We start from the raw sequence: 230686 nt of genomic DNA, 5'->3' as shown, positions 1-230686 counted from the left end.
GTTCCATCTTGCACGCGGTCGGCAAGCCCATGCTTGCAAACAACATGAATTTTGCCCTAGACATGCCACTGCGGACCCTCCCCAGGCTTTCGGGCGGAGCGTTTAGCGAATCGGCCTTGGATGACCTTATCAATGTGCTCAACGGTCGCCTTCCCAAAGGCAACCGGGCTGCAAGCAAAGAAGCTGGAAAGACAGAGTAATGGCAACACGCAAAGAAATTAAGGCAGCCGCGGTCGAAGCAGCTGAACAGAACCGAGAGCAAGCCAAGGCTCGGGCCGAAGAGCTTGCCGCCATGGACCCTGCGGCGCGTAAGGCTGCCAAGGCAAGTGATAGGGCAGCCGCCAAGGCTGCAAAGGCTGCTGACAAGGCCGAACGTAAGGCCGCTCGGGCGCAGATGACCCGCAAGGAACGCCGCGCGGACAAGCGCGAGGCACGGATCCACCGCAAGGTCGCCAACCTGCGTCGGCGCGGCATCGGCTGGGGTATCACAGCCGGAGTGGTCGCCCTCGTCCTGATCCTGGCCGCGCCATTTGTCGGGGACCTGTCCCGGCTCTTCCAGATGGATGTTGACTCGGAAACCGCTGCGGGCGAGGATGCACGCGTATATGCCCAGGCAGTTTCATCCCAGATCGCTGACGAGGGGCTGGTGCTCCTCAAGAATGAGGGAGATCTACTTCCTCTCGAAGGCGGAAAAGTCAATGTCTTCGGCTTCGCGTCATACAACTTGCGCTATGGAGGTGGAGGTTCCGGGGGCGCCGACCAGTCCCTCGCAATCACGTTGTTTGAAGCACTGGACCAGCAGGGTATTGAGTACAATCCCGACCTCGACCAAACCATGATCGACAGTGGCGCGACGGCAGCAGTCAGCAACAATACGGGACTGGTTGACGTTGTTTCGTCCATGACTTCCGGGTCCACTGAGGACGAAATTGCCCCAGATTACCTTACGGATGAGGTGATGGCGAACGCGACCTCGTTCTCCACAACCGCGCTGGTGGTGTTGGGTAATGACGGTGTGGAAGCACAGGACTTCACCGCGCAGCAGCTACGCCTAACGGACAATCAGATCGCCCTACTCGACCGCATCACAGCCGACTTCGACGACGTTGTTGTAGTTATCAACTCTGGCAACCAGATGGAGCTGGGCTTCCTCGACGACTACCCGCAGATCAAGAGCGCAATGTGGATTGGCACCCCCGGACCCTTCGGCGCCGTATCTCTAGCGAAAGCGCTGTCGGGTGAGGTGAACCCATCCGGGCGCCTCTCTAATACCTACGCGTATTCGGTTGAAAGTGCGCCCTCGACCGTGAACTTCGGCGACTTCAAGTATGACAATGCGGACCGCGGTTTCATCAACTATGAAGAGGGAATCTACGTCGGCTACCGCTACTACGAAACGGTGTACAAGGGCGATGAGGCCGCATATGCGCAAGCAGTGCAGTTCCCCTTCGGGTTTGGCCTGTCGTATACCGACTTCGACTGGAATGTTGCCGAACCCGTCATCGATGACGAATCAATCTCGGTCACCGTTCAGGTCACCAATGCGGGCAGCCGCGCGGGCAAGGATGTCGTAGAGGTGTACTACTCTGCACCATACATCGAGGGTGGCATTGAGAAGTCCGCGATTGAGCTGGGCGGATACGTGAAGACCAGCCTTCTGGATCCCGGCGCAACAGAGACTCTCACCGTCTCTTTGGCCACCGCTGACATGGCGTCGTGGGGGGATGGGGCATACGTCCTCGACGCCGGAGACTACACACTGCAGGTGAGCCGCGATATCCACAACCCGGTGCAGACGTTTGACTTCACGATCGATGAAACGAAGACCATAACCGCAGACCCGGTAACGGGAACCGAACTGTCGAATCAGTTTGACTACGCCGAAGGTGACATCACCTACCTGTCCCGGGCCGACTGGGAGGGGACGTACCCGAACGCCGACAACCGTAACTACACCGCGAGCGATGAGCTGCTGGCGCAGATGCCGACACTGTCCCAGTCTCTTGCGGACGGGACTGTTGAACCCACCGAGGGAGAAATCCCCACCTATGGCGCGTCGAACGGGCTACAGCTCAGCGACATGCAGGGGCTGGACTTCGATGACCCGCAGTGGGATCTGTTCCTAGACCAGTTCACGGCGGGTGAGCTGGTTGCCATGACCTCGCAGGGGGCGTGGAGAACCGCGGAGATTCCTCGCTTGGGGATCCCCTCTGCCGTCCTCTTGGATGGGCCTGCTGGCCTGAACTCGTTCTTCACGAAGATGACTGCAGCCGCGTATCCGACCGCAGTGGTTCTGGCGTCGACGTGGAATGACGCTTTGGCGTACGCCCTCGGCGAGGCCGTTGGGTTGGAAGCCAACGCTTACGGAGTGCAGGGATGGTACGCGCCCGGCATGAACATTCAGCGCACGGCCATGGGTGGGCGTAACTTCGAGTATTACTCTGAGGACCCGGTCCTGTCAGGCAAGATTGCGGCTGCCACGGTCATGGGTGCGCAGGATCAGGGGGTGCTGACATTCATGAAGCACTTCGTCCTCAATGACCAGGAGATCAATGCCCGCAGTGGCGTCAATGTGTTTGTCAGTGAGCAGGCTCTACGCGAGGTGTACTTGAAGCCCTTCGAGATCACGGTCAAGGAAGGTGGCGCGAACGGTGCGATGTCTTCGTTTATCCACGTTGGGCCGAAGTGGTCGGGTGGTAACCCTGAACTGCTGCAAAATGTGTTGCGCGACGAATGGGGATTTGAGGGCGTAGTGTCAACAGACGCGGTGCTGGCGGCGTTTATGGATCCGGCCCAGGCGGCAATGAATGGCAATGAGCTAATGCTGACGCCGATTCCTAACTCTGCTGCGCGGACCACGTTGCGGGCGCTCAGCGCTGACCCCGTCGGGATGGGGAACGCGCTGCGGGATCGTGTCCATCAGACGACATACTCTCTGCTGCAGACGGATTTGTTCGAGTAGCCCCGCAGTCCCACGGCCCATCTCCGCGGCCCACGGGACTGCGGCCGCGGCGCGGGTTCCTGCTACAGCAACGTTGCGCCCACCGGCGCATGCTGAGGAACCTGCTTCCACATGCGCGTCGCATTTCCGACCCTGCGGCTCCACCGAGTCCGAGCAACCGCTGTGCCGCACGGCACCGCCACCACCCGACCCTCAAGGAACTCCTTCAACAACGGGCCGAACTGCTCAAACTCGATGAGGAAACCATCATGTCCACTGTGAGAACGCACCGTTTGCACCCCCACACAGTTGGGAACGCCGCGGGCAATCACCTCGGACGCTTCCGGAAGGCACAGCCGATCTGAGTCCACCGCTACCACTAGTGTCTGCGCGGTGATTGAGGCAAGCCCAACATCGAGCCCTCCACGCCCTCGACCTATGTCGTGCGCCATGAAAGCCTCAGTGAGAACCTTGTATGAGTTGGCATCAAACCGATAGACGAACTTGCCACCCTGGTGCTGCAGGTAGGACTGTACGGCGTATCGCCCTCCTGCCCAAGGGTCCTCTCCCCCTTGCGCGTTTGCGCCGAACCGGGTCTCAAGCTCAGGCGCGCTACGGTACGTGGTGTGCGCGATCTGGCGGGCAATCCCCAGGCCCGTCGTGGGGCCCTCGCCCGGCGCGGCACCGTAGTAGTTCCCGTCGTTGAATCCCGGATCACTGACGATTGCCGCCAGCTGGGTGTGAGCCCAAGCAATTTGGTCCGCAGTGGTGGCGGCAGTGGTCGCGACCGGCACCAACTTTGCCACTCGGCCCGGGAACATTGCGGCCCATTCGAGCGCCCGCATCCCGCCGAGTGAACCCCCAATCACCATCTGCCAAGTGCCAATACCCAGTTCATCTGCCAATTGCGCTTCGGCCGCCACAGTGTCCCGGATGGTCACGAAGGGGAAGTCCCCACCCCACCGGGCTTGCGCTTGGGATCCGACCGGTACGGGCGAGGACGCACCCGGTACGGACGAGAACGTATCCGGCGAGGACGCACCTTCTCGCAACGAGGCCGGTCCCGTCGACCCCTGACAACCACCAAGGATGTTAGGCGCAACCACAAAATACCGCTCCGTGTCGATCGGCGCACCCGCACCAATCAGATCGGTCCACCACCCCGCCGTCGGATGTCCCGGACCAGTCTCACCAGACAGGTGCGAGTCGCCAGTTAGAGCATGGAGTATCAGGACGGCGTTGGAGCCGTCTTCGTTCAGCTCACCCCACGTCTCATATGCAAGCGTGAACTGATCTAGCTCGCCTCCCGCTTCAAGCACCAGTGGACCGCCCTCGAAGAACTTGCGTCTGCCAACCGGATCGGTTTCAAACCACGCGCCCGAGGCCGGCGGGAGCAACGGGACTGATTCAGAAGGACTGCCCATCTGCCTAGATCCCCTCTCTGTCATTCTCGGACTACCTAGTAAGCGCAGCCGTCACCAAACTCTATGTGGGTCCGGGAGCGCCTGCCGGACCGTCTCGCTGTGTCGGGAGGCGGTCCGGCTTGATCCAGCTCAGGCGGCGGTCACGGTTTCGGCCGCGACCCCTGCCCCATCCCCGGCACTCTCACGGACCGCGGCGGCAGCAGCGAACCCCAGTTCGAGGTCGGCAATGATGTCCTCGACGTCCTCGAGGCCAACAGATAAACGCACCAGTCCGGGTGTGACCGCGGACTGCGCCTTCTCCTCGTCGGATGCCTGGCTATGGGTCGTCGAGTAAGGGTGGGCAACTAGAGAGCGCACGTCCCCCAGGTTGGCGACCAGGGAGTGCAGCTCAAGAGCATTCACAAACGCCACGCCTGCCTCTTCCCCACCATCCAGGTCAAATGCGACAACGCCGCTGGTGCCCTTGGGCGCATACTTCTGCGCCAACTCGTAATAGGGCGAGGACGGAAGGCCAGCGTAGTGAACTACCGACACATCTGGACGATCTTCAAGCCACTTGGCGATCTTTTGCGCGTTCTGCGTGTGCCTGTCCAGACGCAAAGACAGCGTCTCGATGCCCTGCGCCAACAGGAAGGCGTTGAAGGGAGAAATCGCCGAACCTAGGTCCCGCAGCAGCTGAACGCGGGCCTTAAGGATGTAGGACAGATTTGCTCCGAGGGCTCCCCCTTCACCCAGATCGCGGGCGTAAACGAGCCCATTGTACGAGGGGTCCGGCTCATTGAAGCCCGGGAAGCGCTCGGGATCCGCGCCGAAGTCGAACTTCCCGGCATCGACGATCACGCCTCCCAACGTGGTGCCGTGGCCACCCAAATACTTGGTGGCAGAGTGCGTCACGATGTCGGCGCCCCACTCGATGGGCCGAATCAGGTACGGCGTCGCAACCGTATTGTCGACAATCAGGGGCACACCGACCTCGTGTGCCACGGCAGCCACCCCTTCGATGTCGAAAATATCTGACTTCGGGTTGGGGATGGTCTCCCCAAAGAATGCCTTGGTGTTGGGCGCCGCGGCCTTGCGCCACTGTTCGAGGTCGTAGGGGTCCTCTACGAACGTCACCGTGATTCCCAACTTCGGAAGTGTGTTTGCCAAGAGGTTGTAGGTGCCGCCGTACAGGCTTGGGGAAGCAACTATGTTGTCGCCTGCGCCCGCAAGATTGAGGATTGCGAAGGTATTTGCTGCCTGGCCTGAGGCAAGGAGTAGGGCCCCGACTCCACCTTCAAGGTCGGCGAGGCGGTTCTCGACAACCTCTTGTGTTGGGTTCGTGATGCGGGTGTAAATCGGACCCAGTTCCGACAAAGCGAAGCGCCCTGCCGCCTGGCTTGCATTGTCAAAAACATACGCATTGGTTTGGTAGATGGGTAATGCTTGAGCTCCGGTTGTGGGGTCCGGGGTTTGACCGGCGTGGATCTGACGGGTTTCAAAAGACCAGTTTGCAGACATTTCTTTACTCCCAGGTTGCTAGTTCGGGCGATGCGCCCAGTTATGGTTTTGTGGCAGTTCGGGAGGGGCGTTGCTTGGGTGCCGTGCCAAGTGTCGGGGTCCTCGCCGATGAGGAGAACGCACTTGTGCTGGCCGTGTCAGTACTGGGAGTTCAAACCTTGGCTGCGCATCTGCGCACGTGATTTGGGGGGAGTCCCAACGTACCCGGAACAGCGACGTGACACGCGAGATGGTTGTCGCGCTGGCGTGAGCCTGTCAGTGCGTCCGTTAGCGGCACATTCGTTTGAACATGTCAGCCAGGCTAGGCGAGATCCCACGTTGTGATCCAGAACCGTCCGCATTCTGAACAAACCCGTGAGAGAGACCGATCCGGAACGTCACCTCGGGAGCCGATAGGGAACATCAGGCCAGAGGATCCCACGGGCAAGACCCACCGCGCCCGTCTTGAAAGCGACACTTGTTGCTTACAACTAGACTGGTGCCATGGCGCAGCTTCTGGACAAGTACGGACGGGTTGCCCGCGACCTGCGGGTTTCCCTCACCGACCGCTGCAACCTGCGCTGCACATACTGCATGCCCGCGGAAGGATTGGAGTGGCTCCCAACCCAGGACGCTCTCACAACTTCGGAAGTAGTCCGCCTACTTCGCATCGCGGTGAACGACCTCGGCATTACCAAGGTGCGCTTCACAGGTGGGGAGCCGCTGCTGCGACGCGACCTTGCCGAGATCATTGCGGCGGCATCGTCCCTGCGCACCGACGCGGGCGCACCACCCGACATTGCGTTGACCACGAACGGCCTCGGCTTAGACCGACGACTTCCTGAGCTCGTTGAAGCCGGCCTGCAACGCGTCAACATTTCGCTAGACACCATGGATCGTGACCATTACGCGCGCCTAACACGGCGTGATCGGTACGAGGACGTCCGCCGCAGTATCGATGCTGTCGACAAGGCCGAGTTGCGCCCACTGAAAATCAATGCCGTGATCATGCGGGATGTGAACGAGGACGCCATCCTGCCTCTCGCCGAATTTTGCCTCGACCACGGCTACCAGCTGCGCTTCATCGAACAGATGCCGCTTGGGCCAAAACACACCTGGGATCGCAACAAGATGGTGACGCAGGAGGCCATTCTTGCCGTGCTCCGCACGCGCTACACATTGACGCCGGACACCGATGGCGACACGACGGCACCAGCAACCCTGTGGCACGTTGCTGGGGATTCCGTGCAACCAGGCGGCTCTATTGGCATAATCGCGTCGGTGACGGCACCATTTTGCGCGGGCTGCGACCGCACGCGCATCACAAGCGATGGCCAAGTCCGCAACTGCCTGTTTGCAAATTCAGAACGCGACCTTCGTTCCATAATGCGTGACGGAGGCAGTGACGCCGACATTATTGAGGCGTGGACCGCGGAACACCTTGTGAAGGCGCAAGCCCACGGAATTAATGACGAAGGCTTCGTACAACCCGAGCGCACTATGAGCGCCATTGGAGGCTAGATGCTGATCCGCTACTTCGCAGGCGCTGCAGAGGCAGCGGGGGCCCAATCCACCCACGTCGATGCGAGTGACATGGATGCCGGCGCCCTCGTGCAAATGTTGGGGAGGGAGAACCCGGCCTTGGAACAAGTTCTCAAGGTCTCGAGTTTGCTTGCGGATGGCGTTCGTATCACCTCGCCATCAACTTCCCTGACAGAGGTGACGCAGCTCGACGTCCTGCCACCCTTCGCAGGCGGCTAGGAAAGTGTCAGGAAGCCGGTTCGCTATCGTCCTCGGCGGTGGGCGCTCATCTCGCATGGGACGCGACAAGATGCGGGTCGAAGTGGATGGAAAGCCTCTGCTCGCCAGAACGGTTGATGCCGCGCTGAACTGGGCATCCCACGTGGTCGTGGTGGCCCCGGAAGGCAGTTGGCGCAGGGACGAGGACGACCGCGTTTCCTTCACTCTGGAGGATCCACCTCTTGGCGGGCCAGCCGCGGGGATCTGGGCCGGATTGCAGCAGGTGTTGAGCCTAATCGTTGACGCGGAGTCGAAGGTGGATGACTGCGAGGTCCTTATTCTCGCGGGAGACCTGGCAAACCCAGACCTAGTCGTCACGACTCTGGCGCTCGCCTCGGAATGTGCCGACGGAGCGGTGCTTGAAGACCAAGAAGGGTGGCCACAGTTTTTGGCAGGACGTTACAGGCTGAACTCATTGCAAGGCGCATTCGAGGCTGCTGGCAGGGTGCGGGATAGATCTGTCAGAAGTGTCCTTAGAGGCCTTGATGTTGCACTGGTTCAAGTGCCGCTTCAGGTCACGGCGGATATGGACACACCCGAGGATCTCGCCCTGTATTCGTAGGTCAAAAGTCCCCTGGCGACGCGGCGCAGACCCGCGAACAAACTCATCGTGACAGCTGTCGTTTAAAAGCGCAAAATCCGGCCGCCATCCAGTTAGGATCATCCCTAGTACGACGAAGTTTTGCAGCGTGCTGAGTCTGTCTCTTCGCAACTCCCAAAGGCCCTTGATGTCCAAGAATCTGATTGAAGTTCCCCCGAATCACCCCACTGAAAAGGGCGCGGGTCGCGTAGTGACAATGTCGACCATCGCATTCACTCTGATGTTTGCGGTGTGGTTGATGTTTGGCATCCTGGGTATTCCGATTCAGGAAGAGTTTGGGCTCAGTGACGTCCAGCTGTCGTGGATATCTGCGGTGGCGGTCCTCAATGGCTCGATGTGGCGTCTCCCAGCCGGCATGCTGGCCGACAGGATCGGCGGGCGGAAGATCACGATCTTCATGCTCTTTGCGACCGCCATTCCTGCCTACATGGTTTCTATCGCTAACAGCTACACCTGGATTCTCATCCTGGCCTTCCTGGTGGGGTTCGCGGGCAACCTGTTCTCGGTCGGCGTGTCGTGGAACAGTGCCTGGTTTGGGCAGGACCGCAAGGGCCTCGCCCTCGGAATCTTCGGTGCGGGCAACGTCGGCGCTTCCGTCACAAAACTGATTGGCCCGGGGATCATTGCGGCCACGGCCGGTTCAACGTTCATTCTTGGCATCCAAGGAGGATGGCGCCTAGTCCCGGTAATCTACGCGGCACTGCTGGTCACTGTCGGTATCTTGACGATCTTCGTTGCTCCCAAACCCGACCATGCACCCGGGTCACAGCAAACCATTGCCGAACAGCTTGCCCCACTGAAGCAGGTTCGCGTCTGGCGCTTCTCCCTCTACTACGTCGCGGTGTTCGGCGCCTATGTGGCGCTGTCGGCATGGCTCCCCAAGTATTACGTGGACAACTTTGATATTTCTCTGGCAACCGCTGGCCTACTGACGGCAACATTCATCTTTCCCGCATCGCTGCTGAGGCCGTTGGGAGGATGGATTTCGGACCGCTGGGGGGCCCGAGCCGCCCTCTACCTCACCTGGGCGATCATGTTGGTAACTTCCGGAATCCTCATGATGCCCAGCGGCTTCATCACGATTGTCCACCCTGACGGCAGTCAAACCCAGCACCTCCACTACGGGATGAACGTCTACGCGTTTGCGATTCTGGTCTTCTTCCTCGGGTGCGCCATGGGGATTGGCAAGGCGGCTGTATACAAGTACATTCCCGCATATTTCCCCGACAACGTCGGGTCTGTTGGCGGCCTCGTCGGCATGTTCGGCGGCCTGGGAGGCTTTTTCCTTCCACCCCTGTTCGCCTACACGAAAGTCTTCTCAGGCTTCCCCTCATCAACATTCTTCGTCATTTTCATACTTGTTGTTGTCTGCGCGGTGTGGATGCAGTTGACAGTACACACCATGCTCACCAAACAAGGTCCCGAACGCCTTCCCGAGGGCGAACTCAAGAAAGAGGCAGAGTAAATGAGCTCTATTCCTGTCAAAGGTGACTGGCTCCAAGAGTGGGATCCAGAAGACCCGAAGAAATGGGACAAGAAGCGGGCCTGGATGACGCTTACGGTCACCACTTTTACGTTGACCCTGTGCTTTGTTACCTGGTTCCTTCCCTCCGCGATAGTCCCCAAGCTCAACGCGCTAGGATTCAGTTTCACCACCAGCCAGTTGTACTGGATGGCCGCTATGCCCGGCCTTTCAGGTGGTTTGCTCCGCCTGGTGTGGATGGTGCTCCCTCCTATTCAGGGCACACGCAAGATGGTCACACTAACCACGCTGCTCCTGATCCTTCCCGTGCTGGGCTGGGGATTTGAGGTCACCAACCCTGATGTTCCTTACTGGAGGCTCATGGTGCTGGCATTCCTGGCCGGCATCGGCGGCGGCGCATTCTCAGGGTTCATGCCATCCACCTCTTACTTCTTCCCCAAGAAGATGCAGGGTACCGTCCTCGGCATCCAGGCTGGGGTTGGCAACTTTGGCGTGTCGCTTGTGCAGCTGCTGACCCCATGGCTGATTACCTTCTCAATGTTTGCGTTCCTGGGCAGCCAGCAGATGGCTGTCCCCGGCAAGGACAGCGTGACTGTCTGGTATCAGAACAGCGCCCTCGTCTACATCCCGTTCATCATCGTCGGGGCCATTTGGGCTTACATCGTACTTCGTTCGGTGCCGGTGAAAGCCAACATCAAACAGCAGTTTGACATCTTCAACAACCTCGACACCTGGCTGATGACAGCCCTGTACATCATGACTTTCGCAACCTTCTCAGGTCTAGCCGCTCAGTTCGGATTGCTGATGTCTAACCTCTACGGTGCGGGCAACCCTGCCATTGTCGACGGCAGCGGGGCCACAGCCACCCTTCTCATCGAGGGCTATAACGTCCCCGATCCGGTGAAGTTCGTCTTCCTAGGTCCGCTGATTGGGGCGGGCGCACGCGTCCTCTTCTCGCCCCTCACTGACCGTATGGGTGGCGCAATCTGGACCCTAATCGCTGGGATCGGCATCCTTGCCTCAATTATCTACACCATTCCTGGGCTAACTCCCGATACCACCAGCGCTGCGACGCTCGATGCGGGTTTCAACCAGTTCCTCTGGGGCATGTTGGCGATCTTCCTCTTCTCAGGTATCGGCAATGCGTCAACCTTTAAGCAGATGCCAATGATTTTCAACCGCCGCCAGGCGGGAGGGGTCATTGGTTGGACGGGCGCGATTGCCGCATTTGGGCCATTTATCTTCGGGGTCGGCCTGACCACGATGGGCGCCGTTCCCTTCTACATCATCGGTGCGGCATGGGCAGTGATGTGTATTGGAATCACTTGGTGGCGCTATGCTCGACCTGGCGCCCCACGGAAAGGCTGACTACGAACTTGGCTTCCGACTTTTCCCCTCTTGAGCAAGAACGCTATGCGCGCAACATTGCGCTCAGAGGTGTTGGAGAGGTTGGGCAACGACGGCTCCTTGAATCCTCCGTCCTCGTCATTGGGGCTGGAGGCTTGGGTTCTGCTGCCCTTCCGTACCTGGCTGCCGCCGGGGTTGGTCAGATCGGGATCGTTGATGGTGACGTTGTTGAACTCACCAATATGCAGCGGCAAGTTCTTCATACTGAGTTCGGTCGCAACAAGGCTGAGTCTGCGGCGCAGCGCCTGCACGAACTGAACCCCGAGGTTGCCGTCGACATCTACCCTGAGATGCTGACGCCAGACCGTGCCCGCAAACTCTTTGCGCGCTATGACCTGGTCTTGGACTGCACTGATACTTTTGCGGCTAAGTTCCTGATTTCGGACGCTGCCGAGGACGTTGGGGTTCCACTGGTGTGGGCAACTGCGGTGGCGTGGCAGGGGCAGTGTTCCGTGTTTGGGGTAGAGGACGAGGACGGGCAGCGGCTTTATCTTCGGGACCTAGTTCCCGAAGAACCCCCACGCGACACCTACAAGATGGCAACCGAGGTTGGGGTGCTGGGAGCCATGGTTGGCCAGATTGGAACTCTGCAGGCCACGGAGGCAATCAAACTGCTGCTCGGTGTGGGGCAACCACTGGTCGGCCGGGTCATGGTCTTGGACGCGCTGTCGCCAAGGTGGGAGACCCTGCCGCTTCGCTCATCAAGGAGGACAAATGTTGAGTGTTGAGGAGTACTTGGACAAAGTCTTGGCTCTGGCCGATCTGGTGCCGAGCAGCGCGGAACCAATTGGTGGGGGCTTTGGCCGGATTCTGGCGGAAGACCTCTTTGCACGCTATCCGGTTCCACCTTTCACAAACTCCGCCATGGATGGGTTTGCGGTGCGGGCAGCAGACTTGGGGATCGGGCCGACCCGCCTGGAAGTCGTCGGTGATATCCCTGCGGGGGCACAGGACGCTCCTCCCGTCGGGGCGGGCGAGGCCGTCAGAATCATGACCGGCGCCCCCCTACCGCGCGGCGCAGACACGGTCATTCCAGTTGAGCTTTCGGACCAGGCCCCAGGTGATGTCCCACTTCCGCGGTCGGTTGTCGTCGATCCATTACCGCGCGGTAGCAACATTCGCCGGAGTGGCGAGGACGTGCCCGTCGGCGCGAAGGTTCTCAGAGGCGGGGCTTCCTGGACGCCCGCGGCTGCCGCCGCTGCCGCTTCAGTTGGTTACAGCGAGGTCCCTCTGCGCCGCCGACCGCGTGTCGCAGTGCTCGCAACCGGTTCGGAGCTGGTGAGCCCGGGCGCACAGTTGGGGTTCGGGCAGATTCCCGACTCAAACTCGATCCTCCTCGCGGGTCTTGTGGAGCAGTTCGGTGGCGAGGTCGTCCTGGCTACCGCGGTTCCCGACTCCGTCTCGCAATTCGAGAATGCCCTCGACCGAGCCGCGAGCCTGGGTGCCGACCTGGTTGTGACCGCGGGTGCCATTTCGGCGGGAGCGTTTGAAGTAGTCAGGCAAAGCCTTGAGGGGAGAGCGTCCTTCAACAAAGTCGCCATGCAACCGGGCAAACCGCAGGCTTGCGGCATGCTGACGCTGCAGGGCCGCCCGACCGCTTTTGTTGGGCTTCCCGGCAACCCCGTGAGCGTCTTTGTTTCGGCTTGGGTATTTCTGCGTCCCCTGTTGGCCAGGTTTCAGGGAGCCGAGGCCGCTTGGCAGGCGGTGGAGCTGGCGACTGAAGAAGGCTGGAAGAGCCCCTCTGGCCGACGCCAGTTCGTGCCTGTGATCACCGGGAATGGCACCGTTTCGCGCAGCCATGCGCTCGGCTCTGGGTCGCACCTAATTGCGTCCTTGCATCTGGCAAATGCGCTCGCGATGGTTCCGGAAGGCGTCACTGCTGTGGCTCCTTCCGACATGCTCAAGGTGTACCCGGTGCGGTAAGTTAAGGGCCGGAGGGGGCAGCCTTGGAGACAAAGAAGAAGTTGCGGCCGGAGATGACACAAGGTCAGCAAACTTGGCATAAGTACACTGACGTACCTTTGATCGTCGCTAGTCTTGCCTATCTGATTGCCTACACATGGCGGGCCATTGGGGATCTGTCCGGTGTTGGATGGACACTGACGACACTAACCATGACAACAACGTGGCTCATGTTCCTCATCGACTACGTGGTGCGTTTCGCAACAGCCAAAGAGAGAGTCCGTTGGTTCGTCACCCATTGGTTCGATCTGCTCTGTGTCATGGTGCCGGTGCTTCGCCTGGTTATTCTGCTGCGTGTCTTTACGCAGCTAGGAAGCAGGTGGGCATCCCCTGGTGATCGGATGCGCGTCCAGGTGATGGTCTACGGAATTGGGGCATCCGTAATCCTCGTCTACATATCCGCACTGGCAGTTCTGGAAGCGGAACGCAATGCTGCGGGCGCAACCATCAAGACGTTCCGCGATGCGATCTGGTGGGCTTGTGTGACGGTGTCAACGACAGGCTACGGCGACTACACCCCTGTCACCAGCGCGGGAAGGCTCACGGCCACGGCCCTCATGTTTGGGGGGATGGCCCTGATTGGGGTTACAACGGCAACGCTGGCCTCTCTGATGATTGAGATCGCATCCCGCCACGAAGCCGATAAGGGAACCAAGGCGGTCCCGCAGTTACCCCACTTCCATCTCCTCCACAACCACGGCGCTTGCACTGAGAATGAAGTCGCTGGCATGGATGAAGATGCCTCCACCACTGTACCGAGCCCAGACGCCCAACACGGAGCCTTCCCGGACGAGGACGCGCCGCCGACCGCACCCTCGTCACCGGCGGGATCACCCTCGTCACCGCCGACCTCGTCCTAGGAGCCCCATGCAGTTCACACACCTCAATGAGCGCGGCGACGCGCGCATGGTCGACGTCACTGCCAAGCAGCCCACGGTCCGCTCCGCGACTGCGGAGGCCATGGTTGCCTGCTCACCGGACGTGGTGCGCGCACTTCGGGACGGAACCGTTCCCAAGGGCGACGTCCTTGCCGTGGCTCGAGTCGCGGGGATCGCCGCCGCGAAAAAGGTCCCGGATCTTCTGCCGCTCGCCCATGTTATCGGCGTGCACGGTGTCGCCCTCGAACTCACCATCGTGGACGAGGGCGTCCAGATCCACGCGGAGGTTCGTACAGCGGACCGTACCGGAGTTGAGATGGAGGCGCTAACAGCGGTGACCGTTGCCGCCCTCGCGATTGTGGACATGGTCAAAGGCGTGGATCGCAGAGCAGAAATCCTTCATGCGCGGGTCACGGCTAAGTCCGGGGGCCGTAGCGGCGACTGGACGAGAAACGCAGACTGACGTCGCGATCGTTTCCGGCCTAACGGTCGTGCCCCACCCCATCCAACGACGCGACTATGCGCTCAAGCATTGGGCCGAGGACGGCCAGAGTATCCCTGGCCCCCCCTCGTGAGCCGGGTGCGTTGACCACCAGTGAACGCGGCAGGCCCGGGAGTTCGACCACGCCCGCCACTCCACGCGAAAGCAGGGCCAGCGGGGTTTTCTCCGCGCCACGGCGTCGGACTTCTTCCATGATCCCGGGGATCTCAGACTCCACCAGTGGCATGGTCGCCTCAACCGCAACATCTTGTGGCAGCAATCCGCTAGCACCCGCGGTGATAACCACCCGCGCGCCCCCGTGAAACGCATCGACCAGGGCGGAAGTTATCAGGGACGTATCGCAAGGCACGATTTGCGGGTCACTTACTTGAAAGCCCAGTGATGCGAGACCTTCGCGCAACACTGTACCGGCACGGTCTTCAGCGGCGTCTTCAAGAGCGGCATCGGAACAAGAAATAACCGTCACTGTCGTCATCACGCCACCCCTGTCCATTCTTGGCTTCCGTCTGCAAAGTGCTGTCGTTTCCACACTGGCAGTTTCATTTTCACCTGCTCTATAACTGCTTCGAGTAGGCGGAAAGCCTCCGCGCGGTGCGGGGCAGACACCGCAGCTCCGAGGGCGATACCACCCACCTCCAAATACCCGGTGCGGTGTAGCACCGCTATCCGACAGGCACCGCTTGCCTGTGCAACCTGCTCTGCGATCTCCTCAACCACCCGACCTGCATCAGGGTGCGCCTCATAGTCGATGGCGGTCACTTGGCGTCCGTCGTCGTGGTTACGCACCTGACCACAGAAGGTCACGACGGCCCCCGCCGTCGGGTCATCAACCGCGTCAACGAGGACGCCCATGTCTAAGGTTTGATCAGAGACACCAGCGATGACAACCCGGGCTGATCCTCCCTGGCTTCTGCCCCTGTTTTGTACCCGGGAAGTGGCCTCCAGGTGTCCATCAAAGCTCTCGAAGGGATCCTCACTTCTGGGAACGGGGTGGTCCCCGTCGCGCATCTGGGAGACGATGTGCTCCAGCAGTGGCCCAATAACCCGAACTGCATCCCGCACCCCACCGACAGACCCGGGAGCGTTGACAATCAGCACCGGTAGACCGTCGAAGCGCCCAACACCCGCAAGACCCCGGGAGAGGGCGGCCTGCGGCACATTCGGGTTTGAACGCAATAGGTTCTCAATGCCGAACATCCGCTGTTCGATGAGAGCCTCAGTTGCCTCAGGAGTCTGGTCCCGTCCTGTCACCCCCGTTCCGCCGGTTGTGAAAACAACATTGACCCCGGCGTCTGCCGCACCCGAGATTGCGGCCCTCACGGTGTCGACGCCATCAGGCACAACATCCGTGCGAACCACCTCGCCGTAGGCGGAAAGTAAGGATGCGGCCAGTGGGCCCGACGCGTCCTCCCGTTCCCCGCGAGAGACCCGATCTGAAACAGTTACGACCGCGATTTTCACCATACCCCCAGCATATCCACTCCACACTGACCAGTACGCTCTATCCTTGGATGCAGGCCGTTTTCAAATAGGGGCAGGTGGGCATCGTGGAACAGGTAGCTGTTGGAAAAGCCGTGCCCCGCCAGCCAGTTGATGATCCCCGCTATCAGCGTATCCGTTCCAAACTCACCGATGCGATCCTCACACTGGCAGCACAGAAGCCTGCCGAGCAGATTTCGGTATCCGAACTGACCGAGGCGGCCGGTATTTCTAGAACCACCTTCTACAAGCACTCCAGCTCCCCGTCCTCATTCCTTGCCGAGCACCTCATCTCAGCTCTAGCGCCGCAAATGGAACCCATCGCACATCTGCTTGACCAGCCCGGCCCCGGCTACCTGCTGCAGTGGCGGGAAATCCACCTCGCCCTCCTCGAACACGTGGCCGCCAATCACCGTGTTTACAACCATGTTCTTCCCGAGGGCGGGCAATCAGTCGTTCTGGCCATGATCACTTCGTACTTCGATGCCCTCTTCGAGGAGTTCGTCCGCGATTTCGTGCGTCACGTCGAAGGGCCGGTCCCCTCGGAACTGTGGATCCAGATGGCTTCTTCCCAACAGGTTCACAACACCATTGCCATGGTGCAGTCCTGGCTGAAGACAGGCATGGCAGAAGATCCAGACGAGGTCGTGGCTGCCTATTTCAGCCTGCTACCTCCCTGGCAGGTCGCGCACGTCTCAGAGCTGGGTCGTTCCACCCTCAGGGTCGATCCGATCCAGGGTCTCCTTAGCGCGAGTTTCGGTCCCGATGGTGAACGCCTCGATAACGAAGTGGGGATCGGTCCCAACCTTCTCCACGGCCGAGGACGAATCACCCTGGGAACTACGCGGCATAAACCGTCACCTGAGTTGCCTTGACCGCAAACACAACCCTGCTACCAGGATAGAGATCAAGGTCAGCCAAAGCCTTGACCGTAATGTCGGCTGCCAGGCTCTGGCCCGACGACTCGCCGTGGATACGCACCAAGCCGTTGGCAGGCTCAATCTCCCTTACTGTGACTTCAAAGTTATTGCGAGGACTGCCCTGGATCGCCGCCGGATAGACAGAAACAGCTCGGGGAGAGAAAGCAGCCGCCGCCATATCCCCGGTGCGCGGCTCCTCACCCATTCCGAGCACTGTCATCCCTCCGGGACCGACCACCGCACCACCCTGAAATCGTCCTCGAACAAGGTTCAGCCCAGCCAACCCGGCGGTGAAAGATGTCTTGGGATTATAGAGAACCTGGTCGGTGGGCCCACGCTCCGCCACCCGCCCATCCTCCAAAACGATCACGTAGTCAGAGAGCAGCGCCGCATCCACCAGATCATGCGTGACGATCAGCGTCGTTTGCCCTTCGAGGACGCGCCGCAGAACCCGGCGCAGTGCGGGTGCAACAGCAACGTCGAGGGCAGCCATTGGCTCATCCAAGAGCAACAGTTCAGGTTGAGCCGCCAACGCGCGCGCCACAGCCACACGTTGGGCCTGTCCCCCCGATAATTCGCCCGGCCTGCGGCTGGCGAACTCAGCCATCCCGACCTCGTCCAACCAATGTGCTGCCAACCGCGCGGCCTCCCCGCGGGGCACATGCTTAGCAAGCGGCCCAAATGCCGTGTTCTGCGCGACCGTTTTATGTGGGAACAAAAGGGGCTCTTGCGACAGCAGCGAGACCCCCCGCGTGTGAGGAGCAGTCCACTTGGGAATGTCGAAGAGCATCTTGTCACCGAGGAACGCGCGCCCGCTATCCGGTCGCAACACCCCGGCAAGAATGCTCAACAGCGTCGACTTACCCGAACCATTGCGTCCGAGGACTGCAACGTGGGTTCCGTCCTCGACCTCAATCTGCACGTCAAAGTTGCGCGACGCGACCTGGGCATCAAACAGCAAACTCATCGCTGTGACCGCCTCGAAATGGCCGTCGTGGCGGCGGTGACCAACACAGACACCACCACCAGCAAGAGGGAAAGAGCTATGGCGGCCTGGGGATCCTTGACTCGTTGCAGATAAATCTCTAACGGAAGCGTCCGCGTCACGCCCTCGAGACTCCCAGCAAACGTGATCGTCGCACCAAACTCGCCCAACGCCCGAGCAAACGAAAGAATTGCGGCGGACACCAACCCAGGCACCACGAGCGGCAGGGTCACCTGCCGCAAAGCCACGGACGGACTCGCGCCCAGCGTCGCCGCAACCACCTCATACTTACGCCCGTACGTCCGCAACGTCCCCTCCAGGGACACCACCAAAAACGGGAGTGCCACAAACGTTTGGGCCAGGACGACCGCAGTCGTCGAGAACGCAATGTTCATTCCAAACACTTCGAGGTACCGGCCAATCAGGCCGCGCCTCCCGAAGGTGTAGAGCAAAGCAATCCCGCCAACTACCGGCGGAAGAACCATGGGCAGCAAAACCAGGGAACGAAGAAGGGTCTGCCCCCGAAACGAACCGCGTGCCAGGACAATCGCCATCGGAACACCGAAGATGATGCACAGAAGCGTCGACACGCTTGCGGTTTGTAGGCTGAGGATGAGGGCGGTCCGGGATGAGGGACTGGTGATGAGGGACCAAAAGTTGCTCCACTCAATCCTGGTTCCCATTGCGATGAGGGGAACCAGGATGAATGCGCCCCCGATGACCGCTGGCACATAGAGCCAGCCAGGTATGCCCGAATACTCCCTCGTCACCGGTCTGCTAGCTTGTTTGGGCAGGACCGAAGCCCGCATCCTTGAGGATCTGCTGGACTGAATCGCTGAGGATGAAGTCGACCCACTCCTGACCAAGTTCAGGCTCCGCGCCCGTGGTCACAGCAACGATTGGGTTCTTGTTGACAGCGTCGGCCGACTCTGGGAATGCTATGGCCTCAACGGTGTCCCCGGCCGAGATGGCATCGGTCTTGTAGGCCAGGCCAGCGTCGGCTTCACCGGCTTGAACCTTGGCGAGGACGTCAGTGACTGACTGCTCCTCAGAGACTGGCTTCAGCGTCACCCCACTGGCTTCGACAACCTTCTGGGTTGCAGCCCCGCATGGTACTTCCGGGGCGCAGATCACCAGCAGCAGACCCTCTTTGGTGAGGTCTTGAAAAGTTGCGATCTGTGCGGGATTGTCCGGGGGCGTGACAATCGTCAGTTCGTTCGTTGCGTAGATGATCGGCTCGCTTGAGTTCAGCCCCGCCTCAACAACAGGCGCCATCTGCTTCTCATTTGCAGATGCAAATACGTCGGCTGGAGCGCCCTCGACGATTTGCTCTTGCAGATCCTGGGAGCCCGCGAAGTTGAAGACAACCTTGACGCCCTCATGCTCGTCCTCAAACGTCTTCGCCAGCTCGGTGAAGGTTGGCTCCATTGACGCGGCTGCGAACACTGTCAGTGTCCGTGCTTCACTCGAGGAAGTATCGCCCGAAGTAGCAGACTGAGTCGACGTACCTGCGGCCCCGGATTCTGCCGACGTGTCACCCCCGGCAGCGCAACCGCCGAGCAAAAGCGAGGTGATGCCAAGTCCGAGGACGACCTTGCTGAGAATGCTTCTTTCCATTGCATGTGCCTCTCTAGTTTGCGGCTTCGACTATGACGGTGGTTGCCTTCACCACTGCGACCGCGACGACCCCTGGCTCCAAGCCGAGGTCGCCCACAGCCTCCGTGCTCATCAGCGAGACGATGCGGAAGGGTCCGCACTGCATTTCAACCTGGGACATGACACGGTCGGAGGTCACTTTGGTTACCAGTCCCACCAGTCGGTTGCGTGCGGATGTTTGACCGCCCGTTGGATCAGGCGGCGGAGCTGCAAGGGACTGGGCAAACTCTGCGAGTTCACGCCCGTCCACGACTTTTCTGTTGCTGGAGTCAAGCCCCGCGCTGAGCAGCCCCGTCTCAATCCACCGCCGCACGGTGTCGTCACTGACCCCGAGAAACTGCGCCGCTTCGCTAATCCGTATTTGCGTCATAGATTGCAGTATAGACACGCATTTGCGGTTCGTGCTACTGGCGCCTCAGAAGCCTTTTCAGCCGCAATACGGAAGACAGCCCGTGCAGATTAGGCGTGGTTTCACCACTGTGGAGAGCGATCTGCAATTACGCAACACTTCCCTGATCATATAGGGCAAACTTTGCTCTATACGACACGTGTGGAATAGGCGTATTTCCGCGGAAACCAGCCTTTTTCAAGCCATTCGTTGTTGAATAGAAGCACTTGGGTGAAGACGCCCAATCCGCATGAAGTTGAGTGAGGAAACCGATGGCTGACACCTCCCCATTTACACTCCCAGACTCCGTTGCCAAGCTTGGTGCGTTTCTGCGACCTGCCGCCACTGCCGCAAACTCTCGGCAGCTTTTTCTCGAGGGCGGACGTGAGGCGGATCAGTTCTACCGCCAACGCTGGAACCACGACCGCAAGGTCCGCTCAACCCATGGGGTGAACTGCACGGGCTCGTGCTCGTGGTGGGTGTTCGTGAAGAATGGTGTGATCACCTGGGAAACCCAGGCGGTTGACTACCCGACCACCGGCCCGGACATGCCCGAGTACGAACCGCGCGGCTGCCCTCGTGGAGCCGCGTTCTCCTGGTACACCTACTCCCCAACCCGTATCCGCCACCCCTATGCGCGCGGCATCCTCTTGGACTACTACCGCGAAGCCAAAGAGCGGTTGGGAGACCCCGTCCTCGCCTGGCGAGACGTTGTCGAGGACCCTGAGAAGTCTGCCAGGTACAAGTCTGCACGAGGCAGGGGTGGCCTGGTGAGGTGCTCGTGGCAGGAAGCGATGGAAATCGCCACAGCCGCCCACGTCTACACCACGAAGCGGTACGGGCCAGACAGGATGTTTGGCTTTTCAGTCATTCCGGCGATGTCGCAGGTTTCGTACGGCGCGGGGTCGCGTTTCTATGAACTCATGGGCGGATCGATGCTGTCGTTCTACGACTGGTACGCGGACCTTCCCCCGGCCTCGCCCGAAGTTTTCGGTGACCAGACCGATGTTCCGGAGTCTGGCGACTGGTACAACTCCCAGTACTTGATCATGTGGGGCTCCAATGTCCCTCAGACGAGGACGCCCGACGCCCACTTCATGACAGAGGCCCGCTACCACGGCCAAAAGGTTGTGGCTGTTTCCCCGGACTTCGCCGCCAATACCAAGTTCGCTGATGAATGGCTGCGTGTCGCACCCGGCGCTGACGGCGCTTTAGCCATGGCGATGGGGCACGTCATCCTCAAAGAGTTCCATGTGCAGCGCCAAGAGCCGTTCTTCTTGGACTACATGGCAAAGTTCACCGACTCCCCCTTCCTGGTCAAACTTGAGGAGAAGGACGGGGCGTATGTTCCGGGGAAGTTCCTCACTGCTGCCGAGGGCGCTGCGGGACCAGAGCTGGTCGACTCGGAAAACGCTGCGTTCCGCACCCTGGTGTGGGACAAAGAGCGTGGCATCGTCGACCCGGGTGGTACCTCTGCCGACCACTTTGGTGCAGAAGGCATGGGCAAATGGAACCTGGAGATGGAAGGAGTGGACCCCTTCCTTTCCGCGGATGAAATCGCGGGAGCCGAGGGCGTAGAGATCCTTCTTCCCCGCTTCGACCTTCCGGCCACACCCGAACAGGTGTCACCGGGTACCGGCATCGTCAAGCGCGGTGTGCCGGCCGTGAAGGTTGATGGCAACCTTGTCACCACCGTCTACGACATCCTCCTTGCGCAGTACGGCGTAGAGCGCGAGGGAATCCCCGGTGAGTGGCCCGCAGGCTACGACGACGTCGACGCGGTTCCGACACCCGCGTGGCAGGAAACCCACACCGGGGTTCCCGCCAATGCAGCGGTTCGGATCGGTCGCGAGTTCGCCCAGAACGCCATTGATTCCAAAGGCCGGTCCATGGTCATCCTTGGGGCTGGTGTCAACCACTACTACCACGCTGACACCATGTACCGGACGATCTTGGCCCTGACCTCAATGTGTGCGACGCAGGGGGTCAACGGTGGCGGATGGGCCCACTACGTCGGACAAGAGAAAGTGCGCCCGATCACAGGCTGGGCCCAGTTTGCCTTCGGCCTCGACTGGGTGCGCCCGGCACGCCAGATGATCACCACGGGGTTCTTCTATCTGATCACCGACCAGTGGCGCTACGACGGGACCCCCGTCGACAAGTTGCGTTCACCCCTTGCCGACCTCGACTGGAAGGGCAAGTCAACAGCTGACACGCTGGTGGAGTCGATGAAGCGAGGTTGGATGCCTTCGTTCCCCACCTTTGACAGGTCAACCCTGCTGCTGGGCCAGGAAGCACGGGAAGCCGGAATGGCGGGTCCTGCCTACGTGGTGGACCAACTTGAGAAGGGTGAACTGAAGTTTGCTGCCGAGGATCCTGATAACCCGGAGAACTTCCCGCGCATCCTCACCTCCTGGCGCACCAACCTCCTGGGTAACACGGCCAAGGGCGCGGAGTTTTTCTACCGGCACATGGTTGGCACAGATGACGCGGTGTCCGCTGCTGAACTCCCTGAAGACCGTCGACCCGAAACCATGGTGTGGCGCGAAGCTGCAGCCTCGGGCAAAGTCGACCTGATGATGACAGTGGACTTCCGCAACACGACCACGACGTTGATGTCCGATCTCGTCCTCCCCGCGGCGACCTGGTATGAAAAGCGGGACCTGTCATCGACTGACATGCACCCCTACATTCACGCCTTCGACGCCGCGATTGACCCGCCGTGGGAGGCACGCACAGACTACGAAATCTTCCAGGAACTGGCAGGCCAAGTTTCGAAGATGGCGGAGGTTCACCTCGGCAAACAAACCGACATCATCCCGGTTCCAATGGCCCACGACACTCCGGACGAGTACGCAAATCCCGGCGGGGTTGTCGCTGACCTGGACAAGATCCCCCTTACCCCCGGGGTTAACATGCCGAAGTTGGTTCCCGTTGAGCGGGATTACACGACGCTCATCGACCGCTTCAACTCCCTCGGGCCGCTCGCAGACAAGGTCGGTCTGGTCACCAAGGGTGTCGTCTACGACCCGAGCGTCGAGGTCGAGGCCCTCGGTAAGCAGTACGGAACGCACCCGAATAACGGCAGGCCACAGATCGACAGTGCCGAAGCCGCGTGCGACATGATCCTCTCCCTGTCAGGCACCACCAACGGGCGTCTAGCGACAACCGGTTTCGAAACTCTGGAAAAGAGAACTGGAACCAAACTCGCTGACCTCTCCGCGGGGCTCGAAGACAAGAAGGTCACCATCCGCCAACTCAATGAGAAGGGACCGGAGAGCGTCATCACCTCACCGGAATGGTCCGGCTCAGAGCATGGGGGGCGGCGCTATTCAGCGTTCGTGCAGAACATTGAACGAGGGCGTCCCTTCCACACCTTGACGGGTCGGCAGCACTACTATCTGGACCACGACTGGATGCGCGACCTCGGCGAATCACTGCCGATCTTCAAGGCGCCTCTCGCCCTCGACACTCTGTACGGCGAACCAACGGTCGGTGAAACCGGCACGGTCGACGGGGAAACCAGCGTGGCGGTCCGCTATTTGACCCCGCACCACAAGTGGGCAATCCACTCGCAGTACTACGACAACCCCCACATGTTGACGCTGGGGCGCGGCGGGCAAACCGTGTGGATCAGCCCCGAGGATGCGGCGACAATCGGGGTGGCCGACAACGAGTGGATCGAGGCATGGAACCGCAACGGGGTCGTCGTTGCTAGGGCGATTGTCTCCCACCGGCTCCCCCGCGGAACTGTCTACATGTACCACGCACAGGAACGCATCATGGGGACCCCGCTAACCGAAACGAACGGGCGACGCGGAGGCATCCATAACTCCCTCACCCGCGTCATGATCAAACCCACCCACCTGATCGGTGGCTACGCTCAACACTCCTACGCATTCAACTACGTGGGACCAACGGGTAGCCAACGTGACGAAGTCACCCGGATCCGTAAGCGCAGCCAGGAGGTTACGTACTGATGAAAGTCATGGCTCAAGTCGCGATGGTAATGAACCTGGACAAGTGCATTGGGTGCCACACCTGTTCGGTTACCTGCAAGCAGACATGGACGAACCGCTCTGGCACTGAGTACATGTGGTTCAACAATGTTGAGACCCGCCCCGGTGGTGGCTATCCGGCGCAGTGGGAGGACCAAGAGAAATGGCGTGGCGGGTGGAAGCGCACGAAGGCTGGCAAAGTTGTGCCGCGTTCGGGGGGACGACTCTCCGTCCTCAGCCAGATTTTTGCGTCCCCGCGCATGCCGATGCTGGACGACTACTACGAACCGTGGACGTATGAGTACGACAAGCTGCTCAGCGCCCCGCGGGATTCCAAGTATTTCCCTGTTGCACGTCCGGTCAGCCAGATCACCGGTGACAACATCGATACTGTCGCCTGGGGACCAAACTGGGATGATGATCTTGGCGGGGGCGAGGCCGCGTTGGCTGGGGATCCGATCTTGAAAGAGATCGCCACCAAGGTGAAGGCCGACATTGAGTCTTCGTTCATGTTCTACCTGCCGAGGATTTGTGAACACTGCCTGAACCCAACCTGCATGGCTGCCTGCCCGTCGGGGGCGATCTATAAGCGGAATGAAGACGGAATCGTCCTGGTTGATCAGGATGCCTGCCGTGGTTGGCGCATGTGTGTGGCGGCATGCCCGTACAAGAAGATTTACTTCAATCATGAGACGGGTAAGTCTGAGAAGTGCACGCTCTGTTACCCGCGGATTGAGATTGGTGAACCAACGGTTTGCTCGGAGACCTGCGTGGGGCGCCTGCGCTACCTGGGTGTCATGCTTTATGACGCAGATCGGGTCGGAGAGGCTGCTGCAACTGAAAATGAGCAGGACCTTTACGAGGCGCAGATGGACATCCTTCTGGATCCGAACGACCCGCTGGTGGTCGCTGCGGCCCGGGCCGAAGGGATTTCAGATAGGTGGTTGCTTGCCGCTCAAGAGTCTCCGATCTGGTCTTTGATCAAGGAGTACCGCCTGGCCCTCCCCCTGCACCCGGAATACCGGACGATGCCGATGGTTTGGTACGTGCCGCCGCTGGCCCCCGTGGTGGATGCGGTGACCGCATCGGGTGCAGACGGTGAAGACCACAGGATTTTGCTCACCACACTGTCGAAGATGCGTATTCCCTTGGACTACCTTGCAGAGCTGTTCACGGCTGGGGATCCGCGCCCCGTTGAGTTGGCGTTGCGCAGGCTTGCGGCCATGCGTTCCCACATGCGGGATGTCAACCTGGGCCGGGAGGTTGATGAGGAGATAGCTGAATCGGTCGGTATGACCGGGAAACAGCTTGAAGAGATGTACCGCCTGCTAGCGATCGCCAAGTATGACGACCGCTACGTGATTCCCGAGGGCGGAAGTGCGCCTGCCCCGCGCATGGAGGAACTGGGAATCGACACGGAAGGCATGGGTGATGCTGGGTATTTGGGCGAGGGCGCGCCCTCGGCCTGCACGTCGGCAATCGGTTGTGGTTCCACCGGTGGAACGCGGCGTGAACCAGTCTTCGTTGACCTCAAACGCCCATCTGACAGTTCGGCATTGCGATGACGAAGCCGGTTCGTTTTCTCATCCCTTCGCCAGTGGCTCCCATCGAGCCAGTGGCGTGCACCGAGCAGCAGATCCGCACGGCTCACATGCTCATTGCTGCCTGGCTGACCTACCCCGAGGAACGGTTTGATCCGGCCCTGGCCGCGTACGACGAGGTTCGTGATGCGCTCCCCGCGGGTATTCGCGTGCACTTGGACGCGTTCGTCGACTGGGCGGTGACCCGCCCTCGTCGTGAGGTTTGTGAGCACTACGTTGAGGTTTTTGACCAGCGGCGTCGCACTGCCCTGTACCTGAGCTACTACGTTGCTGGTGACACCCGGCTGCGGGGTAGCGCTATTTTGGGTTTCAAGGACTTCCTTGGTGCTTTGGGCTATGAGAATGGCACCGATGAGCTTGATGACTATCTCCCGGTGATTCTTGAGCTCTCAGCGACCTCTGGTGATCCTTTAGTCGTGCAGTTGCTGGCCGCCCACCGCGATGGCCTTGAGGTGATGCGTTCTGCCCTGCACGCTGCACACTCCCCCTACGCACACCTTCTTGACGGCCTTGTCTGCACTCTTCCGGAGGTTTCGGATGAGGTCGTCGAGCGTTTTCAACGACTCATTACCCAGGGTCCGCCCACCGAAATGGTCGGAGTCAACTTCGCTTGGAGCACATCATGAACACATTCCTGTGGATCATTTTCCCCTACCTGGCTTTAGCATCTTTGTTTTTTGGGATTGTCTGGCGGTGGCGGACCGACAAGTTCGGGTGGGTGACGCGTTCTTCAGAGACGTATGAACGCACGTGGCTGCGGATTTCATCCCCGCTGTTCCACTACGGGATCCTTCTTGTGGTGATGGGCCACCTGGTCGGTCTTGCTGTCCCAGAGTCGTGGACCTCTGCAATTGGTATTAGTGAGGGTCTCTATCACTTCATGGCATTGTCGCTGGGCACAGTCGCGGCAATCATGACGATCATTGGTCTGGCGGGCCTGCTGGTACGCAGATTCGTGGTGAGGTCGGTCAAGCTCGCAACCTCTCCAGGTGACATCGTCATGTACGTCATCCTTGTTGCAGCCATCGCCTTGGGAACGCTGGCAACTGTTTCGACACAGATTTTTGGTGGCGAACATGGGTACAACTACCGGGAGACAATCAGCCCGTGGTTCCGCTCTCTGTTCTACTTCCACCCGGAAGCCCAGTTGATGGTTGATGTGCCGTGGGAGTTTAAGCTGCACATTATTGCCGGCCTGCTCCTGTTTGCAGTTCTGCCCTACACACGTCTTGTGCACGCGGTCGCGCCACCTGTCCTCTACCCCGTTCGCCCCTACATGGTGTACCGCAGCCGGGGAACGGAAGTTGGTTCACCAGGAAACTGGCAGGGCACCGGCAAGTCACCTTCACGGGATAGCGTCTCCAGCGGATCGTACCGTTCAACGTTTACGACGGAGAAGGACTAGCAATCCCGCCCGCCCGGTCTCGAACCCACCTGGCGGGCCGCGGCATCGCCCGAACTGACTCTGCCCGAACTGACCCTGCCCGGCCTCGCCGGGCCTAACCCAGCCCCGCCTTGCCGGACCCTGCCAGCGCCCGCGGGAGCCACAGCTTGCAGAATGCAATCTGTCGTACGATGGGCAACACATATATGTGGTCATGAAAGGCCCATATGCCCCGAGCGGACGGCTTCTGCGATGCCCAGTAATAAGCTTGTCGTTGGTATTGACAGTGGAGAGACTAAGACGAACGTTCTCGTAATGACAACGGGCGGCGAGTTGGTCGGTCGCGCCACTTCCAGTGCCAGGTTGAAGGGTATTGACGATGCAACTGAGGCGCTGAATGGTCTTGTCACCGGGATCGTCGACAATCCCGACGTGGTACATGCATCGGTATGCCTATCCGGACTTCACTTGGACACGGAAGCGTCACTGTTCCGCCAGAGGCTTCGCAGGTTCGAATGGGCCCGCAATGGTTTGGATATTGAGCCGCAACCTCTAGCAGTACTTCGCAGTGCGACTCTCAACCCCAATGCAGTGGCTGTTTCGTGTGGCGTGGGGTCTACCGCGATTGCGACAAATGACAGGGGCGAGAAGTGGACCTTCGCTTCCATGGGTAGTCTCTCCGGAGACTGGGGTGGAGGCATCGGACTGGGCAAGGCTGCGCTGTGGCATGCGGCCCGCGCCCTCGACCGCCGCGGACCGAAAACCGCCCTTACTGAAGAGATTGAATATGAGTTCGACATGCCCGTCGAGGCCGTGATTGCGGCACTGTACCGCGGGGAGATGCCCGAAGTCGAACTAGGCCGAATGGCGCCGGCGGTGTTTTACGCTGCTGACAGGGGTGACCGGGTCGCTCAGCAACTGGTGGAACGTCAGGCATCCGAGGTCGTCGCCTATGTTCGGGCCGGAACCGATGCGCTGAGTCTGACGGGTGAAGTGGACGTGGTGCTAGCCGACAGCATCCTCGCTGCTCGTAACCCTAGCCTGCTCGACCAGGTCGAGGAGGGAGTTCTGCAAGTGCTACCGGAAGCCCAGATCCTACCCGCGCACGGAGAGGCTGTGGTTGGGGCAACCCTCTTGGCGCTGCAAAGCGCAGGAGCAGATCGCGCGGCTATCGAGAGGGCAGCTGCAGCGTTCTAGTCCGCTCGGCCGTAGTCACGCACTGCATCGAGGGCGCGCTCCATGTCCAAGACTTTGAGATAAGGGAGCGGGTTGAGCTTCATCTTGATCACGTAGTCTGTCAGCTGCTCCTTGACTATCTCGATAAGCTCCTCAGCGTTCCAAGGCTTGGCAATGTAGTGGTCCAGTTGGGCATCATTGACAGCTCGAACCGTGTCTTCGAGGTCTGCTTGACCTGTCACCAGTACCTTTCCCGTGGCCGCAAGGTCCGGGTCATGTGCCATCTCAATCATGAAGTCGACGCCGGTGGTCCCAGGGAGTCTGTGGTCGCACAGGGCGACGGCTAAGAAGTCACCGTCATCAAGGATCTCTCCAATCACCTCCCAAGCGTCCTCGACATCCTCTGCTGGTTCAATGCGGATCGTTGGTGCCAGTTGCATGAGGTCCCGTTCAATCGCCGCACGGACTTCGGGTTCATCCTCAAGAACAAGAATTGAGAGTTTCACTGTTCCTCCTTAGTGGGAAGATCGACAACGACTGTGGTGCCATCTGCCCCTGTGTGAATGCGCATGGTGCCATGGTGTCGGCCAACAATGGTCCGGGTGACACCAAGCCCAATTCCCATGCCATAGCGAACCTGGCCCGACTTCGTCGTGAAGCGCGGCTCGAAAATCCTCGGCAAGATTGAATCGGGTATACCCGGCCCGTTGTCTGTTATCTCTACTCTAAGCCAGCCGGGGGTGGGTTCGCTGGTTCGAATGGTGATGACCCCTGGCTTTTGGTCTGCCGCTTCAACAATCGCTTCAGCAGCATTGGTGAGAATGTTCGTCCACACCTGTGCCAGCTGACCCGGGTGCCCTTCAAGAGGCGGCAGGTCAGAGTACTTGCGAATCAGCTGGATCCCGTCCAGCTTGTGCGGCAAGAGGCGGACTGCGTCATCGATGCTTTCGTGCAGGTCTATGCCAGTGACCGTGTCGCCGTCGGGGCGCGCGTAGGATCGCAGCGATGAAACTAGCTGGGTGATCCTGGTTGAGGCAGAACGAAGGTTGCGCAGCCCAGTGCCAATAGAAGCAGCCTGGCGGGCACCATCAAGGGAGAGGTTCGAACGGGATGTCAGTCGTTTTGCCAGATCAAGGTCCCGGATACCTGCAAGAGCCAGCTGCTGAGCAACTGCGGGGTCACCCGTAACCTTGGTTAGGTCACGACGCAATTGGCGCTCGGCGCGCGTTGATAGGGATGGCGCTTCCACTCCGCTGCGCAGGGCTCGGCCGGCGAGATCGGACCACTTCTTGTTTGGGGCAGTCTCTACCAGTCCGAGGACATCGTCACCCAGGTGTTCACTGATTCTCTGAATCGCTGCCATCGGGTTGTTCAGTTCGTGGGCTATCCCCGCGGCGAGGGTCCCCAGGGAGACAAGTCGCTCTTGGGCTGACAGCTCCGTGCGTGCCTCCTCCAAATTCGTGAGGGCTGTTGCCAGTTGCGATCGTTCAGTCTCCACCTGTTCGGAGAGTTCCGCGTTCTCAATGTGCAGTTCTTCGGCTCGCCGCAAACGACGGTCCAGGGAGCGAATGAAGAGGGTCGCCACCAAGAGGACAATGTCCGGGTGTCCTTCAATGGAAGAGTTTAGCTGCTCGACGGTCAGACGAACTCCGGTCACCGGGCTGGTAGTAACTGCATTCAACAGGGCCCGACGGCCTTCGGATACCGCCAGCAACCCGATTATCCGCCCTGTCGATTCCTCATGCATGACGATGTCGCCGCCCGGGCCCTCATGGATCAGCGCAACGGATCCTTCAAGGATGATGGTGACTTCCTCAACCCAGGCTCCCTTGGTGGTGAGGCGAACCCCGGCGGGCAGCGTGATGCGGGGCTGCGCGCCGAGGGAGAGCTCAATCCGGCGCAGAATCTTCTGGATAATCTCAGAGTCTGTGAAGGGCTGATCAAATAGAGAAGAGACCTCTGGGGTCGCCCCAATCTTCTGATGCTCATGGAAGAGTTTGATTTGGGCCCGCATGCTGCGCAGGAAAGCCTCAATGCGGAGGTCTTCTGTGAACCCAACCCAATCTAGGTTGCCCGTGTCGACAAGCCAATCAACGCCCTTGATGCTGAGGCTTGTGGAAAGAACGACGATTCGGGTCTCGCGGAACGCCTCACATCCCGAGAGGGGTCTGATCAGTTCGTCCGCAGGAGGAGTATCGTCTCCGACCACCACAACCAGCAGGGCAACCGGCTCTGTAGAACAAGCCGTATCAGCGCCAGCCACACATCCGAACGCAAGTGCCGCGTCCTCGGCGCTTCGGTACGCGACCGTTTGACATTGGTCGCCAAGATCCTCACGAAAGAGGCGAGCCAAACTTGCCGGATACTCGCCCTCGCCGACCACCACAGCAAGGGGCAGCACCTAAACCAACCCCATGATGTTCCACAGTGGCGGCATCGCGAGGGCTAGGAGCAGTGTCGCAACGATGCCGACAATGACCCCCACTATTGCCATGTTCTTCACCGAAACCATGCCGGTGGAATACGCGATGGCGTTCGGTGGAGTTGAGATCGGTAGCGACATCCCCAGCGAGGTCGCGATTGCCACAACCCCCGCGATCATCATGGTGTTGGTTCCGGGCAGCGCCACCGACAGCGAAATAGCCAGTGGAACCAGCAGGTTGGCAGCTGCCGAGTGAGACATGACATTCGCAAAACCCAGTCCGATCATACACAGGACCACGATGACTCCGACTCCACCCAGCGCGTGCCACCCGATTGAGTTCACCAACCAGGCGTCAAGCCCGGTTGCTCCCACCCCGGTGCCGAGGGCGATACCGCCAGACACCAGCCAGAGAACGGGCCAGTCCAGCTTCTTGACGTCTTCTCCGTCCATGACGCGCAAGCAGAGAAGTAGAGCCACCGGAATGAACCCAACCGTGTTGGAAGAGATCCCGTGTACCGGTTCAGTCATCCACAGGATGATCGTTAGGGCTGCGACCGCGTAGAAGATTTTGGCCTTGTTCGTCATGTTCCAGTCGGCTTCAACCTCGAGGTCGATCTTCTGCCCGCGAGGGATGAACAAGAGACAAATCAGCATCCACGACGCAACCAGGATCACGATGGCAAAAGGGGCCGCCATCATCGTCCAGTGAGCGAATGAGACATCAATTCCCTGCGTGGAGAGAGCACCGATCGCAATAGCATTCGGTGGGGTACCCACGGGCGTGGCGATTCCGCCAACGTTGGCGGCCAACGGAATCGCGAGTGCGACGCCGGCTCGTGCCTTGGGGTCCTTTATGGAAGTCAGGATGGGGATCACAACTGCGAACATGGTCGCCGTGGTGGCGGTGTTTGACATGAATGCGGAGAGAATACCGGTAATCAGCATTAGTCCAAGCACTGTGGAACGCGCTGAACCCGCAAACGGTTTGAGCATTACGGCCGTGATGTTCTTATCAAGCCCGTACTTCTCTGCTCCGTCAGCGATCATGAATCCGCCAAGGAAGAGGATAATCACCGGGTTGGCAAGAGCCGCAAAGTAAGTGGAAGCCGGAAGGGCCGCCTCGATAAGTTCGGGGTTGCCACCGGTCGGGTCCCACAGGGCACCTTGGGCGACCAGCAGCACTTCCAGGAGAATGACGAGGACGGCCGTTGCCGTCAGGGGGACCGCCTCGGTTACCCAGAAGACGATGGCGAGCAGGAAGATCGCCAACATCCGCTCCCCCGGTGCATCCAGGTTTGGAATATCAACGATGAAGGGAACGAAGAAGGCTGCGATACCAAGGACGAGGCCGACCTTTTGGACGGGCTTCAACCCGGGAGCAGTCCCACGCCCAGCCCGGCTGCCGCGCTCGGCCCGCCCCGCACCAGCACGCTCGGCCCGCCCCGCACCAGCACGCTCGGCCCGCCCCGTGCGAGCTCGCTCGGCCCGCCCCGCACCAGCACGCTCGGCCCGCCCCGCGCGAGCTCGCTCGGCCCGCCCCGCGCGAGCTCGCTCTGCACGCCCCGTGCTGGCCTGTCCCGCACCAGCACGCCGCGCACTGCTCTCGCGAGACTGCTGCCTTTCCGATTGCTTGTCTTGCGTGGGCCGTGTCGCGCCAGTGTGCACGGGTGTTCCCGAGGATTTCTGTGGTGGAGACGAGTTCGTAGCGCCATCGTCAGAGGGACTCATATGCTTGAGGATACGGCCTCAATTTTCCCGTGGCGTAGGCCCTAAGGCCAATGCGCGTAGCGAGGACAAGAGGATACTGGAAGAAGCTTTGATTCTTCGTGTTGGCAGGACAGGGATATGGGAGCAAGAGCAAACTCGTCCCGGCTATGGGTAGTAACAGGTGCGGCCGGATTCCTCGGCAACAATGTGGTTCGAGAGCTGCTCGCAAAGGGAGAGCAAAGGGAGAGAGTGTGCGTGCTGCGGTCTATATGGGCCAGGAACACGCGGTCCAAACACCTCCCGCCATCCCACCGTCTGACAAAACATTTCCGGCCCTCCCACCACGCGCAGACTCGGTACCCCCGGCGCTTGTCGACCTCCAAGATGATGAGAACCTGGAAATTGTTCGAATAGACGTACGTGACCTTGCGTCCGTGCAGCAAGCCTTCACGTCCAGCGATCTCCCCGTGTGGGTGGTGCACTGTGCCGGCATCGTCTCGATTGCGGGCAAGGTTACTCCTCTAGTCGAGGAAACAAATGTGGGTGGCACAGCCAATGTGGTTGTTGCAGCGCGATCAACGAGCGTCGAAAGGTTGGCTTACATCTCAAGCGTGCACGCCATGCCTGAAGTTGACGGGGTCGCTCGGGAGCTTGATCACGCCGAGGACTTCAACCCAGATGCCGTGCACGGTGAGTACGCGAAGACCAAGGCCGCTGCAACGAGCATTGTCCTTGGTGCCACAGATCTCTGGCGCGTCGTAGTTTTCCCTTCAGGAATGGCTGAACCCCACGACTTCGGGGATACACACCTGACCCGGCTGGTGCGGGATGCAGCATCGGGAACCCTCTTCATTTCGGTCAAGGGAGGGTATGACTTCGCGGACGTACGGGACATAGCGGAGGCGACAATCGCTGCAATCGAGAAGGGACATAGTGGGCGCACCTACCTGTTGCCGGGACACTACTGACCGGTAAGTAAGCTCGTATCGGCGGTCGCTTCTGCCCAGGGACATTTCCGACCTGCAGCTCTACCACTGTGGATTGCACGCACAATCGCACCGCTGGCGGAACTCATCGCGCGGCTCCGAGGCACGGCCACCCTGTTTACCAAGTACTCGCTACGGGTTCTTGCCGAGCCAGGAAGGTTCTCAAGCACACGAGCACGCCGGGAGCTCGGCTACGCACCGCGCCCACTGCAGGACACGATCCGTGACACTCTGGATTGGGTAACCGCTCATCCGGCCGAGTAGTCTTCGCCTAGAACATGCCCATCAGAGCAGAGAATCCGCCGGAAATGAACGTGATGATGGTGCTACCGAAGGTGAAGATGATGGTGATGATCCACGCGAGCGAACTGTTCTTCTTGTACCCGGCCAGCGGACGCCCCCACTTGTCGGTCTGTGCGCCAACTAGGGTCATGATCAGATCTATCAGGTACCAGACGCCAAAGCCGCCCAGGGTCACCAGTTTGAGGATGCCCGTGCCGACTTTCCCCAGGTAGAAGCGGTCAATCCCAAAGTAGCCAAGAAGCCACGAAAGCAACCACGTGACGACGAACGATTTGGTCGGCTGCACGACTACGTTACTCGGGTATTGATATGTCATGATCGCTCCTCAGAGTTTCTTGTGCGTGCCCAATGTCGGGCGCTGTCACGGATTACATCACATTTTCTCACACCGGGGCACACACCTCACACCCCGCATCAAAAAACAACGCAGAACTCGCATGAATCGGCACTACGCCAACGCCTGAGGCGAGTGTGATGCCGCTGCCCATGCCTACATCGAGTGCAACGGCAGCTGTGATGGCGGCGCCTATGCCTACAACAGCAAGGGTGCTTGCTCACCAGCGTGCCCGTGGCCACGATCGGGATCGAGCAATAGCGCGCCACTTCCAGTAGTGCCCCGGATTCCACTGGCACTCTTCTCAGAGCCAGTGTCACTGCCCGTACTGCCAACTCTCCGAGTTGGCCACCACCGCCTGTCAGGGTCCTTCCAGCGAGGCGGACGCACCTCCGGAACACCGTTCTTCATTCGCACATTCCATCCGGATTCTTCGATGTGGCGATGATGGAAGTAGCACAGGAGAACCCCGTTGTCAGTATGGGTCGGTCCATTCAGAGCATGCGGAGTTACATGGTGTACTTCGCACCACTGCCCAGGGACATCACAGTTGGGGATGACGCATCCGCCATCCCGCGCCAGGATTGCGCGACGCTGGTGGCCAGTGAACGTCCTCTGCTGATTACCTAGGCTGATCAAAGCGCCGCCGGGATCCACGGAGTAGAACTGCACTGCCCCAACACAGGCCGCGTGCTCCACTGCCAATCCTGAAGTGCTGACTGGTCCGTTGTTTGTGTGGACGACTCCGGCGCGACGCTGCTCCATCGCTTCACGACTTGTCTGAATCATCACTGTAGATGCGGCGCCCCCAAGAATGGGCACACCCAAGGTGGCAGAGGCAGTGGTGGCGGCTGTCGCCGCGGCGACATTCAGTATCGATGCGAAAGCATCATGTCGTTTCTGCCCGGGATTCCGACGATCAAACGCATTATCTCTGCTGTCAGATTCATGCGTCACCCCCGGGGCTTCACCTGCTTGCCCGGCACCATCGCAATGAACAAGCGCATCTCTGCCGCGCCCATAGCCCTCTAGCGTGATCCGAGCCCGTGGTGACGTAATTGCATTGGTCATTGCTTCAAGAGCTGCTGCTACTTCTGGTAGCAGACTGCCCCGCATCGAAACGAGCCCTTCGACCTGCCGGCCAATCACCAGAAAACGTCCCTTTGTCACATCACGGTCCGCATCAACCGCCCTGCGAGGATTCCACGAGTCCGATGCCTGACTACAGGCCCGCCGCACCTCATCCAAGTGCGCCTCCCGGCCCGTTCCAGGGATGTCAGTACCCCTACCTGGCCCTGAACCCAAGGCGCCGCAGAGGCTCCCATCGCGGATCTGCCTTTCGACAGCGCCATAGTCAACGCCTGTGGTATCGACACCCATCGCTACACCAATCAGATGCGACTCCATCTCTTTTCCCGCGGCTCCTCCAAGCTCTTCATGCCGCTTCAGCGTGTCGACAATCTGCACGGCAGCCGCTTCAGAAACCTGCCCTTCCTCAACCGCGGCGGCAACAAGCTCGCACGGCGGAGCAGAGCCGAACTCTCTGCCATCATCCCCGGGAGTAATCGCGGCAGCCAACCGTAGTCGCTTTCGCGCCTCAGCCATTGAGGAACCCGTCAGGTCACGCACCAGCTGCGCAGCTCCGCCAAAACCTACCGCGCCAGCGTCGCTGATTGACCCGTCAGTGATACGCCGGTCCAGCACGCCGGCGCACGCCACCCCCACGCCCTGGATTCTCTTCACCAAAAATGCCGTAAAGCGTGCGAGTTCAAGCACCTCCACGTCGGTGCCTGTACCGATTTGCTCCGCCGTCGGCAGCAGATCATCAACGTGTTGCAATTCCGCAACGGTCTGCGCGAGTCGCATCCCCATGGCCGCCACCCCCTTCATAGAGAACTAAATCGAACACCTGTTCGACTCATAAACTCTACGACCCACCTCCGACATCTAGACTCCCCAAAAGGAGCCCCCTGCCGCTATTATGGTCTGCATCACACTAATGTCGCAGACCCCGCTCCAACGAAAGAATCTGCTCCCGGTTCGTCAGTAGCGTCAGCGAATCACTCGGCGCCGGCATCGAGGATCTTCAGCATCCGCTCTTCCTGTGTAAGGTGCTCAACACCCAGGCTTTCGCTTGCATCCCCTCGTTGTCGGTGATCAAGCCCCAGTCCGTGCAGACAGTCCCATCAAACCCAAGCTGATCGCACAGCAACCCTGTGAGAACAGACTTGTTGAACCCAAAACGAACCTCTTCATACTGTGAGTCAATCGGCAACGAGGCGTCCTCGTACGGAAAACGAACGTCGTTCACAGTCATCTCAGTGTTCCTCCCCTGCATCCCGCAGCGGCTCACTCCATTCAACCGAATCGTCCTCGTACCAGTTCCATCCGCGACTGTTCCACAGGGCTGCCTGCGCACCCAGGCGGTCAGCGTAGTCACCCCATCCGGTCGCTCCCGGGACACCCCACGCCTTCTCAGCCAGACCGCCCAACCTCGGCAACAGCAGGAACTCCAACTCACCCCGATCCGTGATGGTCTCACACCAGATGGCAGCCTCCATGCCCGCGACTTGGCCATCGGAGACGAGGTCGGGGGTGTCCTCAATTGGATCCCACTCCACGCCCTCACGCAACGAAAGTGGCGGATAGACGGGCAACCCGACCGTCTGCCTCATCTCCTCTTGGATCGCATTGCGAGAGGCATCCCCTTGAGGACGGTCAAAGTAGAGACGACTGGTCGGAGAGACAATCAGTTTCGTTCCCATCTCCAACGCCCGCGGCACGTCTTGCGCCACGTGCGAAAGCGTCTCTGTCAGCACCCCGAGCATTTCCTCGGGAACCATCGCTGTGAGCGCCTCATTGGCCAGTATCGCCCCAGTATCTCGTGCATCCATCCAGTACTGGACAACGTCCTGCCTACTCAAGTTCCCCCGCGCCGCCTCTTGCCACACCACGGCAAGCCGCCCTCGGTCGCGAACCATCTGGGTCGCTCGCTCCATGAATGCCGCGTGCCCCTCCACAGGCATTCCGAACGCCTCATCGCCACCTACGTGGATATAGGCGGTGTTTGGAAACTGCGGAATGATGTCGTCGAGGACGTCCCCCACGAACTCCCAGGTCTCCGGACGCCCGGGATCCAGCGTCCCCACCGCAAGCCCGGGCGCAATATCCCCGGAGAAACCCTTGGTGGGAGCCAGTTCAGGGTACGAACGGAAGATCGCCCCAGTGTGCCCTGGCATGTCGATCTCCGGGACAATGGTGATGAAGCGGTCGGCCGCATACTTCACCAGTTCGGCCATCTCAGCGACGGTGTAGAACCCACCGGGCCGGTCCCCGATGGCGCCAGTGGACCCCACCTCGGTCAGCGCGGGGCGTGACGGCACCTCGATGCGCCATCCCTGGTCATCGGTGAGATGCACGTGTAGCACGTTGAGCTTATGAACGGCGAGCATGTCGATGACGCGCCGCACCGTCTCGGGCCCGTGGAAGGTACGAACGACGTCAAACGAGAGTCCCCGCCACGCATATCGTGGGCCATCGACGACCTCGATCACGGGGAGGGTCGCGACCCCGTCCGACACCCCTGCAGCAATCAGTTGGCGCAGCGAGGTTAGCCCGCGGAACACGCCCTCCGGGGTGGCCGCCCATACCCGCACGCCCTCCGTCGTGATTGCGAGGCCGTAACGTTCGTCTGCCTCTGCGTTACCATCAGCCCGGTTCCCACTCGCCCTCGCTACAGCGTCAAGCCCCTCACTACTCAACTCAACTGTGATCACAGGCGACGCGCTGTCCGAGGGCGCAAAGGTCAGGGAAATCCCCGATTCCTCACCAACCTCGTCAACAAATAACTGGATGACTCCGGCCAACTGTGGTGGCGCCCCGACCTCGCCCGAAGTGAGCACAAACGACCCACCTCCGACGACGACATGAACGGGCGCGGGAACTAGCGGAATTGACATAATCTCCAAACCTTCCTGTCAGATTCCGACAGAGCCCACGGTCTCCCGTGCATTCACAAACGCCGCAACCGCCGCTCGCACATCGCCTTCACTGTGCGCCGCTGAGATCTGCACGCGAATCCGCGCCTCCCCCTTCGGAACCACAGGGAAACTGAATGCAGTCACATACACCCCTTGGCGCAGCATCTCCGCCGCCACAGCGGTGGCCTGCCGCGCCCCGTCCTCGCCGGGGAACATGACGGCAATGATCGGGTGACTTCCGGGCAGAAGCTCAAACCCGGCCTCATCCATCAACTTACGGAACAGGTTCGCCATCTCTTGCAAGTGTTCACGCGCGTCGTCGGCCTCCTGCGCGATCGCAATCGCCTCACTCGCCCCCGCCACAATCGACGGCGCCAGAGTGTTTGAGAACAGGTAGGGACGCGCCCTCTGCCGCAGAAGATCAATGATTTCCTGGTGCGAAGAAACGTAGCCGCCAGATGCGCCACCCAGGGCCTTGCCGAGCGTGCCCGTGAGGATGTCGACGCGATCTTCCACGCCGCACATGGCGGCGACACCGCGACCTTCCGGCCCAACGAAGCCTGTGGCGTGGGAGTCATCCACCATCACCAAGGCGCCAAACTCGTCCGCCAGATCGCAGATTTCCGGAAGCGGTGCATAGTACCCATCCATGGAAAAGACGCCATCGGTCACGATCACAATAGTCTTCGCGCCCGCTTCGCGCGCCGCCGCCAACTGAGCGCGCAGATCCGCCATGTCCCTGTTGGCATAACGGAACCTCTTCGCCTTGGAAAGACGAATCCCGTCGATCAGAGAGGCGTGGTTGAGAGCGTCCGAAACGATGGCGTCCTCTGGGCCAAATAGAACCTGGAAGATCCCCCCGTTGGCGTCAAAGCAGGAGGAGAAGAGGATTGTGTCATCCCTACGCAGGTACTGCGAGATCCCGTATTCGAGGGCGAGGTGCTGCTCCTGCGTCCCACAGATAAACCGCACCGACGACAGTCCGTAGCCCCACTGGTCCAGCGACTCTTTACTAGCCGCCACAATGCGCGGATCGTCGGCAAGCCCCAGGTAGTTGTTTGCGCAGAAGTTGAGCGCCCGACCCGAAAGAGTTTGCACGAGGGCGCCCTGCGGGCCCATCAGCGGACGCTCGTCTTTGTACAGGCCAGCGTCGCGAATGCTCTGCAACTCCGCGGCGACCTGCTCTTTGTTTGCGTACATTTACTTCTCCCAGTCCATGATGATCTTGCCGGCCTGCCCGGATCCTGCGGTTGCGAAGGCGTCCTCGAACTGCTCCGGTGTGAAGCGATGTGTAATCACGGATCGCAATGTCTCACGGAGTTCTGGTGAGGTTTCCGTCAGGAATGTGGCCAGATACCAGGTGTCGTACATTTCGCGCCCATACACGCCCTTGATTGTGAGCATGTGGGTGATGACTTTGTGCCAGTCGATGGCGAATGGCTTAGTGGGCAGGCCCAGGAGCGCCAGTGTGGCCCCGTGGTTGCAGAAGTCAACCAGGGTTTGCAATGCTGCGGGTGCCCCGGACATTTCCAGTCCCACGTCGAATCCTTCGCGGATCCGCAACTCAGCCATGGCGGCACGCAGTTCGTCGCCGTTGGGCTGCAACGCGGCATCCGCACCGACGCTCCGCGCCATCTCAAGGCGGTCTTCGTTGAGGTCGGTGATGACGACGTGGCGCGCCCCGGCGTGCTTGGCGAGGGCGACACACATGATTCCGATCGGCCCGGCCCCGGTGATGAGAACGTCTTGCCCGGTGAGTTCCACCTGCTGGCAGGTGTGAACAGCATTGCCGAGTGGGTCGAAAAGGGCTCCCAGTTCGGGGTCAATCGTGTCGGGTTGAACCCAGACGTTCGAGGCCGGAACCACCACGTAATCAGCAAATGCGCCGTCCCGGTTAACACCGATTCCAGCCGCATTCAAGCACATGTGGCCGCGCCCGGCCCGGCAGTTGCGGCACCGCCCGCACACGACGTGCCCTTCGACGCTGACCAGTTGCCCGACTTTGAGCGCGTTGGGCCCCTCCTGGTTCGCTACGCCCTCACCCAGTTCAACAATGGTTCCGGAGAACTCGTGACCCAGCGTCTGCGGCGGCGTAAGTGATCCGGGTGCTCCGCCATCCCAGCGGTAGAGGTGCAGATCCGTCCCGCATAGGCCCGCTCGCTTGACGCGGATCTTCACGTCGTCCCACCCCGGCTGCGGCTCAGGTATTTCGACTAGTTCAAGTCCTGGACCTTCAGTTACTTTCCTTAGCGCGCGCACGCGGCCTCCTACAGCCAAATCAACGCCGACAGACAAAAAACACTGAAACGACCTCCAACGCAACTTCGGTGAGTAACCTGTCATGGCTACCGGACCTATTGTACGAGGGCGCCCGCGCCCCCTAAACCGCCCTCTCCCACAATCCGCACGACTGCGCTAAAGCGCGATCAACCTCTCAGCGGATCTGGACGACTCGCCCTTCAGAGCCCCATGCGCGGTCCGCGGTTAACACCGAGACACCCATCCGCTCACCTAGCGCCAAACAGAGGCGGTCCCCCAGCGACAGTGGAGTCTTTGGGTGCCACAGCCTAGCTGCAACCAATGCGTCCTCAGCAGTCACTGCCACGACCTCTACGCCGTAGCTTGCAAGCACCGCTGCCGCGACATCGCAGTCGGCCCCCCGCGTGCGGATCTTCTGCAGCACCTCAGACCAGTTTGCCGCACCGATAACGCCGCCCGCCAACTGCCTCTCAACAATCTCGCTCCCCTGCTCTCCGGCAAGGAACGCTAGGACCGCAGATGCGTCGAGGACAATCACTCGTCGCCACTCTGCTCGGCCTTGGCTGCCTGTCGCCGCTCGTCAATAAGCTCGTGGACCAGGCTCTCTCCCGCCAATTGGTCACGAAGCAGGTCTAGCGCTTGCCGACGGGTCGCAATCAAGACACCCTTGGACGTTTCCACCAATACAAGAGAGTCACCTTGCTCCCAGTTCTGGCTTGCGCGGAGCTTAGCCGGCAGCACTAACCGCCCTCGGTCTCCCAACGGCGCAACAAATGTGGTACTCATGCATGAACTGTACCACCACGAACCTCGGCGTGGAACAGAGCGCCGTGCCTCCCACTCGCCATCTTCCGCCGCGCCGGATCACCACACTGAACCCTCGGCGACGGCCCCGCCAGATCACACAAGGCCGAGGAACCGCTCAAAGAACCCCGTCAGCCTTTCGATGACTCGTCGCTTCGTTACCCCGTGCTGACCACCCCGACTAAAACGCGGCACAGGGGGCAGCACCGAAGTGATGTCGGTGCCCGAAGTCCGCAGCGCCCCAAGCAGGTCCCCCACCAGCTTTTCGTACTCCACGTAATAGTCGCTGAAGGGTTTCAGAAGGACGATCCCCTTGGCGTCCTTGTTTCCGAACAGTTCCAATGCCGCATTGGTTTCGTCTTCCAAGTTGCGGAACGCCACGATGTTGCCGTACGTCTTCACCGAGTTGAGGATCCGGTTCGTCCGCGAGTAAGCCTGGATGAGGCCGTGCGCCCGCACACTGAAATCCTCCTCTTCCGCTTCACAGCGAGGCAGTGTTCAACCACCTCCTTGTGCATCGGAGAGAGTTAGGGCATTAGTTCCCGGTTGGAACGCAGCTGCGACCTCGCGCGGCGGACAATTACCAATTCTTGGTATGCTTGGGTCATGGCTCAGAACACCTCAATCAGCTTGGATGATCACTACTCGGGCTTCCTCTCCAGGGAAGTATCCTCGGGGCGCTATCGGTCTGCCAGTGAGGTAGTCCGTGCAGGCCTGCGGCTACTGGAAGATCAGGAGACTCAGATGGCTGCCCTCCGCGCGGCCCTGGTGACCGGCGAAGAGAGCGGGGCGCCAGAGGTTTTTGACTTTGAGGCCTTCATCGCGGCAAAGAAGTCGTGAGCCGGTATCGTCTCACTCCGGCCGCGCAACGGGACCTTTCGTCGATTTGGGACTTCACGCAGGGACGCTGGGATGCGCGTCAAGCCGAGACCTACGTTACTGAGATAAGAGCGGCACTCGAGCGCATCGCTGACAACCCAGGCCGCGGTCACACCTGCGATGAGATCCGCGTTGGCTACCGCAGATACTCCATTGGGAGCCACCTCATTTTCTATGTTAAGAGGCCCGATGGAGTGGATGTCATCCGGATCCTGCATCAGAGAATGGACCCAACACGACATCTTTGAGGCGGGCCCCGAGCGTGGGCTCCATCGGACCACCGCTAGTTGCCCGGGTCTGTAGATGCAGCCTTCCGCTTCTCGTTCAGTTCCTTGGCCTTCGCGGTTGCGGCCTTGAGCCCCTTGATGCTCACGTCCCGCACTTTGGCTGGGGTCTTGAACTCGGTTGCCAGGATGGAGAGGCCACCTATCGCCACAAGTGCACCGGGGCCCGGCAGCGGCATCATAACCACGCCCAAGGCCGTTGCTCCGCCACCGACAACCCCAACCGTGGTGCGGTAAGCGCGGTCCGCCTTCGGATTATTGGCGATCGCCTGTCGCGTGAGGCGCCCAACCTGTCGGAAGTACCCTTCCTCTGTTGGCGGACTCTCACCCTGCATGTTTGTGGCGTACTGCTGTGTAGGGCGGGCTTCTGACGCCCTGGGATTCTCTGTGTTCTGCGCCATATCATGATCCTACGGAACAACCACCAGCACGTACACCCACGGAACGGACTTCCGCTACCAGAGTGGAGCGACCCCATGAGACAACTTCGGTACGCGATCAACGTGACCCTGGATGGCTGTTGCCATCATGAGGCAGGACTTCCCCCAGATGAGGAATCGATGCTGTTCTGGACTTCTCAGATGGATGGAGCAGATGCACTCCTGTTCGGTCGGATTACCTACCAAATGATGGAGGATGCGTGGCGAAAACCCGAGGGCGGAGCGTGGCCAACGTGGATGGAAGAGTGGGAGATCCCGTTCGCAGAGGCCATCCACAAGACGGAGAAGCACGTCGTCTCGAGCACCTTCAACACAGTCGACTGGAATGCCGAACTAATCCGGGACGACCTCGAACACGCTGTCCGGACCCTCAAGGAGCAGCCAGGCGGCTACCTACTGACGGGTGGCGTGACGCTTCCGTTGGCACTGGCCGACCTGGGGCTCATCGATGAGTATGTCTTCATCGTCCAACCCATCCTCGCGGGCCGTGGCCCAACTTTGCTATCGGGATTGCAGGCACTGATCAACCTTGAGCAAGTAGGCCGCCGCGAGTTTGCCTCAGGGGCAGTCGCCCTCCAGTTCCGTCCTCGTCGCTAACCCGCTTCCCGCGGCGCCCAGATCCACGCCAAGACCGCGGCAACAGCAAGGAAACCGCATGCGAGGACGACAACGGCTCCCCATCCTCCCGCGTCCCAGGCCGTCGCGAAGATGACTGCCCCCACTGACGCACCCACGTAGTAGGCCAGGTTGTACCGAGCAGCGCCAGCCGAAGGTTGCGCCGACAAGCGGGCAGCCGTCGGGTTCGCAAGGGCGTGAACCGCGAAGAACCCCGCTGAGAGCATCACAAGTCCGAGGACGAAGCTCCACAGTTGCGGGATCAAGGACACAGCGAGTCCGCCAGCCGAGCATGTCAGGGCAGCCACGTGAATTGTTCGGGCCGGGACGCGAGCAGATACTCGACCCACCAGAGAGGATGTGAGTGTTCCGGCCCCGTACGCAAGGAAAAGAAGAGAGATCATCGCAGGGTTCATGAAGAGCGGCGCGGCAGCCCCCCGGAACGCAGCGGCGTTGTAAACCCCCGAATGCACAGCCATGCCGCAGAAGGCGAGGGCGTACATAACCCGGCGTGACGCGACCGACCGATCCCCACGAACGGACGGGATCACTCGAGGTCGAAGAGGTGCGGCGCTTGGCAGCAGTAGATGTGCCAGGCCCCCAACTGTCGCAAGGAGAACTCCCGCACACAGCAAACCCATGTGCCAGGAGCCAAGCAGGTCCGTCAACGCACCCGAGAGGATCCTTCCCCCCATGCCACCCAACGTTGTGCCAGCGATGTAGAGCCCACCCACACGCGCAACCGCCCTGGGCGCCACGTTGTCAACCACCCAGGCCATAGCCGAAACGAGAACCGCGGCAATACCTAGTCCCTGGATGAAACGTGCCAAGACAAGCGCCCACCACGGCGTCAACACGCCCAGCGACAATCCGGCAACGGTGGCGAGGGCGAGCCCCGCAACGATCATCCGCCCTCGCCCCCACCTAGCGCTTGCGGCACCGAGTGGGAGCACCCCGACAGCAACACCCAGCGTCACGGCGGACATCAGCCATGAGGCGTGGGCTGCACTCAGCGCGTACTGCTCCGAAATAACGGGTAAGAGTGGTTGAGGCGCATACATTAGGCCAAGCGTTGCAACCCCGACAAGCAGCAGCGCCAAACGCGCCCTGCCGTAGTCGGGGTGGCCTGGTGCCAATCCGAGTCCTACGTCGTTGATAATTACCCCACCCCTTCTGCGGTTCTCACACTTCCGGGCTATGGTCAAAGACATGACCTACATGCCTTCCAAAAGGATACGCCGCGCCCTCGACATCACGGCTGGCGCCCTAATTATCCTGCTCCTTATCGGCATCATTTGGCTTGATATTGCGTCAGGCGTGTGGGCGGAAACCGTCATCCTTTCGGGCATTGCCGCTGGTCTTCTGACTTTCCTTCTGACGGCTCTCTTCATCGACCGGTGGGTGGCAGCTCGGGAGCACCGCAAGTGGTCTCCGGTGACCCGTCTGGCGCTGACGGACATCTTGCACGCACTTGCGGATGACGAACACAGTGACATCCGGCGCGGACACATCGCGCCACGCACGCTCACCATTACCGCCCACCCCACAGCCGCACAGCTCGACGCCCTTCTGCACGAAGTCATCCGCGAACGTGAAGACATCACCCAGGCACTGGCGCGGTGGTCGCAGTTTCTCGCGTCTTCCGCGGACGTACAGGCACTGATGAACCACATCGCCGATCTTGCCGAAAGCCTCGACGACATCCGTGATTGCGTCGTTGAACTTGAGTCCGGCGTGCAGAATGCGGACGAGGGCGAGGCCGACTTACACAGTGAACTCACGGCCTATTCCAAGGCCACCGAGCGCACGATTACCGAGATCGCCGCTATTCAGTCACGCCTGAGGGCGGAAAACAACTGAGGTCCCGCTAGATCCTGGCCAACGCCGCCACGATCAGCCCGCACGCCTCCGCATCAGATTCGGCGCGGTGGTGGTCAAGTTGGTAGCCGGGAACCAGAGCCTGGGTAACGGTCGGTAGCTTGTAGTTCTCAAGGCCCGGCACCAGGCCTTTCGCGGTGCGGTATGAGCAGTAGAAGTCATGCGGCAGAGTCGAGCAAGCGTAGAAGTCGTCCAACGCCTTCCACACTCCAGCATCAAAGGACGCATTGTGCGCAAAAACCGGGGAGGCCCCGCTGAACTGGGTAACCTGCTGCGAAACTTCCGCCCACGAGGGCGAATAGTAGACATCCTGCGCGCTGATCCCATGGAGGTAGGTGAACTGGAACATGTTGAACCCGGGTGGGGGTGCAAGAAGCGTTGCGAAACGATCCACAATCCGCCCTCGCTCAATGCGCACCATGGCAATCTGGCATGCCGATACTCGACTGGTGTTGGCAGTTTCAAAATCGACGGCCACAAACGAGGGCGTGGCGAGGACGGCGGCGGGAGCAACCCACTTGGAAGACGCGGGATAACGATTACGCATCCATTCATGCTACTCAACGGCAGTCGCCGCGCCTCTCGCCACCGCAGAAGCTGTTGATTACACTGAGATCTGCTACACAACCTTAAGGCAGACCTTGGATCTGACGTCGCCCGACCTCCAATCCACACCGCGAAGGAGCGCACCAAAATGTCCGAAAAAGACGGAAACACCTTCTCAGAGACCTTTACCGTTGCCACCGAGAACCTGGCAGACAAGATCAAGGAGCTTGTTGAGCAGGGCAACGCCCGCAGGGTCATTGTCCGCAATAAGAAGGGCAAGGAACTTGTCAACGTTCCACTCACCGGGAGTGCCATTGCCGGGGGCGCATTCGTCCTCGCAGCTCCCCTTGTTAGCGCAATCGGGGTCATCGCAGCCCTAGCCTCATCGGTGCAGGTGGAAGTGATCCGCGATGAGCCGACAACGCCTTCGGGAGCCACCGAAGAGACCATTGCGATCCAGTTGACCCCGTACGCCGAAAACAACGACTAGCCGAAGGCTTTCGCACTCACAGTGAAAGGATGGCCTAGCAATGGCCTCAGAAGAATTCTCAGGACCAGTCGACTACCTTGTGTTCGCATTTGACCAAGGCGCCGATATAGGTCTGGGTCTGCAAGCTCTGCTCGATCGCGTTGACCAAGGCATTATTGAGGTCCTTGATATTGAGCTCATCAGCAAGGATAGTGCGGGCCATCCCTCAAAGGGCCAGTTCGCAGATCTGTTGGACGTGACAGGTTTTGACCTTGATCTCCTCGAAGGTGTCTACTCAGGCATTCTCGACGCAGAAGACCTAGACACCATCGTTGCAGACTTGGAAGAGGGCCAGTTTGCGGTGGCGATCGTCTACGAGGACCGTTCCCTTGCAACCGCAGCCGCAGCATGGGTACTGGCCGGAGGGGCTGAAGTCCTCTCTGGCGGAGTTGCCATTGCCGACCTCGAACGCGCACTAGAAGAGAAGAGCTAGACATGAGCTTGCTACGCACAGCCGCCAGGGCCCACGTTGCAACCAGAGTAATCGGCAGCACTCACCGCCGCCAGCAGCAGCGCTGGGCGGCCCAAGATGCAGCGATGGCCGGAGTAAACCAGCCTGTCCAGGCTCAGAGCGCGCCGCCGGTACCTGTCGCCCCGGCGTCACCGATGCTCGACCAGTTAGCACAGCTCGGAGCGCTCCGGGACGCGGGTGTCCTCACCCCGGCAGAGTTCGAGATGCAGAAACAGCGGATCCTCGCAGGGGGCTAGCACCCAGGTGGTCAGACTAGGTCTGCCACCTGTGCGCCCATGCGGTATGCGAGGACCTCACCAGATTCCGCAACCTTGCGTTCCAACTCTTCAAACCCAAGATGCCTGTAGAACGCAAGGGCGTCCTGGTTGGCTGCCCCAACACCAATAGAGAGACGCTGCACTCCACGGTCACGCAGTGCTGCGGCAAAAATGGCGATCAGTGTGCGACCGAGGCCGTGTCCCTGGGCCGCAGGGAGCAGATCAATATGGAACTCCCCGGGGTGCTTCCGCACGACCTCATTCAGTTGGTCTTCGGGGTGCTCACCACGGCCGCGCACTTCAAGATCAGCGCCGGTCCAACCATCATCAACTGGGAGTAGCTCCTCAAACCTGGGAGCCCAGTCCCCCGCCCACCACTCAACAAGCGCGGTGACGTTCGAGGTGCCGAGAATATAGCCCACAACCTCACCGTCAGTGGCATCGTCCTCGGCTGAATCCGCCACAACCACCCACGCCAAGTCCGGCTCGAAAACCACGTAGGGGTAGGCATAGATGGCGGGGAGCAAGTCATCATTGGCATACATCCCGGTTGCGTCGCCACCGCTATCGCCGGTCTGTACGCAGACTCTTCCGACACCATCCCAGTCCGCAGCTTCGTAGGGGCGGATCATCAACCCGCCCCTACGAAGGACATGCGACTGGGATACCACCGGAGTGCTACAGGAGCCCGACAAACCCGAACTTGAATACCATCTCCTCAGCCGGGATCAGGTACTCCTCATGAGGACGCGCCCCCCACGTGTTGTCCCCCGCAACGCCGCGTCGCGCCAAAGCAGGCCGGATGACAGTGTTGATGATGGGTGGCAATTCGTTGTGGTGAGCAGCGTTCTCGATCTCAAACGGACTCCAGTGCAGCGCTGAGAAGTCCATTGGCGCGTCAGTGTCGAACCGAAGGCCCCGCCCTCGTTCGTCCGTCACTTCAGCCCAGCGGACTCCGGTATGGTTGCCGGCTTCCTGAGGACGAAGGTACGGGGTCAGTTGGTCGGCAACTTTCTGTTCGTACACCCCAAGACGTGCGCCGCCGCGCCTATCCGAGTAGCTTTCATCCGGACCCTCGCCATACCACTTCAGTTCGGAAAGATCCGCGTCCGCAGTGAAGAGCATCCCGAACTCGGGTAGGTCACCGAGTCCCTCCCCCGGCTTCAGGGTCATCGTGACATCAATGTGACCGACCCCGTCCACCGCGTACTCCACAACGCACTCGCTGGCTGGGATTGTTGGCAGCGCGTACTTGTATGTCACCACGGCCATATCGTCACGCTCTTCCAGGGTCGGATTATCTTCCGTCCATGTGGACTTCGCGTAACGCGAGGCAAGCAACCACTGTCCATCCTCGGCAGGTGCGCCCCATCCTCTTTCGTTCGAGGTCGGAGCATGCCAGAAGTTCGGCACCGGAACCGTCTTCAACAGGTCACGTCCGCCATCGCCCGTCAGGCCATAACGGTAGGACTGGATTCCGCCGTACAACCTTGAGAACGACACAGAGAAGTTCTCACCGTAAACCCCGTAGTTGTGGATTCCTTCCACAACGGTCGGAGCCGGAGGACAGACGGGCTCAGGTGCGCCCTCGACCTCGACGACACCCTGTTCGGCGGCGACCTCGAAGCCTGCGGGAGCCCACGGCTCATCGCTACGGAGTCGGAAGGACACGTCCACCGTGTACTCACCCGGTTCGTTGGGGATTGTCACGGGGACTTCGTAAACCTTCGTCTCTCCGGGAGCGACACTGGTTTCCAGGCCCGCCTCTTCAACCACTTCACCCTCACGCGACACGGTGACAACACAGCCGAATGCGTCGGTGTTCGTGAAGTTGTAGCGGTTCGTGATGGTGATTTCTGAGGGCGTCACCGTGCCACGGATCCCCTGGTGCAGGTACTTGACCTCCTGCATCCTGGGGGTTGGTGAATGGTCGGCGAAGAAGATGCCGTTACCGCAGAACTCGTTGTCGTACGGAGCCTCATTGCTGTCCCCGCCGTATCCAAAGTACTGCTTACCGTAGCGGTCAGTCATGAGGATCGCCTGATCCGCAAAGTCCCAGATGAACCCGCCCTGGTACAGCGGGTAGCGGTCAGCCAAATCCATGTATCGATCCACTGCACCAAAGGAGTTGCCCATGGCATGCGCGTACTCGCAAAGGATGAATGGCTTGTCGCGGTGCTCCTTCAAGAACTCTTCAACATCTTCGGCGGGCGTGTACATCTGCGAGTACATGTCCGTGGTCTCCGGGTAACGCGGATCCCAGTGGACGCCCTCGTAATGCACCGGACGGCTGTCAACGTCGCGGAAGTAGTTCGACACCGCCAAGATGTCGGTGCCACCAAATGACTCATTGCCGCACGACCAGATCACGATGCTGGGGTGGTTCTTGTCGCGCTCATACATGTTGGCGGCACGGTCAAACAGGGACGGCAGCCAAATCGGGTTATCCCCCGGTGTGGCTGTCTCGACTGGAAGTTCCCCGAACCGAACCTTGTCCCACAGTCCGTGACTCTCGAGGTTCATCTCATCAATAACGTAGAAGCCGTACTGATCAGCCAACTCGTAGAAGAACGAGTTGTTCGGGTAGTGGCTGGTACGAATCGCATTCAAACCGGCCTGCTTGAGGGCGACCATATCGGCCTCAGTTTCCTCACGCGTCATGACGCGGCCCTGCAACCCGAACTCGTGACGGTTAACGCCGAAGAAGACGATGCGTTCGCCGTTTATCTTCATCAGTCCGTCTTCGATTCCAAACCGACGAACACCAATCTTCAGGGGAATGTACTCGAGGACGACCCCCTCGTCGTTGGACACCTCTACCTGAGCTTCGTAGAGGTAGGGGTCTTCGGCGGACCACAGGTGGGGGTCGGTCAGGGTAACGACAAACTTCCCGTCCTCGTCCACATCCAGGGCCTGCCCACCCAACCAGACAACGACGCTTCCTTCGCCCTCGACATCCGCATCAATCTTGATATCTGCGGAAGCGAGGTCGTCAGCAACGTCGACGCCGACGTGAATGTCCCGCACGTGGGTAGCCGGGTAAGTCCGCAAAATAACGTCGCGGAAGATACCGGAGAAGCGGAAGAAATCCTGGTCTTCCAACCACGAGGCCGAACACCACTTGAATACTTCGGCGGCCAATTTGTTCTCGCCCTCGACCAAAAGTTCCGTGATGTCAAACTCCGAGGGCGTGAAGCTGTCCTCTGCGTAGCCAACAAATGTGCCGTTGAGCCACAGGGCAATCGCACTCTCAGCGCCGTTGAAGGTGATGGTGACACGTTCACCGGGCTCAGGGGTGCGATCCAAAGAAAAGTTCTTCACGTAGCACGCCGTGGGGTTGAACCGCATGGGAACTTCAGGGACCTCTAGCTCTTCCTGGCCATCCCACGGGTATTGCGTGTTGACGTACTGATTGCGGTCGTAGCCCTCCATCTGAATGTGAGCAGGAACGCGAATGTCATCCCAGGTTGAGGTGTCGTAATCGAGTTTCTCAAACCCCTGCGGAACGCCGAAGGGGTTGCGAGAGTAGTGGAACTTCCAGGTTCCATCCAAGCTTTGCTCGTAACTGCTTCGCCCCCCACGCTGCTCTTGGAGGGATGCAAACCACCGATGGTCCGAATGAGGATCTAAGCGGTTGATTGCGACTACCTGCGGATCCGAAAGTAGCGTGAGGTCGAAGGTCATTTGACGGCTCCAATAATTCCGTTTGAGAAGCTTTTCTGAAGTACTAGGAAGATAACCATTGTCGGAAGGGATGCAATCAGGACTGAAAGCATCAGAACACCATAGTCGGTTACGTAGCCCGCTGTGAGACCTGAGGTCAACATCGGCAGGGTTTGGAATCTTGCAGGTAGGATCACCTTCGGCCACATAAAGCTATTCCACGCAGCCATGAAGGTAATAACCGTGGCAGCAGAGAAGGTTGGCTTCATCATTGGCATGTAGATGCGCGTGAAAATAGCGATCTCACCCAGACCATCAATGCGCGCTGCCTCCAGGGTTTCATGGGGGAAACTGCGTGAGGCCTGCCTGAACAGCAGAATCAGGAACGGCGTCGCGACCGTCGGCAGAACAACCGCCATCGTCGAACCCCAGAATCCCTTCAGCATCCCAAAGTCGGCAAACAGGGTGAACAGGGGAATCATCGTCGCAGCGAACGGGATCATCATCGCGAGGAGCAGAACCTTCATCAGGTTGTCTTTTCCGCGTGAATGGTAGATCTCAAACCCGTAACCAGCGATAGAACAGATGATGAGGGCGAGGACGGTTGTGATCACCGCGTTAATCGTGGAGTGCATGACCGCTGGCCACAATCCATGATTCGCAGTCAAGTTGGTCCAGTTCTCCATGAACGCTCCGCCTGGCAGCATGCGGGCAGCCAGAACATCCCTTGAGGTGTTCGTTGCGGAAACCAACATGAAATACAGGGGGAACAGAGAGAACAGAGAGAAGATGACCAGGAAAATGTAGCCCGGAGCCTTCCGGAGTGTCTTGTTAGTCACGCTTGTCACCAATCCTCATCTGGATAAACGCAAGAATCGCGACCAAAATCAGAATCGCGTATGAGATCGCTGAGGCATAGCCAAAGTTGTCGTTCAGGTTGAATGCCGTGTTGTACAGGTACTGCGACATCGACATGGTCGTGTTTGCGGGCCCACCCTTTGTCAGGTTGAACGGTTCATCGAACAGCTGCAGTGTTCCGTTCGTAGACATGATTGCCGTAAGAACAATCATGGGTTTGAGCTGCGGCACGGTCACGTACCAGAACGTCTTGATAGGCCCTGCGCCGTCAAGGCGAGCAGCCTCAAGTGTTGCCGGATCCACGTTCTGCAGGGCAGCCAAATAGAAGATCATGTTGTAGCCGGTCCAGCGCCACAGCAGACCAATGATGATGACAGCGCGTGCAGTTCCCGGCTGACCCAACCAGTCAATGTTGGAACTTATCAACCCGATCGACTTCAAAATGTTGTTGATCGTGCCGTCCGTTGCGAACAGGGTTCGGAACACCAGTGAGTATGAAACCAGCGATACGGCAGCCGGTAGGAAGATCGCGGTTCGGAAGAAGCCCTTGAACTTCAGGTTCGGATTGTTGAGCAGGTTCGCCAGCACCATCGCTAGGACCAGCATGATCGGAACCTGAATGATCAGGTAGATGAAGGTGTTGAAAAGCGTCAGTTTGAAGATGGGGTCTTGAAAGAGACGCGCATAGTTTGCCCACAGCGGCTCCCCCCAGGTCATTCGAGAGCCCTTGCCTGTCTGCAACGACAGGATGAAGGCCTGGAACATGGGGTAGAAGCTCATGATTGCTATGAGCGTGGCGGCGGGGATCAAGAAGGCCCAGCCGGTGAGATTTCTACGGGTTGGGGGTGACATCATCCGGCTCTCCCGTTCCAGTTCGGGATTACCTGTCCCCTTCCGAGAAAAGAGGGAGCGTTTCGCTCCGGTTTCAACTGCTTGCACGAGTCCAGCTTTCGTGTCAGGTTGTGGCGGTCTTCTACCGCCAATCTTTTAGATAACACCAGCGAAGCCGGTGAAGTTGATGGGCTGGGGAGGTTCACTCCCCAGCCCATCGAGAGTGCACTACTGCATTGCGAACTCAACCTGCTGCTGCGCGTTTGCAAGCGCGGTGTCGAGGTCTGCTCCGCCTAGGTATTCTGTCGAAGCAACACCGATAGCGTTGCGACCTTCGTAGTAGTAGGCGCCGGTGTTGTTGCTTGGCACCTTCTCACCAAATCCAACAACCATCTCGAAGATGGGCTGGTCGCTGAAGAACGGCTGTGGCTCCTGGTAGACAGGCGATGATCCCGCAGGGATCCAGTTCGTCACTGCGCCCGTCTCGGGGAGGATCGTGTCGAACAACTCTGTTGAGCCAGCAAACGTAGCCGCCAGGAAGTCCATTGCTAGTTCCTGGTTACCCGAGGACGAAATTGCCCATGATGACCCACCGTTGGCGGTGTAGTTAGTCGCACCAGCTACCCCGTCGAGCTTCGGAACGTTGGTGATTGCCCACTTACCGGACTGATCTTCAGCGGTTTGGATCGAGCCAACAATCCAAATGCCATTTACCGTGCCAGCAACCTCATCATTGACGAATGAACCGATGTATTCATCCCACGAGTTCTTTTCAATCATCACGCCGCTCTCGATGAGCTTCGCGTACTGCTCCAGGACGACCTTCACTTCAGGGGAGTTGATGGTCGGGTTTCCCTCAGCATCGAACAGCGAGGCGCCCGAGGACTGCAGCATCATCATGATGGTGTCAGCTTCAGCCCGCACACCGGAAAGGAGAGGCTTGCCCGTAGCTGCCAGAACGGCCTCGCCCTTCTCAATGAACTCATCCCACGTGATGTCAGTGAAGTCATCAATGGTTAGGCCGGCCTCCGCAAGAACATCGGTTCGAAGCGCGGTGATTGCGGTGCCCGAGTCAAATGGGACAGCGTAGTTCTCTCCATCAATCACGGAGTAGTCGACAACGGCCTTGGGGAACTCCGCGAAGTCAACTGGGCCACCAGTCATGGAACCGAAGATTTCCGGATAGTTGATGACGTTCTTCTGTGTGGCATTGTTCTGGATCAGGAAGATGTCAGGCAGCTCTTCAAGAGTGTCTGACATGGCCAAAGTTGTTAGCTTGGTCTGAAGGTCATCCCACGGCGTTTCAACGATGTTGAGCTTGAAATCAGGATGGTCCTGCTGGTAGATCTTCTCAGCTTCCTGCATTGCACGGATGTTGAATGCTGGGTCCCACGCCCAAACGGTGAGTTCGTTGCCGCCGTCACCGGACGCGTCGCCAGACTCGGACCCTCCCCCATCTCCTCCACCGCACGCGGCTAAACCAAGACTGAGCGGAAGGACAGCCGCTGCGGCAAGCAGAGACTTCTTGCGAATCGATTTCATACTCTCGAACTCCTTTGTTGAGTGGCCAGGCGCCTAACGGACGGCCAAGGAAATCCGCACGACAATCTTGCCGCGACCCATATCTTCCTTGAGAACCGTCCGAAATGTTCGGATGGCGTATGCACCATTGGTTGACACCACTGTCATTGGTAACGTTACCAACAACGTGGTAAGAATAACATTAGGTTCAGTTCGAACTGATAACAGTCTGGTAACGTAATCAGCCGCTGGTGAGATTTGGAGGGGTCCGGGTCGTGCGTGCCTCAAGAAAGTCCGGCTCCAAACAGAAGCCTGCCTCCCTGGGTGATGTGGCTCGCCTTGCGGGCGTTTCTCCGCAAACCGCATCCCGTGTCTCCACCGGGTCATCCCAAGTCGCACGCGATACAGAAGCGCGTGTGCGCGAGGCAATGGAGCAGCTCGATTACACCCCAAATCCCGCGGCACGCTCGCTTAGAGGTGGTGAATACAAGGCAATCGGGGTTGTGACGCAACAGGTGGAGCGCACCGGAGAATCTCTCATGACATCCGGGATAGTCAACGAGGCCGAGAAGCGCGGGTACACCGTGACACTGGTTCAAATCAGCCACTCCGACCCCGCCGAACTCCAACGGGCCGCAGACCGCCTTGCTGATCTCCCCATTGACGGTCTCATCATCGTCCGCATCGGTCACGTTTCCACAGGCCCAGTGGCATTGCCGCCACGGCTTCCAGTCACAGCATGTGACACAAAGATGTCGGACCAGTACCCCAGTGTTAATGCCGACGAACGGCAGGGCGTCAAGGATGTCATGGAGCACCTGCTCGAGCTGGGTCACACCACGATCGGCCATCTGGCCGGTCCCGCTGACTCATATCCGTCAGTAATGCGAGAAAAGGCCTTCCAACAAGAACTCAAGGATGCCAACCAACCAGAGGGAGTGGTTTGGCGTGGTGACTGGAGTATCCAGTCGGGATACTCCGCGGGTGCAGAAATCGCCAAGGATCCCGATGTGACCGCTGTCTTCTGCGCGAATGATGAAATGGCCTTCGGCCTGCTGCGCTACTTTGAGGAGCATGGTGTACGCGTTCCCGAGGACATCTCTGTCGCAGGATTCGACGGCACCGCCCTCGCAAAGTTCTCCACCCCACCCTTGACCACCGTTGACCAGAACTTCCACCTCTTCACGAAGCGGGCGGTCGATCAGCTTCTGGCTCAGATACGGGGAACACGTCCCGTCACATTGGAGCCGGAACTGATTCCTGTATCCCTGGTCATTAGAGAGTCAACGGCAGCCAGGCCCGCTGTGATTCGCTGACCGAGCAAAGGAGCCGCGTTCGCTGGCAGAGCGCGGATGGGCCACCAGCGCACGTCCTCGCTCTCATCGCTGACCAGCACGTCCTCGCCCTCGGTCGCCTCGAAAGCGAAACCTACGTCCCAGTGCGCGCGACACTTCCCAAAAGCATCTGATAGTTCGTGCCGGTTAAGTTCCGCCGGGTATGGAAGCAGTGGTCGCAGGTTCGCAAGTCCACTCTCTTCCTTCACCTCACGGGTTGCTGCCTCCAGTAGAGAGTCATCCTCGGGCTCAATATGCCCACCAAACTGCACCCAGAACTGTCCCTTCTTATGGAAACACAACAGGACCTTTTCCCGGGTCAGATTGAAGACGAAGCCGCTGGCCGTGAAGTGTTCGCCGGAGGCTGTGCCGCGGTACGTGTTCGCAGGGTCCCGCGCGAAATCCAGGTACTCCTCGAAAAGAGCACCTGGATCCGCAGCTATTCCATACGCTTCCGTGAGCGTTTCGGCAACAGAAGTCCGCATCAGCTACTCAACTCCTTCGACTGAGCTCCCTCACTGGGCGTTGCAACGATCCTAAGCAGAATCACCTGTTCCGGGTTCAGGTCCGGGAAGCGGATACCACCCAGCCCCAAGGCGCTTCCAGTCAGGTGCAAATCACCTCCCCACCAGGGCACCTGCGCCCCTCCGTAACCAGCAACGGTCGCCTCGGCGCCCTCGGGAAGAAGCTCGGAGACCGTGTAACTGGCGGTTGCGTCAAGGCCAGGCAGGCACAGTGGCGGAGTTGGGCGTTGAGCCGAGGTCGCCACACGGGTGATCGAGTACACCGCTTCACTACGGTCGGGCGCTACGACACCGTGGACCCAGTAGCCGTCGTCCGGGTGGTCGGCGTGAACCACGCGTCCCGTGTGCAGAAGGGGGCGGATCTTCTTGTGAAAGGTCACCCAGGCAGCAAGTTCAGCGCGGTCATCGTCGCTGGCCTGAGTTAGGTCCCATTCAATTCCCATGTGAGAGAACATGGCGGTCGCAGCCCGCAACGTCAGGTTGAGGTTGCGCCCGGTGGTGTGAGAGACCTGGGAGGCAACATGGGAGCCGACCAGCTCCGGGGGAAGTAGCAGGGCCGTACCGGCCTCAATCAGGACGCGCTCTAGGGGGTCGATACAGTCCGAGGCCCAGATCCGCACGGCTCGGTTCATCATCTCGAGGTCGATGCGGCCGCCGCCGCCCGCACATGACTCAATCTCAAGTTCAGGGTGTGCTTCGAGGAGTGCTTCCATCAGTGCATACGTTGCTTTGACCTGGTCGTTGTAGACCGGGCGACCGGAACGCTGGGAAACCGCTTCGTGCATGTCGCGGTTGAAATCCCACTTAATGTAGTCGATCGGCGTCTGGTCCAAGACGGCCAACATCTGGCCACGCACATGCTCAAACGCTTCCGGGTTTGTTAGGTCAATGACCTGTTGTTGGCGTGCCTCTATGGGCATGTGGGTCGCTGGTTTGAGGATCCATTCCGGGTGGGCGCGGGCCGCATCAGAGTCAGGGTTGATCATTTCCGGCTCAAACCACAGGCCAAACTGCATCCCGTTCTTATGGACCGCGTCCGCTAGTGGGGTGAGTCCGTCCGGCCAGACGTCCTCGGAAATCACCCAGTCCCCCAGTCCTGCGGTGTCGTCACGGCGGCTTCCAAACCATCCGTCGTCGAGGACGAAACGCTCAGCACCAATCTGTGCCGCGGCATCCGCCAACTCAAGCAGGCGGGGAAGCGAATGATCGAAGTAGATCGCCTCCCAGGCGTTGAAGGTTACCGGACGTGGGGCGGCGGGATGGTTCGGGCGTGCGCGCAGGTAGTCATGGATGCGCCCAGCGGCCTCGTCCAACCCCTCCCCCCAAGTCGCGTAGATCCACGGTGACGTGTAGGTTTGCCCGGCGTTGAGGCCCACCTCACCTGGGAGCAGGAGTTGGCCTCCCATCAGAGTCTGGAAACCAAGGGTGTCCTTCTCAGCCAGGCTGCGGGTATTCCCCGACCAAGCGACGTGAATGTAGTGGACGGACCCGCTGCGCCAACCCGCGCCGTTCGCGCAGGTTCCATGAATGGAAGAGGCCGCGTGACCGCGGTTCATGTGGAGAGCTTGGGCGTGCGTCCCAATGGTGAAGTCGTGGGTTTGGATGTCTCGCTCCCGCAGGTGGTGGCCCGTCTGGTCGATCACCTGGGTCTCCGCGCTCGGGGTTGGAAGAGCCAGAAGTAGCGAGTCAAGTGCGTAGCCGTCCTCGCCGATGTTGGTGAGCTCTGCGCGGGTGCGAAGAAGCCCGGAAGGGGTGAGTTCCAACATTGTCACCAGTCGGACGTTCGACTCTGCGTCGACGGAATCAAAGGTGATTGCGCGACTTCCGTTGTCGAGGTCGTCTGTCGTGGCGGACAGGGTTTCAAAGAGGGGGAAGAGGGCGATCCCACCGCGGGAGCCCACCAAACCTGGCGTACCAGACCAGCCCTCACTTTGTTGCGGACACAAAGATAGTGCCGGAGCTGTGTCTGCAGTTGAGCCGTAGGTGTAGGGAACCTGCGCCGCGGCAAAACTCTCCAGCTGGACCTCAGAAAGCTCCCCCACGGCCGGACCCCAGTAGAGAACCCGAGGCAACCCGAAGCGAGGAACATGGGCAATCAACGAGGTTCCGCCGCAGATCAAATGGTAGTTCTCTGGTTTGGGAGCCATTTCTGTCCTCGAATCCTCTGAATGTGTGTACGGTCCAATCCCGAACATGCTTACGGGGAGCAATATAGCCGGTTGTGGCAGGTGTCCAACTCCCAGCGGTAGAGTCGGGGTAATTCCCAGCGCTGCAGAATGGAGGGATGATGGACGATGCACTCTCTTTCGCACTAGTTGGGGCGCCTCGCGAACTATTTCTTCCTGCTGGTCAGCGCGCCCATGCCGATGCCGACGTCCCCCTACCCATTGGCTACGGCGTCACCAACTCTCAACCGACCACCGTGCTCAACATGCTTGAACTGCTGGATGTGCCCCGCGGTGCGCGCGTCCTCGATGTCGGTTCCGGATCGGGTTGGACAAGTGCCCTGCTGGCCGAGCTGGTCGGGGAATCGGGAGAGGTTTATGCGGTGGAGAGAATCCCGCAGCTGGTCGAGCGTTCCGGAGAAGCGCTCGCACCGTGGCCTCAGGTTGAAATGCACCAAGCCGTCGAGGGCGTCCTCGGCCTTCCGGATCAGGGCCCGTTTGATCGCATTCTGGTCTCTGCGATGGCGCGGGACCTGCCACGGGAACTGGTCGACCAGTTGGGGCCTGGAGGCGTGTTGGTTGTTCCCGTCGCATCCGTGATGGTGGCCGTCCGCAAGGATCCTGAAGGTCGGATAACCTCCAGTAATCACGGCTTTTACAGTTTTGTTCCGCTGATTCCGTGACTCCCCCACGCCCCCGTTTTTGTGAGGTGAGTCACTGTTTGGTGTGGGGGTGGTGGTTTTGGGGGGTTGATGTCGGAGGTGGCTCGTAGGGTTGGTTTATCGAACAGGTGTTCTACTTGTTCGGTCCTACTTGTGAGGAGGTGATGATCTTGACCAGTCTTATAGAGGGCATTGTTGAGGGTAGGGCGGTCCCGGCGGCCAGCTTCTCGGCCGGACCAGCAGCGGACATTCCCGCGGGCTTGGTTGGGGTCATTACTGATTTGGCCGCGGTGGGAGCCGGTTTACCGGCGATCACTGACATCATGGGGGCACCCAACTCGCAGGTCTTAGAGTTAGCCCAGATTACTGCTGTGTTGGTCAAACGCCTGCAAGCCATTGGTACCGGGTGTGCGGGAGTGCTGGATCAACGTTTGAAGAGTGGGGCCCTCAATGGTGGGGCCATGGCCGGATTCACCGGGGGCGCTGCACTGGTACGCGACCTAACCGGTTGCAGCATTACTGAGGCGCGCGCCCGCCTCCGCCTTGCCGAAGCAACCCTGCCGCAAACCCACCCCTCCACTAACCCTGGTACCAACACCGACAGCTGCGACAACCTCACCGATACCGATACCAACGCTGCTGGCAGTGGCAGTGGCCCTGAGGTTGGCAGTGACCCCGACAGCGGCCGTGTTTTGGGGCGTGGTGCAACATTTGAGTTAGTGGCTTTAGCCCTTGAAAGTGGGGGTCTTAGTGAAGCAGGCGCCCTCCGCATTGTTGACACTCTGACCCAACATGACAAACGCGGTGGCACCCACACCTGTGACATGGAAGGTCAACTAGTTGGAACCGCCCTCGGCCTACCAGGTGACAACCGCAACTACCACGATGTTGCCCAACACCTCCACAACAACAATCTCCCTACCAGAAACACCGCTACAACCACCGGCACTGACACTGACACCGTCACTGGCACTGGCACTGGCACTGGCACCGGCATCGGTTTGGGTCCTGCCAGTGTGGGTTTTAGTGGCGCTCACCTAGATGAAATACGTCGCGCCTGCAGCCAAGCAGCCGACCTCTGGGACCCCCGCCAAATAGTTGAAGCCGACTACCACACCACCAGTAAACGCTTCCTCACCATCGGCCAAGAAGCACACGGACTCATCCCCCTACGCGCCAACCTCACCCCAGAAATCGCCGCCCACCTAGAAACCATGCTCAACACCATCACCTCCCCCAGAACACGCCACCACTGGGACCCCACCAACCAGGCCAACAGCAGCGACAACGCCCATAGCAGTGGCGACCAGGCCCACAACAGCAGCAGCGGCCCGGCCCGCACCCACTCCAACAACAGTGGCGACCCGGCCAGCAACAGTAGTGACAATGCTGGTGGGGTTTGGGACCAGCGCAGCCCCGCACAAAAACGCCACGACGCTTTCGCCTCCATCATCACAGTTGCCTCCAGCGCCGCCACCCACACCACCAACCTCATCAAAACCGGTCAACCCGGCACACCCCTCCTGGGCGGATCAGGCACCGTAGTCATGATGCAAACCAGTCGCCAAGCCCTACAAAACCGGCGCCCCGGCCTCATCCACACCAACCAAGGCCCCCTCACCATCTCCAACCTCGCCATCGAACACGCCGCCTGCACCGGAGCCATCCAGTTCTACGCCACCGACCCCCAAGGCAAAATCACCGAACTAGGCAACACCCAAAGAGTCTTCACCAACCACCAAAAACGCGTCATCCTCGCCCGCGACGGCGGCTGCATCATCCCCGGCTGCGACACCCCCGCCCAATGGTGCGAAGTCCACCACGTCACCCCCCACGCCCAAGGCGGCAAAACCCACACCGACAACGGCGTCCTCCTCTGCCACGGACACCACCGCCACATCGAACACGGCCCCTGGAACATCCAAATGAAAAACGGGACACCCCAAATCAAACCACCCCACTGGAAAGACCCCACACAAAAATGGCAACCAACCACACGCGTCCAAACCCCCGAAAACAAGCCACCAAACCAACACAGTGAGCCGCCACGCCAAACCGGAGAACCGGCTCAAGAGCCCAACCCTCCACCGAGCAAGACCGACCCGCCACGCAACCAAACCAGCCCGCCACCAGACCAACACGGTAGGGAGCCAGGTCAACAAGGCGCGCCACTAGGCCAACCTGGAGAGCCGCCCAATAAACACGACGCGCCACCAACACTGTGGAACCACGCCGCCTAACCACGCCCGCCAAACCACGCCCGCCAAACCAGCGGGGCGTGCACTGCTGATTCATCCGAACGGGAGGCTGGAGGACTCGCAGACTTCAGCGCAGCGTCCTAATCCTCCAGCCGCACCGCCTCGTCGTCCACCAGTGACGCCGCCTCGTCGTCCACCAGCGGCGCCGGCTCGTCAGGCCGCGAGCTGTCCTATCCCCGAGCCCAGGACCGTGAACCCGCCGAGCGTCGCGAGCGCCAAGATAGCCAGGCGCGCGTACTCTGCCGGAACCCGCTTCGCTGATAGCATTCCCGCCACCGTGCCCATCAGCGCCGCTCCAGCCGCCGCAATCACCACTTCCGGCTCCCAGTGCGAGACACCCAGCGACGCGACCGTGCCGACACCCACCATGAAGAAGACAACCTGCAGTGTCCCCCGCGTCGTCGTCGCATCCCACCCCGAATTAACCGCATAGATCGCCGCCGGAGGCCCGCCGGTGCCAGAAAGCATGTTCAACAGAGAAGTCAGTGAGCCCGCAAGCACAGCTCCCCTCTTCCCGACCAGCTTCGTCGATGAGAAGCCGAAGTAGAGCAATGCAACGGACACCAAAATGAGAACCCCACACACAATCATTAGCACCGACTGATTCAAAGCACGCAGCCCTATCGCCAGCGGAGGAGACAACACCAGTGCCGTTCCACCCATGATCAACGCCTTCGACCAGTGGATACCCGCGCGGTTCTGCCACCCTACCGCCAACATCATGGGTACAGAGATCAACGTCAGCAGCATGATTGATGGCTCCCGGCCAAGCACAGAAACCAAGGTGCCGCCAGCAATGAGTCCCAGGCCCGTACCAGCGGCAGCCTGAGCAAAACAACCCACTAGAACAGCTACGGCAATAACAATGATCGACAACATTCCTCCCGAACCAGCCTATCGCGAGGAGACCGAACGACTAATCCGCGACCAAGTCACCGCCCGAGAAGCTCATTGATGTCAATCTTCTTCATCTCCAAGAGACGCTGGTACGCGCCAGCGGCAGCCATCATGTCATCAATCCGCTCGGGCACGATCTGCCAACTCAACCCGAACTGATCTACACACCACCCGCAAGCCTCGGCTTCGGGGACCTTGCTCAAGCCTTCCCAGTAGTAGTCAATCTCTGCCTGATCCGTGCACTCCACCATAAGTGAGACCCCTGGTGAAAACGACCATTGCGGGTCGTCTCCATCCATGGCAATGAACCACTGATACAACAAGACGAACTCCGCATACATGAGCTGACCCGCTAGGCTGCCGGCGTCATCCGGGTAGGGCTCAGTCAGTGCCCTCTTGCCGCGGAACAGTGAGGTATAGAAGTTGACCGCTTCGTCAGCACGCCCCTGCTGGGGTCCGCAGAAGAGTATGTTGGGCATGATCCGAGGACGTTCCTGGTCCGACGTGATCAACTGCCACGACACCCCAAACTTATCCTCAACCCACGCATACTGTGGACTGAATCGGTAACTGTCGAGTGGCATAAGTTCCCTCCCGCCCTCGACCAAGCTGGCGTGCAAGTTGCGCAACTGGTGTGCCTCGCCGGGTTCAAAGCGCACGAAAAATGACACTGTTGGGTTAGGGCGGAACTCCTCGCCGGCGTTGATAGCGATGAAACGAAAACCGGCAATCTCAAACTCAATCGTTAGAATCTGGCCTGCGAAAGGAACCTGGAAGTCTAGGAGCCCCTCGGTTGGATAGTATTCGGTCGCAAGGACCTTGAAGTCAGGGAAAGTCCGCCTGTAGAAGCCAACCGCTTCTTCAGCATTTGCCGTGAACCACAGGTTGGGAACGATCCGCTGCATGGCTTCCTCCGGTCTATCGCGCGGGCACAGTACACACAGTCAATTGTCCACTAGCCCATGCGGTCCGTGAAGGATGACCACCCGGTGTCCAACCCGGGGAAAGTCGACGGCAGTAGACTCTGGACATGACACCAGAATCGATGGCCGAAGCCAAGATGGGCTATGGCATCGAGCGTCCAAAAGCCTTCATTGATGCGGTTGTCGCCATCGCACTTACCTTGCTGATCCTGCCGCTCATGGACAGTTTGGGAGACGCAGCACGCAGCGGCGACGACACGCTCACATGGCTCGTGGGCCAGCGTGGGCAAATCACCAGCTTTCTGATCAGTTTCGTGCTGATCATGATGTTTTGGATGATCAATCTGCGGCTGTTCTCGGTTGTAGAAAGGGTCACCGAACCACTCCTGTGGCTGCTCGCAGGCTGGGTACTAACCATAGTTTGGCTCCCAATAGCAACCGCGATTACGGGGCGAATGGCAGATGACGACATTCTCGCGAGAGTCCTCTACATCGGAAGTTTGATCCTGACTTCTCTCATGTCACTGGCAGTGCGGCTCTACGTCCGCAATCATCCGAACCTGCGTACCGGCGGGGACCAGGAAGTCACTAATGGTGCCGCGATTGACATCTCTCTGGTCTTGCTTTTTACAGTCGCACTTGTGTTAGCAGTGGTTTTCCCTGTCGTTGGCTACTACTCGCTATTCGTCATGCTCCTGTCAGACCCGGTTCAAAGGATCGTTCGCCGATTGATGCCCCCACAAAGGACCGCATAGCGTTGGCTCTAAGCTTGCCGACGCACCAGCTAAGACCCGTGCAGGTTCGTCAGTAAGCGGCTGAGTGTCTGGGTCGAGAACGTCCTTTACCGCGGTGGGATCAGTGATGTCGGTGCTCTGAGGGAATCCAGCACTGGACCCCGCGCGGACCATGACCCTAACGGCTGCCCCTCTTTGAACCAGCTCATCAACCACAAGTCGTCCGATGCTGCCGGAAGCGCCAATGACGAGTATGGAGTTCACGTCTGGATCCGGATTATGCTCTGAACGCTATACGGGTCCGGCCCAGGAACTGCTAGTCCACCCATCAGCGGTGCATGCCAACAGCTGCCTCGATCTCTGGGTTAGCGGGGAGGTTCATGACCTGGTAAGAGAACTCCATCTCCCCTACCTCTGGATGATTCACCCGTTTCAGGCCCGCTCGGTGATGCCTCACATTGTGTTCTTCCCATCGAACTCTGAAATCTTCACTTCGTTCAACGAGCTCCGCAATCAGGGCTGCCAGTGCCTCGTCGTCGGGGTTCTGCCCCACATAGGTTCGAAGCGTGGCGGCTATTGCATCGGCGTTCTCTTCCCAGTCTGGGAAAAAGTCTCTGGATGCAGGGTTGAGGAAAGTGAACCGTGCAGTGTTCTGCTTGCTGTCAGGGTCACCAAGCAGAGGCGCATAGAGAGCACGTCCAAGGGAGTTTGCCGCCACAAAGTCGGCGGGTTCTAGGGGTCAGTGCAACAGGATTTATTCAATCACTTCGGCGGGAACGCAGGAAATCCCCTACTTCAGCTTTAATCTCCATGCCCCCACGCTACGCGAATCACGGCGTGCCTGACCTTTACCTGGATTTTGCGGTATTCGCCCAAAGGGGCGCCCGCGGTGAGAATCTGTTGACGAGTCGCGGCGTACCGCGTAGCTTCAAACCATTCAACCCCGTCGGAAAGGCACATAAATCATGGGCGGACTGCCACTACACCCCCTGGTCGTTCACGCGCCCGTTGTTCTGATTCCACTGTCTGCCATTGCCCTTGTGCTACTGATCTTCGTTCGCAAGTGGCGCCCCCACTACGCGTGGCTGGCCGTGGCGGGATTGGTCGTCGGCACCCTTGGTGCTGTCGCAGCAGTCCTGACCGGAAATGCCTTCGCAGAAACCATTGGCCTACCTGCCCGCCACGCAACCCTGGGAACGATTCTGGTGTGGACAGCCGCTGCGCTCAGTGTCTCCGCGATCGTCTGGTGGCTTCTGCAACATCAAGAGCGCGACAATGAGCAGGAGTCCCGCATCGTCTGGGCGTCCTCAATCGTCACCGTGGTCCTGGTTGTGGCAACCCTAATCTTCACCGTGCTGACCGGACACAGCGGGGCGGAAGCAGCGTGGGGCGGCACAACTTCGCAATCAGAGAGCACAGCCGTCGAGGACGAGAAAGGAACCGTCGAGGACGAGCAGGCAGCCGAGTCGCAGTCCGCTTCCCCGGCTACGACGTTCACCGCAGCGCAGGTTGCGCAGAACTCAGACGCCACTTCGTGCTGGGCCTCCGTCGACGGATCCGTTTACGACCTCACCGAGTGGATTTCAGAACACCCCGGCGGATCTCGAGAAATCGAAGCGCTGTGCGGCACCGACGCCACCGCAGCATTCCAGCGCCAGCACGGCAGCAACGCCGAAGCACAGCGTGAACTGGCAGGCTTCAAGATCGGCGAGTTGGGGTAGGCCTGTCCCACAGCGACCTCGGCCAAAAAACCGCAAGGAAGCGTTGTGAGCGCGACGCATGGGCGCGTAGTTCCGCAACGCAGGCGTCGAGGGCGGATTGCAGTGCTGAGCTAGGGATAGGGGACGCAGGCGTTCCGTAGCGTTCAGCATTGGCTGCATCGGCTAGGTACTGCGCGCTCCCGGCGCTCAAAATGCCCCTCTCACCCAGGTCCTCCACCAGGGCATCGGTGGTCTGGGCTCGGAGTGCGCCCATGAGACCCAAGTCAATCGCCGTGTCCTCGAACTCTGCCCAAGCCATTTGGGCGGACACACCCCGCAACCGATGAACTCTCTTGATCCAGCGAGTTGTTGCTGGAGTGAGTACTACCAGGGCAATGAGGGCGACTAGAAGCCACACCAGTCCCGCCAGGCTCTCTCCCTCAACGACACCCTCGGAACTCTCCACTGGGTTGGCCGCATCGTCGGCGGTGACGTCCTCCTCCGGGATCTCTTCCCGCTGAGGATTGGCCGCGTCTGGAGTCTCCGGTGCTTCTTCTTCGACCTCAGGTTCTACGGGCACGTCGTCGCCCGTTTCAGCGCGCACCCCGGCGCCACCTGGAGTTGGCTCAAAAGCGACCCAGCCGAAGCCGTCCTGGTAGATCTCCGGCCACGCGTGCAACTCGTTGTTACGCACCGAGGTCTGCGAACCGGGTTCAGACCCGCTGACGTATCCGACTGCAACCCGCGTTGGAATCCCAACACTGCGGGCCATAACTGCAAATGTGGAGGCAAAATGGACGCAGAAGCCACTCCTGGTCTCAAGAAAAGCCTCCATCACCGAGAACGGGTTGTCAGTTCCTGGCGAGTAAGGGGCTGATTCGTCATAGGTGAAGTCGCCGGAACGGAACCAGCCCTCAAGGGCGGAGGCAGCCTGGAGGGGGTCTTCACTTCCCTGCGTTACTTCCTGCGCCGCGGCTCGAATCGCCTGGGGAACGTCCTCGGGCAATTCCAGGTACTGCTCAGCTCCGCCCTGCGCGACCTCGCCGGTCGGTTGTACGGGTTCCGCTAGCGCCATGTAGCGGTTGCCACCGCGGGTGACTGCCACGTCCGAATGCGCGGTGTTCGACTCTTCGCGCCAAATCCACTCCTGCGGGTTAAACCCACCCCCACCACCGGTAACTTGCTGAGAAGACGAGTCAGGCAGGGGCAGCCAGGAGCTCACTAACCCCACGATCTCCACTTCAACTACCGCCTGTAGTTGCTCTGGGACGGGCGAGGGCGGCTGCTCCACCGCGCTCCGGCGCGTCTCTACGTCGAGGTCGCCTTCGGCCGCCTCCTCTTGGGGATACCACCTCCCGGTCGAGGAAAACTCGGCAAGAGTCGCCAGCTTGAAGCGCGTCGGGCCACCGGCGGTGTTTGTGTAGGTGAATGCCACGGTGGGACTGGGTTGCCGCAGATCCTCGGCGAGGGCGATCGTGACGTCGACACCCGAACCGCTCACGGGGCCCAGCATCAGCGACTCGTTCCAGACGCGGTCACGCGGAATCGGTGCAACGGCTACCACTGCGGCGGCGATCCCTAAGGCTGCCGCTGCGCCAACCAGGCCCGCCAGATTGAGTCGCGACGCCCCGAGCCACACCAACACCACGAGGGCGAGACCCGCCAGCAGCAGGGTTTCCCCGCCCACCGACACTCCTGTCACGGCGTACGGCACCAGAAGAAGAAGTGATGTTGCAATCCCTGCGATTGCTGGCGCTCCCACAAAGATCAGAGCCACAATCACCGAGGCGAGGAACGTAAACACTAGGAGCAGGGCCTCAAGTGGCTGCGAGGCCACCATGGGAGCCACGCCCTCGATGATGTCGACGCGCGCCATCGCGAACAGGGACGCCGGGTCGGTGAGCCATGTGCCTGCGCGGTACACCACCACTCCGAGCCCCGCCATGGCTCCGCCGAGGGCAGCCGCCGTGTACCAGGAAAGCGTTTTGAGGAGACCCGTAACAATGGTGGTCGTGGCGGCCACGGCGAAAGCACTATGCAACCATGGCCCAGGCTCCATCAGCGCCGTCATGGACGTCAACACTAGGTACCACAGGGCCGTAAGCACCGCGGTGGAAGCCAGCACAACCAGGGCAGAAGTACCGTTCCGAGGTTCTGCTTCAGTCACTGGCGCCGCCTTCAACCACCACAAGCTCCCACCCCGCCGGCACCGTCACATGGCCAACAGCGACGACAGTACCGCCCGGTCGTGAGGCAAGAGAGTCCGGCGGGTGGACCCCGGTCACAACGACCCCCCTGTCGAGAGATGGGGTGGCGTCCCCACTCGGTTGTACGAGGGCGAGCGCCACGAGGAGGGATTCTTCTTCCGTGAACAATTGGGGAGTTGAACTACCGACCGTCAGTCTCACCTGTACCCCGCACCGCAGCCACTCGCAGCCAATGGTCGCGGCGGCCCGCACGGCAGTTTCAAAATCTTCGCTACTTGCGTATGCGGCTGCGTCAGTGACAAGGTGCAGATTCTCAGTCTGAACGGCATCGTCCTCATGTAGGTTCACCAGCAGAGACCCCTGCCGTGCACTCTGTTTCCAGTGGACCTGCCGCTGCGGGTCACCTGCCTGGTAGTCGCGCACCGCACCTCCGGGGACGCCCATACCATTCAAATTAGCCTGGTTGTCCTCGGAGCCACTGCCCCACGCCACCTCCTTCAGTCCACCTAACTCCGCCGGCAGCACCAACAGTTCCTCTGACTCACGAACGCGCAGTCTGCGCACGGCGATGCCAAGTGGTTCCCTGAACTCTAGGGAAGATACCACCATGCGGACTGGGCCGCGGTTTCTCGGCACCCAGCGCACGGTGGCGGTTGTCGATTTGCCGCGGCGGGTCTTGATAGGTATGGACTCGGCGCTGCCTCCGAGATGCGCCGTCACAGTGACCACCCCACCAACCGCCACACGCAGGTGAATGCCAACTGCTATGTCCTCATCAACTGTGGGAAGACGACTCGAAACTGACAGGTGCAGACGAGGGCGGGCAACTAGTGGCAGTGCCACGGCTGATCCCAACCCGACAAAGACGAGTGCTGCCAGGAATGCCACCAGATACCAGGTGTCACGCAGCTGCACAAAATGGGCGCCGCAACCAAGAGCGGCCGCGCTCATCAGAAACGCCCAACCGCGCGCTGTGAGGTTGAGCGGGGCCCTCATCGCGTGGGTGTCCCTGCCACGACCTCGGCCACAATCGCCGACGCTGCATTGTGGGCCTCACTCACGGACCCGAAACGACCCGCAACTGTTAGGCGGTGCGTGAGTACGCTTCCCGCCAGAACGGCGATGTCGTCGGGGGCAACGAATGCGCGTCCGCGGATTGCGGCCCGTGCCCGAGCCATCTTCGCTAGGTGCAGGCTTGCGCGCGGACTGCCGCCGAGGACGAGTCCGGAATGCGACCTCGTCCCCCCAACAATCTGCACTAGGTAGCGGGCTGCCTCATCAGACAGGGCGACCCGCGCGACGGCGTGCTGCGCGGCAACCACGTCATCGACGGTGGCAACAGCTGTGACGCCGTCGAGCGGATCGCGACCGCCGCGGTCTGCCAGCATGGCAATCTCCGAACGTACATCGGGGTACCCCAGGGAAACACGGGTCATGAAGCGATCCCTCTGCGCCTCGGGAAGGGCGAACGTTCCCTCCATATCTTGGGGATTCTGCGTAGCGGCAACGGTGAACGGGGCTGGTAGGCGATATGTCTGACCGTCGACTGTCACTGACCCCTCACCCATCGCCTCAAGAAGTGCTGACTGCGTCTTGGGGGTGGCACGGTTGATTTCATCCGCGATGACCACGTTTGTAAACACCGGTCCGGGGTGGAAATGGAACCGCTGGTCACCGGGATCGTAAATGGAAAGACCCGTCACGTCGGTGGGGAGCATATCGGAGGTGAACTGGACGCGCCGCATTCCGGCATCCAGGGACTTTGCCAACGCGGCGGCCAGCGTCGTCTTGCCGACGCCGGGAACATCCTCGATCAACAGGTGTCCACCTGCAAACAGTGTGGTGATGGCCGCTTCTATTGGACCCGATTGACCGCTAAGGACACGGCCCATCGATCGGGCAAGTCGCCTTGCGATGTCGCCTACATAGTCGAGGTCATTGGTTTGTTGTGCCAAAGTGGGTTCCTCCTAGCAAAAGGGTAACGGTGCTCCGGGGCTTGTGACAGGGAGTGTCAGTACCCCTTGACTCTCTGCTAAACCTTTGACACACTGTGGCTTGTGATCTCCTACACAGACTTTATGGCTCAAACCAAGCGCGCAATTGCGGACTCCAACGCCGCATCCGACCCCAACTATCCACGGTTCCACGTGGCTCCCCCGGTGGGACGCCTCAACGACCCCAACGGCCTCATCGTCGACAATGGCGTCTACCACGTCTTCTACCAGTTCGGCCCATTTTTCCCCACCGGCAAGTTGATTGCCTGGGGCCACGCAACGTCCTCGGACCTGGTCAACTGGACTCAACACGACCCGGCCATCACGCCCACGGACTGGTTCGACCGAAGCGGGGTCTACTCCGGCGGAGCTATTCAACGCGGTGACGTCACGTGGCTGCACTACACGGGCAACGTCAAGACGGACGAGGGCGTTCGGGAGGCATACCAGTGTGCAGTCACCACTCGCGATTTCAAGACTTTTGAGAAACTTGCGGCAAACCCGCTCATCTCAGGACCTCCCCCCGGATACACAGCCCATATCCGCGACCCCTTCGTCGTGCCAGCCGGCGATGGCTACGTGATGTACCTGGGCGCACAGAGGGAAGATCTCAGCGGGGCAATTCTGGTTTACACCTCCGACGACCTAGAGAACTGGGAGCTGTCGGGCGAACTCGAAGTTGAAGGGGAAGGCTACGAGCACTTCGGCTATATGTGGGAATGCCCCAACGTCCTGCAGTTGGCGGACGAAGCAACCGGCGAAGAGTTTGACGTCCTGCTGTTTTCGCCTCAGGGAATCGATGCCGAAGACCACCAGTTCCGCAACATCTTTGCCTGCGGGTATGTGGTCGGACATCTTGAGGGGCGCCACTTTACGCCGACCTCAGACTTCATTGAGCTGGATAGCGGGTTCGAGTTCTATGCACCGCAGGTCTTCACCTTCGGACCGGACGAGGACGCGACAACTCCCCTCCTGGTGGGGTGGGTCGGGAACGCCTCCGAAGACAACCAGCCCTCGCTGCGCGACTATGGCTGGGTCCACATGCTGACCACCGCGCGGGACCTGACGCTTCGGGATGGGCGAATCTACCAGTCCCCGCGCCTTGAGCGTTTCGTGGAGCCCGATACGCGCGTACAGCTTGCGTCGGGCACGGCGGTCAAGGGTGAGGAGGTCGACTTTGCAGAGTTGGCTGACCAGCGCAGTTTCGTCCTCGACCTAGAGGTTGCGGGCGACGACGCTTGGCACATCATATTGGGAAAGCCAGACGGCGCTCACGTTCGCATTGCGTTTGCCGACGACACGATGATGGTCGACCGCTCCTCCACGCACTACCCGCACGGAGATAGGCGTGAAATCACGATCCCCGCGGCGGGGACCCGCAAAGTCAAGGTCGTTCACGACCGATCTGTCACGGAAATATTCGTGGGCGACGGCCACACAGCCTTCACGATGCGCAGCTATCTAGACCCCGATGGGTTCCGCGTCCAAATCGGCGGCAAAACCACACTTGTCCGCGCACAAGCGGCCATACTATCAATGTGACGCAGGCCATTCTGTCAATCGATTGACAGACCTGTCATACGATTGACACACTGGTGTTGGGGACAGACCCCGGGCAGTTCAGGGAGGAACAGCATATGGACCATAGTCGAGTCGCTGCGACGGTGTTAGACGCCGTCGGCGGCCCAGAGAATATTTCGGCGGCAGCGCACTGCGCCACACGCCTCCGGCTTGTCCTTGTCGACAACGACAAGATCGATCAGAAGACACTGGATAACGACCCCGACATCAAGGGCACCTTTGCTGCCGGGGGTATGTTTCAGATCATCATCGGCCCCGGCGATGTCAATATCGTTTACAAGAACCTCGCTGACAAAGGTGTCCGGGAAGTCTCCAAAGATGAAGCAAAGGGCGTAGCTGCTGAGAAGCAGAACGTCTTCTCACGTTTCATCAAGACTATCGCCGACATTTTCGTGCCGATGCTTCCCGCGCTGGTAGCCGGCGGCCTCATGATGTCCCTCAACAACATCATGACCGCTCAGGGTCTGTTTGGACCCCAATCGCTGATTGAGCTGTGGCCTTGGCTCACCGACTATGCGGCGCTGATCCAGCTGGTTGCCTCCGCGGCGTTCGCCTCCCTGCCCGTACTGATCGGCTTCTCGGCCGTCAAACGTTTTGGTGGCAACCCCTACCTCGGCGCCGCGATGGGCGCCGCCATGGTTTCTTCCGAACTGATCAACGCCTACGCCCAGGTCGATGTGGCCGCTGCTGGAGGCATGGAGGCCTGGCAACTGTTCGGGCTCACCGTCACCAAGGTCGGCTACCAGGGGCAAGTCATCCCAATGATTGCTGTTGCCTGGCTGCTGGCAACCATTGAGAAGTGGCTGCACAAGCGCCTCAAGGGCACCACCGACTTCCTGGTTACCCCGCTGGTTACAATGATCGTCACCGGGTTCCTTGCCTTCGTCATTGTTGGTCCGTTCATGCGAATCGTTGCTAACGGTCTTACCGAGGGTCTCCTGTGGTTGTACACAAACGGCGGTCCAGTTGGCGGCTTCGTCTTCGGGTTGGTTTACTCCCCGATCGTTATCACCGGTCTGCACCAGTCCTTCCCTGCCATCGAGTTGCCGCTCATCGCTGATGTTGCTTCAACGGGCGGCTCGTTCGTTCTGCCGATTGCCTCCATGGCCAACTCCGCTCAGGCAGCCGCTGCACTAGCGATTTTCCTCCTGGTGAAGAATCAGAAGATCAAGGGTCTGGCAGGCGCGGCCTCGGCCTCGGCCTTCTTCGGGATCACCGAGCCAGCCATCTTCGGTGTCAACCTTCGAATCCGCTGGGCCTTCTTCTGCGGCATGATCGGTTCCGCCTTTGGTTCCGCCCTGGTAAGCCTCTTCGACCTGCGCTCGATGTCGCTGGGTTCTGCCGGTATCCTCGGCTTCGTCGCCATGGTGCCAAAAGACATCCCGCTCTTCTTCGTCGCCCAGGCAGTTTCCATCGGTCTGGCATTTGGGTTGGCGATGTTCTGGGGCAAGACCCGAGGCAAGGCCGACCTGGTCGAGGGCGTCCAAGAAGCAGCAGAAGACTTCGACAAGATCGACGAGGCCGCGGCGGTTAGTGCTCTCATTCAAGGTAACGATATGCCGGTTGGTTACGACGCCACAGATGCAGCAGCAGTTGCAACTGCGGTCCTCGAGCGCACTGAGGTTGAGGCCGTCGGAACTGTCGCCTCCCCTCTTCACGGCATCGCAATGCCACTGGATCAGGTGCCGGATCCCGGCTTCGCCAGCGGCGCAGTTGGCAAGGGCATTGGGATCTACCCAATTGAAGGAATCGTCAGAGCCCCGAGTTCCGGCAAGGTTGTCATGACATTCCCAACCGGACACGCAGTCGGCCTGAAGCTCGACAACGGCGCCGAACTGCTGGTCCACATCGGTATCGACACCGTCAACATGAAGGGCGAAGGTTTCACAGTCCACGTGGAGCGCGGCGCTCAGGTCAAAGCCGGAGACCCCTTGGTTTCTTTTGACCGCGACGCGATCGAAGCCGCCGGATACTCCCCGATCACCCCGGTCCTGGTCACCAACCACAAGAAATTTGCTGACGTCGAGGGCGCGGTAGTCGGCCCTGTTGACTTCGGCCAACAACTTCTAGTCCTTGAGGACGAGGCCTAGTTAAGAATCCTTCGGCCCGGCCTGCACAGATCCCCTGCAGGCCGGGCCGAAAGCTTTGTGACGGTAACCTTGACCGGTGACTAAACCACGTATCGCCATCTGCGGCATCCACATCGAATCTTCCACCTTCACGCCCTACGTCTCCACAGAAGCCGACTTCCAAGTCACTCGTGGGAGGAAGCTGCTTGCGCGCTACGCATGGATGGATCAGTCCTGGGCCCGCCAAGTTGAGTGGCTGCCTGTCCTGCACGCGCGGGCCCTGCCGGGTGGTGTGGTCGAACGGACAGCGTACGAATCCTGGAAAACTGAGATTGCGGCGGGCCTTGCGGGCTTGGCTCCCCTTGACGGCATCTTTTTCGACATCCACGGCGCAATGAGCGTGGAAGGGATGGACGACGCAGAAGGTGACTTGATCCAAGCAATCCGCGACGCGGTTGGAGAGGAGCCGATAGTCTCAGCCTCAATGGACCTGCACGGCAACGTCTCCATGGATCTCTTTGAGGGCTGTGACCTGCTGACCTGCTACCGCATGGCACCGCACGAGGACGCCCTGGAGTCACGCGAGCGAGCAGCGCGCAACCTGGTAGAGCGCATCATCTCTGGCAGTGGCAAACCCGCGAAGGCCCTGGTGCATGTCCCTGTTCTGCTGCCCGGAGAGAAAACCTCAACCCGCATTGAACCCGCCAAGGGCCTCTATGCAATGATCCCGCCGATCGAGGCCCGCCCCGGCATCCGTGATGTGGCGATCTGGATCGGCTTTGCTTGGGCCGACCAGCCCCGCTGTAAGGGCGCGGTGGTCGTGACGGGCGACGATTCCGAGGACGTGGCGGCACAGGCAAGCGCCCTCGCACAGGCATTCTGGGATGCTCGGGAGCAGTTCGAGTTTGTGGCGCCCGTTGGGACCGTGCAGGAGTGCCTCGAGGCCGCGTTCACTGGTCCGCGCCCCTACTTTATTTCAGACTCTGGCGACAATCCGGGTGCTGGTGGTGCGGATGATGTTACCGTCGCCCTCGCGGAGCTGCTGAAGTGGCCTCCGGTTATGGAGGGGACGCTGAGTGTCATTCTCGCTTCCATCCTTGACCCTGACGCTGTCACGGCTTGCGCGGTAGCCGGTGTGGGAAACACAGTTAGCACTCCGGTTGGCGGCAACATCGATTCGCGGGATCCGGGACCGGTGGAGGTCACAGGTAACGTGCGGACGATCTTCGACGATCCGCGCGGCGGCCTCACCGCCGTGATCACCACGGGCGGCCTCGACCTCATTGTTACCTCGAAGCGCAACCAGTATGCGGAACTAGACCAGTACCTTGCATTGAGGCTTGATCCGCGTGATGAGGACGTGGTGGTTGTGAAGATCGGCTACCTTGAACCGGACCTCTATGATGCGCAACGAGGCTGGATGATGGCGCTCACTCCCGGTGGCGTGGACCAAGACCTAGAGCGGCTGGGACACGCCAAAATCGATCGGCCCATGTTCCCGTTCGACGCATTCGTGGCTGCCCCGGATCTGCGGCCCGTGGTCAGATTGACCAGATAGAGGGCGGCACCTCAGGAGTAGCAACGCTCGAAGCAAGACTGGTTGATGCACTCTCTACGACGGATACGGGAAGTTCAAAGACGCTGGGCTCCTCATCGTCGCGAGTTCCGCCCTCGGCATCGATCTGAGCGACAAGAAGTTCCACCGCCTTCTGCGCCATGGCATCAATCGGTTGAACAACGGTTGAGAGCCAGGCAGCCGCGGTTCGCACAGCGCTGGTGCCGTCGAAGCCGATAATCTTCAGGTCCTCCGGGACCCGCAGCCCCCGCGAACGCGCCCAGTTCGCCACATTGCAGGCGGTGAGGTCATCAGTGGCGAAGACCCCGTCAAAACTGCCCTGCAGATCCTCAAGACCGGCGTGCAACATGGTGGAATACTCTGGCTCCGGTGTGCCGAACTTTACGGAAACGGCGAGCGGCTCTATGCCTGCGGCCGCCACCGCCTCGCGGTAGCCTGCCTCACGCAGGTTGCTGGGGCCAAGTGAGGATGTCACCAGCAACGGCCTCGAACACCCCCTGGCAATTAGGAGTTCGGTTGCGAGCCTGCCTCCCTGACGATTGTCTGCCCGCACGTTAGGGATGTGTCCGGCAAGGTTGCGGTCAACCATGACGATCGGGAGGCGCGTTGTCTCATACTCGGGAATCAAGGCATTGTGAGCCCCGGTGATCAGTCCGTCAACGCGCCGTCCCTCAAGCTGGCGCAGATAGCCGCGCTCGCGGTCACTTCTACCCATACTGTTGCAGAGCAGGGCACGGTAGCCACGTTCGGCCAAATGGTGTTCGAGGGCGGCCGCCAACTCTCCAAAAAATGGGTGTGCGACAGTTGGGACGATGATGCCAACGATGTTTGTCTTACTCCCCAGCAGTGCCCGAGCGACCTCATTCGGCCGGTAGTTCAGTTCCTTGATTGCGTCCGCAACCTTGTCTTTGGTCTGCTGGCTGAGGTAGCCGCGATTGTTGAGGACCCGTGAGACGGTGGTCGGCGAGACACCCGCAAGCGCCGCCACGTCAGCGAGATTCGGTTCCTGGTCTTTACGCATCTCACCGCCCTTTCCCGGTACCTGCATCTTAGACGGCTGTGAGTCCCGCAGGGGCTCCGCCATGCTTGACACGGTAGCCTTTGGTTTATGAACTCCAACGCGCCAATCCTCGAACCGGGATTCGAGGGCGTCCTCGACGTCTTCACCCAACTGCTGAACGACGGTGATGAGGTCGGAGCCAGTCTGAGCGTGTGGCGCGATGGCGTCCCCCTGCTTGAGGTTCACGGTGGATACGCTGGCCTAGGTCGGCCCTGGCAGCCGGACACACTTGCCATGACCTATTCGACTGGCAAGCCGATCGCTGCACTGGCTGCCCTCAAGGCGGTTCGTGATGGTTTGCTCGATTTGGATACGCCGGTGGAGCGATGGTGGCCGACGTTTGCAACGCGCGGCAAAGAATCCACCACATTGAGGCACATACTGAGCCACACCGCTGGTCTACCGACCTTTTCTGAGTATGCTCTCCAGGTAGATCCCACCGACAAGTCTGCACTCATCCAGGATCTCATCGACCAGGAACCACGCTGGCAACCGGGTGCGGTCATCGCAGAGCATGCTGCAACCTACGGTCACCTCATTGACGGGGCCCTTGCAGCGGTGGGAGCCGACGATGTCGCCACCGCAACCGAGGCGTTGGCAGCAGAACTGGGCATCGACCTCCACTTCGGGCTCAATCCCGGTGACCAAGGCCGAATCGCTGACTTGGAGATTATCGACGACGGGTTCACTGCCGAGTATTTGGAGCGCGACTTCGGAAGTGCTGCCCTCTCCAACCCGGTTGGCGTCCTCGACCCCGCCTTCACAAACACTGCGAAGTGGCGGGCCTGTTCCTTCCCGGCCATTGGGCTTTATACAAACGCCACCTCACTGGCGCGTTTCTACGATGATCTGGGGAGGACTGACGGGGCGGTAGCCCACTACCTCGGCCCTGAAATGTACCGGGAGTTCCTCACGGCGCAGGCCACTGGTCACGACCACTTCCTTGACTCACCGGCCTCGTGGTCGCTTGGACTGCGCGTTGACGACGGAGAGTTCGGAATGGGTGGCATCGGCGGCAGTGGAGGTTGGTTCGTCCCCTCACGCAACTACTCCATGGCATACGTGACCCGGGGACTTGGTACGTTCGAACGCGTCGACCTCCTCGGCGAGGCCGTCGAGGACGCCCTCGGAACAACTAAGCGGACTTCAACGCCTTCTTAGTTGAAGACTCAGGGCTCAGATCGACACGACGCAGAAGCTGGGCGTTGAGGGCAACAACCACCGTTGAGGCCGACATTAGTAGCGCGCCAATACTCATGGGCAACACAAAGCCGATTGGCGCCAGGACTCCGGCGGCAAGTGGCACGGAGATCAGGTTGTATCCCCCGGCCCACCAGAGGTTCTGTTTCATCTTGGAATAGGTGGCGTTTGACAGGTCGATGACGGAGAGGACAGAGCGTGGATCTGAGCTGGCGAGGATGACGCCAGCGGTGCCAATGGCCACTTCTGTTCCAGCGCCGATCGCAATACCGACATCCGCCTGGGCGAGCGCCGGTGCGTCGTTGACGCCGTCACCAACCATTGCCACCATGCGCCCTTCGTCTTGCAACTCCTTGACTTTGGCAGCCTTATCTTCGGGTCGGACGCCGGCGAACACGCGGTCTATGCCGAGCTCTTCGGCTACGGTATCGGCAACTGCCTGGGCATCCCCGGTGATGAGGACGACCTCTAGGCCAAGGGTATGCAGTGCTTCCACGGCGTCACGGGACTCTGGGCGTGGTTCGTCCTCGAGACGCAGCGCGCCAATGGCCTTGCCGTCGGAGACTACGTGGAGGATGATGGCGCCCTCATCACCCCATTCCTCGGCGATCTCAAGTTGGTCGAGGCCGCGTTCGTCCAGCAGTTTCGGTCCGCCCACCTCGATAGTCTTACCGTCAACCGTTGCCTTGACCCCAACTGCAGGGGAGGACGCGAAGTCAGCGGCACTGGGAACCGACAGGTCCTGTGCGGCCCCTGTTATTGCGCGGGCCAGCGGGTGCTCACTATCAGCTTCGGCAGCTGCGGCAAGTGCGAGTACCTCGTCCTCATCCATTCCGTTCACAGTGACAATGGCGGTAACTGTGGGTTCACCCTTGGTCAGGGTGCCTGTCTTGTCGAAAAGGACTGTGTCTACCTTGCGCATTGATTCGAGGGCGAGGCGATCCTTGACAAGCACCCCGGCACTAGCCGCGCGTTCGGTGGCGATGGCGACAACCAGCGGGATGGCAAGGCCAAGGGCATGAGGGCAGGCAATGACGAGGACGGTGATTGCCCGTACGACGGCGTCATCCGGGGAGCCGAGTAGCGCCCATACCACAGCGGTAACGACGGCCGCACCCAGTGCGAACCAAAACAGCCACCCGGCTGCCCGGTCTGCAATGCGTTGGGCTCTTGAGGAGGAGTTTTGTGCTTCGGAAACCAGCTTTTGGATCCCAGCCAGTGCGGTGTCGTCACCAATCTTGGTGATCTCAACGCGCAGACCTGAATCGGTCGCGATTGTCCCAGCGACAACACTGTCACCGCTCTCGCGGCGCACCGTTCTCGATTCTCCGGTGATCATTGACTCATCCATTGAGGCGGAACCGTCAACTATCTTGCCGTCGGCGGGGACTGAGGCGCCGGGGCGAACCACCACAACGTCGCCTACTTCCAAGTCAGCGGGAGCAACGGGGACAACGTCATCACCCTCGACTCGTTCAGCCTCATCTGGCAAGAGCGCGGCAAGGCTGTCGAGGGCGGAACTTGTCTGGGCGAGGGAGCGCATCTCAATCCAGTGCCCCAGCAACATGATGACGATCAGTAAGGCTAACTCCCACCAGAAGTCGAGTTGGTGGTCGAGCAGGTGCAGGCTGGCCCCCCAGGAGGCAAGGAATGCCACGGTGATTGCCAGCCCAATCAAGAGCATCATCCCTGGCTTGCGTGACTTGATTTCGTCGATGGCCCCACTCAGGAAAGGCCAGCCACCCCAGAAGTACATGACCGTACCCAGGATCGGCGAAACCCATTTGATCCAGGTCATATCAGGCAGTGTGTAGCCGATCAGGTCCGCAAACATTCCGTTCGCCGCCACCACAGGCACTGCCAGGACAAACATGATCCAGAAGAGGCGCTGGAACTGCTGGGCATGGCCACCATGACCGGCATGAGCATCGTGGTCGCCGTGATGCTCATGAACATGTCTCGAGCTGTCTGTCATCTCCATTCCCCCACGGTAGCTCCCAGCGCGGATCTCGCCTATGGGTTGCATACTGAGCGCGAACGTGCCCCTGCCATGCCATAAGCTTCGAAGGTGACTGAACCAGAGAAAACCTCTTCTTGGGAGCGTGACAGCCTCGTCCTACTTGCGAAGCGCTCAAGCTCCCCGGAAGCATCCATCACCTATGCCCTGACCGCCCTGTTTCGCACCTGGAAGCAGCACACTGGTGCGGACATTAACGTAGATGCCCTCATTGAACCGCTGGCGTCGAACTGGTCCGATCTGGCGTCACGCACCTGCGGTGAGATTGACGACGATGCGCGCCGCACTGCGGCCGCAGACATCTCCGCCCGGTTCGAAGCCCTTCTCGACGCGCGCGCCTCCCTCGCTTCACGAGCAGCTCTGCAGTCCATGTCTTCACCCGCGCTGAACAAGCTCATCGGGGCACTGGCCGGATCCGCCCAAAATGCAATGGATCCAGCTTGCGGACTCGGCGGCACGCTTGCAGCAGTGGCGCGGCAAACCCAGTGTCTCTACGGAATCGACACCGACCCCTACGCAGTCGCCATCACCCGGATGCGTCTCCTTATCGCGGGGGCTGTCGATCCGATCATAGAGGTCGAAAACTCTCTCACCGACCCACCCGAGCGCAAGTTCGACCTGGTCATCTCCCAGCCGCCCCTCAACCCACATCTTTCAAGCGCAGAGATCGCACCCAGCCTGGTCTCACAAGTGGGTCCTGAGTGGCGCACCCTTGATGGGAACGCTACCTGGCTTGCTCTCGTGGCATCGTTGATCTCTGCAACGGGGCGCGGGATCGTGGTTGTTCGGCCCGCCTCTTCTTCCTACCGCACACAGATTCAAACAGTGCGCCGCAAGCTGGCTAAGGAAGGGCGCCTCGAAGCCGTCATCACGCTTCCCCCAGGTTCAGAGCTAGGCAGCGACGTCGCACCTTTCCTGTGGGTACTGTCGGGTGCACGCGATCCCAAGAAACTTGGCGCCGACGGTGAAAGCCGGGTACTGATGGTTGCAGCCAGCACCGTTGATGGATCTGAGCAAACTCGCTCCGATGCGGCCTCGGTAGTGCAACTTATTGTCGACTGGATAGACGAGGCCAAAGAACCGGTTGCACCGCCATGGCTTGCCGCACTTGTCCCCTCATGGGAGTTGGAGGCGAAAGGCTATGCACCGCAACTGCACCTGACGAACCCACCGATTCGTCACCAGGTTCGGCCCACACCCCCGGGCCATCTTCTCACCGAGCTCCGACTCCACAACTTCAAGAGTGTCGGGGAGCCCCTCACGCTTCCCCTGCGTCCCCTCACCCTGCTCTACGGGAAGAACTCCGCAGGCAAGTCGTCCCTGATCCAGTCGCTTCTGCTTCTCAAGCAGTCGCTTCTCAGTGGGGCATTCACGGCAGCCGGTGACAATGTCGACCTCGGCAGCCTGCCCGGCCTGCTGCATCGCCATGATCTTGGCGAACCAATGAACATCGGCATTTCATTTGCCTCCAACCCAAGCATCGATGCTGATGCGGCCCTGCCGGATCCGCGTCGGATGCGCTCCTTTGATGTTCGTTTCACCTATCCCCATACTCAAGACACGGGGATGCCGGAAGCGTTGAAACTTGGTTTGGGCGACGACAGCTTTAGGTTCGATTTCCACGCCCCAGACTTCTACCTCCCCGTTGACGCATTTCGGCGAGCCACCACACTTCTCACCACGGAGGGCGCCCTCTACCGCTCTGACCTGGTGCAGGGCACTGAGGCTGCCGGAGCGTTAGCTGATGCCGCACAACCCTTCGCCTTCCTAGCTGACGACGCGTTTCCTGAGCTACTTTTCCGACCGGATGGCATCACGGTTGGCACACTGAACCCTCAGTTCCGAGCAGAGATTGACTACCGAACATCCGGGTCCGCCTACCAGGCCTGGGGGCGCGAGGCGGTGAGTGCGACCACCCGACTATTCCAGGCCCTTTCCCAAGAGTCCGTGAACCTCGCCCAACGCATGGTGTACCTGGGTCCCCTGCGCCGCGCTCCAGAGAGGTTCAGTCACCGCAACGCAAACGCGGGCATCTTCGACATGCCGTTTTTCCTGTTGGAGAACCCTTCAGAACGCGAAGAGGTGTCCGCGGCACTCCAGCGCCTCGGGGTGCCGTACGTCCTCGACGTCGTCAACCCCATCCACCCCAAGCACCGCGACACCCTAGGGGATATCGCTTCGGTGGTACTCACCGATACCCGGAGTGGGGTGGATGTGACACCGGCCGACGTCGGATTCGGAATCTCCCAGGTCCTGCCGATCATCACGGAGCTTTCGGCGCGAACCAACAGCGTGATCATGGTTGAGCAGCCTGAGATCCACCTCCACCCAGCCATGCAGGCGGAACTAGCTGACCTCTTGATTGAGTCAACAAATCCTGCGGGTCGGGGCAACCAAATCATCGCCGAGACCCACTCTGAAACCCTCATCATGAGGATCCAACGACGCATTAAGGAGCAGTTGATTACGCCCGAGGACGTCCTCCTCCTCTACGTTGATCAAGCCGAAGGCGGGAACGCCTCCATACGCGAACTCCGCATCGACGAAAGTGGCGAGTTCATCGACCACTGGCCAGGCGGCTTCTTCGATGAGCAGTTCAATGAAATCTTCGGGGACTTGTAGTGCTGCTCAACGTTCACATCACGCCGCGCGCGCTGGTTGAAACAACCCAGTCGGAAGCGCGGTTCAATGCACCCGCGCTCCGTCGTGACCTGGTTGAACTGCTACTCCGCCACGGCGTCATGCGCTTCACGTCCTCGGACGAGGCCGGACGGTGGATCGACTCCCTGGGACTGCCAGACCTGACTCCAGCGGAGAAAAAGGAGTGGCAGCAACTACTCCTCAGCCTCAAAAAGCAGGGCAGGCTTAGCGCTTCCACTCCCCCGCTGATCACAGATGCCGAGGTCGCCAGCACACTCGCCGAGATCGAGGGCCTCACCAAGGGTGCGCCAATGCTCTCGGTGCTGGGGGAAGAGACCTACCGGCGACTCTTTCCCGATGCGACCAGTGGTCACGCTGTGCCTTACCCAGGTTTGGAGATCACCGTTCCCGGCTCGGTTGCGGACTCACAGCTCTACCAGGGCCTGCGGGAGCTGGTAGACACCGGAAGACTCCCCGAAGGAACCCCGCGGAGCGAAGTGTGGAACTCCCTCTTTGGACCCCTGGCCTCAGTTAGCAAAGAAATCACCATCTTTGACAAATATCTGCTGAGCCGACTGTTTGAAACCGGTGATGAACACGTCACCTGGATGCTCAAGAACCTCAACGAGGTCTCCCCCGAGGGAGCGGGAGTTGTCCTCATCGCCGCGCGCGGCATCGAAGGTCAATACGGCGAGGAGAGGATTCCCTCTGACGCTCGCGAGGCTGAACGCCTGCTTCGTGAGTACCTCCCAGACACCTGGGGGCGCCTCGGCTCCGTCCAGGTGGTATTCGCAGAGTCCACCCGCGCACGCCACATGCACCACGACCGCCACGTCCGGTTTAGCGCCGGTGCGGCAATCGAAGTCCCCGCGGGCTTCGACCGTCTTGACCAGCCTCGCCTCCGCGATAGCTTCGGTTTCACCTACAGGTGGTCACCGGCTGCACTGGCCGAACTGGAATCGCGTGAGCAGGAGGTCAAACGCGCCCGCGGCACCCACATCGTGCGACTCAAGGCCGGGAGTCGTCCCTCTTAGTGGCTTCATCTTGTCCAGAGCCCTCCCGGGTTGGTTGCACGCGAACCTCAACAATCCTGTTACCGTCAACCTCCGTGACCTCAAGTGTCCACGATTCGTCCTCGACCACCACTGTCACCGAGTCCCCAACTTCGGCAACGCGATCGAGGTTGTCCATGACGTAACCGCCGATAGTCTCATAGGGCCCCTCGGGAAGCATCAATCTGGTCACGTCAGCGACGTCCTCGAGCGTGAGGACACCGGGAACCAACCACGGCCCCCGTTTCGACTCACTGGTCACCTCAGCGTCGCCCTCGTCGTATTCGTCCTGAATATCACCAACCAGTTCCTCAACCAGGTCCTCCAACGTAACAATCCCGTCGGTGCCCCCGTACTCATCGATGACGAGGCCGATGTGAACACGCTGGTCACGCATGGTTGTGATAGTTGGCAGCAGCCTGTTAGAGCCAGGAAGGACCACGATGTCACGCACCAGATCACGAATGTAGATCGGCTCGCCACCGCGGTTACGGAACGCCGCCTCCCAAACGTCGCGGACGTGAACAAAACCCATGATGTTGTCAACGTTGCCATCACGGACCGGGTAGCGTGAGTAGGGCTGTGCGGAGACATTCGCCAGCGCATCCTCCACCGTTTGGTCCGCATCAAGAAACGCCACGGCGTGACGAGGTTGCATAACTTCCGCCAAGGTGTGGTCCCCCGCAGCAAAAACGTCAGCGAGAATGCCCCTCTCGTCAGCATCCAAGCCTTCGTGCCCGGTGACGACCTCGCGGAGCTCGGCCTCGTCCATTTCTTCGCTGGTCTTGTTGGGATCACCGCCGAACAGCCGCACCACGGCGTTCGTCGAAGCGGACAAGACAGCGATGACGGGTCTCATCAGCGTTGCGAACGACCCCAGAGTCGGGGCAGTGGCGAGCGCAACTGTTGTTGAACGCTGCAAACCGATGCGTTTCGGAACCAGTTCGCCGAGGACCAGTGAAAAGTAGGCAATAAGAAGGGTCATGAAGATCAGCGCCACCGTGTTAGCAACCGACGTGTTCATGCCCCAACTTGTCAGAAGTGGGACGAGGGCGGGCGCAATTGCTGATGCCCCATAGGCTGCGGAGAAGAACCCTGCCACGGTGACACCAATCTGCACCGCAGCTAGGAAGCGGTTCGGGTCCCGGGCGATTGCTGCGGTCCGCTCACCCCGCTTGCCCTTCTTGGCCAACTGGTCAATTTGACTGGGTCGCAGTGATACCAGGGCGATTTCGGTACCCGCGAAGATACCGCCGATGATTATGAAGAGGAAGACGAGGCCGATGCTCCACCAGATGTCTGCGCTCATTGCGTCACTGCCATCTTCAAGAAGGTCACGCAGGTGGGTCGGCCGTTGGTACTTCGATAATCATCCATCCACCTATTCCATACGAAACCATGGCGGCTTCGCAACCTGAGCAAGAGGGTTTGCCCTAGGCAGAAATCGCCTGCTGACCTATCCGCACTATTGTGGCAAGATCTGGGGCCAAAATCGCTGGTCTTCATGCCACAAGAGTGATGTCAGCCAGAGGCGGACCCCGGAGATCCAGCACCCGCCCAGCCCACTCCCAGCACCCGCCCAACCCACTCCAAGCACCCGCCCAGCATGAAGTGTATACGTGGGGGCGAAATGTGCCTCTGGGGTATGTACCCCAAGGTGACTTCCGTTCCCCACGTATACATTTCACGCCGTGGAGGGCGGCAAACACACGGTGGAAGCGTGAGGGCCCACCATGGAGGGTGGTAGACACACCACGGAAGCCGAAAAGCGGGCGACTGGGGTGGAAATGGCCGCGACGAAGGTGGAAGCACACGCATCACTGCGCGACGCCCCAGCATTAGCGCGCCGGTTAGGGCATAGCGAGCCGGTCCGGCCCCTCTACACCCTGAATGACGCCGTTATACGACCTAGTCGGCTCGCTATGGCCCAACCGGCGCGCTAACGGGAACGGGCGACGCCGTCGGACCAGTCCCGGGATTGGCTAGGCCGAGCGCCGTACCTCCGGGCGCACCATCGGCAAACCGAGGCTCACCGGGCCTCCACTCGAGGCCCCTGCTAGCGCAGAAATAGAACATCCGCCGCACCCAGACGCTTCGGGTTCGTCCCAAGTAATCTGCGTGTCCGCGCCAAAGTCGAGCCGCGTTTCCTGGTCGCCGTGCTGCTGCATGGCGGTTGCCAGCATCAACTTGATGCGGTTGAGCTGGTTCACCTCGGAAGCGCCCGGATCAAAGTCAACAGAAACCACGTTGGCCTCTGGGTAACGGTTGCGAATCGCGCGGAACATGCCCTTGCCGATGACGTGGTTAGGCAGGCAGGCAAACGGCTGGGCACAGATGATGTTGGGACAGCCGTGCTCGATCATGTCGACCATCTCTGCCGTCAGGTACCAGCCTTCACCCGCCTGGTTCCCCATGCTGGCAATGTCCGTGGAACGCTCAGCCATCTCAAGGATCCCTCTGTGAGGAACGAACTTCCCGTTAGTCTTCAACAGCGCGGCCCGCACCGGATCTTCATACCTCTCCATCGCCCACAGCGCCGCCGAGCGCAGCCTGCGGTTCTTAGTTGTTCCCCCCAGGTTCTCCTGGTTCCATTTCCCGCTAGCCGCTGAGTTATGGAAGAACTGCATGAGGCCGGGAAGGACGGCCTCGCACCCCTCTTCCTCAATGACATCAACAGCGTGATTGTTAGCATCGGGATGGAACTTAACCAGGATCTCCCCCACCAACCCCACCTGGGGTTTGCGTGGAATATCCAGCAGTTCGAGGTCGTCAAACTCCCGGACGCACTTTGCAATCAGCCTGCGGAAGGTCCAGTGTCCGCGCCACTCCTTCGAGTAGCCGCCCTCAGAAAGCCACTGCGTCATGAGGTCGTTCCACCGCTCGTAGAGCTCCATGGCACTGCCCGGAACGGCCTCGTAGGGACGCACTCGCAGCAGCAGCGACTGCAGCAGGTCACCAAGCACAATGGACTGGATCGCTCGGTTGATATCACCAAGACCCAGCGTAAACCCGGTGTTCTCTTCGATTCCCTGCACCGAGGCCGCAATCACCGGAACCTGGGGGAAGCCCGCGTCCCGAAGTCCCTTGCGGAGCAGCGCCGCATAGTTGGTAGCCCGGCACATTCCGCCAGTCTGCGTGACGGCAACTGCCGTGCGATCAGGGTTGGATCGACCCTGAACAAACTCATCCAGTAGCTGTCCGATCACCACGATGGCCGGATAGCACGAATCGTTGTTGACGTACTTGAGGCCCGTCTCCATCGTCTCGTGGTTAGTGTGTTCGAGGACGCGCACGTTCAAGCCCGCGCGCTGCAGAACCGGCTCAAGCAGTCGGAACTGGATCGGAGCCATCTGAGGGGCAAGGATTTCCCACCCGTCCTCGCGCATCTCCTTCGTGAAGGAAGCGTGGGGCACCACGTGTCCGGCCTCGGCGGCCTCCTCGGCAGCGGCAGCGCCCGAGGGGTCAACCAGGTCCAGCGTGTCGACGTGTTCCGACACCAGTGACTCCCGCTCGGTAACGGCAGCCTGCAGCGACCGCAGCCGAATCCGTGCTGCGCCAAGGTTAGAAACCTCGTCGATCTTCAGGACGGTGTGCACATCCCCGCGGCCCTCGAGGATCTCTTGCACCTGATCAGCCGTGATGGCGTCAACGCCGCAACCGAATGAGTTGAGCTGCACCAGCTGCAGCGACGGCTCATCACCGACCCGTGCGGCGGCCTCGTACAGTCGAGAGTGGTAAGCCCACTGGTCACGCACCCGTAGAGGCCGCTCCAGCCGGCCGTCAGTGAGGCAATCTTCGGTGAGCACAGCCATGCCAAGACCGTTGACCAGCTCGGGGATTCCGTGGTTGACCTCAGGATCAAGGTGATACGGACGTCCGGCGAGGACGACCCCCTTGACGTCGTGGTCAGCAATCCATTGCAGGTACTCGGCACCCTTCTCACGAACGTCACGCTTGAACGCGGCATCCTCTTCCCATGCGGCGTCGAGGGCGGCCTGCATTTCGTCGACCGAAACATCCCAGTCGGAAAATGCTGAGGCAAGGTGCTTAGCAAGGTAATCGCGGTTGTCCAGATTCACGAATGGAGAGATGATCCGAACGTCCTCCGCCTGCTCAATATTGTTGCGGATAACCTCCGGGTAGGTCGCGACCACCGGACAATTGAAGCTGTTGTCAGCCCCGTCAAACTCCTTCTGCTCGAAACTGACGCAGGGGTAGAAGATTGTTCTCACACCCTTGTCGAGCAGCGACTCGATATGACCGTGGACCAGTTTGGCCGGGTAGCAGACGTTCTCAGAGGGAATGGACTCCATCCCCCGCTCAAAGAGGTTGTGGTCGGACCGTCCTGAAATCATGACGCGGAACCCCAGAGTAGTCAGCATCGTGAACCAGAATGGGTAGTTCTCATACAGGTTCAATGCACGCGGAATGCCGATGTCACCGCGGAATGCCTTCGCTTCTGTCAGGCGGCGGTAGCCGAAGAGCCGCTTGTACTTCCAGTCATACATGTTCGGCAGCTCAGACTTCTTGGGGATCCGCTCCAAAGAGGCGCCGCGATCACACCGGTTACCAGAGACGCTGCGTTCCCCATTGGAGAAGGTAGAGATCGTCATTTGGCAGTGGTTCTGGCACAGGCGGCAGGTCTTGCGGGTTGTCTCCACACTAAAGCGGTCGAGGTCGGACAGCTCAGCAAGGGTCGACTGGGTTCCCTCATCGTGAAGTTTGGCAGTCAGGGCTGCCCCGTAGGCTCCCATGAGTCCGGCAACCGAGGGACGCACGACCTCACGGTCGGTGAGCAGTTCGAATGCCCGAAGCACCGAATCATTGAGGAAGGTGCCGCCCTGGACGACAACCTTGTCGCCGAGGTCGGAGGGGTCCTTGAGCTTGATGACCTTGTAGAGCGCATTACGCACCACCGAGTAGGACAGGCCCGCGGAGATATCGCGAACGTTGGCCCCCTCTTTCTGCGCCTGCTTCACCGATGAGTTCATGAACACCGTGCAGCGTGTCCCCAGATCCACCGGCGCATCAGACTCAACGGCGAGGCGGGCGAAGTTCTGCACGTCCGTACCCATTGTCGCCGCGAAGGTCTGCAGGAACGACCCGCATCCTGAGGAGCAGGCCTCATTCACCGAGATTGAGTCGACTGCGCGATCCTTGATCTTCAGGTACTTCATGTCCTGGCCACCAATGTCGATTACCGAAGTAACCCCGGGCATCATGTGGTCGGCTGCGCGGAAGTGGGCCATGGTTTCGACAACGCCCTCGTCCATCTGCAGAGCAGCGGCAACCAGGGCTTCCCCGTAACCGGTTGAGCAGGAGCGTCCGATGTGAGCAGTCTCCGGGAGCTCCTCACGCACCCGACGCAGGATGGCGACTGCCGCGGCCACTGGGTCGCCCTCGTTGGGGGCGTAGTGAGAGAAAACAATCCTCTCGTCCTCGTCGACGAGGACGGCCTTGATGGTTGTCGAGCCAGCGTCAATTCCCAACCAGCACCGCCCGTGAGCCTGAGAGATCGGAAGGGTCGGAACTTCGTCGAGGGCGTGGCGGTCTTGGAACCGCGCCCTTTCCTCATCGTCTGCGAAGAGGGGCCTCATCCGAGAGGACTCCGCAATGACATGGGCCGTTGTGAGGCGGTCGATAAGCGTGACCAGCTTCTGTGCCGACTGCGCCTCGGTTGCGGCATTCTCCGCCGAGAGCGCGGCACCCATAGCGACGTAAAGCTGGGCGTTATCAGGGGTGACGAAGCCTTCTGCGCTGGGAAGCAGGCGCTCATAGGCAGCGCGAAGCTGGGGCAGGAAGTGGAGCGGGCCACCGAGGAACATGACGGTGCCGCGAATCGGCCGCCCATTCGCCAAACCCGCGATGGTCTGTGTCGCAACCGCAGAGAAGATGGAAGCCGCAAGATCTTCGTGCGCCGCACCTTGGTTGAGGAGTGGCTGGAGATCTGACTTGGCGAAAACGCCACATCTCGACGCGATCGGGTAGAGCTGCTTGTGGCGCGAAGCAAGGTCGTTGAGGCCTGTCGGATCAGTCTGCAGCAGAGTCGCCATCTGGTCGATGAACGCACCGGTGCCGCCTGCGCAGGTGCCGTTCATGCGCTGCTCGGGCGTGGGGTGCAGGTAGGTGATCTTGGCGTCCTCACCCCCAAGTTCGATGACGACATCAACTTCGGGATGCAGCGTCTGGGTTGCATGCGTGCCCGCGATGACCTCTTGAACGAAGGCAATGCCCATCGTCTTGGCAAGAGAGAGTCCGCCCGAACCTGTAAGCGCAGCGGTAATGGGTACGTCCTCGAACCGGTCGTAGATGTCCGCCAGTAAGCGAAGTAGCTCCCCCCGCACGTCGGCATTGTGGCGGCGGTAGTCAGAGAAGACCACGCGGTTGCCATCAAGGAGCACTGCCTTGACCGTCGTGGAGCCAACATCCAGCCCCAGGCGGAGCGCGTTACTACTGCTCATTGCTTCCGGTACCTCCTACATCATCAACTGGCGCCGAGTGTACGTAGATAACGCTGTAGTTTCCACCCTGTTTAAATTAGGATGAGACCATGTCGTCGAACAACCCAGAAGCCGCACCACAACGCCCAAAAGACGCCCAACCCACAGCTGGGACCAACGACCCAAGGAAGTCAGAAGGGAAGAAATTGTCTTCCCGCGGTCCCTCTGCGAAACGAGGTGAGATCAAAGAAAAGATTCTTGTCGCAGCACACGAAGAGTTTGTGGAGAAGGGCTATGACCCGACAACGATGAGCGCCATCGCGAAGCGGGCCGGTTGCACGTCCGCCATGATCACGTACTACTTTGAAAGCAAGCAGCGTCTGTTTCGCGCAGGCTTCAACCTGCCACTCGACCCGGCGGAGACGATCCTCGAACACCTCTCTGAAGGGCGCGAGGGTGCTGGCGACAGGATTGCGCGTCGAGCCTTCCAGTTCTACGAAGAAGGTACCTCTGGCGAGACACTTCGCGTCCTGATGCAAACGCTTATGACCGACGCCGGTACAAGCCAACGCTTTCGCGACTACATCCGCAACGATGTCATTGGTGAGGTCGGCGCAAAGCTTGGGATCACAACAGAGCTCGCGGAAGAAGTCGAAATCGCGATGGCCGCAACCTTCGGCGTCATCACCATGCGCTACATCGTCAGGCTGGAACCGCTTGCCTCCATGCCGAAAGAGCGACTTATCCGGGAACTTGGGGCCATCCTGCAGATTCGTATCGACCGCGCCTTTGCCCGGCTGGAGAGATCGCAGGAGCGATAAGCTCCAACCTCCTGTACGGGGTTTCCATCTCCTGAAGCCCATTTTTGAGATCGCGTACCGCCTAGCACCATGCTAAATGCCGAAATGACAGCGCGATAGAGGCACTAAACTACGATCGATACCGCGAGCTGCGCGATCCAACAACTACAACGGGGGTGTTGGAATGACACTGTCCAAGACGATTGAGGTCCGGGAAGTCACGAAGTCCTTTGGCAGGTTTCAGGCGCTCTCCGGACTCAATCTGACTGTCGAGGCCGGCCAGGTTCACGGCTTCCTGGGTCCCAACGGGGCCGGGAAAACCACCGCGATTCGTGTCCTGCTGGGACTAATCCGCGCAGACGGTGGAACGGCAACCGTCCTCGGGCAAGATCCCTGGAAGGATGTGGTGGAGCTTCACAGACGCCTCGCCTACGTTCCCGGGGATGTCTCGCTGTGGCCAAAGATGAGCGGAGGCGAGGCTATCGACCTGCTCGCTTCTCTGCGTGGCGGCCTCAATGAGAGCCGCAGGACCGAGCTGATTGAACGCTTTGAGTTGGACCCAACCAAGCGTGGGCGCCAGTACTCCAAAGGTAACCGGCAAAAGGTCGCCATCATCGCAGCACTTGCCTCCGACGCTGAACTACTGATTCTTGACGAACCAACCAGCGGCCTCGACCCCCTGATGGGCAAGGTGTTCCAAGAGGTGGTCGGGGAAGCAAAAGCGCGGGGAACAACAGTGCTGCTTTCCTCCCACATCCTCGCGGAAGTGGAGAATCTAGCGGACCGCCTCACGGTGATTCGCGATGGCGTCGTGGTCGAGGCCGGAACGCTGGAGCAGTTCCGCGGGCATGCGCGAACGACAATCACTGCCACGTTGCATCGAGTTCCTTCTCCCGCCGCCCTGACCGGCCTTCAGGACGTGCACCTTGACGGCAACAGGCTCACTGCCACGGTCGGAGCGGACGGCGTGGGAGTAGCGATGACGGCGCTGGTCCCCTACGGACTCACGGCCCTCACGGTGGAACCGCCATCGCTAGAGTCGCTGTTCCTTCGTTTGTACGAGGACGAAACCAGTGACCAGGATGGCTAGGCGGACCCGAGGCCGTCACGGCGAGGGCACGACTCGAAGCACTAGCCCCCTGACCGGTACCGGAGTGCTGCTCAAGACCTCGCTGCGCTACGACGCTCACACTTTTGCGCCGTGGATCCTCATTGCCACCGTTCTGTCTGTCTCTTCAGTGGTGCTGTATCCGGTGATTTTTCCCGAACAGGCTGATCGAGCAGCCTTTGCCGCTGCGGTCGGATCAAATCCCGCACTGGGATTGGTGCTGGGCCCGGCATTCGACCTTGCGACCGTTGACGGCTTTAATGCCTGGCGTTCGCTCGCCCTCGGCGGCTTCCTCACTGCGCTCGCCGCGACCTTCACGGTGGTGCGAGCAACCAGGGGTCAGGAGGACTCGGGGCAGGCTGAACTGCTTGCTTCCAGCGTCCTCGGGAGGGGAAGTCGGCTCCTTACCGGCGTTGGACTTGCACTGATCGAATCGGTCCTCATCGGCCTGGTATCTGGCGTCGCGACAGGCCTATTCGGTGGGGACTGGGAATCCTCACTGCTTCTTGGGGCAACATTTACCGCCACCGGATGGATGTTTACCGGATTCGCCGCGGTCGCCTCCCAACTTGGGACCGACGCGCGAGCAGCATCAACACTGGCGCTCGGAACCTTGGGCGTACTCTACGTGCTACGCGGTTTGGCTTACTCCCTCAATGCGGATGCCTGGGCGATGTGGGTCAACCCGCTGGGATGGCTGACCGAGGCGCGCCCAGCGACGGGCAACAACTGGCTTCCACTGGTCTATGCCGTCGTTTTGACAATCATCTGCCTTACGTTGGCCTTTGTCCTCCAGTCGAAGCGCGATTTCGGGCAGGGAGCTGTGGCACCGCGCCCGGGGCCCGCGCGGGGGCGCATCCGCTCGCCGTGGGGCTTGGCAATACACATTAATGCGGGCCTGTTGCTGACATGGATAGTTGCCTTCATACTTCTTGGCATCACATTTGGCTACTTCACCGGCTCCATCGAAGAGGTTCTCAATCAAGACAGCGCCGTCGCTCATATCTTGGCGGCGGGGGCCGTAACCCACGACGAACTGATTGGTGCCTTTTTCTTGAGTATCCTGGCGATCCTAGGAAGCCTTGCCGCGATTCCGGGTGTCCAAGTGATCCTCAAGGTCCGTTCAGAGGAACTCGCTGAACGGGTTGAGCCAATCCTTGCTGGTGCGGTGTCCCGGTGGCGCTACTACGCCGGAAATGTCGGACTGGCGTTCCTTTCCTCAACCATCTACCTCGTGACGGCTGGAATGATTCTCACCGTCCTAGCGGTGCGGGCCGATGTCGGTATTAGTTTTGGTGAGGGCATGCTTCAGACTCTGGCTACTGTCCCGGCGATGTGGACGGTGGTGGCGTTTTCGGTCCTGGTTGTTGGCGTCCGCCCTCGTGTGCCGCTGGCAGCCTGGGCAGGCGTGCTCATGTCGTTCATGCTCACCCTGCTGGGGCCATCCTTCAACCTGCCGGACTGGGCGCTGGGAATAAGTCCGTTCTGGCATGTCCCCGTTGTCACACAGCCAAGTCCTGACTGGTCAGGGCTGCTTTGGGTCAGCCTCTTTACGGTCGGCTTCCTCACGGTCGGCTTTGTTGGGTTCAGGCGACGCGACCTCGCCACCACCTGAACGAAGGGCGAATACTATTGTCAATGGGATGCCGACCCGCAGTACTCGCAGCAGAGGAGCTCAGATGTCAGTAACCATACCCATGGCCCATGTGCCGACCAGTAGCCGCATGGTGTTTGCCCACCGCGGGCTCAACCATCAGGCACCGGAGAACACGATGCCAGCATTCGAGGCCGCAGCCGGGGCCGGTGTGCAATGGATTGAGACTGACGTCGACATCATCGCCGACGGCACCCCCATCCTGATCCACGACTCCACCTTGGATCGCACCACGAACCGCACCGGCGGCTTCTATGGCCTCACCCGTGCTGACCTCAGTCAGATCGACGCGGGCGCCTGGTTTGGAAGGGACTTCCGCGGCACCCGCATTCCGCTTCTCTCAGACCTGGTCACATTCATGAACGAGGCCGGTGTCAACGCCAACATTGAGCTCAAAGCACATGAAACAGGTAAGGAAGGCTCCCTGAGGCTGATCGGATCGGTGCTGAAGGAACTGGAAAACCTCGACCCGGAACGCGAGCTAATCATTTCCTCGTTCTCATCCCTGTTGCTTGCTCACTTTCACGAGGAGGCGCCCGAACTGGCCATCGGAATGCTCTGGGAGTCCAAGGCAATGTACTACGACTGGCTCTCCGTCCTCGAGATGGTGGGTGCGAGCTACATCCACGCTGAGGACGTCGACCTGTCCCCCACACGCATGGATGCTTTCACGGGCGCTGGCTACGGCGTCAATGTGTGGACGGTGAATGCTCCCGACCGCGTAAACCAGTTGTTCAACTGGGGTGCAACTGGCATCTTCACAGATACAGCCGACCGCTTCGTGTAGCCCAGTGAACGTCGTGGCCCTAGCCCTTGCCTCGGCTTCCCTTCGAGGCCGCCGCCACGTCCACCAACCACAGCGTCTCTTCTGTCCCGCGGACCGAGCCCGCCGGCGTCACCTTGCGCGGAGCGCCCGACCACGCGGAAGCAACCGCGTCAGCCTTGTCCGCCCCGGCTGGTACCAGCCAGATCGCCCGAGCGGCCTCGATCGCATCGAACGTGAGCGAAACACGAAGCGGCGGGGGCTTCGGAGAATCGCGCACCGCGACCACCGTGCCACTGGCGTCAAGCGCGGCGTTACCCGGGAACAATGAAGCGATGTGACCATCGGGGCCAACCCCAAGCATCAGCACGTCAAACTCTGGCACGCCGACCCCCTCGGGAGCGAACTCTGCCAGTTCGCCAGCATAGAGTTCCGCCGCAATCTCAGGTGTCGCGACCCCACCTTCTGGGTCAAGGGCCGGCATCTGGTGAATGTTCGTCTCAGGTATGGCTTCGGCAAAGCGACTCAGAAACACCTCCCGGGCCCCGGTCTCATTGCGTTCCGGGTCGCCATCCACAAGGAAACGCTCATCCCCCCACCAGAAATGCACTTGCGCCCAGTCCACCGCGCCCGCGGCGGGCTCATTGACGATGGCAGCAAGCGTCTTGGTCCCCACGGTGCCCCCGGTAAGCACGACGTGAACCGGTGACGTCACGGACTGGACGTCCGTAATGCGTGTGATCAGGCGCGCGGCAGTGCCCGCCGCCAAAGTGTCGGCGTCCGGGTAGACAACTACCCGTGGTGTCGGTGGTAAAACAGTCATCATTCCTCCAAGAGTGCGAGCCCATTAAGCAGGACATCGCCGTATGCTTCATCGGCATCGAGCCGCCTGAGATCCTCTGCCAGACTCTCACTGAGCGGACGCATCGGCAAGGTAATGTACTGGCGAGGTTCACCGGGAACCTGCAACGACGCGTTCCTCCCGTCAGGACGCGACAGCACAATCGGTCCCGACTCGCGCTCTAACCGCAACTCGGTGAGTCCCGGGGCGCCCTCGATCCGCTCCATCTCAACAGGGCACTCCAAGTGCAGCGCCAGCCACGCCCCCAGGAGGTCGAGGGCGGGGTGCCCTGCCTCTCCCGTCACGCTCGCTGAGAGGACAGGTTCATAGGGCGGCTGGTCCAATGTCGCAGCGATCAGTCCGCGCCACAGAGTCGTCCTCGTCCACGCCAAGTCAGTGTCGCCCGGTGCGTAATGCTCGCGATGCTCACGCAACTGACCCATGCCATCAGTCGCTGAATAGCTATCCGTGATGCGCCGCTGGGCCAACTTCCCGAGCGGATCGGTCGACGGAGATGATGGTGAGTTGCACGGCCAGTACACCACCACGGGGGCGTCCGGCAGCAGAAGTGGAAGGACCAGTGTGTCGAGGTGTTCGGCCAGTTCCGCGCTGTGTTGCAAAACAATGACTTCGCTGGCCCCGGCATCGTGACCCAGCCGCAGTTGCCCGTGCAACTCCCCCTCAATGTCATCGTTTTGTACGAGGGCGATCACGCGGCAGGGATGCTCCCTACTCGCAGTGTTAGCGGCCTCGATTGCGGGCTCAACATCGGCATGGCCTGCGTCGATGACCAGGGTGAGGACGCGGGACAGCGCCACTGCTCCACCCTCTTCACGCTCGTGGATGAGCCGCCGATTAATGTCAGCAACGGTTGTGTTGTCCATGTTGATAATCACGGGCGCCTCCAGCTGTGTCCGTCGCGTCGAACCATTTCCTCTGCCGAGTCTGGCCCCCAGGTGCCGGCGCGGTATGGCTCAGGCTTCCCATTGTTGGCCCAATATTCGATGACGGGGTCGAGGATCTCCCACGACAACTCCACCTCACGGTGACGCGGAAACAGCGGTGGGTCACCCAGCAGAACATCGAGAAGCAACCGTTCGTACGCCTCCGGAGACGCCTCCGTGAACGAGTGCCCATACCCGAAGTCCATCGTCACATCGCGCACCTCCATTACCGCCCCGGGAACCTTCGCGTTGAACTGCAGGCTCGCCCCGTCGTCGGGTTGGATGCGGATGACGAGGGCGTTATTGCCGGGCTCACGGCTCCCAGTGGTTGAGAAAGGTAGCGGCGGCGCCTTCTTGAAGACTACGGCAATCTCTGTGACGCGGCGCGCCAGCCTCTTGCCGGTCCTCAGGTAGAACGGGACTCCTGACCAGCGCCGGTTGTCAATATCCACGCGGATCGCCGCGTAGGTTTCCGTCGTCGAGTTGGGGTCAAATCCGCCCTCGTCTAAGTAGCCGACAACCTGTTGCCCACCCTGCCACCCGGCCTCATACTGACCGCGGGCGGTGTGGTATTCGATGTCGGGCGGGACGCTCGCGGCTGAGAGAACCTTGACCTTCTCAGTCTCTAGGTCATCGGCATCGAAAGTGACCGGCTCCTCCATGGCGGTGAGCGCCAACAGCTGCAGCAGGTGATTTTGAATCACGTCCCGAGCCGCACCGATCCCGTCGTAGTAGCCGGCACGCCCACCAACACCGATGTCTTCGGCCATGGTGATCTGGACGTGGTCGACATAGCGACTGTTCCACAGCGGTTCGAACAACTGGTTTGAGAAGCGCAACGCCAAGAGGTTCTGCACCGTCTCTTTGCCAAGATAATGGTCGATGCGGAAAACGGAACGCGGCGGGAAGACGTCCTCGACCACGCGGTTGAGGGCGCGGGCTGACTCGAGGTCGTGCCCGAACGGCTTCTCAATGACAACGCGTCGCCAAGACCCGTTGGCGCCCTCGGAAATCCCCGCACGTGCCAACTGTCCGCACACCTGCGGAAACGCGCTGGGTGGCACGGAGAGGTAGAAGGCGAAATTGCCACGCGTGCCGCGGGTGCGGTCCAGTTCCACCATGACATCCCGCAGCCTGTCGAAAGCAGCGTCGTCGTCAAAGGAGCCACTGACAAAGCGGATGCCACCAAGCAGTTGTTGCCACGCCGCCTCATTGAACTCGGTACGTGAATACTCTTGGATGCACTCTTTGACGACCTCGGCGAACTTCGCGTCATCCCAGTCGCGGCGACCAAACCCAATCAGAGCGAATCCCGGTGAGAGGAGCCCGCGGTTGGCGAGGTCGTAGATGGCCGGGAGGAGCTTCTTGCGTGCCAGGTCTCCGGTGACTCCGAAGATCACCAGGCCGGAGGACCCAGCAATGCGCGGCAGCCTCCGGTCACGCTTGTCGCGCAGTGGGTTGTGTGTCGCGGTTACTTCTGCGGGGCTCATTGTTCGGTCTCGGACCGATCCGCTGTCCATTCGGTATGGAAGAAGCCGGGCCGATCGGTGCGCTGGTAGGTGTGTGCGCCAAAGTAGTCACGTTGCGCTTGGATCAGGTTGGCCGGAAGCCGCTCGGCGCGAACCCCGTCGTAGTAGGCCAGCGACGAAGAGAAAGCGGGGGTCGGCACCCCGTGTAGTGCAGCGTCAGAGACAATACGCCTCCACGACTTCAGCCCGGCTGCAACAGCGCCCGTGAAGTATTCGTCCGCGAGCAGCAGCGGCAGTGCCGGGTCGCGCTCATAGGCCTCAGTGATGCGATTGAGGAAGCTTGCGCGAATGATGCAGCCACCACGCCAGATCCGCGCCATAGCCGCGCGGTTGATGTTCCACCCGAAGGCCTCGGAAGCCGCGGCGATCTGGTCGAACCCCTGGGAGTAGGCAACAATCTTTGAAGCGTAAAGCGCCTGACGTACGTCTTCAATGAAGGCGTCACGGTCAGTGATGTCCCAGGGAAGAGTGTCAGCCGGAAGCACCCCTTGGGCAGCTTCGCGCTGCGGTACCGATCCGGACAGCGCACGGGCAAAGGTAGCTTCCGCGATCCCCGTGATCGGCACCCCGAGGTCGAGGGCGTTCTGCACCGTCCAACGTCCAGTCCCCTTCTGTTCGGCCTGGTCAAGGACGATGTCCACGAAAGCCTTGCCGGTTTTGGCGTCAACCTGAGAGAGGACTTCAGCGGTGATTTCAATGAGGAATGACTCCAGTTCGCCCTCGTTCCACTTGGCGAAGATTTCCCCAATTTCAGCTGCCGATGCGCCCAATCCCTGGCGGAGCAGGTCGTAAGCCTCAGCGATTAGCTGCATGTCAGCGTACTCGATGCCGTTGTGAACCATCTTGACGAAGTGCCCGGCACCGTCCGGACCGACGTAGGTGGTGCAGGGGACGCCATCGACCTGGGCTGCAATGTCCTCAAGGATCGGCCCCAAGGTTTCGTAAAACTCAGGTGCACCGCCGGGCATGATAGAAGGTCCGTTGAGCGCGCCCTCTTCTCCCCCGGACACACCCATACCAACGAAGTGGATGCCCGCCTCACGCAGCGCCAGTTCCCGGCGCACAGTGTCGGGGAAGTGGGCGTTTCCGGCATCGACAATAATGTCGCCCGGCTCCAGGAGCGGAACCAACTCGTTGATGACGGCGTCGGTTGCGACACCAGCCTGAACCATGGAAATGATTGTTCGAGGGCGCTCCAGCGACTCGACAAACTCTTCCATCGTCGTCGAAGGCACAAACTCGCCCTCGTCCCCGTGGTCCTCAATCAGCGACTGGGTGCGCGCATAGGTGCGGTTGTGAACCGCCGTCACATAGCCGTGCCGCGCAATGTTGCGCGCCAAGTTGCGACCCATAACTGCCAAACCTGTGACCCCAATTTGGGCCTTCGTACCTAGACTCATGGCTCTACTGTTCCGCAAGTCGGCCCAAGTGGTCCGGGATGTTCAAACTATGACCAGGAGCGACCCTGATAAGGTTTGCAATGGTCCTTGACGGATTGACCCCCGCCAACAAATTAGACGGAGCGCGATGTCTTCGCAGATTCTCGATGCGGGTGGCGATCTACGCTGTTGGCGGCGGCCTGCTTGAGGTGCTGGTCAGTCCCATCGTGGAGCACCTGCCAACTCCGGCAGACCAAAAGGCCTCTGGAATGGCACTGCTGCATTCCTTCTACTGCTGGGGACAGGTCGCAGTTGTCGTGGGAACCACGATCATCCTCGGACTGCTCGGGCCCGGACTGTTTGCGCTCCTCATGGGCATCGGGCGCTTCGCATACGGGAGGTGGGGTTCCGGCCTCGACCTGCGGCGACTCCTTCTCTTCTCAAGTGTCGGCGCGGTGATTCCAGCGGTCTTCGCGGTCGTCGTGTGGCGTTTCGGGAAGGTCCGGCACACTTCGGCAGTACCTGCGGGTGCCAGACCCAAGCCCTGATTCCTACTTCTCGTTTTCTGCCAACTCTTGGCGGAGCTTATTATTTGCCTGCTCGACCCGCAGCCACCACAGCAGGAACGCGATGAGGGCCGCGATGATTACTGGCAACCACAGGTACATGAAGTTCAGCATGTTGATTGCCGTCGCAGGTTGCACTGCTGCTCCCCCGACGTAGCCACCGGCAGCGAGGAGCCAGCCCGAGAGGGCGACACCGCCGCCGCCGCCGATCTTCACGCCCAGTGAGGTAGCGGAGAACATCATGCCGTCGATCCGCTTGTTGTGGGTGAGGTAGGTGTTCTGGGAAGCCTCCGCAATCAGTGCGTTTAGTGTTCCCTGGAGCGGGCTCATCCCGAAGGACGCCAGTGCCGAGAAGGCCAACATCAGAGGAATGTTCCCCATCCCGGCCGCAACAATCACCAGGGCCCTGCCGACGAATGCGATGACGTAGCCAACGAAGTTGACCGGGTAGATCATACCGACTCTCTTGACGATGAAGGGTGTGACAACCAGTCCCAAGATGAGCGGCACATTGATCGCCCACGCAAACGTGGAGAAGTAACTCGCATCCCCAAGGACGTAGGTCATGAAGTAGATTCCGGTCCCCATCATGGCGGTGAAGAGCTGCCCCATCATGAAGACTGCGACAACTAGCAGATAGTACTTGTTTGAGAACAGAAGCTTGAACGACTCGAGCAGTGGGGGTGCGCCCTCGTCAATTGCTTCCTGTTCCTCTTCGGCGTCCTCGCCAACCTTTTCGTAGAGGACTTCGGCGGGAAGCTCACGAACTGAGAACACAGAGATGGTGTTGACGACGAGGCCGATCACAGCGTAAAGGATGGCCACATTGCGCCAGGCGGCTGCGTCCCCGCCGAATGCCTGCACCAAACCAACCGTCGAGACCTGGATCACCAGGCTGGTTCCGAAGGCGAAAATGAAGCGCAGGGAACCCATCTGCACCCGCTCTTCGGGGTTCTTGGTGATCAAAGCGGTCAGGGTTGAGTAAGAGATGTTGTTTGCGGTGTAGAAGACGGAATTGAGCAGAACGTAGGTGATGAAGAACCACGCGTACTTAGAGAAGTCGCCCAGGTCAGCGGGGATGGCAAAGATTGCAACAATCATCAACGCACACCCGAAGTATGCGTAGAACATCCAGGGCCGAGCCTTACCCATCTTGGTGTTGGTTCTATCGATGAGTGCCCCGAAGAAGAGGTCGGAGACGCCGTCGAAGATCCTTGCCACCATGATCAGGGTGCCGACAATGCCGGGATTCATGCCCATCGTGTCGGTCAGGTAGATCATCACAAAGAATGCGATGAAAGCGTAAACAACGTTGCCGCCAACGTCGCCCGCGCCATAACCGACCTTGTTGTACCACTTCAAATACTTCTTGTCGTCCATGTGTCTACCTCAAGCGCCGTTGCTTTTCTCAGTTCCCAGAACAGGTGTTTAGCGACCCCTCGTTAAGACCGCATAAGCTAATTACTATCAACAATTGCGCCGCAACAACGGAACTTTGGAAGAACGAAATGGTTGCAGTAACTCAACTTAAGGAGTCACCATGAAAAACACCGAGGTCAGCGTAGCTACCGCACCCCAGACGTACCACATCTTCATCAAGGCTCCTGCCGACACCATCTGGGACGCGCTTGCACGCCCAGAATTTACTGCTAAATACTTCTACGGCTCCCGCGTGGACACAACCGCTGAGGTCGGTACGCCCTTCCGATACCACTCACCTGACGGCGCATCACTCTGGGGTGACGAGGTCGTGCTGGAGTCTGACCGCCCAAACAAACTAGTCGTAGGCTGGCGATCGCTGTTCAACCCGGACGCACGCGATGAGCCACCAAGCCGCGTTTCCTGGCAGATCGAAGACCAGCGCGACGGCACATGCCTGCTCACGGTCACCCACGATCAACTTGAGCAGTCACCTAACACGGCGGCAGGGGTTGTCGGACCCGGATGGATGTTCGTCCTCAGTGGCCTGAAGACACTGCTGGAAACTGGCGAGCCGATGGTTGACTAACAGACGCTTGCAAACCTGGCACCGCCGAACCCCAAGAGCCCCGAGCATCGACTTAGAATTCCCATTCGCTATTCCCGTGAACATCCGGGCGATAAGCTTGCTCCACGTCTTGAAGAGGAGACCGATGAGCAATCCCAGTCCAGAGGAACAACTCGCTTCACTCTATGTCGGTTGGCTTAAGATGACTGGGCTTCCGCACAGCGAAGCGAACCTGGAGAGATTTCTCCGTTGGCTCGATTCCCCCAATGGGCAGCTACATCCTGCAGGGCTCAAGTCCACTTCCCAGGTCACTTCCGAGGCAACATCGCAGGGAAACTCCAGGCAGTCAGAGGCACGTCGCTTTGGATGGGGTTGGTTCTTCGCGATCATCTCTATAGCCGTGGTCATCTGGCTCATCTGGTCCAGCTACGCGCCTGAGCCTGACCTGGGCAGTAATGCATCGAGCATCCAGGACACCAGCACCAGCACCAGCACCAGCACCGATACCGGTACAGCACCGCCGCCTGCTCCAGCTTTCGATGAACCGGAGCTCTCGATGCCGCCTCATGGGTACGGAACGGTAGGCGAAGGTGGTTTGGGATGTCTGGAGATCTCGGTTCCTTCTGGTCCGCAGAGCTATTACGTAAAACTCAAGAACGGCTCCTACACAGTTTGGGACGTATTCATGTCTCCAGGTCAGACTGCCAGTTTTGACGTCCCGGTGGGCACCTACGACCTCGTCTATGGTGCGGGTGAGAAGTGGTATGGGTGGGACTATACGTTTGGTCCTTATGGTGCGTACTCGGAGACGAGCGAGCAGTTTTCATTCGATTCGGGGAGTTGCTGGTCTGTTGAACTCATTCTTCAAGTGGGGGGAAACTTGGGCACTTCGGGCCTCGACTTCAACGAGTTCTAGACGATTTGTCGTTGCGGTTGCCCGTGTCCGTTGTGCGGATACGTCCCAGCCGGGGGCGGGCTTACATACATTCGTCCAGGATTTCGACGGACCGGCGTGAGTCCCGTCGTTAGACTCGACGGTTCACGGCTTGAGTGAGGCAAGCTACGGAGGTGCATTTCCTTATTTCGCTACTGGAGGGCACATTGCCGACTCCACTCAGCTCTTTTCGAAGCCGGAGTCGAGGTCGAACTTGAGGACGCGGGAGTTCTCCCCGATTGTGCGTATCTCAGACTCACTGAACCCTTCGGGCTTGGACGCCTGAGGCTCCAGTCTCCGCGCTTTGGCGCTACGCAGTATGATCACCGCCACCTTCGCGGATGTAGGTGATGCCGAACCCGAGAACCTGGCGGAACTCCTGGCGTCGGGTGTTGAGGTCGAAGTGGCTGCCCGAACCCTTCTTGAATATATCCAAGCCACGTCCAAGAATGAGTCGCCAGCCGTGTTCGGTGCGGATCGACCGGTCGTGAGCGGTCTCATCCCAAGTGACCGAGAACTTGATTCCAACCGTGGCTGCGCTGTCTTGGATCTCCTTGAGCATCAGGAGGTGCTGTTGCTCGTACTCCCCACGTTGTTCCTTGGTCACCAGCCTTACGGAGATCTCGTCAGCCGGGTCTTTCTCTGCCGCCAGCAAAGCAAGCAGGTCAGCCAGGTTACGTCCCTGATATGGGTAACGGATGTAGGGATCAACTATGGTGATGTCCTTGGCGCCTTGCAAGTAGGGCATTAGAAGAGCCTCGTAAGAGACTCCGCGCTGATTCTCTTGGAACTCCCGGTGCCCTTCGAATAACGGTTCCACAACTGCGGGGACGGCGGGAGCCACAACTGTAGTCCTCTCTTGGGTAGGCTCCGGCCCCACGGACATCTCTGCTTCGCCCTCGGCCTCGGGGCGGCGAGCCCGGTAGTAGTCGGGATACTCATCCTCTTCTAGCGTGGTCACACCGCACCAAGTGCCGACTGCGTCGGAGTAGCCGAAGTCAACCGAAGCCATCGTGGAGTCGATCCACAGAATCTGGTCCTTGATGCGCTTGCGACCTTCGATAGCAAAGCGAAGGAGTTCCTCAATCTCGTCTGACGTGGCCTCACCATCCGGATAGATGAGCTTCATCAGACCGGAAAACGTCTTGTGGATACCGTCCCGATCACGCGTTGAAATATCTGACCCGAGGGCGAAGTGGTGCTGATAGCGATCGGAATAATCGAAGTTCCTCATGGACCGCAGAACCTCTGCGATGTAGTCGACCACGAAGCCATACCCAGAGGAAAACATTTCGCTGCGGATCGTATCCACCTCCCAGCCGGGAATGTAGAAGTGGAGCCGGTCAAGGAACGCGGAGTCGTGATAAGCCTCAGGTAGCTCATCGAACAGGTCAGAGTGCTTGAGCATGTAGGGCACAGTGTGGGAGGTGTTACCTACGAACACCATTGATGCTTCAGCGCCGAGAGTTTCAACTCCGCGGGAGAACGACTTGTTCGCCATGTAGTTCTTCATGATGTCGACCAGCGCCTTATCGCTGCGCTTCTTCTTCCCTGCGAACTCATCGAAAGCCACAACATCCCAATAGCCGACTAGACCGATGCGGCCGTTGGCATTGTTCACGAAGAGCTTCGGCACAGTTACCTCACCGCCAGAGATCAGCATGCCGTGCGGTGAGAATTCGGAGTAGATGTGGGACTTGCCAGTGCCTTTCGGCCCCAACTCGACAAGGTTGTAGTTGCGCTCAACAAACGGGATCAGGCGCACAAGCTGCAGTAGTTTGGCCCGTCGTCCAAACATCTCGGGGTTGAATCCAATGGACTGGATCAACACGTCAATCCACTCGCCGGTGTTGAAGCTCTTGCGTGCCTCCAGGTAACCCTCGTAGTCGAAGCTCGACATTTGGATAGGCTTCAGGCTCCCCAAGATCCACGGCACTACTCGGGCGTCATCACTGTGGAAGTACTCGATGTCGCAGATACACCACACACCACCGACTAGGAGCTTTGGGTTCGCTTTCACAACCGCGGGTTCGACAAGTACGCCGCTGAGACCGAGATTTGCGAAAGATGCCTGATAAACGTCCTGTTTATCGTTTAGTGTCACCGCGACTTTGTCGATGATGCGGTGACGGCCCCTCTCGCGGATCGTAGACTTCACAAGTTCTGACTCGTTGCGATGCACGTAGTGATCCGCAAGGATCTTGCGCACCGCGTCGATACCAGCTTGAATCGTTGCCTCATCATCGGAAGCTGCGTACTGGCCAAGCAGGTACTCCAGCACATAGGTGGGGACGATCGCGTTACCCTTAACAGCCTTCACCAGGTCTTTCCGCACGACAGAACCGCCGAATAGCTGGTTGATCTTGTAGTCAAGATCGCTCTGCTGCGGTGTCTCTGGCTTACCGCCCGCTTCCTCACCTGACTGGTTTCCGGTGTCCGTCATAGCTGCTGCTTTCCCTAGAAATCGAAGTCTGATGTGAACGAACGCTTGAGTAGGTACTGAGCGCGCTGGTAAACACGCCACTGGTCCGTTTTGGGTATCTGCTCCTCAAGTCGGAACTCGACTGTGTGGTTGTTGAATGAGTCTGCGTTTTGCCTGAGGAGCATCCGCGTGCTCTGGTAGCGGTCTCGCTTGTCATCGGAGGGCTGGTCAAAATGCAGCAAAGGCTGGTTCGAGATCAGGGTCTCACCGCTATAGAGGCCCGCCCGTAGAGTGCGCGCCTGCACCTTCTCACTGACCGGCTCCGACTGGAACAACTTGACGACCAACTGACCAGTCGTAATCTTGTCCGTCTCAGGTTGAACTTCCACGTTGACAAGACGTATGTCGCTCTTGCGCTTCTTGTTGACGGTGAGAACAGGCACCACGACTTCCTGTAGTGATGTCCCTCCGTGAACGAACCGTGATCCGGCCCCCGGTAGTTTGAGCCGATGGATTGACTTGGGAATCTGCACCTCCAGATCGCTGCTTAGTCCGAGCTGGTCAGACTCGAACTTCCGGAACGCGGGATCATCCTTCAGTCGTCTTCCGAGCACATATCTGCGATTCATCACGACGAGGTCGTCGCCCTGTGGCTTGGTTGAAAGGTAAGCGGAGTCTGCGAGCGCAGTGTCTTGATAGAGGAAGCCATGGTCAGCCGTCACCAGGATGTTGGTCGCGTTCGCATTCGTGAGTCGCTTGATGAGGTCAACCAGCTCGCGCAACGCATCGTTAGCAGCCTCAAACACTTGCCGTTCCGTGCGGGCCTTGTCACCAGCGGCGTCGATACGGTCGTGGTACACGTACAGCACTTGGTGCGCACCGTAGAGTTCGCGCAACTCGGCATTGGGCATCGCGAGAACATCCTCCGCCTGAATCGCGAATCCGTCCACCTGTGCCAACACCTTGTTGCGGTTGGCCGTTCCGTCAGAGCGTTGACCGTCAACCATCACCGGGTCCCCGTCCTGCGAATGCGCCAGGGTCTTGTGGGGAAGCAAGGCAGCCATGCCTAGTTGGGTGTAGCTCGGCACCACACCCAGCATCGCGTCAAGTTCCGCATCGAAGCGATCCTCTTTACGGATACGTGAACCCAACTCATCAGCAACCTCAAAGCGGAGCGCGTCCGAGATGATGACGACAGCCTTTCTGTTGCCTTTCCTGATGATCGGCTCAACATGATCGGCGAAGAATCTTGCCTGCGATCGCAACGCAACTGATCGCCAATCGGTCACAGCATCAACCTGCTGCTGCCAGGCGGTGCCTAGTTCGTAAAGGAAGCGGTTCGCGTAGCGCTTCTCTACCTCGAGCCGGAGCGCTTCCAGAGGGCCTGAGTACTCCGTTGTGCGGGCAGCAAAGTGGAATTGCCTGTACAGCTGGTCAATACGGAACCAGTGCTTGCGGTACCGGTCGAGCCCGTCATCGAATGAAGCGATCTCGAACCTCACGGTCGCGAGTTCGCTCAGTAGGTCCGAGGCGGCACCAAGGGCTGTGTACAGCTCCCGGTATTGATCAACCCACATGCTGCTCTGTCGGGCACGAATAGTCTCAGATACTTCGCGCGCACTCATCGTTCGCCCAACGATCGCTTGGGCCAGCACGCTGATGATCTTCCGCTCCACGTCCTCAAAGAGATCGTTGCCCAGAAGCTCAGCTAGTTCGGCATCCTCAATGCTGTTGGCATAATCAAGGCTCTCCGCAGCGCGCCCCGCCAGTGTGGCGAGGGCGTCTGCACTGCGCCGATCGTTGCGCAGGCTCGCAAAGTCGAGCTGGATGTTTCGTAGGGCTCCGGGTGCATCCGACGCAAACCCGCTGGTCGCCTGCCGGAACATCCACAGCACGAAGTCCTCAACGCTGGGCCGATCTGTCCTGTAGCCGTATATCTCTGCAGCGCCAGCCCAGTGGAACCCATCGAGCCCTTGCTCAACCAGGGCGTCGTACTTGGTGTGCGCACCGCGCGCATTCTCGATCAGCAATGTGCGCGTGAGCTCCAGCATGTTGTGCTCACCTTGACCCAGAAGCACTGCGACCATCTTCGCTCGCAACCTGTCAGCGTCATCGTCAGTCGTTATCAATGTCTTGAGACTCTGGACTCTCTTGGAGGCACGGAAGAATTTCTCGTGTTGTCGTACCACGTCATCGATTCCAAGACCGCTGAGGCCGAGGTCCTGGCTCACCAATGCTGTCCGATCGGCTGTGAACACCCCGTAGGCCAGCTCGAGGTCAAGCAGCCAGTTGCCGGTTCCAGGGGGCACGGAGGTACCTCGGTAAATCAGGAACTTCTCCTTTGGCTCAGCCCGAAGCACCCGATTCTTCACCGCATACTCGTTGTTCTCGACCCTGATGGTGGTCACATCGCGAATATCGAGCGCATCGAGGTCGGCGGCATACTCGCCGTCAGCATCGTGCCAGAAGACCAGGCGCTGCGACTCAAACTTCTGCTGTAAACGAGGCAGGACTGCACTGAGCGAACTCAATGTTCACCCCTTTCTTGCATCAAGAACTTGCGACCAAGCTCGGTGGTGCGGTATCGCTGATCCCTGCTCCGCGGCTTGTCCGGAAGCGTGAGTTCAAGGAGTCCGTCCGTCACGAGCGGGACAATGTGACGACTGTAGTTCTGGGATAGGTGCCCAAGTTTGGCTGCGTCAAGCAGAGTGTCTCTGTGAACCGGCCCTGCCTCTGCCGCAGTTAGCATTACTACATCATACCTACCCACATGCCTATCATTGCTACGTGATTCGTAGGTATCTGGATGCCTTTGAGACCAATCTTGGTGCTTTGCATCGGCACCAAGACCCGCGTCTGGTGCATGGGATGGCACGTAGATCGTGAATCTGAGCCGATCCATGACCTCTTCTACGCGCGGCTCCGGTAGCCCAGCAGCGGCGATTTGTTCATAGACACGCTGGACGCCAGTGCCCCACTGCTCCATGATCCCGGCCTCACGGAAGATGCGCGCGAGCGAAGGGTTCCGCAGCCGCGAAGCGCGCGCATCGAATCCACCGTCATCCCCGGCAGGAGCAAGCCTGGGCTGTCGACCTGGATGCGATCATCGTAGAACCCGACCCGGATGGGCGTCCCGCGTTCGGCATAGCTGGCATGCACGAGAGCGTTGACGACGACCTCACGGATCGCCTCGACCGGGATCGAGTAAGCATCGCGCCGACGCACCTCGCCGAACACAGCGGACTTGTAGGCGTGCTTCAGCAGGAACTCCATTACCCGATCAACGGCAAGCGGGATCGGGCCGTGAATCTCGATCTGATCGAAGATGTCAGTCCCGCTTGCACCACGCAACCGACCACACTGCACCCACGCAGAGGGCAGGAAACGCGTGGGGTCAGGACACGCAGCGAGAAGACCCGCATACGTTGGGATGATCTCGCTTCCCTGCTTGGCTGCGAGCCCAAGCGCGACAAGATCATCGACATCGGTACTGCGCCCGCGCAGTTCCGACAGCGCCGTCAGGTCGAGGTCGTCCAGCGCGGCTCGTGGTTCGACCAGGTTTTCGAACGCCACACCGCGAGCGTTGCGTTCAAGTTCCGCCACTAAGGCAGCGTCAGCTTGGCGCGTCGTCGATCCCAGGCGAATATATACTCCGCACTGTGGGCCCTGATCGGTCATGAAATGCGGACGGCGGGTACTCAGCGGCACCTCCACCACCAGGATCGTAGTCTCACCAACGGTCACCAGGTCAATGGCCGGTACCAGGTGCGGCGTGATGCGATCCGCGATCAGGCTGGTGATGCGTTCTTCCTCAGCCAGGGGGTCAGCCACACCAACGACCGTGCCGTCGTCGTCCACGCCAATGACCAGGCGGCCTCCTGCGGAGTTTGCGAACGCGACAATCGTGCGCAAGGGCTTCATCGGTGACGACAAGTCACGCTTGAGCTCCAGTGTCTTCCCTTCAAGCGTGCGCACCCGTCCACGTTCGTCTAAATCGAAGAACTCAGACATGCGAAGCCTCCCCAGATTCGCGTCTCAACGAGACGACAATCTGCTCGCCCGCCGAGGCTTCTTCGCTCTCACTCATCGGCAGCCGCCAACCCTTGGATCTTCTTTAGGGCCGGATAGAACTTCGGATAGTTGACTCTTACTCCATCATCGAGGTCGATCGGCACTTGCTGGGACGCCAGTGGGTAGAGCACGTCATGTTCGTACTCCCCCAGTTCCAGCAATACCTTTCGAAGCCTTTCAACCTCCTTCAGCGCCGCTGCCTTCTCTCGTGGCGTGCCCTCCTCAGCTGCCAGGCGGTCATGGTGCTGAAGACTGGCCTGAAGCTTGGCAATGTACTCCCGTAGGTACTCATTCAGTACCGTCGACACGGTCGAGGGCGTGTAGCGATGCATGTAGATGAGCGCGTTGAATGAACCTTTCGGGCTGGAGAACAGCCAGTAGATCGGACGTTTCTTGTACCTCTTCACGTGATCGTCATAGAACTTTGATCGCCCTGCGCGCGTCACGAAGTACTCTCGAAGGTTCTTCACCCCAAGGCATTCCTCAACGAAGCGCAGGTTCTCTTCAAAGTGTTCCTCACCAAATGCCGTCCGAAGGAACTGGCGGAACCGTGCGACGATGTCATCTTCAAACCAGTCACCGTCGACAATAGGCAAGACGTTGTCTGCATCAGGCATAAACGATGGATTTGGCACCTTGACGAGATAGTCCTGCAATGTCGCCCCCTGATCACCCAGGATCAGCCCAGGTTCATCGAGGCTGTAGCGGCCAAGCATGCAGCCAACAGCATAAGAGACGAGGTCGATGATGGCTGACTCCGTGAACAGGACATCGCGCTCCTCTGGAGTCTTATTTGGCCATCTGAAGGCGGAGTTGTTTGTGAGTGAGACACGCTCGAGCGGCACGTACGACGGGACCTCATCTTCGAGCCCGTACAGCTTAGCTACAGCCTCATTATTTTCGATCTCCAGTTGTTGCTGAGCCCGTGAGCGTTCCGCCCACTCTTGTCGATGGAGCGCAACTATCTGCTCGAGTGTTTTCAATACTCTTCCTTACAACTCTCGCTAGGTTTCGACTGTCATCTTTGACCCTGGCTCGGCCACGGGGTAGCCATCGGGGTAGCCGAAGAACACCGTCCTAGACTACCTTCTCAATCCCACCATTTCTGCTGACACAGACAGCGCGGCTCGGGTCCTAGCCCTGTCGGTATGCAGGTACGACTGCGTGCTGAGCACAGAGGAGTGCCCAAGTACTGCCTTGATGGTGGTCTCATCGACTCCGTTTGCCAGCAGCAGGGTTGCCGCTGTGTGGCGAGCCTCGTAAAGCAGGGGCCTGCGCCTAGTCCCATCAGGAAGGGTCACCTCGACCTTCGCTTCCTCCACAATGTCATACCAATGCCTGCGGTCCTGTTCCGCGGACCTCGGAGCACCATCATCACGCGGCCATACAAGGCCATGCGGGGATGTTGGAGCACAGTCCGCCCAAGCTGACAGCGCTTCTACCAGCCACGGCACCAAGGGAATAACGCGACTTCCAGCGCGGGTCTTTGGTCGAACCAAGTGGTAAGCACCGTGAATCTGGCGGGACTCAAATCCCCGAGGCACTCTGAATCCACTTTTCGGCTGTCTGAACTCGACGTACGGCAACGCCTTCAACTGCCACGCGAGTGTCATAGTCTCGGCCTCCAGGTCCACCATCTCCCACGTTAGACCGAGTGCCTCGGCTGGTCGCAATCCTTCAATAAGTGCTGCAACCCACCGGGAGGCATCTGGTCGCGTCAACGCCACGGCAAGAATTCTGCTTGCGTCGTCAGCGCTAAGTGACTGCCTCGAAGAGATTCCCGAGCCTGGTCTATCTGCCTCGCGCACCCGTTGCGACACTCGGTACCCTTCAGCAACGGCATCGGAGAGGATCTTGGCGAGGATGGCGTGCGTGCGCTGCATTGTCGCCAGCGCAAGTCCGGCCTCTTCTTGGGCGATTGCTACCTTCCTGATGTCTGCGGGCACCAAGTCCTCAAGACGAAGGTGACCTATTGTCGGCACTATCCATCTCTTCACTCCGGAGCGGTCAGAGACATATGTCCCTGGGCGCACAATACGTTGTCGATGCTCTAACCAACGGTCGGACCAACGCTTCACCGTGACACTCCCGAATGTTTGGACACCTGGACCCTCGGCCGCAATTCGTCGATGCGCCTCAGCAAGTCGCGTACGAACCTCATCTTCCGTCCGGGCTTTGAGGGTGATCCGACGTCGCGTTCCTCGTTCCGTCCAGCCTGCTTCCATCACAGCCACCCACTGCCCACGAGAGTTCTGGTAGATCGAACCCGTTCCCTTACTACGCTGTTTGTTCTTAGACATGGCACCAAGATAAGAGCAAGACAGCACCCGCAATAGGGGTAGCCACGTGGGTAGCCATTGAGACCTTCCACGATCCAACAGAGCAACAGATCACCCAGCGACAAGAGCACCCACGCGCCAAAGAAGTCCGACTCCGCATCACAGTTCATGAAGCGCGAGTACCCAACCGGCAAGTCTGACCTGTTCGCTGCCTTCATCGAACGCGTCATAACCATGGTGAGTCCGCGTGGATACATGGCCCAGGTTACGATGCAGAGCTGGATGTTTCTTTCTTCGTACGAGAAGTTGCGTTTGGAGCTCCAACGTAGGGCAGCAATTGTGGCGATGCTCCACATGGACAACATGGTCATGAGAATCGCCTTTGGCACTAGCGCCACCGTCTGGGAAGTCGGCGGCGATTCGTGGAAGACCGGCAAATACACGTGGGTCCAGTTGGATGATCTCGATGGTGATGCACCTCGGCTCTTCCCTGCACAGAACGCCCGCAATAAGACTGCTGACGTCGATGGGTGTTTCACCGTTACTCAAAGTGAGATCTCTGCGATCCCCGGGTCGCCTATTGTCTACTGGCTTAGTGAAAAGATGCGCAGCACATTCAAGTCTGGGAAACCCCTTGGTGACATCGCTGAGCCGCGACAAGGCCTCGCAACGACCAACAACGGCCTATTTACGCGATGGTGGTGGGAGATCCCACGAGGAGCGCTCGGTCTGGGACTCTCTCGTTCCCAAGCTGCTGGTTCATTGCTTCGATGGTTCCCATACAACAAAGGTGGCGAGTATCGAAAGTGGTATGGGAATCAAGGCCTTGTGGTCAATTGGCAAGATGATGGGCGCGAAGTAAAAGGTGAAATCGCACGCAAGTACCCATACCTGAACGGCAACGTTGACTGGGTTGCCAAGAATCAAGCGACCTACTTCCTGCCTTCGGTCTCTTGGTCCAAGGTGAGTTCGGGCCAGCCTGCGTTTCGGATGTATCCGCCCGGGTTCATTTACGACGTCGCAGGAACATCAATATTCTCGAACACAGAGCATGAGCGATCGAGTCTTCTTTCCTTCGCGAACTCGCAAATAGCGCTCGAGCAGCTGGCGGCACTCTCTCCCACGCTGAACTATGAAGTAGGTCAGGTGGCCAGACTCCCTGTCGCTGCGTCAGTAACCACAGGGGCCAAGCTCGCTGAGAAAGCGGCAATAGAGTCAAAACACGATTGGGACGAGTTTGAGACTTCATGGGAGTTCTCGAGAAGCCCCCTTGCCGCGCTAGCACGCAGGGACCTGGACTCTGCTAGCAATCTCCGCCTCTGCCAAGCAGAATAAGCCGATCGACGCGAAAGTCCCACGATGTTTCTGACGCGTTCCAGTCCTCGCATGCGGTGTGGGTGAGGGATCTTACGATGTTCGCGAGCCGCCGATTCTCGTGCTCCGGCACGTGAATCTGCGCGATCTGGCCTGTTTGAAAGTCCATCGTCGGTGCGATTGCTTGGAGCAGAGTCTTGGCCGTGTTCGAGTTGAGGACGCCGGCATCCTGAGGTCGGCAAGTGTCGCCGTTCTCGGCGTAGAGTGCCGGGCCGTTGCTACTGAATATTGAACCAGTGGGATAAAAGCGGAACGAGGGTTCACCGCCAGTTACTCGCGACCACGAGAGCGTCGGTCGAAAATAGAATCGCAAGTTCTGTGGGCGGGCACCGGGCACCTTCGAAGCATCGCGAATCCTTGCTCCGTCCTGCTCCCAGTTGACCACTAACTCTTGGTTGCCCCACCACTTGCGGTAGTCTCCGCCTTTGTTGAATGGGAACCAACGGGAGCCAGACCGTTCTGCAACATCTCGATTCGCGCAGGTTCGAACAGACCGAGAGACGGATACCTCCCACCAGAGCCGAACAAACTGGCTGTTGTCTCCCGTGTCCAGACCCCGACGTGGCTCAGCGATGTCACCAAGGGGTTTCCCAGACTTGAATGTGCTGTGCATCTTTTCACTAAGCCAGTAGACGATGGGAGATCCCGGAATGGATATGAAGTCCTGGCTTGAGGCAAGGTAGTAGCCACTGTCCCTATCTCGACGTGTAAGAGCGTTGCGCGTAGCGGCAATCTTCTCAGCCTCCGACGTTCCATCGACAAGGCGGATAAAGACTCCATTCCTGGGGGCTATAGCGATGAAAGACTCGGTTGCTGGGCGACCGAGGACGAATGCAGTCGATGAAACCACTTCGCCGCCGATTGAGTCGAAGGCCCTTGCACCAAGATGGAGCATTGACGTGATCTGTTGGTGGCGCAGCAACGAGTGACGCAACTTCTCGTAGGAGCTAAGGAACATCCACGACTGCATGGTGATTAGTGCACTCGCACCACCTCGGGCAGTTAAGTCAGCGCAACGCTCGATGAAGGCAGCGAAAAGGTCGGACTTGCTGTCGGGGTACTCGAGCTTCATGAACTGTGAAAGTGGGGCACTCATGTTCTTGGCACCCATGTAAGGCGGGTTGGCGATGGCCACGGTGTAGCGCCGTGCAAGGTACTCGGCTTGCTTGATGACGCGCGCCGCTTCCGTCAGTGTTTGGTCGAGGAAAGGGTTGCCACCGTTATCAAGACTTCTGAGGTGGCTCGATAGTTCAGCGGTCAGGGAGGCATTCGGCCGAATCAGCGAACCGAATAAGTCTGCGTTCTCAAACTGATTCCAGAATGCTTCCTCGTTCCTGCGGTTTCCACCTTCAGTCAGGAGAAAGTCCAGCTCATCGGGGCTGAAGGAGATAGGTTCCAGAACGCAGATGTTCGGCTGGACGTCCTTGCTAAAGAAGGTGCGCTGCCTTGCACGTGCTTTCATCGTGAGCGCGAAAGCAGCAAGCGAACCAGCGCGCTGATCGATCTCTGTTCCATAGAGGTTGTTGGTCAGGATCAACTCAGGTATCTCAGAGGGCGCGTAGCCCTCTTCCTCGTAGATCGTGTAGAGCAGGTCGAACGCATAGGTGAGCATGTGTCCTGAACCGCAGGCAGGATCTATGACAGTAAGTTCTTCCGGGCTATCAATCCTAAGGAAGTCTGTCTCATCATCAACCGGAGCGATGTAGTAGTCCATCTTCTCGACAAGCTGGGACTCGGGATGATTCAGCGCCCACAGACGGCCGATGGAGTTTTCAGCTAGGTAACGAACGATCCAGTGCGGCGTGAAGAGCTGAGTGGCAGCGGGGATTTCTTCCGCATTGGCCTTCTTGCCTTTCTTGAAGTCCTTGAAGACGTCGTCCTTTCGCTGCGAAATATAGAACTGGTAGAGCCAGCCAATCACTTCGACATCAAGGCAGACCTCTTCGGTCAGGGTTTCTGTGGCTTTGGTGAGGATCGAGTCCGCGGCAAGGAGGTTCGCTGGTATGAGGAGCTCGGTGTAATCGCCGTCGCCCTCGAACATGAATGGCATAGACCGATTCCAGTAGCGGCAGTACTCGGCGAGTAGCAGGGTGTAGGCCTCACCCTGGGCGTCTGCACTGGGACGGGTTCCGTCGAGGAGTCCAGTGATTGCATCAAGGGTGCGCTTGTTGCTGACGACAGCGGGGTCAATGTTGCCACGCTTGGCATCTGCGAGGATCTCCGGCTGTCCTATCACCTGGCCGTGGGCAGGGGAAACAATACCGACACCGGTGTATCCGTTCGCATCCATGAAGCGGAGCGCGATGATGCGGTTGAACCAGGTGTAGGCGACCTTATCAGCTACGGCATCTCTGCCTTTCGTCCCACCTCCGGCAGCAACGATGTCACGTTCAAGCCTGACAACGGCGTTCTGGTTCTCGATCCGCTCAGGTGACGCGGGCGCGAGCACAGCGGCCATGCGGGCGCTGACCTGGGTGATGAGTTCGAGTCTTGCCCACGTGGCAAAGCTCTTCAGCGGTGCAGTTTCCATGCAGTTTGCCCCCTACAGCGCGATGCGCTTGTCATCATCGAGTTTCTGGACCAGTGCCACGCGGAGCGCGTCAAGGTAGCGTTCAACGTCATCCCGGGTCTCAAGCACGCCTTGGATACCAGTGGGACTGATGCTCTTGATGGAAATGGTCTGCTTTACGGGAATCGTGGGGAGGGGGTCGACACCGCCCCCGCCCGCAACGCTTCGGGGGGCGGCAGCAAGCTGGTCAAGGATGTTCGGGTACGATCGTTCCTCAAAAGCATTCGCAATCTCGCGGATTACAGCGATCTGTTGCTCACTACCAATTCGCTCACGTGCTGCCTCGAACTGCTGCTCTGCACGATGCTGCGCGTCAACGGTGGCATCCAAGAAAATGGCACTTGCCTGTAGCGATTCCCACCGAATGTCAATGTCCGCGGCAGCGTTGCCTCTGCGCTCTGCCAACGTTGCATCAATCAGCTCCACGAGCTGCATGCTTGCAGCCTTGAGCCTAGTCATTCGGTTGCCGCGGAAGGCCTGCGGGTCTGCAAGGAGCTGCGCCACTTCCTCGCTACTGCCGGAGGGAAGGTAACCGAGGTTGCTGGCATTGCTGGCAAGCAGTTCGGTTGCCTCATCATAGATCTTGCGCTGGGCGCCGCCGAGGAACGCCTGAACCGGGTCAATGATGTCGCTCTTCGCGTCGAGCAGATCATCGGCGATCCCAAAGTCTGTCAGGTACCACTCATCGGGTTTGCCCGTGACGGACTCCAGCAGCGCAATCGGTGCTTCGAGCTGAGTCACAAATGGGTACTTCGAGCCGCTAACTCGCGCCTTGAGTTCGTCTGACTTTGCGCGGAGGCGCTCGCTTGTGTACCGCGCGAGTTCTAGGGGGTCCCTCGGTACGCCTGGTTCATCAAAGAAGTCCGTACAGAAGGAGCGCAGCGCCGCGATCTTCCGTTGATCGAATGTCTTCTGCGGAGCGACGATCGCGTAGGAGTGCTTCTGCGTGTTGCGGAGCAGTGCGGCAACTTCACTGCGCTTGAGGATATTTGAGTCGACGGTGAGCGTGATCTTCGAGCTACCGATGAGCCACGCAATGACGCATTCGATGGACGCCAGGTCCCAGCCGTAGGGCTTGGCCTGGAAGTGGTCGATGATCTTCTTGACCGTAACCTGCTCACCGAGTCGGTCACGTTGCAACAGATAGGACAGAATCTCTTCTGCCGGCGCTGCCAAAGCATGGATCGACACGTCCTCGACCATCCCGGACTGGTCGAAGTTCGCGAACCTGGCTACCTCTTGCTCAGAGTAGGTTCGCCCGTCAAGCAGGTTCAGTTGGGTGTAGGTCCGGGCGATGAGGTCTTGGAAACCGTCGGTGATCCGCGCGGCCGCATCCTGCGACGCCACAGTAACGTCTGCGGCGTTAATGACGAGGTCGGCTCGTCCCACGGCGCGGCGGATTCGCTCGACTAGTTCCTTCTCTCGCTGAGCGTTATGCGTCGCCTTGGCGCGCAGAATTTGCTCCTCAATGGGAGATAAAGAGCTGGTCTGCTTACGTTTGGTGTACTTCTCGGTCCTGATCAGCAAGCGCAGGTCGGCAAGTACACGGTCGTCCGGAGCGAGGATGACACGCAGTTCGTCTTTGCCTGCTGAGTGCATCCGCACCTCGCCGGGCTCGTATGGATATTCGGGGGTAATGAAATGCAGCGTGAGTTCGCGTTGCTGTCCGAATGCTTGGTCATCAAGTTTGTATCCGAAGGGGAAGTCCTGCCCGTTCCTTGAGTAGCGGAGCTTGGAAGTCTTGACGACGTCCCCGGACAGAATCTTGTTGAGCCGCGTGGAAACCTCGGAAGAATCGATCTTGACGTTCTTGATTTCCTCCTCAATAACCTGCTCTTCATTGGTCAGGTACTCGTAGACGTTGCCGTTACGCTGCACGTAAGTTTGCGTCTCCAGCAGCGTCAGTGCTTTCTGAACCCGCTTGGAAAGCGCTGGCAGATCGAGCCCGAACTGGTTGTAAACCAAAACAGTCAGGTTGCGCGGGGTCGCTTGAAAACTCTCCACATACTTCACCAGGAAGAGGGCTTTCAAGAGCTGCACCGCAAGCTTTGACACGGGTGAGTCAGCATCCGGAAGGTCCCGTTCAGCGCGGTCGATCGAACGCTGCGCCGCGGACTTCAATGACGCGCGAATGCCAGCAAAGAGCTGATCGAAGGTGGCCAGCGTTCCGATCTCGACATCGCCGATGTCCTTTGCGACCTGCTGCACGACGCCAAGCATGGAGCGTTCACCGACGGAACTGTTGCGCCCTTCGAACACGTTGTGGTCCGAGATCCCCTCTATCGCAGCCTGGAACAGGGGGAACTGATAACTCACGAACGGGTAGGAGCCGACGAAGTGCGCCTCGTCCGTAAAGTTCCGGTAGGTCTTGGCTCCATCGGTGAAGTCGAACAGGGTCTTGAAGTTCGCGGACTCCTGCGCGTAAACCGCTTCGAGCACCTGAGCGCCCCTGTCGTTCTTCTCCAACAAGCGCTTACGAATAACTTCTTCTACGTCTGCCGAGGTTAGTTTGACGCGCGTGGCGAACCGGGCCTGGATCTTGGAGAAATCATTGCCCTGCTGCTTGGTACGGTCACCCACGACCTTGTCCATGTCCTCTTGTGAGGTTACGAAGACCCAAGCACGTCCTCCGCACTTGGTGTTCAGTGACTCCGCGATCGTCTGCAAGTTCAACATGAGCTGGGTGTTAGAACCAATGAACTGGCCTACCTCATCAACGAAGAAGTTCAGCCGGTAGCCCGCAGGCTGCTTGTCCAACCACGCGCATACCTCGTCGGCAAAATCTTCGATCGACACCGAGTATGTGTCCTGATAGGTCTTCAAGATGTCCGGGGCGCTAGCTGGGTCGATCCCAGTCACGCGCGCGTAGGCGTTGTTCACCTGGTGTCGGACTGTGGGCAGCGCAAAGCTGACACGGCGGTCGACCCAGTTCCGGCCAGAAACCTCAAGAAAAGCGTCCTTGAACGCATCGAGCTGACCTTCTTCGTCGAGCTGTCGCTCAAACCGAGCAACGTGGCCCTGGTCGCCGTAGTAGCCGCGGGACTCGTCAAAGACCTTCACGAATACGCGCAGCAAGGCGTCAGTCTGATCCTTACTTATCAGATTTGCCTTCTGATCAATGTTGAACAACAGACTCTTCGCTGGAATGCGATCAGCCTTATCCAATAGCGGCGGGAGAAATGCATCGGTGGCCTTCGCTCGAAAGCTCTCCGATACACGCTCCCTCGGGAAGTCGTCGCCGTCGACGTCCCCAAGAAGGTGGGCGAGCATCTTCAACAAGTGAGACTTACCAGAACCAAAGAAGCCAGAGATCCACACGCCGTTCGCGTTCGAGTAATTCGTGTAAGCCTCTAGAAGCAGCTCCAGGCCCTTGGCTGCTTCATTGGTGAGTACGTACTCGTCAACCTCGGTGCCTAGATGCCGGGTGTCATCAGCCTTGATGACACCCTCAATGGGGCGTTGGACGTCCTTGGCGAAAATATCTGTGAGCTGCATGGGGTTACGGTTCCTGTTCCAAAATGTTCTTGGCGCGGTAGTACTGGTCATCCTTTAACTTGCCGAAGAGCACCAGCGATGAGCCTAGAGTGTCGGACTGCTCGTAGCGGCCGGGGAAGAACATGAGCATCGGTCGTCCCACCACGACGCTCTGCAGATTATTGAGCACGTTGTGGGACCTTATGTAGGGGAAGACTTCGCCGATTCCGGTGAGGAATACGATGTCAAAGCTGCGGTCTGCAAGCCGCTCGCGTATCGCCGGAGCCAAATGCTGCTCCGGGTTGAGCATGGACTGCAGCATCTCAGCAAACTCAGCCTTCTCGATGTCTGGTTCGACTTCTAGGACCTCATCCCAGTCACCGCGCTGCTCTAGTAGCTCGACGGACAAATCATAAAGGTTGATCTCGCGGACCTCTATCCCCTTGGCTGCCAATCGGTTCTTGATGCGCTTCTTGGCCTTAGCCACATCGAGGGCGTGCTCGGGCTCATAAGGGTAGATGAAGAATGGGACCTCGTTCGACAAGCCCTCCATCTTGAGGAAGCGCTCACCACTAAGTACCGCAAAGAGATGCTCTTCTTGGCTGGTCAGATCGCTCGGAGTCATGTTATGTCCTCCTTGTGGGAGCGGGTTGGGAAGAACCGAATGTCGCTAGGCGTACGAGAGTCCAGCGCATCCGCAACACGGCCGGACAGGGTTGCATGCATGATCTCGCCGTTGACTAGAAGACCTGCCTCAGTCAGCATTCGGAAGACTGTCGACCGGAGCTTCTGCATTGTTGAGTCCTTCAGTTCGGCGAGCTCGGGATGCCATAGTGTCTTCTCATTGACGAAACTGTCGAAGTCACCATGGGTCAACACGGGGGTGAGCAAGAGGAATCGCTCACGCACTACGTCCTCCCCGAAGTCTCCAATGAACGAGTAGTGGCGGCAGGCTGCCAACCACAGAAGGTGACCACGCTCCCCCGGACTGGAGTCGCTCAGAATCTCGAGTTCACGGTCGGTTAGCACTGCCAGCCGTTGCGTCACCTCACGCGACAACCTGAGGGCTGACGACGAGGTTCGAGCCTGAAGCAAGTTCTCCGAACGAAGCTGCTCGCGAACGGCTCCCCAATCGCGTAACTCCAAGAACAGCGGCGCGGCAATCGCCGCCTCCCGAGATAGGAGCGCGCCACTCGTAAAGGACAGCGCATATCGCGGGCTCCCTTGGGACTGGGACTTCACTGCCCCTCCCCTTCGAGTGTTCCGCGTGGCGTCGGGCGTAGAGGAGTCACAAGCGGAATGCGATCAGCAGACAGTTGCAACTTCGCAACACTGCCGTAACCAGGGCTTTTATCCGCTGCAAGGTACGTGGCAGCGTCACCTGCAGACAACCAGGGGTAAGCCACGTTGGTCCTCCCTCGCTCTACGGCCAGAAAGGCACGCTATCCGATGATACCTGCGTCGTGGCTGCCTCGCGGCTTATAGACGCATCGGCTCAGGAGGGGCCATCCAGCGGGTATCCACAGTTCGCACAGGTGCCTTCGCCCGGCTCGCTAGCAGTGCCGCAACGCTCGCAATACTGCACAGGCGACATTGGATGAATCACGCACTTACCCCTTTGTACATGGTGGACGCGGCATCTACTCCCAGCCTAGCCTGCCACAAATTGCACATTATCCTGGACATACCCTTGTATGCCCAGGATAATGTGCGTATCGTTGTGCGCACACGATACTGTGCGCACTAAGGAGGGCCGAGTGTTTATTCAATCAGCGAGGACGTTCGCGCAGTTTGTCCGCTCGCAGCGGGTCCTCAGTGGGATGACGCAACAAGAACTAGGTTCACGAACAGGAATGAGCCGCCGGTGGGTTCAGGAGCTCGAGTCCGGCAGACTTGTACCGTCCCTGGAAGCCACATTAAACGTGGCCTCGACGCTTGGATACGAGATACACCTAGAACCCAAGCAGACTGCATCCCACCTGGATGCCATGTTTGAGGGGTTGTCATGAGCGGACACCCGGATGTTCTTGACCTGTGGATCGACGGCGCTCATGCTGGGTCGCTGATGCGTGGGCCATCCAAGAGATCATTGACGACCCCGACCACTGGGTGGATGACAGTGACCATGACCAAAGCCGTTTCTCTCTAGGCGGGAATCAGGGCAAGTTCGCCCTAGCAAAAATAGACAGCCAGTGGTTCGAACCCAACGTGAGGACTGCAAGCACCCACATCATTAAGCCTGGCATGGCCACCCGGGGTCTCGCGCCTGCACCAGGAAGACTTCTGCCAAGCCCTGACCTTCCGCCCGTCCCGAAAGTATGAAGAAGACGGTGGCCCGACCATGGCCGACATGGTCGCCGTCGTTGATTCACACATCTCCCCGCAGTGGCGGGATCGAGACCGGGCGACCCTCGCACAACTGGTCATGTTCAATCTGCTAACCGCTGGGGTTGACGCACACGCCAAGAACCACGGCCTCGTACTCAGCGGAAACCTTGTGCGTCTGGCTCCTGCCTACGACCTCATCTCGGCACATGATCTGTGGAGTGCGGACCGGGTACGTTTCAAGAGCTCAGCCGCCGTCCGCCATGGGAAGGTGCGCCCCTACCGTCGGATCTCAGGACGAAACCTGACCCGAACCGCGGACACCCTGGGCCTGGACCGGCGAGAGTTTCATGACCAGCTCATGGACATGCAGAGTAAGCTTCCCACCGTCTTCGATCAGGCCATCAGTGAGTTGCCGGAGGAACTACTCACCGATCGAGTGAAACGCATGCCTGAGCGTGAAGAGGAGTTCGGAATAGAACTCTCGTCACGCATAACCATGGCCGACATGATCGATACCCCCACGTTCCATCCTCCCTCGAATCGCGATCACAACGCGCACAGCCGGGTTTGGGTGCCGGGTCGGTTCAAAGATGGCAGATGGCAGAGCGGAAGCTACCGAGTCCGTGGGTTCCAGAAGAACCGCAACCCATTGTAGGTGTATTCGTCAGACGCAGCGCCGTTATGGCGGTATCCCTCGCGTTCACGGTAGGAGAGGTTCCCCTCAGCTTCACTGTCGACCTCCACGGTTATCCCGAGATGCTTCGATTCCTTCGGCGGTGACGTCCTCGACATACGTGGAGTACGTCGACTCTGCCGCTAGTGCATGCGGTCAGGAGCAGTAGACCAGCCAAAGAGGCAGCGGCGGTCATTCCTCGGAGAGTTACTCGATGCATGCTTCGAGGCTAGCGACAAATGGAAAACCCAAGAATATGAACGGAACGTTTATCCAGAAACCGGCCTTCATCAGCGCGTAAGGCACCTCGCGCCCCCTTTAGCAGTTGGTTACCAGCCATCGCATCATTGTTGTACCTCGTCTTTCTGTTGGTGCAAACCTGTCACGCCTGTGCGCTTTTGGAAGGTTTCATTAGGTCGCCCTTAGGATGCTCACTCCGGGGTTCTCGCGCAGGTCGACCGGAGGCCAGTTCTTGCTCGACCAAGGGCGCAAGGGACGCAACAAGATCGTCACGATCCATGCCGGCCAGTGGCTCCAGTTTCAACACATAGCGCACCACGCATATGCCCAGCAGATGCGCGGCCACCAGCGCCATCCCATCCGGATCACCTGATCCGGGCAACATCTGGGCGCCGCGGGGTAGCTCTTCGAGGATCACTTCTTGCAGATAGTCGCGGCTCTCATCGGACTCAAGGGCCGTGCGAAACAGGGCTCGCATGGTGGACGAGGACGGCTCCGTCTCCCAAATATCTAGATAAGCGCCGACCAGATGGGAAGCGACATCCGTGTCAGCTTCGCCAACGGAAGTCAGGATGGCATCGCGGAGGCCAACGTGTTGCAGTATGGCCTCACGGAACAGGCCTTGTTTATCGCCGAAGAAATGCCTCACCAGCGTCGGGTCAACGCCCGCTTCAGATGTGATGGCCCTCAGCGACGTGCCCTGATAGCCGCGCTCGGCAAACTGTCGAGCTGCGATCTCCAGTAACTCTGTTCGTGTCTGGGATTCACCAGGTCTGCGTCCCGTGTGCTTCTTCTCACGTCCAGTCATCTCGGCTACTCCTAATTCCCTACATGTTGAATTCAACAGGTGTTGAGGGTAGTTTAGCACCGAGTTTACACGGCCGTTGGCCCTCGATAGATGGAGCAATCATGAGCACCACCAAAGTACAAGTCGCCAAACCCTCGTCTGGTTCTACACCGTGGCGCACCGTCATCGGCGCCGGGATCGGCGTCGCCCTGATGGTTGGCCTGTTCGCCGCGGCGTTGCTGTGGCCGATCGTTACGGCGAGCCCTCGAAATATCGCGGTGGCTGTGGCAGGTCCGGAGCGGGCAGTCTCCGCGATCGAACAGCAGCTCACCTCGCAGAACAAGGACTTGTTTGAGATCACTCCTGTCGCAGACAAGGAGGCTGCCCTCGAGGAAATTGAGACCCGCAAAGTCCTGGGCGCGATCGTCGTCGGAGAAGAGATTGAGATCCTGACGACGAGTGCTGGCAGCGCGCAGGTCGCGCAGATGCTCAGTCAGATGGGAGCGGCAATTGGCTCACAGCCCGGGCCCGGCGGCGAGGCCCCCAAAGTCTCAGTCACTGACGTCGTGCCTGCTGGCGCGGACGGGATGGCGGCAAACCTCACCATGATGCCGACGCTAATCGGAGGCATGGGAGCCGGTGTTCTCTCCGTCCTTCTGGTGCGCACCCCGCTTCGTCGGATCGCGACGCTAGCCACCGTTGCCGTCGCAGGCGGACTCATTGGAGCGGCAGTGTTCGGCTCTTGGTTCAATGTTCTCGCGGGCAACTATTGGCTCGTAGCATCTGCGCTCGCAATGGGTATCCTCGCCGTCGGCGCATTCATCGCAGGCCTGGGGACGTTGCTTGGACGGGCTGGCCTTGCTCTGGGCGCAGTCCTAGTGATGCTCATCGGCAACCCGTGGGCCGGACTCTTCGCGCCCCGGGAATTCCTCATCGAACCCATGGCTACAGTTGGCGCACTGATGCCAAATGGAGCCATTGCGACCCTGCTGCGCTCTATTAGCTTCTTCCCGGGCGCTGCCACCGGTAGCCAGTGGCTGATCTTGAGCATCTGGGCAGTGGTTGGCCTATGCATGATCATGATCGGAGCGGCGCTGCCCGGAAATCAGTGGAGAAAGGCTCCAGCAACCACTGCGGTAACCGGACCGATCCAATGACCGGAGCTCCGCGGTAACAAGGAGCAGGCTTCGGCAGACGGCTTGGCGCCACACCTCTTCAGGCTCGGAGCATGACCTTGAGTGCGGTGCGGTCGTTCATCGCGGCGTAGCCTTCGGGGGCCTCGTCGAGCGTGACGATGCGGTCGAAGACCCTGCCCGGGTTGATGCTCCCCTCTAGGACCTGGCCGATGGCGTCCTCGAGGTAAGCGCGCACGGGTGCGACACCGCCGGCGAGGCGAGCATTCTTGCCGAAAAGGGAACCAAACCCGACAGGGGCGTCCTCGTACTGGGGCGCTCCCACGCGGGAAATGATTCCACCCGGGCGAACGATTCCGTAAGCCTGCTCGTACGCGGGAAGAAGTCCCACAGCTTCGAGGACGATGTGCGAGCCCTCTCCACCGGTCAGCTCCATCACCCGCGCGACGCCCTCGGCCCCACGTTCGGCAACAACGTCAGTTGCCCCAAATTCGAGCCCGAGGTCGGTGCGGTCGGTGTGGCGACCCATCAGGATGATCCGCTCAGCACCAAGCGAGCGGGAGGCGAGCACCGCAGATAGGCCCACGGCACCGTCCCCGATCACGGTGACAGTTTTGCCAGGGACGACCTGGCCGACGTGGGCGGCGTGGTATCCGGTCAAATACACGTCGGAAAGTGACAACAGGGATGCGAGCATCGCTTCGTCGGCGGTATCGGGGTTGATGCCGGGAACAACGACCAGGGAGCCGTCGGCGTGGGGGATCCGGGCCAGTTCAGCCTGCAATCCGCTGGCGCCGATCTGCCCGTAGTACCCGACGTGTACGCAGGAAGAGTGCAGCCCTTCACGGCAAAACACGCACGTGTTGTCGCTGGACACGAACGGAACGACGACAAAGTCACCCGGTGCCACCGTGCCAACGTCCGCACCCGTCTCCTCGACGACGGCAATCATCTCATGCCCCATCGGGCGGCCCTGATCCGAGGCCGACATGTTGTGGTAGCCATGTAGATCTGATCCACAGATGCAGGAACGCACGATACGCACGATCGCGTCGGTGGGCGCCTGGATGGTTGGTTCGGGTGCGTCTTCCACGCGGACATCGCCCGCGCCATACATGAATGCTGCTTTCACGGCGCAGTTAACCTTAGATCTTGGGTGGCTTCCCAACTGGCGAGAAGCTTCAGGGCGTCAGCGGTGGCGCTGCCGGGCTCGGCAGTGTAGATAAGCATGGTGAGATTTGGGTCCGAAGATAGGTTCATCGCCTCAAAGTTGAGGTCGAGGTCGCCCACAACGGGGTGATGAATGCGCTTGTGGCCTGTGCGGTGGAAGCGTACGTCGTGCGCGGCCCAACGCTTAGTGAATTCCGGGCTGCGGGTCGTCAGTTCGCCAATCAGATCGGTAAGAGCCCTATCGTGCGGGTTGCGCCCGGCCTCGTCCAGTTGAAGCGCGGTCGCAATGGCGCCAAGAACCGAGTCTGAGACCCCGGAGAGGTTGCCACGCTCCATGCGAACGTAGTAGTCGACGGATACTCCGGCCAGTATTGCCACTTCTTCGCGGCGCAACCCCGGGACTCGGCGATTGCCTCCGTAAGCGGGCAGGCCGGCTTGCTCGGGCGTGATCCGGGCGCGCCGGGAAGAAAGGAACTCTTTCACGTCATCGCGAACACTCATGGACTCATGCTATTCCCGCTGCCAGGAGCAAGGGAGGGACTGGCAGTACCCGGGACAACTCCCACTCCCACTAGGCCTCATACCCGGGTTCTCATGGACATATGAGAAGGACCGGGAACGCATCAAGTCGTATCAAACAAGGTGCGCGGGCCTTGCCCCTACCCCTAAGGAAGCAGAATGATCCCCGAAAACTCAACAGTCCTAATCGTTGGCGCCACAGGAAGTATCGGCCGCTACGCCGTCACCGAAGCGTTGCGCCAGGGCTACAACGTGCGCGCTCTGGTGCGCAGCCAAGCCCGCGCCGCTTCACTACCCGCTGGGGTGGAACTGGCAGTGGGCGACCTGACCCGCCCCGAAACACTAGATCCGGCTGTCCACGACGTCGATGCTGTTGTCTTCACCCACGGCTCTTCCATCCAAGAGTCTGACGTCCGCGACGTTGACTTTGCCGGGGTCGCGAACATTCTGGCTGCTCTTGGCGATGACCCACTCCGGATCGCACTGATGACCGCGGTGGGTGTGACAAGGCCCGGAGTTCCTTACGCCGCGTGGAAGCGCCTCGGAGAGAAACTAGTGCGAGCCAGCGGTAACGACTACACCATCGTGCGGCCCGGTTGGTTCGATTGCAACGAGCCCGGGCAACGCAAGATCGTCATGCGCCAGGGTGACACCAATCAATCCGGCGGTCCTGCCGATGGTGTCATCGCCCGCGATGAAATCGCCCGCGTCCTCATCGACAGCCTCAGCAGGGACGGCGCAAACCGGAAGACACTCGAACTTGCCGCCGAGGTCGGCCTCGAACAAGAGGACCTCGCCGACACATTCGAGGCGCTTCTTCCTGATGCGCAGGGCTCCCTGGACGGGGCATTGGACAAGAACCTGGTGTCCGTTGCCGCCGAATCGAAGCTCTTCCGGGACGAACTGGCCCGGCTCGGCTGATAGTGAGTGGAAAGCTCCGCAGCGCCACATAGACAGCCAGCCGCAGTCTGGGAACGGCCTAGGCTCTGAATACACACGAAAAGTGTCCCCCGCTTTTCATCAACCACGGGCGATAGATGGTCGCCACACAGCAGTTCCTCCTGAACCGGAGGTGGCGTCCGTACGCACGTGTATCTAGGTTACGGCCAGGTATTAGAAATTGAGGTCTCACGAAGCGTGCGGATGCAATGCTCCATAATTCGGAGCCACCTTCGAAGGCACGTTGCATCACCTTCGCCAGGCAGCGGACGGAAATATTGCCGACGTCGGCTACTTCAGCATCCTCGCGCAGGAGTGGCCAGAGGTGCTGGCGGGGCTGCTCGAAAGGCTGGCGTTGGAACCTCAGAGAACGCCCCATGGCTTCGCGGGAATATAGGTGACACTGGTGCTCTCGGTTCTCCCAACCCGACTGGTGCCCCTCCGGAAGACTCACCGAGCCGCATACAGTGAACGTCCCGCACCGCGGACGCTCGGACGCGATTGATGAGGACGCCACTTATCCCCTGATCTCAGTTCATGTTGTTTTCCACAGGGAGACCATCCCGCCCGGAGCGCCACGTCTCCTCTCAGGCAAGCTGAGTTGACGGTGGCAGCAAGGGTCTGCTTGGGCGATACTTGGGGGATGATAGAAGTGTCGGTGGAAACTCTCGCGACGGTACTTACCGGGCTGGGACTGGTCATTGCGATATTCTCGGCGATGGCAGCCTTCTCTTCGACCCTACGCAAAGAAATCAAGGCCGTTGACGAGAACCTCCGTCAAGAAATCGGAGGACTCCGCGGAGAGATCAAAACCCTCGACAAAGACCTCCGCAACGAAATCACAACTGCCGACGAAAACCTCCGAAGTGAAATCAATGCCGTTGACGAGAACCTCCGTCAAGAAATCACAGGACTCCGCGGAGAGATCAAAACCCTCGACAAAGACCTCCGCAACGAAATCAAAACCGCCGACGAAAACCTCCGAAGTGAAATCAAGGCCGTCGACGAGAATCTTCGCCAAGAAATCACAGGACTCCGCGGAGAGATGAAGGCCGAACTCCGCTCGCTTAATGATCGTCTGGACGGCACCAACTTGCGGATTGATCGCCTTGTTGACTCACTGAGAGTTCCAGCGACGGCGTAGCGAGCCGGTTGGGCTCAATCTGACCACATACAACAGTGTTATCTGAGCCTGGTTGGCTCGCTATGGCGTAACCAACTCCGCACTCTCCCAAGGACGTCCATCCCGATTGCATCCCGTCAAGGTTGTCGATGTCTGCATACATCGCCGATAATTCGCCCAAACACCGGCGACCTATGGTGATATCGGCGACCCAGACTCGAGAAAGCGTTGATATCGGCGACCCAGACCAGGAGCATCCCACACAACAAAAAATCCCGGGCCATCATCGGAACGATGACCCGGGACATCACATAAGTGGACGCGGGCGGACTCAAACCGAACACCTGGCAGAGGTTCGAGCGGCTCGGTTCCGCGTGGCAGCAGGCGAAACTCGGTATCGAGGACGAACCGTACGGTGACGCCGAGGCTGAGCCGGGCGTCGTGGCGAACCCTAAGAGACGAGCTAGAACACCCCTGACGGACAGCCAAGTAGACGCTATTAGAACTGCCCGAGCGAACGGCGAGAGCGTCGTGTCTATCTCCCGTCGGTTCCGTGTGCATCGGATGACGGTGTGGGAGTACACGAAGGGATCACGAAGATCCAGGTAACCGACCTGCACACAAAGATGGCCCAGGTCTCACTTCTTATAACCCTTGATCCGTCTGACCCATTCTTTGAACCGGACCAACTCCGCTTCGAGTTCGTCAGGCTCCGGCGCGATGAAGTTGGTCTCTGGAGCCTGATCGTGACGCGGTGCCCACTCGGATGCCTTGGCGTAGCCAGATTGGTAGTCGTTGTCGTCCTGTTCGGTGATTCCTACGAGCATCTTGAACATGCGTGGCCGCACCTCGTTGGTACCGCGATCCACCAGCTCGTTCACAACGTCGAGGTTGACGGCGCGTTCCCATGCTTGAGACAACCGCCCGCCCCACTCCTGAGCACGCCGCGTGTACTCGTCAGAGTCGAGCTGGCCTCGCTCTTTTTTGAGGCGTGCAATCTCGGCCTCCAGGTCGTTGATCCGCGACGGGATGTCTTTGACGCTCCAGGGATGCTTGTCAGCAGTAAGCCCTGGACGCTCGCCCTGTCGTAGAATTGCGCGCTCAGCGACGTCGACCCCAAGGTCCCGTGCCGCCTTGTTGAGGGCGTTCACGAAAGTTGCCTCGTGCGTGAAAACAATGACTTGTCTGGACTGCGCCAGTTCGGCGAGGCGGCGGGCCACGCGGGAACGGCGGCCGGCGTCGAGCGACGACACAGGGTCGTCGAGTACAACAGCTGACTTCGACTCGTCAAACTCGACTTCGGTGAGGAATCCGGCCAGCCCGAGAGCGGTCTGTTCGCCCTCGCTCAGTACGTCGTCGATATCGGCGTCCAGGATGGCTCCGAGTAGACGGGGCCGGTGCTCAAGCGTGACGTCGCGCCTACCTTTAGTGGGATCGAGTGTGACCCGGCGCAAGTAGAGCTGCTCAGTCTCGCGAGTGAACTGGTCGCGAACGATGCTCGTCACGTAAGCCGTGGTTAGGGCCGTTGCCTTGCGGGTAATCCCAGTAGTGTCAGTAAGTCGGCGAGCCTCTTCAATCTTGGTTCTCGCCTGGAGCCGCACCACTTCTTTGACGAGATTATCTTTGGCCTTCGCAAGTTGCTCTGCCGCTTGGAGATCGGCAACCTCGGCTTTCAGCACTCGGACAGAATCGTTGAAGCTTGTCGAATCGATATCCGCGCTGACGGTGATCAGCGTTTGTCGCCTCTCACCGATGGCGGTGCCCGGAGCCGTTCCAGAGGTTGTCGGACGCTCCTCTCTGGTGCCGTCAATCCACGCAACTATCTCAGTGGCAACCGTTGCCGCTTCGGTCATCCATGTCTGACTCGCTGTGACATCCTCGCCACCAGCCTGCAGCTGGCTCAACGCGGTAGTCACAGCCGCCGGCGCGGACTGGAGACGAGCAATCTCATCACGACGCTGAACGACGCGACGCTCGGCAGCATCCGCATCACGCGAGGTGGTGTCCTTTATGAAGGCATCGAATCGCCTCAATCGGTCTGATCCATCCGGGCTCAGCGGTTGCTGGCATAGAACACACACGGCGTCATCGGTAGTGACCGGAAAGTCATGCTCGTGATATGCCTCGGTCGTCGAATACCGACGTGCCGCATCCCACAGGGCTCGCCACGTCGCCGACCCGACACCAGGCAATGGCTCTGCGTCGAAGTCCTTCGCTGACGCGATCTTTGCCGCTTCTCGGAGGTCAATTGCACTCTTCGCGAGCGCGGCCACATTGTCGAACGACTGGTTCGTTACGGCCTCAGCCAGTTGATCGATATGACTCTTGACTGTCGCCCAATGGGCCGCGAGCTGAGCGAGGCGTGTCTTCTCTGCATTGGGATCGCTTGCTTGCAAGCGCGTGAGTTCCCGCAGTTTGGCAGAGAGCGATAAGTCGTGATGCGGGGACAGCGCCGTGGCCTCGTCGATCTGCTCACGCGTGGTGATAGCACTGAGCTGATCAAGAAACTGCTTTGCCTTCGTGCCTTCCCCAAGGAGCGGAAGTTCCGGACGGAGGGCCGCATTGTCACTCAGGCGCTGCGAGAGAGCTTGCCGCACCTGATCGCACGCGGCCGAGAGCCGATCGAGCAGAGTAAGCGCGGATGGACGATAGCTGATCTCTGAGGCCGCGGTGACATAGGCGTCGCCGCACTCTTCATCATAGAACCGTACCGATGACAGATCGCGGCTGGTCTCCTCTGTGAGCGCCCAGGTCGCAGCCTTAGAGCCAACCACGTACTCGAAGACGGCCTTCTGATCGTGCAAGCTCTTCGCGAAGACATCACCGAGAAGATCACCCTTGACTCGGGCAGTAACGGCCTGCCGAATGAGACGGGCGTAGCCGGACTTCCCACTGGCATTATCGCCGTAGATGATCGTCAGGCCCGTGCTGGCGAAGGTCAACCGCTGGCCCGTGATGAGCGCGTTCACGCCCTCCACGTCGGCAACGGCTGACAGCCGTACCGACTCTCCACTCTCGGAGGTACCAGGGACATCGACAGCGGTGATGGCGGCGACGGAAGGATACGTCCCTGCGATCAGGTGATCGGCGATCTCGTTGACGGCGTCTTCAGACAGATTCTCGTTCCGACAAAAGCGCCCGACGACATCCTTCTGCCAGTCGGTGCGTTCAGCCACCCAGGTTGCCAGATCATTCGCGAGTGTCATGATGTGATCCTCAAAGCGGTGAGCAGCGCAGCATGCGCCTGTTTCAGGGCGACGATTCCCTGCGGACTGAGCGCCACCTCGTCGAGTTCAATGAGGTGGTTCGCGATCTCCTGCTTCGTCGGTGCCCGCCATCCCTGGCTGGCAGCCCAGGCTTCCAGAGTCGTGGACCACGGTGCTGCCGTCGCATCGGGCAGGCTTGGTAGTTCACCTATGGTGACTCCGGCGTTGACGTCGCGGAGAAGCGCGGTAAACGTGCGCAGGTAGAGATCCGAGTCCAGGGTGTTCTCAATGCCGTGCACGTCGAGGGTGACGACCCGGTCATCAGGTATGGCGCGACCGATCGTCTCGGCGAGCCTTTGCCCTGCGCCGTCACCGTCGACGAGGAACGCGACCCTAGCCGCCTGGAAGTCGAGCTCCGGGTAGGAGTCCTTCGGCATCTCTGAGAGGCCGGGTGCCACCTGGTACGGCAGGCTGTCTTGTCCTATGGCGGCGCGCATCAAGGTCGGGAGAAGGATCATGTCGGTGGCACCTTCCGCGATGACCGCGCAGCGTGCTGGTGTAAATGCTGCGGCCGAGGCACCCATCGCGAACATCAGGGAGGTGAACCCGCCGCCCTCTTGTCGCCAGAAGCTGTTTTCTACGTGGCTCGTCTCGTCACTGTCGGGCACGACGGCACGGATACCGACACCAAGATCGGCGGGTAGACAGCCCGGCGAGTGGGTGGTGTAGATGATCTTGTCGGCTTTGTCCTGCTTGGCGAACATCTGCACGAGATCGGCCTGCGCGTCGATATGAAGGTGGGTTTCAGCCTCATCGATCAGGAGGATCGTCGCGCGTCCGCTGTTTCGTGCAGCGAGGAAGGAGTTCAAAGCGACGGACATCCGCAACCCAGCGCTTCGTTCGTCGAACACTGATGCGTGTACGCCATCTTCGACGATGCCGATTCGGAGAAGCTTGTTCTCCACGTTGAGTTCGACCTTTAGGTCGGACTGCTGCCATGCGTTCTTGAAGTAGTTGGCGAGTGCGATGTTCGCCTTGTTCTTGATTGTGTCTCGTCGGGATACCTGGCCGGTCTGCACGGCCTGGGTTAGAGCATTCAGGTCGAGGCCGGCCAACCGCGCCAGGTTCGCAAGGGCTGTTGGCACGTCGCCAAGCAGGGCGTCATCAAGGGTGTAGGTAGAAGCCAGCGTGCGATCGGCCTCAGTGAACATGACTACGTCGGGGGTGAGATTCCAGAGTGCCTTCCTGGTCCTCTCCGTCGGGTCCTCACGATCAACCCACACTCCGAGTGAGAGAAGCATCCGTTGCAGGACATCGGTTTCGGCGAATGCACTCAGCGCCTCGACGTCTTTGTCAGCGCGCTCGCGCAATGCATCGATCGGTTCTCGCTCGCCGACCGGGGCAGCGAGGTAGGTATCGAAATCTTGTCGAACCAGGCGAAGTTCATCGAGCAACGGCGAACCATCCGGGGGCTCTGGCACTTCGTCTTCCTCGGCCGTTTCGATAGGAAGCGGTTCTAAGACGCTGATCGCTGAGAGAGATTCACCCAGGTCGACTGCCAGTTGCTTCAGCGGCGCCTCGGACTTACGAGGTGCGGGCTTGACCGTGAAGTTGGGGCCATCACCGTCGGCACGGCGGCTGACGAAGAACTCGATTGGAGTGTCCTCAAGTTCAAGGTCCTCCAGCTCCTTACGGTCCTCGTCGCTGACGCGGTAGCGCAAGCTGACGACCGGAGTGGAGTCGGCGATACCCGTCGATGCGCGCGACCGCTGTGCCGGAGCGAGAGCGTCGGAGGCATCCACATAGGCAAGTGCCTTGAGGAGTGTCGTCTTACCTGCCTCATTTGGACCAACGATCGCGACGAGCTTCTGGTCTAGCTTGATCGTGGTGTCAAGGAGTCGACCGGCACCGCGGACTCGTGCAGAGATAAGCCTCATGCAGCGTCCTCCGATCCGTTGCGCTGGTGAGTCGCACCTTCTCGATCGGCGGCTTCGACGCTCAGCTGTCCTAGCCTCGATGGGTGGCCCCAGAGCATCGGCTCTGAAATCTCGTGGCTCAGTAACAAACTCTACCGGTTAGGTCCGGCTCGACGATGCATCTCTACACACTCGGTGCTGTCGTTACCGTCCGCACGGGCGTCGCTGACAAGTCCTCCACACCGTAGGACGCTCGACTGGCCGACAGTCACAGTCGCCGAGTCTGATCGACTTGCCGCGTGTCCCTGCGCAGCGGGGTGCCATCTGCGCTATGCAACCTGCGCCACCCCCCTCAGCTACTCAAAGACGTTGACAAGTCCGGCTTGCGGGCCTATCCAGCGTGGACGTCGTCTCGGCTAGTCAGAGCGTCTTCAGTGTGTGACCTGACTTGGACCTCTTTAGTGTCCCTTCCTGTTTCCGAGGTTGTTGAGTAGTTTTTGTGTTTGGGTACTGATTTTGGGGGTGGCGGTGATTTGTTGGCCGCTGATCTGAATGGTGACGTCTCGTAGGGGCCGTAGGGTTTGTACCAGTTTTTTCAAGGTGGTCCCGGTTGCTGCGTAGAGGTAGCGGTTGATGGCTAGGGCAGTGAAGACCACGGTCAAATGGGCTTCAACAGCATCTCGCTCACGGTGGAAGATAGGGCGAGCCTGCAGGTCGGTTTTACTCATGCGGAACGACTGCTCCACATGCCACAACTCGTGGTAAGACCCCACGATCTCTTGGGCGTCCATCACGGTTTTAGGGATGTTAGTGATGTAGCCTTTCCACCCGGCAAGCAGGAGGGCCCGCTCAAAAGTGGCTTGGTCAAAAACACGTTTGGTGCCACTGGTTTTCACAAACCTGGCCGCTTTACCGGGCCTTTCACCGCTGATAATCGTTTCGGCTCGTTCACGCTGCTTCTGGAGAGTGTGACGGTCCCTTACTGCGCGTTTGTGGCGGTGTTGCCACACTGTGCGCCACGACCTGGCGTGGGCCGCATTGTTTGGGTCCCACACTGGCTGGGTGAGAGGAACACTGCCCTCAGGGTCAGCGCGAGGCTTGCCCCGTTTGAGGGTGGTGGTGTCAACGATTTGACCATCGGTAGCGTCACTGCCGTGCCAGTGGAAGTGGCCCGCCAGGTCCTGGGGTGCTTTAGTCATCCGCGATCCCACAATGAACCGCAACCCGGCTTCCTCGATGGCATCCAGATTGGTGGCTGACAGCATTCCTGCGTCTGCTACCACCACCATGTCAACCACGTTATTACGGTCAGCGAAGGCCTTCACGACTGGAAGGATGGTTTGGGTTTCGGGTTTGTTACCAGCAAAACAGTGAATCTCTAAAGGGAAACCCGCCCGATCCACCAGTAAGCCCACCACGATTTGGGGATCAACCCGGCGTTCTTTGGAGAACCCGACCTTGCGGTAGTCATCCTCCTTCTCAGCCTCAAAATACAAGGTGGTCACGTCGTAAAGCAGCAAGGACAGGCCACTCGTAACTGCGGAGTGCTCAAAGCAGGCTGTAGCGATTTGGCCCCGGTAATCACGCTTCCCAGCCCGCGTCAAGGCTCGTTTGAAGGTTGAGTAATGCACTGGGGTGACCCCCAGTTCTTCCAACACGCGGCGACTATCAACCATTGAAGTTGGCTCCACCAAACGGGCCAGGACCAGTTGAAAGAACCCCTCATCTGCGATTACATCAAACCCCAGAGCATCCCAAGCAGTTCGGATAACCTCAACCAACAAGCGTGATGACTGAGACTGCACAACCGCCCCACCACGCACTGTGGGGTCTAACCCTAAATCCAGTTCCGCTTGACCCGGATGCAACCGCTCCCGACCTACCTGCATTAGTGCCGCCAGTTCACCGGGGCTGTGAGCAGACCCCAGATGCTCCAACACCCGCACCCGCCCAGATTCCTTGACCACGATCTGCACCGCGGTCGCTCCCGACGCGGTAGGAACTTTACGCAGTTTAGGGGGCATACCCCATCATAAAACAACACCCCTTAGTGTCCCCAAACCACCAACCAAACCAGCCACGACCAGCACAAACACAAACCAAACACGACAAAAAAGCCCCAGGTGGTCCAAGTCAGGTCGCCGAGTCTGATCGACTTGCCGCGTGTCCCTGCGCAGCGGGGTGCCATCTGCGCTATGCAACCTGCGCCACCCCCCTCAGCTACTCAAAGACGTTGACAAGTCCGGCTTGCGGGCCTATCCAGCGTGGACGTCGTCTCGGCTAGTCAGAGCGTCTTCAGTGTGTGACCGTCCGAACGCGGCCGCGATCTTCGCGGTCGCGTCGATGTTGATTCTGCGTCTGGGTGTCTCGTCTTCCCGCAAGTCATGCCAACACCGACGCGCCCGCTGGGGTCACAAGTGCCGGAGCGCCCTGTGGCCGAATGATGGCCACCTGGTGTCGTGCGCGGGTGATGCCGACGCGCAGCAGACGTCGCGCTGCGGCTCGCTGCACTTCGGTGTCCGTGTCCCGAAAGAAGTTGCCCTGGTACTGCCCCTCGACGAGCAGGACGCCATCGAACTCCTTGCCCTTGGCCTTGTGGATGGTCATGAGAACGCAGCCGCGCGGGTCGCGCTGGTCGGCCTGGAGTCTGCCGACCTCGAGCGCGCGGCGTACGAGGTCGACGGCGCGGCCGTAGCTACCGCGGAGATCCCACGCCGAGGCAAGGCGGCTTCCGATCTCATCAGTTGCGCGGAAGAGTCGGACGAACTTGGCGTTCGCCAAGAGATCCGATAAGTCGTTCCCGGCGCCAAGCAGATCACGCGCGTGTAGCCAGTCCTGTGCCGGGTCGCCCTGAAACGCTAAACCGCTGTCATACGAGGCGGTGAGGGTCTTAGCGCTCTTCAACCGCTGCGCCTCACCCTTACGCGCTCGGTCAGCGGCGTTCCGGTACCGCTCGCTGGTCTGCCGGGCGGCGTTGCTCGCGCTGGCAGCATTCTTCGCATCGAAATAGCCAGCGATGCGATCGAAGGTCTGGCCGAGTGCAGCGTCCTTGGGGTGACTCTGCCACTCCAGAATTGAGGCCACTACCAAGGCGGCCGCTGCGGTGAGGTCCGCGTCCCACAACACGTCGTGCTCGACGGGTCTGAGCGTCTGGCCGTTGAAGCTGTGTTCTTGCCCGAGGATCGTCGATATCTTCCCGACTAGCGCGTTCGTTCGTGCAAGTACGACGACGGACGGATGGGCGATGCCCGCCTTGCGGAGCGAACTGAGCATCCAGATGACGCCGGCGTGGACAGTGCTATCGAATGCGTTCCCCCAGTAGGCGCGCGTGATCACGTCCTCGGTGTCCGGGAGAGGCCGGTTCGTCAGCACTGCGTTGGCGTACTGCAGGATACCGGCGTCAGGGCTTCGGTGGTTCTCGCCGCTGAGGTCGAATTCCGCGGGTTCGAGGTAGTCACGCAAATGGTTGATGCGCTCCGGGTCCACGCGCGCGTCATAGTCGAAGATCCTCTGATCCGGGTCGGCCATGAACACGGTCTTCGACCGTGCGGACAGCGCCTTGACCAGTGCCCATTGTGCGTCGTCGGTGTCTTGGAACTCGTCCAGGATGATCACGGGGTACTTGTTGGCGAGTAGGGCCGCAATTGATGAGCTGCCAGCGACAAGTTGGGCAGCGGCTGCGGCGAACTGCCCGAACACGTAACGGCCTTCATCGCGTGCGATACGTTCGACTTCAGTGCCCCAGTCACCGTCGAAGGCGGCCTTGGCGAGGTTTTCATCGCCGGGATAGACGATGCGCGGAATGCGTCCGGTGAGCAGACGACCATGCGCACATAGGATGTCCATCGCGAAGGCATGGTAGGTGCGCACGACGATCTGCCGACGCTCGTCCGAGCGCAAGATGTCGCGACAGCGGATCTCGACCTGCCGGACGGCCGCCCGGGAGAAGCTGAGGAAGAGGATTTCCTGGCCGGGCTGCAGAATGGGGAGCATAGCTTGCGCTTTCAGGAGCGACAGCGTGGTCTTGCCAGAGCCGGGGCCACCGAGCACCAACACGGGGCAGTCGCGATCCAGGGCTCCCTGGGCGGTCTCGGACAGCTGCACCTCCATGGCGCCTACTCTTCGGGCTCTGCGGAGCCGGTCGCTGGTTGAGCGTCGTCAAGAATTAGTTCAGGCTCGTCCTGGAGCTGTTCGTTGATAGTGAGAAGCGCGTCGCGGATGAAGGCGGGCAGTTCATCCTCGGTCTGACACTGCTCGATGAGTGTCCCGGTGTACCCGAAGCCGAACGCGTCGCCTTTGCGGGCCTTCAATACCTTCATTGCCAATACGGCCAGATCGTCGTCAGCAACGTTCTCGGCCACGTACGGATGGCTCGTCGGATAGTCGTCGCGCTGCACGACTTCGTCGAGGAAGCTCCGTAACACACGCGTCGAAACCTGCTTCACGAGGATCTGCTCGATGCCCGTCTCCGGTGACTCCCAGAACTCGTCGAACGAACTGGCGTTCTCCGCTGCGTCCGCTGCATCGGGGGCGTTCAGCTTGTCACGCATGCCATAGACCCGCTTGCCGAGAGCCTTGAAGATCGGAGCGTACCGCGGCACCTCGCGGTCGTTTCCCGCGTTGAAGAGAGTGACGCCAGTGAGATCAACGTGCGAGTAATCGCCCCGGAACTGCTCGAGCGCCGATGAGACGGAGTGCACGGCCACCATCTCCGTTTGCCCCTCAAGAACGAGGACGGCGCGGCTCAGGATCGCCTCAGCAAACTGGCGGCGCTGCGTGCGGTACGTCTTCGGCTTCACGCTTGTAGTGTCGATCGGCGCACCGGAGAAGGTATCCCCGTCACGCGAGAGGATCACCACGTTCTCTGGGTCGAACTGCTCGATGACATAGGGCGAATGGGAGGTGACGATCGACTGTCCCATCTGCTGTACTACGTACTTCGTCACGCGCCGTTGGGTGTGGGGAGGAAGCGCGATCTCCGGCTCCTCCATCACGAAGATGACCGAGTGGTCTTGCTTCAGGTCCGCGATTATCGTCAGCAGCGCGAACACCAGCAGATTGATCGAGCCGGTGCCCTGTTTGGCGAACGGCACCGAATGGTTGCTCGGTTGCGTCGCGACGAAAAGCCGGACAACCTCGCGTAGGTGCTCGCGTGTCAGGTCTGAGGCGAAGAACGCCGCGGAGTCCTCGCCTGGAGCAAGGTTGACGAACTTGCCGAGACGTGTGCGGATGTCTTCGCGTATCACCTTGAGCTGTTCGATCTCTCCGATTGCCGGATCGAGGTCTTGCAGCGCGCCAAGTGCGTCCTGCCACATCTCCGCTGCGCCCTCGCCGCCGAGCCGAAGTATCGTGTCGAGTAGCGAACCGCGTTGCAGGCTGAGAGCGCGAGATCCGGTGCGCAGCGCTCGCAGAAAGATGAAGCCGCAGAGTCGTTTGTGCGCACGACTGAACCGCGCACGGCCCGATCCCAGTGATGCGCGCTCGTCTTCGTCGAGCTCATCAAGCTCGGGTAACGGGTGGTCGAAGAACGTGTCTCCGATGAAGTCGTCTTCTTCGCGGTCATAGCGTCCTACAAAGATGACAGGGAGCGCCCAGACAGTTCCATCGTCATCAGCGGATTGGAGACTGTCCGGTTCCTCGTCAATGAACGAGAGCTTCTCGTCATTCCAGCGCCGGACGTGCTGGAAAAACCGGCGCAACTGCTCCTCCGAGAGGTCGGTGAGCACGGCGCGAACGCGAATCTCGCGTGGGTCGCCCTCGTCGCCAAGGTAGGCGCCGTGGGAGAAGTCATGCTCATCGATGACCGGACGACGGTAGAGGCGCTCCGGTCCCAAGACCAGCTCGAGTGCCTCGCATACCGTGGACTTTCCGATGTTGTTTCCGCCGACGAGCAGGGTGTGCTGCTGGAAGACTATGCGTCCCTCTGTGATGCCGCGGAAGTTCTCGATCTCGAGCTGTCTGACTCTCATACCGCAGTCTCCTCGCTTTCGGGGGACGTAAGCTCGGTGGGATCAGTCGCTTCATCTAGCACCGCACGGACCAGCAGCAGCGAGATCACCTCGTCGACCAGCTTTCCGAGCTTGCGGACGTTGCCGGTGCCGCTGGCATGAGCGTAGAGCAAAGACTTGATCTCGTCGCTGTCGAGGGCCGCCCGCTCATCGGTCGAAAGAGCTTCGAACCGACCATCTACCAGCCGATCGGTAACCTGCCTGATTTCGTCGGGAGACAGAGGCTCGAACGGGATCAACGCATCGAAGCGCGAGTAGAGAGCGTCCCCTAGCGCTTGGCGGATCTCGTCTTCTGAGCCGTAGTTCGATGTACAGATGATCAACGCCGGACCAAGCTGCACCCGGTAGTTCTTATCTTCGAAGAAGCCTTGGTCAAAAACCTCGTAGAAGGCGCTGTGGAAAACGGAGTTTGCCTTGTCGAACTCGTCGATCAGGATCACGCCCGAGGAGCGGTCGAGCAGATCCCGCGCAAATGAGCTTTCGGAGTGTGTGCCGCCAAAGACATAGGAGGCGAATTTGTCACTATGGAACATCGAGAACTGCTTACGAAGCAGCTTGCCACCAAGAAGCCCATTGATGAACTGGGCAGTCTCTGTCTTGCCGACGCCGGACGGGCCGTAGAACATCAGGACAACTGGCTTGCTGCGCCGATCCGTAGTGAGGGGGTAGAGGGCGGCCAGCATCCGTTCTCGGACTGCTCGCTGTCCAACGAGATGATCTGCGAAGCCATCGCGGAACTTAACCAGGGTGTCGCGCGTGACGACTGGATAGGCGAAGGACTCAACCTTCGTCTTGAACACTCTGTCCAGCTGCGTATGGATGAGCTCGGGTGGGTTGTGTAGGAGCAGGTGCTTTGGGTTGATCTCTCGCACGAGACCAACGAAGTTCGTGATGGCGTGCTCATGGACACTCGCGTAGTCACCGGACATCGCGATCAGGCGGTCTGGCCGCGGCGCGGGCGCCTCCTCCTCGGTGCTCTCTTGCCCATCGACGGTGTGCCGGATGCGGCGTCTGGCTTCGTCGCGTTCGTTGACGGCGTCGAGCAAGTACCGTCGAGACCCCTTGCCGAGTTGCTTCTCGAACCATGAAAGAGGGCCGTAGTAGACCCTGACCTTCGTGTCACTCCCCATACTCGACTCCCGCAAGGATGACGTCGTAGACGTCCAGAAGCGTGCTTGGCTCCTTTGAGGCGCCGTCGACGACGTCCAAACCCGTCACCGGTGCGGGCTCGGCACCGGGAGCCATCTCCGCCTGCATAGTCAGGCTGGACTCCGAGGCCTTGCCGACACGGATGCCGTGAAATACAAGACGCATGCGGCCGAGATCAACCAGTCCATAATTGTTTCGGAACGCCTGAATGTTGAAACGCAAGATTAGCTTCGTGCCGTCCGCACTCTGCGCGAGTAACTCGTAATACCCCTTCGCCGACGTCAGCGCGCTATCCAGTTCAGCAAGATTGACAGGTAGCTCATCGATCTTGAGCATCGCCAAGTACGGCGTGTACATCTTCATGTATGCCGCTGAGTCGCTACGAGCAGTAACCGTCAGGCCTTCAAGCCGTTCGATGCCCTTCAGCTCACCAAGCTTGCTGAGGTAGTCGGTCAGGATGGTGTTCGAGAGCGTCTTGTTGAGGATGCTGCGTCCGACCGCCGACGCACTCGCAGCAGCACCAGCCTCGGCAGATCCACCGAAGAAGGGCAGCCAGTTGAACTTTGCGGCGGCTTTCGCACGTGCCTCCGCCTCCACCTCAGCTGCCCGTTCCTTGGTCAACTCCTTCGAAGAAGTCTCTTTGCCCCCTGCCACGATATCCAGCATGTCCGAGGCCGACTCCTCATCGAAGTAGACGATCTTGATCAGAGGCGGATTCGCCTGGTCTTTATTTGCGCCAACCATCAGTCTTCACCTCCGGTTCCGCCGATCGGCAGCCTGTGTTTGGCGGTCGTGTGGTTGTAGCTGACCGCCCCGATCGGTACGGCATCCAAATGCTGCTCGGCGAAGCGGATACGTGTCGCCCGGCCCCAATCCAGGTTGTCGAGGATCAGCTCCAACAGGGCATCGAACCCGACGAGCCCCAACGTGCTTGGGTAGCCCCAGAGCCGGATCTGCGGAGATGCCGCCGCCATCGTCTGCCTCGCTCTCTGGCGATGGCTCGGCTGCGCGAACTCGCCTGGTGTCAAAGATTCATGTCACTCACTAGTATCTCGAAAGGTTGCCTCAAACGGGCGACGACACGACCGCGCCCCGCGCACGAGTCGGCTGTCACGGCTACATTTGGCTCGGGGCAGGGCCCAACAGACTTCGCCCAGTTCGATTATCAGACGGTGGCGGATGCCGCCTGCGACTGTCGGCATCCCGCCGGGCAGGATCTGGACGCCGCTTTGAGCTACGGCGAGCACCCGAGTGGTGCCGATGACGCACAGGATGCTGTGTTGACCGGCGTAGACGACCAGTTCGTTGGCGGTGATGCGGACGCGCTCCCTCATGCTTCTTCGCGCCCGTTCGCCTGAGTCGTTCACAGACGGTGCCCGTGATCGATTCGTGGCGAGCGCCTGTACGGCCCAGCATCGATGTGCTGGGCGATTGCCTGGGCGCGGCGGAGAGCGGCCGTGGCCGCACGGTATTCGGCTCCTTCGTCGGCGGTCGTGATGGCCTTGGTAACGCCCAGCGGTGACGGGCCGGTGATTTCGTAGCGGTATCGGTACAGCGCGACGGTGGCGGCGTGTGCCTCCCACCGCTCTAGCGCCTCGGGTCGTGACCTCGACTGCCCGAGCCTCGTCACCCATGTGGCTCCCGCTGCTTGCGCGTCGCGTACGATTCCGCGTGCAGCGGTCTCGATGAGTGCCTGCCTCTCAGCGAGCGCGGCTCGCATGTCGTCTGCGATCGGCTCGGCAGGCGTCGGGATGAGTCCGGCTACCCGCGCCCTGGTTCGTTTGCCGGGCGGGAGTTGCTGGGTGGCTTGGTCGAGCATGTTGGCGAGCTGCGCGGCGGGATCTGCTTGGTCTTCACCTGGCGTGAGCCGGGGCGCGAGGGCAGCGAGGGCGGCTGCTGAAAAATGTCCGGCGGCTTCGTGACGTGCGAGGGCTGTTTCGAGGCGTTCGTAGTAGGGACTGGTGAACACGTCGTCGGACACGTTCTCGGGGAACGGTGCGACATCGAGGAGCGCGGCCCATCGCTCGGTCTGTGTTTCGCGGGCGAGCACGTCGTACTCGGCCAGCAGCGTGGACAGCGAAGCGTGACGGTCTACCTCGAGCGTCAGGGTTTCGGTGGCGGAGAGTTCGGCGTCGGATCGAGCGAGCACCTTGGCCAGCCGGTCTGTCAGGGTCAGCGGCTCGGGCTGGTCGATATGTGGCTCTACCTCGTGCGGGTCGGGCACGATCACGTAGGCGTGGTTGCGGTGCTTGCCGCGCGTCATCGCCACGTAGAACAACTCCCGCGACGAGGTTTCGGGGTCAACGAGCGCGTGCGCGGTATCGACGCTGGCTCCTTGGGCGCGGTGAACCGTGGAGGCGTAGCCGAGTTCGAGTTCCTCACGTACGTACTTCGCAGGCAACACGAGAGCTTTGCCGCGAGGCTGGTCGCCGCGCCCCAACCGGTACACGGCGAGCGAGCCGTCGTCGTAGCGGCGGGTGACTTGCCAACGGTCGCCGTTCTTGACCCACGTCCTACCGGTGGACAGGCGGCGGTCGTTGAGCCGAGTAACGACGAGATCGCCGACACCTGCAGTGGTGCCGTCGTGCAGACGCAGGCCGTCTGCCTCAACCTGCCCAGCTTCGATCAGATCGGCGCGGGCGCGTTCGTTGAGTTGGGCGACCATCTCGCCGGTGCCCGCGATCATCAGCGTGCGCAGGCCCTCGTCGCGGTCGCTGCGCCACGCCTCGTAGATCGCATCGAGCATTGCATCGGCGTCACCGTCGAGCAGCCTGCCGCGCTCCTGGTACTCGTCGAGCGCGTCCGTGCGTCCGTGTCGCAGGCCGAGGCTGGCGGTCTTCTCCCACTCGTTGGCGAAGCGGCGCACATCGGTGAGTTCGGGAATCTGATCGCGGTGGCGGACGATCATCCCGAACGCCCCGCCCGTCTCGACCGCCGAGAGTTGCGCCCAATCGCCGATGAGTACGACCTTGGCTCCGACTTCGGCGGCGTGCTCGGTGATCCGATCGAGTGCGAGGGTTCCGGCGAGGGAGGACTCGTCCACGAGCACGAGCTGCCCGGCTTGGAGGTTCCAGCGTCCGTGGTGATGTTCGTAGAGGAACTTCGCGGTGTTCTCCGCCCGGACGCCGAGCGAGTCGCCGAGCACTTCTGCGGCGGCCGCCGACGGTGCGAGACCGACCACCGAGTCACGCCCGTGCGCGGCTGTCCATGCGCGATGGAGCGCGCGGAGCGCGGTGGTCTTGCCGGAACCGGCGGGGCCGACGAGTAGATCGAGGGTCAGCCCGGAACGTGCGATGCGGGTGATTGCGACGGCCTGGTCGGGGTCGAGCCGTACGCCTCTGATCTTGCGTGAGGTGTGGCGCGCGACGAGCCGTGCCGTCAGTGCTGGCCCGCCGGTGCATTGGCTGTGCGCGAGTAGGCGCTGCTCGGCGTCGAGGATGTCTTGGCTGGAGTAGACGATCTGATCGACCGGCTGGAACCGGTTGCCCTCGCCCTCGATGTAGTGGGCGGGCACGGCGCGGTCGTAGTCCGGGGTGAGCCGGAGCGATTCGGCTTCGGCGTGCGCGACGATCTGATCGAGCACGCGGATTCGGTCGTCGGTGGTTGCGAACCGGACGCCCATGATCTGCCGCATCGCCTCAGCGTGCAGGTTCCATCGTCCCCAGGTTGCACGCCGGTTCGCCACCTCCATCAGCACCACGGAGGCGAGATCCTCCATCTGCTCCAGCCCGAGATCGTCCGCGCGTAGCCGGGCTTCGGGCGCACCCCGGTCGAGCAGGTGTTGCGCCCAAGTCGGTGCGTCCTCACCGAGTACTACCTCGGCTCGCGCACGCCAGTCGGCAGTGAGGTCGGCCAGCGAGTGCAGTTCTTTCTCGGGCCTGGACTCCAAGGTCGCCTGCTGGCGGAGCTTCGCAATCGTTGCCGCCGAGGGTTGCCGCCCATGCTCGGTGACGTACTGCTCGATCAGCCGGTTCTTGACCTGCTCGATGCCCTCCGCGCCGTCGCTGCCTCCGGTCGTGCGACGCGAGAACTCCGCGATCAACGCGGCCGGTACACCCTCAATCTCCCACCCGGTATTACGGTCTTTGCCCCGGTCGACGGGCACCCACGTCACGCCGAGCAGCCGCGCAGTGTGGTCGGAGACAAAGGCGTTGTACGATTCCGAAAGCGCGACAGCCGCCTTGTGCAGGCGCCGCGAGTCGAGCGTGCGCCAGCGCCCGTCCTCACCCTGCACCTTGTTCGACACCACGACGTGCGTATGTAGTTGCGGGTCGGAGGCTCGGGAGTCGTAGTGGTCGAACGCCGTGGCGATCACGCCCGCGATCGGCATCTGCGCGATACCGCCCGCGCCGACGCGGGTGGCGGCGACCCGCTCTTCCAGCAACGCGATCGTGTCGCGCATCGCGGCGTGATGCGCCCGCGCAATCAGCGCTTGCGTGCCCGCATCAGCGACGCCCCAGATCGCGCTGACCGACTTGGGCGGTGAGAAGGTCAAGTCGAACCCTGCAACGGCAGTGCGCGGCTTCTTCGCAACCTCTTCCTCACGGATGCGCTGCACCGCCTCTGCCCGCGTCTCACCTAGCAAGTCGGGGTCGATTCGTGCAACGCGGGCCGCAATCCGCTCGCGTGGGGGTTGCAGCGAGGGGAACCTCTTGCCGAGCTTTTCTCCGGTGACCGGGTGGATGCCGTCACCGAGCAACCGGGCCAGATGCTCCTCGGTCACCGTGTCGCCCTCGGCCAAAGCTGGTATGCGTCCGTCGTCGAGGCTTATCAGGCCAGTGCCGACCCACGTTCCGGGCGGGTTCCCAGACTCGGTGTAATACCGGGTCAGCGAACTGCTCATCTCCCGGTCGCCGTCACCGACAACGACCGATTTCAACAGGTACTCGTACCCCTTGCCGGACGACATGACCCGGATCGTCATCACCACGACAGCCCCTCCCCGAGACCGTCACAGGAAGGGCGATCCCACGGGTCAGGTGCGCGCGCAGCGCGCGGCCCGCACTCTTAGTGCCAGACGTGTGGGGGATGACTTGCTCAAGAGCGCAGGCGTCAATCCAGATGCTGTTGGTAGTTCGCGTTGCTCCGACTGGCACTACTGACAAACTCGCAGACCGGTTCAACGTCTCTTGTTCAACTTGCTGGCAGTACAGTTCCTGCTGTATAGTCACTGCATGCTGACTATTGCTTCTCGCCTCGACGTCATGAACCGGCTCGGCCGAGCCATGGCCGACCCGACGCGTTCCCGCATCCTGATGACCCTGCTCGGCGGCCCGAGCTACCCCGCCGTGCTGTCGCGCGAGCTGGAGCTGACCCGATCGAATGTCTCGAACCACCTGACATGCCTGCGCGACTGCGGCATCGTGGTCGCCGAGCCCGAGGGTCGGCAGACACGCTACGAGATCGCCGACCCGCACCTCGCGGCGGCGATGACGGCCCTGGTCGATGCGACGCTGGCCGTGGACGAGAGCGCGCCGTGCGTGGATTCCTCGTGCACGGTGCCCGGCTGCTGCGGCACAGGAGCGGACGCATGAGCGCGGCGACCAAGTCACAGATGGCCGGACCCGTTGTCGACGATGACGACGACCACGACGGACCGTGGTGGAAAGACCGCGGGATCATGGTGCCGGTCTTCTCCGGCGTCGCGTTCCTCTCCGGGCTGATCTGCGAGTGGTCCGGCGCGGAGATCCCGGCGCTGGTCGTGTTCTGGATCGGCCTGCTGCTAGGCGCGTCGACGTTCACCCCCGGTGCGATCCGCAAGCTCTTCAAGGGCAAGCTCGGCATCGGCCTGCTAATGACGATCAGCGCTGTCGGCGCAGTCATCCTCGGCTACGTCGAGGAAGCGGCCGCGCTGGCGTTCCTCTACTCGATCGCCGAGGCCCTAGAGGACAAGGCGATGGACCGTGCCCGGGGCGGCCTGCGAGCACTGCTGAAGCTCGTTCCCGAGACCGCGACGGTCCGTCGTGAGGGTGTTTCGGTGGAGATCGCGGCGAAGGACCTCGCTGTCGGGCAGATCATGGTCGTGCGTCCTGGGGAGCGGATCGCGACCGATGGGATCGTCCGGTCCGGTCGTTCCAGTCTGGACACCTCTGCGATTACCGGAGAGTCGATTCCTGTCGAGGTCGAGCCCGGCGACGCGGTGTCGGCCGGGGCGATCAACACCGCCGGTGCACTCGAGGTCGAAGCGACAGCGGCGGGCACGGACAACTCGTTGACGACGATCGTGGAGTTGGTCGAGAAGGCGCAGGCGGAGAAGGGTGACCGTGCTCGTCTCGCGGACCGCATTGCCCGCCCACTGGTGCCCGGGGTGCTGATCCTCGCCGCGCTGGTCGCGCTGATCGGCTCGATGTTCGGTGACCCGGAGTTGTGGATCACCAGGGCCCTCGTCGTCCTCGTCGCGGCCTCGCCGTGCGCGCTGGCGATCTCCGTCCCGCTCACGGTCGTCGCGGCGATTGGCGCGGCCAGCAAGTTCGGCGTTATCATCAAGTCCGGCGCAGTGTTCGAGCGGTTCGGCACGATCCGCCATGTCGCCGTCGACAAGACCGGCACCCTCACCCGGAACGAACCCGCCGTCACCGCGGTCCTCACCGCCGACGGTGTGACCAAGGCCCAGGCGCTGGCCTGGGCGGCCGCGCTGGAGCAGCACAGCACCCACCCCCTTGCCGCTGCGATCACGGCCGCTGCCCCCGGAGCATCCGCAGCATCCGCCGTGACCGAACAGGCCGGGAACGGCATTGAAGGAACCCTCGACGGATCACGGATCACGGTCGGCAGCCCCCGTTGGCTCGACGCCGGTCAGCTCGGCGGCCATGTCGCCGGCCTGGAGGAGCAGGGCATGACCGTGGTGATCGTGCACCGCGACGGGAGGCCAGCGGCTGCGATCGGCGTCCGCGACGAGCTGCGTCCGGAGGTCCCGGAAGTGGTCCGGACCCTCGCGGTGCAGGGCGTCGGGGTGACGATGCTCACCGGCGACAACGCCCGCACCGCGCGTGCTCTCGCTGCGCAGGCCGGGATCGACGACGTGCGCGCGGAACTCCGCCCTGAGGACAAGGCGGCCGCGATCGGCGAACTCTCGAAGGCAGGATCGGTCGCGATGATTGGCGACGGCATCAACGATGCGCCTGCCCTCGCCGCTGCGGACATCGGGATCGCGATGGGCGCGACCGGCTCGGATGCCGCAATTGAGTCCGCCGATGTCGCGTTCACGGGCCACGACCTGCGCCTCATCCCTCGGGCGTTCGACCATGCGCGCCGCGGTCGGCGCATCATCAACCAGAACATCATCCTGTCGCTGCTGATCATCACCGCCCTGCTCCCGCTCGCGCTGTTCGGTGTCCTTGGCCTCGCTGCAGTGGTCCTGGTGCACGAGATCGCCGAGGTAATCGTGATCCTCAATGGGCTCCGTGCCGCGCGTACTAGAGCCGCAGCCTCATGACGGCACCGGTAGCCGCGCCGCGCGTCAGGGAGACCGCTGCAGAGCGCAGGAAGGTGACCGACCAGCGGGCGACGAACCACGCCGCGCGAGAAGGCTGAATACATGAAGGTCCGTTGCGGGACCTCGCCGACTGCCCGGACACCGACACAGTCAACGTCCGCCGGTGCATCTGCTGAAGGGGTGGCGGTCCTTACAACGTTCCTCGGATGCAACCACGAGCAAGTCGAACGAGCCACGGACCACGGGCCATCGTGGACCTTGACACGAGCGTCGAGATGATGCGAGTGCTGCACGAGTACCAGGCATTACTCGCCCGCACTGCCACGGTTTATAGACCAGTCGGACCGGTGGCCTACGACTGTGTGAAAGTCGTCGTTGTCCGTGACGGTTCTGCGTTCTTGCTCAGCGAGTTCGGGCAGAAGCCGGTCAGACCAGGCGATGTGATCCTGCTAGGAGCGAGCGTCCTGTGTGGAAGCGAGCCGGAGGGCCATATCACTGTCACGACGGTCTATCTCGATACGGACTACGTGCTCGATCAGGTGCGGTGGCAGTATGCCGGGTTCCTCGAAGACCGGCTCGACGCGCAGGGCTTCGCGGACATGATCTATACCGAGCCCGCGCAGGTCCTCCGGCTGGGCGAGGATCGTGCCGGGATGCTCATGCCGTGGCTGGATGAGTTGGTCGCGCTCAGCGTTGACGGGAACTTCGTGCGGAATTACCTGCGGATGCAGGCGCTGTGGTTCCAGATCGCCTACGTGATCGCTCCGTTCATCGCTGTCTCTCCCGTGCGCATCTCGCCGTCGCAGCGTGCGCATATCCGGCCCACGCTTCCTCGTGATCGCCGGTTCGCACCGTTGCGGGCTGAGGCGCGTCGGGCGGCTGCTCTGCTGCGTGAGAACCCGGCCAAGCGGTGGACGCTGGAGGATCTCGCCGCCGAGGTGCATTTGTCGCCGTCACGGTTGAGCAGCGTGTTCGTGGAAGCCTACGGCAAGACCCCGCTGGCGTTTCTGACGATGCTCCGGGCCGAGCACCTGGCAAAATACTTGCGAGAGACCGATCTGACGGTCTCGGCCGCGATGGAGCGGGTCGGCTGGTACTCCCGCTCCCACGCCACCCGCTTGTTCCGCCAATACGTTGGCGTCACGCCCGGCCACTATCGCCAGATGCGCGCACAGACCGGGTGAGCGATGTGCCCGATCCGGTTACTCTGCGCCGCTTCTTTCAGATCATCTGCCTCCAGTCGTCCCAAGCACGAGTCGGGCTGGTAGGCCGGTAAGGACTCGTCGGGTTCTTCGAGAATCTTGATGGTCACTGTCTCGTCTCTTTGTCCGTCTTCTCTTCTTGATCCCCCCGACGTACCTCACGGTCGTACGGCTACTCGCTGATGAGTGGCTTCGGGCGGAAGGAGATCTGACGATGGCTGAGGTACGCGACGCTCGCACGTCGCAGGATGTGATCGCGCGCCACGCCTCGTCGGTTGCTGCGCTCTTCTCCCGGCTCGATGAGGGCATGCGGCTGGCGCTGGTTGCGCGCGAGCTGGCACGGCTTGGTGTGCCGGTGTTCCCGTGCGCGCCGGGCGGGAAGCGCCCAATTCCCGTGCGTGGCTTCCACGAGGCGACGACCGACGCCGGTCAGGTAGAGGCGTGGTGGAGGCATCGACCTCGCGCGAACCTCGCCATCCCGACCGGTACAGCTTCGGGTGTGGTCGTCGTCGACGTCGACGTGCACAAGGTCAATGGGTACGTCGCGTTCAAACGTGCGGCCTACTCGGGGGTGCTGCCGGAACCGTTGGCAGTGGTGACGACGCCGACCGGCGGCAGGCATCTGTACTACCCGGCGGACGCGGAGCGCGAGCAGCGGTCCTGGCAGGTGGGCCGGGCGGGTATCGACTTTCGGGGCGACGGCGGCTACATCATCGTGCCTCTCTCGCAGCGCATGATCGACGGTCGCCGGATGCAGTATCGGGTCGAGAGTGTGACCGCGCGCCCAGTCGCGTGGCTGGACGCGCAGCGGCTGCGCGACTTCCTCGATCCGCGCCCGAAGTACACCACTGCGCCCGTGCCGCCGGGTGGCTGGCCGCTGGATGTTGCCCGGCTTGCCTCGCAGGTGGCGAACAGGCCCGAGGGCGAACGCAACCTCGGGCTGTTCAAAGCCGCGTGCCGCATGGCCGAGCACGGTCACTCGCCCCGCGAAGCACTCGACGCACTCGGTCTGGCTGCGAGCCAGTCCGGTCTGGGCGAGCGCGAGATCACCCGAACGGTCGGTTCGGCGTATCGCCACGTCAGTACCTACGGGCCGCGTCGTCGCGCCCCGGTGCGCCAGACGGCTTCGGGTTTCGCTCGTGACGAGTCGCCGGTTGCTGCCTTGGCGAGTGGTCGGGGGCTGTGATGAACGCGCGACGACCTGTCTGGGGTTGGGCGGTCGTAACCGCTGCGACTGGCACCGTGCTGATCGGCATCGGCGCGTTCTGGCTCTCGTTCATGGCGCTGGCCGACCTCGCGGCCCGATCGGGTATCGCTTCGGGTCACGCGTGGATCTGGCCGCTGCTCGTGGACGGGTTGATCGTGGTCTCCACGATCGCGGTCGTAGCGCTCGATGGTCGGCCCGGTGCCTGGTATCCGTGGGCGCTGTTGATCTGTGGGGCGCTGGTGTCGGTGGCTGCGAACGCGCTGCACGCGGTCGTTGCTGCTGATGCCAGCGTGCCCGCGATGCTCGCCGCGACGGTCGCGGCGGTGCCGCCGCTGGTGCTGCTTGCCAGCACGCACCTCACCGTCGTCCTCACACGCTCAACCACCACGCCGCCGGATGGCCCCGCTCAGGCGCCGCGCGAGCTACAAGCCGTAGCCGAGGCTGACCCAGCACCAGCAGCCGAGACCGAAGCCGAACCGGATGCCGAGCTGGTGCTTGGCCGGCGTGAGCGCGCCGCGCAGCTTCGGGAGGCCGGCTGGTCGAACAAGGCGATCGCTGACGAGTTGCATGTGCATCCCTCGACCGTGGGTCGTTGGTTTACCCCGCCGGTCGAGGAACCGGAGACCACAACAGGAATGGAGACAACATCATGAGCATCGACCCGCGAGAGCAGGCACGACCGTACAAGGAGGCGCGCGTCGAGGATGTGCCCGAAACGGAGATGCCGGAAGACCACAGCGAGGTTCGGCAGGTGCCCGAGGCGGTTGCCGCTGCCGATGCCACCAAGCACAAGGACGCCAAGGTCGAGACCGCCACCGCTGACGAGATCACCGATGCAGCTGACGCGGCGGAGGTCGAGCAGAAGCTCGAGGAACACCGGGCGCGCGGCATCGAGTGGGTGCGGCCCACCGACCTGATCGCCCGCAACACGGCGTCACTGGCCGGGCGGGGCATCGACCTGGAGGTCGAGATGTCGCGCAAGGCCCGCGAACCACTCGTGGCCGAGCTGCGGAACCTCGGCGACCGGGCCAGGCGGCTGTCGCCGCTGTCGGCGTTCGGGCATGGTGTCCGGCACCACGCTCCGACGAGGACTGCGGTCGGGAAGTCGTGAAGCGGTGATCAGCGATGACTCGACAACGAACGCCCGACCGCCCCCTACGAAGAGGCCCACTGCGTGCACCTTGCCGCCAGGAGGTGCCATCATGACAACCCGCACGACCTTCCGTGAACCGGAAGACTTCACTCGCAGCGAGGGCTTGCGTTCCCTGCTGAACCGGCTGCACGAGAGCGGCCCCGGCGCGTGGCAATCCGATCCGGTCGCCGCTGACCTGATGGTCTACGCCGCCGATAAGTACGGGGCGCTGGCTCGCAAGCACGGCCTCGACCCCTGGGAGGCGGCATCAGCCGCGTTCGATGTGATGCGCACCAAGGCCGCGCGTACCGCGAACGACCCGTGGGGCGTGGTGACCCACGCGGTGCGCATCACCTGCATCGCGGAGGAACGCGGGCAGGGTCTGTTGTGTTCGGTGCATCAGGCCCGCCGCCCGCACATCTCTGCGTTCCACGACGCTGAGCGGCTGTCGGATCGGGAGAACCCGCTGACGGACTATCACTCCGCATTCCACGTCACCGATCCCGAACCGACCGGCGCCGACGAACCAGCGAGCACGACGACGAGCTGCTCGGCAGGCTCGGCGGTGGAGGACGCGATCGCGCTGTTCACGCTGCTGGGCTGGCCCCCACACGTCGCCCGCGCCGGGGTCGAGCACATCTGCCAGGCTCTGGCCGGTGCGGGTAGCCGCCAGAGCGCCTATGAAGCGCTGCGCCGCGATAAGCACGCTCGCGCCCTGCTGGACGTGAACGGCACCGCCTGGACAGCACTGTTGAAGGCGCTGCTCGGGCATCCCAACCCGGCCTATGCCGCGACCACTGCTGGGCGCGGCATCCTGCTCAGGTTGCTGATTGGCGAGAGTCTGCGCGCACTGCTGCGCGACGACGATCTCGTACTGATGATCTCCCTCGCGGCCCCCAAACATGGGGGCCGGTCATGAGCAGGCACCCCGGGCACATCGAACTCGACCGCACCGTCGCCTCGATCATCGTCGGCAACCGGCACCGCACCGATCTGGGCGACCTGACCAAGCTGGCCGAGTCCATCGCCCGCGACGGACTCCTGCAACCGTTGACGGTCACCATCGACGGGGTGCTGGTGTGCGGCGCTCGGCGGCTGGCCGCGATCAAGCTGCTCGGCTGGCGCACGGTGAGCGTGTGGGTGCGCTCGGGCGTCTCGGGCAGGCTGGGACACCTGCTGGCTGAGCAAGACGACAACCTTCTGCACAAAGACCTCACCCCGAGCGAGAAGACTGCGCTGTACCGCGAACTGAAGACCCTCATGGCCGAGGACGCCGCGCGCAGGCAGGCAGCAACACGGTTCAGTGCGGAGAACCAGCCCGGAAACGACGGTGGGGGAAAGTTTCCCGCACCGTCCGAGCCTGTGGGGCGAGCCAGCGAGCAAGCCGCCGCAATGATCCCCGGCGGTGCGTCGTACAAGACGCTCGACAAGATCGACTACCTGCGGCAAGTCGCCGACGACCCCGATCTGCCCGCGACATTGCGCGCCGAGGCGGCAGCGGAGGTCGAACGCATCAACGCCGGTGCTCCGGTGCATCCCGGCTTCGAGCGCATTCGTGCCGCTGTCGCCGAAGTGACCAGCGAGGACACCGATCTGGAGGCCACGGCGCGTGAGGCCGTCGCCCGCGCTCAGGCGGCGCAAGCCAAGCCCGTGCCGGTCATCTCCGCGAGTGAGACCGAGCCTGCGCGGTGGCCGGTGCGCGCGTTCGTCGCCACCTGGACGGAGCTTGCCGACTGGTGGATGCACTACGACGCCGACGTGCTTGCCAGCGATCTCACCGACGAGCAGATCGGCTCGTTCCTGGCGACCGCTGATGGCACCAGCACGTTCGCCGACGAGCTGCGCGCCGCCCGGCAGTCGCTGGACAACCCGCGTAGGCACCTCCGAGCGCTCTGACCCTCATCGGGTGCGTGGACGGCGCACCTGGGGGTTATGAAGACGACTCCCGATGATCCCGCCCGAACCCGCCGCCGATTGATCTCCCTCGTCTGCGCCGGTGTCGCGTTCCTCGTCCTGGCTGCGATCGGCGTCTACGGGCTGGTGACCGGCCCGAACGACACCGGCCCGTCACCCGATAGGCCACCGGTTCCGACTCGCTCCACTCCCGATCAGCCGACTCCGCGCCTGCCCTACATCCCCCCGTCGACCGACCCCGAAGAGTTCGCACGCTCGGCCGCGCACGCGCTATTCACCTGGGATACCACCAGCGGGTTCCTACCGCTGGATCACACCGCCGTGCTGCTCGACGTAGGTGACCCGACCGGGAACGAGCAAGCGGGCCTAGCCTCCGACGTCACCTCCTACCTGCCGGACCGTGACGCCTGGGTCGATCTGCGCCAGTACAGCACGAGCCAGCACCTGACCATCACCGACGCCTATGTGCCCGAGCAGTGGGCGCAGGCGGTCGAGCAAGCCCGGCCCGGCCAGCTCCCGGTCGGGGCGACCGCCATCACGATCGACGGCACCCGGCACCGCGAAGGAATCTGGAACGACGAACCGGTCACTTCTGAGCACCCGGTGTCGTTCACGATCTTCCTCGCCTGCCCACCCGGCCCGCCGACCGACAGCCAGAGCGAGACCGGCGCAGCCGATGCGGGTGAGGTGCCGTCCTGCTACCTGCTGCGCCTGTCGATGCTCGACCAGCCGCTGCGCTGACACGGAGGCCATGACCATGAAAAAGGTAGCCATCGCGCTGGCCCTGCTGCTCCTGCTCGGCCCGTTCGTCGGCCTGCTGGCGATCGGCGTGCTGATGAACCCCGCCGCGAACGCCGCGTGCACCATCGACGGCACCGGCGTCACCATCGGGAACATCCCCGACTCGTTGACGGCGACCACCGCGAACGGCGAGACCATCACGCTCAACCGGCAACAGCTCACGCACGCAGCCACCATCATCGAGGTCGGTTCCGGCATCGAGGAGGTGGGGCGCGACGGCATCCAGATCGCGCTCATGGCAGCACTGACCGAATCCACCCTGCGGATGCTGTCGAACACCTCCGCCTATCCCGAGAGCGCCGACTACCCGAACGACGGCGATGGCGGCGACCACGACAGCCTGGGCCTGTTCCAGATGCGCCCGCAGTCGGGGTGGGGAACGGTCGCCGAACTCATGGACTCCACCTATCAAGCTCAGGCGTTCTACGGCGGGCCCGACGGGCCCAACTACCCAAGTCCGCGTGGCCTGCTCGACATTCCCGGCTGGCAGCAGATGAGCAAGGGCGAGGCAGCTCAAGCCGTCGAAGTCAGTGCCTACCCCGACAGGTACAACAACTACGAGCCGGTCGCACTCACCATCCTCAACACGCTCACGGGAGCGGGTGGACCGATCAACCCAGCACCGCTCCTCCCCACTGTCGTAGTGGCTGAGGTCGCGGAGTCATCGCGCGTGGTATTCCCCCTGCCGGAGGGCACCTGGGTTCCCACGTCACCGTTCGGATCGCGCATCCACCCGATCACCGGGGAGCAGAGCTTCCACACGGGCGCGGACTTCGCCGCCCCGGACGGCACCCCGATCCTCGCCGCCGCCTCTGGCACGGTCACCGTCGCCGAGTTCTCAGGCGGGTACGGCGGCCTGGTCGTGATCGAGCACCGTATCGGCGGGCGCACCGTGGCGACCGCGTACGCGCACAGTTGGCAGCACGGCATCCACGTCTCGGTGGGCGATCAAGTACGTGCCGGGCAGCACATCGCCGACGTCGGTTCCTCGGGCATGAGCACGGGGCCGCATCTGCATTTCGAGGTTCGTGACGGCGGCACCAACGGAGAGTTCATCGACCCTGCCGCATGGCTGAACCAGCACAACGCCGCCGACCTCCCTGAAGCCTCAGTCGGGTCTCCGACCGGATGTGAGAGCAGCACTGGCACTGCCGGTGACCCGGCACCATTCGACAGCGATGACCCGAACCGGATGGTCGACGACCCGACCTCGACCGGGCAGATCACCGCCCGGATGCTGCACCTGTACGAGCAGACCATCGCCTCGTTCCCCGACACCGGGTGGGGCTGCTACGCACCCCGGCCCGGCACCCAATCGGAGCATCCCTTGGGCCGTGCGTGTGATCTGACGTTCGGCAACGCGATCGGCCAGTACCCGACCGCTGAGCAGCTCGACTATGGCTGGCAGGTCACCGAGTGGATGCAGACCCACGCCGAAGCGCTCGGCGTCGAGTACCTGATCTGGCAAGGCAAAATCTGGTCGCTCTCGCGCGATTCCGAGGGTTGGCGTCCATACAACGGCGGCGGGATGCACGACCCCGGCAACGTAACGGGTGGGCACTACGACCACCTTCACCTCACGGTGAAGTAGCGGGTGCGTCATGAACGTGTTTCCCGACTTCGACGGACTGGCAGGCATCGGCGATCTACGGGAGGTCGTCGGGGCGCTGCTGATGTTCGCCCTCGTGATCGCGGTGCTGATGCTGATCGTCTCGGCGATCATCTGGGCGGTCTCGTCAAGCACCGGCAACTATGCCGCCGCCTCCAAGGGCCGCGTCGGGGTGCTGGTCTCCCTCGGCGGCGCAGTCCTGGCCGGGGCCGGTGTCGCGTGGATGAACTGGCTGATCGGCATCGGCCAGCAACTCTGACCCTATGCGGCTTCTGAGCGCCCGCCCTCTGGGGCGGGCGCTCTCGTACGTGTGGCGGCGGGGTGCACCTGACGGCAGAACCACCCAACGCTTCATGAAGGAGAACTGCCGTGATCGACATCGACCCCAACTCCAGCGGCTTGCCGGGAATCGAACAGCTGCGCATCATCGTCGGCGCAGTCATGACCGTGGGCCTGATCCTCAGCGTTCTGGCGCTGATCGTCTCCGCGATCATCTGGGCCTACGGCTCCAACTCATCCAACCCGCACCTGGCCGGTCGCGGCAAGATCGGCGTTCTGATCTCCTGCGGTGCAGCCGTCGTCTGTGGCGCGTCCGTCACGCTCATCAACTTCTTCTGGGGCGTCGGCCAAGCCGTCTGAACCCACCCATCAACAACTCCGAACTACAAGGAGGCTCGTGATGGGCGTGTGCGATATCCCCGTCATTTCCAGCGTCTGCGATGTCGCCGGTGAAGCTGCCGCGACGCTAATCTCGGCCCCGTTCGACTGGCTTGCCAGCGCGATGGGCGAAGCCGCCGCCTGGCTGTTCGAGGCCGTCTGGACTGTCTTCGACACCACCACGATGGTCGACGTCACCAGCGGCGAGTACGTGGGCGTCTACAACCTGATCTTCGGCATCGCCGTGTTCGTCATGCTGCTGTTCTTCTGCCTGCAACTGATCACCGGCATGATCCGCCGAGAACCCGCCGCCCTCTCGCGCGCCGCACTCGGTTTGGCCAAGAGTGTGCTCGGGTCGTTCGTGGTCATCACGCTGGTGGCGCTGCTGCTGGAGATCACCGACCAACTCGCAGTCGGGATCATCCAAGCTGCCGGGGAAACCACCGAGACGATGGGCGACAAGATCGCCATTCTCGTCGCCGGGCTGACCGCGCTGAACGTCGGCGCTCCCGGAGTGGGAGCGATCCTGACGATCTTCCTCGCGTCCTTGGCCATCGCCGCCGCCGCGATCGTGTGGCTGTCGCTGCTCATCCGCAAGGCGCTGCTGCTGGTCGCGGTGGTCTTGGCCCCGTTCGCGTTCTCTGGTGCTTCCTGGGATGCCACGCGCGGGTGGATTTCCAAGTGGGCGATGTTCGTCATCGCGCTCGTGTTGTCCAAGCTGGTGCTCGTCGTGATTCTGCTGGTCGCGGTGACTCAGGTGTCGGCCCCGATCGACGCCGACCTGTCGAACATCGCCGACCCGCTGGCCGGGGTGGTGCTGATGGCGCTGGCCGGGTTCGCGCCCTACATGACCTACCGGTTCCTGTCGTTCATCGGCTTCGACCTTTACAACTCGATGGGCACCGAGCAGGAAGCCAAGAGCGCCCTCAACCGGCCCGTGCCGACGCCGGGCATGCCGCAGGGCGGCGAGCCGAAGAAGGTGCTCGACGAAGGCAGCAAGAGTAGCGACAAGAAGGCCAGCGGCGGAAGCGGTGGTGCCGGTGGTGGCCCCAAGTCAAATCCCACGCCCCCGCCGTCCTCAGCGGGCAGCGCTGGCGCTGGTGGGTCCGCCGGGACCGCGGGTGCCGGTGGTGGTGCAGCGGCAGCAGGGCCGATCGCCGCAGGAGTCGTGGCCGGTGCCGCAGTGGTCAAGGCAGCCGCGAGCGCCGGGCCCAAAGCGGGCCAGGCGCTCGCAGGTCAAGCCGATCAAGCGGCGTCCGGTGCCGAGCAGTCGGCGCAGGCTCCGGTCACGCCCCACGCACCGCCTCCCTCCGGGCCGTTGCCGAAGACCCCGAACAGCTCGCCGCCACCACCGTCTCCCCAGCCCAAGCCGACGAAGGAGTGACCTGCGATGCCGAACACTGAAATGGCCCACGAACGCGGCGGCGAGCTGGTGCCCGTGAAATTCTCCCGCCTCACCAGGCGCGGCATCTTGCTCGGCCTGTCGCTGTCTCAGCTGATCACCCTCGGTGTCGGCGGGGCGAGCCTGGTGGCCGCGTTCTACGGCGGCGGCGGTGTCCTGTTCCTCATCACCGCGCCGATTTGGATTATCGCTGCCGCGATCACTTGGATTCCGGTCGCGGGCCGCCCGCTGGTCGAGTGGCTGCCGGTGGCGTGCTGGTGGCTGTGGCGCACCACCGGCGGGCAACTGGCCTACCGGCGCAGGATCGTCACCCCACGCCCGGCGGGAACACTCGCGCTGCCAGGCGACATGGCCCGGTTGCGCGAGTACGTCGATCCCGAGACCGGGGCTGGGATGGTGCACGATCCCACCGCCGGCACTCTCACCGTCGTCACCGAGATCACCCATCCCGCGTTCGTGCTGCTCGACCCCGGTGAGCAAGAACGACGCGTGACCGCGTGGGGCAGGGTGCTGGCGACCGTGTGCCGGTCGGGGCACATCGCCACCTTGCAAGTGCTGGAACGCACACTGCCGGACTCCGGGCAGGGTCTGGCCGAGTGGTGGGCCGCGCACGGCACCCCTGACGGCTCGTGGGCGGCAACGACCTATCAGGAACTCATCGAACGGGCCGGGCCTGCCGGGGAACGCCACGCAACCACCCTCAGTCTGAGCCTGGATATGCGTGCTGCCGCCCGTCAGATTCGCACCGCAGGCGGCGGCGTCAAGGGCGCGGCAAACGTGCTGCGGCAGGAGATGGGCACGCTGTCGGCGGCGTTGCGCTCGGCAGACCTGACGAGCAAGGGCTGGCTCAGCACCGGACAGATCGCGGTCATCCTGCGCTCGGCGTATGACCCGGCTATCGCCGCGACGCTGGAACGCCACGGTGACCTCGGGCACGACCTCGCCACTGCCGGGCCGGTCGCGGTCACCGAGTCGTGGGGGCATCTGCGCAGCGACTCGGCCTATCACTGCGTCGTCTGGATCTCGGAGTGGCCGCGCTCGATGGTGCATCCAGGGTTCCTCTCTCCCGTGCTGCTGTCCAGTGGCATCCATCGGGCGTTCTCACTGGTCTGCACCCCGCTGCGCACCGATCAGGCTGCCCGCGATATTCGCCGCAAGAAGACCGAGTACATCTCCGATGCCGCCCAGCGTGCCCGCATCGGGCAGATCGAAGACGCCTCGCAGACCGCCGAGTACCACGACGTGCTCCAGCAGGAGGCGGACTTGACCGCCGGGCATGGGGTGCTCCGCTACACCGGGCTGATCTCGGTGTCTGCCGACTCGCTCGAGGAACTGGAAGCGGCAGTCGCCGCGATCGAGCAAGCCGCGATTCAAGCCTCGTGCGAGACCCGCGTGCTGGTCGGCCAGCAGGCGCAGGCCTTCACCGCCGCCGCGCTACCGCTGTGCCGCAAGGTCTGAGCCACCGGGCGCACCTCGAAACCATCACCACTGATCCACCTGGAGGCCCGACATGCCCACGTTCAACGAGCCGACCGCCGACGCCGAGGAAGCCCGCCAAGCGCTGCGCGGTCTCGCACACGCCACCATCCGTATCGACGACCCCGACAAGCTCTACGGCATCGTCGGGGAAGTCCTCGGCGCGACCCGCTCCCTGGAGCAGTCGCTCATCCAACTCGCCGGGGCCAGCCTCACCCACCAAGGCCGCGCCGCCCACGATGACGGTGACCGTAATCTCGGGGCTGCCGACGCCTGGGCCGCTGCCGACGCACTCCGGCAGGCCGCACGGCACGTCAGCGCCGCCGAGAGCGTCCTCGATCAGGCATCCGGGCATCTGGGCCGCATCGCCTGGCAGCGCCCGCAGCGGCAATGGGTGACGGTCGTCTTCTTGCAGGGCGACGAGGCCGGGCAGGTGCTCGACCTCATCGACCGCGACGGCACCGACGCCGCAATCGAGCATCTGCGCGGCTACGACTACGGCGACGAGACCACCAGCGCCGCGCTCGCCAACGGGCACCTCTACGACGAACCGCCCACCGATATGCACTCGCAACGAGTCGATGACGGCGACTACGCCCTGATCTACAGTCACGCCCTCGGGCACACCGGGCTGTATCGCGCCCACACCCCACCGCCCGACAGCAGCACGCCGGAGAGCGACGGTCCGCAGAACGTAGGGCCTGCGCAGGACGCGGCGACCGCCGAGGCCGCGCGGCGGGCGCTCGATGAGCGCCGCGATCGGGTGCGTGGCGACGGGTCATGGTTCATCCCTGATCGCATCGCGGAGATCAAGCGCAACCGGGGGTTGGAGCGATGAACCGCAACGATGGTGAGAAGCTGCATGCCTCGGTGCTGGTCGCACCCGCGAAAGAGCGGCGACGCTACCGCAAACAGCGACGCCAAGCCGCGAACCAGCTGCACCACGAACAGCAACAGCGGAAGAACGCGGAGGCGAAAGCTCGCGCCGAAGCGGAGAAAGCCGATCGCGCCGCACGCCAGTACCTGCCCGCAGCAGGTGAACCGGGCCCGTCGATGCTGCGCACACCGGGCCGTTTCCATCTGCCCCGGCATCAGGACACCTCCGCCACCCTGTCGGGTGCGTACCCGTTCGTCGCAGAGGGCGGGCTCGGGTCCAGCGGAGTATTCGTTGGCCAAGACCTCTACAGCGGCGGCTCGTTCGTCTACGACCCGTGGGTGCTGTATGCCAACGGCGTCATCACCGCACCCAACGTCGTCCTGGCCGGAATCGTCGGCTCCGGCAAGTCTTCACTCGCCAAGTCCTTGTACACCCGCAGCCTGCCGTTCGGCAGGCGCGTGTACGTGCCGGGCGATCCGAAAGGCGAACATACCGCTGTCGCGGAGGCTGTCGGCGGACGCGCGATCGCGCTCGGGCACGGCATGGCCAACAGGCTCAACCCCTTGGACGAGGGCTATCGGCCTTCCCACTTCACTGATGTCGAGTGGGAGAGCACTGTGGCCGCGCGTCGCCGCGACCTCATCGGCGCATTGGCCGAGGTGGTGCTCGCTCGCACGCTGACCCCGCTGGAGCACACGGCGATCGACACCGCGCTGACCGCGACCGTGCGGGAGAACGCGGTGCCGATTCTGCCGATGGTCGTCGACCGCATCCTCGCCCCATCCGACGACAGCGACGGACGACTGGCCGAAGACGGCCGTATTGTCGGCCATGCTTTGCGGCGGCTGGTCGCAGGCGACCTCGCGGGCTTGTTCGACGGCCCCTCGACGGTGCAGTTCGATCCGACGCTGCCGATGATGAGCCTCGATCTGTCTCGGGTGACGGAGAACAGCACGCTCATCAGCGCACTCATGACCTGCTGCTCGGCGTGGATGGAATCGGCGCTGCTCGACCCGGCAGGCGGGCAACGGTGGGTGATCTACGACGAGGCATGGCGTCTGATGTCGCAGCCATCGTTGCTGAGACGAATGGACGCGCACTGGCGTCTCGCCAGGCACTACGGCATCGCGAATGCCCTCATCTTTCACAAGCTGACCGATCTGGAGAACGTCGGCGACTCCGGCAGCGCCATGCGTTCACTTGCCAACAGCCTGCTAGCGAACGCCGAGACCCGCATCATCTACCGGCAAGAATCCGACCAATTGGGCGTCACCGCCAAGGCGCTCGGGCTGACATCCACCGAACGCAAACTGTTGCCCTCACTCGGCGTCGGGCAGGGCCTGTGGCGCATCAAGGAACGCAGTTTCGTCGTTCAACAACAACTACACCCTGCCGAGCTGAAGCTCTTCGACACGAGCGCCAGGGCATCGGGTAACACCTAGAAGTTCCGATGAATATTGACGGTTTTGGCGGGAACTTCAAGGTTCACGACGCCTCCACGCTACGTGGTGGTGGATGTTCAGGGAACCTCTGGGCGCTCGGTGGCGAGATCGGGGTGTTCGAGGGTGTCGAGGTAGCGGTTGGTGCTCCCGATGCCGAGGCCGAACAGGTCGCTGATGCGGCGGGCGTCGCCGCCGGTGGCGTGGACCTCGGCGAGGATGCGGTCCTCGCGCAGGGCTTGGGCGCGGATGGTGCTGTGCATCCACGGGAAGTAGCTGCTGGCCGCCATCAGTCGGGGCGCAGAGCGCGTGTGGATGAGCAGGTGCGGGTTGCGGGTGTTCGGCCATTTGGTCGCGCGGTGGTCGAGCCATCGGGCCAGGCGTTCGCGGACGGGATCGGCCAGCGGGATGCTGCGCCCGTCGAGGCTGAGCCGGCCGTCAACGATGTCGGTCAGCAGCAGGTGGCAGACCTGTTTGGCGGTCAGGGCGTGGAACGCGACGAGCGCGACGGCCAACGCGACGGCGGGGTTGGGCGAGTTCAGTTCTTGGCGGATCAGGGCGGTGTCCAGCGGCATCGGCACGGTCGCGTTGAGCCGGGTTCCCTTCATGCCGCGCATGGGGTTGGCGAAGATGAGTTTGCGGGCTTTGAGGGTCTTGAACAGCGACCGCAGGCCGCGCTCCATCAGGGCGCGGGGGTTCCCAGATTCGGGCAGAGCATCGTGGACCTGGGCGGCGCTGATCTCGGCCAGCGACTGGTGTCCTGCGTCGGCCCAGGCGGTGACGGCCGGGACGATGGCTTGGACGTGCACTTTGACCGTCAGCGGGTCGCGGGAGCGTTGTCGGGGTGCGGTGGTGGCCCCGTCGAGCATGACGCTCAGCCAGGTCTCGAGTTCTGCGCGCATCCGTTCGGGCAGGGCTGCGGTTTTGGTGGCGAAGTAGGTCTCGATGGGTCGGGGCCGGTCCTCGATGAGCAGTCCGGCGGCGTCAAGCACGTCGATGGTGGAGATGATGTTGCCGTCGTAGCGCGGCAGCTGGAGCACGTCGGAGGCGCGGATCTTCGCGGTCGGGGAATCGCGGAGGGTCTGCAACAGTCGCAGGGAACGGACGACGTCGTTGCGTTGCCTTTTGGACCATCCGAAATGTTCGGCGTGCTCACGCACGATCACCGCGCAGTATCGGGTCAGTTTGCTGTTCTCGATCAGCGAGCGTTGGCGCACGAGCTCGGGATCGGGCTCGACCTCGATGAGGGCGGGCTGGACCCACTCGGTGGCGGTGAACGACTCCGGTGCTGGTCCTGGCCGGTTCCATCCGCCCGGTGTCTTCCACTTGTTCTTCGGTTTGCGCGGCTCGGGAGCCAGGCGGCGGGTGCGGTGGCGTTGAATCTGCATGTTGGCGAAGAAGAGCTGCTGGCCGTGCCTGTTCGATCCGGCGAGATCGAGCGCGCGGCCGGGTTCTTGCAGTATCCGGGCCTGTTCCAGGCAGAGGCGGCAGGCACCCTGGTCGGCGACCCACCTCTCGCGGTGGCAGTAGTCACACACGCCGGTCGGGTAGTGGGTCCGCCACCACTGGCACGAGCCGCACAACCAACTGGATTGTCGATACACGCCCCAGGCCAGACAGCTTCGACAGGCGCCAAGGTGCCGCGGGCCGCCGGGGTGACAGCGGACGCACATGCCCTGGCTGAAGTAATCGGGCGAGCCGCACTTCTCACACGGTGGCGGGGTGAACGGTCCTCCGGGCAGACAGTCGTAGCAGAAGTCCATCCTCGGCGTGCTCCAAGCGACACGGTTGAGCAGGCACTTGTTGCACTTGGGCGGCGGCCGCAGCCTCGCATCCGGACCCGGTGCCGGACTCACAACGGCGGCTCAGAGCGGGGCTTGCCGAACCGAGGCGCCACACGCGGACCGTTCTCGTTCTCACTGTTGATCGCCTCGGCCTGCCGTGGTCTGCGGGCGTCAACCTTCTCTGGCTCCGGGGTCATCAGATCAGAGGGAGTGCATTCGAGGATCGAGCAGATCACGTCGAGTTCTTCTAGCCGGATCGTCGGCGGAGTTCCGGCCCACCAGCCCGACATCTTCCCAGCACTGATCTCTAACCCCGCCGCGGCGAGGCGGCGGCGCATCTCTGCGGACTTCCAGATGCCGCGCTCGGCGGCCCGCATTCTCAGATTCCACTGCACGGCTCGTTCACCTTTCTTCCGCGAAGCGGGCCTCGACCCGCTGATTGGCGCTGCGCCAGGCCAGCTCCACGTGCTCGCTGCGCACATGGATATAGCCCGACGTCGTGGCGAGCCACTGATGGCCCAGCAGCTCCTGAATCGCTTTCAAGTCCATTCCCGACCCATACAACGAGGAGGCGCAGTAATGCCGCAGCACATGAGGAGCCAACCGACCCGACCAATCCGGCAAGAACCGGTCGGTCTGGACCGACAAACCCCGCCTCAGGGAGAAATCGCTCACCCGAGCACACCTACCCAGTTCCTCATCGAACCGCTCCGAGGGAAGCATCGGCGCGTCCGGGTCGGCCCAGTCATCGCCGAACTGGTGACGCACCTCGGCCAGCCACCAGTCGATGAGCTGGTCGGCGCCGTTGATCGCGGGCACCAGACGGGCCTTGAAACCGCGTCCGCGCGAGCCCTTCCCGAACCGCACATGCAGCTTCCCGAACCCGCCGAGGTCGGGTCGCCAGTCGCGGATGTCGAGCATCACCGACTCGGTGATCCGCAACCCGAGCCTGCGCCACAACGACGCAGCGAAGTAGTCACGCGCGGCGGGCAGATACTTCCGCGCCTCGGGGATCGAACCCCGCCACGAAGCGAACAGCCCATCGATCTCGGCATCCGAGGGAGGCACCCGCACCTTGCCCAGCGATGCACCGGACTGCCGGTTGAAGTCATCAATCGGCTGCTCGACCACGATCCCGGTCATCCGGTGAATCTGGCCCTGATATCGCGAGATGACGAACTCGTAGAACTGCGCCAGAGCCCCGGCCTTGCCCGCCCTGGTGCTCACCGCGTGGCCCATCCGCCGCTGCTCGGCCAAGAACTTATCCGCGTCCGCACAGGTTGCTTCCCACAACGGGCCGGTCAACGACCGGGCGAACTCGATGACCGTGGCCCGGCTGGTGCGGATATGGCTATCGCTGAGACCAGCGGCCGCCATCGCGATCGCGTGCTCGTCAACGATCTCCTGCTCGAAGTCCTCGACATCCTGAGCGCTTCGCAGGACCTCATCGACAGCGCCGCCTTGCAGCGCGACGAGTCTCACGAACGTTGCTGTTCACGGAAGGCGACCATCGGTCAACCATACCGACAAACCGTCACCCTCAGTGAGCATTCATCAGTGCGTGTCGCGGACACGAGGAACCTGCAACCACAAGGAAAGCCGGGCAATCGAACCTTGGAAGACAGATCAGAACTTCAATGCCTAGAGATTCTCACTCCCGGCGGGAGCACACTGTGAACCAGAGCGAACCCGACCGGGAGCGCCTCACGGCGACCATGAGCGCGCTCGATGACGGACTGAACCGGATCGCGAGGAAGTACGACGGAAGCGTGCAGTTCTTCTACGAAGATCCCGAGGCGTTCGGTGCCGGGCACTTCGTGTTCTACCCGGAGAACGACGCCCGTTCACGGTTCGCGATCGAAGAGCAGTACACCGGCACCGACTGGTCGGACGACGAGCGACTGCCGACATCGTGGACATGGACCGCAGAACGCCGAGTGCGCCACCCTGACGGCACCACCGTGTGGGGCATAGAGCGTGAGGGCGAGGCCCGCGCCGAGGACTTCCGGCAGGTGCTCGCCGAGGCCGAGAAGTGGGCACGGCGCACGCAGAACCGCACCACCTCGGGCAACCAGTTCGGCATCGGGCACGGGCAACGAAACGAACCGCCCGCGCCGAGGCTCTAGCGCCTGACTGGGAGACGGAGGGCGCACCTGATGGCATGAGAAAGTCTCCCGCCCATGCCTCTGTTCCCGCGCCGGTGTCGATGCCGGTGATCCGTCTCGACGTGCACGACGACGGCACGATGAGCGCCACCGTCGACGGTGAGCCCCTCGCCCCGCCGGTCGCCGAGGGAGTGTGGCGGCGCGGCTCGTTCGCGCGGATTGTCGATCAGGTCACCGCCGAGCGGATGATCCCGGCACGGGTCGAGGTCACCGAGGCCGATGGTTCGGTGTTCACCGACATCATCACCGCCACCGCCCGCAAGAACACCCCAGCCCCTGACCTGCCGAAACCCGAACCAGCGGATGCGCCCCGGCTGCGGGAAGTGACCGGGGAGGGCTTTGTGCCCGGTGAGGACATTGCGGTGTGCCGCATCATCCGGCACACCGACGCGGCTCCGACCGGCACCGCCCGCGCGCTCATCGACCTGGCCCACGACCACATCGACGCTGGCGACGAGGTTGTGCTGGTGGGCCGGGTCTCGGGCACGTTCGTCGTGCGGAGCCTGTCATGAGCGCTCGGGCACCGGGCAGGCAGACCGGCTCATTCGGTGACGAGCTGACCAACGCCGCCATGATCGGCCTGATCGGGGTGTTCGCGCTCGCGCTTCTGCTGCGCGGGACCGGGTCGGTGGCCGCGTTACTCACCGGGACTGCTCAGCCGGCGGCTGGCCCCGCTGCTGGTGTCGGCGTGCTGTTCAACCCCGGCGACCCGGCAACCGCGCTGGAGGCCGAGGGGCTGAACGTCGTGGCTTACTGGGTTGTCGCGGTCGTCCTGTTCGCGCTGCTGGCGGCGGCGATCACCTGGGTCTGGACGCTGCTGCGCCGTCAGTCGCGGAAGACCGCGACCGACCCGCACCGGCTGGTCGGCATCGCCACGAAACACGACGTCGCCGGGGCCGCGTCGACCAAGGCACTGCTGGGGAGGGCTGCGAACCTGCGCCCCTCGCTGGCGCGTCCGGCACCTGCCGATGTGGGCTACCGGCTCGGCACTTCCCACGGGCGTGACGTGTGGGCCAGCGTCGAGGACTCGATTCTGCTGATCGGGCCACCGCGCTCAGGCAAGGGCCTACACATCGTCATCCCGTCGATCTTGGACGCGCCGGGCGCGGTCGTGGTGACCTCGACCCGCCCGGACAACCTGACCGCGAGCCTGCGAGCGAGGCAGCGCATCGGCCCGACAGCGGTGTTTGACCCGCAGCATCTGGCCGAGGGCATCCCCGCCGGGCTGCGCTGGTCACCGATCAGGGGATGCGAAGACCCGCTGACGGCGATGATTCGCGCAACCGGCCTCGCCTCAGCGACCGGCCTGAGTTCCGGCGGCGTCGAGGGCGGCGGGTTCTGGGAGGGCAAGACGCGCTCCGCACTCCAAGCCCTGCTGCACGCGGCCGCGATCGACCACAGGCCGCCCGCCGAGTTGTTCCGCTGGACGCTCGACCCGACCGCCGCCGCCGACGCGGTGGCGATCTTGACGAACAGCCCGCTCGCGGCGGGCGGATGGGCCGAGTCCTTGGAGGCGATGATCGACTCCGACCCGCGCACCCGCGATTCGATCTGGCAAGGCGTCTCCCTGTCACTCAGCGCGCTGGCCGATCCGCGCGTACTCGATGCGGTCACGCCCGGCGCGGGCGAGGACTTCGACCCGGAGAAGTTCATCTCCTCACGCGGCACCCTCTACCTGCTCGCCACCGGCGCAGGAGCCGGAGCCAGCGCCGCGCTGGTCGCGGCGTTCGTCGAAGACCTCGTAGAAGCCGCCCGACGGGTGGCGGCACGCTCGCCGGGTGCCCGTCTTGACCCGCCCATGTTGCTGGCTTTGGATGAGATCGCCAACCTCAGCCCGCTGCCGAGCCTGCCGACTCTCATGGCCGAGGGTGGCGGCACGGGCATCACAACAATGCCGGTGCTCCAGAGCCTCGCGCAGGCGCGTGACCGCTGGAGCGAGAACCAAGCCAACGCCATCTGGGATGCGGCGATCACCAAGATCATCCTCGGCGGCGCATCCAACAGCCGCGATCTGCAAGACCTCTCCGCGCTGATCGGCGAACGCGACGAGTTCACCGACAGCGTGACCCTGGGCGATCACGGCACCCGCTCGAATCAACGCTCGATCCGGCGCGTGCCGATCATGCCGCCCGACCGTATCCGCACCCTCCCGTTCGGCACCGCCGTCACCATGCTGCGCTCGGCCCCGCCGATCATCACCGACCTACGCGCGTGGCCGAAACGACCCGACGGTAACCAGCTCAAGGCCGATCGCGCCGAGATCGAGGCGTTGCTGGAACGAGGCGGCAATGGCACCTGAGCCGCACCTATCTCACCGACCGCTGACCTACGACCGACAGCTTCGGCCACGGGCAGCGACGCCAACGGCCCGAGTGTGGTGGAGGTGATAGCTCATGGCCAGACGCAGGAGCCGCACAGCGCCGCCCGGTCAGCTGGAGTTCGACCTGTGGGGGCTGGCCGAGCAGACCGCCGACAAGCAGATCAGCGAAGCCGCCGAGAACCCATCCCACGTAGAGGGAGCAGAACGTGAACAAGTACGGGGCACAGGCGATGCAGCACTGGAAGACCCACGCACCAGAACGGTACAAGCTGATCGAGAACCCGACCCAGTTCTTCACCGAGCTGGGACTGGAGGCACAGGGCCAGATCACCGAACTGGCACGGCAGATCGAGACGAACCCGGCGTTGACGCTGGCGAAGATGGCCTCTTCGGAGCAGACTTACTTGCAGGACGTGGCACGCCGGATGACGGCGCTACGGATAGCGGAGGAGGTCGTGATGCAGCAACTCGCCTGGCTCACCGACCCGAGCCTGCCGCTGGACGAGGCCCGTCAGGAGTGGAACCAGACCACGCCGAACGACGAGAACCTGATCATGTGGGCAGAGCGAATACAGGACGCCCCCGATCTGATGCCCTCGACGATCGACCTGGAGCAGAAAGCCAAAGACTGGGCCGTGCCACTCTGGTTCTTGGAGGGCATGGTCGAAGCGGAGATCCCGAGGCGGTATCTGGAAGAGCACCAGAGCCTGCTGGCAGAGGCAGCGACGATCCGCTTCCTGCGCGAAGTCCGCTAACCCCCACTGCTGACGACACCGACCCGGAGCCACGGTCTGCCGCGCCGGTCTTGCGGTTCGTGCCCGCCACGCACGACGATCTGGCCCCCTCGGGCGCGAAAGCCCGCTTCCACGCGAACCTGGCCGCCGCCGAGACTGCCCGACTTCTTGCCGAGCAGGAACGCCCGGCCACAGCCGACGAGCAGCAGACGCTTGCGCGCTGGTCGAGCTGGGGCGCGGTGCCCGAGGTTTTCGACGAGTTCAAGCAGGACTGGAACACGGAGCGCGAGCAGCTGCGGAGCCTGCTCACCCCGGACGAATGGGATGCCGCCGCGCGCACGACGATCAACGCGCACTACACCGACCCGTTGATCGTGCGGCAGATGTGGCGGACCCTGACTGCGCTCGACTTCACCGAAGGCCGCGTATTGGAGCCCGGCTCCGGGCTGGGCACCTTCCTCGGCATGGCCCCCGAGCAGGCGCGCATGACCGGGGTGGAACTCGACCCGGTGACCGCAACTATCAGTAGGGCGCTGTATCCGCACGCCGAGTTGCGGAACGAGTCGTTCGCGGACACCCGTCTGCCCGAGGGGTCGTTCGACGCGGTGATCGGGAACGTGCCGTTCTCGGATGTGACCTTGCACGACCCGGTGCACAACCCGACCCGGCAGTCGATGCACAACTACTTCATCCTGAAATCCCTCCGGCTCGTCAGGCCGGGCGGGATGGTCGCCGTACTCACGTCGCAGTACACGATGGACGCGCAGAACCCGGGCGCGCGCCGTGAGATGGCGATGCTTGCCGACCTCGTGGGCGCGGTCAGGCTCCCCGCCGGGGCGCATCGGCGCACGGCGGGCACCGAGGTGGTGACCGATCTGCTCATCCTGCGCCGCCGCGAGGACGGGCAGCCGACCGCCGATGACGGCTTGTGGGAGACGGTCACTCCGATCAACATGGACGGGCAGACGGCCAAGATCAACGCCTATTTCGACGCCCACCCCGAGCATGTGCTCGGCACTCTGGGTATCGGGCACGGCATGTACGGCCCGGCGCTCACCGTCGCCGGCGACCTCGACCGGCTGGAAGCAGACCTGGCTGACGTGCTCGATCAGGTCACGTTCAGCGCCCGCCGCACCGGGCTGACGTTCACCGCGCCTACGGCGGAGCATCAGGCGCGGCAGGCCGCCCGTGTGCCGTCGCCGCCGCAGTTGTGGGATGGCAGCATCGTCGCCACCGGCACCGGGTTCGGGACCGTCGCCGCCGGTGCCGTTGAACCGCTGGAGGTGCCGAAGTCGGCTGGCGCGGAGCTGCGCGCCCTGCTGGGGTTGCGCGACGGCGCGCACCGGCTGCTCGAACTGGAGGCCGCGACCGTCGATGATGCCGACGAGATCAACGCGGCACGCGGGGGTCTGCACCGCGACTACCGCAAGTATGTCGGCAGGTACGGGCCGCTGAACCGCTACACGTTGCGCCGCACCGGACGCACCAACGATGCCGGGGAAGACACCTACGCCCGCACGGTGCCGACCCCGATCAGGCTGCTGCGCTCTGACCCGTTCGGTGCGCTCGTGCTCGCCCTGGAGCAGTTCGACGACACCGACCAGACCGCAACCCCGGCGGCGATCATGACACGCCGGGTCGTCTCCCCGCGCACCGAGACCCAGGGCGTCGACACGCCCGCTGATGCGATCGCGGTGAGCCTTGACCGCACCGGCAGAATTGATCTGCCGCTGATCGCGGACATGCTCGGCATGGACGAGGCTGAGGCACGCGCCTCGCTGACCGGGCTGGTGTTCACCGATCCGGTCACTGACGAACTCATCCACGCCCCGGCGTACCTCTCCGGCGATGTGCGCGTGAAACTGGAGCAGGCCACGACACGCACTGCCGACGACGCCGAGTTTCAGGCGAACGTGGACGCGCTGACCGAGGTCGTGCCCGAAGCGCTCGGGGTACAGGAGATCAGCGCCCGCATGGGCGCAGTGTGGATCAGCGCCGAGGTTCACGCGCAGTTCCTGAACGAGTTGCTGCGCACCAGCGACGTGAACGTGGAGAACCCGCTGCCGGGCATGTGGGAAGTACGCGGAGGCCGCCAAGGGCTCATGTCCACCAGCGAATGGGGCACCGAACGCCGCCCCGCTCCCGATATCGCCCAGGCGATCATGGAACAGCGCACCCTGCTTGTCTACGACGAGATCGAGGACGTCGAGGGCAAGAAGCGTCGCGTGCTCAACCCGCTGGAGACCACCGCCGCGCAGGAGAAAGCCGACGCCCTGCAAGAGCGGTTCTCCGAGTGGGTATTCGAAGACCCCGAACGCGCCCACACCCTCGTGACCGAGTACAACCGGCGCTTCAACTCCATCGTGCTCAGGGATTACACCGACGCGGGCGAGTACCTGAGCCTGCCGGGGCTGGCGGAGAACTTCACCCCTCGCCCGCACCAACGCTCGGCGGTCGCCAGGATGATCGCCGAACCCTCCGCCGGACTGTTCCACGAGGTCGGAGCGGGCAAGACAGCGGAAATGATCATGGGCGTGATGGAGATGCGCCGCATGGGGCTAATCGACAAACCGGTCCTGGTGATCCCAAACCACATGCTCGAACAGTTCTCCCGCGAATGGCTACAAATCTATCCGCAGGCCCGGATTCTCGCCGCCTCGTCCAAAGACCTCACCGCCGACAAGCGCCGCCTGTTCGTCGCACGGGCCTCGGCGAACGAGTGGGATGGCGTCCTAATGACGCAGGGCGCGTTCGAGAAGATCCCGCTCCGTCAGGAGACTCAGCAGGCGTACATCCAAGCCCAGGTTGACGAGATGCGGGAAGTGCTCGCCACCGCGACGGGTGAGAACGCGATGAGCGTCAAGCGTATCCAGCGCAAGCTGCTCCAGCTGGAGAACAAGGTCAAAGCCCGCGTCGACACCAGCCGAGATGCCGGGGTGTGCTTAGAGGACACCGGCATCGACTACGTGGTCGTCGACGAGATGCACATGTACAAGAACCTGGCCACCGACTCCAACATCGCTGACGCTGCGATCGAGGGCTCCAATCGGGCCAGCGATCTGCACATGAAGCTCGAATACCTGCGCTCCCAAGGCAGAGAGCGAGTCGTCACCGGCGCGACCGCGACACCGATCTCGAACTCGGTCACGGAGGCGTTCGTGATGCAGAAGTACCTACGCCCGGACTTGCTGGAGACTGCCGGGATCGGGGCGTTCGATGCGTGGGCGGCGACGTTCGGGCAGACCGTCACGCAGATGGAGATGGCCCCCACCGGCAACAACACGTTCCGCATGAAGACAAGGTTTGCGAAGTTCCAGAACGTGCCCGAGATGCTGAAACTCTGGTCAGTTTTCGCCGACGTGAAGACCGCCGAGGATCTGCAACTCCCGATCCCCGACATCGCCGAACGCGACGACGGCAGGCGGGCACCGGCAACGGTGGCGATCCAGCCCACGGTCGAGCTGGAACAGTTCATCGAGACCCTCGGCACCCGCGCTGAGAAGGTCGCGGCCCGGGCGGTGTCGCCGAGCGAAGACAACATGCTCACCATCTCGACCGATGGGCGCAAGGCCGCGCTCGACATTCGCATGATCGCCCCTCGTGACCCCTCGGGGCCGACCAAAGTCGATCTGGCCGCCGACAGCATCCACCGGGTCTGGGAACAGGCCAAAGACAACATCTACCTCGACCCGATCACCGGACAGGAATCGCCCGTGCGCGGGGCGTTGCAGTTGGTGTTCTCCGACATCGGTACCCCGAACCCGACCCGGTGGAACGCCTATGACGAACTCCGGGCGCAACTGGTCGCACGCGGGATGCCTGCTGAGTCGATCCGGTACATGCACGAGGCCAAGACCGACGTGGACAAGGCCCGGTTGTTCGCCGCCGCCCGCGCCGGGCACGTCGCGGTGCTGATGGGCTCGACCGAGAAGATGGGCGTCGGCACCAACGTCCAGAACCGCGCCGTCGCCTTGTATCACCTGGACTGCCCGTGGAGACCGTCCGATATTGCCCAGCGTGAGGGCCGCATTCTGCGCCAAGGCAACCAAAATCCCGAGGTCGGCATTGTCCGCTTCGTCACCGAGCGGTCGTTCGACTCCTACATGTGGCAGGGCGTCGAACGCAAAGCCACATTCATCGCGCAGCTCATGCGCGGCAGCCTCAACTCCCGCGACATCGAGGAAATCGACTCATCCGCGCTCTCGGCCGCAGAAGCCAAAGCCATCTCCAGCGGGAACCCTTTGCTACTGGAGCACTCCACCGTGCACACCGAAGTGCAACGGCTGCGTCGCTTGGAGCGCGCCTACCATCGCAACGAGTCGATGCTCGCCCATGCCCGCGAACGAGCCAGCGATCACGCACGTCGCGCTGCGTCCGACATCGAAGCCCTCGAAGCGGTGCTGCCGCGTGTCACCGATACCTCGGGTGAGAAGTTCCGCATCGAGCTGCGCGGTCACACCTACACTTCCCGCGCTGACGCGGCCCACGCGCTCGCGTCCTGGGCGCACGACTCCGACCTGAAATGGGCACCCCGCTACGCCACCCGCGACTACGGTGCCATCGGCAAGATCAGCGGCTTCGACGTCACCGTCTCGACCAGTCCGGCACTCGGAGCTGAACCGATGGTGACCGTCAGACTCGACGCAGTCCCACGCAGCGGATTCACCATGACCCGCCAATCGTTCCTCGACGGCGGCATCGGGCTGATCCAGCGCATCGAGAACCGCGCCTCCGGCATCCCCGCGCTCCTGGATCAAGCCCGCGACGACCTGACCAGCGCCGAGCACGAACGCGACGACGCCCAGCAACGCATCGGACAGCCCTTCCGCCACACAAGGGCCCTCGCAGACGCAGAGAACGACCTCTCCCGAATCGAGACCCAGCTGGCCGCGATGCAAGAAGACATCGACCACGCTGCACCGCCCGAACCCGCACCGCAGGGCCCTCCGAGCGGGCTGACGGTGGAGACGGTGCGAGCGCACCGGGGGGCGCTCGGTGTGCGAGCCGACCCGGCCCGGACCCCGAGCACCACCGGAGCGTTCGCCACCGCTGGTGGCGAATCGCGTGACCTTTCCCCACGTGGACTCTGAGCGCACCTTCCCGTCACACCAGCCGAAGAAAGGCGGTGCGACGCGAACAGGAGGATGCGTGATGGGGATCAAGAACGGCACGATCATGGTCGGTCACATCGCCGGTGACCCGCGACTGACCCACAGCGAGAAGACCGGCACCCCGAGGTTCTACGCCCGCGTCGGCGTCGACCATTGGCGACGCGAAGATGACGGCACCTTCACCAAGACCGACCGGACGTTCCACGACCTCGCGGTGCGCTACAAGGCCGCCGAAGTAGGGATTGAACTGTTCAAGAAGGGCGACGACTTCATCGCCACCGGACGGTTCGAGAAATTCACCGACCCCACCACCGGGGCCGAACGCGAAGAGTTCCGCGCCGACACCCTCACCCCGAACCCCGTCAGCACACGGCTGAGCATCGAGCGCGAATCACGCCCCGGCCCGGGACGAGACGCGCCCAGCGCTGACTGCAGCCAGGCATTCGAACGGCCCGAGCAGTCCTCGCAGGCCCGCGAGCCCGCGCCGCTTGGCCGCTGAACCGGGAGCAGACCATGAGCGATCACACTCGCGCACCAAGCGAAGAGCCCGACGACAGGCCAGACCCCGATCTCGACCCCGCATCGATGCCTGAGATGCACGGTGACCTCGGACCGGTGCTGGAGGAACCGCCCGGCCCGATCAACTGGAACCTCCTCACCGCTGATGAGGCAGAGCATGCATGGTTGGAACTGAACCAGTGGGTGAACTGGCTGCGCACCACCTACGGGTTGCCCACGTCGGTGATTCCTCCGATGTGGCACCGTCACCCCGAGCTGCACTGGGAACTCTCCGCGCTCCACACCCACTGGCTCAACGCCTTCGATCCACAGCAGAACGGTTCCGCCCCGATCGGCTGGCATCGCGACTTCGCCGACACCAGACAACGACTGCGCGATTGGGTCGCCGCCAGCGGCACGCGGCTCGACCGGGACAGGCCCACTCGCCAGACGATCTGGCCCGGCGAGGACGAAGCCGCACCCATCGAAGACACCCCCATCGAGAACCGTGACGAGGACTTCGTAGCGTTCGTTATCGCCGACGTTGAACGCCGCCGCCAGATCGAACACGACTTCTACGCCGGCCTCAACCCTGACACCGGCGAACTCGCCTGAGCCGACGAAGAACACTCGTGGGGTCGAGCCACAGAGCTCGACCGCACGAACATGCCCTTCCCGAGCGTCAGCTGACCCGGTAGAATCAAGGGCACAGGCGACATCACATCAGCTAGGCCGTCACCCTCCGTGGAGACGGCATGACGAGCCGGGCACCCGCCCAGGTCAGTCCATCCCATCAAGGCGTCGCCGCTTGGGAGGACTCCGTCATGCTCCGACTGATCTGGAACACCAGCACCCGCATCCGCACGTTCATGCGGATCTGGATGCCCACCAACATTCTGCTCGACGCCCTGCGCACCAGGCGAGGGCTGCGCTGGGGCATCCCGGCCATGCTGCTCTCAGTCGGCTACTTCGCCGTCGCCTACTGGTGCACCACTCTCATCGCCGATGGTGGCCCGGGCTGGCTGCACCTGATCGTGCTGCTGTGCATCATCAACGCCTTCAAGTTCCTCATCAACGGCCCCATCACAGCCGCCAGACTCATCACCGTCCGCCGCCGTGAACGCAAGCACGACCACCTGCGCCAGCAGGCACCGAGCGCACCTGTAGGGCATGAGGCACTACCGGAAAACGAACACGGGTCGGCGTATCTCGGCCGAAACTCGCGTGCGCTCCATACCTGATCGCGCCCGTCTGGTCGACCTCGTGCTGCACCTCGCCGACGAACTCCACGCCCACGAACTCGATGAACGCCAGCGCCGAATCGACACTCCGAACATCCATGACGCATCACCATCTGCCCCGGTAGATGAGCAAGGAACAAATCACGATGACACTCCTCGCCCGACATCCTGAGACCGACTCCGCCCCCGTGTTCACGGCAGTCACCTACCAGCGGGTCTCAACCAAGGAACAAGCAGCCAAGGGCGGACGCGATGAGGGATTCTCGATCCCCGCCCAACGTGAGGCCAACGCCCGCAAAGCCGAGTCTCTCGGCGCGCGGGTCGTGGCGGAGTTCGTCGACGCCGGAGAATCCGCCCGCTCTGCTGACCGGCCCGACCTGCAACGGATGCTCGAGTACATCGCGACCCATCAGGTCAGCTACTGCATCGTCCACAAGGTCGACCGCCTCGCCCGCAACCGGGTAGATGACGTCGAGATCCACCGCCGCCTCGTCGAAGCCGGGGTGACGTTGGTTTCGGCGACGGAGAACATCGATGAGACGCCATCGGGGATGCTGCTGCACGGGATCATGTCGTCCATCGCGGAGTTCTACTCCAAGAACCTCGCCACCGAGGTCACCAAGGGCCTGAACCAGAAGTTCGAGACCGGCGGTACTCCGATGCGTGCCCCCATCGGCTACCTCAACGTCCGCAAACGTGACGAACAGGGCCGCGAGTACCGCACCGTGGAGATCGACCCCGAACGCGCACCGCTCATCCGGTGGGTGTTCGAGCAGTACGCCACCGGCGATCGCACCGTCGTCGACCTACTCGCCGAGGTCACCGCACGCGGCCTGACCACCGTGCCCACCCCCAAGCGCCCCTCCGGGCCAATGGCACGATCAGGATTCTTCAAGATCCTACGCAACCCCTACTACATCGGCATCGTCCGCTACAAGGGCGCCGAACAGCCCGGCACCCACGAACCACTCATCGACATCGACACCTGGCAGCACGTCCAGCGACTCCTCGACTCCCGCAAGATCGCCTCCGAACGGCGACGCTCCCACGACCACTACCTCAAAGGCACCCTGTACTGCGGATCGTGCGGGTCACGGATGCAACTGGACTACCCGGCCAACAAGCAAGGCGTCCGCTACGGCTACTACGTCTGCTCCGGGCGGGCCTCCAAACGCAAGACCTGCACCCGCCGAGCCGTGCCCATCGGCGTCGCCGAGCAACTCGTCGCCGACTGCTACCAAGACATCGCGATCACCGAGGACGAGTACACCGCCCTGGCCGCACAGGTCGAGGCCGCGTTCGATGAACGCCTCGCCTCCCGCTCCCAGGAGCTGGCCGAGCTGACCGAGAACCGTCAGCGACTTCAGAACGAGAGCGACAAGCTCCTGGCCGCGCACTTCGCCGACGCCATCGACCTAGAGACCCTGAAGCGCCACCAAGACCGCATCCGCACCGGGCTCGCCGACATCGACCGCCGCCTCGCCAGCGAGCACGACCACCACACCGGAGCACGCAAACAACTCAGCACGGCCCTCGGCTTCCTGGTCGACTGCGCAATGCTCTACGCCCGCACCAACGACCATGGCAAACGACTCGCCAACCAGGCGCTCACTGACGGGATCGAGATCAGCGAAGACGAAAGGGCGACGATCCGGCTCTCCGAGCCGTTCGCCGCCCTCGCACCAACATCAACTTCTAGCGATGTCAGGTGTTCTAGTACGTCTTCACTTGTGGAGCTAAGGGGATTCGAACCCCTGACCTCTTCCATGCCATGGAAGCGCGCTACCAACTGCGCCATAGCCCCGAACAAGGCTCAACTATACGCGGGGGCAAGTTACGTCGGCAAATCTGAAGGACGTGCGCCCGGACACAGCAGCCCGGCAACAGAGAGCTGAGCGTGCATGACGCAGAGCCGCTGACGCCGGCCTACCGCGTTGCCTGCACCTCGGTGATGTTGACGCGTGGTGCCTGATTCCACAGTTTGTCGAGGGCATAGAAGTCGCGGGCCTCGCGCTGGAAAATGTGGACCGCTACGTCGCCGTAGTCGAGCAGTAACCACTCAGACGCCTCATTCCCCTCAACGCGCGGGCTACGACCCAGTGCCGCATACACATCGTCCTCGATCCCAGACTTCACACCGCGTAGGTGACGGGGGTTGTCTGCGGTGACAATCAAGAACACGTCGCTGAATGGCAGGGTTCCGGTCACATCGATAGCGACCAAGTCCTCTCCCAGGGCGTCGGCAGCGGCGCGCGCCGCAGTATTGAGTAGTTCCGTGGTCTGCTCAGTCAGGGTCATCAATCTCCTCTTCAAGGTGCTTCACACAACCATTTCGGCTGCTATCTGTTCTTAAAACTACTTGTACAGTCCGTACTTGTCGATGTACTGCACCACGCCATCAGGCACCAAATACCAAATGGGCTCCCCCGTTGCGACTCGCCGGCGGCAGTCGCTCGAAGAGATCGCCATTGCCGGGACCTCCACCAGATCAACCTTGTCCTCCGGCAGGCCACCGACATCCAGGACATGGCCCGGACGCGACACACCGATGAAGTGCGCGGACTCAAACAATTCGTCGACGTGCTTCCAGTTCAAAATGTCATGCAGAGCATCCGCTCCGGTGATGAAGTACCAGTCGACGTCCGGCTCTTGCTCGCGAAGGTCTCGCAGTGTTTCGTACGTGTAGGTAAGTCCACCGCGGTCAATATCCACGCGAGACACGGTAAAGCGGTTGTTCGAGGCCGTTGCGATCACCGTCATCAGATACCGGTGTTCGGGTGCCGCGGTCTCCCTCTCCGTCTTGAACGGTTGCGTCAAGGTTGGGACAAATACGACCTGTTCCAGCCCGAAACGATTCATCACCTCAGATGCAGCGACAAGGTGACCGTGATGGATCGGATCAAATGTCCCGCCCATGATTCCTATGCGACGCCTCCGCTTCATGGCACCCACGCCCGCACCAACAGTCACTCCACTCATACGTTCTCCCCCGACATCTTCGATCTAGTCCGATGGCCGGAGCCTAGTCAGTCTCACCCGGGTCGGTCCAAAGACCCTGCGCAGCCTCATCACGGAGCTCCTGGCGGGCCCGTTCTTTCCCGTCCATGGACTCCAGGTAGGCAGCGCGGCGCTCGCGGCTTGTTGAACGGGTGCGCTCGTAAAGGCGTGGATCCTCACCGCGGCCCGCCAGCAGTTCGGCACCAGTGGAGACAGAGGGCTCCCAGTCAAACACCAAACCGCCCTCTACCTCACCAATCACAACCGGGTCGCCTGGCATAGCGCCCGCTTTGAGCAGTTCGTCCTCAACCCCGGCGGAAGCGAGGCGGTCCGCCAGGTACCCCACTGCCTCATCATTTCCGAAGTTGGTCTGCTTGACCCACAGTTCCGGCTTGCGTCCTCGTACCTGATAGACGGACTCGCCACGGAACTGGATCTTCTTCACGGTAATTGAATCTGACGAACCCACTGCTCGAGGACGGATGACAACGCGTGCCTCTTCGCGGGCCTCTTCCGCAACGCGGTTTTCTTCCACGATCGCGGCTAGGGCGAAAGAGAGTTCCTTCAGGCCCTCATGGGAGACGGCCGAAACCTCAAACACCGGCACACCGCGCGCCTCGAGGTCATCGCGAACCATATCCGCCAACTCCCGACCATCTGGGATGTCAATCTTGTTAAGAATCACCACGCGAGGACGCTCCGCCATGGGAACATAGCCCTCAATTTCGCCGAGGTCGCCCTGGTAAGCAGCAAGTTCCGCTTCAATCGTGTCCAGGTCCCGTAGCGGGTCCCGCTCGACCTCGAATGAAGCCGTGTCGATAACGTGGGCAATCACCGAGCATCGCTCGATGTGTCGCAGAAAGTCGAGTCCCAGGCCCTTCCCCTCCGAAGCGCCCGGAATCAGGCCCGGCACATCCGCGATCGTGTATCGCTGACCGCCCGCATCAACAACTCCGAGGTTTGGCACCAGGGTGGTGAAGGGATAGTCGGCGATCTTAGGTCGCGCAGCCGACATGGCTGCAATCAAGGATGACTTACCTGCTGACGGATAGCCGACGAGGGCGACATCCGCGATCGACTTCAGTTCAAGAACGACATCCGCTTCCTCACCCGGTTCGCCAAGCAGGGCGAAACCCGGTGCACGCCGGGCCCTGTTAGCCAGCGCAGCATTGCCCAGTCCCCCGCGCCCGCCCTCGGCAACAACAATCTCATCACCCAGCGCTGAAAGGTCAGCAAGAATCTCCCCTTGCGCGGACTTAACGACAGTTCCAGCGGGAACTGTCAGTACCAAGTCTTGTGCATTCTTCCCGTGACGCAAAGCCCCGGCACCCTGAGTGCCATTCAGCGCCTTGTGGTGTGGTTTGTGATGATAAGTAAGCAAGGTGGTGACCTGGTCATCCGCACGAACAATCACGGACCCCCCGCGTCCCCCGTTTCCACCATCGGGACCGCCCAGAGGCTTAAACTTCTCCCGGTGCACGGAAGCAACGCCGTGACCACCGTTACCAGCAATCACATTGATCTTTGCGCGATCAACAAAATCCGCCATCATCTTCCCTCACTCTAGGTAGCAAAAGAGGACACCCGCTGCGCGGATGCCCCCCTCGCTGTAATCAGTATGTGTGATACCAGCCTTATGCGGCTGCTTCAACAACGCTGATGGCGCGACGCCCATGAATGTTGCCGAACTCAACGTTTCCGTCGATCAGGGCAAACAGGGTGTCGTCCTTGCCACGACCAACATTGTGGCCGGGGTGGTACTTAGTGCCACGCTGACGGACGATGATTTCGCCTGCCGAAACGTACTGGCCACCAAAACGCTTCACGCCCAGGCGCTGAGCATTCGAGTCGCGGCCGTTACGAGTAGAGCCAACGCCCTTCTTTGATGCCATTTTCTAGCTCCCTAATATCCCGATCGGCGGTTAGCCGATTTCCTTGATCTCAACCACAGTCAGCGGTTGACGGTGACCAAGGCGCTTACGGTAGCCGGTCTTGTTCTTGTACTTGATGATGCGGATCTTCGGACCCTTTGCGTCACCAATAATCTCTGCCTTGACGGTCTTGCCAGCAAGCTTGTCAGAGCCGACCAGAGCGGTTTCGCCGTCAACAATCATGACTGGCTCAAGCTCAACGGTCTCTCCAACTTCAGCCACAACCTTGTCGATTACGACAACGTCGCCAACAGCCACTTTGTCCTGATGGCCGCCAGCCTTCACGATCGCGTAGACCACGTTTTGCTCATCTCTTGTCGGAAAAAATCTTCAAATCGACGCATAAGCGCCGACTAGTAAATCTAACTGAAACCCGCATTCACGGGCAACCTTGAGGGGCCGTTTCGGCCCAATTTGCAGTGTGTAGTTCGGCACGTTGACCAGAAACCGCCGAACTACGGGGCATTGTCACTTCTCGAGGAGGTCGCGAACCGCCGCCCTGGCCGACTCTTCCTTACTGACAGACTGTTCCTTGCTAGCTGATGCGGCCTTTGTTTTCCCCGGGTCCAAGGGTCCAGTGACAACGGCTCTGCGCCGCACAGGACGAGTCACAACCTTGGAAACACTGTGTTGAGTCGGAAGAACAATGTCGTTAACAGAGGCTGGGACAGCCTTCTCAGATGGTGCTGGCTCTCGCTTCGCAGGTTCTCTCTTAGGCTCCTCGCGCTTGGGCGTCTCACGCTTCGTAGCCTCGCGCTTGGGCGTCTCCCGTTCGGTGTGCTCAGATTTAGGCTTGCTGGCAGCCGACGCCACCGGTTCCGTCTCTGTTGCAACTGAGCTAGCCGCAGTTGCTGCCGCGATGGCCGTGAGGGCTGACTTGACCTTCTTGTCACCTACGTGGCTATCACTTTGAGCCTGCTGGCCACGTTCGTCCGAATGACGCTCTCGCCCTCGTCGGTCGTCACCACGAGAGTTCCCACCTTGAGACTGCTTGTGTCGGGGGTGGGACGCACCAGCGCCACTATCCTCAACCGGGTGGTCGTGGACAATAAACCCTCTTCCCTCACACACTTCGCACGTGGTTGAGAAGGTTTCAACCAGCCCCTCCCCAACCCGCTTACGCGTCATTTGGACGAGGCCGAGCGACGTGATTTCTGTGACCTGGTGGCGAGTTCTATCCCTACCAAGTGCCTCCACAAGGCGGCGCAGAACAAGTTCGCGGTTCGCCTCCAGAACCATGTCGACAAAGTCGATGATGATGATTCCGCCAATGTCGCGAAGCCTCAACTGCCGCACGATCTCTTCGGCAGCCTCAAGATTGTTCCGGGTGACGGTCTCTTCCAGGGTGCCCCCAGAGCCGATGAACTTACCCGTATTGACGTCAACTACCGTCATCGCCTCGGTGCGCTCAATGATGAGAGTGCCACCGCTGGGCAGCCAAACCTTGCGGTCCATCCCCTTTGCCAACTGGGCTTTGATGTCCCTCTCTGCGAAGACATCGTCCTTGGAGGTCCACTTCTCGAGCCGGTCAAGAAGCTCAGGGGACAGCTCTTCGACATACTCGTGAACCGTCTGCCACGTCTCCTCACCCTGCACGGTCAGTCTCGTTACGTCCTCGTTAAAGAGGTCCCGAACCACGCGGACCACCATTTCTGGCTCACCCCGCAAGAGGACCGGAGCTTTGCGAGTGGTCGCAACCTTCTTCTCAATCTTGTCCCACTGTTTGGTGAGGCGCTCAACGTCGTCGCGCAGCTGCTCCTCTGAAGCACCCTCGGATGCCGTTCGCACAATGACTCCCGTGCCCTCGGGAACGACCTCTTTGAGGATCTTCTTCAGGCGGTTGCGCTCAGGGTCAGGAAGTTTGCGACTTATCCCAAGCACGGTCGAGCCGGGAACCAGGACCAAGTAGCGGCCTGCCAGAGTGATCTGGCTGGTGAGACGCGCGCCTTTGTGGCCAATCGGGTCCTTCGTCACCTGGACGAGGACGTTGTCACCCGCGGAAAGAGCAGTCTCGATACGGCGTGGCTTTCCCTGCATACCAAGGCTGTCCCAGTTGACTTCGCCCGCGTAGAGGACAGCATTACGCCCTCGTCCCACATCGATGAATGCGGCTTCCATTGAGGGCAACACATTCTGTACTTTACCCAGGTAAATGTTGCCAACAATCGACTGATTGGTGCGTCTGGCTACAAAGTGTTCAACGAGGATGCCGTCCTCTAGGACAGCAACCTGGTCAGATCCTTCCTCATGACGAACGATCATCTGCCGGTCAACGGACTCGCGGCGTGCAAGAAACTCCGCCTCAGTGATCGAGTGACGGCGTCGCCCCTCTTTACGGCCCTCGCGGCGGCGCATGCGCTTGGCTTCGAGCCTGGTCGACCCTTTGATCGACTGCACCTGGTCAGCATCACTCGACTCAGGTGCGTCCGCCCCGTCACTGCGAGTCCTGCGGCGCCTGCGACGACTTGAGGAACTGCTTTGGTCGCTTGCCCCTTCAGAAGGCGGCGTCTCCGGGCTGGTTCCTTCTTCTACCTCGGCAGAATCACCCCCGGAGCTGTCATCGGATTTCTTTCTGGCTCCCTGCGCGCCTTGGCGCTTGCTCTTCTGCGCCTGCTTTGCGGGCTGCTGCCCCTCCGCTGATGTCGACTCTGCTTTCGCGGAACCTTTTGCTTTACCGCCACGGGACGAGTCGTCTTGCTCATCGGCCGACTTGTTACGTCCAGAGCCTTGGGTGCCCTTTGTCTGGGAGCCACCACGCTTGGAGGGTGTCCTCTCACTGCGCGCGTCTCCACTGTCGACACCCACGGCCCGGGGTTCCGCTACCTTCTCAACACGCTCGGGGGCCTGAAAGGCAGGGGCCTGAAACTCGGGGGCCTGAAACAGCAGGGCCGCTGCTGGGGTCTGAGGGGAAGTTGACTTCGCCTCTTTTTCGCTACTCAATTTTTACTCCCACGCGTCGGCGCAACCCCACACCGAGCGCGCCACACGCTAACAAAAACTCGTCCTCAAGTGGGACGGAAAACTTAACGGGCCATTTCCAGTTACCGGTGTTGCTCCGCATTTGCGCTGAACATCCACCTGGTTCCACCCGACGGTGTGGCCGGGGGCCCTTCGATCACATGTTACCGCACGACGTCCCGATCTCTTTGTGGCGCGTCACATAGTGACAAATAGCGCCAAGAATCAATTGCCACTACAAGTCCTTCTTAGATCGCTTGACGAAATGTAAGCAACCTGTGACCCGAAAACACGTAGAACATAGGGCGGAGGACCCAGGAACACGGTAGATTCAGGTTGGGACATGCCGTCACCACTGCGTAAGTCTGGGTTGGATCTTGTTTCTAGGTCTACCGGGTGTGTAGAGGTGCGCTGTGATTCACCGATTACTTTTCCCCGACTGAGATGAAAGGCCAGATGAATGGACATCCTATCGGCAGCGCTTGACACTGTCGCCATAGGAAGGTGGCAGTTCGGCATTACGACTGTCTACCACTTCTTCCTAGTGCCGCTGACCATTGGACTATCGCTCTGCGTAGCGATCATGCAATCCCTTTGGTATGCGACAGGCAAAGATGCGTGGCTGCATGCCACGCGCTTCTTCGGCAAATTACTGCTCATTAACTTCGCCCTAGGCGTTGCGACCGGCATTGTGCAAGAGTTCCAGTTCGGCATGAACTGGTCCGAGTACTCCCGCTACGTCGGCGACATCTTCGGGGCACCCCTTGCCATTGAGGCACTTCTGGCGTTCTTCCTTGAATCGACCTTCCTGGGCTTGTGGATCTTCGGCTGGGGCAGGCTCTCAAAGGGCGTTCACCTGCTCATGATTTGGCTTGTCACCGCTGGCGTGAATCTCTCAGCTCTGTGGATCCTCGCCGCGAACTCCTGGATGCAGCACCCGGTTGGCACCATATTCAACCCTGCTACGGGTCGAGCTGAGCTGGACGGGGTGGGTGGCTTCTTCCAACTGCTTCTCAACCCAGTCCTTTGGTTCACCTTTAGCCACGTGATTACATCAGCCTGGCTCCTAACGGGCACGTTCATCACCGGCATCGCAGTGTGGTGGATGACAAGAGCCGCACGTCAGGGTGGTGAGGCCGGAATGGCCCAAGCGCGCAACGTTTGGCGCCCCGTCACGATCTTCGGGCTCTGGGTAATAGTTATTGGTGGGCTTGGCACCGCTGGAACAGGACACTTCCAGGGACAAGAGCTGGTAGAAATACAACCGGCGAAGATGGCCGCTGCCGAGGGAATCTGTGTGGATACTGAAGCGGGTGCATTCACTGTTGCCATGTTCGGAGACTGCCCTCTAGACCGCGACGGCGCACAGCCAACGCGTGTCATCACTGTGCCGGGCGTGGCATCGTTCATGGCCACCAACTCCTTCACTGCTCCGGTCGAGGGCGTGGCCGACGTTCAGGAACGCATGGTCGACCTCATGAACTCCAACGAGGTGTTTGTGGAGAAGTACGGCGACGCTTCTCAGTACAACTTCATCCCACCGCAGATGCCAGTCTTCTGGTCATTCCGAATCATGATTGGCACAGCCGCGTTCTCGGCGCTGCTTGCACTGTGGGGTCTGTGGGCAATCCGCAAGGACCGAGTCCCCACCTCCGTATGGCTCGGTAGGTTCGGCATCTTCTCTATTCCAATGCCATTTATCGGGGTGGCCACTGGCTGGATCTTTACTGAAATGGGTCGCCAACCGTGGGTAGTCGTTCCCAACCTGGTTTCAATGCAGGCCGGTGATCCGCTCGGTGACGTCAACCAGCTGACTCCAATGGGTATCTCGACCGCCGTAAGTGCGGGCCAGATGCTCACGACAATGATCCTCTTCACCGTGCTCTACCTGGCCCTCGGTGTCGTGTGGGTGTGGCTGATGCGTAGGTACGTCCTAGAAGGGGTCTCCGACTTCTCGGATGAGAGCAAGAAGGAAGTCTCTGCTCAAGCCCTCAACTTCGGATACTGATAGGAGCCAATTGAAATGACTGCTCTAGTAGTTATCTGGTTTGTGCTGATTGCGGTCCTGTGGACCGGCTACCTGGTGCTCGAAGGTTTCGACTTCGGTGTTGGAATGCTCCTGCGCATCGTAGGAAAGACACCGGAAGAAAGAACGGCAACAGTGCGTACCATCGGTCCGCACTGGGACGGCAATGAGGTGTGGCTACTCACGGCTGGTGGCGCGATGTTTGCGGCATTCCCACTGTGGTATGCCACCATGTTCTCCGGCATGTACATGGCGCTCTTCCTGCTCTTGGTTCTGCTAATTCTGCGCATTGTTGCAATCGAATGGCGCTCGAAGATCAAGTCGCAAAAGTGGGTCAACACCTGGGACACATTCCAAGTCATCGCTGGCTACGGTGCCCCCCTAATCCTTGGTGTTGCATTCTCTAACCTGGTTTCTGGCATGAAGATTGAAGCCCAGACACCAACCGTTGTGGACGGCCGACTCCAAGTCACAACGATTGAGCCCAGTGCGGTATCCAGTGCGCTTGAAACCGGCAACATCGCCTTCAATCTGACCGGCGGCTTCTGGTCGCTGTTCACGTTCTACTCCCTGTGGGGAGGCCTGACCCTGGTGGCAATTAGCTTCGCTCAGGGAAGCCAGTTCCTCTCCTTGAAGACTGAGGGTGAAGTCCAGAAGCGGGCCACAAAGATCTCTGCACCTGCCTCGATTGTTGCTCTCGTTATGGGAGCGGTTTGGGTGATCTGGGGTCAGCTGGCCTACTCCGCAAACGCATGGTCGTGGATCCCGCTGCTGGTTGCCGCTGTGTCACTGGTACTCACGGCCATGTTCTCCCAGTCAGCAACACGCAATGAGGGACGGGCATTCCTGTTCTCATCACTTGGAATCGCTAGTGCCGTGGCATGGGTCTTCTCAACCATGGCCCCCTACGTGATGAAGTCGTCGATTGCGCCGGAGTACTCACTCAGCATGGACTGGGCCTCCTCGACACAGCCGACGCTCACCGTCATGCTGGTAGTTGCAATTGTCCTGGTCCCGATAGTCATCGGCTATACCCTTTGGTCGTACTACGTGTTCCGCGGACGTGTCGACCCGAAGTCGACCTACGCGACGCAGGGCTTGTTGCCGAAGAGCATCCGCCCCAAGTCGAACTTCCTGACCGGGAAGCAAGGCTAGCTAGGGACACTTCCCGCTCACAAAGTGCCTGTGCCCACTAGACAGTTGGCACAGAAGAATGCGGTCTCCGAGTATTCGGGGGCCGCATTCTCCGCGTTTGGGAGCGACCTTCTTCGTCCTCAGAGGCCACCTGTCGTGATTGGGCAAGAAACCTGGGACAATGGTCCGGTGAAACCGTTTGACCCCCGACTCCTCAAATATGCCCGATCAACCCGACGCTTCATCGTTGAGATAGCTGTCCTCGGACTAGTCACCGCGATACTGGTGATTCTTCAAGCCTTCACCATCTCCAACGCTGTCAGCCCAGTGATCACCAATGGTGCTCCACTGCAGGACATTCTGCCGACCGTCGGGGTTCTTTTCCTTATCGTCGTGACGCGGGCGCTAGTCACCTACTTCCGCGAGTCGCGGGCGCACCGCGCAGCGGACCAGGCGATCGACACGTTGCGAACCGAAGTGACGAAGAAGGCGGTTCGCCTGGGCCCCCGGTGGAGGGCACGCCACGGAACCGAGACCGCCACCTTGCTGACGCGCGGCCTCGACGACTTGGAACCCTACTTTGTAAAGTTCCTCCCACAGCTTCTCCTGACCTTGACCGTCACTCCCCTGGCATTGCTGACCATCTTGATGCTGGACTTCTGGTCAGCACTCATCGCGGTGGTAGTAATCCCGCTGATCCCGATCTTCATGGTCCTCATTGGCCGACTCACCCAGGGCTTCTCACAGAAGAAGCTTGTCGCAATGGAGCGCCTCGGCGCTCAGCTCCTTGACCTCTTGACAGGGCTCCCTACGCTGCGCGCCCTCGGTCGCGAAAAGGGGCCGAGGGCGCACCTCGTGCGTCTTAGCAAGCAGAATACCCAGACAACCATGCAGACGCTCCGGGTCGCATTCCTCTCAGGTGGCGTCCTCGAGTTCATGGCAACCCTGTCGGTCGCCCTCGTCGCCGTGCAGGTGGGCATGCGAATGGTCAGTGGGCATCTCAGCCTGGGCGTGGGACTGATTATCATCATGCTGGCACCCGAGGTTTTCGAACCCTTGCGTCAGGTTGGAGCCCAGTTCCACGCCTCCACAAACGGGGTTGCAGCAGCGGAAGAATGTTTCACAATCCTTGAAGAGGACGAGCCCACCCACGGGGATATCCACCCAGCCCCCGCAGGCACGACACCTATCTCCATAGAGCACCTCTCTGTTGCTGCCCGCGGAGCGTGGGCGCCCTCAGACTTGAACGGGACTATTGAACCCGGGAAGATCAACGCCCTGGTCGGCGCATCCGGAGGGGGTAAATCCACTACCGTACAAGTACTCCTCGGCTTTGAGAACGCCACAAAGGGGAGCATCCTGGTCGGCAGCGAGGACGGCACACGCGTTCCGATTAGCTCGATCAACCGTGAGGAATGGTGGAAAGGGATCGCGTGGATTCCCCAGCACCCCACCATCACCCCGGGAACCGTCCTTCAAAATGTTCGCGGGGACGACCTCGCCATAAGCACCGCCACCCCAGGTGGTTCCGGATCTCCCGGACCCGATATTCTCGCGGCGGCAGCAGCGACTGGTTTCGACGAGGTCGTAGCATCACTGCCCGCCGGCTGGGATACACCGGTTGGTTCCGGCGGAGTGGGACTATCAGTTGGTCAACGTCAACGACTGGCCCTGACCAGGACTCTCGTCTCTCCTCCCTCGATGCTCATCCTCGATGAGCCGACTGCGCACCTGGATGCGCTGAGCGAAGGGCAGGTCGTGGCGGTGCTTCGCGAACTGAAAGCATCCGGGTCAACAATCCTTGTCATTGCCCACCGCAACGCCGTGGTCCAGGCTGCCGACACCGTCCTCCACGTTGCATCTGCTGGTGCGACCGACGAAGAGATCCAGGAGTACCCGCAGTTGGAAGACGACTTTGAACTCGCTGATCTGAGTGGCACCCTACCGGGCCTACTGGACCCGGCTGCCCTGAATCCCGTCGGTGACGGCGATGTCGACGTAGAACTGGAGGTCCGCAAGTGACCCTGTTCCTCACAAGAACTGAGCGAAAGGCTCTTCGACGCATCGTCAAAATGCTGGGGCTCCGCCCCGGAGGTATGGCGCTCTCTCTGCTCTACGGCGTCGCCGGGTTGGGTTCAGCCATTGGGCTCGCTGCCGTGTCTGCCTGGCTGATAGCAAGAGCCTCCCAAATGCCACCCGTACTCTACTTGAGCGTCGCAGCAACTTCGGTGCGCATGTTCGGTGTCATGAGGGCTCTCTTCCGCTATATGCAACGCATTGCCAGCCACAAAGTCGCCCTCGAAGGAATGGACTCACTGCGCCTGCGCATCTACGACACGCTCACAGATGGTCCAATCGACCGCGTCGCAGCAATCCAACGCGGCGACCTGCTTGCCAGAATCGGAGCTGATATTGACGCGGTGGGAGATTACATCGTTAAGTCTCTTCTTCCCTTCCTAGTCGCGTCGATCGTTGGAGTTGGAACGGTTATTGGGTTCGCATTCCTTTCCATTCCCGCCGCTATCGTGCTTGCCGTCGGCCTGCTCCTTTCCGGCGTGGTGGCTCCGCTTCTCATGGCGCACTCGGCGCGCGCTGCTGAGAAAGAAGAGCAGGCCGCTCGCCAACAATTGTCCGTGACAACGCTTGACCTCTTAGAGTCTGCTGACGAACTTGCCGTGTCGGGGCGTCTCGGAGCGACTTTCGCCCGGTTGCGGCTCACTTCAGCAGCATTGGACAAAGCACGCGGCCTGGCTGCTCGGCCTGCCGCATTCGCTACCGCACTGGACCGTTTTGCGATGGGAGGTGTCGTTGTCGGAGTTCTGCTTGTAGCAACCCCTGAAACGAATGCCGGACTGGTCGCAGCCGTCGCCCTCGCCGTCCTCGTCCTCACCCCGCTCACGGCCTTTGAGGGCACCGCGGATCTTGGTGCAGCAGCCGTCCAACTCATCCGCTCGGCACGCGCCGCGGAACGGATCGACAACCTGCTGGGGCCCGAGGACGCAAAGCCCTCTCCAACCCACCGCATCCCCGAAACTGACCAGCCAGAAGTCCAAGCACACGACCTGGCAGTTGGATGGCCGGGTCGTCCCACCGCGCTTGAGGGCGTGAACCTAGACCTCTCCCCCGGTAAGGTCGTGGCAATCGTTGGCCCGTCAGGGATTGGCAAATCCACACTGCTCTATACGCTGGCGGGCATGCTGGAGCCCAAGGGTGGGCAGGCCGACTTGAATGGGGTTGAACTGTGGGGTGGCGACCGCGACGAAGTCACGCGCAACGTGTCACTCACAACTGAAGATGCACACGTCTTCGCAACCACGGTCTATGAGAACCTGCGCGTCGCCCGCGGTGACCTGACTCGTGACGAAAGCAAGGTGCTTCTGGGCCAGGTCGGTCTGAGCGACTGGCTAGGCTCCCTGCCGAACGGCCTCGACACTCTCCTGGGCGTCGGCGCAACCTCCATATCGGGAGGAGAACGCCGCAGGCTCCTTCTAGCTCGCGCACTCGCGTCCCCCGCGCGTCTACTCCTTCTGGATGAGCCCGGCGAACACCTCGACGCGCAGACCGCCGACTCAGTCCTCAAGTCATTGTTCGAGGGCGGAGGCACCAACCGCGGCCTCGTGGTCGTCACCCACCGACTCACGGGACTTGAGGGAGCGGATCAGGTGATTGTTCTACGCCCCGCCCTCAGCCGGGAAAAGTCCGCAACAGTCGGTGCAAACGGCACCCACGCGGAGCTGCTTGCCAGTGTTCCTGACTACCGTTGGGCAGCAGAACAGGAGCGCGCATAGTGCAAGACCCACTACAGCAGTGGTTTGACGCCATCTACCTTTTCACGAAGCCACTGGTTGAAGATCCCGACGATGACGACGGTGAGGCCCTCACACTGTTCGCGCAGCAGGCCCTCGCGGCGTCCAACTCGAAGTCAGCGGCTGTTTTTATGCCGACGGTTGGTGGTGTGTGGCTCTGTGAGGCCGCAGCCGCCTTTTCGGATGAGGGCGGGGCGGCAGCGTCCGCGCTGATTGGGGCCGCTTTCGACCTTGGCGAAGCGCAACGGCGACTATTGACTGAGGGCGAGACACTTCCACTGGGGCCCCAGCTCTTCGTCCCACTGAAGATACAGGGAGCCCTGCAGGGCTGCCTAGTCCTTGAGCGGGCCGAACAAGATCTTCCGTTCACCAGTTCGGACCGCCAGTTGGCGATGGCTTACGGCCGTCAGGGTGCACTCGCCCTCGACCTGATCGGTTCCCGTCAGGCACACGACCTCGCAGTGCTATTTGAAGAGCGGGACCGCATCAGCCGTGACCTGCACGACCTGGGGATTCAGCACCTGTTCGCCACCGGGATGCTCCTGCAGAAGCTTAAGGCAGAGGTTGATGCCGGACTCTCCCCGCGCAAGACAAAAAACGGCTTGCAGGAAGCGATGGAACGTCTTGATGAAGCGGTGCACCAGATTCGTAACATCGTGTATCGCCTGCGGGACGAGGACGCCTCAGTTGGGCTTGTTGACGCGGTAGAACGTGAAGCCACCGTTGCCCGATCAAACCTGGGCTTCGCACCAACGATCACATTTGAGGTTGATGAGGTGCAGATTCGGCCGGGCTCGCAAGAGATGCAGCAGCTAAGGACGCGCGCTCCCGAACTCGTCAACGAGTCGTTGTCCGAGGACGTTGTCGCGGTTATCCGCGAGTCGCTAACGAACATTGCACGCCACGCGGGAGCCCACTCAGCTCAGGTGAAAGTCAGCCTCTTTGGAGCCGGGCCAACCGGTGAAATCGAGGTTCTCATCGTTGATGATGGGGCTGGAGTCGACCCGAGCCAGTCAAGGAGCTCCGGTATTGCAAACATGCAACGACGGGCCACAAACCACGGCGGGTCATTTGCGGTTGGTGCGGGTCCGCGGGGACGGGGAACCTCATTGGTGTGGCGTAGCCCGCTCGAGTAGCTACCCGAGGCACCGCGCCGCGAAATGTATACGTGGGGAACCAATGTGCGTCTGGGGTACTAACCCCAGAGCACCATCCGCTCCCAACATATACATTTCGTTAATCCGAGGTGCTAGCCCGCGCTCCCCTGGCGCCACGGTACCGAACGCTGCGAGGCAACCCAGGCAGCAACCTGGGTTCGCCGCTGCAAGCCCATCTTTGAAAGCAGGGAGGTGATGTGGTTTTTCACGGTCTTCTCCGCGATCCCCAGGTGTTCACCAATCTCACGGTTCGACATACCATCACCGATGAGGTCGAGAACCCGCCTCTCAGACGGGGTGAGTGACGCTGTCGGATCATTGGACTCAGCTTGGCGCCGGGTAACTGTCGCAGCATCGAGCATTACGCGGCCCTCCGAGACCGCGGCGATAATATCGTTGATCTCGCTTCCGCGAATCGTCTTCAGAATGTATGCGCGTGCTCCGGCATCGAGCGCCTCCGACACTGCCGCATCATCGTCGAATGTCGTGAGGACAATCGGCTTCGCATCAGGGTTGAACTGTTTGAACCCCTTCATCACGTCGATACCTGTACCATCGGGGAGTTGCAGATCAACAAGCAGCACGTCGGGACTCACTATCGCACCGCGGCGCAGCGCGTCCTCAACAGATCCCGCTTCCGCAACCACCTGAAAGCGTGGATCCCTATCAACAATGTCCGCGATTCCTCGACGGACGATCTCATGGTCATCCACAATCATGACGCGAACGACCAGGCCTGGAGACTCGACGTTTCTATTCACCGCTCCATGATACGGGAAAAAAGTCCCAGGATATGCCACCTTCTTGCACGTCTGTGCCGGGAACAGCTAGTCGTACTACCCAGGGGCCGGGATGTTGGTCCCCGGAGTCGCAGGTTAGTCCGGAAGCTTCTGACATTCGGCGCAGAAATGGTGAGAGCGCCCATTGATGACCTGACGTTCAACCGGATGTCCACAACGTTTGCACGGCTCTGCCTCACGCCCGTATACCTGTAGCGATCGAGCAAAGTACCCCGGATCACCGTCAGTATTCAGGTAGAGCGCGTCGAAGGAAGTTCCCCCTACTGCGACCGCCTCTGTCATTACGTCGCGGGCGGCCTCAACAACGTTGGTAGCAGTTGCGGGCGACATAGTGTCGGAACGAACCAAACCATTGATACCTGCTCTAAAGAGCGCTTCATCGGCATAGATGTTGCCGATCCCAGAGATCACAGTCTGGTCAAGCAGAACAGTCTTGATGAACCTTCGAGTCCGCAGCATTGGCGTGGTCCACAGTTCAACAGGAGCGTCCTCCAAAGGGTCGGGAGCGATGCTCCGTGCTACTTCCGGAACTAAGCGGCCTGTCGCGTCCTCAACTAGTCGTGAAATCGTCAGGTGACCAAACATGCGTGGGTCAATAAATGAGACCTTCTGACCGTCATCCATTGTCAAACGGACGTGCTCATGGCGCCCCAACCCGTCTGAAGACCCCTCGAGAATACGAACGTGTCCCGACATTCCAAGGTGGATGACGAGGGCGGAGTCGGCCTCGTCAAACTCCATCCACATGAATTTCCCACGGCGCTCAACCGCTGTGACCTGTGAGTTGGTGAGGTGTGCGTGAAGATCCACCATTCCCTGAGGGTTGTTGCGGACCAAACGTCCTCCACCACCCTCGACAGAGACAATTCGGTGCCCACGCAAATGACGGTCGATGCCGCGACGGATCGTTTCGACCTCTGGCAGTTCAGGCATGCACATCCTTGGTGAGGACCTCAAGGCCAGCGTGCGCAGCCACATTCTCAGCAATCTTCTTGGAGCGACCCTGCCCCTGGGCGACACTGCGGCCATCGACCAGCAGGTCAGCAGTGTAGTAGCGATCATGGTCGGGGCCACTCCCGGTGACAACAAAGTCGATGTCTCCGAGGTTTCTATCCCGCACAAGTCGGGCCAAAGGAGTCTTCCAGTCAGCGACAGCCTCCGGCTCTCCGGCCTTGTCAATGAGTGGTGTGAGGTGTTGGAGAAGCGCCTTACGAGTTGGTTCAAGTCCGTTTGAAAGGTAGGTCGCCCCAATCAGGGCTTCCACTGTGTCGGAAAGAATCGAGGCCTTGTCGCGGCCGCCCGTCTTGTTCTCACCAACACCCAGGAGGATGAATTCACCGAGTCCGATGCTTCGCGCCAACTCAGCCAGAGGCTTCTGTGAAACAACTGAAGAACGTAACCGTGCGAGGTCGCTTTCTGGCACGTCCGGGAAACGATGGTAGAGCTCATCAGTAGTGATGATGGACAAGACCGAATCCCCAAGAAACTCAAGCCGCTCATTATTGCCAGCTAGGCCGGCCTCATTGGCGAAAGACCTATGGGTAAGCGCCAGGATCAGCAGCTCGGGATCAATGGCGGCTCCCCAAGCATGCACCAACGCGTCGGCATCGGGGTTTGCCGCACCAGACGGCGATGCCTTAGTCATTGTCTACATCAAGCAGCGACTGGAGGGACGCAAAACGTGGGTCGACAATCTCGTGTGAGTGCCCTGGTTCCGCATCGCGCCAGCGAATCCCACAGTGCTCGCACATCCCCTCGCAATCCTCACTGCACAGAGGCTGTAAAGTTACGTCACCGAAGAGGGCGTCCCTCAACAGTGGTTCAAGATCCACACTGTCTTGCTCAATCAGGTAGTCAGGATCAAGTTGGTCTCCTTCAACCTCAACGTCCTCGCGGTCATCGGACTTGCGAGTTCGGGATCGGTTGCTTGAAGCGGTTTGCATGTAAAGTTCGCCAGCGTTGATCTCAACCGGCACAGTGGTCGGATCGAGGCAACGGACACACTCCCCCGCAAGCTCGGCATTGCCTTGCATTTCGACATAAACGCCCTCGTCGACGCTTGTTACAGCAACGGTCAATGGCAGTGTCGTGCCCGGGGTCAAGGTGAGCACATGGGTACCCCAACCTTCAGGCACCTGCCACGTCACCTCACGCTCCGTGCGGGAACCGGTGCGGCGCGGCTGGTCCCGCAGTGAAAGCCGCAAGTCAGTCTTCTCAGTCATGTCAACTCTTCTCTTCTACGGCACCCGATAGGGTGGCCGATCAGTCGAGATTGATGTTAGCCGCCTCGTCAACCCTTTCACGATCTGACAGTGCGCGAAGCCCCGCCTCTGTGCGGCGCAAAAGGTCGTTGAGCAGGCTTGACGTCTGTTCAAGAGAGTTTGCAACGTATGATTCGGCCCCTTGACGAAGGCCCGCGGCTTCACGCTTAGCCTGCATGACCAGGTCTCGGGCCCGCTGCTGCGAGATCTCCGTAATTTGGTCGGCAGACACCAAGCGGTCGGCCTGCGCGTGCGCGTCAGCAAGCAAGGCTTCAACCTCGGACGTTGCCCGTGCCTTCACCGTTGCGGCCTCTTCATTGGCACGTCCAACCTTGCGTTCTGCCTCATCAACTGCTTCAGCTAGGAGAGCATCGGCTTTACTGCGCGCATCATCAAGGAGCGTGCGTGCCTTCAAAGATGCCTCGGCAACCGCTGCCTCTGCGACATCGTCAGCCCTGCCAAGAACGGCATCAGCATCCGCAACAACTGCGTCAGCGACAACCAGGTCATCTGGAAGCGCTTCGCGCGCCTGATTCACTAGGTCAAGGATCTCCGCTTTGTTGAGGACAATGTTTGCGGAAAGTGGCACGGCGCGCGCAGACTCAACAAGAATTTGGATTTGGTCGAGTGCCGCGATAACAGTGGACGGACCGTATGATCCGCCCTCCGCGTAAATGTCCCTATCTTCCAGCGTCCCAGCATCATCATTTGCCGGGGGGGTGACATCAAGGGGGGCGTGGTCTTCTGAATCGTATCGTTGCGGCATCGGCGCTCCTGTATCAAGACTCTCTATTGTTCGCGTGCACTCACGAAACCGGGCGCTGCTTCCCGGCTCCATCCTCACGGTCCTTCGCTTCTTCCAAGTCTAGGGTCGAAGCGTTCGATTGCTGGGACAATTCGCTGTGTCTGCCGTCAATGGCGGCCGCCACCAGAGGTGGGACCAGCCCCTCCAGAGGAGCACCGTACCTGGCCAGCTCCCTGACGATTGATGAGGACAGGGTTGCCCACTGCGAGTCTGCTGGCAAGATCAGCGTGTCGATGCCAGAAAGCTTGCGGTTTACCGCTGCCTGAGTGTATTCCCATTCCCAGTCTGCGGACGAGCGGCTTCCTTTGATAATGACGGTCGCACCAACGTGCTCTGCGTAGTCTGTCGTCAACCCCTCGAACTGCCCGACCGAAACGTTATCCAGCTCCAGCTGATCTTCCACTGTGCGCCGCAACAGCTCCACCCTCTGCGCAACTGACATCCAGCCCGGCTTCGCCATGTTGAAGCCAACGGCCACAACAACGTGATCAAAAATCTGGGCCGCTCTGGTGATCAGGTCCAAATGCCCGTTTGTCACGGGGTCGAAGCTGCCTGGAAAGAGTGCCGTCACCATGGGGTTATCCTAGGCTTCACTTGCTGCCAACCCCAGGTACCACGCCGCGGTATCACCCCAGCGCTTGCCTGAGAGCACCGTAAGTTCAGGGGGAATAGTCGGCTCGGGCGATCTTCCATCCCGCTCCAAAACAATCGTGGCATCCACGTGGAGGTGCGGAAGCAGAGCCTCAAGCACCCCACTTACCTCCTGTTCGGTGCAACTGTACGGGGGATCAATGAAAACGAGGTCGAGTCCTTCCCGCGTTGGCCGGGCACGCTTCAGATAGTCGGTGACGTCACTTGTGGCTACCGTGAGCACGTCCTGGACCCCGCAGCTCTGGGCGTTCTTGCGAACTACTGCGCTGGCTGCAGGAGACTTTTCCACGGCTACGGCGTCTGCCGCGCCCCTGGACAGTGCTTCCAAAGCCAATGCGCCAGAACCCGCAAATAGGTCAAGAACGTGTGCATCCTCAACTGCGCCCCACCCAAGAAGCCTAGAAAAAATAGCTCCTCTCACCTTGTCCGAGGTCGGTCGAGTCCCCTGAGAGGGAATTTCGAGCCTGCGCCCCTTTGCGGCCCCGGCGATGATGCGTGTCATTCGCCTAGTTCCTTTCCAGCCACACGGCCTCAGTCCCGAGAGAGGCTTGGACAGCGCTTGCCAGCGCACTGCTGCCAAGTAGCGCAGGGTCATCCGCAAGGATGCTGCGCGCAACCCCACGCGCCGCGGCAATCGTAGCGCCATCGGAGCGTACTGAGAGGAACTTTAGCCCTGAGAAACGTCCCGACTGCGATTGCCCCAGAACATCCCCCTCACTGCGCAACCTCAGGTCAATCTCCGCAAGCGTGAACCCGTCTGTCGTTGTTGCGATGGCGTCAAGCCGTTCTTCAGTCACCGGTGATTGCGTTGGGCTATGAACGAGCAGGCAGACACTCTGGGTCGTTGATCGCCCCACCCTGCCTCTAAGTTGGTGCAATTGGGACAGACCGAACCGTTGAGCTCCAAGGACGATCATAAGTGTCGCCTCTGGTACATCAACCCCCACTTCTATCACTGTGGTTGCGACGAGAATCGGTGCCTCACCAGAAGCGAACTGTGAGAAGGCCGCCGCATTTTCTTCGGGGCTTCTGCGTCCGTGCGCAAGTCCGACACGAATGCCGTCTAGCTCAGGCATGGACCGGAGGTTTTCTGCCACCACTTCTGCGGCTGGCACGTCGGAGCCAACGGTGCCGTCACCGGGAACGTCGTCGCCCTCAGCCTCGATGGTGACTTCCTCCCCAAGGCCGTCACGGCCGAGGTCCGAGCTGGCTTCGCCCCCGTCAATCCTGGGGCAGACCACATACACGCGGCCGCCTTTTTCAACTTCCTCCTTTGCGCGGCTCCATATGCGTTTCATCCACGCGGCGTTTGTGTTGCTGACCAAATGTGTCTCTACGGGCAGCCTGCCCGGAGGCATCCCCTTCATGAGAGTGACGTCAAGATCCCCGAATACAGTCATGGCAATGGTTCGAGGGATTGGGGTAGCCGTCATGACTAGGAGGTGTGGGGTCCATTCCCTACCTTCCCGCAGGTACTCCCTCTGTGCCACCCCGAAACGATGCTGTTCGTCAACGACCAGGAGCGCAAGCTGGGGGATTTCCACCCCCTCTTGGATTAGTGCGTGTGTGCCGACAACGATCCCGGCTTCACCCGCCGCTAGGCGCAAGAGAGCCTCATTCTTTTCCGCCTGTGAGCGTTTTCCGGTCAGGAGATGCAGTGGAACATCAAGACCCGCGCGGGTCAGGAGATCACCTAGGGACGAATAATGCTGGCGAGCCAGCACCTCTGTTGGGGCAAGAAGTGCGGCCTGGAAACCATTCTCAACAGCCGAAACCATCGCCAAGAGGGCCATGACGGTTTTACCAGCGCCTACATCCGCTTGAAGCAAACGTTGCATCGGGACTTGCAGGGCCAGGTCTGCTGAGATCTGTCCCCACGCTTGAATCTGGGATTCTGTGAGAGAGAACGGGAGCCCATTGATCAGGGCCTCAACACTGCCTGCCCCACCGTCGTGAGGTGCCAATGGGTGAGCCTTCCTCACCAGGTGCCCCGCGGCATCCCTGCGGCCTGAAAGGAGCGCGGTCTGCAAAACCAGAGCCTCTTCCCAAGCGAGGGTTCGCTTTGCGGTTTCCCAATCAACTGTGGCTTCAGGTTGGTGCATATTTCGCAGTGCAGCTGGCGCGGACATCAGACTGTAGCGGGCGCGCACCTCATCCGGGATAACCTCGGGGATCTGACTGTCATCAAGCCGCTCCAGAACCGTGCCGATCAGCGCACTGACTTTCCACGAGGGGAGGCCGCCAACCGCCTTGTAAATGGGAATGGGACGCCCTGCACGCCTAGCAACCGCCTCAGGCGACGAATCCTCAAGCTCCTCAAATTCGGGCTGCACCATCTGCAGCTTGCCTTGGAACTCCCCGATCTTCCCCGATACCAGCACCGTTGAACCCGGCTTGAGGAGACGTTGGTGGGGGGCAAGCATGTAGCGGTTCTTCGCGAAGAAGGTGCAGGTGAGGCGCTGGGTTCCATCCGTTACGTCAACCATCAGACGTACCCCCTGTCCCGATCGGTTCGAAACCAGATTTGCGTTCACCACCTGAACCAGAAGCGTTGCTTCTTCACCAACCTTGAGCCACTGGATGTTGGTGAGCCGTCCCCAGGAGTAGTAGCGCCTTGGCGAATAGTAGACAAGATCACGCACAGTCGACAGCCCGCCGTCAGCCAACCGCCTGACCGCAGCTTTGCCGACGCAGAGCGTCAACGGTGTCTCAAGACCTACCGCGTCCATTTCCCCACTTCCTAAGCTGCCATCTTCTTCAGCCAAGTCTTACACTAGGTTCCGACATAATCGATTCTCGAGGCCGGATACGCCGATTGGGACTCGACGAGGCGACAAGTGTGGGCGACTCTACAGCGCTTTTTGGGCCCGGTTGTTTGTCCATGTAACCCTGATTCGGCTAATCTTGCTTAGTTGCTTCTTCGACGCGCGGTCTAACCCGCCCGATGTGGGGGCGGAATGGTCATCAGTCAAGATGGCGATTTAGACTTTTGGAACTAATGAGGAGGACCCCGTGGCCTCGGTATGCGATATCTGTGGAAAGGCTCCGCAGTTCGGCAAGTCGGTCTCGCACTCGCACGTGCGCACGAACCGCCGTTTCAACCCCAACATCCAGCGTGTTCGCGCCCTGGTGAACGGGGAAACGAAGCGTATGAACGTTTGCACCACCTGCATCAAGAGCGATCGCGTCCAGCGCGCAGCGTGACACGTAGTCGTAGCAGACACTGATCCCCCACCTTTTGGCGGGGGATCTTTTGTTGTCCCCATGGGCGCTCACCATCGCCCTCGTCCCACATCTGTAAGCTGGCGACGCCACTGTTTACAGGGAGGAAAACGCATGAGACGCCAAGCGCTGCCATCCGCCGTCACATTCATCATTGCCGGAGTCCTGGCGCTTGCAGGGTGCTCCGCCAACTCCGGTGAGCCCAAGGGTGGCTCTGAAAGCGGCCCTGCTTCCGGAGGAAAACCCCTGGTTGTCGCCATGGAGTTGGCCTATCCCCCCTTTGAGACGAAGAACCAGGCCGGTGAACCCGAGGGCGTGGCACCCGACTTCATGCGCGACTTTGCAGAGCAGTACGATTACGACCTCACCATTGAAAACACCGCATTCGATGGCCTCATCCCCATGCTGCAAACAGGTAAGGCAGACGCAGTCATGTCGTCAATGACGATCACGGAGGACCGTGCGCAGTCGGTTGACTTCACCGATCCGTACGCACGAGCACAACTGGCTATCCTTGCCAACTCGGCCTCGGACATCACCGATATTGCCGACCTGAACGCGCCGGACAAAACCGTTGCTGTGAAAACTGGCTCCACCGGCGATGTTTTTGCCACGAAGAATCTTCCCGAAGCCCAGATCGTTCGCCTCGCTGACGAAAGCGCAGCGGTGACAGAGGTCGTCCAGGGGAAGGCCGATGCCTTCCTTTACGACCAACTTACGATCTACCGCAACCAGCAGCGGAACCCGGATACGACAACGGCCGTGTTCATCCCCTTCCAAGACCCCGAGTTCTGGGGAATTGCTGTCGCCAAGGGCAACGACGAGCTAAGGGAACAGCTCAACGAGTTCATCGCGAGCTACTCTGCCGATGGCGGTTTTGACCGCATCACAGACAAGTACCTTGCCGATGAAAAGCAGGCCTTTGACGATCTGGGTTTCACGTGGTTCTTCACCCTGGACTAAGGCGGTGGTTCACTTCTGATCGGGGAACGAGGACGCCTCCACTGAAGGCGCTCATCAACTACCTCTTCGTTGTCATCATTATTGTTGGGCTCTTTTGGCTCTCACTTTATGGCGCCGGAGTACAACTCGATTTTGGCTTTGTCGGCGAATACAGACATCGGCTCCTCGACGGATTTGTGCTGACACTGCAGATCTGTGCCGCATCCCTCGTGCTGTCAATGATCATCGGTATCCCTGTTGCAGTTGCCGCCCGATCACGCGTTCTGCCACTGCGATATGCCGCTGACTTCTACGTCAAGATCATTCGGGGCACCCCACTTCTGGTGCAGATCTACCTGTTCTACTACATCATCGGAACAGCCTGGGGAATCAACAACAAGACTGTTGCAGGAATCCTTATCCTCTCAATTTTCACCGGAGCATATATTGCTGAGATCATCCGGGGTTCGGCCTCGTCCCTAGACAAAGACCAGCTACTTGCCGCAGATGCGGTCGGGTTTACTAAACCCCAAACACTCCGCTACGTGGTTATCCCACAGATGGTGGCGCGGACACTGCCCGCACTGACCGGCCAGTTCGCCTCACTCATCAAAGATTCGTCCCTTCTGTCAGTCATCGCCATCATTGAGGTGACACAGACAATCCGCGAGATCACCGCAACCAACTACAACTTCTTTGGCGGATACATCTTCCTCGGCGGCCTCTACCTTTGTCTGACTCTGCCTCTGATGTTTGTGAGCTCCCACTTCGAGCGGAAGTTTGACTATGCGCATTGAGCTTCGGGACCTGAAAAAGTCGTTTGGGGATCAAGAGGTTCTCTGGGGGGTCAATCTTGACGAGCATTTCTCGACCCTCGCACTGATCGGACCGTCCGGCGGTGGGAAGTCGACGCTGCTGCGCATTATTGGTGGACTGGAGGTTCCCACATCTGGGGAAGTCGCGGTCGAGGGCGCCCTCGTCAACTACCAGGCGCGCACCCTCCCCGCGTATCGGGCTAGCCTCGGGTTCGTCTTTCAACATGCCGGGCTTTTTGACCACCTGACTGCCCTGGAGAACGTTGCCCTCCCCCTGCGGGTCGTCCACGGTGTGGGCGAGGGCGAAGCGCGGGAGCGAGCCGAGGAGCTGCTCAACAGGTTTGGCCTCAATGTCGTAGTGGGCAAGCACCCCTCACAGCTCTCTGGTGGTGAGCGCCAACGGGTTGCCATTGCTCGAGCCGTGGCCCCCGAGCCGAAGATGCTGTTGCTCGACGAGCCCACCAGCGCCCTCGACCCCGAATACACCGCAGAGGTCCTGGATCTGATCGATGGACTGAAGACGGAGGGGACACGGTTCATCATCGTCACACATGAAATGGGATTTGCGCGGAAGGCTTGCGACAGGGTTGCCTACCTCAGCGACGGTGTGATTTGCGAGCACGGGCCAAGCAATGAAACTTTCGCCAACCCGAAGACAGCCGGTTTGCAGCGGTTCCTTAGCAAACTAAGCCAGTGGAACTAGACCCGCTACTTCGCTCCCCCACCAAAGTGGTCAAAGCCGCCTCTCAGTGAGGTGCCGTCGAGTGTGACGCGCGTGCGCCCCTCCCCTCTTCGCGCCTCCCCGTAGTCACCAACCGTGCCGATTGTACGGAAAGGTGCTGTGACGAGGACGTAAGGTGGGAACGCCACAAGGAGACTGTGGTCTTCACCGCCGTACAGCACCCACTGTTGTGGGTCAGCGCCGAGGGCGTTGCCCACCTTCTCTAGAGCCGCCAAGTCGTCGTGCAGTCCATACCGAGTGATGTCGAGGGCGACGCCGGAAGCTTCCGCCAGGCGAGTTGCGTCCACCACCAGGCCATCAGAAATATCCATCATTGCCGTAGCGCCGCGTTGCGCTGCGAGAGGGCCAGCCTCCAGTGGCGGCTTGGGGCTGCGATAGAGGGCAACCGGCTCTTGAAACGGGGTGGGGACCTGGGCGCCGTGAAGTGACGGCGCGACCGCACCGGAGTCAAGCGCAGCCAATCCTGCCGCTGACCTGCCAAGTGTTCCCACAATGGCGAGGGTATCCCCCGGCGAAGCTCCGCTCCTTGTGATGGGCGCGCCAGCCAGTGTGCCGTGAGCGGTGACAGAGATGACGAGGACGGGGCCCCTACTCAGATCTCCCCCGACTACCCCGGCGCCGGCTCGATACGCCTCTGTTCCCAAGCCGCCAGCTAGGTCTTCCAGCCAGGCGACCTCCAAATCAGGGGGAAGGACCAGCGACACCACGAGCGAGGTTGGCTTCGCTCCCATGGCCGCCACATCCGCGAGGTTTTGGGCAGCCGCCCTCGCCCCCACTTCCGCACCTGTGGACCAGTCCCGGGTGAAGTGCTCGCCCTCGACCAAAACGTCTGTCGTCACGACAAACCTTGCTCCCGGCGCACCCACAACCGCGCAATCGTCACCAGATCCAAGCAGCGTGAGGGGCCCCTCAGGCAGGTACGGAAGGATACGAGAGATCAGTTGGCTCTCACTAAGTTCACTTACTCTCATCGGTTCTACCGTCCTCGTCCTAATGATTTGCCGTTGCCAGGTGGGAGATGTATAAACACATGGCCGCTGCTGCAGCCGCATTGAGTGACTCTGCGTGGCCGGCCAGGGGAATCTCGACAAGCAGGTCGCACAGGGCGATGTCTTCCGCAGCCAAGCCACGCGCTTCATTGCCAAAGACCCAGGCGTGCGGCCGCGCAAGGACCGCTGTCAGTGCGTCACCGTGCCCGGTTAGGGCGGCCTTGGCAATGTCATCCAGTCTCACGTCTGCTCCGTGTCCTGCGGTCCCAAGCATGGCCCAGTCGCCAGCGCGGAGATTGCCCCGTACGGTTTCTAGGGGAACACGGACCAGAGGAATATGGAAGACCGACCCCGCAGAGGCTCGTATCACCTTGGGGTTTGCGGGATCTGCGGTTCCCGAGCCAAGGATCACTGCGGCCGCACCCATCGCGTCAGCTGAGCGAATCACAGTCCCAACATTGCCCGGATCCTGCGTCTCAGGCAGGCAGACAAGAAACGGCACGGAGACATCTGGTGGCACGGGAACGTCTGATGCGCCGGGGATGCTCTTGGCTTCGAGAGCCGCGAGGTCAAGATCCAGCCTCTCCCAGATTTGCTCGGCTCCATGCTCGAGGGCCTCGGCGCCCGCGACGGCCGCAATCCCCTGACAGTCAGGACTTATCGCAGCGGCCACCTCCGGGGTAACGGAATGAACCCACCGGGTTGCCTCACGCACAGCCTTTGCAAGCGCGGGGTCGGCCATCTCGACCCGATCGGTGATGTAGATATCGATGATGGATTCTGGCCGGTGCAATGCCAGTTCGCGGACCGCCTGTGGCCCTTCGACCAGGATGCGGCCGGAGCGCCGTCGTGCTGATCGGCCGGTCAGCGACGCTACGGCCTTGATCCGGTCGGAGCGTGGGTTATCGATCATCGGGGGTTGTGTCATGGTTGAAACTCTACCTGTCCCCTCGGCGCCAGCCCACCTGCTGGCTGAAGCGGGTGCCGCCGAGGCCCCCCTCCGCCGCTCCCGCCCGCGACGGCGCTGCCCGCGCCCCTTCTCCACCGCTCCCGCTGCGACGCCACTCACTCACGCCCCTTCTCCACCGCTCCCGCCGCGAAATGTTTACGTTGGGATCAAATGCATGCTTGGGGTCGATGCCCGCGACCCACTTTTCGCCCCAACGTATACATTTCGCGCTTGGAGGCGGGGCGGCTGCCTGCCAGCGCGGGCTGCCAGGCTATTTGGAGTCGGCGGGTTGTTGTTGGCTTGTTGTTGAGGTTGGTACCGGCGCTGCCTGCGCCATCAGGGAGCGGGTTACGCGTAACGGAGCGAGTTACGCGTAACGGAGCGAGTTTGGCTTGCATAACAGTGTGATTCAAGGGGAAATGGGGCCAAACTCGCTCCCTAAGGCGTTACCGGCTCCGTAAGGCGCTACCGGCTCCGTAAGGCCTGGGTGCCCCGCCCAGCGGCCCTCCAAAAAGGAGAAGAGGGCGCCCCCGCAGGGACACCCTCACTCTTAGAGTCACGCTGTGAAGCGAGCTCTTTGCCGTGTTACTAAGAGCAAATCACGCTCTAAGAAACGTGAATCACGCAGCCTTCGGCGCGTTGACATCGGCAGGCAAAGCTGCCTTTGCAGCCTTCACCAAGGCTGAGAACGATGTCGGATCGTTAACGGCCATGTCCGCAAGCATACGGCGGTCAACCTCGATGCCAGCCAGGTTGAGACCCTGGATGAAGCGGTTGTATGTCAAGCCTTCCGCGCGGGCGCCAGCGTTGATGCGTTGGATCCACAGGCGACGGAAATCGCGCTTCTTATTGCGACGATCACGGTATGCGTAAACGTGGCTGTGAGTGACCTGTTCCTTTGCCTTGCGGTACAGGCGTGAGCGCTGACCACGGTAGCCCGAGGCCTGCTCAAGTACGTCGCGGCGCTTCTTCTTTGCGTTTACTGAACGCTTTACACGTGCCATTGAAGTGTTCTCCTAAAGTCAGTTCCCGTACGTTCACTTGCCCAGAAGTGAACGGACCTCTTTCTTGTCTGATCGCGCAATCTCAACATCGTTCGCCAAACGACGGGTCTTGCGGGATGACTTGTGCTCCATGAGGTGGCGGGTACCAGCACGCTCACGCATGATCTTGCCGCTACCGGTGGTGCGGAAACGCTTCTTCGCCCCGGAGTGCGTCTTGTTCTTTGGCATTATCTTTCCTTTTCAAATCGGCGCCACCCGTCCCAAGAGGAACGAGGACGGGTGCAAGTTCGTTAGAAGTCCGAACGGGACTGGCGAACCTGGTCCCTCTGACTACGCACTTCGTGCTTCGCACGGCGTTCACTACGTGCAGCCTCCCGGCGTTCACGCTGCTGAACCATTGCATCGGCCTTCTTACGGGTCGGAGCAAGAACCATTGTCATGTTGCGGCCGTCCTGGCGTGGAGTCGACTCGACGACGCTGATGTCAGCGACCTCGTCCGCAAGACGCTGTAGCAAACGAATGCCAGCTTCAGGACGCGACTGTTCGCGACCGCGGAACATGATCATGACTTTGACTTTGTCCCCACCCTCGAGGAATCGCTTCACATGACCCGTCTTTGTGGCGAAATCATGGTCATCAATCTTGATGCGGAAGCGAATCTCCTTGAGCTGTGTGTTTGCCTGGTTACGGCGCGCATCGCGTGCTTTCTGCCCGGCCTCATACTTATATTTTCCGTAGTCCATCAACTTGGCTACGGGAGGGCGCGCCTCCGGCGCTACCTCAACTAGGTCCAAGCCTGCCTCTTCAGCAAGCCTGAGCGCATCTTCAACGCGCACAACGCCGACCTGTTCGCCCGCTGGGCCAACAAGCCGTACTTCCGGAACTCGAATCCGATCATTGATGCGAGGTTCGCTGATGGCGCCTCTCCTTCCCAATGTTTGGCCCTACTTGAGCCAACAAAAAACTCCGTGCCGATCAACGCGCACGGAGCTATCCCTCAAGCAGGCACACCTCTGCTCGCAGCAGTACGCCCGCATTACCCGGCGCCTCCGGATCCAAACAACTGTTTCTAGCTGTCGTATCCTGCCGCACAACTCACGCTGTGCGGTGGGCCCCCAGGTGGGATTAGCTCCACTTACGTTCGGCAAACCTTCTGCAGGTTAGCCGTTTCGGTCGCCGTCAACTCTACCAGTGGTTTTGCCTGAGGCCGAGACCTACGAACGTTTGCGCTGGTGGAACCAGTCACAGCCCGCTCTCAACAAGCTAAGCAGCCGCCACAGGCTTCGGAACCAGCTCCACGGCAGGAGCTGCGGCCACAAGCCGCGGGTGGCGACCTACCTCCGCAAGCGCATTAGCAAGGGATTGCCTCTGGGTAGCGAAATCAGCACCTACATCCACGCGGAACAAGATTGCTATTTGCAATGCCCCCACCCATGCCTCATCTTGACCCGGGGTGACTGTCGGTGCCACACGCACATCAACAATGTCTGAGCACTGAGTCTGCGCAGCCGCCACTAAGTCAGCGGCTAGCGCGGGGTCCGCCCACGGCGGCAGCCACGTGTCACCACCAACAAGTGCATGGACGGCAGCCACCGGCAGTGTGACGGGCGAGGACGATGCCACGTCCACCACGATCGACGGCGGCGCGGCGGTCTGCGTCGCGAAGAGGGCGACTCGCTGTGCACTCATTGTCATCGGTCTTGCCACGGGGTCCCACGCTGCCAGCTGCTCGGCAGACGAGAACGCCAACACCGTATTGCCGAATGCCCCAGCTGCGACCGGCAGGGGAATTTCATCTTCCACATCCAAGCCCTGATGCCGATGTTCCCCCGCATCGTCTGGGTGCACTTCTACGGGGACTGGTACCACAAGCCGTTCACTTACCAGCGCGGCAGCAAGGGCCACTGCCCTGCCAGCCTTCTGACGGACCGACCCCGACGGCTCAGCCAGGGCAATGGCCGTCAGTGGAAGCAGTTGTCCCCGGTCGGACCTGTCATGATGCAGGTTGAGGCGTTGCGCCATCTTCAAGCGCTGCGCCTGCGTGAGTCCGTTCACCCGTTCGACTGTCACTGCCCCGCGGCAACTTTCAGGGCCTCTTCCAGAGTGAACTTGCCCGCGTAAAGCGCCTTCCCAACGATGGCGCTATCAACTCCAATGGGAACCAGGGTTCGCAGAGCCGCGATGTCCTCAAGTGAGGAAACCCCACCCGATGCAACGATCGGGGCATCAGTGCGTCCCGCAACCCTCTCAAGAAGCTCGATGTTGGGCCCATTGAGCATCCCGTCCCTACCCACGTCGGTCAAAACATAGCGGGCGCATCCGGCCACGTTCAGTCGCATCAACGTTTCCCAGAGATTCCCGCCCTCCTTCGTCCATCCACGCGCAGCCAAAGTGTCCCCACGGACGTCAAGACCCACAGCGACCCTGTCACCAAATCGTCGAATGGCACTCTCAGTCCAGTCCGGATTTTCAAGCGCAGCTGTCCCCAGATTGACCCGGGTCGCTCCCATGTCGAGGGCGCGCACCAGTGATTCTTCACCGCGAATCCCACCGGAGAGCTCCACAAAAAGGTCGGTAGCATCAATTACCTGCTCCAGCAGATCCTGGTTGCTTCCACGCCCAAATGCAGCATCAAGATCCACCAGATGAATCCATTCTGCGCCCGCATCACGGAACTGACGAGCAATTTCCACGGGATGACCGTACTCAGTTTCGGTCCCGGCCTCGCCTTGCACCAAACGCACAGCCTTACCGCCAACAACGTCGATTGCTGGAAGGAGCGTAAGCTTCATTGTTCTATCGCTTTCCCCGGCCCTTGAGCCAGCCGGTCCATGGACCGGGTTCCCTGTAGTCATCTACCTGTTCCGGGGTGATTCGCCCCAGGAGTAGTTCTTCTGCGGCAAGATCCAGTCCCGCCAGAACGAGGCCGGAAGGGAGAGGCACCTCCGCCTCACCGTTGACGTATCTCATCGCAGCGATGGTACCGTTCACTTCCGGCGGTGCGCTCTCCGCTTCGCTGTCCTCCTCAGTCGTCCATGAGGCGATAGCAACGCTGCCGTGTGCGCTGAGTTTGGACAGAAGTTTGCCCATCTGGTCGACTTCCGGTGGCAAGGGGGGCTCCTCAGCGAGCAGAGCTAGCAGCTCCGCATCTTGATCCGGATCCTCCTCTTCCACTTCCACTTCCAGGTAAACGGCACTGGCTCTTCCAAGCGAAACCACGGGAGCGGGTGAACCGACCATGTCCAGTGCTGCCCTGAGTGCGCCCGGCGAATCAATGGGCGAAATCACTAATGCCCGGCAGAATCTGCGAGTCGAGGGCGTCACGTCCTCAACCATTTTGAAGAACTCTGCGTCTAGGTCATCTCCGTCAAAACTCATGTCGTCAGTCATTTCAGCTACAGAGCACCCTTGGTTGAAGGAACCCCAACTACCCGGGGGTCGAGGGCGACAGCCTCTCTGAGGGCGAGTGCGAGAGCCTTGAACTGTGCCTCAACGATGTGGTGGGGGTCGCGGCCATACAGGAGTGTCACGTGTAGGCACAGACCCGCATTGAATGCAAGCGACTCAAAAACGTGCTGGGTCATGGCTCCGGTGTAGTGACCGCCAATGAGGTGATAGGTCTGGCCGTCAGGCTCGCCGGTCACCACGCAGTAGGGGCGTCCAGCCACGTCGACCACCGCGCGCGCCAGTGATTCGTCCAGGGGTGCGAAGCCAGTTCCGTAGCGGCGCAGTCCCCGTTTGTCACCGAGCGCCTTGTCAAGAGCCTTGCCCAGGGTTATCGCCACGTCCTCGACCGTATGATGCACATCAATTTGAACGTCTCCAGTTGCCTTGATCTGCATGTCGATCAGGGAGTGCTTGGAAAGCGCAGTGAGCATGTGATCGTAGAAGGGCACGCCGGTATCGATCGTGTTCGCCCCACTTCCGTCGAGATTAATCGTGACAGTCACGTCAGACTCACTGGTCTTTCGCGTCACCGTTGCAACTCGCTCCTGTGTCGTCACAGCGCCTCCTTCAAAGCGTCCTTGAACGCTTCATTTTCTGCCTGGGTTCCCACTGTAACCCGCAGGTAGCCGTCGGGTCCCACTTCCCGGATGAGGACACCGTCGGCAACCAGTGATTCCCACACGTCGCGCCTGTTTGGAAGTGGCCCAAACAGCAAGAAGTTCGAGGACGATGACGACACCACGAAGCCCTGCTCCTCAAGCCACTTCGCGAGTGCGGAGCGTTCGCTACGGATCAGCTCGATCTGCCGCATCTGGCTGTCTGCGTGACGCAGGGCCGCCCGCGCCGCTGCCTGTGTGATCAGGGAGAGGTGGTAGGGCAAGCGCACTTTCTGTACTTCGTGGACGATCCGCGGGTCCGCCACAAGGTAGCCAAGCCGCAGTCCGGCAGCCGCAAAGGCCTTGGACATCGTTCGTGTCACAACGAGGTTGGGGTGCTCTGCGAGCAACTCGAGTGCCGAAGGAACGCCCGAAGCACGAAACTCCGCATATGCCTCATCCACAATGATGATCGAAGATGTGGGTTGGCCAGTCCTCGTGTCCCGGGGTCCCGAGGTCGTGGAAGCCTCAAGCACTTCCGCTAGCGCGTCATTACCAATGGCCTCACCGGTCGGGTTGTTCGGACTGGGGATGAAGACGACGGCGGGTCGCTGCGCCCGCATAGCCTCGATGAGTTGGGTCTTGTCAAAGTGTGGCAACTGCCGTGGATCGGGACCCGGACCTCCCACAAGCACCCAGTTGGTGAACGTGTCCCGGGCATACTCTTCATACATGGAGTAGGTCGGCCACATCGCCAGTGCGCTGCGTCCCGGCCCGCCAAAGGCCTGCAACAGCTGGATCATTACCTCATTCGACCCGTTAGCTGCCCACACCTGACCGGCAGTCACTGCCACGCCCGATTCTGCGCTCACATACGCGGCTAGGTCCTCCCGCAACTCCACGGCATCCCTGTCCGCATAGCGGTTCAGGTTCGAGGCCGCGTCCGCCACCGCGCGGGCGATCGACTCGATAACTTCTGGGCTGGGTGGGAATGGATTCTCATTGACGTTCAGTCGGATAGGAACATCGATCATGGGTGCCCCGTACGGCTCCACACCCTCAAGTTCGATGCGGAACGGAAGCCGCGCCACGAAGTCCTGTGCCCCGCTACTATCGACCTGCGCAAGAACCGAAGGCAACTGCTCACCTTCAAAGCGGACCTCCGCTGCCACTCCGTGCGCGTAGAGCCCCTCGGCGTGAGAGAGCTCAATGAGAGCCGGGGCAACCGCCCGCAGCCCCCGCTTCGAGTAGTCGACGACCTGCATGGACCGCAGGTACTGTGTCACGTTCAGCCCCGCCGAGTAACGCGCGGTACCGCCCGTGGGAAGCACATGGTTAGAACCCGCAACGTAGTCACCCAGTGGGACCGGCGTGTAGTCACCAACGAAAACCGCACCTGCGGTTGTTATCTTCTCGGAGAGTTCGAGGGCGTTGCGTGTCTGTATTTCCAGGTGCTCCGGAGCATATGCCTCAACAACCTCAACGGCCTCGTCAAGAGACCCTGTCAGAACGATTGCCGACTGAGGTCCACCGAGAGCAGTAGCGATTCGTTCGCTCTCCGCGGCCTCCCGAACCAGACCCGGAAGGAGCCTGACGATCTCGTCCGCCAGTGTTCCGCTGGGGGTGACGAGGACGGAAGCAGCAGCGGGGTCATGCTCGGCCTGACTGATCAGGTCGGCACACACGAAGAGCGGGTTTGCGCCCTCGTCCGCCAGAATCGCAATCTCTGTTGTGCCAGCTTCTGAATCGATGCCACAAACAGACTGGACGACACGCTTCGCGGCAGCCACGTAGACGTTCCCGGGGCCAGTCACCTTGTCAACCGGGGCGCAACGATAGTCCCCGTCCTCGAATCCGTACGCCATTGCCGCGATTGCCTGGGCACCACCCACCGCAATCACTTCCTTCACTCCAAGCATTGCGCATGCGGCCAGAATTGTCGGGTGTGGCAGGCCCCCGAACTCCTTCTGAGGAGGGGTGGCGACAACCATCGACTTCACACCTGCCACCTGGGCGGTCACCACGTTCATAACGACCGAGGACGGATAGACCGCAAGACCGCCGGGTACATACAGGCCCACACGACCAAGTGGAACCCACCGCTGGTAAACCATTCCTCCCGGCACTACCTCTGTGGCAGCGGGAAGGGGAATCTGTGCACTGTGAGCAAGCCGGGCATTGTCAATAGAGACCTGCAGGCTACGCCTCACCTTGGGATCCAGGTCAGCGAGTGCCTGGGCAAGCGCCTGCGGTGAAACCGCAAGCGACTGAGGCCGAACGCCATCGAACCTCTCATCAAGATCGTAAAGCGCCTCTGCCCCGCGGATTCGCACATCCTCCATGAGGGGACGAACAACCTCGGTTGCGGCAGTTGTGTCAATTTTTGGTCTGGGAAGCAGATCCTGGAAGGTTACTCCGGGATCCGCTTCGCGTAGGTCGATGATTCGCACCCTGCAATACTACGAAGTACAGGGCGCTTAGCGCCGATCCGATCGAAGGCTGGCCGCCGCGTAGACCCAGCCAGCGCTGAGTGCCCGTCATTTCAGTCAAGAAACTGCTGAGGCACCCAGAAGCCCTTTCACTGCCGCGTAGAAAGAAGAATCCGGATCCACGAGGAGCCTGTCACCCAGGTCAATCGTGGTCTCTTTGGATCGGTCGCGTAGATGCACCCGGACCCTGGCGCTGCCCGGGTAGCCCGAAAGGGTTTCACTGAGTCGCCCCAGCAGTTCCGGCGTGCAGTCCTGAGCGTTCAGCGAAATCTCCACGGGCATGTCACTGCGGTCACGCAGCTCCAAGATTCTCACGCTGTTTCCGGTCATGGATGCCTGATCATCCCTGATCCCAATGCGTCCGGTGACAGCGACAATCTGGTCCTGTTCCAGGATTTCCTGAACCCCCTCGTACTGCCTGGGAAAGAAGAGCACCTCGATTGAGCCACTAAAATCTTCAAGCGTCACGATCGCCCAGGGGAGCCCCTGCTTGTTGAGGCGCACTTCCAGGCCTGTAACCAACCCGGCGATCGTAATGCGTTGGTTGTCGAACTTGCGGGGCTCTTCCTTGATCTTGCCAATCTCCACGTCCTGGTGTCGTGGTAGTGACCTCTCCATGCCTCGCAAGGGATGATCGGAAACGTAGAGTCCAAGCATTTCCCGTTCGAATGCCAGCTTCTCTTTACGGTCCCATTCCGCAATCTCGGGGATCTCGACGGTGAACGAGGACGCTCCCCCACTGTCACCGTCTAAGGCCGCGAAGAGGTCGTACTGCCCGTGTGCCTCATTGCGCTTCAGATCAATCACGGCATCGACAGCGTCGTCGCTCCTAGCGAGCAGAGCCCGGCGTGGATGACCAAACCCGTCAAAAGCACCGGCTTTGATCAGAGACTGCATTGTTCTCTTGTTGCAGACCTCGATTGGCACCTTATCGAGGAAGTCTTGGAACGATGTGAAGTCGCCCTTTGCCTCGCGCGCAGAAACGATCCCATCAACAACGTTCTTTCCAACGTTGCGGATTGAGGCCATGCCAAACCGCACCCCCTCAGAGTCGGCTGTGAAGACATCACGAGAGCGGTTCACATCCGGGCGCGCTACGGGGATACCCATGTGTCGACACTCAGCCAGGTAGAGCGCCCGCTTGTCCGTGCTGGCTGCCGCGGATGTGAGGAGCGCAGCCATGTATTCATCCGGGAAGTTTGCTTTGAGGTAAGCAGTCCAATAGGAGACCAGACCGTATGCGGCGGAGTGGGACTTGTTGAACGCGTAGTCGGAGAAGGGAACCAGGATTCCCCACAGGGTGTTGACACAGTCTTCAGAGAACCCGTTGTTGAGCATTCCTGCCTTGAACGGTTCGAACTCTTTGTCGAGGATCTCCTTCTTCTTCTTACCCATGGCGCGGCGAAGCATGTCAGCTTGTCCCAGGGAGTAGCCGGCAACCTTCTGGGCAATCTGCATAACTTGCTCTTGGTAGACGATCAAACCAAATGTCGCGCCGAGGATTTCTTCTAGCGGTTTTTCCAGTTCCGGGTGAATCGGAACGACGGCCTGGCGCCCGTTCTTGCGAAGCGCATAGTTGGTGTGCGAACCGGCCCCCATGGGGCCGGGGCGATACAGTGCGCCAACAGCGGAAATATCCTCAAAGTTGTCGGGCTGCATAATAGCCAACAACTCTCGCATCCCTCCGCCCTCGAGCTGGAAGATGCCCAGAGTGTCACCGCGGCCGAGCAGCTCATAGGTCTTGGGATCATCGAGGGCTAGCGAGTCGAGGTCGGGAACCTCCTTACCGCCCAGACGGATATTCTCGAGCGCATCAGAAATTATGGTCAGGTTGCGCAGGCCCAGGAAGTCCATCTTCAGCAGACCCAGATCTTCACAGGATGGGTAGTCGAACTGGGTGATGATTGCCCCGTCTTGGGGCCGCATCATGAGGGGAATGACGTCGGCCAGGGGTTCACTGGACATGATGACCGCGCAGGCGTGGACGCCCCACTGCCGGGTTATGCCCTCAAGACGCTTTGCGAGGTCAAAAACATCATGGATATCCGGCCGCTCTTCATAGAGCTTGCGGAACTCCTTAGCCTCCGCGTACCGCGGGTGCTTTTCATCAAAAATCCCAGCAAGTGACATGGGCTTACCCATCACATCACCAGGCAGAGCCTTCGTGAGCTCTTCCCCGACTCTGTACTCCCTTCCCATGACCCTGGCGGAGTCCTTCAGCGCCTGCTTTGATTTGATCTTTCCGTAGGTAACAACTTGCGCGACACGGTCATCCCCATATTTCTCACGGACATATCCAATCACCTCATCCCTGCGGCGCTCATCGAAGTCGACGTCGAAGTCGGGCATTGAGACACGTTCGGGGTTCAGGAAGCGCTCAAACAGGAGCCCGTGTTCAATCGGGTTCAGGTCGGTAATTCCCATCGCGTAGGCAACCATCGAGCCTGCGCCAGAGCCCCTTCCCGGACCAACGCGAATCCCCCGCGATTTGGCCCAGCCAATAAAGTCGGCAACAACCAGGAAGTAGCCCGGGAAGCCCATCTGGAGGATGACACCCTCTTCAAACTCCGCGCGGTCGAGGACGTGGGCTGGAATGCTCTCACCAAAACGAGCGTGGAGCCCCTTTCTTACCTCCTTCACGAACCACGACTGCTCATCTTCGCCCGGAGGGGTTGGGAAACGAGGCATGTAGTTTGCGCCATCAGATGTTGTTCTGAAGGTGACTTCGCTTCTCTCTGCAATCTCCAACGTGGAGTCGAGTGCCTGCGGGAGTTCCTTCCAGGTGCGACGCATGTCTTCCGTTGACCGCAGGTAGAACGTATCGCCCTCGAAGGCAAACCTGGGACCGCCCTCATGGTAGGGCTTGTCCAGCAGCGTCGTAGTGGACTGCAGAGCAAGCATTGCCTCTTGGGTGTGCGCATCCTCCTTGGAAACATAGTGGGAGTCGTTTGAGACCACCATTGGGGCCCCGAGCAGTTCCGCGAGTCGTGGCAGCTGATCGCGGGTCTTGCGTTCGATTTCGATCCCGTGGTCCATGAGCTCAACGTAGAAGCGATCCGCTCCGAAAATGTCCCGCAGTTCTCCGGCTTCCTTCACTGCTTCATCCCACTGGCCCAGGCGCATACGGGTCTGCACGGCGCTTGAAGGACACCCTGTGAGGACTGTGATCCCTTCGTGGTAGCGGGCCATGAGGTCCTTATCAACCCTGGGGTACTTACCAACCTGGCCTTCCAGAGAAGCCATGGATCCCATACGGAAAAGATTGTGAACCCCCTGCGTACTGTGAGCAAGGAGCGTGAGGTGCGTGTAGGTGCCGCGGGCTGAGACGTCGTCATTCTTCTGCCAGGGTTCCCCCCACGTCACCTTGGACTTGTCGAACCTTGAGGTCCCCGGTGTCACGTAGGCTTCCAAGCCGATGATCGGCTTGATTCCGGCACTAACGCACTCTCTATAGAACTCATAGGCCCCAAAGAGGTAGCCGTGGTCTGTTATCCCGAGCGCGGGTTGGCCAAGCCGAACCGCTTCAGCAACCATCGGCTTGATTTTTGCAGCCCCGTCAAGCATCGAGTATTCGGTGTGGTTGTGAAGGTGGACGAAACCATTACGTGTAGCAGCCATGCCCGCCATCCTAGTAGCGCCCTCCGACATCTTGGCGCGCTGCGATCCTAAGCGGCGCCGTTTCGCAAAGTTTCCAGGGCAGACTCAAGGTCCGCCGCATAGGGTGCGCTCACAACGACCTTCTCTTCGGTCCGCGGGTGCCGGAACTCGACCTCGACGGCGTGAAGCCACTGCCTCACCAAACCAAGCTCCTCGGCTCTACGAGGGTCTGCCCCGTAGAACACATCCCCGACGCAGGGGTGGCCTATGGCTGCCATGTGAACTCTGATCTGGTGGGTTCGCCCTGTCTCAAGGTTCACCTCCAGAAGAGCGGCACCCGCCATGAGCTCTTCGACGTCGTAGTGGGTTGTCGCGCGTTTTCCATCCTCGGTGACAGCCATTCGCCATGTGCGGGACGGGTGGCGGCCAATCGGTGCGTCAATTGTTCCCCTGGACGGGTCCGGGTGGCCTTCGACTACAGCGTGGTATATTTTGCGCACCTCGCGCCTCCGGAAGGCGTTCTTCAATCTCCCGTAAGCCAGTTCGGACTTGGCAACCATCATTGCGCCAGAGGTGCCAACGTCGAGCCGCTGCACGATCCCCTGACGTTCGGTCGGACCCGAGGTAGAGACGCGCACTCCCGCAGCCTCCAGACTGGAAATCACCGTCGGACCATCCCATCCCGGCCCGGTGTGCGCTGCTACTCCGACAGGCTTGTTGATGACAATAAGGTCTTCGTCCTCGTACAGAATGTCGAGGGACGCTGTGGGCGGCGGAGTTGTGTCCGGCGTCGGGAGATCCACTTCAAGAAGGACCCCCATGGGAAGGCGCAGAGATTTTGAAGGAACTTCTCCGTCGACCAGCACCCTCCCCTCTTCAACCAGAGATGCGCACTGACTTCGGGACAGTCCCAGCATTCGGGAAAGCCCCACGTCGATCCGTTCCCCAACCAATCCCTCGGGAACTGGCAGGATGCGGGGGCTACTCACTTCTGCCACCGGCGGCTTCGAGACTGGCGTCCTTCTCTTCGTCACTGTCCTTTTCAAACAGTTTCCACACGATGAGGACGAGGGCGGCACCGACGATCCAGATATCAGCAACATTGCCGATAAACCACCCGTTGTAGTTGATGAAGTCAACGACGTGACCCTGCCCGATGGCTGGTGGGCGCGTGAGCCGATCCCAAAGGTTACCCGCGGCGCCGCCAGCTATGAGACCCAGAAGAATCGCTAAGGATGGGCTGTACACGCGTGTCGCGTACCAGAGGATCAGACCGATGATACCGATCGACAGAATTGTGAAAATCCAAGTTGAACCCGCGCCCAAAGAGAATGCTGCACCCGGGTTGTGAATTAGCTGCAGCTGAATGAAGTTCCCCAAAAATGGTTGCGCGACGCCTTCCTCAAGGTTCGCAAGGGCCCAGGCTTTTGTTAGAAGATCAAGGCCAAGAGCTGCGATGGCAACAAGGGCCACCAACCAGAAGAATGACCTCTTCTTCGTGTGGAGGGGGTTTAGCTGGGACGACGGGGGGCTGACAGGATTATCGCGCATAGACCAACAGCTTAGCCCCTGGGGTTACGCGCAACCCGCAGGGCCGAAGCTGCCCACATCCCCAGCACCCTCCCGCCCAGCGGCTGCCCACATCCCAGCGGCCACCGCCCCAGCGGCTGCCCACATCCCAGCCGTCCACCCACTGAAATGTATACGTGGGGGCGAAATGTGCCCCTGGGGTCCCTACCCCAGCCGCATCCGTCGTCCCCACGCATACATTTCGCGTTAGGCGCGGGCTGCCAGACTATTTCGAGTCGGTGGGTTGTTCTCTGCTTGTTGTTGAGGTTGGTAGCGGCGCTGCCCCGTGTCATAAGGGAGCGAGTTACGCCTAACGGAGCGGGTTTGGCTTGCATAACGGTGTGATTTCAGGGCAAATGGGACCAAACCCGCTCCGTTAGGCGTAACTCGCTCCGCAAGGCGCAACCAGCTCCGTAACACTTGGGTGCCCCGCGCGGTCGGGCACCCAACCACTGCCCCAGCCGGCCACCTGCGAAATGTATACGTGGGGGCCGAATGATCGTGTGGGGTACGCACCCCAGACGCGGTTTTCGTCCCGACGTATACATTCCACGCCACAGCGGCGTGAGAGCGCGCCAGCAGCGGCGGCAGCGCGCGCCAGTAGCGGTGGGAGCGCGTCAGCGGCCCGGTGCGTCAGCGGCGCGAGAACGCGTGCGCCAGCGGTAGGAGTGCGCCAGCGGTAGGAGCGCACACCATGAACACAGAATGTCCGCCCCCGTCAACAGGAGGCGGACATCATGAATGCTACAAGTGCGTGGCTACTGAGGCTTCGCGTCTGACTGCAGATCCCCAAGAAGCTTCTGCAGGTGCTCAGAAATCGAGGAACGGTAGTCTGCTTCAAATCCGCGCAGGTTGTTAATCGAGTCCTCAAGCGCACTCTGCTCAGAACTCAGCTTGGTCAAGATTTCGTCGCGTTTGCCATTGGCTTCTTCAACAATGCCTCTGGCCTGCTGGTGTGCGTCCGCTACAATCCGTTCACCCTCTTCACGACCGTCATTGACGTACTCATCGTGAAGCCTCTGAGCGAGTGCGAGCATCGAGGCCGCCGCCTGAGGATCTGCTGGATCAACGGCTGGAGCCGGATCTTCTTCAATAACCGGCTCAACAACCGGTGCTGGTTCCTCTACAACGGCTTCGACAACCGTTGTCTCAGCCTCAGGGGCGGCGTGATCGGCAACGCCAGACTGAAGATCCTGAATTCGCTGATCGGCAACCGAGAGCTTTTCCTTCAGCTCTGAGTTCTCAACCGAAAGTGCATAGATCGTAGCAACGACCTCGTCAAGGAACTCATCAACCTCGATTTGGTCGTATCCCTCACGGAACTTAACGGACTGAAATGTCTTGTTCAGAACGTCGTCGGCGGAAAGGAGCGCCATATTGTTCACCTCTGTCATCGTCAAATTCGTAAGACACCGGCCTACCGGGTGGTAGAACCGACAGCCAACGACTCTGGTCAATCAACCTCAACCATGCCGCTTACTTCTAGATCATACCGATACCCGGTTCCCCATGCGCAACATTTGCAACATCTGTAACAGAGTACGGTCTTACTTGCTGAATGGTCTAGCTATTCACGTACCCTAAATAGGCGATCCACCCACCAACTCTCTGCAACAAGATAACACCAATAAAAAGCACCATGAAGCCAACATCGATGGCGACTGTACCCAACCGAATCGGCGGAATGAATTTCCGCAGCCAGCGGACTGGAGGATCGGTGAGCTTGTAGATCACATCAATGATCGCAAGCAACCAACCCGGGGGATACCACTGTGGGGCCAGCACCCTGGCCCAATCAAAAATCACACGTGCCAAAAGAACCAGTGTGTATAGGGATGCGGCCAATGACACCAGGTTGCCGAGGATTACGAGTATTGAACCCACCTAACAGTCCTCGCTTAGCCGAAAATGTTGGTGGCGTGACCAGTGGCCTGCGACGAAACTTCGACGTCCCGCGGGGACAGCAGGAACACGCGGGCTGTGACCCGTTCGATTGCCCCGTGCATGCCAAAAACTAGACCCGCCGCGAAATCAACGATTCTGCGCGCCTCAGCATCCGGCAACTCCTCAAGGTTCATAATCACCGGAGTGCCATCACGAAACGCTTCACCGATCAGGCGAGCATCCCCATAGGAAGATGGGTGAACTGTTGAGATACGTCGCACCGATGCAGCTGGTTTTGACACAACATCAAACTTCGGCTCAGCGACTGCCGTGTAGGACTGGAAATCAACCTCGCGAATCTCAGCTTCTTCGGTGCCGGCTAAGACATCGTCGAAAGAAACTTCATCCTCGTCGGGAATCCTCCAGCCCATAACTTCCATTGCGCGGTTGAAGCGTTGCGCCATCGCGATACCTTTCCAAGACTTACCCATTCAGTACTGAAGCGGCGTGACGTGAAATCTCTAAACCCATCTGTCACAACAACTCAAACGCTAGTGCAATCACTCTCACGCGGGTCGGAGCCGACACGGCATGTCGTAAAGCACCCACTCACATCGACTTAGCGAAGGAAGTCCGGGATGTCTAGATCCTCATCGACAACTTCTTCTGCAAAGACGCGGGGGGCTTCAAACCCCTCATCCACACGACCTCGAGAACGCACACTATCCGCCCGGAGTGCCGCCATCGCACCAGTTCTGGTGGGCACCTCAGGCGCTGCTCGATGAGACCTTGTCTGCGGTGCAGCACTGGTCCTCACGCGTGGCTCCTCGATGTAATCGTCAACTTCCACGACCCTTCGCGGTGCGGGAGGCGTCGCAAGAGGTACACCACCTGCGGGTGAAGAAGTCGGCGCGCTCCGCGCTTCCTCGCGAGCAGCCCTCACCGCTTCCTCCCGTGCCGCCTGCATCTGTGCTTGCTGGTCAAAACCGGCAGCAATAACAGTCACGCGGATCTCATCTCCAAGGGACTCATCCACGACATTGCCGAAGATGATGTTGGCCTCTTCGTGGGCTGCCTCCTGAACCAACGTCGCGGCCTGCATAATCTCATGCAAACCAAGATCGGGACCACCCTGAACAAAGAAGAGAATTCCGTGAGCACCATCGATTGAAGCCTCGAGGAGAGGTGAGGAAATAGCAGTCTCAACGGCACGTAGCGCCCGGTCTTCCCCTGTTGCTGCACCGATTCCCATAAGCGCTGATCCAGCGTCCTTCATGACGCTCTTCACGTCGTTGAAGTCGACGTTCATCAAACCCGGGGTTGTGATGAGTTCGGTGATCCCCTGGACGCCGGACAACAGTACCTTATCGGCCTCTTTGAAGGCATCGATAATTGAGATATCCCGGTCAGAGATGTCGAGCAGACGATCATTGGGGATAACGATCAGAGTGTCGACCTCATCCCGCAACGCTTCGACACCCGACTCTGCCTGCTGGGAACGACGACGTCCTTCCCATGAGAAGGGGCGCGTGACAACACCCACGGTGAGGGCACCTGCTTCACGAGCTGCCTTCGCGACGACCGGAGCTCCACCGGTACCCGTCCCGCCGCCTTCACCCGCGGTGACAAACACCATGTCGGCACCCGCCACGGCCTCCATAATATCTTCTGAGTGATCTTCGGCCGCTTTACGTCCCACCGCCGGATCAGCTCCGGCGCCCAGCCCGTGTGTCAGATCGCGTCCGATATCTAGCTTGGTTTCTGCATCGGACATCAACAACGCTTGCGCATCCGTGTTGATGGCGATGAACTCAACGCCTTTTAGCCCCGCATCAATCATGTTGTTCACGGCATTGACACCGCCGCCGCCGATGCCGACAACCTTGATGACTGCGAGATGGTTCTGCGGTACCGCCACTGGTCCCCCCGGAGGTGCTGCAACCTCACCCAAGAACCCTAAGGCTCAAGTTGAAGGTTGTCTTTGATCATTGCTCTAGCGGATAGACGGTAGGGGCACTCGAACTATCGATCAAGGACCAACTGCGGCGTGTTGCACAGAAGGCACCCTACTGCTCGACAAGCAAGTGCTCACTACCTCGTCACCGGCTTGCGAGGATCCCGCAGGTCGTATACCGAGGCCGGTCGTTGCTCAACAAGTAGCTCGAGAACCTGGGCCTTAAGCGCACTCTCGCCCTCGTCCCCCCACACCACCTGAGACCCGTCAACTAAGTCAAGTCGGACGACCATTCCATCGGCGGAAATCGACGAAACCTGAGCGCGTAGAGGATCACCCAGGCTGTCCCAGACAGCAATAGCCGACTTCGCCTGCCCAACCCTTCCACTCTCATCGTCACTTACCACATGAACGTAGGGAAGTCCTTCCACAGGCTCCTCGGTAACGGTCGTGGTGACACCGTCGCTTCCGACGAGGGCGTACCCCCCATCGATCACCACCATCGCCGCTGGAACCCTCTGAACTACATCCACCGTCACGCCGTGCATCCAAGAACGGTAGACTTGCGCCTCCGCGATCAAAGGCCGCGTCAGAAGTTCATCCCGTATGGAATCCACCGGCACTCTGGGCAGCGGCACGCCCTCGTATTTTGCGACTGCGGGTTCGACATCTGCCGCCGCGACGTCCGACTGCGCTCCCTCAATGACCAGACTATCCATCTTCATTGCGAAGAGAGAAGAGTAGAACACTGCCCAAATGATCCCTGCAACAGCACCCACCACAGCCAGCAAACCAAGGACCCGGAAAGCTAGAAGGCGTCGTCGGGCGGATTGTCTCTCCTTGACATGGTCCCGCAAATCAACTCGAACCGAGCGCGGACTAGGACCAACTTGACTCACGTCGGCACTTCCTGCGCCCACACCTTCTCAACGGTGGAGGACTGAAGGAAGATATCGCCCGCGCCGATCAGAAGGCACACGTCACCCGGGTCCGTGATCGAAGCGGCAAACACCGCTGCATCATGGCAGTCGCCAAGAAAATGGAACGGTGCATGCATGTAAGGACTCTGCGCGATCAGTTCTGAAGTAACCCCGGGGATCGGATCTTCGCGTGCAGCATAGATATCCGCCAACACAACCTCGTCTGCGTTAGAAAGTGCCTTGGCAAACCGATCCGCGAAGTTACGTGTTCTAGAAAAAAGATGCGGTTGAAAGACCGCAATGACGCGACCCTCTCCGGCGACAATCCGAGCCTGTTTGAGCGCAGCCTCGACTTCGGTGGGATGGTGGGCGTAGTCGTCATAAACTCGCCTGCCACCAACGGCTGCCTTCAATTCGAACCTGCGACCCGCCCCCTGAAAGTACCTGAGAGCACTAGCTGCCACTTCACCGTCAATTCCTGCTGCGACACACGCTGCCCACGCGCCGGCAGCATTAAGGAGATTGTGCACACCCGTTACCATCAACTCAAGCGAAACGCGCTCATCCTGCGTAGAGAGAGTCGCCCGAGACGAGTCTGCGTCCATGACGACATCGGTGACTTCCACCGTCAGTGGACAAAGCGAAGAGCCGGGTCGCCCATATGTGACAACCTCCCCCACCCGATCGGTAGCTAAGCCATGCTCGGCGATCTCGCAAGATCCTGGATCCTCACCACAGCAAATCAGTGTGCCTCCGGGCATCAGGCGTTCGACAAACTCCCTGAAGATCCCTACGAACTCCTCCTTTGATCCAAAGTGGTCGAGGTGATCAGGCTCGACATTCGTGATCACCTCAATCGATGGCGAGTAGTGCAGGAATGACCCGTCTGATTCATCCGCCTCTGCAACGAAAATACCTGTCCCGACTCTGGCTCCGGACCCGCTCCCGAGGACGGGACCACCAATAGCGAATGAGGCATCGACACCGCTGTGGAGCAGGGCCACTGCGATCATGGCCGAAGTCGAAGTCTTCCCGTGCGCACCCGCAACCGCAATAAAGGGTTGCCCTTGCGCAGCCAATGCTAGGGCCTGTGATCTGTGGATAATCTGCTGCCCTCGCCCTCGAGCAACAATGAGCTCCGGGTTTGTCTCCCTGATGGCGGATGAAAGCACCACTGTTGCTTCAGCCGGGACGGACTCTGTGGCATGCGGGTAGTACGCGCCGATCCCCTTCGACACCAAGTCCTGAAGCACCGCAGAGTCCTGACGGTCCGAGCCGGTCACCGCGGCTCCTTGGCCTGCCAGGAGTTCCGCAACAACGGACATCCCGGCCCCGCCCACACCAATCAGGTGGAATGACTGGCCCGCAAGTCGCTCTGTCCTGCTCACCGCGACTCTCCCGCTTCTTCCACCAAATCCGCCACAGCGCTGGCCCCATCTCCTGGTGACGTGCTTCTATTTGCCTCGCCCATCCTCTTCAGAATGGCGGGATCACCAAGGATCGGGAGCACCTGGTTGCGAAGGTTGTCAACCGAAAAGTCCTTGTCCTCGACAAGTAGTGCCCCACCCGCCGCGATCTGCCCTTCAGCGTTGCGCCGCTGCTCGCCGTTACCAATAGGAAGCGGCACATAGAATGCGGGCAAGCCCAATGCGCCAAGCTCAGCGACTGTTCCAGCGCCAGACCGGCACAGCACCAGATCTGCGGCGGCCAGAGCATCCTCCATATTTGAGATGTACTCGCGAATCACCCAGGTCACTCCCGGAGTGTTCGCGGCGCCAACACTGATCTCGTCGGCCTTACCAGTTCCTGTTGCATGAAGGATTTGGGCCCGACCTGCAAATGCAGCTGCTCCGCTGGCAACCACCTCATTGATGTGCTGAGCACCCAGTGATCCCCCGGTCACCAGTAAGACGGGTAGATCAGGGTCGAGGCCGAAAAGCTCACAGGCACTGGTCCGCGCCCTCTTGAGTCCCTCTGATGTGGAACGTTGCTCTGCCAGCTCCACAATCGAGCGTCGCAGCGGCAAGCCGGTGAAAACAGTTCGCCCGCGCCTTGCAGCCAGCTTGGTCTGTGGAAAGGTCAGAGAAACAGACTTGGCACTGCGCGCACCGAGACGGTTGGCCCACCCGGGGCGCGCATTCTGCTCCTGGACAACGAATGGCACGCCAAGACGTGAAGCTGCTATGTAGGCTGGTGCCGACACATACCCACCGAAACCAACAAGAACATCTGCCCCACTGAGGACCTCACCAGCAAGCTTCGTGGCATTTTTCAGCCGGGTGGGAACCGTTAGAAGGTCTTTCGAAGGCCGACGCGGTATTGGCACCTTGGGAATGGTGTGTAACTTGAGGCCGGCTGCGGGCACGAGTGTCGATTCAAGCCCCTCCTCCGTGCCAAGCACCTCAATCTTGTGGCCCCGTCCTTCGAGGACGCCGGCTGTCGCCAAGAGGGGATTCACGTGTCCGGCAGTTCCCCCGCCGGCTAGGACAACTCGTAAAACCATTAGGATGCCTCCGGTTTGTTCGTCTCATTGTCAAGGTTCCAACCCCGCGACTCTGTCGGTAGGGGCCGTGAAATTGGGCGGGGCCGTTTGCCCACGCTACCAATCACAGGGGGCACTGTCGGGGGGTTCTTCGTAGTAGTGTCCGAAGCGTAACGCTGCGGTCGGCGAGGGGCGCGTGTGCGCCTTGGATCACGACCCGCGGTTTCTGTGCTGAACCGCCCAGTCTTGCGCATTCCTGCCTCGTTACGGGCAAATGACAACAGCACACCGATCGCCATTGCAGTGAAAAGGAAGGACGACCCCCCGTAGGACACCAGCGGGAACGGCACGCCGATTACAGGCGCCAAGCCCGTGACGGTACCTATGTTTAGTAGCCCCTGCAACGTCAACCACGTAGCTATGCCTCCGGCCGAGATACTTATGAAGCGTGACTGGGCATTCGAAGCAAGGCGCAGAGCTCCGTAGATCAGGAGCCCAAGTAACGCCAACAGGGTAAGGGTCCCAATTAACCCAAACTCCTCCCCCACAATGGCAAGGATGAAGTCAGTGTGGGCCTCCCGGAGGTAATTCCACTTCTCCCTAGATGCTCCGGGGCCCAGGCCGGTCAGGCCTCCCGCACCCAATGCCCATAGCCCATGGTCGGTCTGGGTCGGTGCGGAGGGGTCCGGTGGGGTGCCAAATCCTGGAAGAAACTCGAGGACTCTCCTAGTCCTCGACGGGCTGACAACCACAAGGAGGACTGCCAGTGCACCCCCCGCTACCGCCATCATCCCGAACCATTTGCCGGGAACGCCCGCAACCCAGAGTGCTCCAAAACCAATACCGACAAAGATGAGCATCGTCCCCATGTCACCGCCAACCATGACTGCAGCCATGGCGACTAGTACGGGAGCAAGACCAAAAAGAACAACCTGCTTCCAGTTGTTCAGATCGGTGGTCTTCATACTCAACATGCGTCCCAGCATGAGGCAGGTGGCAAGCTTGAGGAACTCTGAAGGTTGAATCACCTGGCCGGTGCCAGGGATTGGTAGCCAGTTGGTGTTTCCACCTTCGCTGATTCCCACGAAGAAGACGGCCCCCTGCAAGGCTAGGCCGATCACAAACAGTAACGGTGCCAGCGCGCGCCACACACGCGGTGGGATGAGCGTCGCCCCCACGGCAGCCGCGAGGGCAAGGAGAGCAATGCCGAGCGTCTTGACGAACGGCACATACGGATTGACACCTTGCGCGATGTTGGTAACGGCAGATGCCGAGAACCCCATCAGCAAACCAAAGAGTGCCAGGAAAACAGCAGGAACAAGGATCAGATAGTACGTGGCCACGGGTGATGGCTGGGCATTCTGTGGGCTTGGTGAGCCGAAGCGTATCTTTGGAACCCGCTGAAGCAGTGGACGCTTCTGCGTGGCCTCTGAAGCCATGTCCCTACCCCTTGCCTCCGACTACATCCGTGACTGCCTCCCGAAACACATCCCCCCTCTGCGAGTAGCTCGCAAACTGATCCCAAGATGCACAGGCAGGCGCAAGCAATACGGTATCGCCAACTTCGGCAATTCGGTCGCAGGCGCGCACAGCGTCCTTCATCCAAGATTCAACTGGACCCATTCCGGGGACACTCACAACTGGAAGATCGGGTCCGTAGCGTTTGAACAACTCAAGGAGGCCTTCTTGCTCTGCTCCAATCACCACGGCTGCCTTTACGTCTTTCGCGGCCTCCGCGATTAGGGCAGAGAGGTCCTGCCCTTTTGCGTCACCCCCCACGATCCACACCGCCGTACCTGCTACAACGTTGTTCAAAGCGGCCCGTGCTGCGTGAACATTTGTAGCTTTCGAATCATCAACCCAGTAGCGCCCGTCACCAGTTGGTACGAGGGCGTATCGGTGTGGGGCCATTTGGAAGGTCTGGAGACCCGCGACAATGTCCTCACCGCTGACTCCGAGAGACCTGGCTAGTGCAGCAGCGGCCAGCGCATCCCGCACAAGGGGAGACGAGGCGCCGTCAAGCCTTGTCAAAGCGCCACTCAGGAGAGGAACTTGCCGCAGGTCCGCAATGACTGGCTCATCCTCGGGTGAATCTATGAAGGCGAAGTCAATAAGGAAGCCATCGGCGATTCCAATGTCGCCGGAGGCAACCACCCCGAAGGTCAATGGGACCAAGGAGGAGTCTGAGCAGTCATTGCACTGCACGGCCATCTCAGCTGTGACCTCATCATCTGCAAATGCAAACCTGGCCTTGCGCACCCTGTCGTACACGCGCGCCTTCGCAGCCCGGTACGCGGCAACATTTCCGTGCCAATCCAAATGGTCGGAATCAACATTCAGGCAGATACTTGCCCAAGGAGCCAACGTTGCCGTGGTTGCCAGCTGAAAAGACGACAGTTCTGCGACAAGCACTTCGTGACCCTCTGCAACTGCCTTCGCGACCGGATAGCCCACGTTTCCAGTCTGAATCGCGTCAACGTGGGCTGCTCGAAGGATAGCCTCGACCATTCCCACCGTCGTGGTCTTCCCGTTTGTCCCGGTCACCGCAAGCCACTTGGCTCCCCCCGGTTGGAGCGACCTATGGCGGTAGGCAAGCTCAACCTCTCCAATCACGTCAATCCCACGCTGTTGCGGAATACTCGCGATAGGGGAAGTCCCAGGTACTCCGGGTGACAGAACTACGACCGCAGGCTCCAGCGCACAAATCGCTTCTCCCAACTTCACGGGATCAGCAATCACGACCACGGATGTCAGGCATTCACGCAGTGACTCTGGGGCCTCAGTTGCGGACTGGTCAAATACCGTGACCGCATATCCGTCCTCGTACAGAAGTTCCACAGCAGCCCGTCCAGAGACGCCAAGCCCGACGACTGCCGCTTTGGGGTGCGTCATTGGAGACCCGAGACCCACTCGAGGTAGAAGAGGCCCACCCCGAGTGCGGCAAACAGTGCAGAGATGATCCAGAACCGCGTAACAATCGTTACTTCTTTCCATCCCGACAGCTCGAAGTGATGATGCAGCGGAGCCATCTTGAAAACACGTTTACCGGTGGCTTTGAAGCTGCCAATCTGAATGACGTCCGACAAGACAATAACCACGAAGAGACCACCGATTATGACGGCGACAAGTTCTGTGTGGGACATTATTGACAGACCGGCAAAGGCACCACCCAATGCCAGGGAACCGGTATCTCCCATGAAGATTTGCGCGGGTGAAGAGTTCCACCAGAGGAAGCCGATCAGCGCGCCCACCACGGCAGCCGCGAAAATTGCGAGACCAAGCGGGTCGCGAGTTTCATAGCACACGTTCATCCCCCCGGTGTGACGGGAGCATGCCTGACTGTACTGCCAGAACGAAATGATGACATAAGCGGAGAAAGCCCCTATCGATGCGCCCGTCGCCAGTCCGTCGAGTCCATCAGTGAGGTTGACGCCGTTTGACCAGGCAGCAACAAGGAAGTTGATCCACAGCAGGAAAAGGATGACGCCGAAGACTACACCGGCGAAGGCGAGGTTAAGGGATACCCCGCGGACAATGGAGATCTCCGTGGAGCCTGGAGTTCGTCCCAGTGAGTTGGGGTTCAGGAGGAGCAGTGCGCCGAAGAGGGTGGCGATGCCGACCTGGCCAATGATCTTGCCAATGGGATTCAAGCCGAGACTTCGATGGTTGCGAATCTTGATGAAGTCATCGAGAAAACCGACGAAACCTAAGCCTGTGGTGAGCAGAATTAGCAGCCAAACAGAGTAGGTGGGAAGGGAACCATTGAAGGCGAATCCCACAAAGATCCCAACCAGCACCGCAATAATTATGACGATGCCGCCCATCGTGGGTGTTCCGCGTTTCGTAAAGTGCGCTGTTGGCCCATCCTGGCGGATGAACTGCCCGTATTGCTTCTTGACTAGGAACTTAATGAGGACAGGTGTCCCAAAAAGACTGGCTAGGAGCGCGGCCGCAAATGCGACAATCACACCGATCATCGACTAACCTCCGTTTGCCTGGTCGTACATGTCCACCGCCATGATCCTACGCTGTCGCACGAAGTGCATTCGCGATTTCCCACACGCCAGAACCGTACGATCCTTTCAAGAGAACAAGGTCGCCGTCTCTCATGGCACCCCTCAGTGCGCCGAGTGCGCCTTGGGAATCCTCTGTTTCAAACTTCGAAACACCCGCATCGACAGACTCATGAAGTGGTGAAGCTCCCACCCCGACAGTGATCAGCACGTCGGGATTGGCAGCCGCGACAGCTTTACCGACCTCGCGGTGAATCTCTGCTGAGTGTTCTCCCAACTCGAGCATTTCACCAAGTACCATAACCAGCCGTCGACCATTCCTGAGCGACGTCGCGGCACCAAACGAAGCCGCCATCGAGTCCGGGTTCGCGTTGTATGCGTCATCGATCATTGTTACGACCACATCTTTGCCATCGGTCGTTGCCACACGCAGACCCTCAGTCATGTCCATACGATGTGGTGATACGGCACCCGCGACCTCAAGTTCACGAACAGCGGTAATGGTGGACCGACCAAGGACGTAGTTGCAGGCAACAGTTGCGAGCGCATTGCTAACCTGGTGGCGGCCGACAAGGCGAAGCTTCACCCGCCCTCGAAAATCGGGGGTTTCAAGAACAAAACTCGGAGCTCCGTCGGCCTCAACCTGCACCAATGTGGCTCTTACCTGGGCATCTTCCAGCCCTGCAGCAGAAAAGAAGCACACCTCTCCGGGGCAAGCCTGAGCCATTCCAGCCACAGTTGGGTCATCCGCGTTGAGGATGCCAACACCATCTGGGACAAGGCCCTCAACGAGCTCGCGCTTCGTAGCAATCAGGCTCTCTAGCGAGTCATATCCGCCTAGGTGGGCGCGGCCAACCATCAGTTCAATCGCGGTATCCAACGGTGCAATCTCTGTCAGATAACGGATATGACCCGGTCCTGATGCGCCCATCTCCAGAACCATGAACCGTGTGTCTTCGTCACCCTTGAGAATGGTCAGCGGGCACCCGACCTCGTTGTTGAAGGAAAGAATGGGGGCAACCGTAGGACCCGAACGTCCCAACACACGGGCCAGAAGGTCCTTAACAGTCGTCTTACCTGCAGATCCAGTAATACCCACGACGCGGATTGATCCTCGGCCCCGCAAGTCAGCGAGATGCGCTTTCGCCAACCTTCCCAGAGCAACCGTCGAATCCCTAACGACAACCTGGGGAATCGACACCGAATCTGAAGCGCGCTCAACCACAGCTGCAACTGCTCCCGCATCTGCTGCCTGGCGCAAGTAGCTATGCCCGTCACTCGTTTCGCCAACCCTGGCAAAGTAAAGGGAACCGGCCACGCATTCGCGAGAATCCGTGGTCGCCAGGCTAACGTCGACACCGTTTGGTAGATCGTCCGCAGTGTGGCCCAGCAAGTGGGTCTCACCTTCGGTCACGGCTGCAATCCACTCAAGCGAGCGAAACATCACGCCTCCTCAGCAGGCTCTTCATTGCACGAAACTATCCGCACAGATCCTCATGCTTTCAATAGTACGGGTAGTGTCTCATGCCCCTGGTTCACTAGGAAACAACACAGGTGCTTCCTTTGACGGAGGGATCCCCAGCACGCGTATGCAGTCCGTCACGATCTGATGCACAAGCGGCGCGGCAGTTTCGCTCGCCTTGTACAGACCCGTTGGCTTGTAGAGGATCGTCGAAATGGCCACCTGCGGGTTGTCCGCCGGGAAAAGCGCCACCATGTTCGCGATTGTTCCGCCGGTGCCTATCTCCGATGTACCCGTCTTCGCCGCGACACGGTAGCCGTCAACATTTGCCAGATACCCCGAACCACCGTTGGTAACAGACTCAAGCATTTTCACCAGGGTCTGGGCAACTTCAGGTTTAACAACTTCAGTCGGAACCCCCCGGTCGAGCTCTCGCACGGTGCCGTCCGGAGCCGTGAACCCCGATACGAGGGTCGGCGCGATTCGCACCCCACCGTTGCCCAAAGTTGCCATGACCGAGGCGGCTTGGACTGCGTTGACAGCGTATCCCTGCCCAAAGGTCGTTGTGTAGAAGGTTCTACCATCCCAGTCCTCAGGACTACTGAGAATTCCAGCTGATTCGCCCGCCAACTGCACCCCGGTCTTCTCCCCGAGGCCGAAGCGTCGAATTAGGTCGTAGCGATCCTCAGCCGGAATCTGCTCACCGATCATCACGGTCCCTGTGTTCAAGGATTGGGCAATGATCCCGGTTGCAGTCTTCGTGAAAGTCTCATGGGGAACCATGTCGCTGAACGTTTGCCCGTTGGAAGTCGTGTACTTGTCGGCCATTGTGAAGGTTGACTCGGGCGTTATCACACCGCGTTCCAGTGCGCCAGCAAATGTGAAGATCTTTCCCACGGACCCTGGCTCGTAAACCATCTGGACCGCCCTTGAGGCCTGCGGACCATCCTCCGGAGTGGTGGTGTCAGAGTCTGCGAGTGCAAGAATCTCCGCACTCGCGACATCCATTACCACGGCAGCTCCCCACTCTGCACCGTACATGTCAACCGCTGCGTCCAGTTCACTTTGGACCGCATATTGTAGGTCTGCCACAAGGGTAGTGTTCACCGTGTCGCCGGGTTGTGCCTCTTTCGAGACAACCTTCGCTCCAGGAATCACCGCGCCGGTCGGCCCAATCTCATAGGATTCCTCACCGGACTCTCCGGTCAACTCGTCTTGAAATATCAGTTCGAGGCCGGAGTTGCCGTCCCCCGCGACATCGACACTACCCAAGACCGTACCCGCGAGGGAACCCCCGGGATAGAGGCGATCGAAGGAAGGTTCCCATTCGATCCCGTAGATTCCCAGCCGCCGGATCTCTCGGTAGGTATCAGGCTCAACATTCTTCGCTAGGTACTGGTAGGTACTATCGCCTAGGAGCATGCCCCCGAGCTCAGCTACATCCATACCCAAAATCGGCGCCAGTTGGCGAGCGGCCTCAGCGGGCCCCCGGCCAACAATCACGCCGTTGTCATCCACATTGCGATACTCGAGGAGTGCCTTCTGATTCGCCGCGATGTGGTAGGTGATACGCGACTCCACTAAGACCACGCCATCAGCATCAACGATTGAGCCGCGGGGGGCTTGAATCGCACTGGCCGAAGTGCGGACCACGCGACCCTGGTCAGCCAGTTCATCCCCACGCACAATCTGAATCATGAACAGCTGTGCTGCAGCAACAAGTAGAAACACGACTGCAACGATGAGTATCGATCGGGACCGTCGAGCAGCAGTGCGTCTGCTCGAAGGGGCAGGTCGGTCGGTCATTGGGCAGCCTCTCCGCCCTCGACCGTTCTGGTCTCAAGGGTGACTGCACCGATACTCCCAGAACGAACCAAACCAATGGCGTTCGCCTTCTCCTCAAGTTTCTGGGGCGAGGAGACAACCAACAGCTCTGCTTCCATGGTCTCAACCCGCGCGTTGATTTCTGCCAGCTGGACGTGTTGATCGCGAATCTCGTAGGCCCTCTGAGCCATTTGCGTATTGACAACCATAGGCAAGGCAATGGTTAGGATCACCAGAAGACTCGCAATGAGGATAAAGGGCCATGCAGAAGCGCGTACGTTGATTTTCTGTCCGGCGACAACTTGAATGCGGGTGGAGGACGATATCCCCGGAGCGACACTCAGCGTCGACTGAGGAGGAACTGGCTGTGCGCTAGCGGACATCATGCCTCCACTGAGTCAGAAGTTCGGCGGCGCGCAGGCGCACCGGAATTGAGCGAGGGTTGGTATTTGCCTCAGATTCTGAAGCCCGTTCGGCACCTCGTGTGAGCAAGCGCAGAGTCCTGTGGGCATCAACTTCGTCAGCGGTCATTGGGAGACCAGCCGGAAGCCTGGGATTCGCTCCCGCATTGAAATAGTCCTTGACTATGCGATCTTCAAGAGACTGATATGCCTCGACGACAAGACGTCCTCCGACAGCGAGGTTTGAGAGGGCAGCAGGGATCGCCTCCTCCAGAATTGCCAGCTCATCGTTGACTGCGATTCGGATTGCCTGGAAGGTTCGCTTGGCAGGGTTACCACCGGTGCGCCGCGCAGGTGCCGGTATCGCAGTCCGCACTATGTCAACTAGCTGTCCCGTTGTCTGCAACGGCTCCATCTCGCGACGCTGGACAATGAGGTCTGCAATACGAGGCGCGAACTTCTCGTCTCCGTACCTGCGCAGGATTCTCACTAGGTCATTGCGATCAATGCGGGAAAGCAGTTCTGCGGCGCTCTCGCCAGATGTTGCGTCCATCCTCATATCAAGGGGAGCGTCCGTAGCGTAGGAGAACCCGCGCTCGACCTCGTCCAGTTGCATCGAAGAAACCCCGAGATCCATCAGGATTCCATTGGCCAGCTGTCCGTCGAGCGCGTCGCCGATCTGATCGTACGTTCCTTGGAACGGCCTGAAGCGGTTCCCAAAGGGCACAAGTCTCGCCGAAGCCAACTCCAAAGCCACGGGATCTCGGTCGATACCAATGACTGTGAGGGAGGGAAATCTCTTGAGAGCACCCTCCGTGTGCCCCCCGAGTCCGACTGTCGCGTCGACCATGAGGGGAGAAGCAACCTCAAACGCGGGGGCCAAGAGGTCAAGGCAACGAGCCAACATGACCGGTGTGTGCTTCACAGCGGTGTCCGTCATTGTCTTCCTCTCTGAACTTCGGGCTGTCTGCTTGAGGTCACTATCTGAGTGGTCGCGGTGGGCACTGGTCGGTTCTGACAACGGGGAAGTGAAGTCAGAGCGCGTCCCAGTGCCCGCGCGAAGCTAAAACATTCCTGGAATAACCTCCTCAACGGACTGGGAGAAGGCCTCTTCTTGAGCGGAGAGATAACGGTTCCAGGCTTCCGCATCCCAAATTTCAGCTCGGGTGCCGACACCTACGACGATGAGGTCCCGGGATAACCCGGCATACATGCGAAGTCGTGGTGGGACTGTGATGCGCCCCTGCTTGTCGGGAACCTCATCTGAGGCGCCCGACATCAGCACGCGAATATAGTCGCGCG

200 protein-coding genes, 1 tRNA gene and 2 pseudogenes (2 of these 203 only partly in view) are annotated in these 230686 nt (G+C 60.7%); 87 read left to right on the top strand and 116 right to left on the bottom strand.

What is annotated here, in order from left to right; translation table 11 throughout:
- Positions 1 to 200 carry the end of a glycoside hydrolase family 3 C-terminal domain-containing protein gene (locus tag IDL90_RS01245; RefSeq protein WP_223175099.1) on the top strand. The gene continues 2218 nt to the left of window position 1, outside the view, so only the last 200 of its 2418 coding nucleotides appear in the window; its start codon lies off the left edge, out of view; the stop codon is at positions 198 to 200.
- Complete coding sequence (locus tag IDL90_RS01240) at positions 200 to 2962, top strand: glycoside hydrolase family 3 N-terminal domain-containing protein (RefSeq protein WP_187994070.1); 2763 nt, start codon at positions 200 to 202, stop codon at positions 2960 to 2962. Before IDL90_RS01245 ends, IDL90_RS01240 begins: the two co-directional genes overlap by 1 nt.
- Positions 2963 to 3024: 62 nt before the next feature.
- Here the strand turns inward: IDL90_RS01240 and IDL90_RS01235 are convergent, their stop codons facing one another.
- Complete coding sequence (locus tag IDL90_RS01235; RefSeq protein ID WP_187994069.1) at positions 3025 to 4365, bottom strand: homoserine O-acetyltransferase; 1341 nt, start codon at positions 4363 to 4365, stop codon at positions 3025 to 3027.
- Positions 4366 to 4494: 129 nt separating this feature from the next.
- Entirely contained in the window at positions 4495 to 5865 is a 1371-nt protein-coding gene (locus IDL90_RS01230; protein ID WP_187994068.1) for a bifunctional o-acetylhomoserine/o-acetylserine sulfhydrylase, read from the bottom strand.
- Positions 5866 to 6348: 483 nt separating this feature from the next.
- Between IDL90_RS01230 and moaA the strand changes: the two genes are divergently transcribed.
- From moaA to moaC, 9 genes are all read left to right on the top strand, one after another.
- Positions 6349 to 7365 carry a GTP 3',8-cyclase MoaA gene (moaA, locus tag IDL90_RS01225; protein ID WP_187994067.1) on the top strand — a complete coding sequence of 339 codons (1017 nt, stop codon included), beginning with the start codon at positions 6349 to 6351 and terminating at the stop codon, positions 7363 to 7365.
- Positions 7366 to 7605: a MoaD/ThiS family protein gene (locus IDL90_RS01220; protein ID WP_187994066.1), complete on the top strand. Its 240-nt coding sequence runs from the start codon at positions 7366 to 7368 to the stop codon at positions 7603 to 7605.
- Positions 7606 to 7609: 4 nt separating this feature from the next.
- The gene (locus IDL90_RS01215; protein ID WP_187994065.1) at positions 7610 to 8206 is read left to right on the top strand and encodes a molybdenum cofactor guanylyltransferase; all 597 of its coding nucleotides are present in this window, start codon (positions 7610 to 7612) and stop codon (positions 8204 to 8206) included.
- A gap of 166 nt (positions 8207 to 8372) precedes the next feature.
- Positions 8373 to 9710 (top strand): nitrate/nitrite transporter, encoded by a 1338-nt coding sequence (locus tag IDL90_RS01210; RefSeq protein ID WP_187994064.1) that lies wholly within the window; start codon positions 8373 to 8375, stop codon positions 9708 to 9710.
- Entirely contained in the window at positions 9711 to 11096 is a 1386-nt protein-coding gene (locus IDL90_RS01205) for an MFS transporter (RefSeq protein WP_187994063.1), read from the top strand. It abuts the gene before it with no gap.
- 8 nt (positions 11097 to 11104) lie between these two features.
- A complete protein-coding gene (locus tag IDL90_RS01200) occupies positions 11105 to 11863 on the top strand; it encodes a HesA/MoeB/ThiF family protein (RefSeq protein WP_187994062.1) in 759 nt (252 codons plus the stop codon).
- Complete coding sequence (gene glp, locus IDL90_RS01195) at positions 11850 to 13058, top strand: gephyrin-like molybdotransferase Glp (RefSeq protein ID WP_187994061.1); 1209 nt, start codon at positions 11850 to 11852, stop codon at positions 13056 to 13058. Before IDL90_RS01200 ends, glp begins: the two co-directional genes overlap by 14 nt.
- A 23-nt stretch (positions 13059 to 13081) precedes the next feature.
- Entirely contained in the window at positions 13082 to 13957 is an 876-nt protein-coding gene (locus IDL90_RS01190; protein WP_187994060.1) for a potassium channel family protein, read from the top strand.
- A 7-nt stretch (positions 13958 to 13964) separates the two neighbouring features.
- On the top strand, positions 13965 to 14438 hold the full coding sequence (gene moaC / locus IDL90_RS01185) for a cyclic pyranopterin monophosphate synthase MoaC (protein WP_187994059.1): 474 nt from the start codon (positions 13965 to 13967) through the stop codon (positions 14436 to 14438).
- A 19-nt stretch (positions 14439 to 14457) separates the two neighbouring features.
- Here moaC and IDL90_RS01180 read toward each other — a convergent pair whose 3' ends face one another.
- Complete coding sequence (locus tag IDL90_RS01180; RefSeq protein ID WP_223175098.1) at positions 14458 to 14952, bottom strand: molybdopterin-binding protein; 495 nt, start codon at positions 14950 to 14952, stop codon at positions 14458 to 14460.
- Positions 14952 to 15941, bottom strand: a complete 990-nt coding sequence (locus tag IDL90_RS11645) for a molybdenum cofactor biosynthesis protein MoaE (protein WP_187994057.1) — start codon at positions 15939 to 15941, stop codon at positions 14952 to 14954. The genes IDL90_RS01180 and IDL90_RS11645 overlap by 1 nt, the downstream gene beginning before the upstream one ends.
- An 83-nt stretch (positions 15942 to 16024) precedes the next feature.
- Between IDL90_RS11645 and IDL90_RS01170 the strand changes: the two genes are divergently transcribed.
- A complete protein-coding gene (locus tag IDL90_RS01170) occupies positions 16025 to 16831 on the top strand; it encodes a TetR/AcrR family transcriptional regulator (RefSeq protein ID WP_187994056.1) in 807 nt (268 codons plus the stop codon).
- On the opposite strand, the gene IDL90_RS01165 is transcribed toward IDL90_RS01170, so the two are convergent.
- Genes IDL90_RS01165 through IDL90_RS01150 form a run of 4 tightly spaced genes read right to left on the bottom strand, consistent with a single transcriptional unit; the run spans position 16797 to position 19887 of the window.
- Positions 16797 to 17843, bottom strand: coding sequence for a sulfate/molybdate ABC transporter ATP-binding protein (locus tag IDL90_RS01165; protein WP_187994055.1), 1047 nt, complete (start codon positions 17841 to 17843; stop codon positions 16797 to 16799). The two genes, IDL90_RS01170 and IDL90_RS01165, sit on opposite strands and share 35 nt — an antisense overlap.
- Complete coding sequence (locus IDL90_RS01160) at positions 17840 to 18631, bottom strand: ABC transporter permease (protein WP_220458717.1); 792 nt, start codon at positions 18629 to 18631, stop codon at positions 17840 to 17842. The genes IDL90_RS01165 and IDL90_RS01160 overlap by 4 nt, the downstream gene beginning before the upstream one ends.
- A 7-nt stretch (positions 18632 to 18638) precedes the next feature.
- The gene (gene modA / locus IDL90_RS01155; protein WP_187994054.1) at positions 18639 to 19478 is read right to left on the bottom strand and encodes a molybdate ABC transporter substrate-binding protein; all 840 of its coding nucleotides are present in this window, start codon (positions 19476 to 19478) and stop codon (positions 18639 to 18641) included.
- Positions 19479 to 19491: 13 nt separating this feature from the next.
- Positions 19492 to 19887, bottom strand: coding sequence for a molybdopterin-binding protein (locus tag IDL90_RS01150; RefSeq protein WP_182140899.1), 396 nt, complete (start codon positions 19885 to 19887; stop codon positions 19492 to 19494).
- Between the two features lie 290 nt (positions 19888 to 20177).
- Here IDL90_RS01150 and IDL90_RS01145 point away from each other — a divergent pair, with 290 nt between their 5' ends.
- The 5 genes from IDL90_RS01145 (at position 20178) to IDL90_RS01125 (ending at position 28085) form a co-directional block, all read left to right on the top strand.
- Positions 20178 to 23885 carry a nitrate reductase subunit alpha gene (locus IDL90_RS01145; protein WP_187994053.1) on the top strand — a complete coding sequence of 1236 codons (3708 nt, stop codon included), beginning with the start codon at positions 20178 to 20180 and terminating at the stop codon, positions 23883 to 23885.
- Positions 23885 to 25468 carry a nitrate reductase subunit beta gene (gene narH / locus IDL90_RS01140; RefSeq protein WP_187994052.1) on the top strand — a complete coding sequence of 528 codons (1584 nt, stop codon included), beginning with the start codon at positions 23885 to 23887 and terminating at the stop codon, positions 25466 to 25468. The genes IDL90_RS01145 and narH overlap by 1 nt, the downstream gene beginning before the upstream one ends.
- On the top strand, positions 25465 to 26130 hold the full coding sequence (gene narJ, locus IDL90_RS01135) for a nitrate reductase molybdenum cofactor assembly chaperone (protein WP_187994051.1): 666 nt from the start codon (positions 25465 to 25467) through the stop codon (positions 26128 to 26130). Before narH ends, narJ begins: the two co-directional genes overlap by 4 nt.
- Complete coding sequence (gene narI, locus IDL90_RS01130) at positions 26127 to 26909, top strand: respiratory nitrate reductase subunit gamma (RefSeq protein ID WP_187994050.1); 783 nt, start codon at positions 26127 to 26129, stop codon at positions 26907 to 26909. The genes narJ and narI overlap by 4 nt, the downstream gene beginning before the upstream one ends.
- Positions 26910 to 27140: 231 nt before the next feature.
- Positions 27141 to 28085, top strand: a complete 945-nt coding sequence (locus IDL90_RS01125) for an N-acetylglucosamine kinase (RefSeq protein ID WP_187994049.1) — start codon at positions 27141 to 27143, stop codon at positions 28083 to 28085.
- On the opposite strand, the gene IDL90_RS01120 is transcribed toward IDL90_RS01125, so the two are convergent.
- The 3 genes from IDL90_RS01120 to IDL90_RS01110 are packed head-to-tail and all read right to left on the bottom strand — an operon-like array spanning position 28082 to position 32217.
- Complete coding sequence (locus IDL90_RS01120) at positions 28082 to 28570, bottom strand: response regulator (protein ID WP_187994048.1); 489 nt, start codon at positions 28568 to 28570, stop codon at positions 28082 to 28084. The genes IDL90_RS01125 and IDL90_RS01120 overlap by 4 nt on opposite strands.
- Complete coding sequence (locus IDL90_RS11640; protein ID WP_187994047.1) at positions 28567 to 30465, bottom strand: sensor histidine kinase; 1899 nt, start codon at positions 30463 to 30465, stop codon at positions 28567 to 28569. The genes IDL90_RS01120 and IDL90_RS11640 overlap by 4 nt, the downstream gene beginning before the upstream one ends.
- Entirely contained in the window at positions 30466 to 32217 is a 1752-nt protein-coding gene (locus IDL90_RS01110) for a DASS family sodium-coupled anion symporter (protein WP_187994046.1), read from the bottom strand.
- Positions 32218 to 32447: 230 nt separating this feature from the next.
- Here IDL90_RS01110 and IDL90_RS01105 point away from each other — a divergent pair, with 230 nt between their 5' ends.
- The gene (locus tag IDL90_RS01105; RefSeq protein ID WP_187994045.1) at positions 32448 to 33164 is read left to right on the top strand and encodes an NAD-dependent epimerase/dehydratase family protein; all 717 of its coding nucleotides are present in this window, start codon (positions 32448 to 32450) and stop codon (positions 33162 to 33164) included.
- Positions 33165 to 33453: 289 nt separating this feature from the next.
- On the opposite strand, the gene IDL90_RS01100 is transcribed toward IDL90_RS01105, so the two are convergent.
- The 9 genes from IDL90_RS01100 to IDL90_RS11785 all read right to left on the bottom strand — a co-directional run bounded on the left by IDL90_RS01100 (position 33454) and on the right by IDL90_RS11785 (position 41321).
- Positions 33454 to 33801 (bottom strand): TM2 domain-containing protein, encoded by a 348-nt coding sequence (locus IDL90_RS01100; protein WP_187994044.1) that lies wholly within the window; start codon positions 33799 to 33801, stop codon positions 33454 to 33456.
- Positions 33802 to 34017: 216 nt separating this feature from the next.
- Positions 34018 to 35691 carry an HNH endonuclease signature motif containing protein gene (locus tag IDL90_RS01095; RefSeq protein ID WP_187994043.1) on the bottom strand — a complete coding sequence of 558 codons (1674 nt, stop codon included), beginning with the start codon at positions 35689 to 35691 and terminating at the stop codon, positions 34018 to 34020.
- A 214-nt stretch (positions 35692 to 35905) separates the two neighbouring features.
- A complete protein-coding gene (locus IDL90_RS01090) occupies positions 35906 to 36136 on the bottom strand; it encodes a glycoside hydrolase family 3 N-terminal domain-containing protein (protein WP_223175097.1) in 231 nt (76 codons plus the stop codon).
- 1 nt (position 36137) lies between these two features.
- Positions 36138 to 37778: a beta-N-acetylhexosaminidase gene (locus tag IDL90_RS01085; RefSeq protein WP_187994042.1), complete on the bottom strand. Its 1641-nt coding sequence runs from the start codon at positions 37776 to 37778 to the stop codon at positions 36138 to 36140.
- Positions 37779 to 37796: 18 nt separating this feature from the next.
- Positions 37797 to 38999 (bottom strand): glycine C-acetyltransferase, encoded by a 1203-nt coding sequence (locus tag IDL90_RS01080; protein ID WP_187994041.1) that lies wholly within the window; start codon positions 38997 to 38999, stop codon positions 37797 to 37799.
- Complete coding sequence (gene tdh / locus IDL90_RS01075) at positions 39000 to 40058, bottom strand: L-threonine 3-dehydrogenase (protein ID WP_187994040.1); 1059 nt, start codon at positions 40056 to 40058, stop codon at positions 39000 to 39002. It abuts the gene before it with no gap.
- 175 nt (positions 40059 to 40233) lie between these two features.
- Positions 40234 to 40596, bottom strand: a complete 363-nt coding sequence (locus tag IDL90_RS01070; protein ID WP_187994039.1) for a type II toxin-antitoxin system VapC family toxin — start codon at positions 40594 to 40596, stop codon at positions 40234 to 40236.
- The gene (locus IDL90_RS01065) at positions 40593 to 40844 is read right to left on the bottom strand and encodes an AbrB/MazE/SpoVT family DNA-binding domain-containing protein (RefSeq protein ID WP_187994038.1); all 252 of its coding nucleotides are present in this window, start codon (positions 40842 to 40844) and stop codon (positions 40593 to 40595) included. The genes IDL90_RS01070 and IDL90_RS01065 overlap by 4 nt, the downstream gene beginning before the upstream one ends.
- Before the next feature lie 114 nt (positions 40845 to 40958).
- The gene (locus IDL90_RS11785) at positions 40959 to 41321 is read right to left on the bottom strand and encodes a UvrB domain 3-containing protein (RefSeq protein ID WP_398401201.1); all 363 of its coding nucleotides are present in this window, start codon (positions 41319 to 41321) and stop codon (positions 40959 to 40961) included.
- A 147-nt stretch (positions 41322 to 41468) separates the two neighbouring features.
- On the opposite strand from IDL90_RS11785, the gene IDL90_RS01055 reads away from it, so the two are divergent.
- A complete protein-coding gene (locus IDL90_RS01055) occupies positions 41469 to 41702 on the top strand; it encodes a type II toxin-antitoxin system ParD family antitoxin (protein ID WP_187994037.1) in 234 nt (77 codons plus the stop codon).
- Positions 41699 to 41989 (top strand): type II toxin-antitoxin system RelE/ParE family toxin, encoded by a 291-nt coding sequence (locus tag IDL90_RS01050; protein WP_187994036.1) that lies wholly within the window; start codon positions 41699 to 41701, stop codon positions 41987 to 41989. Before IDL90_RS01055 ends, IDL90_RS01050 begins: the two co-directional genes overlap by 4 nt.
- A 35-nt stretch (positions 41990 to 42024) precedes the next feature.
- Here IDL90_RS01050 and IDL90_RS01045 read toward each other — a convergent pair whose 3' ends face one another.
- Positions 42025 to 42426: a PGPGW domain-containing protein gene (locus IDL90_RS01045; RefSeq protein WP_220458719.1), complete on the bottom strand. Its 402-nt coding sequence runs from the start codon at positions 42424 to 42426 to the stop codon at positions 42025 to 42027.
- A 75-nt stretch (positions 42427 to 42501) separates the two neighbouring features.
- Between IDL90_RS01045 and IDL90_RS01040 the strand changes: the two genes are divergently transcribed.
- Positions 42502 to 43062, top strand: coding sequence for a dihydrofolate reductase family protein (locus tag IDL90_RS01040; protein WP_182140921.1), 561 nt, complete (start codon positions 42502 to 42504; stop codon positions 43060 to 43062).
- Here IDL90_RS01040 and IDL90_RS01035 read toward each other — a convergent pair.
- Positions 43059 to 44216: an MFS transporter gene (locus tag IDL90_RS01035; protein ID WP_187994035.1), complete on the bottom strand. Its 1158-nt coding sequence runs from the start codon at positions 44214 to 44216 to the stop codon at positions 43059 to 43061. The two genes, IDL90_RS01040 and IDL90_RS01035, sit on opposite strands and share 4 nt — an antisense overlap.
- A gap of 61 nt (positions 44217 to 44277) precedes the next feature.
- Between IDL90_RS01035 and IDL90_RS01030 the strand changes: the two genes are divergently transcribed.
- Positions 44278 to 44940 carry a hypothetical protein gene (locus IDL90_RS01030; protein WP_187994034.1) on the top strand — a complete coding sequence of 221 codons (663 nt, stop codon included), beginning with the start codon at positions 44278 to 44280 and terminating at the stop codon, positions 44938 to 44940.
- A 7-nt stretch (positions 44941 to 44947) separates the two neighbouring features.
- Here IDL90_RS01030 and IDL90_RS01025 read toward each other — a convergent pair whose 3' ends face one another.
- Positions 44948 to 45505 carry an exonuclease domain-containing protein gene (locus tag IDL90_RS01025; RefSeq protein ID WP_182140924.1) on the bottom strand — a complete coding sequence of 186 codons (558 nt, stop codon included), beginning with the start codon at positions 45503 to 45505 and terminating at the stop codon, positions 44948 to 44950.
- A 147-nt stretch (positions 45506 to 45652) separates the two neighbouring features.
- Here IDL90_RS01025 and IDL90_RS01020 point away from each other — a divergent pair, with 147 nt between their 5' ends.
- From IDL90_RS01020 to IDL90_RS01010, 3 genes are read left to right on the top strand one after another with little or no spacing between them, the layout of a single operon-like run.
- Positions 45653 to 45994, top strand: coding sequence for a DUF4342 domain-containing protein (locus IDL90_RS01020; protein ID WP_182140925.1), 342 nt, complete (start codon positions 45653 to 45655; stop codon positions 45992 to 45994).
- A 40-nt stretch (positions 45995 to 46034) separates the two neighbouring features.
- Complete coding sequence (locus tag IDL90_RS01015) at positions 46035 to 46466, top strand: DUF6325 family protein (protein ID WP_187994033.1); 432 nt, start codon at positions 46035 to 46037, stop codon at positions 46464 to 46466.
- Between the two features lie 2 nt (positions 46467 to 46468).
- On the top strand, positions 46469 to 46741 hold the full coding sequence (locus IDL90_RS01010) for an SHOCT domain-containing protein (RefSeq protein ID WP_187994032.1): 273 nt from the start codon (positions 46469 to 46471) through the stop codon (positions 46739 to 46741).
- An 11-nt stretch (positions 46742 to 46752) separates the two neighbouring features.
- On the opposite strand, the gene IDL90_RS01005 is transcribed toward IDL90_RS01010, so the two are convergent.
- The 5 genes from IDL90_RS01005 to IDL90_RS00985 form a co-directional block, all read right to left on the bottom strand.
- Positions 46753 to 47394 carry a GNAT family N-acetyltransferase gene (locus IDL90_RS01005; protein ID WP_187994031.1) on the bottom strand — a complete coding sequence of 214 codons (642 nt, stop codon included), beginning with the start codon at positions 47392 to 47394 and terminating at the stop codon, positions 46753 to 46755.
- A 46-nt stretch (positions 47395 to 47440) separates the two neighbouring features.
- Positions 47441 to 50446 carry a glycoside hydrolase family 2 TIM barrel-domain containing protein gene (locus IDL90_RS01000; RefSeq protein WP_187994030.1) on the bottom strand — a complete coding sequence of 1002 codons (3006 nt, stop codon included), beginning with the start codon at positions 50444 to 50446 and terminating at the stop codon, positions 47441 to 47443.
- Entirely contained in the window at positions 50443 to 51264 is an 822-nt protein-coding gene (locus tag IDL90_RS00995; protein WP_259349468.1) for a carbohydrate ABC transporter permease, read from the bottom strand. The genes IDL90_RS01000 and IDL90_RS00995 overlap by 4 nt, the downstream gene beginning before the upstream one ends.
- Positions 51257 to 52222 carry a carbohydrate ABC transporter permease gene (locus IDL90_RS00990; protein ID WP_259349469.1) on the bottom strand — a complete coding sequence of 322 codons (966 nt, stop codon included), beginning with the start codon at positions 52220 to 52222 and terminating at the stop codon, positions 51257 to 51259. The genes IDL90_RS00995 and IDL90_RS00990 overlap by 8 nt, the downstream gene beginning before the upstream one ends.
- Before the next feature lie 120 nt (positions 52223 to 52342).
- Complete coding sequence (locus IDL90_RS00985; RefSeq protein WP_182140930.1) at positions 52343 to 53656, bottom strand: ABC transporter substrate-binding protein; 1314 nt, start codon at positions 53654 to 53656, stop codon at positions 52343 to 52345.
- A gap of 254 nt (positions 53657 to 53910) precedes the next feature.
- Between IDL90_RS00985 and IDL90_RS00980 the strand changes: the two genes are divergently transcribed.
- Positions 53911 to 54951 (top strand): LacI family DNA-binding transcriptional regulator, encoded by a 1041-nt coding sequence (locus IDL90_RS00980; protein WP_187994029.1) that lies wholly within the window; start codon positions 53911 to 53913, stop codon positions 54949 to 54951.
- On the opposite strand, the gene IDL90_RS00975 is transcribed toward IDL90_RS00980, so the two are convergent.
- Both IDL90_RS00975 and IDL90_RS00970 read right to left on the bottom strand, forming a co-directional pair.
- Positions 54849 to 55454: an NUDIX hydrolase gene (locus IDL90_RS00975; protein ID WP_182140932.1), complete on the bottom strand. Its 606-nt coding sequence runs from the start codon at positions 55452 to 55454 to the stop codon at positions 54849 to 54851. The genes IDL90_RS00980 and IDL90_RS00975 overlap by 103 nt on opposite strands.
- A complete protein-coding gene (locus IDL90_RS00970; RefSeq protein WP_182140933.1) occupies positions 55454 to 57640 on the bottom strand; it encodes an alpha-galactosidase in 2187 nt (728 codons plus the stop codon). Before IDL90_RS00970 ends, IDL90_RS00975 begins: the two co-directional genes overlap by 1 nt.
- A gap of 137 nt (positions 57641 to 57777) precedes the next feature.
- Here IDL90_RS00970 and IDL90_RS00965 point away from each other — a divergent pair, with 137 nt between their 5' ends.
- Together IDL90_RS00965 and IDL90_RS00960 are read left to right on the top strand one after the other, a co-directional pair.
- Positions 57778 to 58341 (top strand): protein-L-isoaspartate O-methyltransferase, encoded by a 564-nt coding sequence (locus IDL90_RS00965; protein WP_223175095.1) that lies wholly within the window; start codon positions 57778 to 57780, stop codon positions 58339 to 58341.
- 149 nt (positions 58342 to 58490) lie between these two features.
- The gene (locus IDL90_RS00960) at positions 58491 to 60560 is read left to right on the top strand and encodes a DUF222 domain-containing protein (protein ID WP_187994028.1); all 2070 of its coding nucleotides are present in this window, start codon (positions 58491 to 58493) and stop codon (positions 60558 to 60560) included.
- 171 nt (positions 60561 to 60731) lie between these two features.
- On the opposite strand, the gene IDL90_RS00955 is transcribed toward IDL90_RS00960, so the two are convergent.
- Both IDL90_RS00955 and IDL90_RS00950 read right to left on the bottom strand, forming a co-directional pair.
- On the bottom strand, positions 60732 to 61457 hold the full coding sequence (locus IDL90_RS00955) for a sulfite exporter TauE/SafE family protein (protein ID WP_187994027.1): 726 nt from the start codon (positions 61455 to 61457) through the stop codon (positions 60732 to 60734).
- Positions 61458 to 61510: 53 nt separating this feature from the next.
- The gene (locus tag IDL90_RS00950) at positions 61511 to 62380 is read right to left on the bottom strand and encodes a VOC family protein (RefSeq protein ID WP_187994026.1); all 870 of its coding nucleotides are present in this window, start codon (positions 62378 to 62380) and stop codon (positions 61511 to 61513) included.
- 125 nt (positions 62381 to 62505) lie between these two features.
- On the opposite strand from IDL90_RS00950, the gene IDL90_RS00945 reads away from it, so the two are divergent.
- Positions 62506 to 63153: a TMEM175 family protein gene (locus tag IDL90_RS00945; RefSeq protein WP_187994025.1), complete on the top strand. Its 648-nt coding sequence runs from the start codon at positions 62506 to 62508 to the stop codon at positions 63151 to 63153.
- Here the strand turns inward: IDL90_RS00945 and IDL90_RS11780 are convergent.
- Both IDL90_RS11780 and IDL90_RS00935 read right to left on the bottom strand, forming a co-directional pair.
- Entirely contained in the window at positions 63097 to 63396 is a 300-nt protein-coding gene (locus tag IDL90_RS11780; RefSeq protein WP_187994024.1) for an NAD-dependent epimerase/dehydratase family protein, read from the bottom strand. The two genes, IDL90_RS00945 and IDL90_RS11780, sit on opposite strands and share 57 nt — an antisense overlap.
- 64 nt (positions 63397 to 63460) lie before the next feature.
- On the bottom strand, positions 63461 to 63850 hold the full coding sequence (locus tag IDL90_RS00935; RefSeq protein WP_187994023.1) for a hypothetical protein: 390 nt from the start codon (positions 63848 to 63850) through the stop codon (positions 63461 to 63463).
- Between the two features lie 247 nt (positions 63851 to 64097).
- Here IDL90_RS00935 and IDL90_RS00930 point away from each other — a divergent pair, with 247 nt between their 5' ends.
- Positions 64098 to 64853: a cytochrome b5-like heme/steroid binding domain-containing protein gene (locus IDL90_RS00930; RefSeq protein ID WP_187994022.1), complete on the top strand. Its 756-nt coding sequence runs from the start codon at positions 64098 to 64100 to the stop codon at positions 64851 to 64853.
- On the opposite strand, the gene IDL90_RS00925 is transcribed toward IDL90_RS00930, so the two are convergent.
- From IDL90_RS00925 to IDL90_RS00915, 3 genes are read right to left on the bottom strand one after another with little or no spacing between them, the layout of a single operon-like run.
- Positions 64831 to 66999, bottom strand: a complete 2169-nt coding sequence (locus IDL90_RS00925) for a transglutaminase domain-containing protein (protein WP_187994021.1) — start codon at positions 66997 to 66999, stop codon at positions 64831 to 64833. The two genes, IDL90_RS00930 and IDL90_RS00925, sit on opposite strands and share 23 nt — an antisense overlap.
- Positions 66992 to 67990, bottom strand: a complete 999-nt coding sequence (locus IDL90_RS00920) for a DUF58 domain-containing protein (protein ID WP_187994020.1) — start codon at positions 67988 to 67990, stop codon at positions 66992 to 66994. Before IDL90_RS00920 ends, IDL90_RS00925 begins: the two co-directional genes overlap by 8 nt.
- Positions 67991 to 68031: 41 nt before the next feature.
- The gene (locus IDL90_RS00915) at positions 68032 to 68994 is read right to left on the bottom strand and encodes a MoxR family ATPase (RefSeq protein WP_259349470.1); all 963 of its coding nucleotides are present in this window, start codon (positions 68992 to 68994) and stop codon (positions 68032 to 68034) included.
- Positions 68995 to 69117: 123 nt separating this feature from the next.
- On the opposite strand from IDL90_RS00915, the gene IDL90_RS00910 reads away from it, so the two are divergent.
- The 3 genes from IDL90_RS00910 (at position 69118) to IDL90_RS00900 (ending at position 74241) form a co-directional block, all read left to right on the top strand.
- Positions 69118 to 70575, top strand: a complete 1458-nt coding sequence (locus IDL90_RS00910) for a glycoside hydrolase family 32 protein (RefSeq protein WP_187994019.1) — start codon at positions 69118 to 69120, stop codon at positions 70573 to 70575.
- Positions 70576 to 70670: 95 nt separating this feature from the next.
- Positions 70671 to 72704: a sucrose-specific PTS transporter subunit IIBC gene (locus IDL90_RS00905; protein ID WP_182140945.1), complete on the top strand. Its 2034-nt coding sequence runs from the start codon at positions 70671 to 70673 to the stop codon at positions 72702 to 72704.
- A 76-nt stretch (positions 72705 to 72780) separates the two neighbouring features.
- A complete protein-coding gene (locus IDL90_RS00900; RefSeq protein ID WP_187994018.1) occupies positions 72781 to 74241 on the top strand; it encodes a M81 family metallopeptidase in 1461 nt (486 codons plus the stop codon).
- Here IDL90_RS00900 and IDL90_RS00895 read toward each other — a convergent pair.
- The gene (locus IDL90_RS00895; RefSeq protein ID WP_182140947.1) at positions 74225 to 75280 is read right to left on the bottom strand and encodes a LacI family DNA-binding transcriptional regulator; all 1056 of its coding nucleotides are present in this window, start codon (positions 75278 to 75280) and stop codon (positions 74225 to 74227) included. The genes IDL90_RS00900 and IDL90_RS00895 overlap by 17 nt on opposite strands.
- An 87-nt stretch (positions 75281 to 75367) precedes the next feature.
- On the opposite strand from IDL90_RS00895, the gene IDL90_RS00890 reads away from it, so the two are divergent.
- Complete coding sequence (locus tag IDL90_RS00890; RefSeq protein WP_187994017.1) at positions 75368 to 76480, top strand: serine hydrolase domain-containing protein; 1113 nt, start codon at positions 75368 to 75370, stop codon at positions 76478 to 76480.
- On the opposite strand, the gene IDL90_RS00885 is transcribed toward IDL90_RS00890, so the two are convergent.
- A complete protein-coding gene (locus tag IDL90_RS00885; protein ID WP_220458720.1) occupies positions 76455 to 78494 on the bottom strand; it encodes a copper-translocating P-type ATPase in 2040 nt (679 codons plus the stop codon). The genes IDL90_RS00890 and IDL90_RS00885 overlap by 26 nt on opposite strands.
- A gap of 93 nt (positions 78495 to 78587) precedes the next feature.
- On the opposite strand from IDL90_RS00885, the gene IDL90_RS00880 reads away from it, so the two are divergent.
- Together IDL90_RS00880 and IDL90_RS00875 are read left to right on the top strand one after the other, a co-directional pair.
- Positions 78588 to 81158: a DUF3696 domain-containing protein gene (locus tag IDL90_RS00880; protein ID WP_182140950.1), complete on the top strand. Its 2571-nt coding sequence runs from the start codon at positions 78588 to 78590 to the stop codon at positions 81156 to 81158.
- Positions 81158 to 82210 (top strand): hypothetical protein, encoded by a 1053-nt coding sequence (locus IDL90_RS00875; RefSeq protein WP_187994016.1) that lies wholly within the window; start codon positions 81158 to 81160, stop codon positions 82208 to 82210. The genes IDL90_RS00880 and IDL90_RS00875 overlap by 1 nt, the downstream gene beginning before the upstream one ends.
- On the opposite strand, the gene IDL90_RS00870 is transcribed toward IDL90_RS00875, so the two are convergent.
- Together IDL90_RS00870 and IDL90_RS00865 are read right to left on the bottom strand one after the other, a co-directional pair.
- Positions 82185 to 83537, bottom strand: coding sequence for a hemolysin family protein (locus IDL90_RS00870; protein WP_187994015.1), 1353 nt, complete (start codon positions 83535 to 83537; stop codon positions 82185 to 82187). The two genes, IDL90_RS00875 and IDL90_RS00870, sit on opposite strands and share 26 nt — an antisense overlap.
- Before the next feature lie 673 nt (positions 83538 to 84210).
- Positions 84211 to 88689, bottom strand: a complete 4479-nt coding sequence (locus IDL90_RS00865; protein WP_182140953.1) for an acyl-CoA dehydratase activase-related protein — start codon at positions 88687 to 88689, stop codon at positions 84211 to 84213.
- An 89-nt stretch (positions 88690 to 88778) separates the two neighbouring features.
- Between IDL90_RS00865 and IDL90_RS00860 the strand changes: the two genes are divergently transcribed.
- From IDL90_RS00860 to IDL90_RS00845, 4 genes are all read left to right on the top strand, one after another.
- Positions 88779 to 89489: a TetR family transcriptional regulator gene (locus IDL90_RS00860; protein ID WP_182140954.1), complete on the top strand. Its 711-nt coding sequence runs from the start codon at positions 88779 to 88781 to the stop codon at positions 89487 to 89489.
- Between the two features lie 163 nt (positions 89490 to 89652).
- Positions 89653 to 90558, top strand: coding sequence for an ABC transporter ATP-binding protein (locus IDL90_RS00855; RefSeq protein WP_182140955.1), 906 nt, complete (start codon positions 89653 to 89655; stop codon positions 90556 to 90558).
- On the top strand, positions 90542 to 92191 hold the full coding sequence (locus IDL90_RS00850) for an ABC transporter permease (RefSeq protein ID WP_220458721.1): 1650 nt from the start codon (positions 90542 to 90544) through the stop codon (positions 92189 to 92191). The genes IDL90_RS00855 and IDL90_RS00850 overlap by 17 nt, the downstream gene beginning before the upstream one ends.
- 64 nt (positions 92192 to 92255) lie before the next feature.
- Positions 92256 to 93017, top strand: coding sequence for a glycerophosphodiester phosphodiesterase family protein (locus tag IDL90_RS00845; RefSeq protein WP_182140956.1), 762 nt, complete (start codon positions 92256 to 92258; stop codon positions 93015 to 93017).
- Between the two features lie 19 nt (positions 93018 to 93036).
- Here IDL90_RS00845 and pgl read toward each other — a convergent pair whose 3' ends face one another.
- From pgl to gndA, 4 genes are read right to left on the bottom strand one after another with little or no spacing between them, the layout of a single operon-like run.
- Positions 93037 to 93819, bottom strand: coding sequence for a 6-phosphogluconolactonase (gene pgl, locus IDL90_RS00840; RefSeq protein ID WP_223175094.1), 783 nt, complete (start codon positions 93817 to 93819; stop codon positions 93037 to 93039).
- A complete protein-coding gene (locus IDL90_RS00835; RefSeq protein ID WP_182140958.1) occupies positions 93816 to 94730 on the bottom strand; it encodes a glucose-6-phosphate dehydrogenase assembly protein OpcA in 915 nt (304 codons plus the stop codon). The genes pgl and IDL90_RS00835 overlap by 4 nt, the downstream gene beginning before the upstream one ends.
- Positions 94727 to 96268, bottom strand: a complete 1542-nt coding sequence (zwf, locus tag IDL90_RS00830) for a glucose-6-phosphate dehydrogenase (RefSeq protein WP_182140959.1) — start codon at positions 96266 to 96268, stop codon at positions 94727 to 94729. The genes IDL90_RS00835 and zwf overlap by 4 nt, the downstream gene beginning before the upstream one ends.
- Entirely contained in the window at positions 96265 to 97707 is a 1443-nt protein-coding gene (gene gndA / locus IDL90_RS00825) for an NADP-dependent phosphogluconate dehydrogenase (RefSeq protein ID WP_182140960.1), read from the bottom strand. The genes zwf and gndA overlap by 4 nt, the downstream gene beginning before the upstream one ends.
- 80 nt (positions 97708 to 97787) lie before the next feature.
- Between gndA and IDL90_RS11265 the strand changes: the two genes are divergently transcribed.
- Entirely contained in the window at positions 97788 to 98234 is a 447-nt protein-coding gene (locus IDL90_RS11265) for a hypothetical protein (protein ID WP_220458722.1), read from the top strand.
- 3 nt (positions 98235 to 98237) lie between these two features.
- Here the strand turns inward: IDL90_RS11265 and IDL90_RS00815 are convergent, their stop codons facing one another.
- Positions 98238 to 99632, bottom strand: coding sequence for an MFS transporter (locus IDL90_RS00815; protein WP_187994014.1), 1395 nt, complete (start codon positions 99630 to 99632; stop codon positions 98238 to 98240).
- 160 nt (positions 99633 to 99792) lie between these two features.
- Here IDL90_RS00815 and IDL90_RS00810 point away from each other — a divergent pair, with 160 nt between their 5' ends.
- The 3 genes from IDL90_RS00810 to IDL90_RS00800 all read left to right on the top strand — a co-directional run bounded on the left by IDL90_RS00810 (position 99793) and on the right by IDL90_RS00800 (position 101459).
- Positions 99793 to 100260, top strand: coding sequence for an SRPBCC domain-containing protein (locus tag IDL90_RS00810; protein WP_187994013.1), 468 nt, complete (start codon positions 99793 to 99795; stop codon positions 100258 to 100260).
- Between the two features lie 124 nt (positions 100261 to 100384).
- Complete coding sequence (locus IDL90_RS00805; protein ID WP_187994012.1) at positions 100385 to 101155, top strand: hypothetical protein; 771 nt, start codon at positions 100385 to 100387, stop codon at positions 101153 to 101155.
- Positions 101156 to 101285: 130 nt separating this feature from the next.
- Positions 101286 to 101459, top strand: a complete 174-nt coding sequence (locus IDL90_RS00800; RefSeq protein WP_187994011.1) for a hypothetical protein — start codon at positions 101286 to 101288, stop codon at positions 101457 to 101459.
- A 24-nt stretch (positions 101460 to 101483) separates the two neighbouring features.
- On the opposite strand, the gene brxL is transcribed toward IDL90_RS00800, so the two are convergent.
- The 6 genes and pseudogenes from brxL to IDL90_RS00775 all read right to left on the bottom strand — a co-directional run bounded on the left by brxL (position 101484) and on the right by IDL90_RS00775 (position 109966).
- Positions 101484 to 103616 (bottom strand): BREX system Lon protease-like protein BrxL, encoded by a 2133-nt coding sequence (gene brxL, locus IDL90_RS00795; protein ID WP_187994010.1) that lies wholly within the window; start codon positions 103614 to 103616, stop codon positions 101484 to 101486.
- Between the two features lie 14 nt (positions 103617 to 103630).
- Entirely contained in the window at positions 103631 to 106126 is a 2496-nt protein-coding gene (gene pglZ / locus IDL90_RS00790; RefSeq protein ID WP_187994009.1) for a BREX-1 system phosphatase PglZ type A, read from the bottom strand.
- Complete coding sequence (locus tag IDL90_RS11775; protein ID WP_398401423.1) at positions 106123 to 106344, bottom strand: Fic family protein; 222 nt, start codon at positions 106342 to 106344, stop codon at positions 106123 to 106125. The genes pglZ and IDL90_RS11775 overlap by 4 nt, the downstream gene beginning before the upstream one ends.
- 192 nt (positions 106345 to 106536) lie before the next feature.
- A pseudogene (locus IDL90_RS00785) lies at positions 106537 to 107516 on the bottom strand (RNA-binding domain-containing protein); the annotation flags it as partial.
- A gap of 158 nt (positions 107517 to 107674) precedes the next feature.
- Positions 107675 to 108649, bottom strand: a complete 975-nt coding sequence (locus tag IDL90_RS00780) for a class I SAM-dependent DNA methyltransferase (RefSeq protein ID WP_187994008.1) — start codon at positions 108647 to 108649, stop codon at positions 107675 to 107677.
- A 99-nt stretch (positions 108650 to 108748) separates the two neighbouring features.
- Positions 108749 to 109966, bottom strand: a complete 1218-nt coding sequence (locus tag IDL90_RS00775) for a site-specific integrase (RefSeq protein ID WP_187994007.1) — start codon at positions 109964 to 109966, stop codon at positions 108749 to 108751.
- A 147-nt stretch (positions 109967 to 110113) separates the two neighbouring features.
- Here IDL90_RS00775 and IDL90_RS00770 point away from each other — a divergent pair, with 147 nt between their 5' ends.
- On the top strand, positions 110114 to 111280 hold the full coding sequence (locus IDL90_RS00770) for a hypothetical protein (protein ID WP_187994006.1): 1167 nt from the start codon (positions 110114 to 110116) through the stop codon (positions 111278 to 111280).
- Here IDL90_RS00770 and pglX read toward each other — a convergent pair.
- From pglX to IDL90_RS00750, 4 genes are read right to left on the bottom strand one after another with little or no spacing between them, the layout of a single operon-like run.
- Positions 111249 to 113849 (bottom strand): BREX-1 system adenine-specific DNA-methyltransferase PglX, encoded by a 2601-nt coding sequence (gene pglX / locus IDL90_RS00765; protein ID WP_187994005.1) that lies wholly within the window; start codon positions 113847 to 113849, stop codon positions 111249 to 111251. The two genes, IDL90_RS00770 and pglX, sit on opposite strands and share 32 nt — an antisense overlap.
- 12 nt (positions 113850 to 113861) lie before the next feature.
- Complete coding sequence (gene brxC, locus IDL90_RS00760; RefSeq protein ID WP_187994004.1) at positions 113862 to 117383, bottom strand: BREX system P-loop protein BrxC; 3522 nt, start codon at positions 117381 to 117383, stop codon at positions 113862 to 113864.
- A 4-nt stretch (positions 117384 to 117387) separates the two neighbouring features.
- The gene (locus tag IDL90_RS00755) at positions 117388 to 117987 is read right to left on the bottom strand and encodes a DUF1788 domain-containing protein (RefSeq protein WP_187994003.1); all 600 of its coding nucleotides are present in this window, start codon (positions 117985 to 117987) and stop codon (positions 117388 to 117390) included.
- Positions 117984 to 118604: a DUF1819 family protein gene (locus tag IDL90_RS00750; protein ID WP_187994002.1), complete on the bottom strand. Its 621-nt coding sequence runs from the start codon at positions 118602 to 118604 to the stop codon at positions 117984 to 117986. The genes IDL90_RS00755 and IDL90_RS00750 overlap by 4 nt, the downstream gene beginning before the upstream one ends.
- Positions 118605 to 119056: 452 nt before the next feature.
- Between IDL90_RS00750 and IDL90_RS11770 the strand changes: the two genes are divergently transcribed.
- The 3 genes from IDL90_RS11770 (at position 119057) to IDL90_RS00735 (ending at position 120345) form a co-directional block, all read left to right on the top strand.
- The gene (locus IDL90_RS11770) at positions 119057 to 119371 is read left to right on the top strand and encodes a helix-turn-helix domain-containing protein (RefSeq protein ID WP_398401167.1); all 315 of its coding nucleotides are present in this window, start codon (positions 119057 to 119059) and stop codon (positions 119369 to 119371) included.
- Entirely contained in the window at positions 119368 to 119511 is a 144-nt protein-coding gene (locus tag IDL90_RS00740; RefSeq protein WP_187994000.1) for a hypothetical protein, read from the top strand. The genes IDL90_RS11770 and IDL90_RS00740 overlap by 4 nt, the downstream gene beginning before the upstream one ends.
- A gap of 66 nt (positions 119512 to 119577) precedes the next feature.
- Positions 119578 to 120345: a HipA domain-containing protein gene (locus IDL90_RS00735; RefSeq protein ID WP_187994289.1), complete on the top strand. Its 768-nt coding sequence runs from the start codon at positions 119578 to 119580 to the stop codon at positions 120343 to 120345.
- 400 nt (positions 120346 to 120745) lie between these two features.
- Here IDL90_RS00735 and IDL90_RS00730 read toward each other — a convergent pair whose 3' ends face one another.
- Positions 120746 to 121411 carry a TetR/AcrR family transcriptional regulator gene (locus IDL90_RS00730; RefSeq protein WP_187993999.1) on the bottom strand — a complete coding sequence of 222 codons (666 nt, stop codon included), beginning with the start codon at positions 121409 to 121411 and terminating at the stop codon, positions 120746 to 120748.
- Between the two features lie 101 nt (positions 121412 to 121512).
- On the opposite strand from IDL90_RS00730, the gene IDL90_RS00725 reads away from it, so the two are divergent.
- Positions 121513 to 122547 (top strand): hypothetical protein, encoded by a 1035-nt coding sequence (locus tag IDL90_RS00725; protein ID WP_187993998.1) that lies wholly within the window; start codon positions 121513 to 121515, stop codon positions 122545 to 122547.
- Positions 122548 to 122605: 58 nt separating this feature from the next.
- On the opposite strand, the gene IDL90_RS00720 is transcribed toward IDL90_RS00725, so the two are convergent.
- Positions 122606 to 123655 (bottom strand): zinc-binding dehydrogenase, encoded by a 1050-nt coding sequence (locus IDL90_RS00720; RefSeq protein ID WP_316930255.1) that lies wholly within the window; start codon positions 123653 to 123655, stop codon positions 122606 to 122608.
- Positions 123652 to 124194 carry a helix-turn-helix domain-containing protein gene (locus tag IDL90_RS00715; protein ID WP_187993997.1) on the bottom strand — a complete coding sequence of 181 codons (543 nt, stop codon included), beginning with the start codon at positions 124192 to 124194 and terminating at the stop codon, positions 123652 to 123654. The genes IDL90_RS00720 and IDL90_RS00715 overlap by 4 nt, the downstream gene beginning before the upstream one ends.
- Before the next feature lie 177 nt (positions 124195 to 124371).
- Between IDL90_RS00715 and IDL90_RS00710 the strand changes: the two genes are divergently transcribed.
- The 3 genes from IDL90_RS00710 to IDL90_RS00700 all read left to right on the top strand — a co-directional run bounded on the left by IDL90_RS00710 (position 124372) and on the right by IDL90_RS00700 (position 126295).
- Positions 124372 to 125133 carry an SDR family oxidoreductase gene (locus tag IDL90_RS00710; RefSeq protein WP_187993996.1) on the top strand — a complete coding sequence of 254 codons (762 nt, stop codon included), beginning with the start codon at positions 124372 to 124374 and terminating at the stop codon, positions 125131 to 125133.
- A 262-nt stretch (positions 125134 to 125395) separates the two neighbouring features.
- On the top strand, positions 125396 to 125548 hold the full coding sequence (locus IDL90_RS00705; protein ID WP_187993995.1) for a hypothetical protein: 153 nt from the start codon (positions 125396 to 125398) through the stop codon (positions 125546 to 125548).
- A 246-nt stretch (positions 125549 to 125794) separates the two neighbouring features.
- Positions 125795 to 126295, top strand: coding sequence for a hypothetical protein (locus IDL90_RS00700; protein ID WP_187993994.1), 501 nt, complete (start codon positions 125795 to 125797; stop codon positions 126293 to 126295).
- 617 nt (positions 126296 to 126912) lie between these two features.
- On the opposite strand, the gene IDL90_RS00695 is transcribed toward IDL90_RS00700, so the two are convergent.
- The 8 genes from IDL90_RS00695 to IDL90_RS00660 all read right to left on the bottom strand — a co-directional run bounded on the left by IDL90_RS00695 (position 126913) and on the right by IDL90_RS00660 (position 139527).
- Positions 126913 to 129480, bottom strand: a complete 2568-nt coding sequence (locus IDL90_RS00695) for an AAA family ATPase (protein WP_187993993.1) — start codon at positions 129478 to 129480, stop codon at positions 126913 to 126915.
- The gene (locus tag IDL90_RS00690) at positions 129477 to 131417 is read right to left on the bottom strand and encodes an AAA family ATPase (RefSeq protein WP_187993992.1); all 1941 of its coding nucleotides are present in this window, start codon (positions 131415 to 131417) and stop codon (positions 129477 to 129479) included. The genes IDL90_RS00695 and IDL90_RS00690 overlap by 4 nt, the downstream gene beginning before the upstream one ends.
- A gap of 437 nt (positions 131418 to 131854) precedes the next feature.
- Entirely contained in the window at positions 131855 to 133420 is a 1566-nt protein-coding gene (locus IDL90_RS00685) for an IS1634 family transposase (protein ID WP_182141411.1), read from the bottom strand.
- 358 nt (positions 133421 to 133778) lie between these two features.
- On the bottom strand, positions 133779 to 135506 hold the full coding sequence (locus IDL90_RS00680) for a UvrD-helicase domain-containing protein (RefSeq protein WP_187993991.1): 1728 nt from the start codon (positions 135504 to 135506) through the stop codon (positions 133779 to 133781).
- A gap of 5 nt (positions 135507 to 135511) precedes the next feature.
- A complete protein-coding gene (locus IDL90_RS00675) occupies positions 135512 to 137365 on the bottom strand; it encodes an ATP-dependent endonuclease (protein WP_187993990.1) in 1854 nt (617 codons plus the stop codon).
- Positions 137362 to 138534 carry an AAA family ATPase gene (locus IDL90_RS00670; protein ID WP_187993989.1) on the bottom strand — a complete coding sequence of 391 codons (1173 nt, stop codon included), beginning with the start codon at positions 138532 to 138534 and terminating at the stop codon, positions 137362 to 137364. The genes IDL90_RS00675 and IDL90_RS00670 overlap by 4 nt, the downstream gene beginning before the upstream one ends.
- Positions 138524 to 139297, bottom strand: a complete 774-nt coding sequence (locus IDL90_RS00665) for a DUF6414 family protein (protein ID WP_187993988.1) — start codon at positions 139295 to 139297, stop codon at positions 138524 to 138526. The genes IDL90_RS00670 and IDL90_RS00665 overlap by 11 nt, the downstream gene beginning before the upstream one ends.
- Positions 139297 to 139527, bottom strand: coding sequence for a hypothetical protein (locus IDL90_RS00660; RefSeq protein WP_187993987.1), 231 nt, complete (start codon positions 139525 to 139527; stop codon positions 139297 to 139299). Before IDL90_RS00660 ends, IDL90_RS00665 begins: the two co-directional genes overlap by 1 nt.
- A 60-nt stretch (positions 139528 to 139587) precedes the next feature.
- Here IDL90_RS00660 and IDL90_RS00655 point away from each other — a divergent pair, with 60 nt between their 5' ends.
- Entirely contained in the window at positions 139588 to 139911 is a 324-nt protein-coding gene (locus IDL90_RS00655) for a hypothetical protein (RefSeq protein WP_187993986.1), read from the top strand.
- 5 nt (positions 139912 to 139916) lie between these two features.
- Here the strand turns inward: IDL90_RS00655 and mobF are convergent, their stop codons facing one another.
- Complete coding sequence (mobF, locus tag IDL90_RS00650) at positions 139917 to 143477, bottom strand: MobF family relaxase (RefSeq protein ID WP_262508973.1); 3561 nt, start codon at positions 143475 to 143477, stop codon at positions 139917 to 139919.
- A gap of 250 nt (positions 143478 to 143727) precedes the next feature.
- Here mobF and IDL90_RS00645 point away from each other — a divergent pair, with 250 nt between their 5' ends.
- The 16 genes from IDL90_RS00645 (at position 143728) to IDL90_RS00570 (ending at position 159707) form a co-directional block, all read left to right on the top strand.
- A complete protein-coding gene (locus tag IDL90_RS00645; protein ID WP_187993985.1) occupies positions 143728 to 144087 on the top strand; it encodes a helix-turn-helix transcriptional regulator in 360 nt (119 codons plus the stop codon).
- Positions 144088 to 144107: 20 nt separating this feature from the next.
- Positions 144108 to 145988 carry a heavy metal translocating P-type ATPase gene (locus tag IDL90_RS00640; RefSeq protein WP_398401418.1) on the top strand — a complete coding sequence of 627 codons (1881 nt, stop codon included), beginning with the start codon at positions 144108 to 144110 and terminating at the stop codon, positions 145986 to 145988.
- A 251-nt stretch (positions 145989 to 146239) separates the two neighbouring features.
- Positions 146240 to 147172 carry an AraC family transcriptional regulator gene (locus IDL90_RS11635; protein WP_223175093.1) on the top strand — a complete coding sequence of 311 codons (933 nt, stop codon included), beginning with the start codon at positions 146240 to 146242 and terminating at the stop codon, positions 147170 to 147172.
- A gap of 232 nt (positions 147173 to 147404) precedes the next feature.
- Positions 147405 to 148376 (top strand): bifunctional DNA primase/polymerase, encoded by a 972-nt coding sequence (locus tag IDL90_RS00630; RefSeq protein ID WP_187993983.1) that lies wholly within the window; start codon positions 147405 to 147407, stop codon positions 148374 to 148376.
- Positions 148376 to 149050 carry a DUF2637 domain-containing protein gene (locus tag IDL90_RS00625; protein ID WP_187994286.1) on the top strand — a complete coding sequence of 225 codons (675 nt, stop codon included), beginning with the start codon at positions 148376 to 148378 and terminating at the stop codon, positions 149048 to 149050. Before IDL90_RS00630 ends, IDL90_RS00625 begins: the two co-directional genes overlap by 1 nt.
- Positions 149047 to 149508, top strand: coding sequence for a hypothetical protein (locus IDL90_RS00620; protein WP_187993982.1), 462 nt, complete (start codon positions 149047 to 149049; stop codon positions 149506 to 149508). The genes IDL90_RS00625 and IDL90_RS00620 overlap by 4 nt, the downstream gene beginning before the upstream one ends.
- A 91-nt stretch (positions 149509 to 149599) precedes the next feature.
- Entirely contained in the window at positions 149600 to 150448 is an 849-nt protein-coding gene (locus IDL90_RS00615; protein ID WP_187993981.1) for a hypothetical protein, read from the top strand.
- Positions 150445 to 151425: a ParB N-terminal domain-containing protein gene (locus tag IDL90_RS00610; protein WP_187993980.1), complete on the top strand. Its 981-nt coding sequence runs from the start codon at positions 150445 to 150447 to the stop codon at positions 151423 to 151425. The genes IDL90_RS00615 and IDL90_RS00610 overlap by 4 nt, the downstream gene beginning before the upstream one ends.
- Positions 151426 to 151461: 36 nt before the next feature.
- Entirely contained in the window at positions 151462 to 152184 is a 723-nt protein-coding gene (locus IDL90_RS00605; RefSeq protein ID WP_187993979.1) for a hypothetical protein, read from the top strand.
- A gap of 10 nt (positions 152185 to 152194) precedes the next feature.
- A complete protein-coding gene (locus IDL90_RS00600; protein WP_223175092.1) occupies positions 152195 to 153835 on the top strand; it encodes a M23 family metallopeptidase in 1641 nt (546 codons plus the stop codon).
- Positions 153836 to 153845: 10 nt separating this feature from the next.
- The gene (locus IDL90_RS00595; RefSeq protein WP_183622372.1) at positions 153846 to 154112 is read left to right on the top strand and encodes a DUF6112 family protein; all 267 of its coding nucleotides are present in this window, start codon (positions 153846 to 153848) and stop codon (positions 154110 to 154112) included.
- A 110-nt stretch (positions 154113 to 154222) separates the two neighbouring features.
- Positions 154223 to 154492 carry a DUF6112 family protein gene (locus tag IDL90_RS00590; RefSeq protein WP_017883434.1) on the top strand — a complete coding sequence of 90 codons (270 nt, stop codon included), beginning with the start codon at positions 154223 to 154225 and terminating at the stop codon, positions 154490 to 154492.
- A gap of 40 nt (positions 154493 to 154532) precedes the next feature.
- Complete coding sequence (locus tag IDL90_RS00585) at positions 154533 to 155894, top strand: conjugal transfer protein TrbL (protein ID WP_187993978.1); 1362 nt, start codon at positions 154533 to 154535, stop codon at positions 155892 to 155894.
- 6 nt (positions 155895 to 155900) lie between these two features.
- On the top strand, positions 155901 to 157370 hold the full coding sequence (locus IDL90_RS00580; protein WP_187993977.1) for an SCO6880 family protein: 1470 nt from the start codon (positions 155901 to 155903) through the stop codon (positions 157368 to 157370).
- A gap of 52 nt (positions 157371 to 157422) precedes the next feature.
- Positions 157423 to 158226 carry a hypothetical protein gene (locus IDL90_RS00575; RefSeq protein WP_187993976.1) on the top strand — a complete coding sequence of 268 codons (804 nt, stop codon included), beginning with the start codon at positions 157423 to 157425 and terminating at the stop codon, positions 158224 to 158226.
- Positions 158223 to 159707, top strand: a complete 1485-nt coding sequence (locus IDL90_RS00570; RefSeq protein ID WP_187993975.1) for an ATP-binding protein — start codon at positions 158223 to 158225, stop codon at positions 159705 to 159707. Before IDL90_RS00575 ends, IDL90_RS00570 begins: the two co-directional genes overlap by 4 nt.
- A 77-nt stretch (positions 159708 to 159784) precedes the next feature.
- Here IDL90_RS00570 and IDL90_RS00565 read toward each other — a convergent pair whose 3' ends face one another.
- The 3 genes from IDL90_RS00565 to IDL90_RS00555 form a co-directional block, all read right to left on the bottom strand.
- Entirely contained in the window at positions 159785 to 161308 is a 1524-nt protein-coding gene (locus IDL90_RS00565) for a hypothetical protein (RefSeq protein WP_223175091.1), read from the bottom strand.
- 248 nt (positions 161309 to 161556) lie between these two features.
- Positions 161557 to 161883, bottom strand: coding sequence for a helix-turn-helix transcriptional regulator (locus IDL90_RS00560; protein ID WP_187993973.1), 327 nt, complete (start codon positions 161881 to 161883; stop codon positions 161557 to 161559).
- Positions 161884 to 161890: 7 nt separating this feature from the next.
- On the bottom strand, positions 161891 to 162970 hold the full coding sequence (locus tag IDL90_RS00555; protein WP_187993972.1) for a tyrosine-type recombinase/integrase: 1080 nt from the start codon (positions 162968 to 162970) through the stop codon (positions 161891 to 161893).
- Between the two features lie 191 nt (positions 162971 to 163161).
- Between IDL90_RS00555 and IDL90_RS00550 the strand changes: the two genes are divergently transcribed.
- From IDL90_RS00550 to IDL90_RS11765, 9 genes and pseudogenes are all read left to right on the top strand, one after another.
- Entirely contained in the window at positions 163162 to 163614 is a 453-nt protein-coding gene (locus IDL90_RS00550) for a hypothetical protein (protein ID WP_187993971.1), read from the top strand.
- Positions 163615 to 163649: 35 nt separating this feature from the next.
- Entirely contained in the window at positions 163650 to 164165 is a 516-nt protein-coding gene (locus IDL90_RS00545; RefSeq protein ID WP_187993970.1) for a hypothetical protein, read from the top strand.
- Positions 164162 to 165952, top strand: a complete 1791-nt coding sequence (locus IDL90_RS00540; protein WP_187993969.1) for a type IV secretory system conjugative DNA transfer family protein — start codon at positions 164162 to 164164, stop codon at positions 165950 to 165952. The genes IDL90_RS00545 and IDL90_RS00540 overlap by 4 nt, the downstream gene beginning before the upstream one ends.
- A gap of 227 nt (positions 165953 to 166179) precedes the next feature.
- A complete protein-coding gene (locus tag IDL90_RS00535; protein WP_187993968.1) occupies positions 166180 to 166728 on the top strand; it encodes a hypothetical protein in 549 nt (182 codons plus the stop codon).
- Between the two features lie 50 nt (positions 166729 to 166778).
- Positions 166779 to 171797 carry a helicase gene (locus tag IDL90_RS00530; protein ID WP_187993967.1) on the top strand — a complete coding sequence of 1673 codons (5019 nt, stop codon included), beginning with the start codon at positions 166779 to 166781 and terminating at the stop codon, positions 171795 to 171797.
- A gap of 61 nt (positions 171798 to 171858) precedes the next feature.
- Positions 171859 to 172317: a single-stranded DNA-binding protein gene (locus IDL90_RS00525; protein ID WP_187993966.1), complete on the top strand. Its 459-nt coding sequence runs from the start codon at positions 171859 to 171861 to the stop codon at positions 172315 to 172317.
- 14 nt (positions 172318 to 172331) lie between these two features.
- Positions 172332 to 172931 carry a hypothetical protein gene (locus tag IDL90_RS00520; RefSeq protein ID WP_187993965.1) on the top strand — a complete coding sequence of 200 codons (600 nt, stop codon included), beginning with the start codon at positions 172332 to 172334 and terminating at the stop codon, positions 172929 to 172931.
- A 209-nt stretch (positions 172932 to 173140) separates the two neighbouring features.
- Positions 173141 to 173557, top strand: coding sequence for a sulfate permease (locus IDL90_RS00515; protein WP_187993964.1), 417 nt, complete (start codon positions 173141 to 173143; stop codon positions 173555 to 173557).
- 125 nt (positions 173558 to 173682) lie between these two features.
- A pseudogene (locus IDL90_RS11765) lies at positions 173683 to 174729 on the top strand (recombinase family protein); the annotation flags it as partial.
- On the opposite strand, the gene IDL90_RS11350 reads toward IDL90_RS11765, so the two are convergent.
- The 9 genes from IDL90_RS11350 to IDL90_RS00475 all read right to left on the bottom strand — a co-directional run bounded on the left by IDL90_RS11350 (position 174649) and on the right by IDL90_RS00475 (position 181425).
- Positions 174649 to 174954 (bottom strand): hypothetical protein, encoded by a 306-nt coding sequence (locus tag IDL90_RS11350; RefSeq protein WP_262508933.1) that lies wholly within the window; start codon positions 174952 to 174954, stop codon positions 174649 to 174651. The pseudogene IDL90_RS11765 and the gene IDL90_RS11350 sit on opposite strands and share 81 nt — an antisense overlap.
- An 18-nt stretch (positions 174955 to 174972) precedes the next feature.
- A complete protein-coding gene (locus tag IDL90_RS11245) occupies positions 174973 to 175140 on the bottom strand; it encodes a hypothetical protein (protein WP_223175089.1) in 168 nt (55 codons plus the stop codon).
- A 148-nt stretch (positions 175141 to 175288) separates the two neighbouring features.
- Positions 175289 to 175361, bottom strand: a tRNA-Ala gene (locus IDL90_RS00505).
- Positions 175362 to 175483: 122 nt separating this feature from the next.
- A complete protein-coding gene (rsfS, locus tag IDL90_RS00500) occupies positions 175484 to 175855 on the bottom strand; it encodes a ribosome silencing factor (protein ID WP_187993963.1) in 372 nt (123 codons plus the stop codon).
- A gap of 57 nt (positions 175856 to 175912) precedes the next feature.
- Complete coding sequence (gene nadD, locus IDL90_RS00495; protein WP_187993962.1) at positions 175913 to 176536, bottom strand: nicotinate-nucleotide adenylyltransferase; 624 nt, start codon at positions 176534 to 176536, stop codon at positions 175913 to 175915.
- A 43-nt stretch (positions 176537 to 176579) separates the two neighbouring features.
- Positions 176580 to 178103: a GTPase ObgE gene (obgE, locus tag IDL90_RS00490; RefSeq protein ID WP_187994284.1), complete on the bottom strand. Its 1524-nt coding sequence runs from the start codon at positions 178101 to 178103 to the stop codon at positions 176580 to 176582.
- Positions 178104 to 178188: 85 nt separating this feature from the next.
- Complete coding sequence (gene rpmA / locus IDL90_RS00485) at positions 178189 to 178446, bottom strand: 50S ribosomal protein L27 (RefSeq protein ID WP_182140968.1); 258 nt, start codon at positions 178444 to 178446, stop codon at positions 178189 to 178191.
- Between the two features lie 30 nt (positions 178447 to 178476).
- Positions 178477 to 178785 carry a 50S ribosomal protein L21 gene (rplU, locus tag IDL90_RS00480; protein ID WP_182140969.1) on the bottom strand — a complete coding sequence of 103 codons (309 nt, stop codon included), beginning with the start codon at positions 178783 to 178785 and terminating at the stop codon, positions 178477 to 178479.
- 168 nt (positions 178786 to 178953) lie between these two features.
- Positions 178954 to 181425, bottom strand: a complete 2472-nt coding sequence (locus IDL90_RS00475; protein WP_187993961.1) for an Rne/Rng family ribonuclease — start codon at positions 181423 to 181425, stop codon at positions 178954 to 178956.
- A gap of 478 nt (positions 181426 to 181903) precedes the next feature.
- Between IDL90_RS00475 and IDL90_RS00470 the strand changes: the two genes are divergently transcribed.
- Genes IDL90_RS00470 through IDL90_RS11630 form a run of 5 tightly spaced genes read left to right on the top strand, consistent with a single transcriptional unit; the run spans position 181904 to position 189545 of the window.
- Positions 181904 to 183451: a cytochrome ubiquinol oxidase subunit I gene (locus tag IDL90_RS00470; RefSeq protein ID WP_187993960.1), complete on the top strand. Its 1548-nt coding sequence runs from the start codon at positions 181904 to 181906 to the stop codon at positions 183449 to 183451.
- A 15-nt stretch (positions 183452 to 183466) separates the two neighbouring features.
- On the top strand, positions 183467 to 184624 hold the full coding sequence (gene cydB, locus IDL90_RS00465; protein ID WP_187993959.1) for a cytochrome d ubiquinol oxidase subunit II: 1158 nt from the start codon (positions 183467 to 183469) through the stop codon (positions 184622 to 184624).
- Between the two features lie 30 nt (positions 184625 to 184654).
- Complete coding sequence (gene cydD, locus IDL90_RS00460) at positions 184655 to 186625, top strand: thiol reductant ABC exporter subunit CydD (protein WP_316930254.1); 1971 nt, start codon at positions 184655 to 184657, stop codon at positions 186623 to 186625.
- The gene (gene cydC, locus IDL90_RS00455) at positions 186622 to 188391 is read left to right on the top strand and encodes a thiol reductant ABC exporter subunit CydC (RefSeq protein WP_187993958.1); all 1770 of its coding nucleotides are present in this window, start codon (positions 186622 to 186624) and stop codon (positions 188389 to 188391) included. Before cydD ends, cydC begins: the two co-directional genes overlap by 4 nt.
- The gene (locus IDL90_RS11630; protein WP_187993957.1) at positions 188391 to 189545 is read left to right on the top strand and encodes a histidine kinase; all 1155 of its coding nucleotides are present in this window, start codon (positions 188391 to 188393) and stop codon (positions 189543 to 189545) included. The genes cydC and IDL90_RS11630 overlap by 1 nt, the downstream gene beginning before the upstream one ends.
- Positions 189546 to 189658: 113 nt before the next feature.
- Here the strand turns inward: IDL90_RS11630 and IDL90_RS00445 are convergent, their stop codons facing one another.
- The 8 genes from IDL90_RS00445 to IDL90_RS00410 all read right to left on the bottom strand — a co-directional run bounded on the left by IDL90_RS00445 (position 189659) and on the right by IDL90_RS00410 (position 196848).
- Complete coding sequence (locus tag IDL90_RS00445; RefSeq protein ID WP_182142703.1) at positions 189659 to 190285, bottom strand: response regulator transcription factor; 627 nt, start codon at positions 190283 to 190285, stop codon at positions 189659 to 189661.
- 156 nt (positions 190286 to 190441) lie between these two features.
- The gene (gene mutM / locus IDL90_RS00440) at positions 190442 to 191299 is read right to left on the bottom strand and encodes a bifunctional DNA-formamidopyrimidine glycosylase/DNA-(apurinic or apyrimidinic site) lyase (RefSeq protein WP_187993956.1); all 858 of its coding nucleotides are present in this window, start codon (positions 191297 to 191299) and stop codon (positions 190442 to 190444) included.
- Entirely contained in the window at positions 191292 to 192011 is a 720-nt protein-coding gene (rnc, locus tag IDL90_RS00435; RefSeq protein WP_187993955.1) for a ribonuclease III, read from the bottom strand. Before rnc ends, mutM begins: the two co-directional genes overlap by 8 nt.
- On the bottom strand, positions 192004 to 192588 hold the full coding sequence (locus IDL90_RS00430) for a DUF177 domain-containing protein (protein WP_182140978.1): 585 nt from the start codon (positions 192586 to 192588) through the stop codon (positions 192004 to 192006). The genes rnc and IDL90_RS00430 overlap by 8 nt, the downstream gene beginning before the upstream one ends.
- Positions 192589 to 192628: 40 nt before the next feature.
- Positions 192629 to 193393, bottom strand: a complete 765-nt coding sequence (locus IDL90_RS00425; RefSeq protein ID WP_259349473.1) for a hypothetical protein — start codon at positions 193391 to 193393, stop codon at positions 192629 to 192631.
- Between the two features lie 40 nt (positions 193394 to 193433).
- Positions 193434 to 194006 carry a pantetheine-phosphate adenylyltransferase gene (gene coaD / locus IDL90_RS00420; RefSeq protein ID WP_182140979.1) on the bottom strand — a complete coding sequence of 191 codons (573 nt, stop codon included), beginning with the start codon at positions 194004 to 194006 and terminating at the stop codon, positions 193434 to 193436.
- Positions 194007 to 194015: 9 nt separating this feature from the next.
- On the bottom strand, positions 194016 to 194585 hold the full coding sequence (rsmD, locus tag IDL90_RS00415) for a 16S rRNA (guanine(966)-N(2))-methyltransferase RsmD (RefSeq protein WP_182140980.1): 570 nt from the start codon (positions 194583 to 194585) through the stop codon (positions 194016 to 194018).
- Between the two features lie 4 nt (positions 194586 to 194589).
- Positions 194590 to 196848, bottom strand: a complete 2259-nt coding sequence (locus IDL90_RS00410) for an ATP-dependent DNA helicase RecG (RefSeq protein WP_262508932.1) — start codon at positions 196846 to 196848, stop codon at positions 194590 to 194592.
- A 247-nt stretch (positions 196849 to 197095) separates the two neighbouring features.
- Here IDL90_RS00410 and rpmB point away from each other — a divergent pair, with 247 nt between their 5' ends.
- From rpmB to IDL90_RS00390, 4 genes are all read left to right on the top strand, one after another.
- Entirely contained in the window at positions 197096 to 197287 is a 192-nt protein-coding gene (rpmB, locus tag IDL90_RS00405; protein WP_182140982.1) for a 50S ribosomal protein L28, read from the top strand.
- Positions 197288 to 197419: 132 nt separating this feature from the next.
- Complete coding sequence (locus IDL90_RS00400) at positions 197420 to 198268, top strand: transporter substrate-binding domain-containing protein (RefSeq protein ID WP_182140983.1); 849 nt, start codon at positions 197420 to 197422, stop codon at positions 198266 to 198268.
- Positions 198247 to 199044 carry an amino acid ABC transporter permease gene (locus tag IDL90_RS00395; protein ID WP_182140984.1) on the top strand — a complete coding sequence of 266 codons (798 nt, stop codon included), beginning with the start codon at positions 198247 to 198249 and terminating at the stop codon, positions 199042 to 199044. The genes IDL90_RS00400 and IDL90_RS00395 overlap by 22 nt, the downstream gene beginning before the upstream one ends.
- The gene (locus IDL90_RS00390; protein ID WP_182140985.1) at positions 199034 to 199765 is read left to right on the top strand and encodes an amino acid ABC transporter ATP-binding protein; all 732 of its coding nucleotides are present in this window, start codon (positions 199034 to 199036) and stop codon (positions 199763 to 199765) included. The genes IDL90_RS00395 and IDL90_RS00390 overlap by 11 nt, the downstream gene beginning before the upstream one ends.
- A gap of 5 nt (positions 199766 to 199770) precedes the next feature.
- Here the strand turns inward: IDL90_RS00390 and IDL90_RS00385 are convergent, their stop codons facing one another.
- From IDL90_RS00385 to mraZ, 28 genes are all read right to left on the bottom strand, one after another.
- Positions 199771 to 200775, bottom strand: a complete 1005-nt coding sequence (locus IDL90_RS00385) for a thiamine-phosphate kinase (protein WP_182140986.1) — start codon at positions 200773 to 200775, stop codon at positions 199771 to 199773.
- A 19-nt stretch (positions 200776 to 200794) separates the two neighbouring features.
- A complete protein-coding gene (locus IDL90_RS00380; protein WP_187993954.1) occupies positions 200795 to 201721 on the bottom strand; it encodes an RNA methyltransferase in 927 nt (308 codons plus the stop codon).
- A gap of 641 nt (positions 201722 to 202362) precedes the next feature.
- A complete protein-coding gene (rplT, locus tag IDL90_RS00375; RefSeq protein ID WP_182140988.1) occupies positions 202363 to 202746 on the bottom strand; it encodes a 50S ribosomal protein L20 in 384 nt (127 codons plus the stop codon).
- Positions 202747 to 202779: 33 nt separating this feature from the next.
- The gene (rpmI, locus tag IDL90_RS00370; protein WP_182140989.1) at positions 202780 to 202974 is read right to left on the bottom strand and encodes a 50S ribosomal protein L35; all 195 of its coding nucleotides are present in this window, start codon (positions 202972 to 202974) and stop codon (positions 202780 to 202782) included.
- Positions 202975 to 203036: 62 nt separating this feature from the next.
- Positions 203037 to 203681: a translation initiation factor IF-3 gene (infC, locus tag IDL90_RS00365; RefSeq protein WP_182140990.1), complete on the bottom strand. Its 645-nt coding sequence runs from the start codon at positions 203679 to 203681 to the stop codon at positions 203037 to 203039.
- Between the two features lie 328 nt (positions 203682 to 204009).
- Entirely contained in the window at positions 204010 to 204816 is an 807-nt protein-coding gene (locus IDL90_RS00360) for an SseB family protein (RefSeq protein WP_187993953.1), read from the bottom strand.
- Positions 204813 to 205538 carry a bifunctional 1-(5-phosphoribosyl)-5-((5-phosphoribosylamino)methylideneamino)imidazole-4-carboxamide isomerase/phosphoribosylanthranilate isomerase PriA gene (priA, locus tag IDL90_RS00355; protein WP_187993952.1) on the bottom strand — a complete coding sequence of 242 codons (726 nt, stop codon included), beginning with the start codon at positions 205536 to 205538 and terminating at the stop codon, positions 204813 to 204815. The genes IDL90_RS00360 and priA overlap by 4 nt, the downstream gene beginning before the upstream one ends.
- Before the next feature lie 4 nt (positions 205539 to 205542).
- Positions 205543 to 206136: a hypothetical protein gene (locus IDL90_RS00350; protein WP_187993951.1), complete on the bottom strand. Its 594-nt coding sequence runs from the start codon at positions 206134 to 206136 to the stop codon at positions 205543 to 205545.
- A gap of 5 nt (positions 206137 to 206141) precedes the next feature.
- Positions 206142 to 206750 (bottom strand): imidazoleglycerol-phosphate dehydratase HisB, encoded by a 609-nt coding sequence (gene hisB / locus IDL90_RS00345; RefSeq protein WP_187993950.1) that lies wholly within the window; start codon positions 206748 to 206750, stop codon positions 206142 to 206144.
- Positions 206747 to 209239: a histidinol-phosphate transaminase gene (locus IDL90_RS11625; protein WP_187993949.1), complete on the bottom strand. Its 2493-nt coding sequence runs from the start codon at positions 209237 to 209239 to the stop codon at positions 206747 to 206749. Before IDL90_RS11625 ends, hisB begins: the two co-directional genes overlap by 4 nt.
- A gap of 96 nt (positions 209240 to 209335) precedes the next feature.
- Positions 209336 to 212896, bottom strand: coding sequence for a DNA polymerase III subunit alpha (dnaE, locus tag IDL90_RS00335; protein WP_187993948.1), 3561 nt, complete (start codon positions 212894 to 212896; stop codon positions 209336 to 209338).
- A gap of 47 nt (positions 212897 to 212943) precedes the next feature.
- Positions 212944 to 213849: an RluA family pseudouridine synthase gene (locus IDL90_RS00330; RefSeq protein ID WP_316930269.1), complete on the bottom strand. Its 906-nt coding sequence runs from the start codon at positions 213847 to 213849 to the stop codon at positions 212944 to 212946.
- Between the two features lie 7 nt (positions 213850 to 213856).
- Entirely contained in the window at positions 213857 to 214426 is a 570-nt protein-coding gene (gene lspA / locus IDL90_RS11230) for a signal peptidase II (protein WP_262508931.1), read from the bottom strand.
- 776 nt (positions 214427 to 215202) lie between these two features.
- A complete protein-coding gene (locus tag IDL90_RS00325) occupies positions 215203 to 215838 on the bottom strand; it encodes a DivIVA domain-containing protein (protein ID WP_310649223.1) in 636 nt (211 codons plus the stop codon).
- Between the two features lie 169 nt (positions 215839 to 216007).
- Positions 216008 to 216328: a YggT family protein gene (locus IDL90_RS00320; protein ID WP_259349476.1), complete on the bottom strand. Its 321-nt coding sequence runs from the start codon at positions 216326 to 216328 to the stop codon at positions 216008 to 216010.
- Between the two features lie 14 nt (positions 216329 to 216342).
- Positions 216343 to 216792 carry a cell division protein SepF gene (locus IDL90_RS00315; RefSeq protein WP_182140997.1) on the bottom strand — a complete coding sequence of 150 codons (450 nt, stop codon included), beginning with the start codon at positions 216790 to 216792 and terminating at the stop codon, positions 216343 to 216345.
- 155 nt (positions 216793 to 216947) lie between these two features.
- Positions 216948 to 218246, bottom strand: coding sequence for a cell division protein FtsZ (ftsZ, locus tag IDL90_RS00310; protein WP_182140998.1), 1299 nt, complete (start codon positions 218244 to 218246; stop codon positions 216948 to 216950).
- A gap of 173 nt (positions 218247 to 218419) precedes the next feature.
- Positions 218420 to 219181, bottom strand: a complete 762-nt coding sequence (locus tag IDL90_RS00305) for a cell division protein FtsQ/DivIB (RefSeq protein ID WP_182140999.1) — start codon at positions 219179 to 219181, stop codon at positions 218420 to 218422.
- Complete coding sequence (gene murC / locus IDL90_RS00300) at positions 219178 to 220590, bottom strand: UDP-N-acetylmuramate--L-alanine ligase (RefSeq protein WP_259349477.1); 1413 nt, start codon at positions 220588 to 220590, stop codon at positions 219178 to 219180. Before murC ends, IDL90_RS00305 begins: the two co-directional genes overlap by 4 nt.
- Positions 220587 to 221705, bottom strand: coding sequence for a glycosyltransferase (locus tag IDL90_RS00295; RefSeq protein WP_187993947.1), 1119 nt, complete (start codon positions 221703 to 221705; stop codon positions 220587 to 220589). The genes murC and IDL90_RS00295 overlap by 4 nt, the downstream gene beginning before the upstream one ends.
- A complete protein-coding gene (locus IDL90_RS00290; protein WP_187993946.1) occupies positions 221705 to 223123 on the bottom strand; it encodes an FtsW/RodA/SpoVE family cell cycle protein in 1419 nt (472 codons plus the stop codon). The genes IDL90_RS00295 and IDL90_RS00290 overlap by 1 nt, the downstream gene beginning before the upstream one ends.
- A gap of 4 nt (positions 223124 to 223127) precedes the next feature.
- Positions 223128 to 224576 carry a UDP-N-acetylmuramoyl-L-alanine--D-glutamate ligase gene (gene murD, locus IDL90_RS00285; protein ID WP_187993945.1) on the bottom strand — a complete coding sequence of 483 codons (1449 nt, stop codon included), beginning with the start codon at positions 224574 to 224576 and terminating at the stop codon, positions 223128 to 223130.
- On the bottom strand, positions 224573 to 225661 hold the full coding sequence (gene mraY / locus IDL90_RS00280; RefSeq protein ID WP_182141003.1) for a phospho-N-acetylmuramoyl-pentapeptide-transferase: 1089 nt from the start codon (positions 225659 to 225661) through the stop codon (positions 224573 to 224575). The genes murD and mraY overlap by 4 nt, the downstream gene beginning before the upstream one ends.
- A 46-nt stretch (positions 225662 to 225707) precedes the next feature.
- A complete protein-coding gene (murF, locus tag IDL90_RS00275; RefSeq protein ID WP_262508962.1) occupies positions 225708 to 227141 on the bottom strand; it encodes a UDP-N-acetylmuramoyl-tripeptide--D-alanyl-D-alanine ligase in 1434 nt (477 codons plus the stop codon).
- Positions 227142 to 227219: 78 nt separating this feature from the next.
- Positions 227220 to 228965 carry a penicillin-binding protein 2 gene (locus tag IDL90_RS00270; protein ID WP_187993943.1) on the bottom strand — a complete coding sequence of 582 codons (1746 nt, stop codon included), beginning with the start codon at positions 228963 to 228965 and terminating at the stop codon, positions 227220 to 227222.
- A complete protein-coding gene (locus tag IDL90_RS00265; RefSeq protein ID WP_187993942.1) occupies positions 228962 to 229369 on the bottom strand; it encodes a hypothetical protein in 408 nt (135 codons plus the stop codon). Before IDL90_RS00265 ends, IDL90_RS00270 begins: the two co-directional genes overlap by 4 nt.
- Positions 229356 to 230324, bottom strand: a complete 969-nt coding sequence (gene rsmH / locus IDL90_RS00260) for a 16S rRNA (cytosine(1402)-N(4))-methyltransferase RsmH (protein ID WP_187993941.1) — start codon at positions 230322 to 230324, stop codon at positions 229356 to 229358. The genes IDL90_RS00265 and rsmH overlap by 14 nt, the downstream gene beginning before the upstream one ends.
- A gap of 123 nt (positions 230325 to 230447) precedes the next feature.
- Positions 230448 to 230686, bottom strand: partial view of a division/cell wall cluster transcriptional repressor MraZ gene (gene mraZ / locus IDL90_RS00255; protein WP_182141008.1) — the 3' portion only. Its footprint extends 193 nt past the window's final position; the window shows 239 of its 432 coding nt (coding positions 194-432); its start codon lies beyond the right edge, outside the window; the stop codon is at positions 230448 to 230450.

This window comes from Schaalia sp. JY-X159 (assembly GCF_014525425.1).
Taxonomy (GTDB): domain Bacteria; phylum Actinomycetota; class Actinomycetes; order Actinomycetales; family Actinomycetaceae; genus Scrofimicrobium.
The sequence above is the reverse complement of the archived record's forward strand: the minus strand, read 5'-3'. Positions and strand labels throughout refer to the sequence as shown.

Coding starts and splice junctions, on each gene's coding strand:
- IDL90_RS00955 (WP_187994027.1), bottom strand. CDS start 61,457: ATGTTGTCGATCATTGTTATTGCCGTAGCTGTTCTAGTGGGTTGTTTT.
- IDL90_RS01205 (WP_187994063.1), top strand. CDS start 9,711: ATGAGCTCTATTCCTGTCAAAGGTGACTGGCTCCAAGAGTGGGATCCA.
- moaC (WP_187994059.1), top strand. CDS start 13,965: ATGCAGTTCACACACCTCAATGAGCGCGGCGACGCGCGCATGGTCGAC.
- IDL90_RS01100 (WP_187994044.1), bottom strand. CDS start 33,801: ATGACATATCAATACCCGAGTAACGTAGTCGTGCAGCCGACCAAATCG.
- IDL90_RS00600 (WP_223175092.1), top strand. CDS start 152,195: ATGACCATGAAAAAGGTAGCCATCGCGCTGGCCCTGCTGCTCCTGCTC.
- IDL90_RS00685 (WP_182141411.1), bottom strand. CDS start 133,420: ATGCCCCCTAAACTGCGTAAAGTTCCTACCGCGTCGGGAGCGACCGCG.
- mraY (WP_182141003.1), bottom strand. CDS start 225,661: ATGATCGGTGTGATTGTCGCATTTGCGGCCGCGCTCCTAGCCAGTCTT.
- IDL90_RS00775 (WP_187994007.1), bottom strand. CDS start 109,966: ATGTCTAAGAACAAACAGCGTAGTAAGGGAACGGGTTCGATCTACCAG.
- lspA (WP_262508931.1), bottom strand. CDS start 214,426: ATGCGCGATAATCCTGTCAGCCCCCCGTCGTCCCAGCTAAACCCCCTC.
- IDL90_RS01095 (WP_187994043.1), bottom strand. CDS start 35,691: ATGGGGATGCGACTCGCGCAGACCGTTGCGGAATTGCAACACGTTGAT.
- IDL90_RS00730 (WP_187993999.1), bottom strand. CDS start 121,411: ATGACTGGACGTGAGAAGAAGCACACGGGACGCAGACCTGGTGAATCC.
- IDL90_RS00970 (WP_182140933.1), bottom strand. CDS start 57,640: ATGGCTCCCAAACCAGAGAACTACCATTTGATCTGCGGCGGAACCTCG.
- IDL90_RS00580 (WP_187993977.1), top strand. CDS start 155,901: ATGCCGAACACTGAAATGGCCCACGAACGCGGCGGCGAGCTGGTGCCC.
- IDL90_RS00695 (WP_187993993.1), bottom strand. CDS start 129,480: ATGACACTCGCGAATGATCTGGCAACCTGGGTGGCTGAACGCACCGAC.
- IDL90_RS01080 (WP_187994041.1), bottom strand. CDS start 38,999: ATGTACGCAAACAAAGAGCAGGTCGCCGCGGAGTTGCAGAGCATTCGC.
- IDL90_RS00740 (WP_187994000.1), top strand. CDS start 119,368: ATGAGCGGACACCCGGATGTTCTTGACCTGTGGATCGACGGCGCTCAT.
- IDL90_RS11770 (WP_398401167.1), top strand. CDS start 119,057: ATGCCCAGGATAATGTGCGTATCGTTGTGCGCACACGATACTGTGCGC.
- IDL90_RS01150 (WP_182140899.1), bottom strand. CDS start 19,887: ATGACGCAAATACGGATTAGCGAAGCGGCGCAGTTTCTCGGGGTCAGT.
- narJ (WP_187994051.1), top strand. CDS start 25,465: ATGACGAAGCCGGTTCGTTTTCTCATCCCTTCGCCAGTGGCTCCCATC.
- IDL90_RS00430 (WP_182140978.1), bottom strand. CDS start 192,588: ATGACTGAGAAGACTGACTTGCGGCTTTCACTGCGGGACCAGCCGCGC.
- IDL90_RS00265 (WP_187993942.1), bottom strand. CDS start 229,369: ATGATGTCCGCTAGCGCACAGCCAGTTCCTCCTCAGTCGACGCTGAGT.
- IDL90_RS01065 (WP_187994038.1), bottom strand. CDS start 40,844: ATGAGTACCACATTTGTTGCGCCGTTGGGAGACCGAGGGCGGTTAGTG.
- IDL90_RS00625 (WP_187994286.1), top strand. CDS start 148,376: ATGAACGCGCGACGACCTGTCTGGGGTTGGGCGGTCGTAACCGCTGCG.
- priA (WP_187993952.1), bottom strand. CDS start 205,538: ATGAAGCTTACGCTCCTTCCAGCAATCGACGTTGTTGGCGGTAAGGCT.
- IDL90_RS00865 (WP_182140953.1), bottom strand. CDS start 88,689: ATGAGCAGTAGTAACGCGCTCCGCCTGGGGCTGGATGTTGGCTCCACG.
- IDL90_RS00690 (WP_187993992.1), bottom strand. CDS start 131,417: ATGAGGCTTATCTCTGCACGAGTCCGCGGTGCCGGTCGACTCCTTGAC.
- IDL90_RS11265 (WP_220458722.1), top strand. CDS start 97,788: ATGGTCCTTGACGGATTGACCCCCGCCAACAAATTAGACGGAGCGCGA.
- IDL90_RS00620 (WP_187993982.1), top strand. CDS start 149,047: ATGAGCATCGACCCGCGAGAGCAGGCACGACCGTACAAGGAGGCGCGC.
- IDL90_RS01020 (WP_182140925.1), top strand. CDS start 45,653: ATGTCCGAAAAAGACGGAAACACCTTCTCAGAGACCTTTACCGTTGCC.
- IDL90_RS00905 (WP_182140945.1), top strand. CDS start 70,671: ATGGACCATAGTCGAGTCGCTGCGACGGTGTTAGACGCCGTCGGCGGC.
- IDL90_RS01125 (WP_187994049.1), top strand. CDS start 27,141: ATGCCCAGTAATAAGCTTGTCGTTGGTATTGACAGTGGAGAGACTAAG.
- IDL90_RS00910 (WP_187994019.1), top strand. CDS start 69,118: ATGGCTCAAACCAAGCGCGCAATTGCGGACTCCAACGCCGCATCCGAC.
- IDL90_RS00845 (WP_182140956.1), top strand. CDS start 92,256: ATGTCAGTAACCATACCCATGGCCCATGTGCCGACCAGTAGCCGCATG.
- IDL90_RS00515 (WP_187993964.1), top strand. CDS start 173,141: ATGCTCCGACTGATCTGGAACACCAGCACCCGCATCCGCACGTTCATG.
- mobF (WP_262508973.1), bottom strand. CDS start 143,477: ATGACGATCCGGGTCATGTCGTCCGGCAAGGGGTACGAGTACCTGTTG.
- IDL90_RS01045 (WP_220458719.1), bottom strand. CDS start 42,426: ATGGCGCAGAACACAGAGAATCCCAGGGCGTCAGAAGCCCGCCCTACA.
- IDL90_RS00770 (WP_187994006.1), top strand. CDS start 110,114: ATGAAGCGCGAGTACCCAACCGGCAAGTCTGACCTGTTCGCTGCCTTC.
- IDL90_RS00715 (WP_187993997.1), bottom strand. CDS start 124,194: ATGAGTGTTCGCGATGACGTGAAAGAGTTCCTTTCTTCCCGGCGCGCC.
- zwf (WP_182140959.1), bottom strand. CDS start 96,268: ATGAGCCCCGCAGAAGTAACCGCGACACACAACCCACTGCGCGACAAG.
- IDL90_RS01230 (WP_187994068.1), bottom strand. CDS start 5,865: ATGTCTGCAAACTGGTCTTTTGAAACCCGTCAGATCCACGCCGGTCAA.
- IDL90_RS00920 (WP_187994020.1), bottom strand. CDS start 67,990: ATGAGCGCGGCCGCTCTTGGTTGCGGCGCCCATTTTGTGCAGCTGCGT.
- IDL90_RS00700 (WP_187993994.1), top strand. CDS start 125,795: ATGATAGAAGTGTCGGTGGAAACTCTCGCGACGGTACTTACCGGGCTG.
- IDL90_RS00385 (WP_182140986.1), bottom strand. CDS start 200,775: ATGAGAGTAAGTGAACTTAGTGAGAGCCAACTGATCTCTCGTATCCTT.
- IDL90_RS01090 (WP_223175097.1), bottom strand. CDS start 36,136: ATGACTGTGAACGACGTTCGTTTTCCGTACGAGGACGCCTCGTTGCCG.
- IDL90_RS01210 (WP_187994064.1), top strand. CDS start 8,373: ATGTCCAAGAATCTGATTGAAGTTCCCCCGAATCACCCCACTGAAAAG.
- mutM (WP_187993956.1), bottom strand. CDS start 191,299: ATGCCTGAACTGCCAGAGGTCGAAACGATCCGTCGCGGCATCGACCGT.
- IDL90_RS00660 (WP_187993987.1), bottom strand. CDS start 139,527: ATGGCGGCGGCATCTCCGCAGATCCGGCTCTGGGGCTACCCAAGCACG.
- murF (WP_262508962.1), bottom strand. CDS start 227,141: ATGTTTCGCTCGCTTGAGTGGATTGCAGCCGTGACCGAAGGTGAGACC.
- IDL90_RS00315 (WP_182140997.1), bottom strand. CDS start 216,792: ATGGCGCAACGCTTCAACCGCGCAATGGAAGTTATGGGCTGGAGGATT.
- pgl (WP_223175094.1), bottom strand. CDS start 93,819: ATGATGACTGTTTTACCACCGACACCACGGGTAGTTGTCTACCCGGAC.
- IDL90_RS00525 (WP_187993966.1), top strand. CDS start 171,859: ATGGGGATCAAGAACGGCACGATCATGGTCGGTCACATCGCCGGTGAC.
- IDL90_RS00855 (WP_182140955.1), top strand. CDS start 89,653: ATGACACTGTCCAAGACGATTGAGGTCCGGGAAGTCACGAAGTCCTTT.
- IDL90_RS00470 (WP_187993960.1), top strand. CDS start 181,904: ATGGACATCCTATCGGCAGCGCTTGACACTGTCGCCATAGGAAGGTGG.
- IDL90_RS01165 (WP_187994055.1), bottom strand. CDS start 17,843: ATGAGTTTGCTGTTTGATGCCCAGGTCGCGTCGCGCAACTTTGACGTG.
- IDL90_RS00295 (WP_187993947.1), bottom strand. CDS start 221,705: ATGGTTTTACGAGTTGTCCTAGCCGGCGGGGGAACTGCCGGACACGTG.
- IDL90_RS00895 (WP_182140947.1), bottom strand. CDS start 75,280: ATGCGTAAAGACCAGGAACCGAATCTCGCTGACGTGGCGGCGCTTGCG.
- IDL90_RS00860 (WP_182140954.1), top strand. CDS start 88,779: ATGTCGTCGAACAACCCAGAAGCCGCACCACAACGCCCAAAAGACGCC.
- IDL90_RS00655 (WP_187993986.1), top strand. CDS start 139,588: ATGTCACTCACTAGTATCTCGAAAGGTTGCCTCAAACGGGCGACGACA.
- IDL90_RS00930 (WP_187994022.1), top strand. CDS start 64,098: ATGGGCGGACTGCCACTACACCCCCTGGTCGTTCACGCGCCCGTTGTT.
- IDL90_RS00675 (WP_187993990.1), bottom strand. CDS start 137,365: ATGAGAGTCAGACAGCTCGAGATCGAGAACTTCCGCGGCATCACAGAG.
- IDL90_RS00755 (WP_187994003.1), bottom strand. CDS start 117,987: ATGACTCCGAGCGATCTGACCAGCCAAGAAGAGCATCTCTTTGCGGTA.
- rsfS (WP_187993963.1), bottom strand. CDS start 175,855: ATGACCCTGACTGAGCAGACCACGGAACTACTCAATACTGCGGCGCGC.
- nadD (WP_187993962.1), bottom strand. CDS start 176,536: ATGAGTGGAGTGACTGTTGGTGCGGGCGTGGGTGCCATGAAGCGGAGG.
- rpmI (WP_182140989.1), bottom strand. CDS start 202,974: ATGCCAAAGAACAAGACGCACTCCGGGGCGAAGAAGCGTTTCCGCACC.
- IDL90_RS11645 (WP_187994057.1), bottom strand. CDS start 15,941: ATGGTGAAAATCGCGGTCGTAACTGTTTCAGATCGGGTCTCTCGCGGG.
- IDL90_RS11775 (WP_398401423.1), bottom strand. CDS start 106,344: ATGCTAACTGCGGCAGAGGCAGGGCCGGTTCACAGAGACACTCTGCTT.
- narH (WP_187994052.1), top strand. CDS start 23,885: ATGAAAGTCATGGCTCAAGTCGCGATGGTAATGAACCTGGACAAGTGC.
- IDL90_RS01055 (WP_187994037.1), top strand. CDS start 41,469: ATGGCTCAGAACACCTCAATCAGCTTGGATGATCACTACTCGGGCTTC.
- IDL90_RS00725 (WP_187993998.1), top strand. CDS start 121,513: ATGAGCACCACCAAAGTACAAGTCGCCAAACCCTCGTCTGGTTCTACA.
- IDL90_RS01010 (WP_187994032.1), top strand. CDS start 46,469: ATGAGCTTGCTACGCACAGCCGCCAGGGCCCACGTTGCAACCAGAGTA.
- IDL90_RS00965 (WP_223175095.1), top strand. CDS start 57,778: ATGATGGACGATGCACTCTCTTTCGCACTAGTTGGGGCGCCTCGCGAA.
- IDL90_RS00570 (WP_187993975.1), top strand. CDS start 158,223: ATGAACCGCAACGATGGTGAGAAGCTGCATGCCTCGGTGCTGGTCGCA.
- IDL90_RS01110 (WP_187994046.1), bottom strand. CDS start 32,217: ATGAGTCCCTCTGACGATGGCGCTACGAACTCGTCTCCACCACAGAAA.
- IDL90_RS01025 (WP_182140924.1), bottom strand. CDS start 45,505: ATGCGTAATCGTTATCCCGCGTCTTCCAAGTGGGTTGCTCCCGCCGCC.
- IDL90_RS00270 (WP_187993943.1), bottom strand. CDS start 228,965: ATGACCGACCGACCTGCCCCTTCGAGCAGACGCACTGCTGCTCGACGG.
- IDL90_RS01030 (WP_187994034.1), top strand. CDS start 44,278: ATGGTCAAAGACATGACCTACATGCCTTCCAAAAGGATACGCCGCGCC.
- IDL90_RS00810 (WP_187994013.1), top strand. CDS start 99,793: ATGAAAAACACCGAGGTCAGCGTAGCTACCGCACCCCAGACGTACCAC.
- IDL90_RS00585 (WP_187993978.1), top strand. CDS start 154,533: ATGGGCGTGTGCGATATCCCCGTCATTTCCAGCGTCTGCGATGTCGCC.
- IDL90_RS00975 (WP_182140932.1), bottom strand. CDS start 55,454: ATGCGGACTTCTGTTGCCGAAACGCTCACGGAAGCGTATGGAATAGCT.
- IDL90_RS00680 (WP_187993991.1), bottom strand. CDS start 135,506: ATGGAGGTGCAGCTGTCCGAGACCGCCCAGGGAGCCCTGGATCGCGAC.
- IDL90_RS00390 (WP_182140985.1), top strand. CDS start 199,034: ATGCGCATTGAGCTTCGGGACCTGAAAAAGTCGTTTGGGGATCAAGAG.
- glp (WP_187994061.1), top strand. CDS start 11,850: ATGTTGAGTGTTGAGGAGTACTTGGACAAAGTCTTGGCTCTGGCCGAT.
- IDL90_RS00890 (WP_187994017.1), top strand. CDS start 75,368: ATGAACTCCAACGCGCCAATCCTCGAACCGGGATTCGAGGGCGTCCTC.
- IDL90_RS00615 (WP_187993981.1), top strand. CDS start 149,600: ATGACAACCCGCACGACCTTCCGTGAACCGGAAGACTTCACTCGCAGC.
- IDL90_RS00400 (WP_182140983.1), top strand. CDS start 197,420: ATGAGACGCCAAGCGCTGCCATCCGCCGTCACATTCATCATTGCCGGA.
- IDL90_RS01235 (WP_187994069.1), bottom strand. CDS start 4,365: ATGGGCAGTCCTTCTGAATCAGTCCCGTTGCTCCCGCCGGCCTCGGGC.
- brxL (WP_187994010.1), bottom strand. CDS start 103,616: ATGACGGACACCGGAAACCAGTCAGGTGAGGAAGCGGGCGGTAAGCCA.
- IDL90_RS00815 (WP_187994014.1), bottom strand. CDS start 99,632: ATGGACGACAAGAAGTATTTGAAGTGGTACAACAAGGTCGGTTATGGC.
- IDL90_RS00885 (WP_220458720.1), bottom strand. CDS start 78,494: ATGACAGACAGCTCGAGACATGTTCATGAGCATCACGGCGACCACGAT.
- rsmH (WP_187993941.1), bottom strand. CDS start 230,324: ATGACGGACACCGCTGTGAAGCACACACCGGTCATGTTGGCTCGTTGC.
- rsmD (WP_182140980.1), bottom strand. CDS start 194,585: ATGACACGCATCATCGCCGGGGCCGCAAAGGGGCGCAGGCTCGAAATT.
- IDL90_RS00290 (WP_187993946.1), bottom strand. CDS start 223,123: ATGGCTTCAGAGGCCACGCAGAAGCGTCCACTGCTTCAGCGGGTTCCA.
- rpmA (WP_182140968.1), bottom strand. CDS start 178,446: ATGGCATCAAAGAAGGGCGTTGGCTCTACTCGTAACGGCCGCGACTCG.
- IDL90_RS00610 (WP_187993980.1), top strand. CDS start 150,445: ATGAGCAGGCACCCCGGGCACATCGAACTCGACCGCACCGTCGCCTCG.
- IDL90_RS00870 (WP_187994015.1), bottom strand. CDS start 83,537: ATGAGCGCAGACATCTGGTGGAGCATCGGCCTCGTCTTCCTCTTCATA.
- IDL90_RS00380 (WP_187993954.1), bottom strand. CDS start 201,721: ATGACACAACCCCCGATGATCGATAACCCACGCTCCGACCGGATCAAG.
- IDL90_RS00665 (WP_187993988.1), bottom strand. CDS start 139,297: ATGGTTGGCGCAAATAAAGACCAGGCGAATCCGCCTCTGATCAAGATC.
- IDL90_RS00325 (WP_310649223.1), bottom strand. CDS start 215,838: ATGACAGAGGTGAACAATATGGCGCTCCTTTCCGCCGACGACGTTCTG.
- pglX (WP_187994005.1), bottom strand. CDS start 113,849: ATGGAAACTGCACCGCTGAAGAGCTTTGCCACGTGGGCAAGACTCGAA.
- gndA (WP_182140960.1), bottom strand. CDS start 97,707: ATGAGTCTAGGTACGAAGGCCCAAATTGGGGTCACAGGTTTGGCAGTT.
- coaD (WP_182140979.1), bottom strand. CDS start 194,006: ATGGTGACGGCACTCTTTCCAGGCAGCTTCGACCCCGTGACAAACGGG.
- rplT (WP_182140988.1), bottom strand. CDS start 202,746: ATGGCACGTGTAAAGCGTTCAGTAAACGCAAAGAAGAAGCGCCGCGAC.
- murD (WP_187993945.1), bottom strand. CDS start 224,576: ATGACGCACCCCAAAGCGGCAGTCGTCGGGCTTGGCGTCTCTGGACGG.
- modA (WP_187994054.1), bottom strand. CDS start 19,478: ATGGAAAGAAGCATTCTCAGCAAGGTCGTCCTCGGACTTGGCATCACC.
- IDL90_RS00425 (WP_259349473.1), bottom strand. CDS start 193,393: ATGCCGCAACGATACGATTCAGAAGACCACGCCCCCCTTGATGTCACC.
- IDL90_RS00350 (WP_187993951.1), bottom strand. CDS start 206,136: ATGACTGACGACATGAGTTTTGACGGAGATGACCTAGACGCAGAGTTC.
- obgE (WP_187994284.1), bottom strand. CDS start 178,103: ATGGCGGATTTTGTTGATCGCGCAAAGATCAATGTGATTGCTGGTAAC.
- rnc (WP_187993955.1), bottom strand. CDS start 192,011: ATGACTAAGGCATCGCCGTCTGGTGCGGCAAACCCCGATGCCGACGCG.
- narI (WP_187994050.1), top strand. CDS start 26,127: ATGAACACATTCCTGTGGATCATTTTCCCCTACCTGGCTTTAGCATCT.
- IDL90_RS01085 (WP_187994042.1), bottom strand. CDS start 37,778: ATGTCAATTCCGCTAGTTCCCGCGCCCGTTCATGTCGTCGTCGGAGGT.
- moaA (WP_187994067.1), top strand. CDS start 6,349: ATGGCGCAGCTTCTGGACAAGTACGGACGGGTTGCCCGCGACCTGCGG.
- IDL90_RS00670 (WP_187993989.1), bottom strand. CDS start 138,534: ATGGGGAGTGACACGAAGGTCAGGGTCTACTACGGCCCTCTTTCATGG.
- IDL90_RS00630 (WP_187993983.1), top strand. CDS start 147,405: ATGGCTGAGGTACGCGACGCTCGCACGTCGCAGGATGTGATCGCGCGC.
- IDL90_RS00575 (WP_187993976.1), top strand. CDS start 157,423: ATGCCCACGTTCAACGAGCCGACCGCCGACGCCGAGGAAGCCCGCCAA.
- IDL90_RS00540 (WP_187993969.1), top strand. CDS start 164,162: ATGAGCGCTCGGGCACCGGGCAGGCAGACCGGCTCATTCGGTGACGAG.
- IDL90_RS00445 (WP_182142703.1), bottom strand. CDS start 190,285: ATGATTGTGGATGACCATGAGATCGTCCGTCGAGGAATCGCGGACATT.
- IDL90_RS01040 (WP_182140921.1), top strand. CDS start 42,502: ATGAGACAACTTCGGTACGCGATCAACGTGACCCTGGATGGCTGTTGC.
- IDL90_RS00545 (WP_187993970.1), top strand. CDS start 163,650: ATGAGAAAGTCTCCCGCCCATGCCTCTGTTCCCGCGCCGGTGTCGATG.
- IDL90_RS00520 (WP_187993965.1), top strand. CDS start 172,332: ATGAGCGATCACACTCGCGCACCAAGCGAAGAGCCCGACGACAGGCCA.
- brxC (WP_187994004.1), bottom strand. CDS start 117,383: ATGCAGCTCACAGATATTTTCGCCAAGGACGTCCAACGCCCCATTGAG.
- IDL90_RS00710 (WP_187993996.1), top strand. CDS start 124,372: ATGATCCCCGAAAACTCAACAGTCCTAATCGTTGGCGCCACAGGAAGT.
- IDL90_RS00950 (WP_187994026.1), bottom strand. CDS start 62,380: ATGCAGCGGATCGTTCCCAACCTGTGGTTCACGGCAAATGCTGAAGAA.
- IDL90_RS01220 (WP_187994066.1), top strand. CDS start 7,366: ATGCTGATCCGCTACTTCGCAGGCGCTGCAGAGGCAGCGGGGGCCCAA.
- IDL90_RS01180 (WP_223175098.1), bottom strand. CDS start 14,952: ATGACGACAGTGACGGTTATTTCTTGTTCCGATGCCGCTCTTGAAGAC.
- IDL90_RS00640 (WP_398401418.1), top strand. CDS start 144,108: ATGGCCGGACCCGTTGTCGACGATGACGACGACCACGACGGACCGTGG.
- IDL90_RS00595 (WP_183622372.1), top strand. CDS start 153,846: ATGAACGTGTTTCCCGACTTCGACGGACTGGCAGGCATCGGCGATCTA.
- IDL90_RS00645 (WP_187993985.1), top strand. CDS start 143,728: ATGCTGACTATTGCTTCTCGCCTCGACGTCATGAACCGGCTCGGCCGA.
- IDL90_RS01015 (WP_187994033.1), top strand. CDS start 46,035: ATGGCCTCAGAAGAATTCTCAGGACCAGTCGACTACCTTGTGTTCGCA.
- IDL90_RS01145 (WP_187994053.1), top strand. CDS start 20,178: ATGGCTGACACCTCCCCATTTACACTCCCAGACTCCGTTGCCAAGCTT.
- IDL90_RS01005 (WP_187994031.1), bottom strand. CDS start 47,394: ATGATCCGCCCCTACGAAGCTGCGGACTGGGATGGTGTCGGAAGAGTC.
- cydB (WP_187993959.1), top strand. CDS start 183,467: ATGACTGCTCTAGTAGTTATCTGGTTTGTGCTGATTGCGGTCCTGTGG.
- IDL90_RS00805 (WP_187994012.1), top strand. CDS start 100,385: ATGAGCAATCCCAGTCCAGAGGAACAACTCGCTTCACTCTATGTCGGT.
- IDL90_RS01240 (WP_187994070.1), top strand. CDS start 200: ATGGCAACACGCAAAGAAATTAAGGCAGCCGCGGTCGAAGCAGCTGAA.
- IDL90_RS11245 (WP_223175089.1), bottom strand. CDS start 175,140: ATGGTCGTTGGTGCGGGCGTAGAGCATTGCGCAGTCGACCAGGAAGCC.
- IDL90_RS01000 (WP_187994030.1), bottom strand. CDS start 50,446: ATGACCTTCGACCTCACGCTACTTTCGGATCCGCAGGTAGTCGCAATC.
- IDL90_RS00985 (WP_182140930.1), bottom strand. CDS start 53,656: ATGAAATCGATTCGCAAGAAGTCTCTGCTTGCCGCAGCGGCTGTCCTT.
- IDL90_RS00945 (WP_187994025.1), top strand. CDS start 62,506: ATGACACCAGAATCGATGGCCGAAGCCAAGATGGGCTATGGCATCGAG.
- IDL90_RS00605 (WP_187993979.1), top strand. CDS start 151,462: ATGAAGACGACTCCCGATGATCCCGCCCGAACCCGCCGCCGATTGATC.
- dnaE (WP_187993948.1), bottom strand. CDS start 212,896: ATGGCTGCTACACGTAATGGTTTCGTCCACCTTCACAACCACACCGAA.